This is a genomic window from Ruegeria sp. CRTD044 (assembly GCF_059613485.1).
In genome coordinates this window covers 331,166-555,559 of record NZ_JBXWSP010000016.1, presented here as the reverse complement: position 1 = coordinate 555,559, position 224,394 = coordinate 331,166, and the positions used below count along the sequence as shown (strand labels likewise).

Below are 224,394 nucleotides of genomic sequence, written 5' to 3'. Positions count from 1 at the left end.
GTCAGAAACAGCAGAACAACCAGCTGATACCAGAAGGTCAGCCCAAGCTTGCCCGCGCGCTGGTTGTCGGCCTTGGGTTGAGTTGCCATGCACGTCTCCTGCGGGCTCAGCGCCGTTGCGGCCCGCCACCGTTGGTCGGTTCCGCCATTAGGCACAGATATTCGGCTGTTCTCAAACAAAATTCTCGAAAGAGTTGATTTCTGGACAGGTTGCAAGCGGGTCTCTACGCTCGGCTTTGGATCAAATCCAAGGACCAAAGCCCATGCGCCGCACATCTACCAACTCGCTGCTTGTCATCGCGCTTGCGATCAGCGCAGGCATTGCGATTTGGGGTCTTGTCGACCCGGCGGGGCTGGGCCGGTTGGCGTCTGCCGCGGTTGCGACGCAGTTCGTAAGCCGGGGTTGGTTCATCATGCTCGAGGCCAGCGGCCTGTTGTTCGTTGCGCTGTTTCTGGCCTTTTCGCGCTTTGGGCGCATCCGGTTGGGGCCGGATGGTGCCGAGCCTGAGTTTTCGACTCCCGCATGGATCGCCATGCTGTTCGCGGCCGGGATGGGGGTTGGGCTGCTGTTTTATGGTGCGGCCGAGCCGCTGACTCATTTCGAAGAGCTCAGAAAATACGAGCCAGATCCGAGGGCCGCCGGAAACGCTCTGTTCGTAACCTACCTGAACTGGGGCTTTCATGCCTGGGCAATCTACGGGGTGGTCGGTCTGATCATTGCCTATTTCGCCTTCCGCCGTGGGGGCACTCTGCTGCTGAGCGCGCCGTTGAACGACGCTCTGGGGTCGGCCCCGTGGGTACGGGCGATGGGCTGGGGCTGTGATCTTCTGTCAATCGTCGCCATTGCCGTGGGGTTGGCTGGCTCGCTGGCCATGGGGGTGTTTCAGGTGCAAACCGGGCTGGCCGGATTGCTTGGCGTGGCGGATTCGGCGGCTCTGACGCTTCCGGTCTTTTTCGCCATGTGTGTGGCCTTTGTCATCCCTCTGCGCCGGGATTTGGGGGACGGCATGGCCAAACTGTCCAATGCTGCGATGCTTATCGCCGTGGCAATGATGATCTATCTGTTGATCCTTGGCCCCACCTCATACCTGATGAACGGTATCGTGAGCGGCTTCGGGCGATACGTGTTCCACGTTCTGCCCGCAGGGTTTGCCACGGCCGAGTTCTTTGGTGACGACCTCGTCAACTGGTTCCAGGATTGGACTCTGAACTACATGATCTGGTGGCTGGCCTGGTCGCCATTCGTCGGTATCTTCATCGCCCGGATTTCCCGGGGTCGAACGATCCGGGCGTTTCTTTTGGGTGTGATCGTCGCGCCAACCTTGTTCTCGATCCTTTGGTTTGGCGTGTTTGGTGGGCTTGGTTTTTTTGACGCGCTGCGGCAGCAAGGTTCCTTGTCCGTGGTCAATCAGCAGAACCTGGATGCGACCACATTCGCTTTGCTTCAGCGGTTTCCACTGTCGGGGCTAACGCAGACAGCGACCATCGTCGCGGCGTTTCTGTTTATGGTCACCAGCGTCGTCAGCGCCGGATTTACCCTTGCGATGATCGGAACCGGTGGAGATGAAAACCCGTCTCCCCGGATCCGCACGGTGTGGGGGGCAATTCTGGGTGCGTTGGGGCTTGCCATGGTCTTTGTCGGAGATATCGGGCTGGTGCGATCTGTCATCGCAATTTCGGCGATCGCCTTTGTTTTCATCGTTCCGGTTCTGGTGGTCTGTCTGTTCCGGGTGCTGGCGCTGGAGGAAGGGCCATGACAGGCGAGTTTCTGGATACCGTTCTGAACGTCACCGTCTTTCTGTACCTGGGCTTTCTGATCTGGCTGTACCTGCGCCCGGATCCTTGAGGCTTGCTCGCCGGGAAAGGGGATGTCACCATCCGTCAAACCTGATGGACGTAACCCAAAGAACGCGCGCGTTTTTCTTGCTGGTCGAAATTCAGACATGCCTCATGCTGGCGTCGTCATGCAACGAGACACCCACCTTGATCTCGGAGATATAGGGCAGCATCCGCTAAAGTTGGCAACCTGTAGCGAACTACGTCTTCAGCGCGCAAACAGCGTTTTGGCGGAGAACCTTTTGATCTGCTGCCGATCAAAGAAGCCGGGTGAGGGCCGGGCATTCCGCCCTATTTGCGTCGCATGAATATGAACGCCGGATTCCGGTGTTGACATTTTCTGATCTCGGTTAATAATTTTACCAACTAAAATAATGTGGGTGAGGGCGCGTCTCGTGTATCTGGGTTTGGATCTGGGGACCTCGGGTCTCAGGGGAATTCTTGTGGACGAGGCCGGGCAGGTTCTGGCCGAGGCCGAGGCTGAGATCGCCACGTCGAACCCGCAACCGGGCTGGTCCGAACAAGCCCCGCAGGACTGGATCGACGCCTGTGTAACCGTAATGGGCCGACTGCGTGAGACGAACGGCGATGCGCTGGCGCAACTGCGGGCGATCGGACTGAGCGGCCATATGCACGGCGCAACGTTTTTGGATCGGGACGGCGCCGTCCTGCGGCCGTGCATTCTGTGGAATGACACCAGATCCGCGCAAGAGGCCAAAGAATTGGACCAGACCCCCGGGATGCGCGAGATCACGGGCAATATCGTGTTTCCCGGGTTCACCGCGCCCAAGCTGGAATGGGTCCGTGCCCATGAACCCGACCTGTTCGCCCGGACCGCCATGGTGTTGTTGCCGAAGGATTATCTGCGGTTCTGGCTGACCGGGGAGTATGTCAGTGACATGTCCGACAGCGCGGGAACGTCCTGGCTGGATGTCGGCGCGCGGGACTGGTCGGACAGGGCGCTGGAGTTGGGTCACATGAGGCCCGATCAGATGCCGCGGCTGGTCGAGGGCACCGACCCCGGTGGCGAGCTGCGGGAGGAACTGCTTCGGGAATGGGGGCTGTCCGGCCCGGTTGTGGTCGCTGGCAGCGCTGGCGACAACGCCGCGGCCGCTTGCGGTATCGGCAGCATCGACGAGGGGGCCGGGTTTTTGTCCCTTGGCACCTCGGGTGTGCTGCTGATGGCCCGGAACAGCTATGCACCGGCGCCCGAGACAGCGGTTCATTGCTTTTGCCATGCGGTGCCTCACCGGTGGATACAGATGGGCGTCATCCTGTCGGCGACCAACAGCCTGAACTGGCTGTCGCGCAACCTCGGCCAGCCGGTCGAGGCGCTGGCCGGGGCGCTTCCCGCCCAGCCAAGCGGGCCGTCGGCGCTGACCTTTCTGCCCTACCTGTCCGGCGAGCGGACGCCGCACAATGACAGCGCCATCCGAGGGGCTTTTCTGGGCCTCGACATCGCCTCGGGGCCGGCGGATCTGGTGCAGGCGGTGATGGAGGGCGTCGGTTTCGCAATGCGCGATTGCCTTGAGGCACTGAGGAGCACAGGCACCGAACCGTCGCAGTTGATTGCCGTAGGTGGCGGTGCGCGGTCCCGGTATTGGCTTCAGACCATCGCCACCACGCTGAATGTGTCGCTGGCCCTGCCCAAGGGGAGCGCATTCGGGGCTGCAACTGGTGCCGCGCGGTTGGCCATGTGCGCCGCCGGGGACGCAACGCCCGAACAGGTCATGACCTCGCCAGAGATCGACGCCATCATTGAACCGCAGAGTGATTTGACCGAAGCCTATGACAGCGCCTACAGACGATACAAAGCGTATTACACGGCCCTGGCGCCATTGGCTGGATGATGAACAAAAGTCGCACTGATTGCACTGATATCCCGGTTATCGTCCTGCAAGACGGGGACATGCGGGTGTCATTGCTGGGCTATGGGGCGATCACGCAAGGGTGGTGGTACAAGGGCCAACCGCTGATCCTTGGCTATGACGACCCGACCGAATACCTGAACGACCCGTTCTATCTGGGCGCGCTCGTCGGGCGGGTCGCCAACCGGATCGGCGACGCAGGGTTCGATTTGGACGGCACCCATAATGCGCTGATTGCGAACGAAGGGTCGAATACGCTGCATGGGGGGCATGAAGGGCTTTCGCGCCAGTTTTGGCAGATCGAGCAGCTCTCGCCGCGCGAGTCGGTGCTGGTCCATGTCTCGCCTCAAGGCGTGGGCGGATTTCCGGGGGCTGTGTGCTTCGAGGTCAGGGTCCGGTCGGAATTCCCTCGCCTGACATATTCGATCTCCGCCTGGCCGGACAGGCCGACCCCGATCAGCATCGCGCAACACAACTACTATACGTTGGGGTCTGCTCAAGGCATCTCCGAGCACCGATTGCAGTTGGCGTCGGATCGTCACTTGGAGCTGGACGATCAGGGGATACCGCATGGCGGGGTCGTCGACTCTGCATCGGTCGGGCTGGATTTCTCGACCTCTCAACCGATCGGACAGGCCGCCATGGACCTCGATCATTTCTTTCTGTTCCGCACCCGCGGTATGGTGGCCCAACCGATGGCCACCCTTGCGGCGCCGTCGGGTCTGACGATGACGGTCCATTCCGATCAGCCCGGGGCGCAGGTCTACTCTGCCGCCCATCTGTCCGCGCCATTTGCGCCGCATGCCGGGGTCTGTATCGAACCATCAGGCTATCCGAATGCGCCGAACGTTCCCGCGTTCCCCTCGATCATTTATACGCCCGACAAGCCGTATCACCAGACGCTGATACTTGAGATCTCCGAGGCAGGGGCATGAGCGTGATCCGTTCCTTATCGGCCTTGGCTGTTCTCGCCAGCTTTGCCACCGGGACAGCGGCCCAGAACCTGGGCCCGCCTCCCGAGTTCATCGAGCCCGACCTTGCCATCGTGGAACTGGGTCAAATGCTGTTCTACGACCCGATCCTTTCGGGAAACGAAAACATCAGTTGCGCCACCTGCCACCACCCAAGGTTCGGGACCTCGGACGGGATGTCGCTGGGCATCGGAGAAGGCGGGGTGGGGCTGGGCAGCGCCCGCGGGCTTGGGTCCGACAACCTGCCCGAACAGCGCATCCCGCGCAATTCCCCGGCCCTCTGGAACCTTGGCGCGACCGAGTTCACGACGTTCTTTCACGACGGCAGGCTCGAGGATGATCCAGAGCAACCTTTCGGCATCAGAACGCCGTTGGGGCAGCATATGCGGCCGGGGTTCCGCTCTGCACTGGCGGCTCAGGCCATGTTCCCGGTTCTGTCGCCGGATGAGATGGCCGGACATTACTCGGAAAACCCGATCAGCAAGGCGGTGCGGCTGGGCCTTCTGACGCAACAGGGTGGTGCATGGGACCTGATCGCCGGGCAGGTGGCTGCGGTTCCGGAATATCAAAGGATGTTCCGCGACGTGACCCCCGAAAAGGAGGTCTCGTTCGTAGCCATCGCCAACGCGATTGCCGATTTTATCGCCTTTGAATGGCGTGCCGACAACAGCCCCTTTGATCGCGCGATGCGCGGAGAGGAACCTCTGCCGCCCGACGCGGTGCGCGGCATGCAGCTGTTTTACGGCAAGGCCGGTTGCGGATCGTGCCATTCGGGGTGGTTTCAGACCGACCACGGGTTTTATGCGATCGCGATGCCGCAGATCGGCCCGGGAAAGGCTGCTCGGTTTGAAAACCACGTCCGAGATGATGGCCGACTGCGCGTAACCGGTGCAGCCGAAGATGCGTTTGCGTTCCGAACGCCGTCGCTGCGCAATGTCACGCTGACTGCGCCCTATGGCCACGATGGCGCCTATGCTCGACTCGAGGACGTGGTTAGGCACCACCTTGACCCCGAAGGCGCGTTGCGGCGCTACTCGATCGAAATGGCAGAGCTGCCCGCCTTTCCCGGAGCCGATGATCAACGGCCGCTACAGGATCCGGCCTTGGTCGATGCCATCGCCGCGGCCAATGAGTTGCAACCGATTGCGCTGTCAGATGCAGAGATTGACGACATCCTGAGTTTTCTGGCCGCGCTGGAGGATCCCGCCGAACGGCTGGGTGTACCACAGCGGGTGCCCAGTGGGCTGCCAGTCGACAAGTGATCAGCGCCGCAGTCGGATGATCCGGTTGGTGTCGTATGTCTCCCAGTCCGAGGGGTCTCCGCCGGGCCAGACAACACGAGTGTCCACGGTCTTGGCATTGCCCAGACCGAAATGCTGCGGCCCGGCCATCCCGCTGGCATGGCCGCCGCCGATCGTGATCTCGCGGGTCTGAATTCCGGCAGCGGTCCGGACTTCGACAAAGGCACCGATGGCCTGCGAATTGACGTCATGCTGGCCCAGATCCACCATGATCCAGTTCCCCGCGGCGGGCTGGTTCTGATAGATTTCGGCCGGTGATCCGCGATTGACCACAACCAGGTCCAGCCAGCCGTCATTGTTCAGATCATGCAGTGCGGCGCCGCGAGATTTTGCCATCGATGCCACACCGGCCTCAGCCGCGGATTCGAAAAACTGACCGGATTCCAGCTGCAGCAACAGGCTGTTGGGGTCGTCCTGCGCCGCATCCGGCATCTGCTCGACATTGCCCTTGGCGACGAAAATGTCGTCACGCCCATCGTTGTTCACATCCGCGAATTGCGCGTGCCAACCGGTCGATGGTCGCCCGTCCGCGCCGATGTGCGGCCGGTGTGCGGTCGTGCCCTTGTCATAGGTCGCATCACGCCATGTAGGACCGCCGGCTTCGGGGTCGAAAATCTGGAACTTTTGATCTCCCATCGAGGTCAGGTAGACATCGGGATAGCCATCCCCCGTCAGATCGCGCGACGCGATGCCCATGCCCCAGATCGAATAGGGCAGCCAGCCTTCGGCTTGATCATACAGGCGCGGAGTATCTTCCATCGCCCACATCTGTTCCTGTCCGTCTCGGACATAGTAGTGCCGATCGTTGCTGATCCGCAGATCCGCGCGCCCGGTCCGGCCCCAATCCGAGAACAAAGCCGACAGCGCACAGTATCCGGGTTCCAGCCGAACGGGCGGGCCATAGGTTTCGCCAAGGGGGCGGTACAGCAGAGTGGGGCCGCATGCCTCGAATGGGCCATTCGGATTATCGCGGTCCACATAGGTTCCGAAGGCCAGAGTGGGCAGTGTCTGCCCGGGTTCCCATGTTGCCGAGAAGGCCGTGGTCCAATGGTCATCGGAGTTAAAACCAAGCCCCGCGAATGGGCTGAACCGGCAATCGGGCCCACCTTTGAGCAACAGGTCCGCCCCAACGCGCAGAACCACAAGGTCCAGGATGGCGTCGCCGTCGATGTCCATCGGGTAGGCGCCGGTCACACCTGTCAGTGACAGCGGCTCCGGCGTGTTTGCCTGAAAGGAGATTTGCGCCTGAGAGGTGTTTCGGAACAGCTGCGATGGGTTCGCCCCACCAGCAAGGAAGAGTTCCGGCAAGCCGTCCCCGCTGCAGTCGAAAACCGCGACGCCGCCACCCACAAAATGCTCCCAGCCGCCGTCGTAGACATGAGAGGGAATGTCGATCGGTTGATATCGGGGGATGGCAGGATCGGCACTGGCGGTCGTGGCGAAGGCCGCCACCAAGGCGAGTTCAGCTCGCATGGGCTGCGATCTCTTGCACCTTTAGGATCGACACTTGTTCGATCCCGTAGGCCGCCGCGCCCTTGGCCCACATGAGGTCGCCCCAATGATGTACCTTGATCTCGGGCAGGGCGGTGTCGACATTCACAACTCCGTTTCGAATGCGCGCCATCACGTCGTCCGAACACAGGTGCTCAAAGCTGACCTGGGCTCCGGACAGAATGATGCAATCGGGGGCAAACAGATTGATGAGGTTGGACAGGCCCAAGCCAAACATCTGGCCCGCGCGGGCCAGAACGGAAATCGCCCGTTGGTCCCCGGCGTGCGCGCGGTCGTGAATGTCGGAAACGGTTTCCAGCGCGCTGCTTTGCCCGGCGACCGTCATTTCTCGGATCAATGCATAGTCGCCGACATAAGCCTCGAGGCATCCCCGTTGCCCGCATTGGCACAGCGCCCCGTCCAACTGGACCTTGGCGTGCCCGAATTCGGCCCCGCAGCCATGGTTGCCCCGGAACAGCTTGCCGTCCAGAACGATGCCCAGTCCGACACCGTGTTCGATCGTGACGACAAGAAAGTTCGACAGGCCCTTGCCCAAGCCGAAGAGCTGTTCGGCCTTGGCCACCAGGTTTGCATCGTTTTCAATGAAGGCCGGGCAGGGCAGGCCTTCGTCCAGAAACGCGGCGAAGTTCACATTGCGCTCGGTGATCGAAGATGACCAGTGCACGAAATTCCTCTCGGCATCGACCAAACCGGCGATGCCTATGGAAACACCTGAAAGCCCGTCGATCGTACGGTCGATCTTTGCGCAGGTCTCCTCAAGCGCAAGGCGCACGGTGCGGACGAAATCGCGTGGAGACATTCTGGCATCTTGCAGGGCGTACATGTGCGAGGTGACTTCGTTGCCTTCGAAATCGACCAGAATGACCGAGATGACCTGACGCGCGACCTTGAGGCCCGCCACAAGATAGGAGGGCCCGTCCAGTTGCAGAAGAACCCGCGGCCGCCCGCGTTTGGCCGATCTGGAATGCGCCTCGCCCTCGGTCTCTCGGACCAGGCCGGCGGAAATCAGGTCAGCGGTTGCGGCGGTGACGGTGGCCGGGCTGGTCTGCAGGGCCGATGCGATATCGATCCGCGAAATCGACCCCTTGGTTCGGATATGCTCCAACACCCGAAGGCGCGTGGCATTCCGTTGGTCCAGCGAGTTTTGAGAAGCCTTGCTTTTCAGCATCTTGTCTCCGCGAATCTTCTGTTGGCCTCAATCTATTGGGATTTGGAGCCTGCGAACAGAGTAAATATTTTACCCACTGAAATAAATATGATACGCAGAAATACGAGGGCCGCGAATCATGACGCGATGGCCCCATCAACGGGAGGAAATCATGAAACGAATTCTCATTTTTTCAGCTGCTGTTGCCATGGTTGGCTCGGCTGTCTTTGCCGAGCCGGTCGTCGGCGTAAGCTGGTCCAACTTTCAGGAAGAGCGCTGGAAAACGGACGAAGCGGCAATCAAGTCTGCGCTTGAGGCCGGTGGGGCCGAATATATCTCGGCGGACGCCCAGTCGTCCTCGGCCAAGCAGCTGTCCGACATCGAAAGCCTGATCGCACAGGGTGTGGACGCCCTGATCATTCTGGCGCAGGACGCGCAGGCCATCGGTCCGGCCGTACAGGCCGCCGCGGATGAGGGCATTCCCGTCATCGCCTACGACCGCCTGATCGAGGACGATCGCGCGTTCTACCTGACCTTCGACAATGTCGAAGTGGGGCGCATGCAGGCGCGCGCCGTGTACGAGGCGATGCCCAAGGGCAATTACGTAATGATCAAGGGTTCGCCTACGGATCCGAACGCGGACTTCCTGCGCGGTGGCCAGCAGGAAATCCTTCAGGCGGCGCTGGACAGCGGTGACATCGTGATCGTTGGTGAAGCCTATACCGATGGTTGGTTGCCCGCCAATGCGCAGCGGAACATGGAACAGATCCTGACCGCCAATGAAAACAAGGTCGATGCGGTTGTCGCCTCGAATGACGGGACCGCAGGTGGTGTTGTCGCGGCGCTGACCGCGCAGGGCATGGAAGGTATCCCAGTGTCGGGTCAGGATGGCGATCACGCCGCGCTGAACCGCGTGGCCTTGGGTACGCAGACCGTTTCCGTCTGGAAGGACGCCCGCGAACTGGGCAAGGCAGCCGGCGAGATTGCCGTCGCACTCAGCAGTGGCACCGATCCGTCGGAAATCGACGGAGTGGTCAGCTGGACCTCGCCGGGTGGAACGACGATGAATTCCGTCTTCCTGGCTCCGGTTCCGATTACCAAAGACAATCTGTCGGTTGTTGTGGATGCCGGTTGGATCGCGCTGGAAGATCTGTGCCAAGGCGTCGAGAACGGCCCAGCACCCTGCAACTAAACTCCAAAGTCCTCGGCCTGCATGGGCGGGCCGGGGACCCTTGCTGAACTTGAAAGATCGGAAATGATCGAAACTTCGTCTCAGCCGATACCTCAGAAAACCAAGCCAAGCCTGTTCCAACAGCTGGAACTGGACATGCGGCTTTTGGGTATGATCGGCGCATTCGTGATCCTGTGCATCGGGTTCAATATCGTCACTGACGGACGGTTCCTGACGCCCCGCAACCTGTTCAACCTGTCGATCCAATCGGTTTCGGTGGCGATCATGGCCTGTGGTATGGTGTTCATCATCGTAACCCGGCACATCGACCTGTCCGTTGGCGCGTTGCTGGCGACTACCTCGGCGGTGATGGCCATGACGCAGACCGAGTTGTTGCCGCGCGTGTTGGGGATGGGTCTGGACCATCCCGCCACCTGGATCATCACCATCCTGGTCGGTCTTGCCATCGGAACGCTGATCGGAGCGTTTCACGGCTGGATGGTCGGTTACCTGACGATTCCGGCGTTCATCGTGACTTTGGGAGGCTTTCTGGTCTGGCGCAACGTCGCCTGGTATCTGACCAGCGGGCAGACAATCGGGCCGCTGGACAGCAATTTCCTGATGTTCGGGGGAACGAACGGAACCTTGGGAACAACGGCAAGCTGGCTGTTCGGGTTGTTTGCGGCGGCCATTGCGATCTGGGCGCTGTGGGGCAGTCGCCGGGCCAAGGCGGCGCATGGCTTCCCGGTCAAACCCGTCTGGGCCGAGGCAACGCTCGCCGGTATCATTGCGGCGAGCATCCTGGGATATGTGTACATCCTGAACAGCTATGCCATTCCGACCCGCCGGTTGCAGCGTATGTTCGAAGCCCGTGGCGAGACGATGCCCGAGGGACTGATCGTCGGGTACGGCATCCCGATCTCGGTCCTGATCCTGATCATCGTCGCCGTGACCCTGACGGTCGTGGCCCGCAAGACCCGGTTCGGACGCTATATCTTCGCGACCGGCGGCAACCCGGACGCAGCCGAACTGTCGGGTATCAATACCCGCCTGCTGACCGTCAAGATCTTTGCGCTGATGGGCTTCCTTTGCGCGGTTTCGGCGGTGGTCGCCTCGGCGCGGCTGGCGAACCATTCCAACGACATCGGAACACTGGACGAACTGCGGGTGATCGCGGCAGCGGTCATTGGCGGAACCGCTCTGTCCGGCGGGATCGGCACCATCTATGGCGCGATTCTTGGTGCGTTGATCATGCAGGCGCTGCAGTCGGGCATGGCCATGGTCGGCGTGGATGCGCCGTTCCAGAACATCGTCGTCGGCAGTGTGCTGGTTCTGGCCGTCTATATCGACATCGTCTATCGCAAGCGATTGGGTGGAAAATGACGCAAGCGCAGGAAACTCAGAAAACGCCGCCGGCATCCGGTCGCGGATCCGGGCAACCACCTCTGGTCGAGATGCGAGACATTTCGATCTCGTTCGGAGGGATCAAGGCCGTCGACCAAGTCTCGGTCGACCTGTATCCCGGCGAGGTGGTGGGACTGCTGGGGCACAACGGGGCTGGCAAATCGACGCTGATCAAGGTCCTGTCCGGAGCCTATCAGATGGACCACGGGCAGATCCTGATCGATGGCAAACCGGTCGAGATCAACAACCCGCGCGACGCGCGGGCCAACAATATCGAGACGATCTACCAGACCTTGGCCTTGGCTGACAATCTGGACGCCACCTCGAACCTGTTCCTGGGACGCGAAATGACTACGCCTTTCGGTCTGGTCAACGACGCGGCGATGGAGGCCGAATGCCGTAAGATCATGGCGCAGCTGAACCCCAATTTTCAGAAGTTCAACGATCCGGTTTCGGCTCTGTCCGGAGGCCAGCGACAGTCGGTGGCCATCGCGCGTGCAGTCTATTTCAACGCCCGCATCCTGATCATGGACGAACCGACGGCCGCCTTGGGCCCGCACGAAACGCAAATGGTGGCCGATCTGATTCACCAGCTCAAGGCGCAGGGGATCGGAATTTTCCTGATCGACCACGACGTCCATGCGGTCATGGATTTGTGTGATCGGGCCTCGGTCATGAAGAACGGCAAGCTGGTCGGCACGGTCGATATCGCGGACGTGACCGACGACGATCTGCTGTCGATGATCATTCTGGGCAAGCAGCCCGGGCAAAACTCGGAATAGGGGGCAGGTATGACAAGCGGTTTCTTCGAGGGTATCGAAAAGGTCCGGTACGAAGGCGTAGACAGTCGGAACCCGCTGGCGTTCCGTCATTATGACCCGGACGAAATGGTGTTGGGCAAGCGCATGGAGGACCATCTGCGCTTTGCCGTCGCCTGGTGGCACTCTTTCGCATGGGAGGGCGGAGATCCGTTCGGTGGTCCGACCCTTGTACGCCCGTGGCACCCGCAAGACGACATGGCGCGCGCCCGGATGAAGGCCGATGTCGCCTTTGAGATGTTTGAAATACTGGGTCAGCCCTATTTCTGCTGGCACGACGCGGATATTCGACCCGAGCAGGGCAGCTTTGCCGAAAACCTGCGCACGCTCGAGGAAATCACCGACTATATCGGTGAAAAGATGCAGGCGTCGGGAACCAAGTTGCTTTGGGGTACCGCCAATATGTTCAGCCATCGCCGCTGGATGGGGGGTGCCAGTACGAACCCTGATCCGGAGGTCTTTGCCTTTGCCGCAGCAACCGTGAAATCCTGTATGGACGCGACCCACAAGCTGGGTGGCGAGAACTACGTTTTGTGGGGGGGGCGCGAAGGCTACGAGACGTTGCTGAACACCGATCTGAGGCTGGAACTGGACCATATGGGACGGTTCCTGAACATGGTGGTCGACTACAAGCACAAGATCGGGTTCAAGGGCACCATTCTGGTCGAGCCGAAGCCACAGGAACCCTCCAAGCACCAATACGACTATGACGCCGCAACCTGCATCGGGTTTCTCAGGAAATACGGGCTGGAAGACGAAGTGAAGCTGAACCTGGAACAGGGCCACGCGATTCTGGCGGGCCACAGCTTTGAACATGAGATCGCAGTGGCGGCGGCCGAGGGTATGCTGGGTTCGATCGACATGAACCGGAACGATTATCAATCTGGATGGGACACGGACCAGTTTCCCAACAACGTGCCCGAAGTCGCGTTGGCCTACTACTACATCCTCAAGGCCGGAGGGTTTTCGACCGGGGGCACGAATTTCGACGCCAAGATCCGCCGCCAGTCGATCGACCCCGAGGATCTTGTCGCGGCGCATGTGGGCGGCATGGACGTCTGTGCCCGCGGATTGAAGGCCGCGGCCGCGATGATCGAGGATGGCGGGCTTGATGCCGCGTTGACCGACAGATATTCCGGATGGGACAGCCCGGAGGCGCAATCCATGCTTGCCTCATCGCTGGATGAAATCGCGGCCCGGGTGTTGGCCGAAGGTATCAATCCCGAGCCTCGATCCGGAAGGCAGGAGCGGTTGGAGAACTACGTCAACATGTTCGTCTGACGGCTGTAGGTTCAACAGTTTCGCACCCAGAAGCCTCGGATTGGTTCGGTTTCATCAGCCGGTACTCGTGACGTAGGACCGGCTGTGCGCCACCGGGCCATATCCGAATGCGTGTTGTGGGCGTCGGTCCTCCGCGGAGGGGGGCCAATCGACCCGGGTGCCTTCTGGCTTCAATCAGATGCCGGGACTACCAGCCCAAGTTCTTTGTCCGATGCCGTCCCGGCGTATTTGTCCCGCGGTGGCATTGGCCTCGACTTCCAATGTGGCTCGAACGCAAAGCTCGACACTTTGCGGCCGCCCACCAACGCTCCGTTTCCGGCACCCAAGGCATAGTCGTAGTAGAGTTTCACGATTTCTTCTTGTGTCACCTGCCCCGTGGCCTCATGGGCCATGCAGGCGGCTTTCCAGTCTCGGACCCTGTCGTACTCGCCGTTTTGCGGGAGTTCGAAGTCCTCGTAATATTCCAGAAACCAGAAGCGTTGGAACATCGGTGTGAATACCGCCTCGGCCAACCCGAACTGATCGAACAGAAAAACACCGTTCGGGTTGTGGGTCAGGAGAAAGTCATTGAGGTCACGATATAGCGCGAGCAGTTTTTCGTTGTGGGCGTCTTTCTGCGCGGGGTCCTGGTTCATCACATAGACGTAGCCGGTCATGGTGAAGGCGCCTTCTTTGGCAATCAGCATCGACTCGACCGCATGCTCGGCCGGGTCGGTGCGCCGCAGCGTTGGCCCTTCGAGCATTTCATCGAGATAGCGCAGGATCACGAGGCTCTCCTTGATGATCTGCCCATCCGGAGTCTCGAGAACCGGCAGAGCGGTCGTTCCGCGCGTTTTCTTCAGCAGTTCTGGATCGCGGGGTTTGGTGATGTCCACGACGCGGAACTCTACCCGGTCCCGCATCCCCCGCAACGCCAGCAGAATTTCAAGCCGCTGTGAAAAGGGACACACGGGAATATGGTAGACGATGTGCTGGGTCATGACGTTCAATCCAATGGTGGGCCAGTAAATGACAGGTTGTACTTGGCGGCTACGGCCTCGATGTCAGGCATGTCTTCCGGAATTTTGTACTGGGCCGTTGCCATGGCGTGGAAGAAGCCCTCGAAACCTCCCGGTGTGAGAATGACAAGGTGACGGCTGGGCTCATCACCGATGACCTTGAACGTGTGTTCTTTTCCGCGGGCTATGAAGATGCTTTCGCCCGGGCCGACACGTGTTTCGATACCTTCGACCCAGACTTTGCAGACACCGGTCAAAATCACGAAGACTTCGTCCTCGGCGTGATGGATGTGCCGTGGCGGACCGCTTCCGACCGGCGAAAGGCTGTCTACAATCGACATGGCACCACCGGCTTCGGCGGAGTCCAGAATTGTTTTGTAATGAACGCCCTGCCATTCGAGCGTGGCGTCATCAACCAGATGATCATGCATCGCTTCTGTCCTTTGATCCGACATGAAACGAAAGCGCTTTCGGTACCTTACTTGTAGGCGCAAAAAACGGTATCAATCTAACGAAAGTTCATAATACGCGGTATTACCGACATGAATTTCGCAACGCTTGATCTGAACCTGCTCCGTGTTCTTGACGCGATTCTGGCGGCGGGGTCCACCACCAAGGCAGGGGAAAGACTTGGGGTCTCGCAATCCGCAGTGTCGAATGCGTTGAACCGCCTGCGGCACGCCTTGGGTGACGATCTGTTTGTGCGGCGGGGAAATCAGCTTGTCCCAACGGATTTTGCGGTTTCGATCAAGGACGGGCTGCGTGAGGAACTCAATCGACTGGAAAGTCTGCTGAGCCGCAATGATGACTTTGACCCCAGGCAGGCATCCGAAACTTTCAAGATCGCGGCCAGCGACTTTTTCGCCGAGCTGCTGATGCCCGGCCTTGGGGGCGTTCTGAATCGCAAGGCTCCGAAAATGGTCGCGCAATTGGTGGACCTTGTTCCCGAGAACTATGTCGAGAGCCTTGAGCGTTACCATGCTGATCTGGCGTTGATCCCGGATACAGATTCTCCGGATTGGATCAGCCGAGAGGTGCTGTTCCGTTCGTCCTTCATGGTCGTCGGTCGCGTTGACAATCCGTTCCTTGCACAGATCGAAGACGGCACCGAGCTTCCGATGGAAACGTTCTGCGCCTTGTCGCATGTGCTGTTTTCACCCGAGGGCAAACTGGCGGCGATGGGTGATGCGGCTCTGGCGAAAGTTGGTCGGAAAAGGCACGTCGCGATGACGCTTCCGGTGTTTTCAGGGGTGTGCCGAGTGGTCAGTGCAAGCGATCTTGTGGCCTTGGTGCCTTCTCAACTGGCCAGGAAGTTTGCGCCGGAGTTCGGCCTGAAGGTTCTTGCCCCGCCGTTCGAAATCGAACCCGTCAACATCATCGCTATCTGGCACAGACGATCGGATGCAAATCCGATGGCAAAATGGATGCGGCAACAGGTGTTCGATCTGCTGAAGCCGCTGGACACCAGGTAGTCGGATTAGCATGGTTTGAGTTTCTATTTGCTGACGATTTCCATCGAATAGGCGCGGCGGGCCGAGGCCGGCGGCGGCGGGAAGGGCGCGGCAGCCCGGACCTGTGCCAGTGCGACCTGATCCAGCCGGGACGAGCCCGAGCTGCGGGCAACGCTGACCGAAGCCAGCGCGCCGTTGTCGGCGATGCGAAAGGCCACCAGAACCGAGCCTTGGATTTTCACGCTTTTGCGCCGGGCTCGCAGAATCTTGCGCTTGACCAAACCAGAATACGTGCTGGCCTCGGCATTGCCCTGCTCCTGCGCGGCGCGGTTCGTCCGTTTCGCCGAGGCCGCCCCGGTCGCCGCCTTGCCGGTGGCGCTGCCCTTTTTACGGCTGACCGCGGCATTGCCGGTCGGGGTGTGTGGTTTGGGAGGCCGCGCCTGCTGCGGCTCAGGTTTTTGCAGGGTCGGCGTATGGGCGCTCTGCCGCTGGGCCGGGGCCTGCGCCTGAAACCTGGTGGCCGGCTGCGCGCGCGCACGGTCCGCCGGGGCCTCTGGCGCGGTCTGTGTCGGGGCAACGGGTGAGTGACGGGTGGTGGCGGGGGGTGTGGCCACGGTTCCGGCCGCATAGTCCCGGAACGAGGACCCCAGCGCCGCAGGGGCAACCGCGCCACCGCCTTCGACGAAAACCGCCTCGTCCGTGTCGAATTCGAACAGGGCGGCGGCGTGGGTCGCGGCGGCTAGCACGACCAGCACGGCGGCCATGATGCGGGATTGCGGGATCATGGCAGGCCCCGCTCGGTCACAACGAAGACCCGGTTGGCGCCCAGGACCCGCAGGGCGTCGCTGACCTGTTTCAACCGCACCGCCGGCAAGGCCCGGTCGGGCACCAGCCGCACGGCATCCAATGGCAGGTCGATCGAGGCGCGCTCGACATAGGCTGCCACATCCGTCAGCTCGGCCCCGCGATATTCCAGCACGCCGTCGGCGCGGATGACCAGCGCATCCGGGGGCTCGCGCCCTTCAAGATCCGCCGTCCGCACCAGTTGCACCGACTGGCCCAGGGGCGGCGCCAGCGTGCCCGCGATCATGAAGAAGACCAGCATCAGAAAGACCACGTTGATCAGGGCGATCGTCGGTTCGCGGCCGGGTTTCGTTTTGGGGGTCAGCCGGATCATCCGATGACCTGCGTGCTGAGGCGGGATACGGGTTCAAGGGCGGTCAGCAAGTCGATCAACTGCTGCGAGGTCGCCCCGGCGCCGAGGCTGATCAAGGCCAGCTGGTCGGTTCGGCCGTCGAACCGTGCGGCAACCGCGTCGGGCCCGACTTCGGTGCCGTCGATCAGGATGCGGTCGTGTTCCAGCTTGATGAAGCGGATAGATCGCTGGGCCTGCGACCCGCCCGCCGCGGCGGTGGTCAGCTCGATCTCGGCGTATTTCGAGAAGGTCGAGGTGAGCATGAAGAACAGCAGCAGCAGAAAGATGACATCGATCAGCGATGTCATGGACAGACGCCGGCGCCGCTTTTTGCGGGTTTCAAGCGCCATGGGCCAGCGCCTCGAACGGCGGGGTGGCCGGGCGTGGCGCGGCGGCGTGGCCGGGGGCAAACACCGTGCGCAGGGCGCGGTTGGCAAAGACCCGTTCGCGGGTCATGCGCGCCTCGAACCAGGTCAGGACCAGCGAGGTGGGCATGGCCACGGCCAGCCCCGCGGCGGTTGTCATCAACGCAACCCAGATGCCGCCGGCCAGCAGCGCCGGATCCACCGCGTTGCCGGCCTCCTGAAGGGTGCGGAAGGCCTCGATCATGCCCAGCACGGTGCCGAACAGCCCCAGCAGCGGCGCAAGCTGCGAGACCATGTCCAGCACGTTCAGCCCGCGTTCCAGCCCGGCAAAGCGCGCCTCGGCCTCGGCATCGGCGCGGTCCATCAGTTCCGGGCCGTGCCCGTCCAGCGCCATGGCGACCACCGGCGCCAGATAGCTGCGGCTTCGGTCCAGATGCGCGCGCGCGGTTGCCCGGTCGTTGCAGTCCCAGGCTTCGATGGCCAGCGACAGCTCGACATGCCGCCCGACCCCGGCGGCCCTGTATTGCCACAGCTTGTAGAGGATCAGCGCCATGGTCGCGACCGAGGTCGCGATCAACACCGCCACGACCGGGCCGCCCAGGTCCAGAATTGCGGTCAGTCTTTGCAGAAACGCATCCATCGGATCATCCAATCAATTCGGTCTCAAGGCGGCTGCGCAGCGTCAGACCGGACAGGCAGGCATCGGCCAGATCACCGGGATAGGCGCAGTCTTGCACTCCGTTGATCAGGATCCGGCTGATCCGATTGCAGGCCAGGCCGGCGAATTTGAACTGGCGCACGCGGGGCCGCCCGGCGGGCAGGTCCTGGAAATCCAGCAGCGTCAGCAGGGCCACTTCGCCTTGCGCGCCGAACAGCACCGTTTCATAGACGGCGCCGCCGATATCGGCGGGGTGGGCGTTTTCGACCACGAAGCTCAGCAGGCAGCCATGATCCTGATTCACGGCCGAGCTGAGCTCGATCGTGACGCCGCCCGCGCCCTGCGTGTCTTCGGCACTGGTCAACCCCGCCCCCGCGATGGGGGGCAGGGCCAGCAGGACCGCCCGAACAAGATTTTGCACAGCTTTTGTCATGACGGGTCCTTTCCCTGAGGGGTTCAGAAGGTCTTGGCCACGGTCAGCTTGAAATTCCGGCCCGGCGAATTGCGGGTCGACAGGTTCGGCTGATAGGCCTTGTCAAAGATGTTCTCGATCCCGGCGCGCAGTTCGAAGCCTGCCAGCGCGCCCTCTTGCGGCAGATAGGTCGCGCGCAGGGTGTTCACCCCGTATCCGGCTACTGGATCGCCCGAGGTATCGAGTCCCGCCTTGGCGCCGAAGATCTCCCAGCTGACATCCAGGGTTTCGCCAAACCGCTTGCCCAGGGTGATCCGCGCCGAATCCGTGGGCTCGTTGCGCCACGGCGATCCGATGCCCGCCGCGCTGAACTCGGTGGCGCTGACGATGTTGGCGTTGAAATCGACGTAGAAGCCCGTGGCATGGGCATAGGAGGCTTCAATCTCGACGCCCTCGGTTTCGACCTTGGACAGGGGCTGGGACGGAGTGCCCGACACGTACGAGGTGATGTCCCACAGATCGGTGCTGTAGACATTGACCTTGGCGCGCAGAACGTCGCCGGCGGCGAAGATGTCGCCGCTGTCATAGGAAATGCCGGCCTCCCAGGTGCGGGATTTCTCGGGCTGGGTCATGTAGAGCGGTGTGCCCAGATCGTCGATGATCGGCAGGCTTTCGGTATAGGCCCCGCCCGCGAATACCGCGAAGCCGCTGGCGAATTCATAACGGGCCGACAGGCCGCCCATCAGCGCGTCGTTGTCATAGCTGCCGTTGAAGGGCGCGGCCGCGTCGCCGTTGCCCTTGATGTCCTGCGTTTCGTACCGCAGCGCGGGCGTGACGGTCAGTTGGTCGCCGAACTGGATGTCGTCAACTGCAAACAGCGCGACGCGACGGTCGGTGCCGCCCGGTGCCGATGGGGCATCCAGCCGCTCGCGCTCGATGAATTCCACCCCGAACCGCAGATCATGCGACGCCGCCCCGGTCTGGAAATACGCGCTGTTCTTGATCGTCAGCTTGGTGGTTTCGTAATTGTGCGTGGCATCGGCCAGCGCCCTGATGCCGGGGAAGAAGGGCGTTCCCTCCAGGCTGGACGAACCGGGTACATAGCTGCTGTCGATGGACTGCTCGGAATAGCTGAGATTGACGTCCAGATCGACCAGATCGTTGCCGGCCGGCCGGTACTGATAGCGCAGAACGGCGATCCGGGTTTCGATGTCGCGGTCCACGTTGCCGAAGGCGTCCGCCGTCGTGCCGAAGGAATCATAGGGCACGTCCCGCTCTTCCGATGTGGACTGATTCCAGGACGCGGTGATCGAGTGTTCAAGGTTGTCGCCAAAGCTGTATTTCCCCTTGGCCAGCAGCGAAGGCAGGGTAAAGGCGCTGTTGCCGATCGTGTCGCCGTTCCCGTCCTTCTGATTGCTTTGGTCGCGATAGGTGTAGTTGAACAGGAATTCGGTCTGCCGGTTGGGTTGCCACGCAAGGATCGACGACGAGGCAAAGCCGCTGCCGTTGGAATACCCCTCGAGTGTCTGGCGGAAGCGGAACCCCGGCTCGCCGCCGGTAAAGTCGGACGCGTCCTTGGTTTCCAGCTGAACCACGCCACCGACGACGCCCGAGCCGTATTCGAAGGACCCGACCGTGCCGCGGATGACCGAGACGCTTTTGTACAGCTGCGGATCGGTGAACAGCTGGTTGCCGATCCGGTACAGTTCTTCCGCGCCGGTGGTGGCGCCGTCGACCAGGATCAGAACCTTCTGGTCGGTGCCGAAGGTGCCGTTGGCTCCGTATCCGCGGATATTGATGCCCGATCCTTGCGGGGTCGAGCCGTTCACCAGGGTGACGCCGGGAACCGAATCGATCAGCTCGGCCACCGTGTTGGCCTGACGGTCATCAATCTCTTCCTGGTCGATATTCGTGACCGGAACCGCGGTGCCGGTCTGGATCTCGCGTTTGCTTTCGCCCAGTTCCAGGGTCCCGAGGAACCCGTCATCCTGTTCCTGCGCCCAAACCATGGACGCCATCAAACCAAGGCAAGAGGCAGTCCCAAGCAGGCCTGCAATATGAGTACGCGCACGCATTTCTGTCCCTTCGAAACAAGTGTGAGGACCGGAGATGCTTGCAGTTCGCTGGCGCTGGTCAGTTTTTTTGCTGTTTTTTTGGAATCGCCTTTTCGCGACGACTTGTGTTCGTTAATAAAGGTGACTAAAACAGTCAACATAGTTTCGTGCCTTTAATTTCGGCATTGCCAGCAGGACGCTGTTTGCGATCAGCGCCCGGGCCAGCACCCCCTTGGAACCACGAAGAAGACGGGAAACCCGCTATGGAACAGGTGCTTATGGCTCCTCAGGATATTCGTGCTGCCTATGCGCAGAAGACAGGCCAGCGAGACCGCGATTTCGCGGAAGCGCTGGGGTTGAGCGAGGGCCAGCTGGTCGCGGCCTTTGCCGGACAGGGCGTGACGCGGCTGACCCCCGGCCTTGACGGGCTGTTCGGCCAGTTGGCCGGCTTGGGCGAGGTCATGGCGCTGACGCGCAACCCGTCCTGCGTGATCGAAAAGATCGGGCGATACGACAATTACCACAGCGGCCAGCATGCCGCGATGGTGCTGACCGAAGAGATCGACCTGCGCATGTTCCCCGCGCAATGGCGCCATGTCTTTGCCGTCGAGCGGGAAACCGAGGCCGGTCTGCGCCGCTCGATCCAGGTGTTCGATGCGGCCGGGGACGCGGTTCACAAGATCATCCTGCGGGATGGCTCGGATCTGGGCCACTGGGACAGCTTGGTTCGAACACTGGCCGCCGAGGATCAAGGCCAGACGATGACGGTCGCGCCGCGTAAAGCGGCCGAAGCGCCCAAGGTCAATGCCGACAAGGCCGACGCGCTGCGCCGCGAATGGGCACAGATGACGGACACGCACCAGTTCCTGCGCCTGACCTCGAAGCTCAAGATGAACCGGCTGGGCGCCTATCGCATCGCGGGCGAACCGCTGGCCCGCGCGGTTGATCCCGCGGCGGTCACCGGCCTGTTCGAACAGGTGAGGGATCAGCAGATCGAGGTGATGATCTTCGTCGGCAACCGCGGCTGCATCGAGATCCACGGCGGGCCGGTGCGGAATCTTCCGCAGATGGGGCCGTGGTTCAACGTGCTGGATCCGGGCTTCAACCTGCATCTGCGCAGCGATCACATCGCCGAGGTCTGGGCCGTCGACAAGCCGACCCAGCGCGGCCCGGCGATCTCGGTCGAGGCCTTCGACGCGGATGGCGCCCTGATCCTGCAGATCTTCGGGCGCCGCACCGGCGAGGCCGATCATCGCCCCGCCTGGGATGCGCTGGTGGCCGCGCTGCCCGGCCCGGCCGATACCGGAGCGGCATGATGCGGGGCCTTGTGACACTCTGCGCGGCTTTGCTGATTTCGGCGGCGGCCGCGCAGGCCGAGAGCAAACGCGTGATCGCCATCGGCAGCTCGCTGACCGAGATCGTCCATGCTCTGGGCCAGCAGCACCGGCTGGTTGGCCGTGACCGCAGTTCGACCTATCCGCCCGAGGCGGCGGATCTGCCCGATGTCGGGTATCGCCGGGCCCTGTCGCCCGAGGGCGTGCTGTCGGTTGCGCCCGACCTGATCCTGGCGCTCGAGGGGTCGGGCCCGCCCGAGACCATCGCGGTGCTGCAAGAGGCCGGCGTGGATTACGTCACCATTGCCGACGAATTCTCGCGCGATGGCGTCATCGACAAGATCCGCGCCGTGGGTGTCGCGCTGGGGGTCGAGGCCCAGGCCGATGCTCTGGCGGCCGAAACCGCGCGCCGGCTGGACTGGGCGCTGGCCGAGGCTTCCGCCGCGCGGGACGCGCCGGTGAACGTGCTGTTCCTGCTTTCCGCTCGGGGCGGCGAGTTTGTCGTCGGCGGGGCCGAGACCCAGGCCGACACCATCATCCGGATGGCCGGTGGCAAGAACGCGGCCGCGGATGTGACGGGTTTCAAGACGATGACGCCGGAAGCCATGGCCGCCACCGCGCCGGACGTGATCCTGATGATGGAGCGCCAGGGCGAGCCGATCCTCTCGGAGGAAGAGCTGTTCGCGCTGCCCGCGGTCCGGCTGACTCCGGCGGGGCGGAACCGGGCGCTGATCCGGATGCCCGGCGCCTATCTGCTGGGCTTCGGCCCGCGCACCGCCGACGCGGTCATGGATCTGTCGGCCGCATTGCGGGGCGTCCGGGGCTCATGACGCTGGCACTGGACAACGGCGCGCCCCCGACCGCCGCGGCCCGCAGGTCGCGGGCTGCATGGGTGACCCTGGCCCTGGTCGGCCTTCTGGCCGTGACCAGCGTGGCCAGCATCTCGGTCGGCGCGTCCGAGGCCTCGCTGAAGATGGCCGTGTCAGATCTGCTGCATGGCCGGGGCCTGTCGGATCTGAACCGGATCGTGCTGTGGGACATCCGCCTGCCGCGGCTGGTGATGGGCATCCTGGTCGGCGCGGCGCTGGCGGTGTCGGGCGTGGTGATGCAGGGGCTGTTCCGCAACCCGCTGGCGGATCCGGGAATCGTCGGCGTCAGCGCGGGGGCGGGGCTGGGCGCGATCACCGCCATCGTCTTCGGCAACCTTCTGCCCGCCGCCGTTCTGGCCTGGGTCGGCAGTGGCCTGGTCGCGGTTGCCGCCTTTCTGGGCGGCTGGGCGTCGGTCCTGATCCTCTATCGCGTTTCGACGCGCCAGGGGCAGACCTCGGTGGCCACGATGCTGCTGGCCGGAATCGCCCTGGCGGCCCTGTCGGGCGCGGTGTCGGGGGTCATGGTGTATATCGCCGACGATCAGCAGCTGCGCGATCTGACCTTCTGGGGCATGGGGTCGCTGGCCGGCGCGACCTGGACCAAGGTCGCCACCGCCGCGCCCTTGATCCTGGCGTCGATCCTGTGCGCGCAGCGTCTGGCCCGCGCCCTGAACGGTCTGGCCATGGGCGAAGCGGTGGCGCATCACATCGGCATTCCGGTGCAACGCAGCAAGAACATCGCGATCCTGACGGTGGCCGCCGCCACCGGCGCGGCCGTGGCCGTGTCGGGCGGGATCGGGTTCATCGGCATCGTCGTGCCGCATCTGCTGCGGCTGGGCACCGGCCCCGATCACCACCGGCTGCTGGTCAACGCGGCCTTGCTGGGCGCCGCCCTGCTGCTGGCCGCCGACATGATCAGCCGGGTGATCGTGGCCCCGGCCGAGCTGCCGATCGGCATCGTCACGGCCATTCTGGGCGCGCCGGTGTTCTTCTGGATCCTGCTGCGCCGCCACGGATCGATGGGAATGTGAATGATGAAAGCTGAAAATGTCAGCGTCCGCATCGGGCGCAAGCAGATCCTGCGTGATGTGGATTTCCTGGCTGAACCCGGACAGGTCACTGCAATCATCGGGCCCAACGGCTCGGGCAAATCCACGCTGCTCAGGGCGCTGTCGGGCGACATCCCGTACACCGGCCGGATCACCTTGAACGGCCAGGACATCGCGGCCCTGCAGCCCTGGGAACTGGCGGCGATGCGGGGCGTTCTTCCGCAATCCTCGGCGGTCGCCTTTCCCTTCACCGCGCTGGAAGTCGTACGGCTGGGCCTGCCCGGCGGCCTGGCCGACGGCGACGACGCCCTGCCGTCGCGCGCGCTGGCGCATGTCGATCTTGCGGGGTTCGAGCCGCGCTCGTACCAGAACCTGTCCGGCGGCGAGCAGCAACGCGTGCAGCTTGCGCGCGTTCTGACCCAGGTCTGGAGCTCGGTGCGGCGCGACCGGCCGCGCTGGCTGTTACTGGACGAGCCCGTCGCCAGCCTGGACATCGCGCATCAGTTCACGGTTCTGCGCATCGCGCGCGAATTCGCCGATCAGGGCGGCGGCGTCGTGGTCGTGATGCATGACCTGAATCTGACCGCGTTGTTCGCTGACAAGGTCTGCGTTCTGTCGAACGGAGAGGTCTGGCGCACCGGCGCGGTTTCGGATGTCATGACCGACGAGGTGATGCGGCAGGTCTATGGTATCGATCTGCCGGTCAGCACGCTGCCGGCAACTGACGTTCCGTTTATCTTGCCGCAGGCGCTGGTTTGAGGCCCAAACCCCACTGAGCCAAACTGCATGGCAGCCAGATTTCATGCAGCAGGCGTACCAATCCAACGCACGGTCTCACGGGTTTCACCACGACGCGTGGGACCGCTATTCGGAATTTATCGAAACCATTCTGCGAGAATTTCGTAACCGTGACCCCGGTTCGAAGTTGCGCTTGATGGGTCAAACGGCAGGTGTTTCACTTTTTTCAGTGCGGGGCGTGTTCACATGCGAAACGCGCTCAATACACCCGAGACGCTGACCCGATCTCGACTATCAGGCCCGTCCGCCTGATCGCTTTCGATCAACGAGAATCAGCGCCGAAGACGACCAACATGGAGAGACGCAACATGAACAAACTTGCTACGTTACTGGGGGGCGCATCGATGACGGTCGCTGCCCCGGTTTTTGCTGCCGATATCGTGATCGGTGTCCCGAACTGGGCGTCGGTGAACGCCACCGCGCACATTCTTGAAGTCGTTATCGAAGAAAACCTGGGCCTTGATGTCGAATTGCAGAACGGGACCAACCCCATCGTGTTCGAAGCGATGGATTCCGGCGCGATGCACGTCCACCCGGAAGTCTGGATGCCGAACCAGCAGAACCTGCACGACACCTATGTCAAACAGAACGGCACAGTCGTGATGAACGAGAACCCGGTTCAGGCCGAGCAGGGTATGTGCGTTCCGACCTACATTGCCGAGGAATATGACATCAAATCCATCGACGACCTGAGCGATCCGGACAAGATGGCCATCTTCGATACTGACGGAAACGGTACCCCCGAGGTTTGGATCGGCGCACCCGGCTGGGCGTCGACCGTGGTCGAGAAGATCCGCGCCAAGTCCTATGGCTATGACCAGATCTTCGAGCTGACCGAGTACGAAGAAACCATCGCCTACGCCAATTTGGCAAACGCGACCAAGGCCGGCGATCCGTGGATCGGGTTCTGCTACAGCCCGCACTACATCTTCGTAACTCAGGAACTGACCGTGCTGGAAGAGCCGCCGCATGATCCGGCCACCTGGACGATCGTTCAGCCCACCGATGACCCGGACTGGCTGGACAAATCCGAGGCCTCGACCGCGTGGAACGGGGCAACTCTGCACCTGCACTACGCCAAAGAGCTTGAGGAAAATCACCCCGAGGTCGCGGCCCTGTTCCGCAACTACCAGATGCAGGGTGATGATCTGAGCGCGATGGGCAAGGCGCTGGCCGTGGACAACATCGAAGCAGCCGATTTCGCCCGCCAGTGGGTGGCTGAAAACGAAGACACCGTTATCGGCTGGCTGACGAACTAAATCACAAACGCATGGGGCCGTCGCGACTGATCGCGGCGGCCCTTTGCCTGTTTGCCGGGATGCAACCCCGTAGATGAGGGGCAAATGGACGAACCTGTCGTAAAACTAGAAAATGTCTGGAAAATTTTCGGCGCACGGGCCGAAGAAGCCATGGCTGCGGTCCGGAATGAAGGTATTGGAAAACCTGAAGTTCTTGAAAGATTCAATTGCGTGGTCGGCGTTCAAGGCGCCACGTTCGAGGTGCCGCGTGGCGAGATTTTTTGCATCATGGGCCTGTCGGGTTCAGGCAAGTCGACCCTTGTGCGCCATGTCAATCGCCTGATCGAGCCCACGGCCGGAAAGATCGAGATCATGGGGCAGGACGTGTCCAAGATCTCCGAGTCCGAATTGCGTCGCATTCGCGCCCAGCAGATCGGGATGGTGTTCCAGCACATGGCGCTGATGCCGCACCGCTCGGTGCGCGACAACGTGGCCTATCCGCTTGAGATCCGCAAAGTCTCGAAATCCAAGCGCTGGGCGGTCTCCGATCATGCGCTGGGCCTGGTGGACCTGACCGGTTACGAGGATCGGCTGCCCAAGGAACTGTCGGGCGGGATGCAGCAGCGCGTGGGCATTGCGCGCGCGCTGGCTTCGGACCCGGAAATCCTGTTGATGGACGAACCATTCTCGGCGCTGGACCCGCTGATCCGGCTGCAGTTGCAGGATCAGTTCAAGGCTCTGGTTGCGCAGCTGAAAAAGACCACGCTGTTCATCACCCATGACCTGGACGAGGCCATTCGCATCGGCCACCGCATCGCCATCATGAAGGACGGTGTGATCGTCCAGATCGGCACGCCCGAGGACATCGTGATGAACCCGGCCGACGACTATGTGCGCGAGTTCGTGCAGGGCATATCCAAGCTGAAACTGGTCAAGGCGCATTCGATCATGGAGCCGTTGGACAGCTACTCCGGTACGATGGATGGCGCGCCGCGCGCCGATGAGGGCGCAGACCTCGACCAGCTGATCGATCTGGCCGTGAACACCGAGCTTCCGGTGGTGATCACCGATGGCGGTCAGGATGTGGGTGTCGTGACCAAACCACGCCTGTTGCGCGGAATTCAGGGGGGCAAAAATGACTGATGCAACCACGGAATTGAAAGTCACGGCCGCCTCCGACATCGAGGTGGACCGCGAGGCGCTGGATCGGTCGATCCACGAATTCGCAGGCCCCAATGGTGATTATTACGTCAACGCCTTTCACAAGATCCACGATGCAACCAGTCCGATCCCGAACACATTCAACCTGTGGGCGGCGGTTCTGGGGCCGTTCTGGTCCGCCTCGCGGGCGATCTGGGGGATGTTCTGGACCTTCCTGATCCTTGAGATCATCGCCTGGGTGCAGATCGGGCGGGGAGCCTGGGGCAACCCGGGGGCCGATCTGGCCGAACGCGCGGCTCGTCAGCAGGAACGCGCAAACGAGCTGCTGGCCCGCGCGGCGGATGCAACCGAGAAGGCAGACATAGACCGGTTCAATAAACTGGCCGCGAATATCCAGAAAGCGGCGGACAGCAGCCTTGAGAAAGCGCAGCTGGCACAGTCCGAAGCCCTTGGGATCATGGTCACCGGGCTTCTGATGCTGTTGGTTTTCAAACTGGTTCAGGGGTTCTACGCTGACCGGGTGTACGAAAAGCAGTACTCGAACTGGCGGATCAACCCCGACAACACCGAAAGCGGCCGCTCGACTCGGAACACGGTTCTGGGGGCAGTTCTGATCGCTGCGATCGGACCGCTGATCGTTTACAAATTCACGGTGAATGCCTCGCTTCCACTGCTGGATGCCTTCCCCGAAAAACAGGTATCCGAGATGATCCTGGGGCCTGATCAGGGAACACTGTTCTCGGTCGTGGCCAGCTGGATGGAGGCCCGGATCGACGCCGCCGCCGCCGCGGGCGGAGACATTTTCGACGGGATCGTTGCCGGTGTACGCTCGGTTCTGGACGGGCTGACCGTGGCCCTGATCGGGTCGCCCTGGCCCGTGGTCATGCTGGTGATCTGCGTGACCGCGTGGCGCGCGGCGGGTCCACGCGTGGCGATCTTCACCGCCGCGTCGCTGGCCTATATCGCGCTGCTGGGCTATTGGGACGTTGCGATGGAGACGGTGGCACTGGTGGGTGCGGCCGTGCTGCTGTGCGTCACCTTCGGCATTCCGCTGGGCATCTGGTTCGGCAAATCCAAACGCGCCTATCGCGCGGCCGAGCCTGTGCTGGACCTGATGCAGACCCTGCCGGCCTTTGTCTACCTGATCCCGATCATCGCCTTCTTCGGCACCGGCAACCCGCCGGGCATCCTGGCTACAATCATCTTCGGCATGCCGCCGGTGATCCGCCTGACGGCGCTGGGCATGCGCGGGGTGCCGGAAAGCATCAAAGAGGCCGCCGTCGCCTTTGGCGCCTCGAAATGGCAGTTGCTGAAGGACGTGGAAATCCCGCTGGCGCTGCCGTCGATCATGACCGGCGTGAACCAGACCATCCTGATGTGCCTGTCGATGGTCGTGATCATCTCGCTGATCGGCGGCGGGGGGCTGGGCAAGGAAATCCTTGAGGCGCTGCAATACGCGGCCAAGGGCCCGGGCCTGCTGGGCGGTTTTGCGATCCTGTTCCTGGCCATGGTCATGGACCGCATCGTTCAGGGCGCCTTCCGTCGCGAAGACGAAAAGATCTGACGCGACAGCCGCCCCCCGGGTCACCCGTGGGGGCGGTTTCATTTCAAGGCGGGGAGACACGATGGCGGACCGCTACGAACAATCCATGATGGACAACCTGTACTGGTGGGGCGTGCCCACCCTGTTCCGGTGCCCCCATGTGGGGCCACAGGACCAGGATATCGCCCTTGTGGGCGTGCCGCATTCCGCCGGCAACGGCACCACCGAGCGCGACCAGCATCTGGGCCCGCGTGCGCTGCGTCATGTCTCGGCCGTGCAGCGCCGGGTGCATTCGCTGTTCCAGATCGACCCGTGGTCGAGCGCGCGCATCGCCGATGTGGGCGACGTGCCGTTTCCGCGCGCCAATGACAACGAAGACTGCATCGAGCGTATCACTGCCTTCTACCGTGACATCGACGCAGCCGGTGCGCGGCCCGTGTCGATCGGTGGCGATCATTCGATCACGGGCGGGATCGTGCAGGCGTTGGGCCGAGGCGAACTGGCGGGCGGGCAACCGGTCAGCTTTCTGCATCTGGACGCGCACACGGATGTGTTCACCAAGGTCGATCATTTTCTGGGGGCCAAAAAGTCGGCCGCGCATTGGGGGGCCTACCTGGCCGATCAGGGGCAGGTGGACCCGACTCGATCGATGCAGATCGGGTTGCGGGGGCATCCGCGCAGCCTGGACTGGCTGCAGCCTTCATATGACTATGGCTACAACATCGTCACCATGCGCGAGTTCCGCCAGCGTGGCTTGGCCGATGTGGTGGCCCAAACACGCGAGGTTCTGGGCGACCGGCCGGTCTACATCACCTTCGATCTCGACTGCCTTGATCCGACCATCGCGCCGGGCGTGTCGAACCTGGAACCCGGCGAAAAGGGTTTTGACGTCGACGAGGCCGTGGGCATCCTGCATGCCGCGCGGGGGCTGAACATCGTCGGCGGCGATGTGGTCTGCATGATGCCGACCAAGGATAGCCCCAACAACATCACCGCGCTGACGGCGGCTGCGGTGATGTTCGAGATGATCTCGATGATCGCCGAGAACGTCGCCCGGGCCTAGCGCCGTGCGTCGATCGCCTGGGCCAGCACGCACAGCAGTTCGAACATCAGCGAAATGCCCAGCCATGCGGTGCCGCCCGATGGGTCGAAGGGCGGCGAGACCTCGACCAGATCCGCGCCGACAAGGTTCAATCCTGCGAGCTTGCGAATGACCTGCTGGGCCTGAAAGCTGTTGGGGCCGCCGATCTCGGGCGTGCCGGTGCCGGGGGCATGGGTGGGGTCCACGAAATCGATGTCATAGGTACAATAGCAGGGCGCGTCGCCGACGATGGAGCGGACCTCGGCCATGACATCGTCGATGCCGCGGTCGAACAGCTCTTCGATGCGGATGATGCGGATGCCCTGCGCCTCGCCCCATTCGATATCCTCGGTGTTGTAGGCCGTGCCGCGAATGCCCACCTGCACGAACCGTTCGGGATCGACCAGCCCCTCCTCGACCGCGCGGCGGAACGGGGTGCCATGAGTATATTTGTACCCGCCGAAATAGCTGTCGAAGAGGTCGGTATGGCTGTCGAACTGGATCAACCCAAGCGGGCCGTCGCTGGCCAGCGCCCGCAGGACGGGCAGGGTGGTCAGGTGATCGCCGCCCGCCGTCAGGGGCACTATGCCGCGCAGCATCAGGTCGGTGTAGAAGCGGGTGACGCGATCCAGCGTATCCTCGATATCCACCGGGTTGGGCGGCACGTCACCCAGGTCGGCACAGTTGACCAGTTCGAACGGGGCAACCCCGGTCACCGGGTTCATGGCGCGGATCATGGTGGACTGGTCGCGCAACTGCCGCGGCCCGTGCCGCGCGCCGGGCCGGTTGGTGGTGCCCCCGTCCCAGGGGATGCCGACCAGCCCAAGCTCGACCAGATCCATCCGGTCGTCGTCCGCGGTCAGGGCCGGCAGACGCATGAAGGTGGGGACACCGGCAAAGCGCGCCAGCTCCATCGCCGAGACGGGTTGAAAGAACGCATTTGCCATGAGGCCCCCTGTGTCGTCATTTGCCCGAGCCTAGCGCCAAGCCCGCGTCAAAAACACCCAGTCCGCGACACAGCAACGTCGGATCAGGACAGAATCCGGAAAATGGCGCGGATCTCGACCTCCTGTTCGGGGCTGAGGTATTGCGGGTGATGCGTGCGCAGGATTTCACGCGCGCGGTCGCGGGCGGTGGACCAGGCATCGCGGGCGCCGCTGTCCTGCCAGCTGCGCGGCTCGGCCCGGTCGGCAAGGGCGGGGTAGAAATAGTCACGCTCCATCGCCGCATGGGTGTGGGCGCTGCCCAGAAAATGGCCCTCGCCCAGAACCGACTGGCAGATCGCGTCAAAACCCAGGTTTTCTTCGGTCACCTCGATCCCGCGCAGGGCGCGATAGGTGTGCGAGTGCATCTCGTCATCCAGCACGAACCCCTCGAAGCTGACCCCCAGCAGCGAAGCCGTCATGCCCGAGCTTTCGTAGATCAGGTTGCCCCCGGCCAGCGCGGCGGCCAGCGAGGTGATGCCTTTTTCGGCGCCGTATTGCGCGTCGATGGCCTTGGCATCGGTCATCGAACAGGCCACGCCCGAGGGCAGCCCCAGCCAGTTGGTGATCTGGGCCGAGGCCGCGTTCAGCACGGCGGTTTCGCCACTGCCGCCCGAAAACGCGCCGGTGCGCAGATCGATGATGAAGGGCCAGTTGGAAAACACCATGGGAAAGCCCGGCCGGATCGCGTTGACCATGACCAGGCTGGCCAGGGTTTCGGCCAGAGACTGGGTCAGAAACCCGGCCATGGTGGCGGGCGCGGTCGCCCCGGCCTGGGCTGCTGTGATGCAGGACATGGGGATGTTGTGCGCGATGCATTCATAGACCACGTCCACCGCATCTTCGCCGTACCGCAAGGGCGAGATCACCGGGCTGATATGCGCTTTCAGGAACGGGCGTTCCGAAAAGGCCCCCCGGCCTCCGGCGGCGATATCCAGCATCCGCACGATGGGCGCGACATGTTCGGCCAGCGTGAACGAGGTCGCCACCGGTTTGGTGGTATTCCGGATCAGCGCATAGGCGGTATTCACGTCCAGATCGAAATTGTCCGGCACGTCGGTGGCGACGCAGCATCGGGTGAACCAGCTGACATTGGCCAGCGTGTCCTGAAGGCGGGTGAAATCATGCAGATCGGCCAGGGTCGACGGGCGATAGAGCCCGCTGTCCAGGTCCAGCGTCTGGACCGCTGCTCCGCCGGTGCCGAAATGCACGCGGTCGCCGCCCACTTCGATTGACCGGGCCGGGTCGCGCCCGTGCAGGGTAAACCGCTTGGCGGCCCGCCGGACCGCGCCTTCGACCATCGCTCGTGGAAAGACCAGCCGTCCCGGCGGGCCTGGCCGCGCACCTGCGGCGATCAGGTCTTGTGCCAGGCGGTCGGGCACCTCGCCCATGCCCAGCGTTTCCAGCAGGCGCAGTGCGGTGTCGTGGATCGCCGCGATCTCGGGCAAGGTCAGGGGTTTGTACTGCCCGCCGATCTGGCCGGGCGGGCAGGGGTCAAAGGCCGGTTTGGCCGCCCGTTGCGCCAGCCTGGCCCGCCGCCCGCCGCGTTTGCCCTGTTCTGGCATCTCCGAAGGCTCCTGATCCGATCCTGCCCTGCAGGGTATGCGGCAACGCGGGGTGCAGCCAAAGCGGAAATGCCGTTTTGAGAAATCTCAATTCCCGTTTCGATTTTTCGGGACCGGCCACTGCGCCATTGCCCGCCCGCTGCGCCGTTCGGCAGGGTTCGGAGAACCTCAGAAGGAGCACACCCATGAAATCGCGCACCAAGGTCGTGGTGATCGGCGGCGGAATCGCCGGTTGTTCAACCCTGTATCATCTGACGCAGGAAGGCTGGAGCGACGTGGTTCTGGTGGAGCGCAACGAGCTGACATCCGGCACCACATGGCATTCGGCCGCGCAGGTGACGAATTTCGGAATGAACCAGACGATGGTGGGGCTGAAGTCGCATTCGATCCGCCTGTACAAGGAACTGGCCGAGGACCCGGACTATCCGATCAACTACCATCATGGCGACGGCGGCATCCGGTTGGCCAATACCGAAGCGCAGATGCAGGGCTATCGCCATTTCGCGTCGATGGCGCGAGGGATGGACGTGCATTTCGAGGTGATCGACGCGCAGGAATGCGCCCGCCGCCACCCGCTGATTTCCACCGAGAACCTGCTGGGTGGCCTGTGGGATCCGCTGGACGGGGATATCGACCCGGCGCAGCTGTGCCAGGCGCTGGCACGGCGTGCGCGCAAGGCCGGGGCCGAAGTCTATCGCAACACGCCAGTTACGGCCCTGACCCAGCACAAGGACGACACTTGGACCGTTCATACCGAGCACGGCGACATTGACTGTGACATCGTGGTGAATGCCTGTGGCTACCGCGTGAACGAGGTGGGCGCGATGATGGGCGTGCACCATCCCGTGGCCTCGATGGAGCACCAGTATTTCCTGACCGAGGAAATCCCCGCGATCCGCGACGCTGGCCACCGCATGCCGCTGCTGCGCTGCCCGATCAGCGATTACTACTGCCGGCAGGAAAAGAACGGCCTGCTGTTGGGCTTCTACGAACAGGACTGCAAGACCTGGGGCATGGACGGGATCGACCCGAACTTCGTCAACGCGCTGTGTCCCGACGATCTGGATCGGGTGACCGATGTGCTGGAAGGCGCGTTTGCCCGCATGCCCGCGCTGATGGAGGCAGGGATCCACACGGTCGTCAACGGCCCGATCACCTACACGATCGACGGCGCGCCTCTGGTCGGGCCGATCCCCGGCAAGCGCAACGCATTCTGCATCATCGGGCTGCGGGCCGGGCTGGGCGAGGGGGGCGGCCACGGCTGGCTTTTGGCCCAGCAGATCGTGCATGGCGAGGCCTGCTATGACACCTGGTGCCTCGACCCGCGCCGGTTCGCCGGGCACGCCAATGTCGAACTGACCGCGTTGAAGGCGATCGAGGACTATCAGAACGAGTTCCGCTTTCACTTTCCGCACGAGCACCGCCCCGCCGGGCGGCCCGCCAAGACCACGCCGCTGACCCCGGTTCTGGCCGCCGAGGGCGCGGAGTTTACCGTGGTGAATGGGTGGGAGCGGGTCGAGTACATCAAGCCCGCGCCCGATTTCACGCCGACGCTCAGTTTCGATTTTGACGAAACCTTCGACGTGATCGCCGCCGAGGTCGCCAACGTGCAGCAGAATGTCGGGCTGGCCGAGGTCAACGGGTTCAACCGGATCGAGATCACCGGCGCCGACCGGCATGCGTTCCTTGACCGGATGATCTGCGGCGCGCTGCCCCGTCGCCCGGGTCGGGTGGGGTTGGCCTATCTGCTGAACCATCAGGGCATGGTCAAGGCCGAGGCGACCATCGCCAATCTGCCCGCCAGCGACCGGGGGCCGGATCGCGTCTGGTACGGCTCGGCCGCCGCGGCCGAGCTGCACGATATGGATTGGCTGTCCCGACACATCGCCCCCGACGAGAACGTGCAATTGCGCAGCCTGACCAACGACCAGACCATCCTGGTTCTGGCCGGACCACGGGCGCGTGACGTGTTGTCGGCCTGCTCGCGCGGGGATTGGTCGCGGGACGCCTTCCCATGGCTCAGCGTACGCGAGTGCTTTGTCGGGATCGCGCCCGCTACCGTGATGGGCGTCAGTTTCTCGGGCGAGTTGGCCTATGAGATCCATGTGCCCAACGCCTCGCTCCATGCGGCCTATCTTGCGCTGCGGCAGGCCGGACAGGCCTTTGGCCTGCAACTGTTCGGCGCGCGGGCAGTCGAGTCGATGCGGATGGAGAAAACCTTCCTGCATTGGAAGGCGGACCTGATCACCGAGTTCGACCCGTTCGAAACCGGGTTGGGCCGCTTTGTTCGGCTGGACAAACCGGAGTTCATCGGGCGCGCGGCGCTGATCGAACGGCAGGCCAAAGGGCCGTCACGCAAGTTGGTTGCCCTGCAGGTGCAGGCCGCGCACGCGCCCGCGCATCCCGGTGCGTCGCTGATGGCAGGGGATCGGGTGGTGGGAACGGTGACCTCGGGTGACTGGGGGCATCGCACCGGGCTGAACCTGGCGCATGCCTTTGTCGAGCCGCACCTGTCAGCAGAAGGCAGCGAGATGATGCTGGACCTGTGCGGTGACAGGGTTCCGGCGCGGGTTATTCCTGCCTGCCCCTACGATCCCGACTTCATCCACATGCGCAGCTAAAGCGGGTGACCAACATTCACCATTGCCCGAAAGCCAAAACTCTGTTTCGCTAGTTTCGATGAAATCGAAATTGCGGGAGGGTTTTGCCCCGTGTCCAAAACACTGAGCCTGCGCTGGTTGGAAGTGTTTCGCCTGATCGCCAAGTCCGGTTCGATTCAGCAGGTGGCCTCGGAAACGGGATTGTCGATCAGCACCGTTTCCAACCACCTTCGAAGCCTTGAAGACGCCCTTGGCATCGCATTGGTGGATCACGGCCGTCGTCCGATGAGCTTGACACCGGCTGGCGAAGTATTTTCGCGTTATGTACGGGATGGCCTGACCGTGTTGAAGCGGGGCGAGGCCGAGATCCGGTCTGGCAACTGGCGCCACGCCACCGATCTGCGGCTGGCCCTGGTGGACGATTTCGACAACCAGATCGCGCCCGAACTGATCCGGTTCCTGGCCCATGCGCTGCCGCGCTGCAATTTCCGACATTTTACGCGGCCCAGCCACGAAATCATCGAGAAATTGCAGGAGCACAAGCTGGACGCAGGCGTGGCGACCCGACCGCCCGGCGGCACACAGGGGCTGATCGAATATCCTTTGATGCGCGATCCGTTCATCGTGATCGTGCCCGAAAAGTTCAAGGGCGAGGTGCAGGACCTGTTCTCGCCCCATTCCGACCTGCCGCTGCTGCGGTATTCGCGAGACTACACGATCGGCAAGCAGATAGAGATCCAGTTGACGCGCAACAAGTACAACCTGCCGAACCGGTTCGAGCTGGAATGCAACCAGTCGATCATGGGGCTGGTCGCCGAAGGCAGCGGGTGGGCGATCACCACGGCGGGGTGTTTCCATCGGGCGCATCGCTATCATGACTCGGTGCGGGCAACGCCTTTTCCGGGGCGGAACTTTGTCAGGATCGTTTCTCTGTTCACGACCGAGGTCTATCCGGACACCACTTCTAAACTGATCCACAAGGCCCTCAGCAGCTTGATCCGGCAGTATTTCACCGAGCCGATGTGCAAACGGCATTTGTGGCTGAAGGGTGATTTCCGGACGATGGAAGATCAGGCCGCCTGACCCGGGCACGCGGATTACCGCGAGTTGGCAGGACCCAGGGACTGCCGTTCGACGATATGCGTGTACAGGTGTTCACCGGCCGCCGGGGTCCTTTTTTCAACCATTTCGATCAATGCCTTCGCGGCTTTTCCGCCCATTTCCCGATGCGGCACATGCACAGTTGTCAAAGCCGGGCGCAGGATCCGGGCCAGTTCGATGTCATCGAACCCTGTGATCGAGACATCCTGCGGGACTTTCAGCCCCATGTCCTGAGCCCTGAGCAAAGCGCCAGCGGCCAACACATCGTTGCCGCACATGACAGCCGTCGGCGGCGTGTCCTGCGACATGAAACGCGCGAACGCTTCGGCACCGTTTTCGATTTCATACGGGGTCTCGATGACCTGAAGCACCTGCGGGTCAAGCCCGTGCTGCCGAACAGCGTCGCGCACGCCGTCCAGTCGAAGGCGCGCGCGGTCGTTGCCGTGGGTAATGCCGGATATCACCGCAAGCCGTCTGTGTCCGAGGTCGAGGACCCTTTTCGCCAGCTCGTACATGGCCGCCCGGTTGTCGAATCCGATGGAGGGCAGACGCCCGTCCGGGGAAAACGACCACGCAACCAGCGCCGGAATTTCGCGGTGTTCAAGAAATTCGTAGATGCGCGGCGCCCGGTCGTGACCGATCAGCAGCAGGCCATCGGCGCCGCGGGCGACTAAAGTTCGGATCTGCTCTTCTTCGGTTGCCGGTTTGTAGGCCGAACTGGATACCAGTAGCGTATAGCCATGTTGGTGCAGCTCTTCCTGAAAGGCCTGCAAGCCGCGCGCAAAGATGGCGTTTTCCATCGTCGGGATGATCGCGCCAATGGTAAACGTGCGCTTGGCCGCCATGACCCGAGCCGCGAAATTCGGTGTATAGCCCAAGGCCTCGATCGCCGATTGCACGCGTTTTCGGGTCGCTTCGACCACCCTGTCCGGGGTGTTGATGCAACGCGAGACCGTAGCCGTGGAAACGCCTGCCCTTCTGGCAACATCATCCAGTGTCGGGGCGGGCTTCAGCTTCGACATTTCCAAACCTAATCTTTGTTCTCTTCAATTCTAACCGGATCGGATTGGCAATGAAAGGTGAAATGTAAGCGCTTGCATTTTCTATGTAAGCGCTTACAAATGGCATCAGTGCCGATTCTACCCGGAGTCCCGAACATGTTCCTTGCCGCATCCGCCATCGTCTTCGTCGTCTATTTCGCGAACGTGGCGCTGGGTGCGTTTGCAGGCCGCGCGTTTCTTGGGGATGTGGGTGAGATGCTGGTTCTGTTCGCGGCGTCGATCCTGTTCGTTGTCGCAATTCTGAAAAAAGAGGCCGCGCGCGAGGAGAACGGCGGCTGAATTTTTCCAATGGGAGGGCAATCAATGAACAAAGATCAAATGGAACTGGCGTCAGCTGAACGCCGCAATTTCCTGAAGCTGAGCGCCGGCGGCGCGTTCACGGCGGCAATCGTGGCGGGCGCGGGAGGCATGTTGTGGTCATCCGAGGCCGCGGCGCAGACCGCCAAGGAGGAAAAAGAGCGCGAACAAGCTGCCGAGCATGTGATGACGGTGGCCACGGCCTATGTGCTGGGCGCCTCGCGCAGCTATCCGATCATGCAGCTGGACCTGAAGGAGAACATCCAGAACGCAACCAACGGCAAGGTCTATGTCAAGCTGGCCCCGGGCGGGCAGCTGGGCGCGGGCGGCGCGTTGGTGCAGAAGGTTCAGGGCGGAACCATCCAGGCCGCGCAGCATTCGCTGTCGAACTTCGCACCCTTCGCTTCGACCGTGGACCTGATCAACATGCCGTATCTGTGCGGCTCGAACCAGCGGTTCACCAATCTCGTGCATTCCGACACCTGGAAGAACGAAGTGCATCCCAAGGTCGAGGCCGCAGGCTTCAAGGCGCTGTTTTATGTCGTGATCGACCCGCGCGTCGTGGCCGTGCGCCAGGGCGGAAATGCCATCATCACCCCCTCGGACATGAGCGGGATCAAATTCCGCGTGCCCGGGTCCAAGATGCTGCAGCAATACTACCGCATGGTCGGCGCCAACCCGACCCCGGTTGCTTGGGGTGAGACCCCCTCGGCCATCAAGCAGGGCGTGGCGGATGCGCTCGACCCGTCGGTCGGCGCGCTGTATGTGTTTGGCTTCAAGGACATTCTGTCTCACGTCACCTTCACTCAGGCGGTGCCGGACAGCCAAGTCTATTCCTGCAACCTGGAATGGTTCAACTCGATGCCGGCCGACGTGCAAGAGGCCATCATGTGGGGCGCGGAGATGACCGGACACCAGAACCTCGCCAAGGTTCCCTCGGCTCGCGCCTATGCAATGGCCGAACTGAACAAGGCCGGGGTTCAGTTCCACTCGCTGACCGACGACCAACTGGCCGAGTGGCAGGAGGCCGGCGGTTATCAGCGCTCGGAATGGGACCCATTCAAGACCGAGCTGGCCGGGTCGATGGACGCCTTCCAAAAGTTGGTCGAGGCGGCCGGCACCCAAGGCAAATACTACGTCCACGACGCCTGATACGGACCGGGCGGGCGCCGGACGCGTGCCCGCCTTTTCCAGACCTGCACGGCCTGATCCTTCAGGCCCATCCCCCCAGCCTTGCCGAGGGAACCGATGTCCTTACTCAAAACCATAGACCGCAACGCCGAACGCTGGCTGCTGCTGGTGTTCTACGTGATGCTGGTCATCACGATGGCAATCGAGGTGCTGCGGCGCGAGATCTTCGCCTATTCCTCGATCTGGGGCGAGGAGATCGTCCGCTATTCCTTCATCTATCTGGCCTGGATCGGCGCTGCGGCGGCGGTCAAGGAACGCGCCCATATCCGGATCGACGTGATAATGCACTATCTCGGCCCGCGGCCCAAGGCGGTGCTGTATATCTTCGGTGATCTGGTGATGTTCGCGGTGGCAGTCATCGCGCTCTATTGGTCCTACGAGGCGGTGCATGTCTCGGCCAAGTTCGGGTCGGTCACCGACGGGCTGCGGGTATCGAAGGTGTGGTTCCTGATGGCGGTGCCCACGGGATTTGCCCTGATGATCTGGCGCCTGATCCAGTCGTTGATGAATGACATCAAAAGTCTTCGCGACGGGACGCCCGTCTTCGAAGGCGACAAGCTGTTTGACTGAGGAGCAGGCGGATGCTGTGGAATACCCTCAATCAAACGGTCGAACTGGGCTGGGATTTCTACCTGCCCGTGATCCTGTTCGTGGGCCTGATCGCGCTGGCGGTTCCGGTCTGGGCCGCGATTGGCTCGGCCGCGATCGTGATGTTGATCATGTCGGGGGACCTGCCGCTAAGCCTTGTGGGCGAAAGCCTGTTTACCGGCATCGACGCCTTTGCCCTGACCGCGGTGCCGCTGTTCATCCTGACCGGTGACGTGCTGGTGCGCACCGGGCTGTCGCGCAAGTTTCTGGACGTGGCCGAGGCGCTGACCTGTTTCGCCAAGGGCGGGTTCGGTTCGGCCACGGTTCTGGTCTGCGGCATGTTCGCGGCCATTTCGGGGTCTGACGCGGCGGGGGCGGCGGCAGTGGGTCGGATGACGATCAACCGACTGGTCGAAAGCGGCTATCCGCGCCCCTATGCCTGTGCGCTGGTGGCGGCGGGGGCCTGTACCGGGATCCTGATCCCGCCCTCGATCGCCTATATCATCATCGGGCTCGTGCTGGGCATCTCGGCCTCGACCCTGTTTCTGGCCGCTCTGATCCCGGGGCTGGCGATCCTGATCTCGATCCTCGTGACCAATATCATCATGAACCGCCTCTATGCCTATGAGGGCGGCGGGATGATGACCTTTGGCGAATGGGCGGCCAACCTTGGCAAGGCGCTGAAATCAGGCTGGTATGCGTTCATCGTGCCCGGCATCATCTTCTATGGCATTTTCTCGGGTCGCCTGACCCCGACCGAGGCGGGCGCGACCGCCGTTGTCGTCACCATCATCATGGGGTTCATCCTGCGCACGCTGACGCTGGCAGACTTCCCGTCGATGCTGGTCAGCTCGGCCAAGGTGAACGGGGTGATCCTGCCGATCATCGCCTTCTCGGCCCCGCTGGCCGAGGCGCTGGCGATCATGGGCGTGCCGCAGGGCTTCGTGGCCTCGGTGACCTCGCTGACCGAGGATCCGTTCCTGCTGATCCTGCTGATGATCGGCATTCTGATCGCGGCCGGTTGCGTCATGGAGACGACACCGAATATCGTCATTCTGGCCCCGATCCTGAAACCGCTGGCGGATAATATCGGCATGAACGAAATCCAGTTCTGCATCATGATGATCACCGCGCTGGGCGTTGGCTTCATCACGCCGCCACTTGGGCTGAACCTGTTCGTGGTGTCGGGGATCACGGGTGAATCCATCCTCAAGATCGCAGCCCGCGCTGTGCCCTTCGTGCTGACCATGCTGATCGTCGTCATCCTGATCGCCTACGTTCCGGCACTGTCGACCACTTTGCTTCCTGAAATCTACCAATAGGATCTTCTGAACATGTCGCGTGAATACCTCAAGAAGGCCACCCTGACCGCTCAATCCCACGCGTCCGAGGTGCATGACACGGTCAAGACCATCCTGGCCGACATCGAGGCCGGCGGCGACGCCAAGGCGATGGAATACGCGGCCAAGTTCGACAAGTTCGAGGGCAACGTGCTGATGACGCCCGAGGAAATCGAAGCCGCCTGCGCCCGGGTGCCGGAAAAGCTCAAGGCCGATATCCGTTTTGCCCAGGACAATGTGCGCCGCTTTGCCGAGGCGCAAAAGGCCACCGTGTCGGATGTGCAGCTGGAAATCGTGCCGGGCTTCATCGCGGGACAAAAGGCCATCCCGGTCGATGCAGCGGGCTGCTATGTGCCCGGCGGGCGGTATAGCCACATCGCCAGCGCCATTATGACCGTGACCACCGCCAAAGTGGCGGGGTGCCGTCACATCACCGCCTGTTCACCGCCCCGCCCGGGCGAGGGCGTGGCCCCGGCGATCGTCTACGCCGCCCATATCAGCGGCGCTGACAGCATTCTGGCCATGGGGGGCGTGCAAGGTGTGGCCGCCATGACCTATGGCCTGTTCGGGCTGCCGCGCGCCAACATCCTTGTGGGGCCGGGCAACCAGTTCGTGGCCGAGGCCAAGCGCATTCTGTACGGCAAGGTCGGCATCGACATGATCGCGGGCCCGACCGACAGCCTGATCCTGGCGGATGCCACGGCCGATCCCTTTGTCGTGGCCACTGACTTGGTCAGCCAGGCCGAGCATGGCTACAACTCGCCCGTCTGGCTGGTGACCGATGACCGCGATCTGGCGACCCAGGTGATGGAGATGGTCCCGACCCTGATCGCCGATCTGCCCGAACTGAACCGCGACAACGCCGCCGCCGCCTGGCGCGACTATGCTGAAGTGATCCTGTGCGCGGACCGCGAAGAGATGGCCGCGTGTTCCGACGACTACGCCCCCGAGCATCTGACCGTGCAGGCCGCGGATCTGGATTGGTGGCTGGAGCGGCTGACCTGTTATGGCTCGTTGTTTCTGGGCGAAGAAACGACCGTGTCCTATGGCGACAAGGCCACCGGTACGAACCACGTCCTGCCCACCTCGGGCGCGGCCAGCTATACCGGCGGGCTGAGCGTGCACAAATACATGAAGATCGTCACCTGGCAGCGGGCCACGCGCGAGGGTTCGAAACCCATCGCCGAGGCGACCGCACGGATTTCGCGTCTGGAAGGGATGGAGGGCCACGCCCGCGCTGCCGATGTGCGTCTGGCCAAGTATTTCCCGGACGAGAACTTTGACCTGACCGCAGATGAATGACCCCCGCGACCTGTTCGATTTGACAGGCCGGGTGGCCTGCGTCACGGGCGCCAGTTCGGGGCTGGGCCGGCGCGTTGCGCAGGTGCTGGCGGCTGCAGGCGCGAAGGTGGTAGGCGTTGCCCGCCGGGCCGAGGCACTGGCCGAGTTGCAGGCCGAGATCGGTTTAAGCGCTGCGGTGGTCGCAGGTGACGTGGCCGACCGGGACGGCCTGCCAAGGCTGGTCAAACAAATCTCGGCCCCGTTCGACGCGCCGGATATCGTGGTTCATGCCGCCGGGGTGAATACGCGACAGGCCGCCGATGACGTCACGCCCGAAGGCTGGGACGCGACGCTGGGCCTGAACCTCGGCGCGCCGTTCTTCCTCAGCCAAGCCATGGTGCCTGCGATGAAGGCGCGCGGTTGGGGTCGGATCGTGAATTTCGCCTCGCTGCAGACGACGCGGGCCTTTCCCGGCGGGATCGCCTATGGGGCCAGCAAGGGCGGGATCGCACAGCTGACCCGCGCCATGGCCGAGGCCTGGTCGTCCCACGGGATCACCGCCAACGCCATTGGCCCGGGCTTCTTTCCGACCGAGCTGACGCAGGCGGTGTTCGATGACCCCGCCCGCGCGGCCCGCAACGCGGCGCAGACATGCATCGGTCGCAATGGCCGCATGGACGACATCGACGGGCCGATCCTTTTTCTGTGCTCGCAGGCATCCGACTATGTCACCGGGCAGATCCTGATGGTTGACGGGGGGTTCACGGCGAAATGAAAGCTCTGGTTTATGAAGGTGTCGAACAGTTGGTCTATCGCGACGTACCGGACGCCGCGCCGCAACCTGGCGAGCACCTGATCCGGGTCGAGGCCGCTGGGATCTGCGGGTCCGACATGCATGCCTACTTGGGCCATGATGCACGCCGCCCGGCGCCCTTGATCCTGGGGCACGAGGCGGCGGGCGCAGTGATCGGCGGCCCCAAGGACGGAACGCGGGTCACGATCAATCCGCTTGTAAACTGCGGGCAGTGTCCGGCCTGCCAAGCGGGACGGGAAAACCTGTGCCCCGACCGTCAGATCATCTCGATGCCCCCGCGCGAAGGTGCCTTTGCCCAATATGTTTCGATGCCCTGGGACAATCTGGTCGAGGTGCCGGACCATGTACCCTTCGCCAAAGCCGCCTTGGCCGAGCCGCTGGCCGTCAGCTGGCACGCCGCACGCCTCGCGCTCGAGGCGCTGCACCCGGCGATGGAGCGTCGTGCGCTGGTGATCGGGGGTGGGGCGATTGGCCTTGCGGCGGCGCTGGCGCTGCGGGCGATGGATGTCGTGGATGTGACCGTGGTCGAACCCAACGACCTGCGGCGGACGTTCCTGCAAAGGCTGAATTGCGCCAAGGTCGTAGCTGAAGCGCAGGGCGACTTCCCGATCGTGGTCGATGCCGTGGGCTTTGCCGCCACCCGTGCGGTGGCCTCGGAACGGGCCCAACCCGGCGGGGTGATCGCGCATGTGGGCCTGGGCGAGGACGCCGGCGGGCTGGACGTACGGCGCATGACCCTGCAAGAGATCACCTTCATCGGAACCTACACCTATACCGCGCAGGATTTCCGTCAGACCGCCCAGGCCATCTTTGACGGCGCGCTGGGCCCTCTGGACTGGATCGAAGAACGCGATCTGGCCGATGGCGCCCGGGCCTTTGCCCAGCTACGCTCGGGCGAGGTCGCGGTTCCGAAAATCGTGCTGTCCCCGTGGGCCTGACCGCCCGGAACTGGAGGTAACCATGTATAAGAAAATTCTTGTCCCCATGGCGCTTGACCACGGCATTTCACCGCAAACGCTCGAGATCGCCCGTGCCTTGGGCGGCGGATCCGCCGAGATCGTGGCTCTGCATGTCTATGAGATGCCTCAGGGATCGGTCAGCGTCTATCTGGACAAGGATGCCGTGGCCGATGGCTTTGCCCGGGCCCGCGAAGTCCTGATGGAAAAGCTGAAAGGCCTGCCGGATGTAAAGCCCGAACTGGTCAAGGGCCACACCGCGCGCACGATCATCGACTATGCCAACGACCACGGGTTCGATTGCGTCGTCATTGGCTCGCACCGTCCCGGACTGACTGATTATTTCCTTGGCTCCACCGCGTCGCGCGTGGTGCGGCATGCAAAATGTGCCGTCCACGTCCACCGCAGGGCCTGACCCGTCCATCGCGCCCTCGGCGCCCCAACCCAGGAACAGAAGTTTCGACATGAACATAGACAAGAAGATCACCGAAGATCTGGTGGCCAACGACATCTCGTTCGTCACCACGGTGCCGTGCAAGCAACTGGCCGGCGTCATCGCCGAGATCGACGCCCACGACTCCATCTTCCACATCCCCTCGAACAAAGAGGACGAAGGCATGGGCCTGTGCGCCGGCGCCTGGATGGGCCGGAAGCGACCCGCGATCATCATGCAGAACACCGCGATCGGGGTCACGATCAACACGCTGGCGACGTTGATCCAGTATTACCGGATGCCGCTGCCGATGCTGATCTCGTATCGGGGCGAACTGCGCGAGCCCATCGCCTGCCAGGTCGAGATGGCCGTTCATACCAAGGCCCTGCTGGCGCAGATGCATATCCCGACCTACCATTTCCACCACCAGGAAGACGTGGCCGAACTGGACGCGATCCTGAAATACACCTTCATGTGCAACAAGCCCGTCGCGATCCTGACCGACGCCAATTTCTGGGGAGGCTATGGCGACCAATGATCCGTTCTGAAATCCTGAAGGAAATCGCCCCGATCCTGCGTGATCAACTGGTCGTGTGCAACATCGGCATCCCCAGCCAGGAGCTGCATGCCATCGACGATCAGCCCACCAATTTCTACATGCTGGGCACGATGGGGCTGGCCTCGAGCATCGGTCTGGGTCTGGCGCTGGCCCAGCCAAAACCGGTGATCGTCATCGACGGCGACGGCTCGATCCTGACCAATCTGGGGACGCTGCCGACCATCGCCAACAACGTGGCCGACAACTATATCCTGCTGATCATCGACAACGGCTCGTATGGCTCGACCGGCGATCAGCCGACCTATGCGGGGCGGAAGACCTCGCTGGCCAAGATGGCCGAGGCGGCGGGCTGCGAGCGCGTGATCGAATGCCAGGCCGAAGAGACCGGCCGCGTGCTGCAAGAGGCGCTGGACGCCCGCCAGATGACCATCATCGTCAGCAAATGTGAGAGCGGAAACGCCAAGATGCCGCCGATCACGATGGACCCGGTCGTCATCCGCGACCGCTTCATGAAGGCCGTTCAAGCCTGATGGGCGCAAGCGCCATCCACAGCGCCGAAGATGCCCGCCGGCTGGCCCGGCGGCGTCTGCCATGGATGGTGTTCGACTATATCGACGGGGCCGCCGGGTCCGAGGCGGGTGCCAGTCGCACCCGCGCGGCGCTGGACGCGATGACCCTGCGCCCCCGGATCCTGCGCGATGTCAGTACCCGGTCACTGGCGACCCGCGTGTTCGGGCAACCAGCCGACAGGCCCTTCGGCATCGCGCCCATGGGCATGTGCAACCTGTCCGCACCGGGCGCCGACCTGATGCTGGCGCGGCTGGCGGCGCAATACGGGGTGCCGCTGGGCGTTTCCACGGTGGCCTCGACACCGATGGAGGCGCTGATCGAAGAGGCCCGGGGCCATGCCTGGTTCCAGCTGTATTTCAGCGGCGATGGCAGCGGCACGTTCAAGCTGGTCGACCGGGCAAAGGCCGCGGGTTACAAGACCCTGATCCTGACCGTTGACGTGCCCGAAGTCGGCCGCCGCCCGCGCGAACTGCGCCACGGTTTCCGGATGCCGTTCCGGATCGGGCCACGGCAGTTTTTGGATTTCGCGCTGCATCCGCGCTGGTCGATCTCGACCTTGCTGAAGGGCAAACCGCAGATGGCGAACTTCCTGATGGAGGGGTTCGAGTTCGACCGCACCGAAAGCCGTGCAAAGGCCGATTGGGACACGCTGGCGCGGCTGCGCGACCGGTGGCCGGGCAAGCTGGTGGTTAAGGGCGTGCTGGATGTCGAAGACGCGGTTGCGCTGAAGGCGGCCGGTGTCGATGCCATCCAAGTCTCGAGCCACGGCGCCCGCCAGTTGGAGAGCGCACCCGCACCGATCTCGGTCCTGCCGCAGATCCGGGCGGCGGTCGGCGACGACTATCCGCTGTTTTACGACAGCGGCCTTCGGTCCGGAGAAGATGCGCTCAAGGCGCTGATGGCCGGCGCCGATTTCGTGTTCTTCGGGCGGATCCTGCAATTCGCCATCGCGGCGGGCGGCGAGGCCGGTTTGCACAGGTTGTGGGCAGTGCTGTCCGAGGAGATGGACATCGCCATGGCCCAGATCGGTGTCAGCACCTTGTCAGAGATTCAACGACCGGACGGGGACTAGCGCGAGTGGAACAGGTTTTGGAACTCCTGCCTCATCCGCAGGCGTTCAGGGTATTCCTGTAAAAACCGTTCGGGCGGCTTGCCCTCCCAGACCTGGGCATAGACGCGCATTTTGTTGCCGCCGTAGATTTTGGCGAGGTCTTCGTTTGAATAGCCCCGCGCCCACAGATCGTCGGTTATCGCGGCAAGGATCTTGGCCAATTCACCATTCCCGGTTGCACCTTTGTTGAACGCATCAATCATGTAGCCGCCGTCGTCATACATGCTGGCATTCGCGGTCGCGAACTGAACGACAAGTTCGGTTGAAAACATGTCGTCCGTCGCGATCCCGACATGGTCGACGCCGACAAGTTGGACATAATAGTCGATCATATCGGCGGCTTGCTTGGGGGAGATGTCTTCGGGCCATACCCCGTCCATCATCCATTCTGTGAATGTGGGCGATATGTATCCTCCGGACTTGGCCGCCCGCAGTGCCTCGTCGTCCGGGATGGCTCGGTAACAGCCCTTGGTCGTGGCGTTGGGCTCATTCGCGTAGAGCCCCGCCGGAACCGAGTGGGTGTAGACATAGGGCACGCCGGGATAGTTCTCATCCATGTAGTCCATCGCGTCGTTGGCCGTTTTCGACCCGGTGTGGCTAAGGTCCAACAGGATGCCAAAGCGCACCATCTCATCGATCACGGATTTGCCCCATGGAGTCAGACCGATGTCCCGACCGTTGTAAGCTGCCAACTGCCCTGATCCGGTTCGGAAAATGTCGTTGTACGCCAGGATCATGCTTTTGATGTCCATGTCCTTGAGCAGGGCCATCTTCTTGAGATCGCCATCCAGAATCGTTGCCGTTTGGCTGTTCCAAATCACAGCCGTCTTGCCCTGAGCATGCGCGGCCTCGATATCGCGTGTTTCATTCACGATCAGATAATTCTCGGGCTGCTGCGCCATGGCGGCGCGGAAATGATAGTGCTGTTCAAGCAACACATCGAACGACATGTCAGCGGCGGCCAATGTCATTTCATGGCCGATGATGCCGTTGTCCCGGGCGCGTTGGAAGTAGGTGTGCAGTTGTTCGTCTTCGGTCCAGCCGGTTCCGTAGGGGCTGGCCAGCATGCCCAGTACGATCGTGTCCTGCACGAACTGCCTGGCTTGGTCCGATGCGTCCCAGGTCTTGCTTTCTTCGCTGGCGTGAAGGGGGGCGGCGATTGCCAGGACAGTTGCGGCTGCAGTCATCAGAGTGGCTTCATCGAGTGTCCTTCCATGGGTTTCATTGCCTCAAGCGGGCAGACCCGGCCAGCGTCAGAATACGAGCCTTGTCCGAAGGCCGAACAGGGCCACGTTGTCCTGGCCGGGGTTCAGCAGTGGGTTCGAGATGAACTGCACAGACGGCGTGATCTGCAGGCCGGGCGAAATCGAAAAACGGTAGAAAGCCTCGAGGGTGAACTGATCGCCATCGATGCCACGGGCTTCGGCCCAGTTCAGCCCCAGCCCAGCCAGATCGGTGTTCCGGCCGTAGTACCCGATGCCGGCTGACAGGGACCGATCATACAGCGCCGCCGTTCCCTTTGCCGCACCGGCGCGCAGGAACGGCATCCATTGGTTGCCCACGAACCACGCGGCGGAGAAGGCCGCGCCATAATCTTCGGCCCGGCTTCCGTCATCGGCTGCGTCCGCGTGCCAAAGTGTCAGATGGATGTTGTCGAAATAGATCCGATCGAAGCCCGACGTGTAGCCCAGCTCGAGCGATTTGAAGAGGTTGCCGTCGCTGAAAACGTCGAAGTTCGGATCGGACGGATCGGCGTTAGCGTCAGCGACACTGGCCACAGCATAGAAATTGCTGCCCAGCCGCACGCCCCCGGCAAGACCCAGTCCGGGGTTCGGGGCGTTTATCGTAGGGTTGGTGTTGAACGACAGATTCTGGAAACCGCTATAGGGACTGACAAGGCCATAGATGTCGACGAAGTCGGTCACGTCGATCTGACCGAATTGCAGCGTCCATGACCCGTCCGCGGCCCGCTGTGACCAGAACAGGTTCGTCAGCAGCAAACCCGTGTCGTTGAAGGCGGTTCCTGTGATCGAAAGCGCGCCTCCGTCCAGGCCCAGAAACTGCGGCGCGACATCGGTATAGCTGTGCCGGTGTTCCACCTTGAACGTCACCGAACCCTGTTCGGTCGCCTGCCAGCTGCCATAGAAACGGGCAATTCCGCTGGCGGCTTCACCGGCGCCCAGGTCGGCATCCGTCGTTTGTCCAAGGGCCAGATAGTCAATGTTGAAACGAAACCCGTCTTCGGCCAGACGATCCTTCCAGGCAAACCATCCAGGCGCGATATTGCGTGGAAAATCCGACCGGAATTGCGGATCGGTCAAGCCGTCTCCGGGTTCAAGCTCGGCATTCACCGACGAGGGACCTGACAATCCCTGAGCGACCGCACCCGAGGCCCAGACAAGGGCCGCCAGCACCAGCGCAGTCCGTCGGATCATTCCGAAGCCGCCTGACCACCGGTTTTGCGCCGCCCCGCGGCCCGAAGAAGATCTGTCGCGTCCTCGCTCCACTCCAGCCCGTCGGTGCGGTTCCGGAGCGTCTCGACCTTGTCTGCCTCCAATTGGAACGTGGCGCGCATCGGCATCAGCCCGTCCACTACCACCATCTGGTGATCCGTCGGCGAAATCGTCAGACGCCCCGTCAGGCGGACGGGTTCGTGGACATAGCTGGGAACCCAGTCGGCATCCAGCATCACACGGATCATCTGGTTCGGCGGCGGCGGCGGCATATGACTGCACATGCCCCGTTCGGGCACCAGATAGACAACAGATCGCCCGTCAGCGTCCGCCGGGGCCGGAATGGCGAAACCGGACAGCGTGACCTCTTGCCCGTCATACAAGGGGTTGCCAAGCGTGGCTGCTTTTTCCCTGCGTTCGGTCACGACCTGGCGTTGACTCAGCAGCCAATCCACGTCGACACCGCCCGCGGCCAGCGCATCCTCGGTCTCGTGCAGAAGCTCCTGCCACTTCTGGCGGTCCTCGTCCGTTCCGACATCCTGCTGCAGCCGGCCACGCAGTCGCACGACGAACAGGACGTCGTCGAACTGTTCGGGGCTGAGATCGCGATAGGGGTCTTCGAAGGTCTGAACGGTCGGGTCGGGCAGATCGTCCCAACCAACCGAGAGGCCAGCCCAGGACGGCGCGCCCGCACCCAAGCTGAGCGTCGCCGCAATCAGCAGAGTTCGGACGGAGTTCAGAAAGGCGAGCTTGTCATGGCGGTCCCGACCGCGAATCCTCATCATGGCCCTAGTTGAGCGTATTTTTGTAGATCACGCCATCCTTCATGATCAGGCGGATGGTCTCGGGGCTGTCAGGCCGCGGGTCCGCACCGAACCACTGGTCACCTGTACCCACGACCGAGAAATCTTCGAGCGGGTTGCCGTCGATCAGCAGAATGTCTGCATAAGCGCCTTCCTCGATCACTCCAAGCTTACCGGCGGTGTAGGGATTGGTAAAATCGCCGGACAACTGGGCGATCTCGCCTCCGATCGAGGTCAGTGTGACCATTGATTGATAGGGGCCGAAGAATTCGTTGTTCAGGTGTTTTTCATACGCGATCTGGATGTTGCAGGCTTCGACTGTGCCTACGCAATCGGTCTGGAACCCGCGCTTGACCGGGCATTCCTTCATGTTCGGGATGTAGTTCTCGAAGGTCGCCGAAGCCGAGATTGCCTTGGCAAGGCTCGATGGTTGGTTCTTGACCGCCGGAATATCCAGAAGGCCGGGATCGAACGCTGTGAGATTGGTCGTGATATACGCGCCCATTTCGTTCATCTTTTCAGCGATTTCGCAGTCGAACGAAAATCCGTGTTCGATGGACATCACGCCCGCGTCGAGCGCACCCAGAATTGCTTCCTTCCGATAAGAATGCGCCATGACATAGCTGCCATATTCATTCGCGACCTGCACGGCGGCTTTGATCTCTTCTGGCGATCCGGCCAGCAACTGCCAAGGGTCGAAGGCCGAAACGACACCGCCCGATTGCATGAATTTGAGCTGCGTCGCGCCCATCCGGAAGTTGTTGCGTCCGAATTTGTAAACGTCGTCAACGCCACTGATTTCCTGTGCCATGTTCAGGCGGCTGAAATTGGTGTCTGTACCCGGAGGTGCAGTGAAGTTGCCAAAGTCGGCGTGGCCTCCACGCGTGCTTAGAAAAGCGCCCGACGGATAATAGCGTGGCCCGGGAATCTGACCCGAGTCGATAGCCCGGCGAAGTCCACCATTGGCCCCGCCTGCATCCCTGACCGTTGTGAAACCCTGCATCAGATACATTTCGGCCATCCTCGTGGCATGGATTCCGAAATCCTCCCATGTCGAATTGGCTTCCATGGCGCTGAGACTTGGCCCCATCAACATGAGATGCGCGTGGTTCTCGATGAACCCAGGTGTCAGTGTGCGCCCCTCGCCGTCGATCACCGTGGCGTCTAGGGCGTCGATCGCTTCGGTCGAAACCGTTTTGATCAGATTCCCTTCGACCAGAACACTGGCGTTTTCGATGCGTTGTTCGCTTGTGCCGTCGAAGACATGCACGTTGGTGAACAGTGTTTGAGCTGGCTTTTCATCCTGGGCCGCCGCCGGCCAAGCGAAACTGAGGGCACAGACCACTCCAAGGTATAGACGTTTCATCACTGTTCCTCCCGCTTGTGCCTGTTTGGCTATCATTATCCTAAATTTGAATATGATAGGGCCGGCCATCCAAAGTCAAACCTGCGGCGTCGATAATTGGAGGAGGGGGAAACAGCCCGTTTGGCCAAACCGCTAAATGCAGACGGGTGGCATGAGGGCATAGGCGGCAGTCGATATCAACGGCGACTGGCTCAGCGGACGCGGCCCAAGGCCAAGCTCGAGGATTTCAGGGAAGTGGTAGCGGAGGAGGGACTTGAACCCCCGACACGCGGATTATGATTCCGCTGCTCTAACCAACTGAGCTACTCCGCCACGGTGAGAGGCGATTTAAGGGAGGGGCCGGAGAGGGTCAAGAGGGAAATGCCACGAAAATGCGGGATTCTTCATCCGGCCGTGTTGGCGGGTTTCGACGGCGATTGCGAAGCGCTGGCCATGCGGCGGACGAACTCTGCGCAGGCCTCGGGCGCGGTCAGGGGGATCATGTGGCCGCGATTCTCGAGCGCTTCAAAGCTCAGCCCGTAGTCCACCATAGGTGCGCCTTGCTGGCTGGGTGACAGGATCGGATCTTCGGCCCCGTACAGGATGCCGCCCCTAACCTTAAGTTCGTGGTAGCGTTGGGACTGGGCGTCGATGCTGGCGTCCACGCCCGCCAGATCCTGCGATCCGGTGATATAGGCTGACGGGCGCAGGCCCAAGGCGCCACCGGCGCGGTCCAGGAAGTCACTCGGGGCCGGTTCCGGGGCAAACGCCTCGCCGATCACATGCGGAGCCGTTGTTTTCGCCAGCGGAACAGCGATCGTATTGGCGATCAGGCTGCGCAGCCATTCGGTCCGGATCTCCAGCGCCTTGAAGATGGCGGGTGTGCTGGGTACACGATGCGTCAGCGGGGCCAGCAAGGCCAGTGCCCGAACCCGTTCAGGATTGTCCAGCGCCATGGCGAGCGACACCGCGCCCCCAAGCGAGTGTCCGACCAGAATGGCCTGCGATACGCCCTTGGCTTCGAGGAATTCGTGGATCATCCGGGCCTGTTCCGGCAGAGTGGCCAGCCGCGCGTGGTCGCGGGTCGAATACCCGCACCCAGGCCGGTCAACCGCGATGACGTGAAAGTCGTCGGCCAGAAGGTCGGTCATGGCATAGGTGAAGTGCTGCAACTGGCCGGTCAGCCCGTGGATCATCACCACCGTCGGCTTCTCTAGATCGCCCTGTTCGACATAATGGATCGTACCGCCGTTCACCGGCAGGATCTGCCCGGGTTGAGGTACGGATTGGACTCCCATCCGCGTCAGGCGCCGGGTCCACAGATGCATCAGGATCAACGCGGCGCCGATGATCAGCGCAATGGTCAGCAGGGTGGTCATGTCGGAGGTCCTTTGGTCTGGGCGGGATCAACGGGATGGTAATGCTCGAGCCCGGCCTTCGCCAGACGTTTGCGGAATTCCGAAACTGTGCCGGGCCACAGCGTCGTATTGCGCCCTTGTGAGTCTTGATACCACGAAGTGCATCCGCCAGCCTGCCACACACTGTCGGTATGTCGTTCCTGCATTTCGCGGGTGAAGTCGGCCTGCCGGTCAGCGTTTGGAACAATCGCGGGCAGACCCGCGCGCCGCATCTCCTCCAGCACCCGGCCGATATGGGCAACTTGCGCTTCGATCATCAGAACGACCGAATTGTGACCCAACCCGGTATGCGGACCCAGCAGGATGAAAAAGTTGGGAAACCCGGCAATGGCGGTGCCCAGATTGGCCTGCATGCCGTCGGCCCAGGCGTCTTGCAGGCTCAGTCCGTTCGCGCCGCGGATATCCAGCCTTTGGACCGCGTCCGTCACATGAAATCCTGTGCCCCAGATCAGAATGTCGGCCGCCGTCCGACTGCCATCGGTCGCGATGATCTCGGATCCTTCGATCCGCTCGACCCCATGCGGGATCACGCTGACATTGTCGCGGGCCAGTGCCGGGTACCAGTCGTTCGAGCTGAGGACGCGCTTGCAGCCGATCCGGTAGTCCGGTGTCAGAATGCGGCGCATCTCGGGGTCGGATATGGCCTCCTCCAGCCCTTTGCGCCACATCTTCATGGCAAAGTCGACCGCGCGTTTTTCGCCGCGAAATACGCGGTGGCGGAATTCGAACAGCCAGTAGATGAACTGCCTGCGGATGCGCGGCAGCACCGGAATGCGGCGATAGAGGTGCCGGACCCAGGGCGCAATCGGCCCGTCGGGACGCGGCAGAACGTAAGGCGCGCTGCGTTGGAAGATGGTGACATGGGCGGCGGATTTGACGATTTCCGGCACGAACTGAACGGCGGACGCGCCGGTGCCGACAACTGCTATGCGTTTGCCCTGCAGCGGCACCGTATGGTCCCATTGGGCCGAGTGGAATGCCGGACCCGGAAAGCCCGCTGCTCCCGGGATCTCGGGAGTGCTGGGGATGTGCAGGGCGCCGATGGCCGACACCAGGAACCGTGCCTTCCATTGCGCGCCGCCGGTCGTCTCGACCTGCCAATGCGTGCCGTCCCAGCGGGCCGACTTCAGTTCGGTGTGGAAATGGCACAGATCGTACAGCCCTTCGTCACGCGCAACGCGGCGCATGTAGTCCCAGATTTCGGCCCCGCCTGCATAGGCTCGGGTCCAGTCCGGGTTCGGATGGGTGGCCATCGAATACAGGTGCGAGGGCACATCGCAGGCCACGCCGGGATAGGTGTTCTCACGCCATGTGCCGCCGATGTCATCAGCCTTTTCAAGGATCGCGATGTTGTGGATGCCGCGTTTGCGGGCTTCGATCGCCATGATCAGCCCCGAGAACCCGGCCCCTACAATCAGCATGTCGATGTCGTGGGTCATGCCTGCACCTCCTCCCAAAGGTACAAGGTCAGGATAGGGTCAAACCGCGTTTCAGGAAAACCTGCCGTGGGGTCAGTCTTGGTTCAGATCCTCGGGCAGGGGGCGCGGCAGTTGGTCCAGCAGGCGGAACACCTGCGCGCGACAGGCCGGGCCGGTCCAGTCCGGCGGGCAGAAACTGTCGGGCAGGTCGTGTAGACGCAGAACGACGCGCCGCCACCGATGCACGATCAACGTGCGCAGTGTCGCGATCTGACAGGGCGTGGGCTCCCAACTGGCCGGGCGGCCTTGGGACACGTGGCGCACGGCCTCGTGCAGGGACCGGCAAGCCGCGCGCAGATCTGGCGGGAACAGTTTTTCATGCACCCATCGCGGAACCGAGCGGGCGGTGACCTCAAGGATCAGCAACTCGTCCTGGTCCACGGGTGGTGCCCCCGATCCCAACGCGGCGTTGCGCCCGATCGGCGTGTAGTCGTGGCTGAGCAGGATGTCTTCCAGCAGCCGGGTGCCGGTGCCATCTTCGGTGATCAGCAGGTGCAGCGGCGTATCCGGCGCAGGGTCTCGCGCATAGATGCGCGGGGTGACCCGGGCCGATTGCGTGCGGCCATATTCGGTCAGGAAATGCATCGAGACGCGCCCGATCCGGTCGCTCTCGATCCAGCCATCCTTGCGCAGACGGTGCAGGGCCACGCGGATCGCCTCGGGCTTGATGCCCATCGGTTCGATGATGCGCCCCAGCGCCCCGCCCGATATCTTGGCGCCACGCTCCTGCGCCATGTCGCCGAACAGCGACACGATGATCGACCAGACCCGCTGATTCTGCGGGTCGGCCAGTTCGGCCACAGCCTGAGTGAACCACGGATGCGCGTTGGTCATGCGCCCAGTCTATCCGGCCCGGCTGTGCAAGAAAAACACTTTGCCGCGCGCTCAGTAGGCGTTCATGGTCAGCAGTTCATATTCGGCGACCTTCTCGTCATCCTGATTGGTCAGGGTCACGTGCCAGCGCACCTCGCCATAATCGTCGGTGCGGCCAGTCTTTTGCTTGACCGTCAGGCGGACTTTGATGCTGTCGCCGGCCACGACCGGCTTCATGAAGCGCAGGCCGTCCAGCCCGGTATTGGCCAGCACCGGCCCTTCGTTCGGCTCGACGAACAGGCCGGCGGCAAAACTCAGCAGCAGATAGCCATGCGCCACCCGGCCCGGAAAGAACGGGTTTCTGGCCGCCGCGTCCTCGTTCATGTGGGCATAGAATGTGTCGCCGGTGAAATGGGCGAAATGTTCGATGTCGTCCAGCGTGATGGTCCGGGGCGCCGTGTGCAGCGTCTCGCCGATCTGCAGTTCCGTGAATTTGCGGGTGAAGGGGTGCGCGGGGCCTTGGATCTCGGGCGCGCCGGGGATCCATTTCCGGCCGATCGTCGCCAGCATCCGGGGCGAGCCCTGCAGGGCCGTGCGCTGCATGTAGTGCTTCACGCCGCGCACGCCGCCCATCTCTTCACCGCCGCCGGCGCGGCCGGGGCCGCCATGGACCATGTGCGGCAGGGGCGAGCCATGGCCGGTGGATTCCTGCATCGAGTCGCGGTCGTTGATATAGATCCGCCCGTTGAAGGCGGCCGCGCCCATCACCACCTGGCGCGCGACCTCGGGGTCATGGGTGATCAGCGAGGTGACCAGCGACCCCTGGCCGCGATTGGCCAGCGCGATGGCGTGGTCCAGATCGCGATAGCCCATGATGGTCGAGACCGGGCCGAACGCCTCGGTGTCATGCACGTGCCGGGCGGCGTCGGGATCGGCGCAGTGGAACAGCATCGGCGGCACGAAGGCGCCTTTTTCGGCATCGGCGCCGATCACCTCGAAGGCATCCGGGTCGCCGAACACGCGTTCGGCCTCCTGCCCGATGAGGCTGGCCTTAGCCAGAACGTCGGCCTTCTGCCCGTTTGAGACCAGCGCGCCCATGCGCGTGGATTCCAGCCGCGGATCGCCGATCGTGGTCTGCGCCAGTTTAGCCGAGATCGCGGCGATCAGCGCCTCGACCTGCGCCTCAGGGGCGATGATGCGGCGGATGGCGGTGCATTTCTGCCCGGCCTTCGTCGTCATCTCGCGCACGACTTCTTTGACGAACAGGTCGAATTCGGGCGTGCCGGGTGCCGCGTCGGGGCCAAGGATCGAGGCGTTGAGGCTGTCCTGCTCGGCCACGAACCGCACCGAGTTGGTCACGATCACCGGGTTCTGCCGCAGCTTCATCGCGGTGTCGGCCGAGCCGGTAAAGCTGACCACATCCTGACAGGTCAGATGATCCAGCATGTCGCCCAGCCCGCCCGAGACCAGCTGCAGCGCGCCGTCAGGCAGGATGCCGCTGTCCAGCATGATCCGCACGGCCAACTCGGTGACATAGCAACTGTTGGTGGCCGGTTTCACGATCGCCGGAACCCCGGCCAGCAGGGTGGGGGCCAGTTTCTCCAGCATCCCCCAGACCGGGAAGTTGAAGGCGTTGATATGCACCGCGACCCCTTGCAGCGGGGTGCAGACATGCTGGCCCAGGAAGGTGCCGTTCCGTGACAGCTGCTCGACATCGCCATCCAGATAGACATGGCCGTCGGGCATCTCGCGCCGCCCTTTCGAGGCAAAGACGAACATGGTGCCGATGCCGCCGTCGATGTCGATCAGGTGATCCTTCTGCGTGGCGCCGGTTTCAAAGCTGAGGTCATAGAGCGCCTGTTTGCGTTCCGACAGCGCCTGCGCCAGCGCCTTGAGCATCTTGGCGCGTTCATGGAAAGTCAGCCGGCGCAGGGCGGGCCCACCCACGTCGCGGGCATGGGCCAGCATCGCCTGCACGTCCAGCGCGTCGTTGCCGGCGGTGGCGAAGGGCTCTCCGGTGATGGCCGAGGCGATGGTGCGGGCCCCGGCGCCGGGCGCAACCCACTGGCCCGCGGCGAAACTGGAAATCTGTTTCAGAGACATGAGATGCTCCTGTTTTTTAGTGCCGCAAGCAGCGGTTTGAGATTCAGTGACCCAACGCGCCCATCTGTTGCGGCAGGTACAGAACGATCACGGGTACCAGAACGATCAGCGCCAGGCGGAAGATGTCGGCCACCCAGAACGGGGTCACGCCGCGAAAGATCGTGCCGGTCGAAACATCCCCGACCACGCCTTTCAGGATGAACACGTTCAGGCCCACCGGCGGGGTGATCAGAGAAATCTCGGTCACCACCACCACGACGATGCCGAACCAGATCGGGTCATAGCCCAGCGAGGTCACCAGCGGGAAGAAGATCGGAACCGTCAGCAGCAGCATCGACAGGGATTCGAATACGCAGCCCAGGATGATGTAGATACCGAGGATCATCAGGATCACAACGAAGGGTGCCACGTCATAGGCAGTGACCATGGCGATCAGCGCCTCGGGCAGGCCGGCCAGGTTGATGAAATTCGAAAAGATCTGCGCGCCGATCAGCACCGCGAACAGCGCGGCGGCGGTAAAGCAGGTTTCCTTCAGCACCTCAAAGGTCGATCCTACGGTCAGCCCGCCGCGGAACAGCGCGATCAGAAAAGCCCCGGCGGCGCCCATGCCTGCGGCCTCGGTCGGCGAAAAGGTCAGGTTCAGTGGTTCGAAATCGAACACGCCATACAGCCCACCGATCACCAGGAAGAACAGCAGCAGCACCGCCCAAACGGACCCCAGCGCGCTGATGCGCTCGCCCCAGCTGGCGCGTTCACCGGCCGGGCCGGCCTCCGGGTTGCGCCACACGGTCCAGCGCACCGCAAAAAGGTAGAACAGGATGCCCAGAATGCCGGGGATGATGCCGGCCATGAACAGCTTGCCGATCGAGGTTTCGGTCAGCAGCCCGTAGATGACCAGGATGACAGAGGGCGGGATCAGGATGCCCAGCGTGCCGCCGGCCGCGATCGAGGCGGTCGACAGTTCGTCGGAATAGCCATAGCGGCGCATTTCGGGCATGGCCACCTTGGACATGGTCGCGGCGGTGGCCAGCGACGATCCGCAGATTGCCGAGAACCCGCCGCAGGCCGCTACGGTCGCCATGGCGATGCCGCCGCGCATGTGGCCCAGAAAGGCGTTGGAAACGGCGTAAAGCTCGCGCGCCATGCCGCCCTTGTTGACGAACAGGCCCATCAGGATGAACAGCGGCACGACCGACAGGCCGTAATCCTGCGCGGTATCGGTGATCTGGCGGCCGACCATCGACATAGCGGCCTTCAACCCGCGCTCGTCAAAGATCGAGCCGCCGCGTTCATAGGCAAAGCCCAACGTGCCGACCAACCCCATGGCAAAGACGATGGGCAGGCGCATCAGCACCAGGATCAGGACAAGGGCAAATCCGATGAGGGCAGCGGTCATTGAGTGGATTCCGTCAGGGTCTTGGGGGCAAACAGGTACAGCAGTCCGGTGATGATCATCACCACGGCGGTGATCGCCACCGATGCAGTGATGAACCAGCCGACGAGGTATGTCGGGATGCTGAGGTATTCGGTGACATCGCCATAGTCGCGGGCGCGTTCGGCCAGGATCCACACGCGCTGGACCGGCCAATACAGCATGGCGCCGCTGAGGATATAGATCACAGCATCGCGCAGGCGGCTGAGCCGCAGGCGGTGGAAGATACCGTCGGTCAGGTCCACGGCGATATGCCCGTTGGTGACCGAGATGATGGGCAGCACCGAGAACACCAGAATGGCCATCAGGATGCGCGTCAGTTCGGTGGCGGCCTCGATCGGCGCGTTGAAGACCGATCGCAGGATCACGTCGCAGAAGGTCATCACCATCAGGATAAACAGGGCCGTGCAGGCGACGATCACCGGCAGGACGCTGGCGCGCCGTACAAGCTGGATGAGAGGGGTCATCGGGTGGCTCCGAATGGGGCTGGGTGGGGGCGGCCTGCGCCGCCCCGCAGCAGGGATCAGTTCGAGGACATTTCCGACTTGATCATGTCATAGGCGGCTTGAGCATCGACACCGGCATCGTTGACTTCGGCAATCACCTTGGCGCGCACGTCCTCGGCGATCGTCGAGAATTTCTCCATGTCCTCGGCGGCGGCTTCGTGGATCGCATTGCCCTCGGTGCTTTGGGTCGCTTCACGACCGATGGCGTCAATCTCGTCCCAGATCTTGCCGATCTCGCGGCTCAGCGGCTCGCCGAACACGTTTTCCTCCAGCGCTTGCTGGATGTCTTCCGGCAGGTCGGCAAACGTGTCTTCGTTCATGATGAAGGCAAACGACCCGCGATACAGGCCGCCCGGCATCTCATAGACGTTCGGGGCAACCTCGGTCAGCTTGAAGCCCTTGCGCGATTCGAGGGGCATGACCACGCCGTCGGCGGCCTTCGAGGCCAGCGTCTCATAGACCTTCGGCGCCGGAACCTGGATGCCGGTCGCACCCAGCGCGGTGCCCACGTCGCCACCGACGCCACCGGGGATCCGCACCTTGAGGCCCGAGATTTGGTCCATCGAGGTCACCGGGCTGCTAGTGTGCAGCTGGGCCGGGCCGTGGGTGTGCAGGGCGATGACCTTGACGCCGCGATGTTCGTCGGCGGCCTTCAGATACTTGTCATAGGCGCGCCAATAAGCAACCGAGGCGGCCTCGGCCGAGCCTTCATAGCCCGGCAGCTCGATCAGCTTGGTCGTCACGAAGCGGCCCGGCTGATAGCCGTGGAAGATGATCGACGCATCCGCCGCACCATCCATGATCAGGTCCATCTGGGCCGGGGGCGGGGCGATGCCCAGCTTCAGCTCGGCGGTCACCTTGCCGTCGGTGGCCTCTTCGACCATCTCGACGAATTTGGGCCACATCTTGGCGTTGATCCCGTGGGTGGGCGGCGCCCAGCTGGAAATCGTCAGGGTGTAATCCGCCGCAAATGCCACGCTGCCCGACACTGCCAAGGCAGCCGTCGCCAACAGCGTTTTGATCCCGTTGAGTTTCATGACTGGTTTCCTCCTCCAAAACATGAGTCATAAATGCGTTAATGGTCCTTTTTGTAACCATCAACCGGCCGAAAGCCCGGATTCGGCGCTTCGTCGGAGAAATTTATTGACCAACCGTTCGGTTAATGCAAGAAGAATATCGAAACGAATGCAAAGCGAGCGGCCCATGAGCGATACGATTCTTGCGCAGCGGCGTGGAAATTATGTGGAAATCACTCTCAACCGCCCTGATCGCCTGAACAGTTTCACCGAGGAAATGCACCACGCCCTGCGCCGCGCCATCGAAGGCGCGCGCGATGAGGGCGCGCGGGCGATCCTGCTGACCGGAGCCGGGCGCGGGTTCTGCGCGGGGCAGGACCTGGCTGATCGCGATCCGTCGAAAATGGACGGCCCACCGGATCTGGGCCACACGGTGCGCACCTTCTATGCGCCGCTGGTGCGGTTGATCCGGTCGCTGAACTTTCCGGTAATCTGTGCGGTGAACGGGGTTGCCGCAGGCGCGGGCGCCAACCTTGCGCTGGCCTGCGATATCGTGCTGGCCGCCGAGTCCGCGAAATTCATCCAATCCTTCGCCAAGGTCGGGCTGATTCCCGATACCGGAGGCAGCTGGCACCTGCCGCATCTTCTGGGCGAGGCGCGTGCCAAGGGGCTGGCGCTGACCGGCGAGCCCTTGGCGGCGAAAACGGCTGAAGACTGGGGCCTGATCTGGAAAGCCCTGCCCGATGCCGAGTTGATGACCGAGGCACGCACGCTGGCCGAACGCCTGTCGAACGGCCCGACGCTGGGCCTGGGCCTGACCAAGCAGACCATTCAGGCCGCCGCGACTAACAGCCTGACCGATCATCTGGAGATCGAGGCCGACGCCATGAAGACCTGCGGTGAATCCGCTGACTATGCCGAAGGTGTCGCAGCCTTTCTGGAAAAGCGCAGCCCAGAGTTTCGGGGCAAATGAACATGACACCGAAAGTACGCGCCGAAAAAGCCGCCGCCGCGATGTGGGCGCAGGACCATGCCTCGAAATGGGCGGGGATGGAACTGATCGAGGTCGACGAGGGCACCGCGACGCTGGCGCTGACCGTGCAGCAGCACCATTGCAACGGGCACGGGATCTGCCATGGCGGCGTGACCTTCATGCTGGCCGACAGCGCCTTTGCCTTTGCCTGCAACAGCCGCAACCAGTCGACCGTGGCCCAGCACAACGTGATCAGCTATGTCGCGCCGGGCCGGCTGGGCGACCGGCTGACCGCCCGCGCGACCGAGCAGAGCCTGACCGGCCGCAGCGGCATCTATGACGTGACCGTGACCAACCAGGACGGCCGCAAGATCGCCGAGTTCCGGGGCTTTTCCCGCGCGATCAACGGCACCCTGTTTCCCGAGACCTGAGGTGAGGAGGACATCATGAAGGATCTGACCCCGAACAAAGCGGATCTTGACCCGATCGAGATCGCGTCGATCGATGAAATCCGCAGCTTGCAGCTGGACCGCCTGAAATGGTCGCTGCGCCATGCCTATGACAACGTGCCGATGTACAAGCAGCGGTTCGACGAGGCCGGGGTGCATCCCGACGACCTGCAGTCGCTGAGCGATCTGGCCAAGTTCCCCTTTACCTACAAGAACGATCTGCGCGACCACTATCCGTTCGGCCTGTTCGCCGTTCCGCGCGAACAGATCATCCGCCTGCATGCCTCGTCCGGCACCACGGGCAAGCCGACGGTGGTGGGTTATACAAAGAACGACATCGACAACTGGGCCGATCTGGTGGCCCGCAGCCTGCGCGCCAGCGGTCTGCGCAAGGGCGACATGATTCACAACGCCTATGGCTACGGACTGTTCACCGGCGGCTTGGGCGCACATTACGGAATCGAGCGTCTGGGCGCCACGGTCGTTCCCATGTCCGGCGGTCAGACCGAGAAACAGGTGGCCCTGATCACCGATTTCAAACCCGACGGCATCATGGTCACGCCGTCCTACATGCTCAACATCCTCGAACAGTATCACAAGGTCGGGATGGACCCGCGCGAAAGCTCTCTGTCGGTGGGCGTGTTCGGGGCCGAACCCTGGACGGATGCGATGCGCAAAGAGGTCGAGCAGGCCTTTGACATGCACGCGGTCGACATCTACGGCCTGTCCGAGATCATGGGGCCGGGCGTCGCCAACGAATGCGTGGAAACCAAGGACGGCCCGGTCATTTGGGAGGATCATTTCTACCCCGAGATCATCGACCCGCAGACCGGCGAGGTTCTGCCCGACGGCGAAATGGGCGAACTGGTCTTCACCACGCTGACCAAGGAAGGCCTGCCGATGATCCGCTACCGCACCCGCGACCTGACGCGGCTGCTGCCCGGCACCGCGCGCTCGATGCGCCGGATGGAGAAGATCACCGGGCGCAGCGACGACATGATCATCCTGCGCGGGGTCAACGTCTTCCCCAGCCAGATCGAGGAACAGGTCATGGCCACCGGCGGCATCGCCGCGCATTACCAGATCGAGCTGTACAAATCCGGTCGCATGGACGCGATGCGCGTCTTTGTCGAGGCGATGCCCGATGCCGCCGATGAACTCAGCAAGACCGCCGCCGCGCGGATGCTGACCAAGCGGATCAAGGACATCGTTGGCGTTTCCACCGAGATCGTTGTAGGGGACCCCGGCGATGTCGAGCGCAGCCAGGGAAAGGCCAAACGCGTTGTCGACAACCGAGACAAGGAGTGAGGTTTGGCCCGTACGATTGCAAAAGATCACGACCAGAAACGCGCCCAGATCCTGAAATCGGCGGCGCGGGTCTTTGCCCGCGAAGGCTTCGACCGCGCCTCGATGACCCAGCTTGCGCGCGAATGCGGGATCTCGAAGGCCAACATCTATCACTACTATGACAGCAAGGACGCGATCCTGTTCGACATTCTCGAGACCTATCTGCGGGAACTGCGCGACCTGATCTGCGGGCTCGAGATGGAAGGCCTCAGCCCGCCCGAAAAGCTGCACCGCGTGGTGGCCGAGATCCTGCTGGCCTATCAGGGTGTGGATGACGAACACCGGGTCCAGACCAGCGGCATGTCGGCTCTGCCCGAGGATCAGCAGCGCCTGTTGCGCGGGTATCAGCGTGACATGGTGAATTTCCTCAGTTCCATCATTGCCGAAGTCGCTCCGGACGTGTTTCGCGGCAACAGGTCCAAGCTGCGCTCGGCCACGATGTCGGTCTTCGGTATGCTGAACTGGTATTACATGTGGAATTCCGGTGCCGATGCACAGGCGCGCCGGGACTATGCCGCGCTGGTCAGCAACCTGACCCTGTCGGGCGTCAAGGCGCTGTAGCACCGACCCTGCCGGCATTGTGATTTGGCTTTTTCGGGTGTCCCGGTGTTTACTTGCGGTCGGAGGGCGCCATGCAAAAACCGGAACGCTTCGACAAGTTCTATTTCGCCAAGGTCGGGATGGGCGAGGCCTGCGGCTGCGCCGAGCGCATCATCGACGTCTATGAATTCAACCGCAAGGCGGGTGCGCGTGGCGCGGGCACGTGCAAGGTGGCCCGGCCACGGCATCGCGGTCTGCGATCGCTTGCCTTGAAATACGGCCTGATCAGCCGCCCCAGCGGGCGGTGATCACGGGGTGCGCAGGCCCAGCCGCGTGACGACCTCTGCGGCCTCGGCCAGCCAGCGGTTTTTCAGTTCGACCCCCGAGGCCCGGCGCAGGCCCATTTGGCGCAGCTTTTCCATCCGCTCGGGGTCGCCCGCGCCGAAACTTGCGGCCACGCGAGGCCACCAGTAATCGACCGAGTCCTGCATGGCCGGCGCCTCGCCCTGTTCCAACAGCTTCACCGCGCCTTCCAAGGCCAATTCACCATGATGCGCCTCGATGGGGGCGATGGCGCGGAACGCCTCGGCCAGCGGCTGATAGGACACCAGCGCGAACTCGGCCAGTTGCACGCCCACGGCCCGGCTCATCAGCAGGTTCATCACCACCGCATCGGTCCAGCCTTCGATCGGATAGTTGAAGACCGCAAGGCGCATGTCATGTTCGCTGCGCGTGGCCCCGATATCGGCGGAACGGTCCAGCCGCGCGGTCCACGGGTGATGCGTGGCGTAGCGGTCGGTATCCGCGCCGAACTCGCCCATGATCTTCAGAACGCGGTCGGCATTGTCGGTCTTTTCCAGAACGATCTTCGCCGCCGCGATGCGTTCCTTGATGCCCGGACCCTGGTTGATGATGTCGGCAAAGCCCGCCGCACCGGCCAGTTCGCTGTCGACGAAGGTCGCCATCAGCTTCATCAGCTCGGCCCGGTATCGGGGCGGCACGTTGGTCGGGTTGGTCAGAACGCCGCCTGCGGCCAGGTAGCTTTCGATGCTCATGTCTTCGGCCATGGTCCCTCTCCCTTTACTGGTCGTAATCGACGACGACATTGTCGGTCAGCGGGTAGGCCTGGCAGCTGAGCACATAGCCTTTTTCGACCTCGTAATCCTCGAGTGCGTGGTTGGCGACCATCTCGACCTCGCCTTCAATCACCTTGCAGCGGCAGGTCGAACAGACTCCGGCCTTGCAGGCAAAGGGAGCGTCCATCGCGTTTTCCAGCGCCGCGTCCAGAATGGTCTGGTCCTTGGGCATGGTGATGGTCTGGGTGGCGCCGTCCAGCGTGACCCGCGCCTGGGTTTGGTTGGCCTGCGCGGCGCTGGCGGCATCGTCCTGCTTGCGTTTGGCGCGGCCCGGTTGGGCGCTGGCGAACAGCTCGAACTTGATCTGGCTGTCGTCCAGACCATGTTCGCGCAGCGCTTCGGCAATGCCCAGCATCATCGGCTCGGGGCCACAGATGAAAGCGGTGTCGGTGTTTTCGACGTCGATCCAATGCTGGAACAGTTCGGCGCATTTTTCCTTGGTCACCAGCCCGGTGAACAGATCGATCTCCTGCGCGTCGGTTTCCAGGATATGGATCACGTTCAGGCGGCCCATGTACTGGTTCTTCAGGTCTTCCAGCTCTTCGCGGAACATGATCGTGTTCACGCCCTTGTTGGCATAGACCAGCGTGAAGCGCGCATTCGGCTCGCGTGCCAGCGTGGTCTTGAGGATCGACAGCACAGGCGTGATGCCCGACCCGCCGGCAAAGCCCAGGTACTGCCGGTGCGCGGCCGGATCCAGCGGTGTGTGGAAGGCCCCCATCGGCGGCATCGCCTGCAGCCTGTCGCCCACTTTCAGCTCGGTGTTGGCCCAGGTCGAAAAGGCGCCGCCCTCGACCCGTTTGATGCCCACCTGCAGAACGCCGTCATCCTTGCCCGCGCAGATCGAGTAGGATCGGCGCAGCTCTTCCCCGTCAAATTCGCGGCGGAAGGTCAGGTACTGGCCCTGGACAAAGTCGAACGCCTCGGCCGCGTCGTTCACCGGCTTCAGAGTGACCACGACCGCGTCGCGGATGGTCTTGTGGATGTCGGTCACTTCCAGATCGTGAAAACGTGCCATCCGGTCCTCCTCAGATGCACTTGAAATAGTCGAAAGGTTCCAGGCAGTCGGTGCAGCGCCAATGCGCCTTGCACGGGGTCGAGCCGAACTGGCTGACCTTTTCCACTGCCGTGCTGCCGCAATGCGGGCAGCGGTCGGGTCCGCCTGCGGGCTGGGGCGGTGCGATGCCGTAGTCCTTCAGCTTCGCACGCCCCTTGTCGCTGAGCCAATCGGTCGTCCAGGCCGGAGAGATGCGGGTCTCCAGCTTGATCTTGTCGATGCCGAGGTCGCGCAGGGCGGTTTCGATGTCCATCGCGATGACCGAGGTCGCTGGACAGCCCGAGTAGGTGGGCGTCACGGCAACCTTCAGCGTGTCGCCCTCCCATGTCACATCGCGCACGATGCCCAGATCGACGACCGAGATCACGGGGATCTCGGGGTCGGGCACGGCGTCGAGCCATTCCCAGACCTGCTCTACGGTGGCACGGTTCATCGGCCTTTACCAGGTTGCGCCCGGATAGGCCCGCTGCAGCCACTGCATCTGGGTCAGTAGATGGCCCAGATGTTCGGTATGCATGCGCCCGTCGCGGCCGCCCTTGTGGGCAAAGCGGCTGTCGGGAATGGTCAGGGTGGCTTCGGTCAGTACGCGCTGAACCAGCACGTCGTATTCCTCGCGCAGGCTGGCCGGATCGGGGGCGATGCCCGCGGCGGCCAGCTCGGCATCGACCTCGTCGCTGGCGAACATCTCGCCCACATAGGGCCAGAGGTAATCCAGCGCCTCTTGCATTCGCCTGTGGCTTTCCTCGGTGCCGTCGCCCAGCCCGACAACCGTGTCGCTGGACCGTTCCAGGTGATAGGCGACCTCTTTGCTGGCCTTCTCGGCAATCGCCGCGACCCGGTCGTCGGACGATTTCATCAGCCGGCCCAGCATGATCGAGTGCCACGCATCAAACAGGAACTGGCGCATCAGGGTGCGGCCGAAATCACCGTTGGGCACCTCGACCAGCAGCACGTTGCGGAAATCCCAGGCGTCGCGCAGAAAGGCCAGATCGTCGGCGGACTTGCCTTCGCCCTGAATCTCTCCGGCCAGGCCCAGCCACATCTGCGTCTGGCCGATCAGGTCCAGCGCGGTGTTGGCCAGCGCGATGTCCTCCTCCAGAACCGGCGCGTGGCCGCACCACTCGCTGACGCGATGGCCCAGGATCAGCGTGTTGTCACCCATCCGCAGCAGGAATTGCAGGAATGCCTCGTCGCGGGTCATCACATCGCCCCCACTTCTTCGGGGATGTCGAAAAAGGTCGGATGACGATAGACCTTGCTCTCGCTGGGCTCGTACAGCGGGCCCTTGTCGCTGGGCGAACTGGCGGTGATGTTGTTGGCCTCGACCACCCAGATCGATACGCCCTCGTTGCGGCGGGTATAGACGTCGCGGGCGTTCTTGATCGCCATTTCGGCATCGGGCGCGTGCAGCGAGCCGACATGGCGGTGGCTCATGCCGTGCTGGCCGCGGATGAAGATTTCCCACAGGGGCCATTCGTTTTTCATCAGGTGTCCTCCTATCGGGTGGGTTATTCGGCTGCGACCTTGCGGGCGCGTTTCTTGCGGGCATGTTCCAGCAGACCGTCACGCACCCATTTGCCCTCGTCCCAGGCCTTGTTGCGGGCGGCCAGGCGGTCGGTGTTGCAGGGGCCGTTGCCCTTGATCACGTCAAAGAATTCCGACCAGTCGGGCTGAGTGAAATCGTAATGCCCGCGCTCTTCGTTCCATTTCAGGTCCGGGTCGGGGATGGTCAGGCCCAGATACTCGGCCTGCGGCACGGTCTGATCCACGAATTTCTGGCGCAACTCGTCATTGGTGTTGATCTTGATCTTCCACGCCATCGACTGGGCCGAATGCACCGAGTCCTTGTCGGACGGGCCGAACATCATCAGCGACGGGTACCAGAACCGGTTCAGCGCGTCCTGCGCCATCTTGCGCTGTTCGGGCGTGCCCTCGGCCATCTTGCGGATCGCGTCATAGCCCTGGCGCTGGTGAAAGCTTTCTTCCTTGCAGATGCGGATCATCGCGCGCGAATACGGCCCGAACGAGGTGCGCTGCAGCGGCACCTGGTTCATGATCGCCGCCCCGTCGACCAGCCAGCCCACCGCGCCGATATCGGCCCAGTTCAGCGTGGGATAGTTGAAGATCGAGCTGTATTTCATCCGCCCGTCCAGCAGCATCTCGGTCAGTTCGTCGCGGCTGACACCCAGGGTTTCGGCGGCGCAGTACAGGTACAGGCCGTGCCCGGCCTCGTCCTGCACCTTGGCCAGCAGGATCGCCTTGCGTTCCAGCGTTGGCGCGCGGGTAATCCAGTTGCCTTCGGGCAGCTGTCCGACGATCTCGGAATGTGCGTGCTGGCCGATCTGGCGGATCAGCGTCGCGCGATAGTCGTCGGGCATCCAGTCCTTGGGCTCGATCTTGATGTCGGCGTCGATCTTGTCCTGAAAGGCGCGTTCCTGCTCGGTCATTTCCTCGCGGGATTTGACGCCTGTTCCTGCCGTCTTGATCATCTGAGCGTACATGTCGGGTCTCCTCCCTTACACGCGTTCGAGAATAAGCGCGGCGCCCTGGCCTACGCCCACGCACATGGTGCACAAGGCGTAGCGCCCGCCGGTGCGGCGCAGCTGATAGGCCGCCGTCATGACCAGCCGCGCGCCGGACATGCCCAGCGGATGGCCGATGGCGATGGCGCCGCCATTGGGATTCACATGGGGTGCGTCATCAGCCACGCCAAGTTCACGCAGGGTGGCCAGACCCTGGGCGGCGAAGGCCTCGTTCAATTCTATCACATCCATCTGCTCGATGCTCAGCCCCGTGCGGGCCAGCACTTTGCGGGTGGCCGGGACCGGGCCGATTCCCATGACCCGAGGCTCGACCCCCGCGACCGCCATGCCCACGACACGGGCCATCGGGGTCAGGCCGTTCTTCTGCGCGGCGGCCTCGTTGGCCAGCAGAATGGCCGCGGCGCCGTCATTGACGCCCGAGGCATTGCCTGCCGTCACCGTCTTGTCCGGCCCGTTGACGCCCTTCAGGCCTGCCAGCTTTTCGGCCGTGGTGCCGGGGCGGGGGTGTTCGTCGGTGTCTACCACCAGCGGGTCGCCCTTGCGCTGGGGGATGGTGACGGGGGTGATTTCCTCGGCAAAAACGCCGGCTTGTTGCGCCGCCGCCCAGCGGGCCTGGCTGCGCGCGGCAAAGGCATCCTGATCTGCGCGGCTGATGTCATAGTCCTCGGCCACGTTGTCGGCGGTCTGCGGCATCGAATCCGTGCCGTACATCTGCTGCATCTTCGGGTTCACGAACCGCCAACCGATCGTGGTGTCATAGACCGCGTTGGCGCGCGAAAAGGCGCTGGTGGCCTTGGGCATCACGAAGGGCGCGCGCGACATGCTTTCGACGCCACCGGCGATCGCCATGTCATAATCCCCGGCCTTGATGGCCCGCGCGGCCATGCCGACCGCATCCATGCCGCTGGCGCATAGGCGGTTGATCGTGGTGCCGGGCACTTGAACCGGGAAGCCGGCCAACAGGGCGGCCATGCGGGCCACGTTACGGTTGCTTTCGCCGGCCTGGTTGGCATCGCCCAGGATCACGTCATCCAGGCTGGCCCAGTCCACCCGCGGGTTCCGCTCTTTCAGCGCAGCCAGCGGGATCGCGGCCAGATCGTCGGTGCGAACCTGGGACAAGGCTCCGCCATAGCGTCCGATCGGGGTGCGCTGTGCGTCGCAGATGAAAGCGTCCATGCGTCAGAACCTCGTGTCTTGCGTCCGGGTCAATAAGTGACCGATTGGTCGGGTAATACGCCCGGAAGCGATTCGCGGCAAGAAAAATGTAACGCAATTGGGCATCAAATCGAAATTCAGTAACGTATTTGTGCTGACATGAGAAAACCCGCACGGGGGCGGGCGATCTCGATCTTCGGGACGGGAACCGGCTAAAGCTGACCGGCCTCGGTCAGAACCTTGCGCGCCACGCGAAAGCATTCCAGCGCCTGCGGGACGCCGCAATAGATACCGACGACATGGATGATCGCCCGGATTTCCTCCTTGCTGACGCCGTTGTTCAGGGCTCCGCGACAGTGGATCTCCCACTCGTGCATCTTGCCCAAGGCACCGATCATCGACAGGTTCATCATCGAGCGGGTCTTGGGGTCGATCACCTCGTCCCCCCAGCCAAAGCCCCAGCACCAGGCTGTCATGGCCTCCTGAAACGGGCGGGTAAATTCGTCCGCCGCGGCCAGGTTCCGTTCCACGTATTCGTCGCCCAGCGTCGCCTTGCGCTGTGCCAGTCCTTTCAGGAAAAGATCTTCGTCAAAGATGTCGGCCATCGTCTACTCCGCTTGCATTTGTATCTACCGCCTCGCGCATCCATTGCTGCAAGCGGGCGATCGAATGTTCCGACATTACGCCGCAAGCCGGGTCTAGCACCAGCGGGCCGGGGCGATAGCCGCGCGATTTCAGGCCGCGATGCACGCTTTCAACCAGCCGGATGTCTTCTTCGACCGTGGTTTCCCGGTCCTGCATTGCCAGTTGGCGGATCACCGCGCTTTCGGACCCGCCCTCGGTGTACCATCCGCGCCAGACGGTGCAGTGATCGGCATCCTGCGCGCGCCAGTGATAGGTGTTCAGCACATTGCCGGGGTAGCACTGGAACGAGAACATCGGCCACAGAAACCACGACTGGTAATCGCCCGCATGGGGCACCGACAGGTCTATGGGATAGGTCATCTTGTCGAGGCTCTGACACTCGGTGGTATGGCGCAGGACGTATCCGCCGCCTGCATCGGGTTGAATGTCATAGGTTTCGGGTTTGACCACGCCGGTGGCAAAAGTCGGGTGATTGGTCGGGCAGTGATAGCATTCCGAGTAATTCTCGATACTGACCTTCCAGTTGCAGTTCTCGGGGATCTCGACCCATTCCAGCGGCTCAAGATCGTCAATGTGCGGGACAAAGGCGCGGATTTCCGCGCGCACGCCGGGGTACCAGTCGTCCATTGGCGCTGCATCGTCGTCGAGGTTGACGAAGATGAAGCCGTTGAACAGCTCGGTCCGCACCGGCGTCAGGCAGATCGCGCTGCGGTCGAAGCCCGGAACCGATTTGATGTTCGGGCCAGCGCGCAGTTGCCCGGTGAGTTCATAGGTCCAGGCGTGATAGGGGCAGACGACGACGCGGGTGTTGCCGGCCCCGGTCACCATCTCATGCGCGCGGTGCTGGCAGACATTGTAGAAGGTGCGGATTTTGCCGTCGCGCCCTCGGATGCAAAACAGGTTTTGGCCCGCGATTTCAAAGGCGAAATAGTCGCCCGGCTCGCGCACCTGCGCCACATGGCCGGCAAATTGCCAGGTGCGGGCCAGAAGGCCCTGTTTCTCCTGCTCGAATATCGCCGGGTCGGTGTAATAGCGGGCCTCCAAGGAGCGGGTCAGCGGTGCGGTCATTCAGGCTCCTCCGCATAGAGGCCAAGTTGGTGCCGGCGGCGGTGAAACCGCTCCACACGCTCGACGATTTCATCGCTGGACAGGGCGACCACGAAGGACAGAAGTGTCTCCAGCAGCGCGATCGTCGAAACCGATGACGGAAAGAACTGGGGCGTGTCGGCGGCGACGACAAACCCATGTTGCGCGTTCAGAACGACCGGGCTGGCGGGGCTGTCGGAAATGCCGACCACGGTCATGCCCTGTTCGCGGGCCAGCTTCACCGCCTCGATCACCTCGGTCCGGTAGGGGTGGCAGGTCATCGCGATCAGCACGTCCTGTTCATCGGCCCAGGCCAGATCGTCCACCGGGGTCGAGCCGGGGCGGGGAATGGCGTGGAACTGCTTCATCCCGGTCGAGGCGAGGTAGGTAAAGTTACGCGCGTTCGCGTTGTTGACGCCGACGCCCAGCGTGAAAACCTGCCGCGATGTCCAGATCGCCTCGGCCGCGGCCTGCATCCGGGTGGCGTCGATCCCGGCGAAGGTTTCCTCGATATTTCGGATCGCAGCCCCGACCATATCGGCATAGAGCCCGCCCAACTCGCCGGATTTGCCGATTTCCTGCAGCCAGCGGGCGCGGTCGGGGAACGACACGGTGCCACGGCGGATGGCGTCGCGGAACGGCGCGCGGAAGTCCTCGTAACCCTCAAACCCCACCTGCCGTGCCATGCGGACGAAGGTGTTGGGTTTCACGTTTGCGGCCTCGGCGATCTCGCGCACGGTCGAAACGCCCACATCCGCCGGGTTCTCCAGCACATAGCGGGCGGCCTTCTGCGCCTCGGGCGTTAGGGCGTCCCATTCACGGGTCAGCCGGTCAAGAACGGCGTTTGATACATTTGTGTCATTCATGATTGACGATGGTACAAATGTGGCCTTAGCCTGTCGAGAAGAAAAGCGACTCGGTGAGAGGAAAAATCATGTCCGGGAAGGAACTGCCGTCACAGGCCCGCGTGGTGATCGTGGGCGGAGGTGTCATGGGCGTCGGTCTGGCCTATCACCTGGCGCATGAGGGCTGGACGGATGTCGTTCTGCTGGAAAAGGCCGAGCTGACCAGCGGCAGCACCTGGCATGCGGCCGGGCAGATCACCCATTCGACAAGTTCCTTTGGTCTGGGCAAATGCGTGGACTACAACATCGGGCTATATTCCGGTGCGCTTGAGGCCGAGACCGGGCAGGCGGTGACATGGCACGGCTGCGGCTCGTTCCGGCTGGCCTATACCGAGGACGAGATGGACTGGCTGCGCCACACCCTGTCGGTGGGCCGGTCGCTGGGCTTCAACATTGAACTGGTCGGTGCCGACCGCGTGGCCGAACTGCACCCGTTCTACAACCTCGACGGGGTTCTGGGCGCGCTGCATACGCCGGATGACGGGCATGTGGACCCGACGAACGTGACCATGGCTATGGCGGCGGGGGCGCGTCAGCTGGGCGCGCGGATCATCCGCCGCTGCCGGGCCACCAACGTCACCCAGGCGGCCAATGGCGAATGGGTGGTCGAGACAGAACGGGGCACGATCCGCTGCGAACACGTGGTGAATGCGGGCGGCACCTATGCCCGGCAGATGGGCGAATGGTCGGGCCTGCAACTGCCGATGACCTCGATGACCCACCACTATTTCGTGACCGAACCGGTGCCACAGTTCCAGGACCTCGATCACGAGTTGCCGGTGATCCGCGATGACCGCAAGGTCTCGGGCTATATCCGCATGGAGCAGAAGCGCGGGCTGATCGGGATCTACGAGAAGCAAAATTCGAACTCGGTCTGGCATGACCATTGCCCGTGGGACTATGAAAACTGGCTGTTCGACGCCGATTACGACCGGGTCATTCCGTGGCTGGAGGAAAGCCTGAACCGGATGCCGGTCTTTGCCGATCTGGGCATCCAGCGCGAGGTGCACGGGGCGATCTCGCACCCGCCCGACGGCAATCCGCTGATCGGCCCGGCGCCGGGGGTGCGAAGCTACTGGTGCTGCTGCGGCACGCAGATCGGCATCGGCTGGGGCCCGGGCCTGACGCGCGAACTGGCGCGGTGGATGGTGCATGGGGCGGCGGACATCTCGATGCGGGACTATGATCCGCGCCGGTTCGGGGCCTATGCCACCAAAGACTGGCAGGTCACCAAGGCGCATGAGGATTACAAACTGCGCCACGAAATTCCATTTCCGCATTTCAACCGTCTTGCCGGGCGGCCGATCAAGCCGTCCCCGCTGTATGACCGGCTGAAAGCCAAGGGGGCGGTGTTCGAAGAGGTCTATGGCCACGAGCGCCCCCGCTGGTTCGCAAAGCATGGCGTTGAACAGCGCGACCATTATTCCTTCCGCCGCAATGTGGTGCACGACATGGTCGGCTCCGAATGCAGGGCCGTGCGCGAGGCGGTCGGCATCATGGATATCTCGGCCTTCACCAAGGTCGAGGTCAGCGGCCCGGATGCCCGGGTCCTGCTGGACCGGCTGGTCGCCAACCGCCTGCCGCAAAAGGTGGGCGGCATCGCGCTGACCCACATGCTGAACCGCCGTGGTCGGATCGAGCTGGAGACCACGGTCGTGAAGCTGGCCGAGGACCGGTACTACCTCGTCTGTGCCGCCTTCTTCGAGCAGCGCCTGCTGGATCACCTGACCCAGCATCGCGACGAAGAAAACGTCGATATCATCCTGCGATCCGACGACTGGGCCGCGCTCAGCCTCAATGGCCCCCGGGCGCGCGAGGTTCTGGCCGCCTGCACCAATGCCGACCTGAGCAATGCCGGTTTCAAATGGCTGACCGCGCAGGAAATCGACGTGGCGGGTCACCGGCTCTGGGCTTTCCGCATGTCCTATGCCGGTGAATTGGGATGGGAACTGCACATGCCGCGTGACAGCGCCTTGGCCGTCTACGATGCGCTCTGGGCCGCGGGCGCGCCGCATGGCATCGCCGATTACGGGTCGTTCGCGATGCACGCGCTGCGGATGGAGAAGGCCTTCAAGGGCGCGGGCGAGTTGACCAACGAGGTCACCCTGGCCGAAGCCGACGTGCTGCGCTTTGCCTGCACGGACAAGGAATACCTGGGCAAGGACCGCACCCTGAACCCCGATCTGCGCTGGTTCTGCGCCTATCTGGAGATCGAACCGGATGGCCAGAACGATGGGCATGGCGGCGAGGCGGTCCTGCTGAACGGCGAGGTCGTGGGTTCCACCGCCTCGGTGGCCTACGGGCATACGGTCGGCAAGATCCTTGCCTTTGCCTATGTCAAACCGCAGGCCAATGTGCCGGGAACCGAAGTGCAGGTGGTGATCGCCGGCGCGCCGCGTCCCGGGCGGATCCTGGGCGCGCCCGCCTATGACCCGCAAAGCCTCCGGCCCCGCACCGATACCGCGATGGAGGCTGCAGAATGATCCCGAAGACCATGAAGGCCATGGTCCTGACGGGGCATGGCGATCTGGACAAATACGAATGGCACGAGGACTGGCCCACGCCCACACCCGGCCCGATGGAGGTGTTGATCAAGGTCGGCGCCTGCGGGCTGAACAACACGGATGTGAACACCCGCACCGGCTGGTATTCCAAGGCGGTGGACGAGCCGACCACCGGCGGCGCCTATTCCGAGGTGGATGACGACGACAGCACCTGGGGCGGCGCACCTCTGACCTTCCCACGCATCCAGGGCGCGGATGCGGTCGGCACGGTCGTGGCCGTCGGCGAGGGGGCCGATCCTGCGATCATCGGCCGGCGTGTGATCGTGGCGGGCTGGCTGCGCGACTGGTCCGAACCGATGAACCGCGACAAGGCGGGATATTTCGGCTCGGAATGTGACGGCGGCTTTGCCGAATACACCAAGGCCGACATCCGCGGCGTGGCTGCGATCGACTCCGACCTGAGCGATGCCGAACTGGCGACCTTCAGTTGTTCCTATGTGACGGCCGAGGGCATGTTGGAGAGGGCGCAGGTCGGCGAGGGCGACACGGTTCTGATCCCCGGCGCCTCGGGCGGTGTGGGCGGGGCGCTGATCCAGCTGTCCAAGCTGCGCGGCGCACGCGTGATCGCCATGGCCAGCGCGGCCAAACACCCGGAGGTTGCCAAACTGGGCCCGGATCGCATCCTGCCGCGCAACCCCAGGAACCTGCGGGCCGAGCTGAAAGGCGAACGGATCACCGTCGTCGCTGATGTCGTGGGCGGAGAGATGTGGCCAAAACTGATCGACATGCTGGAGCGTGGCGGGCGCTATACCTGTTCGGGCGCGATTGCCGGTCCGATCGTGCAATTCGACCTGCGCACCTTCTATCTGCGCGATCTGACCTTCACCGGGTCGACCGTGAACACGCCGCAGAACTTCTTTGATGTCGTGAAATACATAGAAAATGGGCAAATCAGGCCAGCTTTGGCCGCCACTTACCCGTTGACTGAACTGCGAAAGGCCCAGCAGGCCTTCATCGACAAGCGTCATACCGGCAACATCGTGGTGATCCCATGACCCTGGAAAACGTTCTAGAAGCCGCGCGGCACCTGCATCAGAGCCTGCCGGCGCTGTCCGAATTCGGCAACTGGCCCACCGACCTGACCGCGGCCGGATTGCAACCGCGAGCGATCCCCGCCACGCCGCTGGTGCAGGCGCTGGATCAACCCGGATCACCCCGGACAACGGGGCTGGTTCAGGCGATCCGGTCGGCGGCGCATCTTGCCTACTGGAAACGCACCTATACCGAGGCTGAGGTCGGCGCCGATTTCCGCAATCGGTACGGGTATTTCGAACTGTTCGGGCCAACCGGTCATTTCCATTCGACCCAGCTGCGGGGCTATGTCGCCTATTGGGGCGCCGGGCTGGACTATGACTGGCACAGCCACCAGGCCGAGGAGCTGTACCTGACGCTGGCGGGCGGCGCGGTCTTCAGGGTTGGCGGAGATCGGGCCTTTGTGGGCGCTGAAGGCACGCGGTTGCACGCCAGTTGGCAAAGCCACGCCATGTCCACGGGGGATCAGCCGATCCTCACTTTCGTGCTGTGGCGGGGCGAGGGGTTGAACGACCTGCCCAGGATGGACGCCGCATGAAGATCACCCGCATCTCGGTCTTTCACGTCGATCTGCCGCTTGAACATCCCAATTGGCTTTCCGGCGGGCGTCTGAAATTCGAGGTGCTGGATGCCACTTTCGTCAAGATCGAAACCGATGCCGGGCTGACCGGTTGGGGCGAGGGTACGCCGTGGGGCCACACCTATGTGCCCGCGCATGGGCCGGGCATTCGGGCGGGGATCGAGACCATGGCGCCCTTCGTCCTTGGGCTGGACCCGCGCCGGGTTCTGGAGGTCGAGCGGGCGATGGACCACGCGCTGCCCGGGCATCTTTACGCCAAATCGCCAATCGACATGGCCTGCTGGGACATTGCCGGACAGGCGGCCGGGCTGCCGATTGCCGATCTGATGGGCGGCGGGTCGCGCAGCCCCGCGCCGATCGCCTCCTCGGTCGGGGCCAAGACCCTCGAGGAAACCCGCGCGGTGATGGATCGCTATCGCGGCCGCGGCTATTGGGTGCATTCGGTCAAAGTTGGTGGCGACGTGGAGCGTGACATAGAACGCATCCGCGATGTCGAGGCGCACCGCCCAGCGGGTGAGCGCATCCTCTATGACGTCAACCGCGCCTGGACGCGGCAGCAGGCGCTGCGGGTGATGAAGGCCACCGAGGATCTGGGCGTGATGTTCGAGCAACCGGGCGAGACGCTGGACGACATCGCCGCCATCCGGGCCCTGCATTCTGCGCCGGTCAGCGTGGATGAAAGCCTGGTCACCCTGCAGGACGCCACGCGCATTGCCCGAGGCGGGCTGGCCGAGGTCTTCGGAATCAAGCTCAACCGTGTCGGCGGCCTGACCAAGGCCGCGCGGATGCGGGACATAGCGCTGGCGCATGGCATCGACATGTATGTGATGGCCACCGGCGGCTCGGTTCTGGCCGATACCGAGGCGCTGCATCTGGCCGCCACCATCCCGGATCACAACCGCCTGGGCGTCTGGGCCTGTCAGGACATGCTGACGCTGGACGTTGCGGGCGGGCGCGGTCCACGCAATCGTCAGGGCCATCTCGAACTGCCCGAGGCTCCCGGCCTCGGCGTGGCCCCGGATGAAGATGCACTGGGGGATCCAAAGGCCGTGTACCAATGACCCGCATCACCCGCATTTCGCTCTGGCATGTGCCGCTGACCAGCCATCAGGCCTATTACATGGCTGACGGCAAGGCCTGCGACACGGTTGAAACGGTGATTCTGGCGCTGGACACCGATGACGATCTGACCGGCTGGGGCGAGGTCTGCCCGATTCCGCATTACCTGCCCGCCTATGCGCGCGGCGTGGCCCCGGCGGTGCAGGACATGGCCGCGGTTCTGCTGGGCGCCGACCCGATCGGACCCGAGGCGTTGATGGCGCGGCTGGACCGGCACCTGCCCGGGCATGTCTATGCCAAATCGGCGATCGACATCGCGCTGTGTGATCTGACGGGGCAGGTGGCAGGGCTGCCGCTGCATGCGCTGCTGGGCGGTCGGCGGGCGCAGACGATGCCGCTCTATCACTCGATCACCTGCATCGCCCCGGCCGAGATGGCCCGCATCGCCCGCGAGGCAAAGGCACAGGGCATCACCCAGTTCCAGGTCAAGCTGGGCGCGGATGCCGATTGGCAGGCCGATGTTGAGCGCCTGCGTCTGGTGCGCGAGGCGGTGGGCGATGGGCCGCTGGTCTATGGCGACTGGAACTGCGGCGCCACGTCTCTGGACGCCAGCCGGGTGGGGCTGGCGGTTGCGGATCTGGATGTGATGCTGGAACAGCCCTGTGCCACGATTGAAGATTGCGCCCGCGTGCGCGCTGCCACCGGCCTGCCGATGAAGCTGGACGAATGCGCACACGACACCGCCAGCCTGCTGGCCGCGCATGCGCTGGGCTGCATGGACGCGGTCGCGGTGAAGCTGTCGAAATTCGGCGGGCTGTCGGCGGCGCGCCGCGCGCGTGATCTGTGCCTGCATCTGGGGGCGAAGATGTGCGTCGAAGACACTTGGGGGTCTGACATCACCACCGCCGCCCTGTTGCATCTGGGCGCGGCCACGGAACCGGCGCGCCTGATGAACGTGTGCGACCTGTCGGGCTATGTCGCGCCGCGGCTGGCGCCCGATGGCCCGGCCCGCAAGGGCGGCCGGATCGCGCCGCCCGACAGGGTCGGCCTGGGCGTCGCGCCCGACCGCGAATACCTGGGCGCGCCGGACGTGATACTGGATTAGGGAGGCGACCATGCCGCGACATCTCAGCCAATCCGAATGGGGCCAACGCGCCCGCGCGGTACTGCCCGGCGGTGGCTTTGGCAATTTCGACCCGTCGGTCTTCATCCGCGAGGGCCGGGGTAGCCGCGTCTGGGACGAAGACGGGACGGAATATGTCGACCTGCTGATCGGCTCGGGGCCGATGCTGCTAGGCCACGGCCACCCCGAGGTGTTGGAGGCCGTCGCCGAACAGATGCCCAAGGGCATGACGTTTTTCGCCAACAACGCGCGCGCGGTCGAACTGGCCGAGGAGATCTGCGCCGCCGTGCCCTGCGCCGATCAGATCCGCTATGTCTCGTCCGGCGGTGAGGCCGACATGTACGCGATCCGGCTGGCCCGCGCCTTTACCGGCCGCGACAAGATCGTGAAGTTCGAAGGCGGCTATCACGGCATGAGCGCCGAGGCGCAAATGAGCCTGGCCCCGTCGCGGATGGTGAATTTCCCGCAGGCGGTTCCCGACAGTGCGGGCATACCGGCCAGCGTTCAGGCCGAAATGCTGATCGCGCCGTTCAACGACCCGGACTACATCCGCTCGCTGCTGGCCGAGCACGGCGATCGGATCGCGGGCATCATCGTCGAGCCCTTGCAACGCATCATCCCGCCCGAACCCGGTTTCTTGCAGCTTCTGCGGGACGAGGCCGACAAGTACGGCGTCGTGCTGATCTTTGACGAGGTGGTGACCGGGTTTCGTTTCGCCTATGGCGGCGCGCAGGAGCTGTATGGCGTGACCTCCGACATCGCCACGCTGGGCAAGATCATCGGCGGCGGCTTTCCCCTGGCCGCGATCGCCGGGCGGGCCGAGATCATGGCCCATTTCGACAAACCCTCCGTTGGGCCAGAGAAATGGCTGATGCAGTTGGGGACTCTGTCCGGCAATCCGGTGGCCGCGGTGGCCGGGCTCAAGACGATGGAGGTGCTGCGCCGTCCCGGTCAGTACGACCGGCTGCGCGCCAATGGTCAGCGTCTGATGGACATGGCCTCGGTCGCGCTGACCAAGCGGGGGGTTGCCCATCGCGTCATCGGCGATCCGACCCTGTTCGAAATCGTGTTCACGGAAGGAAAGGTGCGGGATTATCGCGATGTGGTCCGCGCGGACACGGCCAAGGCAACCCGGTTCAATGCGGTTCTGATGCAGAATGGGATGTTCAAGTCGCCGGGCAAGACCTATCCGTCCCTGGCGCTGACCGAAGCGGACTTTGACGTGTGCAAAGCCGCCTATGCAAAGGCCGCGCAGGCCGTGGCCGAAATGCAGGATGCGGGCGTGTCCTAGTAGACGCCCGCCATCACCAAACGCACGATGTCTTCGCGCTTGAGGCCGCGCGCAGCTAGTTCTTCGTCGGTCAACTCGCTGAGTTGCTTGATCTTGATGACCTTGGCATTTGCTTCGCCCATGCGGATCAAAGCATCATAGATGCCGCTGAACACATCGGCGACGGCCGAAAACAGGTTCAGGATTGCCGGGCGGTGCGTGCTTGTCTCTGCCATGAGCGGAGCCTCTCTGGTCTGTATGTGACCAAAGAGATTTAGACCTGATGCTGCAGTGCAGCTAGGCACTTGAGGGAATAGCCGCTGTGCATCTGGTGCAAGTCTGGCCCGACAGGCGCAGGCTCAGGCCTTGAACTGGTCGTCCACCGGCACCTGCAAAGCGGTGGCTAGGGCGTTGGTCTGGCTGGCCATCGCGATCACCGCCAGCAGTTCGGCCTGCATCTGATCGGTCAGGCCCTTGGCGCGGGCCGCGGCCGAATGGGAGTGCACGCAGTATTCGCAATTGTTGGCGACTGAAACCGCCACATACAGCATCTCCTTCATCAACGGGTCCAGCGCGCCGGGGGCCATGACGGTCTTGAGCCGCTCCCACGTCGCTTTCAGCAGCGCCGGGTCATGGGCCAGAGCGCGCCAGAAATTGTTGATGTAATTAGTATTGCGGGTGGCGCGGATGTCATCGAAGACGGCCAGCGCCTCGGCGCTGACCTCTTCGTCCGTCAACAGGCGAACCGTTGACATGCTCAGACCATCGCAAAGATGCGCGCCGGGCCGCCCGACCCGCCGCGATGGGCCGGCGCGCCGACCACCAGCGTCGCTCCGCTGGCGGGCACCTTGTCGAGATTGGCCAGGTTCTCGATGCCGTAGCGGTTGGTGGGCAGCCACGCGTAATGCGTCACGAAATCCGCCGATGGCCCGTGGTCAAGTGACAGCGTGTCGACGGCCAGCGCAACCGCGCCGGTTCCTTCGATCAGCATCTGCGCCGCTTCGACGTGGAAGCCGGGGAAATGCATCTTGCCGTCGCCGTCGGCGTTGCGGAATTCGGGCGTGGCGGTCTTGGTGGCCCATCCCGAATGCATGGCGACGCAGGCGCCATCCGGGATGTCGCCATTTGCAGCGATCCACGCCTTCAGGTCATCGGGGGTCACCTGGGCATCCGGGTCCTCGGCCGCGCGGGCGGCAATGTCCACCACGCACAGCGGGCAGACGAGGTTCGACACCGGGATTTCGTCCACCGACTGCCCATCCGCCGAGAAATGCAGCGGGGCATCGACATGCGTGCCGGTGTGTTCGTTGACGGCAAGGTTGAACAGGTTGAAGCCATGTTCCTTGAAATTGAAGGCCTGGGTCGCCTCGATCCCCGGCTGGCCGAAATAGGTGGGAAAATCGGCATCGTAGACATGGGTCATGTCCAGCACCTCGCCATGGCCCGCGGCCAGCGCCGGCGGGGCTGCTACCGTCCCAAGCGTCGTGCCTGCCGCCATCGCCGCGCCAGCCTTGAAAAAGGAACGGCGGGATAGCATCCGGTCTTTCAACGCGTTCATTACGCAAACGTCACACATTTCAAAACTCCCTGTTCTGCAATCTGTTTTCGTTCCTGGCCGAATTCATTGGCCGGGTGGGCAAAGCCTAGCACGGTTTTCCGCGATCCGGTTCACAAGTTGTTTGGGGCCTGCTCGCCGGCAACAAATGCGGCCCGGCGGCGCAGTCGGGTATAAGGGGTTGAACCCGCGCGCGGACGGGTACAATCTATAGTGGAATACTGTTCCGCCATGCGGAACAAGCTGTGGTTGGCAAGAGGAGACCAAGTCTGATGTCCGAGGCGGTGGAATACGAACGGATTGGCGATATCGCGGTGCTGGCGGCGAACAACCCGCCGGTCAATGCGCTGGGCGTGGACGTGCGCCGGGGCCTGCTGGCCGGAATCGAACGGGCCGAGGCCGAGGGCGCAAAGGCGGTGTTGATCTACGGCAAGGGCCGGACCTATTTCGCAGGGGCCGATATTCGCGAGTTCGGCAAACCCCCGCAAGAGCCGTGGCTGCCGGGCCTGTGCGACCGGATCGAGGCCTCGCCCCTTCTGCTGGTTTCGGCGTTGCATGGCACGGCGCTGGGCGGCGGGCTCGAGGTTGCGCTGTCCAGCCACTACCGCATCGCGGTTCCCTCGGCCAAGGTCGGCCTGCCCGAGGTCAATCTGGGCATCCTGCCGGGTGCCGGGGGCACCCAGCGTCTACCGCGCGTGGCCGGGGTCGAGGCCGCGCTCGACATGATCACAACCGGCCGCCATGTCCGGGCCGACCAGGCGCTGAAGCTGGGCGTGATCGACAAGGTTCAGGATGGCGACCCGCGCGAGATCGGGCTGGCCTATGCGCAGGAGCTGCTCGACTCGGGCGCGCCCCGCCGCGCGGTCGGAGAGATGCCCGCGCCGGACCCCGTCGATTTCGATGCGGTCTACGAGGCCGTTCTGAAGAAGGGCCGCGGCCAGCTGTCCCCCGCCATTGCCGTGCGCGCGGTACAAGCCGCCTGCGAGGCGCCCAGCTTTGCCGAAGGCATGGCGCGCGAGCGGGAACTGTTCATGCAATTGATGGATTCGGATCAGCGCAAGGGCCTGATTCACGCCTTCTTTGCCGAACGCGCCGTGGGCAAACTGCCCGAACTGAAGGGTGTCGAGCCGCGCCTGGTGCATCAGATCGGGGTCATCGGCGGCGGCACGATGGGCGCGGGGATCGCCACCTCCGCCTTGCTGGCGGGTCTGCCCGTGACTTTGCTGGAGATGATGCAGGAGGCCGCCCATGCCGCCAAGGACCGGATCGCCGGAAACCTGGCAGGGGCCCTGAAGCGCGGCAAGATCAGCCAGCAGCAGCACGACGCGATCCTGTCGGACCAGCTGCGGCTTGCCACCGGGTATGACGCGCTGAGCGCCGTCGATCTGGTGATCGAGGCCGTGTTCGAGGATATGGACGTCAAGAAACAGGTCTTTGCCCAGCTGGATGCGGTCTGCAAACCGGGGGCGGTTCTGGCGACCAACACCTCGTATCTGGACGTCAATGAAATCGCCGCCGCCACCACGCGCCCGCAGGACGTGATCGGGCTGCATTTCTTCTCGCCCGCCCATGTGATGAAGCTGCTTGAGATCGTGGTGGCCGACAAGACCGCGCCCGAGGTGGTCGCCAGCGGTTTTGCGCTGGGGCATCGGCTAAAAAAGGTCTCAGTGCGCGCAGGGGTGTGCGACGGGTTCATCGGCAACCGGATCCTCAGCACCTATCGCACCTGCGCCGACCACATGGTCCTGGACGGGGCAAGCCCGTTCCAGATCGACAAGGCGCTGACCGATTTCGGCTTTGCCATGGGGCCGTTCGCCGTGTCCGATCTGGCCGGGTTGGATATCGGCTGGGCGGTGCGCAAACGCAAACGCGCCGAGGGGCTGGACCCGCGCGCCCGCGACAGCAGCTATGCCGACAAACTGTGCGAGGCCGGGCATTTCGGGCAGAAGACTGGCCAGGGCTTCTATGCCTATGAAAAGGGCAGGCGCGGTGGCACGCCCAACCCCGAGGTTCTGGACCTGATCGCGGCCGACCGCGCAGCGCAGGGCATCACCCCGCGCACGTTCACGGATGACGAGATCGTGCGGCGATATATGGTCTCGATGGTCAACGAGGCCGCCAAGGTGGTGGGCGAGGGCATCGCGCGCCGCCCCTTGGACGTGGATGTGGTGCTGCTCTATGGCTATGGGTTCCCGCGCTATCGCGGCGGGCCGCTGAAATGGGCCGATCTGCAGGGTCTGCCGGGTATTCTGGATGATATCCGCGCGTGGTCGGCCGAGGATGACTATTTCTGGAAGCCCGCGCCGCTGCTGGAAAAACTGGTGGCCGAGGGCCGCAGCTTTGACGATCTGAACAAGGACGCCCAGTGATGAAACAAGCCGTAATCGTATCCGCCGCGCGCACCGGGCTGGCCAAATCGTTCCGGGGCTCGTTCAACATGACCCACGGCGCCACGATGGGCGGCCACGCGGTTCAGGCCGCGGTCGAACGGTCGGGGCTGGACGGCGCCGAGATTGAGGATTGCATCATCGGCTGCGGCTTCCCCGAGGGCGAGACCGGCGGCAACATCGCCCGCCAGATCGCCATCCGGGCCGGGCTGCCGGTCAGCGTTTCGGGGATGACCGTGAACCGGTTCTGCTCGTCGGGGCTGCAGACCGTGGCGCTGGCGGCGCAGGCCGTCACCGAGGGCAGCGCGGGCCCCATCGTGGCCGGCGGGGTCGAGAGCATCTCGCTGGTCCAGCCGAAGACCCGCCCCGTGCCCGAGGCGTGGATTCAGGAGCACAAGCCGGCGATCTACATGACGATGATCGAGACCGCCGACATCGTGGCCGAACGCTATGGCATCAGCCGCGGAGAACAGGACGCCTACGGCCTGCGGTCGCAACAGCGCATCGCGGCGGCGCAGGCGGCGGGCAAGTTCGACGACGAGATCGTGCCGATGCAGACCACCATGGCGGTCAAGGACAAAGAGACGGGCGAGGTCTCGCACCGGCAGGTCACCGTGGACCGGGATGAATGCAACCGGCCGAACACGACGCTGGAAGGCCTTGCCTCACTCGAGCCGGTGCGCGGCCCCGGAAGCTACATCACCGCCGGCAATGCCAGCCAGTTGTCGGACGGCGCAGCCGCGGTGGTCGTGATGGACAGCGCCGAGGCTGAGCGTCGGGGGCTGGAGCCCATGGGCGCGTTCAAGGGGTTCTGCGTGGCGGGGTGCGAGCCCGACGAGATGGGCATCGGACCGGTCTTTGCGGTGCCGCGCCTGCTGGAACGGCATGGTCTGAGCGTCGAGGACATCGACCTGTGGGAGCTGAACGAGGCCTTCGCCTCGCAAGCTCTGTACTGCCGCAACCGTCTGGGAATCGATGACGAGAAATGCAACGTCAACGGCGGCTCGATCGCCATCGGGCATCCGTTCGGCATGACCGGCGCGCGGATGGTCGGGCACTTGCTGCGCGAAGGGCGGCGGCGCGGGGCAAAGCTGGGTGTCGTGACCATGTGCATCGGCGGCGGCATGGGCGCGGCCGGTCTGTTCGAGATCTATTGAAGAAAGGGGCACCGGGCCAGCCCATCGAGGGCCGGCCCGGCGCAGCCCGGCCCGTGGGGCCGAGTAGGCAAGGTTCCGATCGCGTCGAGGAGGAGGGCGGCTGTGGACTTGAATTATACGGACGAGGAGAAGGCCTTTCGCGACGAGGTTCGCGCCTTTCTGGCCGAGAAACTGCCCCAGGAGATCTCGGACAAGATCCGGGCTGGCCGGAACATCGGCAAGGAAGGGTATGAGTGGTGGCATGCCACGCTGAACGAGCGCGGCTGGTTGAATTTTAACTGGCCGAAGGAGTTTGGCGGCGCCGAGTGGAACGCGGTTCAGCGCCATATCTTCGAGGAGGAATGCGCCGCCGCCTATGCGCCGCGCATCGTGCCGTTTGGACTGTCGATGCTGGGCCCGGTGCTGCAGAAATTCGGCTCGAAGGCGCAGCAGGACTATTTCCTGCCGCGCATCCTGAATGGTGAACACTGGTGGTGCCAGGGCTATTCCGAGCCGGGTGCCGGGTCGGACCTGGCCTCGCTGAAGACCCGCGCGGTGCGGGACGGCGACCACTATGTCGTCAATGGCCAGAAGACCTGGACCACGCTGGCGCAATACGCCAACTGGATCTTCTGCCTGGTTCGCACCGACCCCGAGGTCAAGGCACAGGAAGGAATCTCGTTCCTGCTGATCGACATGAACACGCCGGGGATCGAGGTGCGCCCCATCGTCCTGCTGGACGGAACGCCCGAGGTCAACGAGGTGTTCTTTGACGATGTGCGCGTCCCGGTCGAAAACTTGGTGGGCGAGGAGAACAAGGGCTGGACCTATGCCAAGTATCTGCTGACGCATGAACGCACCAACATCGCCGGTGTCGGCTTCAGCCAGGCGGGGCTGGACATGGTCAAACGGATTGCCCGGATCGAAACCGCGAATGGCCGCCCCCTGATCGAGAACCCGCATTTCGCCGCCCGGCTGGCGCGGGTCGAGATCGACCTGATGGCAATGGCCACCACCAACATGCGCATCATCAGCAAGGCCGCGGCCGGACAGGCACCGGGGGTCGAAAGCTCGATGCTGAAGGTCAAGGGCACGATCATCCGGCAGGAGATCAACGACTTCGCCCGCCGCGCGGTGGGGCCTTATGCGATGCCTTTCGCCTCCGAGGCGGTGGCGGGCGACAACGACCCGATCGGGCCGGACTATGCCGCGCCGGTCGCCGCCCAGTATTTCAACAACCGGAAACTGTCGATCTTCGGCGGGTCGAACGAGATCCAGCGCGGGATCATCGCCAAGGTCAAGATGGGGGGCTGAGATGGATTTCAACCTGACCGAAGAACGGCAGATGCTGCAGGACACGTTGCGGCGCTATCTGGCCGACCGATATACGACTCCGGTGCGCAACGACATTCTGGACAGCCCGGCGGGGTTCAGCGCCGACATCTGGCGCGAACTGGCCGATCTGGGCGTTCTGGGCGCGCTGTTCGACGAAGCGGATGGCGGGTTCGGCGGGGCGGGCTTTGACATCGCCACCGTGTTCGAGGAACTGGGCCGGGCCGGGGTGGTCGAGCCGGTTCTGGACAGCTGCATTCTGGGCGGTCGGCTGATCGCGCAGGAGGGCAGCCCCGATCAGCGGGCGCTGCTGGATCAGGTGATCTCGGGCAAGCTGCATCTGGCGCTGGCGCATGGGGAGCCTGCCAGCCGGTATGACCTGAGCAGGGTCGAGACCACCGTGCGGACCGACGGCACGGACCTGATCCTGAACGGGCGCAAGGCAGTGGTCGTGAATGCCGAGGCCGCCGGGCGATTGATCGTATCCGCGCGTGAAACCGGCGGGCCGTTCGATCTGGACGGCATTTCGCTGTTTCTGGTGCCTGCTGGCACACCGGGTCTGGGCTTGCGCGGGAATCCGATGCTGGCCGGGGGGCGCGCGGCCGAGGTCACTCTGGACGATGTGCGCCTGCCGGAAATCGCGCGTCTGGGCGCTGCGGGGCAGGGGTTCGATCCGCTGATGAACGTTGTGGCCGCAGCCAATGTCGCGCTGGTCGCCGAGGTGCTGGGTGCGATGGAAAGCGCGGTGGAACTGACAAGGCAATACCTGATGACCCGCAAGCAGTTCGGCCGCCCGATCGGGACCTTTCAGGCCCTGCAGCACCGGTTCTCGGACATGCTGATCGAGCTGGAGCAGGCGCGTTCGGCGGTGATCAACGCGGCCGGTCACCTTGAAGCGCCCGATCGCGACCGGCAGATCGCCGCCGCCCGCAACCTGGTGTCGCGGGTGGGCCGGCTGGTGGCCGAGGAAACGATCCAGATGCATGGCGGCATCGCCATGACGCAGGAATATGAGCTGGCGCATATTGCCAAGCGGATCGTCATGTCGGATCACAGGTTCGGCGACGCGGATTATCATTTGGAGCGGTTCATTGCACTCGGCGCGGCCTAAAGACGACCCAAAGGTCCGGCGATCGGGCTGTCAGAACGCGATCGGGTTCGAGGTGGATCTGTCCGACCCCGACGGCCGCGCCCGGTGCCATTTGACCATCCGGGCGGATCACCTGAACAGCCAGGGCATCCTGCATGGCGGCATCATCGCCATGCTGCTGGACGTGGCTTGCGGCAACACCGCCTCGGCCTGGTTCGACCGGGACGAACATCCGCTGGTTCTGACCCTGTCGCTGAACACAAGCTATGTGGCGGCGGTGCGTCAGGGGCGCGTGACGGCCACGGGGCGCGCAACGGGTGGCGGGCGCACGCTGGCCTATGTGACCGGAGAGTTGCACAGCGACGACGGAACCCTGATCGCAACGGCAGCGGGGGTGTTCAAGCGCACCACGAAACGCTGAGCGCAAAACCGGTTCCGGCGCAGGGGAGGGCGAAGGGACATGAACAAATGGCACGATTATCCGGATGCCCAGATTCGGACCCGCCCGCGGGCCCGCGCCTTTGCCGACGGGTTCGGCGCCGATTGGAGCTTTGCTGACCTCGACCGCGCGATTTCCGAGCTGTCAGACATCCTGCTGGCCTCGGGGGTGCGCCCGTGCGATCGGGTCATGCTGGTGCTTGAGAATTGCAATGCGGCGGTGGCCGCGCTGTTTGCCTGTTCCCGGATCGGCGCTTGCGTGGTGCCGGTGAACGCCCGTCAGACCGAGGCTGAGTTGGCACGCATCGTGGATCACGTCACCCCGGCGGTGATCCTGCTCACGTCGGCGGCGTCGCCGGAGGCGCGCGACCATGCGCGAAGGGCCGGGGCCCAGCCCGTTTCCGGGGCCTTCGGGCAGTTGCACCAGGCCGCGCCGTACCCGAGCGCACCCGACCCCGATCTGGCGGATGTCGCGGCGATGCTGTTCACCACCGGCACGACCGGAACGCCCAAGGGTGTGATGCTGACCCACGAAAACCTGCGGTTCGGCGGGCTGACCTCGGCGAATTTCCGAGGGCTGACGCAGGATGACGTGGTCTATGGCGTTCTGCCGATTTCGCACATCTTCGGGCTGGCTTCGATCGTCACTGGGTCGGTGTTGGCCGGGGCCTTCGTCCAGCTGGATGCCCGGTTCGCGGCGGACCGCGCCTTTGCCGCGTTGAATGCGGGCGTCACGGTGTTTTCGGGTGTGCCGCAGATGCATGCGCTGCTGATGCAATATGCCAAGGAACAGGGGTTGGAGCGGCTGCCGTCGGACGCCCTGCGCTACACCTCGTCCGGGGCCGCCCCGCTGGACCCGGCGTGGAAACGCAAGGCCGAGGCGTTCTATGGCGTCGCGCTGCAGAACGGCTATGGCATGACCGAAAGCACGGCGGGGATCTGCGCCTCGCACAACCGGATCGGGGATCCGGATATCTCGGTCGGCCCGCCCTTGCCGGGGGTCGATCTGCGCATTGACGAAACCATACCCGGCGGCGGAGATGGCGTGGGCGAGATCCTGACGCGCGGCCCGCATGTGATGAAGGGGTACTATCGCAACGCAGAGGAAACGGGCCGGGTGCTGGCTCACGGGTGGCTGCGCACGGGCGATCTGGGTCGTCTCGACGCGCAGGGCAATCTGCACGTTGTCGGCCGCGCCAAGGAACTGATCATTCACGGCGGCTTCAACGTCTATCCGCCCGAGGTCGAGGCCGCGCTGAACGACCACCCGCTGGTGATCCAGTCTGCGGTGATCGGGCGTCGGGTGGGCGGCGACGAACAGGTGCTGGCCTTTGTTCAGGTGCCTGAAATCGGCGCTGTGTCCGAGGCAGAGTTGGCGGAGTTCGTGGCGGAACGTCTTGCGGGCTACAAGCGGCCCAGCCGGATCGTGCTGGCCACGTCATTGCCCGCCGCGCCCACGGGGAAGATCCTCAAGCACAGGCTGCTTGCGCATTTCGCGGATCAACTGGTCTAGGGGCGCAATCCGCAAAAGGCTCCCGCGCCCCCGCGACATCGGCTGCGCCGATCCCGCTTGCGGCCTTGGGCCCGGCATCGCGCCATGCGCGATGCCGGGCCCAACAGGAGGAGACGTTTTGCGAAAAAACGTCGACGACGGGCGGGAGCCGCCGTCAGACCGCGTGGCCTTCAGCTGCTGCGCGAATGGCACGGATGTTCTGGCCATAGATGTCCGGGTTGGCAACCGACCCGCCCTTGAAGACCGCTGAACCGGCAACAAGAACGTCAGCACCGGCCGCTGCGACCAGCGGGGCGGTCGAGGGGTCGACTCCCCCGTCGATTTCGATATGCACCGGGCGGTCTCCGATCATCTCGCGCAGGCGGCGCACCTTCGCGGTCAGGTCGATGAATTTCTGCCCGCCAAAGCCGGGGTTCACCGTCATCACGCAGACCAGATCGGCCAGACCCAGCAGGTGCTCGACCGCTTCGGCCGGAGTGCCTGGGTTCAGCGCCACGCCTGCCTTCATGCCCGCCGCGCGGATGGCCTGCAAGGTGCGGTGCGTATGTGGGCCGGCCTCGACATGGGCCGTCAGATAGTCCGCGCCGGCATCGGCATAGGCCTGGATGTAAGGATCGACCGGCGTGATCATCAGGTGCACATCCATCACCGTCTTGACATGCGGGCGGAACGCTTTGACCGCCGGTGGGCCGAAGGTGAGGTTTGGCACGAAATGCCCGTCCATCACGTCAACATGGACCCAGTCGGCGCCTTGGGCCTCGATGGCTTGGATTTCCTGTCCGAAATTGGCGAAATCGGCGGACAGGATCGAAGGTGCGATCTTGATCTTGCGGTCAAAGCTCATGGCGGCCTCATGTGACAGATCTGATGGTTTAGGTGTTGAGCCCGCGTATAGACGGGACGAGCGGCATTGCCCAGCCCTTGCACAGGCCATCGGCTTTCAGCCCGTTACAAAAGCTTCACCGGATCGACACATCACCGTTGAGCGCCAGCTGTAGACGACCTCCATCACGAATTGGGGGTGGCACGTGCTGCGCATTGAAAAACTGACCAAGCGCTTCGGCGACAATACTGCAGTCGACACCGCAACGCTGGACGTCGACAAGCCATGCATGATCGGGATCATCGGGCGGTCGGGCGCGGGCAAGTCCACTCTGCTGCGTATGATCAACCGCCTGACCGATGCCAGCGCAGGGCAGATCCTGTTTCACGGGCGCGACGTGACCAAGTTGAAAGGGCGCGAAAAACGTGCGTGGCAGGCCGATTGCGCGATGATCTTCCAGCAATTCAACCTTGTGCCCCGCATGGATGTGGTCTCGAACGTGCTGCATGGAACACTGAACTGGCACTCGACGCTGGCGACCCTGTTCAACCTGTTCCCGACCGCGGACATCCACCGCGCCATCGACATTCTCGACCGTCTTGGCATCGCCGAACATGCCCCCAAAAGAGCCGAGGCGCTGTCGGGCGGGCAGCAGCAGCGCGTCGCCATCGCGCGGGCGCTGATGCAGGACCCCAAGATAATCCTGGCCGATGAGCCCATCGCCTCGCTGGACCCTATGAACGCGCAAGTCGTGATGCAGGCCCTGCGCCGCATCCACGAAGAGGACGGCCGCACCGTGATCGCCAATCTGCACACGCTGGACACCGCGCGCCGCTATTGCGACCGCGTGGTCGGGATGCGCGACGGACGCATCGTGTTCGACGGCCTGCCCGAGCAGCTGACCACCGGCGTCGCCCGCGAGATCTACGGCGCTGATGCCAGCTTCTCCGAGGCCGCGACCTCGACCGAGATCGAAACGCTGGATGCCACCCGGAAGGCTCTGATGGAGGCCGAGGCCACGATCTGAGCCCAAACCACCTCATTCATCGCCCGGCCCGATGAATGGGGTGGGCCAATCAACCTGGAGAGAGACAGATGAAGAAACTTGTTGCCGCCCTGGTCGCGACCACTGCCCTGAGCGCGCCTGCCATGGCTGAGGAGATCAGCGAATTCCGGATCGGCATACTGGGCGGAGAAAACGCACAGGACCGTCTGAACAACAACGAATGTCTGCGTGAATACACCGAGGACGCGCTGGGTGTCGAAACCAAGCTGTTCGCCCCGGCTGACTACAACGGCGTGATCCAGGGCCTGCTGGGCGGCACGATCGACATGGCTTGGCTGGGCGCCTCCGCCTATGCCAAAACCTATCTCAGCGACCCCGAGGCGGTTGAGCCGGTTCTGGTCAAGGTGAACGTGGATGGCGGGTATGGCTACTACTCGGTCGGGTTCGCCCGTAAGGACAGCGGCATCACCTCGCTTGATGACATGAAAGGCAAGGTGTTTGGCTTTGGTGATCCGAACTCGACCTCGGGCTATTTGATCCCCTCGATCGAAATCCCTCAGGCAACGGGTGCAACGATGGAGTCGGGCGACTACTTCGGTGAAGTGAAGTTCACCGGTGGTCACGAGCAGACAATCGTCGCCGTGAACAACGGTGACGTTGATGGTGGCGTGACCTGGGCCGACGGACTGGGCAACTGGGAAGACGGCTACAATTCGGGCGCGCTGCGCCGCGCCGTGGATGCCGGACTGGTCGACATGAACGACATGGTCGAAATCTGGAAATCGAAGCCGATCCCCGAAGGTCCGGTAGTTCTGCGCAAGGCATTGCCGGCGGATGTCAAAGAGAAGATGACGGCTCTGATGGCCGGGCTGGCCGACAAAGACCGTGAGTGTTTTTATGGCGTGGCCGCAGGTGAAGCCAAAGCATTCGAGCCGATCACCCACGAGGCCTACGAAATCATCATTGAAGCCCGCAAGCTGAAGTCGAACTAAGCCTGCGCAACTTCTGTTCGGGGTCCGGCGGTGAACCGGACCCCACTATCCCCATCGGAGCCTTTCATGACCGACCTGACCGCGGGAACCGCCGGACTCGACCGGATTCGGGAGGATTACACCATCATGACCCGTCGCAAACGGGTTTACGGTGGGATACTTCTGATCCTGTTCGTGGCTCTTATGGCGGCCGGATTCCGGACCGCCGACATGCGAAACGCCGGTAGTTTTGCCGATGGGTGGAACCGCATTTTCGATTACCCTGCCGAGGTTCTGACTGAGGCCTGGGAGAAGATCGGGGAATTGCCCGCAAATTTGGTCGAGTTCTTTCCCGCGCTGATCGAAACACTGAATATCGCCGCCGCGGCCACGCTGTTGGGCACTCTGGGCGGCACCTTTATGGCGCTGATGTCCACCCGCGGCATGGCGCTGTGGCCGTCATTGATCCCCGTTTTTCGCCGTATTTCTGATATTTGCCGGGCCGTTCCGGAAATCGTCATCGCGTTGGTACTGATCTTTGTTCTGGGCGGCGGGCCTGTGCCTGCAATGATTGCCATCGCCATTCACACTGCCGGTGCTCTGGGCAAGTTGTTTTCCGAAGTGAATGAAAACGCCTCTCTGAAACCGGTAGAGGGGCTGCAGTCGGTTGGCGCCAACTGGTCGCAGCGGATGTATTTGGGCGTGATCCCGCAGGTCGGGCCAAACTACGTCAGCTACGCCCTGCTGCGGTTCGAGATCAACATCCGCGCTTCGGCCATTCTTGGTTTCGTGGGGGCAGGTGGCTTGGGGTACGAACTGCGCAACGCCATGTCCTGGGGGCAGGGGCGTTACGACGAGGCGGCGGCCATCTTTCTGCTTCTGTTCGTCACCATCGTGGCCGTGGATCAGCTGTCCGGCATTTTGCGTGACCGCCTGACACACGGTTCTGCCAAAGGAGCCGCAGCATGAGCACCTTTGCCACTGATCTGCCGATCAACGACTTGAAAGCCAAAGCCGACCACATCTTTCGGCACAAACGGGCTGTGAGTTTCGGGTTGCCGGGGCTGGTCATTCTATACCTGGTCTATGTTTTCTTTGCCTTTGACGTGCCCGGCTTGACCGAGCGGGCCAACTGGGAAAACGGCAAGACGCTTGTATCCGACAGCTACAGCTACAAGACTCATGTGACCCGGGACAATCGAAACGGACAAGTGTCCGTCGCGATCGAGGGAGAGCGCAAGGGTGCTTACCCGGATGGCACTGCGCCGGAATGGGTCGCTTTGGGCGAAACCACGGTGATTGACCTGGAAGATGGCCATATCGTTCGTTTTGGACCTGAAACCGTGGAATATGACATCCCCGGTTACGGAACAGTGCGCGCAACGCCCAGCCGGTCTGCCGGAGTGCAGGCCGAGCTGCCGACTGCCGAGGTGCCGGACTGGATCAACATGTCAAAGAACCGCCTGGCGATCACCACGCCGGCGGGCCGGCTGACCGTGACACGCAACCGGGCCGAGGTGTTCCGGTATTTCAACGGGTGGGAACTGTTCTGGTTCACACTGGACAGCCCCTATCACGGTCAGTCTTTCAGCCAGTTGATGGGGCGTGCCGCATCGGGCGAGGCCGCGGAAATATTTGACGATTTCTGGACCAACAAAATGTGGCGCCATCAGGATGTTGCGTGGGCGATCTTTGAAACGCTTCTGATGGCTTTTCTAGGTACTCTGGGGGCGGGGATGATCGCTTTGCCCCTCGCATTTCTGGCGACACGAAATTTCAATCCGTTTAGAACGGTCCGATTTGCCACCCGTCGTATCTTTGATTTCGTGCGCGGTGTTGATGCGTTGATCTGGACGGTGGTTCTGGCACGCGCCTTCGGGCCGGGGCCGCTGACAGGGGCGCTGGCCATCCTGGTCACCGATACCGGCACCTTCGGCAAGATCTTCTCCGAGGCGCTGGAAAATGTTGATCAGAAGCAGATCGAAGGCGTGCAGTCCACCGGGGCCAATGCGCCGCAGAAATATCGTTTTGGGGTGATCCCGCAGATCACTCCGGTTCTGCTCAGTCAGCTCCTGTACTTCCTGGAATCCAACACCCGCAGCGCGACCGTGATCGGGGCGATTACCGGGGGCGGGATCGGTCTGTTGCTGACACAGGCGATCATCACCCAGAAAGACTGGGAGGAGGTCGCCTATTACATCGTGCTGATCATTCTGATGGTCATGCTGATGGACTGGTTCTCGGGCTGGCTGCGCAGGCGGTTGATCCAGGGCGGGCCGCCCAAGGCGCGCAAACCGCGCGACCCGCAGGCCAAGCCGCTGATGTTGCCTTGAACCGCATACGAGGACTTGCAGACCATGGCGCGCTTGCAGTCGGATCAGCCCTTCATCCACCCGGATTGCCAGATAATCGGCAGCAGCTTCGGCGCCTTTGTCGAAATCGGTGCCGGAACGCGGGTGACGAATTCGGTGTTTGGGGACTACTCCTATTGCGACCGGACCTGCGACATTGCCAATGCCCGGATCGGAAAATTCGCCAATATCGCCAGTTTCACCCGGATCGGCGCCACCGACCATCCGATCGAGAAAGCGTCGCTGCATCACTTCCACTACCGCTCGGCCGACTATTGGGACGATGCCGATGACGACGCGGACTGGTTCGCCCTGCGCGCGGGGCGGCTGGCGCATATCGGGCATGACACCTGGATCGGCCACGCGGCCATCATCAAGCCCGAGGTGACGATCGGGCACGGGGCAATCGTCGCCTCCGGGGCGATCGTGACCAAGGACGTGCCGCCTTATACCATCGTCGGGGGTGTCACCGCCCAACCCATCCGCCGCCGGTTCCCCGAGCACGTCGCCGAGCGGATGATGGCTCTGGCCTGGTGGGATTGGGACAATGCCCGCCTGCGCGCGGCGCTGCCGGATATCCGCGCGCTGCCCGCCGAGGCTTTTTTGGAGACATACGAGGATTGACCGGCATCACCCGTGATCGTCATCCAGCGTCAGAGTGACCCGCTCACCGGCAAAGACGGTCTTGCCGTATTCAACCGGATGCCCCTGCGGATCGGCATTGATGCCGACCGAATGCAGAACCGGCGCGCCCTCAATCAGTTGCAGGTGCCGGGCCTGAACCGCATCGGCCGCGCGGGCGGTCAGGCGGGTCGAGATCCGGGTATAGTCCGCCACGCCGCAGTGCCGCAGCGCCCGCGTGACCGAGCCGTTCTGGGCCAGAGCCTCGGGCAGGTCGGGCAGGCGGGCGGCGGGAAAGACGCTTTGGAACACCGCGATCGGTTGGCCATCGGCCAGCGACAACCCGTCATAGACATGCACCGGGTCGCCGGGGGTCAGGTTCAGCGCCTCGGCCTCGGTCTTGTCGGCGGCGCGGGTGATCAGCGACAGCACCCGCTTGCCCGGAATCTTGCCGCTGGCCGAGATGTTCTGGTGGTACCGGACCCGTTTGCCGATCGGATAATCGGTCGCTGCTGCCGAAACGAACACACCGGCCCCGCGGCGCGGATGCACCAGCCCCTGCCGGGCCAGTTCGGCCAGGGCCCGGCGCACCGTGTGGCGGTTCACGCCGTGGGTTGCGGCCAACTGCGCCTCGGTCGGCAGGCGGTCGCCGGTGGCAAAGCGCCCCTCGGCAATGTCGGCGGTCAGCGCCAATGCGATGGTCTTCCAGATCGGTGTTTGGCTCATGTCATCAAAACTTCACAGCATATTCGTTGCGAGTCACCCGTTGTCCCGCTATTATTTGTCTAGTTGTATAGTAGTTGTAGACAACTTGGCCAAGAGGCTTTGATGGCGGAACAGACAAAAATTGCGACAGGTGATCGACGGGCCTGGCTGGGCCTTCTGGCACGTGCGCCGGCCGAGGCGCTGGCGGCCTTGTGGTCCGGCTATGGCGCGCGCCCCGAATTCCAGTGGTTGCGCACGCCCGAGATCGGCGGCGTCATGGTGCGGGGGCGGGCAGGCGGCATCGGCGCACCGTTCAACCTGGGCGAGATGACGGTTACGCGCTGCGCTCTGGTCTTGGCCGACGGAACCGAGGGCCACGGATATGTGCAGGGGCGCGACAAGACCCATGCCGAAACCGCCGCTCTGATCGACGCGCTGATGCAGACCGGGTACGCCGACGCGGTGCGTGCGAAAATCCTGGAGCCGCTGACCCGTCAGGTTCAGGCGGCCAGATCGGCCCGTGCCGCCAAGGCCGCGGCCACCAAGGTCGAGTTTTTCACGATGGTTCGCGGAGAGGATCAATGACCCCACAGACCCGTTTTTCAGGCGGTTTCACCGATGCTCCGGTTCAGGCGGCGCACGCCTTTCGTGCGGCCATGACCGTGATGGCGCGGCCGGGCGAGTTGCGGCAGCTGGTCGGCGCGACCCCGCCCGAAGGCCTGTCGGTCGCCGCCGGAACGCTGCTGCTGACGCTGTGCGACGCGGATACGGGCGTTTATCTGGCGGGCACGGCCGACAACCCGGCCATTCGCCAGTGGCTGACTTTCCACACCGGTGCGCCCCTCATGCCCGCCGCGCAGGCGGACTTCGCCGTCGGTTTCTGGCAGGATCTGGTGCCGCTGGACCAATACCGGATCGGAACGCCGGAATATCCCGACCGATCCGCCACCCTGATCGTGGAGTGCGACGTGTTGCGCAAATCCGGCGCCACCCTGCGAGGCCCAGGCATCCGCGACACTGCACGCCTGGCCGTGCCCGACATTGCGGCGCTTCAGGCCAATTCGGACCTGTACCCGTTGGGGTGCGATTTCTTCTTCACCTGCGGGGATACGGTCGCGGCCCTGCCGCGCAGCACTCGCATCCAGCCTGAGGGTTAGGCCATGTACGTAGCCGTCAAAGGGGGCGAAAAGGCGATTGAAAACGCCCATGCCTGGCTGGCCGAGGAACGCCGGGGCGATCCCGGCGTGGCTGAATTGTCCTTGGCGCAGATCCGCGAACAGCTCAGCCTTGCGGTGAACCGCGTGATGGCGGAGGGCTCACTGTACGATCCCGATCTGGCCGCACTTGCGATCAAGCAGGCGCGCGGTGATCTGATCGAGGCGATCTTCCTGATCCGCGCCTACCGTACCACCCTGCCGCGTTTCGGTAATTCGACCCCGGTCGATACCGGCGGCATGGCCTGCGACCGCAGAATCTCGGCCACGTTCAAGGACGCACCAGGCGGGCAGGTTCTGGGCCCGACCTACGACTACACGCACCGCCTGCTGGATTTCAAACTGGCCGCCGATGGCGCGGAGCCTGAGGCCCCCACCGCCGCGCCGCGTCACGAGCCGACCCCGCACATCACCGAATTCCTCAAAGACGAAGGCCTGATCCAAGACGAACCCGCCAGCGATGAACCGCCCGGCGACCTGACGCGCGAACCGATGGAGTTCCCGGCCGACCGCCCCCTGCGCCTGCAAGCACTGACGCGCGGGGACGAGGGGTTCGTGCTGGGCATGGCCTATTCGACCCAGCGCGGCTATGCCCGCAACCACGCTTTCGTGGGTGAGCTGCGCATCGGCACCGTCGCGGTCGAGATGGAGATCCCCGAACTGGGTTTCGCGATCGAGATCGGAGAGATCGCCCTGACCGAATGCGAAACGGTGAACCAGTTCAAGGGATCAAAGACCGAGCCGCCGCAATTTACACGCGGCTATGGGCTGGTCTTCGGCCAGTCCGAGCGCAAAGCCATCGCGATGGCGCTGGTGGACCGCGCCTTGCGCTGGGAGGAATTGGGCGAAGACGATCTGGGCGCTCCGGCGCAGGATCAGGAATTCGTCCTCAGCCATGCCGACAACATTCAGGCGACCGGCTTTCTGGAGCATATTAAGCTGCCGCACTACGTCGATTTCCAGTCCGAACTGGAACTGGTGCGCAAATTGCGCCGCGAGGCCGAAGGACGCTTGGAACCGCGCGAGGCCGCCGAATGACTTCAGTGCCCTTCCTGCATCCTGTCCGCCGGCCGAGATGCCCTGCCAGCCGCAGCCCGGCGTGGCGCGTCCGCGCCGATCGCGGCCCATTCGCCATGTTGGTCGCGTCGCATGGCCCGGCGCCGTCGCCGGGAATGTATCCTGCGCCAGAGAAAGTACAGCATCACGACCGCGAAGGCCGAGGTAACCAGATAACCGTCCACAACAACACCAAAAACCGAAAGTGATACATCAAATGAATGAGTATAACTTCGCATATTTGGACGAACAAACCAAGCGGATGATCCGCCGTGCCATTCTCAAGGGTTTGGCGGTGCCGGGCTATCAGGTGCCATTTGCAAGCCGCGAGATGCCCATGCCCTATGGCTGGGGCACGGGCGGGGTTCAGGTCTCGGCCGCGACGCTGACCCCGGATGATGTGTTCAAGGTGATCGATCAGGGAGCAGATGACACGACCAATGCCGTGTCGATCCGAAAGTTCTTTGAAAAGACGGCGGGCGTGGCCACGACCGAAAAGACCGAGAAGGCCACCATCATTCAGACCCGCCACCGCATCCCCGAGGCCCGGCTGCGCGCCGATCAGATCCTGGTCTATCAGGTGCCGATCCCCGAACCGCTGCGGTTTCTGGAACCGCGCGAGACGGAGACACGCAAGATGCACAGCCTGCAGGAATACGGGTTGATGCATGTGAAGCTCTACGAGGATATCAGCCAGCACGGTGCGATTTCCACGGCCTATGCCTATCCGGTCCGGGTGGCCGACCGTTATGTGATGGATCCGTCTCCGATCCCAAAATTCGACAATCCGAAACTGGAGATGGACGCGATCCAGCTGTTTGGGGCCGGGCGCGAGCAGCGGATCTATGCGGTGCCGCCGCATACGCGGGTGGTCAGTCTCGATTTCGAGGACTACCCGTTCGAGGCCAGCAAGGCCGACCATGCCTGCGATCTGTGCGGGGCCGAAGACAGTTACCTGGACGAGGTGATCACGGACGATGCAGGCAACCGGATGTTCGTGTGTTCGGACACCGATTACTGCCGGTCCCGCCGCGAGGCCGGACACCAAGGCCGTTTGGCGCAGGAGGATGCGGCATGACCCCTCTGCTGCAGGTCAATGGCATCGAGAAACGCTATGGCGCGCGGATCGGCTGTCGGGATGTCAGTTTCGACCTCTACCCCGGTGAGGTGATGGGGATCGTCGGCGAAAGCGGGTCGGGCAAGTCGACCCTGCTGAACTGTCTGGCCGGGCATCTTAAGCCGGATGCCGGGCAGGTGATCTTTAATACCCGTACCGACGGGCCAGTGGACACGGTCACGATGTCGGAGCCGGCCCGCCGGATGCTGGGGCGCACCGACTGGGCATTTGTGCATCAGCATGCCCGCGACGGGCTGCGCATGTCGGTCAGCGCCGGCGGCAATATCGGCGAGCGGCTGATGGCCGTGGGGAGCCGGCACTATGGCCAGATCCGCGGGCAGGCTCTGGATTGGCTCGGCCGGGTCGAGATTGCAGAAAGCCGCGTGGACGACCGACCCAGCGCGTTTTCGGGCGGCATGCAGCAACGGTTGCAGATCGCGCGCAACCTTGTGACCGGTCCGCGGCTGGTCTTCATGGATGAACCGACCGGCGGGCTGGACGTCTCAGTACAGGCCCGGCTGCTGGACCTGCTGCGCGGCCTTGTGCGCGAGATGGGGCTGAGCGCTATCATCGTCACCCATGATCTGGCCGTGGTGCGGCTGTTGGCGGACCGGTTGATGGTGATGAAGGATGGCGAGGTGGTCGAGGCGGGGCTGACCGATCAGGTGCTGGACGACCCGCAGCATGCCTATACGCAACTGCTCGTGTCCAGCGTCCTGCAGGTTTGAATGCTACAGAAAAGATGAAATCCGATGATTGAACTGATCGACGTGAGCAAGAGCTTTACCCTGCACAATCAGGGCGGCGCCGTGATCCCCGTGATGGCGGGCGCGTCGCTACAGGTCGGGGCCGGAGAATGCGTGGCCCTGACCGGGGCCAGCGGGGCCGGGAAGTCCACGCTGATGCGGGTGATCTACGGCAACTACTTGGCGGCCTCGGGGCAGGTGCGGGTGGGCGGCCTGGACGTCGCCCGGGCCCAACCGCGCGAGATACTGCAACTGCGCCGGGAAATTCTGGGCTATGTCAGCCAGTTTCTGCGTGTCGTACCGCGTGTGCCGACGCTGGAGGTCGTGGCCGAACCGCTTCTGGTTCAGGGGTGCGAGCGGCAGACCGCACTGGACAAGGCAGCGGGCCTCCTTCAGCGTCTCAACATTCCGGAACCGCTTTGGCGCCTCAGCCCCACGACATTTTCGGGCGGTGAACAGCAACGGGTGAATATCGCGCGTGGATTTGCGCATGACTATCCGGCTCTGTTGCTGGATGAACCCACGGCCAGCCTTGACGCACGAAACCGCGAAACCGTACTGTCCCTGATCCAAGAGGCAAAGGCCCGCGGCGCGGCGATCATCGGGATATTCCACGACCAAGAGGCCCGTGACCGGGTCTGCAACCGCGTGGTTGACGTCACTCAGTTTTCGCCAAGGGCGGCGGCATGAAGATGGCCCCGGTCATTGCAGTTGTCGGGCCTTCGGGTGTTGGAAAAGACAGCGTGATCCAAGCACTACTGGCGCGCGTGCCGAACTTCGAAAGGGTGCGTAGAGTCATCACCCGTCCCCATGGCGAAGGCGGTGAGGATTTTGACCGCGTTTCTGACCGGATGTTTCAAACAATGGTCCAAGACGGCAGCTTCGTTCTGTACTGGGCTGCGCACGGGCTGCAATACGGCATACCCGTTGCGATCACGGAACAACGCCAAAGGGCCGATGCGGTTCTGGTCAACCTCTCAAGGGCTGTGTTGCCCGAGGCGCAGAAGGAATTTCGTGAGCTGATTGTGATATCCCTGACGGCCGACCCAAAGGTTCTGGCACAACGTCTGGCAGTGCGTGGCCGGGAAAGCGCGGCCGATCAAGCCCGGCGTTTGGGGCGTGCCACCGCAGCCCTGTCCGAAGGTTTGAACCACGTGATCGAGGTCGACAATTCCGGGTCACTGGATGCGACCGTTGAAACCATCTTGTCCGGTCTTCAACCCGAAAGGGCGTACCGTTGAAGCATATGGAACCGCCCGTCTTCAGCCTCGCCCACAAGGGCCAGGTCCCTTATGTCAAAGGGGGCTGGCAGCAATGGGACAAGCCGTTGGTTCAGCACGGTTTGCACGTTTGCCAGCATCGGCTTGCTCAGGCGACCGGACAGGGTGATGTGAAAACGGAAGGCCTCCAGAACGTATGGGTAGCCCCAGTTCGTCAGATTTGCGTCCTGCTCCATGGTCAACCCGGCCGCTCGGCGCCGGTTCATTTCGGTTTCCGAGGCCGGGGCACGAAAAGGGTCCAGGTCGCGGACACAAGCCGCCGCAAGCGCGTTCAGGTCCCGTGTGTCGCCCACGGGCCGCAAAGCAAGAAACCGACCAAGGCGGGCAACTTCGAGCCTGTCCAGCAAAACGGGGGCGAATTTACCGGCCAGACGGGCGCAGGTATCCTGCAAAGAGGACAGCGACTGATCTTCACGCAAGCGAAACGGCGGCTTCATCGTGGCATGAAGCCCGTATTTGCGCGGCACTTGTGTTACCGAGGCGACGTCCAACCCGTCGATGGTCGGATGGTCGACGGTGCGTCCCGCATCGATGTCCCACCCCAGCCACGCGGTTGCAAACCTGCTCCAGTCGGATTGGGCTGGGGGAACGAAATAGATCGCGTATCGCGCAAAATTCACAATGGCCTCCTGTTGCGTGGCCTCTCCTTACCTCAAACCACGTGAAATTCCGATGACAGATGAACTGACCCTTGCCAATGCGTTGCTTGTTCTGCCGGATGAGACTGTCCGGGGGTGTGTCCGTATCGTTGGCCAGACGATCGCTGATATAGAAACCGGCGCGGCTGTTCCGAATGGCGCGATTGACTGTGACGGGGACTATGTGTCGCCCGGCCTGGTCGAGTTGCACACCGACAACCTGGAACGCCACATCCAGCCGCGGCCCAGGGTGGACTGGCCCCATGCCGCAGCCATTCTTGCGCATGACGCGGAACTGGCCAGCACCGGGATCACGACCGTCTTTGACGCTATGCGCGTGGGGTCGATCCCGTCCGGTGCTGGACGGTATCTGAAATACGCGCGCGGACTGTCGCGCGAGCTGTGGGAGTTGCGAGAGCAGGACGCACTCAAGATCAGCCACTTTCTGCATCTGCGCGCCGAAGTCTGTTCTGAGACGCTGGTCGAAGAGCTGCAGGAATTCGGTCCAGAAGACCGGGTGGGTATCGTTTCGTTGATGGATCACACGCCCGGCCAGCGCCAGTTTCGGGACCTGTCCAAGTTTGAAGCCTATCTCAAAGGCAAGTACGCAATGGATGACGACATGTTCGCACGGCACGTCGACCAGTTGCGGGGGCTGAGGGACCGCAATGGAGAACGCCACGAGCAGGAGGCCGTGGACGCCGCGCGTCGCTTCGGAGCGGTTCTGGCCAGCCACGATGACACGACCGAGGCGCAAGTGGCGATATCCGCCCGCCATGGCATTCGGCTGGCCGAGTTTCCAACGACGGTCGAGGCCGCACAGGCCTGTCACGCTCATGACATTCAGGTCATGATGGGCGCGCCGAACCTGATCCGGGGCGGGTCACATTCTGGGAATGTGGCAGCACGGGAACTGGCCGACTTGGGGTGTTTGGACATTCTGTCGTCGGACTACGTGCCGTCAGCCCTGTTGTTGTCAGCTGTTACCCTTGGGCGCATCTGGGATGACATGGCGCGTGGCATCGCCACTGTCACACGGGCTCCGGCACAGGCGGCGGGCCTTGCGGATCGCGGTGCTCTGGAACCGGGGCTGCGGGCAGACCTGATCCGTTTTCGAATGCGGGGCGACGTCCCGGCCCTGACTGCCGTCTGGTCGCGCGGACAGCGCGTGGCCTGATCAGGCGAGGTAGAACAGATAGCGGTCAGGCGCGATGGAGTCCGGGCCGTTGATCTGCTCGAACCCTTCCAGCGGTTGGCCGGAGATCAGCAACCCGCCTGGGACCATGACCGAGCCAATCAGCTTGCTGAGCCTCGCCGCTTCGGCCACGTCTTCATGTTTGATCCCGCGACCGAAATCATAATGCGCCAATGCGATCCGCGGGCCGTCTTTGGCCAGCTTTTTCAGCATCGGTTCGGCCTCGCCTTGCAAAAGATCCTCGGCCGGCGGGGTGCTGTCCGGGTGGCATTGCAGAACCCGGTCCATGACCCAGATGCGGCGGTCGGGCAGTATCTCGCGCAGGTGGTCATAGGTGCGGCCGTTGCCCAAACCCATGTCCAGCACATCGCCTTTCAGCCCTTTGATCCGCGCCGCAGCCCAGTTCAGCCCGTCGCGCTGGGCGGTCAGGCGTCGCAGCATGGAATCCAGTCGGCTCATCAAGGTCTCCTCGGGTAATCAGTGTGGTCCTGCGGACCAGACGCGTGTGGGGCCAGCCATGAGACAATCCAACAGCGCCTCGGTAAAGTCCCAGATCTGTTGATCATGGACAAGATGATGGGTCAACACGCCAAAAGGTTCGGTTGGGTCGGCACGTCCCTCGCGGCGATCCTGCAGCATCGAGACGGTTTTGGCGATCAACGCATTCGGATCGGCCAACCCTCGCGTACCGCGCCAGTCGATCGGATCCAGATGGGTATTGACCTGAGTCAGGCCCGGTGCGGCGTCTCTGCGCGTTCTGGGCGTGGCCGTGGACAGGAACTGATAGCCGATTTCCGCAATCTCTGCCGTCACCTCGGGCGCGATGCGGTTCCAAGGGGGGACGAACATCGGGCACAGACGATTACCGAAGGACTCCTGCAGACGCATGAAGCCAAGGCGTGCATCAGACACAATTGAGGCGAGCGGACGATGCAGGCGGAACTCGGATTTCTTTTCGCCCTTTGGTGCGTGGTTCTGGTGCGCCCAGCCGTGAACCACCGGAACCAAGCTGGGCTGTTCGGCGACCTGGTCGACCAGACCCTGACTGGCATCGCGTGGAATGACGGCCAGATGAACCGGCAGCCCGGTTCGGGATGACAGGTCCACCAAACGGTCCAATTGCCGGCTGGGCGCGATCGCGTCATCGTCCCGCCACCACAGTGGAAGCGTAAGCCCAGCCTCTCGCCACACCTGCAATTCGGATCGCAGCGGTGTCCAATCGGTTGTCATTGCCGAGCCTCCCAAAGCGAAGTGGCAATCTCTACCGACTTGCGGGCTCCGTCAAACCCGCCATCCAATGGTTTGCGCGGGCCTTGATGTAGGACGCGGTCGAGTGCTTGGGCCAATGTCTCTCTGGTCAGCTTCGCGCTGGGCAGCACGTCGACGGCAGGCAGGCGTGCCAAGCTGTTTGCCCTCAGGGTCTGTTCCACTTCCTTGCCATCGTCAAATGGGATCAGAACGGCCGGGATCGCGCATTGCAGCAAGTCCATGGCGGTGTTGTACCCGCACATGCTGACCGAGGCCGCGGCCAGCGGTAGCATTTGTCTGAAATCCGGACGTACGGGCTCCAGAATGACATTTTCGCCATGTGTCATGCGCCTCAGTTCGGTTATCCGGTCTTCGGCGTCCTGACCGCCGACCAGCAGGCGCCAGCGCCTGCTGGGCATCTTTTGGGCGGCCTCGATGGCCGCGCGAAAGATCGGTTGTCCGACCGATCCGCCGCCAGCACTGACCAAGATTTCATTCGCTCCTTCCCCTTGTTCATGAGGGCCCGGCGCAGGCGGGGCAACAAAGCCGGTATAGAACAGGCGTCCGGCCAAATTGTCTGTAACCGGCCAGCTGGCATCCAGCGGCGTGATTTCGGGGTCGGAATGGACCAGTACTCCGTCATAGAAACGCGTAATGATTTCTTCGGTCCGCACAGCCTTGGCGGATTTCGACGGTGGCGCGAGGATGTCCCGGATCGAACTCAGAACAACGGGTCTGTACGGCAGTGACCGCGCAGTGGACAGCAGGGCCAGAAATTCGTCGGCCAGGCTTCGGCGCCCGAAGGGAAAGAGTTCCGTTATCAGGACATCAGGGTTTACCCGTCGAACAGCCTCGGTCAGGACAATAGCGCGGGAGTTCAGATAGGTCGCGTCTGCAATATTTCCGTCGGCCGTCAGCAACCGCGTGAAATCGGTACCATCCGAACGCAGCGGTGGCAGCGCCAGCAGGGAAACTCCATCCGTGTTCAGTTGTGGTGCAGGCATCCCGCCAGATGCGACGGTCACGTCGTGCCCGGCATCCGCAAAAGCCCGACCCAAGGTCAAGGCGCGGCTGAGATGCCCGGTCCCCAGCAGATGGGTGACGACGATCATGGTCCTCATGAACCGGCCTCGCGCGGGATAAGCCGGACGGGCTCTGCCTCCGGTCGCATTTGCTCCAAATCGACCACATAAAGGCGATTGCGTTTGATGCGGAACGGCGCGGGGCCTGTGAACTCCCACCCCCAGGCAAGCGCCAGGATGACCCGCATGATTCCGATATGGCAGACAGCTACGTTGTCACCAGTCAGGCTGGACAGCCATGGCATAAGGCGGCGGCGAATGTCGGCCGGGCTTTCGCCGTTGGGGGGGCGAAATTCCCAGCTCCAATCCTCGATATGCCGGTATCCAGTGTTGGCATCTGCAATCAGGTCTTCCCCGCGTTGGCCTTCCCAGTCGCCCCAATTCATCTCGACCAAAGCGGCCGAGGTTGCGGGTTCGCGCCCGGCGACCAGCTGCGCAGTTTCGCTGGCGCGGGTCAGGGGGCTGGACCATAGTTCGGCTCGGTCCCAAGGAGTTGGCAAGCAATATCCGGCCAGTTCGGCCTTTGCCTGGTCATCGAGGCTGATGTCGCTGCGCCCCTGAATGCGTCCTGCGCGGTTCCAGGCGGTATGACCGTGGCGCAGAAGGGCCAGACGTGTCATGACATTTCCCCTACCAGCGAAGAAACACCCGACCAGAACGTCCGTGTTGCGTTTGGCATCAAGTGACGGCCGGCCACGTAGTCGCGCGCTTTTTGACCTTCGCTCCGACGCAGTTCGGGATCGGACAGCAGCCGGTCAACTCGCTCGGCCAGCGCGGCGGCGCCGTGCTTAGGGGCAGGATGATCGGCAGGCGCCAGTACGTCGCGCACACCGGGGCGATCCTGGGCGACAACAGGGGCGCCCGCGGACTGCGCCTCGAGATAGGTCATCCCGTAGGCTTCGTTGACGCCCGGCCAGACCAACAGAGCAGCATCGGAGTAGATCGTTTCAAGGTCATCGCGGCTCAGCAGGCCCAGAAAACGGACACGTGTGCCGAAGGGGGACATCAAAGCCTCGACTTCCGGGCGGGCTGGCCCGTCGCCGGCGATGTTCAGCGTCCAATCCCCCTTCAGCAAAGCCAGCGTATCGGCCAGAATGCGGAAGGACTCCAACTTGTCCCCGTAACGCATCATTCCCACTGTCAGCATCGGCCCGGCGCATCGAGAGGGACGAGGCAGCTCCGATCGGGGCAGGAAGGGGGGGAGTTCAATCAATGACTGATCACCGAACCGCTCCCGTTCCAGTGTGATCAAGTCATTTGCTGTGTGGTAGAAGATCACCTGTGCGGCGTCGCAGGCATCGTGCGCAGCTTGGGCAAAGCCGGCCCAGGGCCCGGAAAGGCGCGACATGGCGCGGGTGCTCTCTAGCTGAACATAGGGAATTCCGCGCGCCCGGCAGACTGCCGGCCCCAAAAGGTCCGGAGCTTTGTAGTAGTTGTGATAGGTCACCCAGAGGCCTGTATCCGCAGGTAGTTCTGCGCTCAGTCGGGTGGCCTCGGTCGCGGCTTCGCGGTAGAGACGGTTCTGGAGGTCCAGGTCTCCGGTCTTGTCATAGATGCGCAGCCGCGAGACCAGATCAACGCGATGCCCATCGACCCCGATTGCAGCCATCAGGCTACGAGCCATTTCGCGGTCGCCGGATGGTACCGGGCTGTCTGGGGCTTTCATCGGCGCATAGAAGGCGACCCGAACCATCAGGCTCCCTCCGCGCACAAGGCTTTCAGGCGGCGGGACAGGCGTGCAATGCCGGGGTCCATGCGAAAATTCGCAAGTAAGCGGTCGTAAGCCGCATCGGCCATGATTGCCGCTTTCTGCGGGTCGGCGGCCAGGGTGGATATGGCGTCTGCAAGCGCTGTGGGTTCGTCATCGGACAAGATGCCGTGCACGTTGGTCTGGATGAATTCGGGAATGGCCGAGACCGGAGTGGACAGGATCGGCAGTTTTTGCGACGCGGCTTCCATCAGGACATTGGGCAGGCCGTCCCGGTCCCCATCCGCGGCGATGCGGCTGGGAAGCACGAACAGATCCGCCTCGCGCATGGCTGCAATGACCTCGGGTTGATCGCAGGCGCCTTTCCAGGTGATGCGATCCTGTAGGCGCAGATTTTCCGCCAGGCTGCGCAGGTTGTCCGACAAGCTGCCGCCGCCAATGTGGGTCCAGTGCCAGTCAATCTCCGGGGGGAGCATGGCCAAGGCGTGGATCAAGCGATCAAAGCCTTTCTTTTCCACCAGTCGTCCGACGGACACCATATGGAACCGGTCATCGACGGATCGTAGCTTTCGTACGGGCGGCTCAGGAAATCGCGTCAGGTCCAACCCGTGATAGATCAGATCGACACGGGCGGGGTCATCGGCCAGATCGCGCAAATGCCGCGCGCCGATATCAGTGCAGGTTGCGCCAAATGCCGCTCCGAAGGTGTCGGCATGAAGTTTCTCGCGCTTTTCCCACTCGGGTGACGTCCAGATATCCTTGGCGTGAGCCGAAAAGCTCCACGGCAGGCCGCGCATGATTGCAGCATAGCGGGCAACCGAGGACGGGGTATGCAGGAAGTGAGCATACAGCGCGCGCGTACCGCCGGGCAATTCCGCGGCCAGAACGCAAGCCTGCCCAAAGCGGCGGATCCGGTTGTGCGTGGGATCGCGACGCAGATCCTGTCGCCACACCCGGTAGGCCTGTGGATAACCCGGAAGCGCCTGTGCGGTTCGTCTCGCCGCCCATACGCGCTGGGGTTCCTGATACAGGTATTCGGGAAGATAATGCACCCGCCCCTGAAACCGGTCGTGCAGGGGGTGGCGTTTGGTGTCGGTCGGGTGGCGCAATGACCAGATGTCGAAGGCGTGGCCGGCATCCTGCAAAGCAACCAGTTCCTGAGCGATGAACGTCTCGGACAGGCGCGGCCAACCTTTGACCAACACCGCCAGTCTCGGCTCTGCGTCGGTCATCCGGTCGCTCGTTCCTTTTCGACGCTCAGCAGGGCCTCGACCCGATCAGAGACATAGTCCAAGCCATCCAGCAAACCTGCCTTGATCGCCTGCGACGGAAGGGGCTGCTGCGGTAGGTTGCGAATGGCCGTGATCATCGCATCGGCGGTCAACCCGTCGCGGGTTTCGTCCAGCATCCGCACAAGACCCAGTTCCTCGGCGCGCGAGGCGCGGATCCACTGTTCCAGCCGCGGGGTGGTTCGCGGGACGATCACCGCGCGTTTGTCAAAGGACAGCACCTCGCAGAACGTGTTGTATCCGCCCATGCAGACCACACCCGCCGCGCCGGCGAACAGGGTTTCGATCTGGGATTCGAACCCGACCGCCGTCACACGACCGTTCAGAGCCGCCACGCGGGTCTCGAACTCTTCGCGCAACTCACCGGACAGGAAAGGGCCATAGACAAGCAGGGCTCGGGGGGACAGATCAGGGTCTTTTTCATATGCGGACAGGACAAGGTTGACCATCGCCTTCCCGTCGCCACCGCCTCCGGGCGTGATAAGGATATAAGGCTGCTCGGGAGGTTCGCCGACAGGGCCGAGATCGCGGCGCAGATAGCCGGTCCAGTGAATGCGGGCCTGCGCCGACGGGCTGAGCGGCAATCCTTCTGTCGGGTCATAAACGGACCGCAAGCCGTAGACCCAGATTTCGTGATAGTATTTCTCGGTCGCGGCGACGGCGTCCTTTCGGGCCCATTCCGCCGCCAGAACCTCGGGTTCATCCAGAACGTCGCGAAGGCCCAGCACCAGTTTGGCGCGCCCGGATTGATGCAGCTGTTCCAAGGTAGGCAGCAGTTCGCCCCGGAACCCGGTTGGCTCCTTGTCGACGACGACGACGTCCGGGTCGAATTGGCGCATGGTGGTCTGGATCAGTCCCGAACGCAGCTCGGTGACCTCGTCAATCCCCATTCCGATCGTGCGCGCGGCATACGAGCCGTCAGCCCGCTTGGTCACACCCGGCAGGCGTACATGGTCCACGCGCCGCGGAAAAGTGAAGCGCCCGGCAACGGGCGAGCCCGTCAGGATCAGGGCCGAGGCCCGCGGGTTCGCCCGCGTCATTGCCGCAGCTAGCGCTCGGGAGCGTCTGAGATGACCCAGTCCGAACGTATCGTGACTGTAGAACATTATGCGCGGAGCGCGACCGGTCTGTTTGTCGTCGATGCCTAGGCTCATGCCCTCGCTCGTATCTTTGTTACGGTGCAGTTTCCGCGCGTTTCGCACCAGTTATCTTATATTTTTTGACGCCGCCTGCCAAAGGGTCTGTGTCAAAGCCGCAAATGCGTCAATCATTGCGATTTGGCAACAGCCATTGCGCAAGTCACCAATAACGCGAAGCCTGCAACATTCCCCGAAGTTGGCAAAACCCGGATTTGCCGGATGCTGCCTGCTCTTATAGGAATTCCAGAGGGTTGGAAACATCCTGCCTTTGGGCTTGCGCCAAAAACACGGTCCTACACGATGTCGGGAAGCGACGAGTGGATCGTTTGATCAAGGCCGGTGCCTTCTATAGGCTGTCGTGCAGCAAGAGATCAGGATGCAAGACCTTATGAAACCGAACTTTCTTGTCCGTGTGCTGTTCTTGACGTGGACAATCGCTCTGGCCTGCGCGACCGGTGCGGCGGCGCAGACCTCGCTGATCCCGGGGTATCCCGGGGCGTCCAGTGAAACAGAGGCTCCGCAGGACAACGATGTTGCGGCCGCGATCCGAGCCGCGACCGAGGCGGGCGCCAGCGTGATCGTTATCGACAGCGCCGGGCAGGTCGTATCCTCGGTTGGGCAGGCTGGTGGCCAGCCCGAGGACGTCGTCCACGATCCGATGGCAGAAAGTTCGCAGTTGATGAAGGCGCAGGAGCGCTTTGCCAAGTTCAGCGAAGCCGTGCGATCCCGCCTTGAGGCGTTGCCCTATTCGATCTTCGAGGTGCGCTACATCCTCGAGCAAACCAGTCCTGATGGCCGGATATTCACCTATGTCGAGGTGCTGGGATGGAACATTCTGTTCCTGATGGTTGGTCGATGGCTGTCGATCGAGCTGTACGGCAAGCGCTTTGCCCGACGATGGGTCGTGGCCCGGATCAAGGAAAACCCGCAGGGGTATCGGGAGAAAATGCCGTTCCTTGTGTTCCGGTTCCTGATGGGAATCGGAGCCACGGTGTTCGCAATGCTGATGGCTCTGATCGTCGGGTATCTGTTCTTTGGCGAGGCCGAAGATATCTCGATCCAGTTCACCGTCACGGCGATTTTCACCGCGTTTTTCCTGTCACGTACGGTATCCGACTTATGGCGGATGGTGCTGTCGCCGTATCTCAGCCAATACAGGTTGCCGCCATTCTCGGACCGTGACGCCAAGCGGCTGTACATCTGGGCATCGGCGCTGGCGACCTATGACATCACCGCTGTTCTGTTTTCCACCTGGGTGGCGGATTTCGGGCTGAACTATAACGTCTACGCGATGGTTTATGGCGGGCTGACCCTGATCGGGATGGTCGGAAACATCCTGATGATCCTGTTCAACGCCCGGGCCATTTCGAACGCGATCCGAGGCGGCCGTCAGCCGGACCAGGTATCCTGGCTGCTGCGGTTCGTGTCATTTGGCTGGGCGCCGGCCCTGATCGTCTACCTGGTCTTCAGCTGGTTCAAGCTGGCGGTGGATCTGGTGCTCGAGACCGAGGACTCGCTGCCGATCGTCGCAAGCAGCTACATGATCTTCATGTCGGTCGTCATCGCCTATGGCGCCATGAACTATCTGCTCGAGCGGTACTTCGATCGCAATCGGCAGATCGAGGCTCTGAATGCCGAACTCGATTCCGATGAGGAGGCCGTTCGCACCTCTGAGACGCCTGAGGCGGAGCAGCGCAAGCACACATTGGTGACCTACGAAGATCTTGCGCGGCGTGTCGCGGGCATCCTGGCCTTTGTCGTCGGCATCTATGCACTGGTCGTCATCTGGAATCCCGAAGCCAGCTGGAGCGAGGATTTGCCCATTGGCCGGGCGTTGGATGTGATGGTGATCCTGTTCATCGGCTACATCCTGTTCCACTTCTTCCGGATCTGGATCGACACCAAGATCGCTGAAGAAACCGATGATGGAGCCGCCGAAGCCGAGTTGGGTGACGAGGGCGGAGAGGGCGGTCAAAGCCGCCTTGCCACGCTGCTGCCGCTGTTTCGGGGCGCCATACTGGCTGTGGTGGTCGTGACCATCGTGCTGATCGTTCTGATGGAGCTGGGCATAAATGTCAGCCCGCTGTTTGCAGGCGCCGGCGTTGTCGGTCTGGCCGTGGGCTTTGGCTCGCAAACACTGGTGCGGGACATTTTCTCAGGCGCGTTCTTCCTGATGGATGACGCGTTCCGCAAAGGAGAATACATCGACATCGGAGATGTCAAAGGTACGGTCGAAAAAATCTCGGTCCGGTCTTTCCAGCTGCGCCACCATCTGGGGGCCCTGAACACGATCCCGTTTGGTGAAATCAAGGTTCTGACCAACTATTCCCGCGACTGGGTGATCATGAAACTTCCGCTGCGGGTGACCTACGACACGGACGTCGAGAAGGTCCGAAAGCTGATCAAGAAACTGGGGCAGGAGTTGCTGGAGGATCCGGTGATCGGGGACAACTTCATCCAGCCGCTCAAGTCGCAGGGCGTTATCGAGATGCAGGATTCCGCGATGATCATCCGGGTCAAGTTCATGACCAAGCCGGGCGACCAGTGGCTGGTGCGCAAGAAGGTGTACCAAGAAATCCGCGAGTTGTTCGCGCGCGAAGGCATCAAGTTTGCCCACCGCGAAGTCACGGTACGACTGGCCGATGGCAAGGACCCCGAAGACCTTTCTCCGAAACAACGCGAGGCAGTCACCGGCGCGGTGCAAGCCGCGATTGACGAGGAGTATCTGGACGATATCGGCCCCGGTGGAGACGACCGCTAGGGCGCTCCCGCCCCTTTTGACCTGCGCCGCCGTTCAAAGCGTTGGGCAGGGCCGGGCGTTCCGCGCGGCGGTTTGGTCTTTGATCAGGTGGTTTGCCACGTGGGATCGGACGTGCCGAGCCGGGATGCCGGGACGGGCCAGTGCATCCGTGCCTCACCGACGCTGAGCGCCGGGTTCAACCGTTTGCCGGGACCCCAGCCGGACTCTTCTGATCGGGATGCGTAGTCCCCGGGTTCGGCAGCGGTGATCGGGTCGCCTGTCCCGGATTTTGCGAGGCTGGCCAGTAACTCGGCAGTACGGGCAAGCGACAGGCGCCCATCCATGATCGAATGCCCCGAAGCCGCTTCTGTCAGGGCCGAGAGGACAGCGGCGGCCATCAAGTAGCCGGTGGCATGGTCAAGTGCCTGAACAGGCAGCGGGGTGGGTTTGTCGGCTCCGGCCCAAACGCGGCCGGCGTCAGCGATTCCCGCGCTCATCTGGACGAGGCTGTCAAATCCGCGACGGGTGGCCCAGGGCCCCTGCCAACCATAGGCATCCAGCGTAACTTCGACCCGGTTTGGAGCGACCGTATCGCGCACCTCTTTGGTCAGGCCCAGGGCATCCAGCGCACCGGGGCGGTAGCCGTGGACAAAGACATCCGCTTGCGCCAGCAGCTCTTGCAGCTTTTCCAGGCCGGCGGGTGTCTTGAGGTCCAGATACGCGCAGCGCTTGCCGAGCGAGATATCGGGGATCACGCCCGGCTCATCCCAACCCGGTGGGTCGATGCGCAGTACGTCAGCTCCGAACCCGGCCAGCGTGCGGGTGGAAACCGGGCCGGCCAGCACGCGTGTCATGTCGAGAACCCGAAGCCCGGCCAAAGGCCGATCCGCGCGCGCCTGTGGCCTGTCGCGCAGGGTGATCCGGCGTGGACCGTGCCAGCCGATCAACGGATCCCGCGTCACGGCGCGGCCTTGCGGGTGGTCCAGCCACTCGGCCCGGCTGCGCATGGCGGCGGCAACACCACCCTGCGCCACGATATCCGTTTCAAGGTTCGAGACCGACCAGCTCTTGATGGCCTGCGTCACCGCCGCACGATCCCCCTCGGTCGCCAAAACCTTGAGAGCCGCTTTCCTATGGTGGGGGAGGTTGGTGTGCAACCTGATCCAGCCATCGGCCCCCCGATAGTCGCCCGCGATCGGATCCCAGAGGCTTGGCATATCCCAGCCTTCGGGCTTGAACGAGTATCCGAACCACAGCGACGCGAGGCGGTGATCGACCATTGCTTTGGGCGGGAGCGAGACAAGATTGGTGGCCTGCATGAACCGGCCAAGCTCGTGGCCCACGGCTGCAAAGCTGGCTGTTGCCAGCTCGGATACGGCAAATGCGCTGGGAAGCGCACCGGAGCCGGCGACCCGATAAGCCTCGGTCGGTGGAAGCGAAGCCAGCAGGCTCATTGTTGATAGGGGTCCAGACTGTCGCGCAGCCCGTCTCCCAGGAAATTGAAGGCCAGCACCACCACGATGATCGGTAGCATCGGGATGGCCGTCCATGGATAGATCTCGATCGAGGCGAGGTTTTGTGCGTCGTTCAGCATCACGCCCCAGCTGACCGCCGGTGCCCGCAGGCCGAGGCCAAGGAAGCTGAGCGCCGTTTCCCCCAGGATCATGGCGGGGATCGACAGCGTGGCCGAGGCAATCAGGTGAGACATGAAGTTGGGCAGCAGATGCTTGCGGATTACCCGGCCGGAACTGGCGCCCATCATCTCGGCGGCGCGCACATATTCTTCTTCGCGCAGCGACAGGAATTTGGCGCGCACGGATCGGGCTAGCCCGGGCCAGTCGAGGATGCCGAGGATGATCGAGATGATGAAGAACACCGCAACAGGCGACCAGTTCGACGGAACCGCGGCCGATAGTGCCAGCCACAGGGGGAGTTCGGGCAAAGACCGCAGGATTTCGATCACGCGGTTGATGACCCAGTCGATCCGCCCGCCGAAATAGCCGGCCAGAGACCCGAACAGGATGCCAAGGAAGAACGAGACCGAAATGCCGATCAGGCCCACGGTCAGCGAAAGCTGTGCGCCGTATAGGATGCGGCTGAAGATATCGCGGCCCAGCCGGTCCGAGCCCCAGAGGAACAGAGTCGTGCCTTCCGGGGCGCAGAACAGATGCGTATTTGACCGGATGAGCCCGGCCAGCTTGTACTCGGATGCCTCGCAGAAGAACCGCAAGGGTCGCGGATCCTCGGTGTCTGGGACGAATTTCCATTGAAACGTCTCGAGGTCGGCCTCGGCCACGATCGGGTAGACATACGGCCCGATGAACTCGCCCTGGTGGAACCAGTTCACCGATTGGGGCGGTGCGTAGAGATGTTCGCCATTTCGTTCGTTCGGGCCATAAGGGGCGATGAACCCTGCAAACGGGAGCATCAGGTAGCAAAGCAGCAGGAAAATGCCCGATATCAGACCCAGCCGGTGTGTCTTGAACTTGCGCCAGACCAGAACCCAATTCGGGGCGTCCAGATCCCTGCGCTCCAATTGCTGCAAAGATGCTTCGGGATCGAACGGGGCGTCGTCGACAAAGCGGCCGTCGGGAAGTTTGCTCATGCTTCGCGCCCCTCGTACCGGATACGCGGGTCAAGCATCACCAGCAGAATGTCGGAGATCATGGTGCCGATCAGCGTCAGCAGCGCCACGAACATCAGAATGAAGGCTGACAGGAACTGGTCCTGTGTCTTAAGCGCCGTCAGCAGCGTGGGGCCGATGGTCTGCAAACCCAGCACCACCGAAACCAGAACCGATCCCGACACCATCGAGGGCAGCAGGTTGCCAATATCGGCCACAAAGGGGTTGAAGGCCACACGCAACGGGTACTTGGTCAGCATCCGCGACGGCGACATACCCTTGGCGATAGCGGTTTCAACATAAGGCTTGCCCAATTCGTCCAGCATGTTGGCGCGCAGGCGCTGCATCATGGCCGAGGCGCCCGAGGTGCCGATCACGAATGTGGGCACGATCAGATGAACCAAGATGGACTTCATCTTGTCCCAGCTCATGGGTTGCCCCTCGTACACCGGGTCCATCAACCCGCCGATGGGCAAATCGAGGTAACGGTGCCCGTAGTAGAACAGGATGAGCGCCAGCAGAAAGTTGGGCGTCGCCAATCCCAGATACCCCACGAAGGCGGTCGAATAGTCCACCCAGGTCCGCGATTTGGCCGCCGCCATAACACCCAGAGGCAAGGCCACGGCATAGACGAACAGGATCGCGGCAAGGTTCACGACCACGGTCAGCCACAGGGTGTCTCCGACGATGTCGGCAACCGGACGATCGAATTCAAAGGACCAGCCGTAGTTGCCCTGCAGCAACCCCTCAAACCCATGAGGGCCGGGAAAGAAGCCGACCCAGATCAGGTATTGTTCCCACATCGGGCGGTCCAGAGCGTATTCCTTTCGCAGGAATTCCGCCTTGGCCACACCGGCCGACTGCCCCGAAGCTTGCAGTTCGGCAATCTGGTTGCTGAGGTAATCTCCCGGCGGCAGGTTGATGATCACGAAGATCAGCATCGATACCACCAACAGGGTCAGCAGCATCGTGAAAAAGCGATACACCGCGTAGCGGAGCATGATCATCTATCCGCTCCTGTCAGTCGGCGAGAAAGAATTCGTCTGGGCGGTGCACTCCGAAATGCGCGCCGGGTTCCCACGCCCACATGGCCTGTTCGGGAACATTGCGCAGTCGGTTTGAAACCACGATCGGTTGGGGCGCGCCGTTCAGAATTCCGATGCCATAGATCTGGTCGGCGTGTATCTTCAACATCTCCTCCCAGACCGCCCGGCGTTCATCCTCGGTTTTTGCAAGTTCCCAGATGTGGTTCAACTCCAGCAAGCGCTGGGCTTCGGGCAGGTCGGGCGGCTCGCCGGCTTCGCCGCCGGTTTGATAGTGCTGCCCCCATTTTGGCCAGGCCAGAAACACCTGGTCGGTCGGGGCCAGGTAAACCGGTGACGTATGCAGCTGCGGGATGCCATCATCCCAGCCATACCAGACCGAAGCCATCGTATTGCCGGCGAATACGCGGTTGCGCAGGATGTCGCGGTCAAGCGGTCGCATGACCAGTTTCACCCCGATTTCCCGCCAGGTATCAGTCACGATCTGCAGCGCGTTCTCGACCTCTTGGCGTTCCCCGGCCGTCTCGATCACTAGCTCCATGGGGCGGCCGTCCGGCAACAGGCGTATGCCGTTCTTGTCGCGCTGCGTCAGCCCGACCTCGTCCAGCAGGGCGTTGGCCTGTGCGACGTCGTATTGCGCCCAGGCCTGCGCGTTCTCTTCACTGTAGAAGGGCGAGGCAGGCAGAACGGACATGGCGGCCGGATGCGCCAGTTTGAAGTACAGCGCCTGGTTGATGGTCTGCCGGTCGATGGCCAGCGAAAGAGCGCGACGGACACGGACATCGCGCAGCACATTGCGCCAGACCTCGTCTTCGAAATTCAGGTTGGGGTAGATCGCGATCTGTGACGCGACACCGGTTTTCCAGAGTAGCGTCTTATAATTTCCGTTGGCTTCGCCCTTTTTCAGGATCGAGGCATCCCGAAAATCAAGCCCACGGCCCTGCAGGTCGGTCTCACCGGCATTGGCCTTGGCCGCCACCAGGCCGGGAGCCACGATCTCCATCTCGACCACGTCGATGTATGGCAGTTGCAAACCTTTCGAGTCGATGCGGTGGTAATATGGGTTGCGGACGAAATTGTGCCGGATCTTCTTGCCCGAGCTGGCGTTCAGCCAAGGCTGCAGAGTGGGCAGTTCGTGATTGTCGTACTTGTAGAGGTTGTCCAACTTGTTGTGCAGGGCAGCCCAGCTTTTGACACGTGCGTCACTGACCTCGAAGTCCAGTTTTTCCTTGTCGGCATATTTCTCATGATAACGCTTCAGGAACGCAGCAGGGCGGTAGATGAATGGCGGTCGCGCCTGCGCCAGTGAGGCCAGAAAGTTCGGGTTCGGGTCGTCCCATTCGTAGATCACCGTCGTTTCGTCCGGGAACGTGACCGTGGGGAGCTTGCCCTCAACCCGCAGGAAATCAGGGGGGCCGGACGGGCTGAGAAGCTCGTTGTTGGCCACGTCTTCCCACCAGTATCGGAAGTCTTCCGAGGTGAACGGTGTGCCGTCCGACCATTTGTGCCCCTTGCGCAGGTGCAGTGTGTACTTGCGGTTTTCTTCGTTGTCGTAAGACGCCAGCAGATCGGGGACCAGATTGTACTGGGCATCGAAGCCCACCAGTCGGGCGTAGCCATAGACCACCATCTGCCGGATATCCTTGGACCGGGTGACCATCGTGCGCAAGGTTCCGCCCTGTTTGCCGAATTCGCGCCCTTTCGAAGACAGGTCGACGATCAGCGGTTCCTGCGGGATGCGATCTTGCACCGGGGGCAGGTTTCCGATGTCCACCTCGGCTTTCCAGAAGGTGCTTTCCTGCAGGTCGGGAAGGGTGTCGGCCCAGGCAGGCAGCGCCGCGCCCAGCGTCAGCGCGGCGGCCAGAAACTTGAATCGAGTGGTCTTAAACATGGCAACGTACCTTATGGCCGGGCTCCATTTCCACGAGTGAAGGTATCATGGTGTCAGAGAATCTAAAGACGTCATCCCAACTGTCCGGGGAGCCGGCGCCAAGGGCGACCAGTTTCAGATCGATGGGACGATTGATATCGGGTTCGGGTTGTGCGGCAATCAGGGCCTTGGTGTAGGGGTGGCGCGGGTTGTAGAACAAGGTCTCGGGCGGAGCCTGTTCGACGACCAGCCCCTGGCGCATGACCGCGACCTCGTCCGCGATCCGGGCGACCACGGCCAGATCGTGAGAAATGAAAAGATAGGAAAGGTTCAGACTGTCCTGCAGTCTCTCCAGAAGGGTCAGGATCTGTTCCTGGACCGAAACATCCAAAGCTGATGTCGGCTCGTCGCAGACGATCAGGGACGGATCCAGCATCATCGCACGGGCGATTGACAGGCGTTGGCGTTGACCGCCGGAAAAAGCGTGCGGGTAGCGTTTGAGCATCCCGGCGTTCAATCCCACACGTTCAAGCATCTCAGCGGCTTTGTCGCGGCGTTCGGCCGTCGTGCCGATATTGTGGATCTCCAGCGGTTCGGTCATCGCATCCTGAATGCGCATGCGCGGGCTCAGAGAGCTGTAGGGATCCTGAAACACCATCTGAGCCTTGCGCTGAAACGCCTTGCGCTCCTCGCGGGTCATCTGGTGGACGCGGATCGGGTCTTCGCCCGGCGCGGCTCGAAAAAGCACCTCGCCGCCCGGGTCTGGCAGCTCGGCCCCCAGCGCAATCCGGGCCGCGGTGGTCTTGCCCGATCCGCTTTCACCGACGACGGCCAGCGTCTTGCCGCGGGCCAGTTTCAGGTCGACGCCCCGGCAGGCATAAATCAGCTTGTCCGCTTTCCAACCGCGCGACGACCGCATCGTGTAGGTCTTGCACACATCCTTCATGTCGAGGATCAGATCCTCGTTCGGCATCGGGATTCCCACGGCTTCCTTGTCCGGGATCTCGGGTGCCGCATCAAACAGCTGGCGGGTATAGGGATGGGCCGGAGCATTCAGGATCAGCTCGGCCGAACCCGCCTCCATCACGCGGCCTTTGTGCATGACGACGACCTGTTCGGCCATATTGGCGACCACGCCCAAGTCATGCGTCACCAAAACCAGCGCCATTCCAGTTTCTTTCTGTAGATCCTTGATAAGGCCCAGCACCTGAGCCTGGGTCGTCACATCCAGTGCAGTTGTCGGTTCGTCGGCAATCAGCAATTCCGGTTTGGACACCATCGCCATTGCGATCATCGCGCGTTGACGCATCCCACCCGAAAGTTCGAAGGGATACGAGTCATAGGCACGCGCCGGATCGGGAAAGCCCACGCGTTCGAACTGCGACAGCACTTCCTTGCGAGCCTCAGACTCGGAGGCGCCCCGATGGAGCCACAGAACCTCGCTGACCTGGTTGCCGATCTTGTGCAACGGAGAAAGCGACCGCATAGGCTCTTGAAAGATCATCGAAATTCGATTGCCGCGGATGCCACGCATCTCACGTTCGGAAATTTCGGACAGCGCGACGCTGCCCTTGGAAGTGTTCAGCTGCATTACGCCACTGCGGATCTGGGCTGTCCTGGGCAGAATGCGCAGCACCGCCCGGCAAGAGATCGTCTTGCCCGACCCGGATTCCCCGACCAATGCCAGCGTTTGCCCGGCCTCGACATCGAAATTCACATCTCTGACGACGGGCTCCCCGGCGCCGAAACCGATGGTCAGATCTCGGACAGACAACAAGGCCGTCATTCGGGCTTTCCACCCGTGTGGCCACCGCGTGACATTGGTTTTGAACTCCCTGGTTTTTTGTCGCAGTTTCGCGCGCTTGGGGGCGACTAGTCAAATACCTTCTTGGGCTGAAATGTCGCGGAAACGTGACGAACAGTGCATTGTGCCTACACAAAGTCTTGAGTTTTTGTCATCAAGGCCGCGATTGACCATGATTGGTGGTCGTTAAGGTATCAGGGAGATATTTCGCAATGTCCGACGCGCAAAGCCGACTGGATCTGTTCATTGATCGCATGGTCTCGCAGCGGGCATGTCTGGATTTCGCGATCGCCGACACGGCAGACTTGGCCGGTCCGGTGTTCGAACTGGGTCTGGGCAACGGGCGTACCTATCATCACATGATGAACCGGGTCCGGAACCGACCCGTCTATGTGTTCGAACGCGCGGTGGCCTCGCATCCCGAATCCACCCCGCCCGAAGATCGTCTGATCCTGGGCGACGTGCGCGAGACGCTGCCCGCCGCGCTGGATCGGTTCGGCGCAACTGCCAGCGTGATTCATGCCGATCTGGGCGGTCACAACCGCGAAAAGAACGACGCTTTCGCCCGCTTTGTGTCACCCCTGATCGAACCGCTGCTGGCCGAGGGCGGGCTGATGGTCTCGAGCGACCGGATGTATTTCGAAACGCTGACGGAGCAGCCCCTTCCCGCAGATGCGGTTCCGGGGCGCTGCTTCATCTACCGGCGCTGAGCGGCGTTCCGCAGGGTCACTTTGCGCGGGGCCTCGATCCCGGCACGGCGGGCGGTCTAACCTTCGCGTGACGCTCACGCAAAGGACCGCCCATGCTGTTTTACGATTGCTCGACCGCCCCGAACCCGCGCCGCGCCCGCATGTTTATCGCCGAAAAGGAGCTGCAGATCGAAACCCGCGACATCTCGATCGCCAAGGGCGAGCAAATGAGCGAGGCGTTTCGTAAGGTGAACCCCCGCGCCACCATCCCGGTTCTGGTCACCGACGAGGGGACCGTTCTGACCGAGAACCTCGGCATCGCCGCCTATCTCGAGGAGCGCTTCCCCGAGCCCCCGTTGATGGGGCGGACACCGGACGAGAAAGGGCTGGTGCTGATGTGGAACGCGATCGTCGAACAACAGGGCGGGGCGCCCATCGCCGACGCGCTGCGCAACACGCATCCGGCTTTCAAGGACCGCGCCATTCCCGGCCCGCAGAACCACGCTCAGATCCCGGAACTGGCCGAACGCGGCATCGCGCGCGTCGGAGCGTTCTTCGACCTGCTCGAAGAGCGCCTGCAAGACAGCCCCTTCATCGCGGGCGAGGCGTTCTCGCTGGCCGATATTTCGACCTTCGTGTTCGTGGATTTCGCCCGTGTCATCAAGATGCGCATCCCCGAGGGCAACACGGCAACCCGAGCCTGGTTCGACAGCGTGCAGGCGCGGCCCAGCGCCAGCGCCTGACAGCACTGTACAGAAATGTCTAGACAGAAGTGAACAGTGCCCCTAGCGTCCTTTGGGAATCGTCCAGGGGAGGTCGGGATGAAGTCGCAGTATCGCGTTGTGGTCATCGGGGGCGGCGTCGTCGGCGCCTCGGTTCTGTATCATCTGGCCAAGTTCGGCTGGTCGGATGCGGTCATGCTGGAACGCCGGCGTCTGGCCTCGGGGTCGTCGTGGCACGCGGCGGGAGGCATCCACGCGCTGAACGCCGATCCAAACATGGCGGCGCTGCAGGCCTACACGATCGACCTGCTGAGCGAGATCGAGAAGGAATCGGGTCAGAATATCGGCCTGCACATGACCGGTGGTCTGACGCTGGCCGGAACCCCCGAACGGTGGGAGTGGTTGCAGGCGAACTACCGCATCTTCCAGTCCATCGGCATCGACGATTGCGAATTGCTGAGCCCGGAAGAGGCGCAGAAACGCTGCCCGATCATGTCCACCGATGGCATTCTGGGCGCGATGTGGGCCGACCGAGAGGGGTATATCGACACCACAGGCACCGTGCAGGCCTATGCCAGTGCCGCGAAAAAGCGCGGGGCGGAATACTACGAGGAAACCAAGGTCGAGGAACTGATCCAGACCGCCGATGGCTGGCAAGTGGTGACCGACCGGGGCACGATCACCTGCGAACATGTGGTCAATGCCGCCGGCCTGTGGGCCAAGCAGGTGGGGCGCATGGCGGGGGTCGAATTGCCGGTCTCTCCGCTGAAGCACCATTACCTGATCACCGACACGGTGCCCGAGGTCGCAGCGGCCGATTTCGAGATGCCGATGACCGTGGATCTCGAGGGCTTCACCTATATGCGGCAGGACCAGAAGGGTGTTCTGGTCGGTATCTACGAGGTGGATCACGAACACTGGGCCATGGACGGCGCGCCGTGGAACTATGGCGAGGAGCTGTTTCAGGAACAACTGGACCGCATCGAGAACGAACTGATGCTGGGCTTCCAGCGCTACCCGGCGATCCAGAACGTGGGCATCAAGACATGGGTGAACGGTGCGTTCACCTTTTCGCCGGACGGCAACCCTTTGGTCGGTCCGGTGCCGGGCAAGCGCGGCTATTGGACCGCCTGCGCGGTGATGGCCGGGTTCCTGCAGGGCGGCGGTGTCGGCAAGACGCTGGCCGAATGGATGATCCATGGCGAGCCCGAGGCCGACGCTTGGCCGATGGACGTGGCGCGCTATGGCGACTATGCCCAGAACAAGCGCTACATCCGCGAAACCACCGGCCAGTTCTATTCCCGCCGCTTCGTGATGACCTATCCGAACGAGCAACTGCCCGCCGGTCGTCCGCTGAAAATGTCGCCGGCCCATGACGCGATGACCGAGGCGGGTTGCAAATGGGGCGTCAGCTGGGATCTCGAGGTGCCGCTCTATTTCGCGCCCAAAGGGTTCGAGGAAACGCCGACGCTCAAACGCTCGAACGCCTTCGACATCGTGGCCGAGGAATGCCGCACTATCCGCGAAGGCGTGGGCCTGATGGACATCACCGGGTTCTCGCGGTTCGAAGTTTCGGGGCCGAATGCGGAAATCTGGCTTAACAAGGTGATGGCCTCGAAATTGCCGGGACCGGGCCGCGCGAAACTGGCGCCGATGCTGGGCGAGAACGGGCGGCTCAAGGGCGACCTGACGGTTCTGAACTGGGGCGATAGCACTTGGTGGATCATGGGCAGCTATTACCTGCGGGCCTGGCACATGCGCTGGTTCGACGATCACATGATCGACGGAGTCACCGTGCGCGACCTGGGCGAGGAGGTCTGCGGCTTTGCCGTGGTCGGCCCGAAATCGCAGGCGGTGGTCGAGAAGCTGGCCGAGCAGGACATTTCAACCCTGAAATTCATGGGTTGCGGTGACTATGACATCGGTCTCGTGCGCGCCCGCGTGGCCCGCATGTCGGTCACCGGTGAAAAGGGCTATGAGATCAACTGCCGCTATGGTGACCATATCGCCCTGCGCCGCGCGCTGCTTGAGGCCGGGGCCAGCGAAGGCATCCGTGAATGCGGCTTCAACGCGATGCTGTCCACGCGGCTTGAGAAAAGCTTTGGCATCTGGTCGGCCGAGTTCACCCAGGCCTACACCCCCGGCATGACCGGAATGGACCGCTGGATCGACTGGGACAAGGACTTCGTCGGCAAGGACGCGGCACTGGCCGAGCGTGAGGGCAACGGCCCGGCGCAGGTTCAGGTGACGCTTGAAGTGGACGCGCTGGACGCGGACGCCAGCGGGTACGAACCCGTCTGGGCAGGTGACCAGCGTGTGGGTTTCGTAACCTCGGGCGGGTATGGCCATTATATCGCTAAGTCGCTGGCGATGGCGCTGGTGGACCGCGACAAGGCGCAGCCGGGCACCGAGCTGTCGGTGCATGTGGTCGGGGTGGAGCGGCCCGCGCGGGTGATCGCGCCGTCGCCCTATGACCCCGAGGCCAAGGCGATGCGGGGCTGATCGTGGTGGCGCGGGGCAGGGATCGCCGACGGCGGGGCCGGGGCGCGGAGGCCGCACCCGCGACTCGTCGGGACGTGAATTACCGCCAGTTGCGCAACCCGTTTCCAGTGATGGAGGTCTTTCCCGCCGACCAGATCGCTGACATGCACGAAACCGCTCTGCGCACGCTTGAGGAACTGGGCGTCAAGGTCCTGCTGCCCGAGGCGCGGCGCCTGTTTGCCGCTGCAGGCGCGCGGGTGGATGAAGACAGCGAAATGGTATTCATCGGCCGCGATCTGGTCGAGGCCGCGGTATCCTCGGCCCCGAAATCCATCGACTGCCGGGCCGGGGCGCGGCATCGTGACTTTACGCTGGAACTGGGCAGCCTGGTGTTTCAACCCGGCGCAGGCGCGCCCAATGCCACCGATCTGGAACGCGGGCGCCGCCCGGCCAGTGGACAGGATTACCTCGAATTCTTGAAACTCACCCATCATTTCGACGTGTTCCAGATGATCTCGCCGCAAGTCGAGCCGCAGGACGTGCCGACCCACCTGCGCCACTATTTCACCACGCAGGCGCAGATGGAGCTGACGGACAAGTTCCCGTTTTTCTTCTCGCGCGGGACGCCGCAGGTGATGGACTGCTTTCAGATGCTGGCCATTGCGCGGGGCCTGTCCGACGACGATTTTCAAGCCTGGCCGCATTGCTACACGATCATCAACACCAACAGCCCGCGCACGCTGGACATTCCTATGGCGCAGGGGTTGATCGACTTTGCCCGCTACGGGCAGATGTCGATCATCACGCCGTTCACTTTGATGGGGGCGATGGCGCCGATCATGGTCGCGGGCGCGATCACCCTGTCCCACGCCGAGGCGCTGGCCGCCCTGACCCTGACCCAACTGGCAAAACCCGGCGCGCCGGTCTGCTATGGCACCTTCACCAGCAACGTGGACATGAAATCCGGCGCCCCGGCCTTTGGCACGCCCTCGCATTTCCAGGCCTCTCTGGCGGCCGGGCAATTGGCGCGGCATCTGGGCCTGCCCTGGCGCTCGGCGGCCGGGTCGGCCTCGAACGCCAACGACGTGCAGGCCGCCAATGAAAACCAGTTCGGGCTGTGGGGCTGCCTGATGGCGGGGGCCACGGTGATCATCCATTCGGCCGGGTGGCTAGAAGGCGGTCTGACCGTGTCCTTCGAAAAGCTGGTCTGCGATGCCGAGGTGCTGAACATGGTGGCCGAGCTGTGCGCAGGGGCTCAGGCCGGTCAGGCCGAGATCGGCTTTGACACTGCCTTGCGCGAGGTCGAGCCTGGCGGCCATTTCTTTGCCACCAGCCAGACGATGGAGCGCTACTCCACCGAATTCTATGAACCGCACCTGCATGACTATGCCAATTTCGGCACCTGGACCGAACGCGGATCGGTCGATGCGAGCCACCGGGCCACCGCGATTTGGCGTGACATCCTGAACAATTTCGAACCACCTGCGCAGGCCCAGCCGGGGCTGGACGCCATGCGCGACTTCATCGCCCGCCGAACCGCCGAGGGCGGCGCGCCGCCGGAGAGTTGAGATGAACAGCAAACCCATCCTGCATCGTGACGACCCCAAGGCCGAGCCGCTTGTCGGCAACGTCAAGGTCACGCGCGACGACTGGTTGAACGTGGCGATGGACGTGCTGATCTCGGACGGGGTCGAGCAGGTCAAGGTGCTGAACCTGGCCGACCGCATGGCGGTGTCGCGGTCCTCGTTCTACTGGTATTTCAAATCCCGGCAGCAGCTGCTGGATGCGCTGCTGGATCGCTGGCAGGCCACCAACACCGCCGCCCTGATCGCGCAGGCCGAGGCCCCGGCCGAGACCATCACCGCCGCCGTCTGCAACGTGCATCGCTGCGTGGTCAACACCGCCTTGTTCGACACGGCGCTGGACTTTGCAGTGCGCGACTGGGCGCGGCGGTCGGGCAAGGTGCGGCGGATGCTGGACCAGTCCGACGCGCGCCGCCTGGCCGCGCTGCGCGCCATGTTCGCGCGCTTTGGTTATGAGGCGCTCGAGGCTGAAACCCGCGCGCGGGTGCTGTACTACATGCAGATCGGCTATGATCTGGCGCAGTTGAACGAGCCGTTGGCGACGCGCCTGTCGCTGGTGCCGCATTACCTGTACGTCTTTACCGGGGTCGAGCCGCGGCCCGAGGAAATCGAGGAATTCAGCGCCTATGCCAAGCGCTGCTGGGAGGGAGGATCGGACCATGAGCCAGCCTGACGCAATCATCATCGGAACCGGCGTGATCGGCGCGGCCATCGCGTTCGAGTTGGCCAAGGCCGGCTGGAAAACCCTGTCGCTGGACCGCAACGCGCAGGTGGGGCACGGCTCGACCGCCGGGTCCTGCGCGATCATCCGGATGCATTATTCCACCTTCGACGGGACCGCCTTTGCATGGGAGGGCTATCACTACTGGCGCGACTGGCCCGACTATCTGGGCCTGCCCGACGGGGCCGATCTGGCGCAATTTCGCGAGACCGGGTGCCTGGTCATGAAGACTGAGGCCAACGGCCACCTGGCAAAGCACATGAAATACAGCGCCGAGTTGGAGTGCCCCTTCGAGGAATGGTCGGCTGAACAGATTCTTGAGCGACTGCCGATCTATACGCTGGACAGCTTTGCCCCGGCCAAACGGATGGACGACCCTGCCTTTGGTCAGCCCAATGGCAGCAGGATGCAGGGGGCGGTGTTCTGGCCCAAGGCCGGCTATGTCACCGATCCGGCCCTGTCGGCGCAGAACCTTCTGGATGCTGCCAAGCAACACGGCGCGCAGGTGCGGACCGGGGCCGAGGTCGTGGAAATCTTGCAGGAAGGTGGCAGGGTCAAAGGCGTCCGGCTGGCCTCGGGCGAAGAGATTCACGCGCCGGTGGTGATCAACGTGGCCGGCCCGGGATCGTCGATCATCAACCGCATGGCCGGGGTGCTGGACGACATGACCATCGAAACCCGCCCGCTGCGGCAGGAGGTGGTGCATGTTCCGGCGCCCGAAGGATTTGATTTCGAGCGTCAGGGAACCATCGTGTCGGACAGCGATATCGCCTGCTACTGCCGGCCCGAACATGGCAACCACATCCTGATAGGATCCGAGGATCCGGAATGCGACCCGCATCAGTGGTGCGAGAACGATGTCCATTACAACCACGATTTCACCGACCAGTGGACGACGCAGGCCATGCGCTATGCGCAGCGCGTTCCCAGCTTGGGCATTCCGTCCAGAACGCGGGGAGTGGTCGATCTGTACGACGCCTCGACCGACTGGATCCCGATCTATGACAAATCCAGCTTGCCGGGCTTCTACATGGCCTGCGGCACCAGCGGGAACCAGTACAAGAACGCGCCGATCGCGGGCAAGATGATGGCGGCGCTGGTCGAGTATTGCGAGGGCGGTGGCGATCACGATACCCAGCCGCTGCAATTCCAATTGCCCTATATCCAACGCAGCATCGACGTCAGCTTCTACTCTCGCAGGCGCCCGATCAACGCCGAGAGCAGTTTTTCCGTCCTTGGCTAGCCATGCCGGAGAAATGCGCTAGCTCTCGGGAAACACTGAGAAAGGGCGGGCGCGATGGCGAAGAATGACACCAGAGTTCTGATCTTGGGAAGTGCGCCTGCGGCGTTGGCGGCACGGGAATGGGCGCGTGGGTCGTTCACTCATATCGTGGCCATCAACAACGCCTGGCGCATCCGCGGAGATTGGGATTTCCTGATCCATCCCGAGGATTTTCCGGCCGAGAACCGCCCCGACTGTCTGACAGCGACGCAACGCATCGTTACGGCGCAGGATTATGTTCCGATCCAGAACGCGTATGGCGGCTTCGTCTATGCCGGTGGCACCATGGCCTTTACCGCCGGGTACTGGGCGCTGGGTGCTCTCAAACCATCGGTGATGGCCTTCTTTGGCTGCGACATGGTCTATCCGCGCTCGGGCAACACACATTTCTACGGCCAGGGAACGGCCGATCCCTTGCGCGCCGACGTCACTCTGCGCTCGCTCGAGGCGAAATCGGCACGGCTGGCGCTGCTGGCGGCGCGTCAGGATTGCAATATGGTGCGATTGTCCTCTGGCCCCAGCCGCCTAGTATATCCGTCCGTCTCGCATACCGGAATGACCTCCCAGGCCCTGCCGAGCACCGAACACGTCGATGCCCTGCTTAAAGCCGAGTGTGAGGTCGGCTACGTGGTGCCATCCGGCCGGTATTGGGAGGTCGAAGACCGGTTCGATCCGGCCGTTGTCGACCGGCTGGATGCGGTTTGGCTTGCGGCCTACAAGGCCTCGGCGCTGGATCAGGCGGCCTGAGCGCGCGGCACGCGCAACAAGTCATCGACCTTTCGTCTGGCGGTCTCGGCCGCTTGTATCCGAACCGGGCCGTAACCGCGGATCTCGTCAGCGCAGGCCAGGATGCTTTGCCACGTTTCGGCATCCCGATCCCCGTACTCGGCCACGACGCGGTCCAACAGCTCCTGATACCACTTCAGCAGATCGCGATGCAGGCGCGCTTCGGCGTGATAGGCAAACGGATTGAGAGCTGTTCCGCGCAGCGCCCGCATCTTTGACAGGCCCCGCAGAACCGGCTGCATCCAAGGTCCGAACGCCTTTTTCAGCGGTCGGCCCCTTGCGTCCGTTTTGCGGCTCAGCAGGGGCGGCGCCATATGGAAGCGGACCGCAAAATCGCCCTCGAACTGGTTGGCCAGGTCCTGCGCGAAATGGTCCGAAGTCATCAGCCGCGCGACTTCGAACTCATCCTTGTAGGCCATGAAGCGGAACAGGTTGCGAGCGACGCTGCGCAGCAGGGTCTCGTAAGCCTGCGGCAGAGCCGAGCGGAAGGTGGCGATACGATCGGCATAGGCCTGCGCGTATTTCGCGCTTTGATACTCGGTCAGGTAGGCGGTACGGCGCGCAATCATCTGATCCAGTGTTTCTTCTGAACCAACGTCGTCGGAAGGCAGCGCCAGAACGTCCGGACGAACTGCCATGTTGCGCCCGATTGCAAAAGCCAGACGGTTCTTCTCGACAGCGACGCCGTTCAGCAGAATCGCCTGACCCAGCGCGACATGCGATACCGGCACAAGACCGTGCTGCCACGCAAAACCCAGCATGACCACATTGGCAAACACGGCATCACCCAGCAGGGTTTCCGCCACCGCATTGGCGTCGAAACCGAACAGGTTTTCCGTTCCGACCACGTTCTGAATGGCTTGTTCACGGGCTTTTACTTGCAACTGAGCGTCGCGGCGCAGAACAATATCGCCGGTCGGCATTTCCGCCCGGTTCAGGACCACGCGCGTACCCTTGCGGTAATGCGCCGAGGCTTTGGGGCCCGAACTGACGACGACGTCGCAACCAATCACCGCATCGGCCGCGCCCTGATCAATGCGGACCTGGTTCAGCGCGTTTGGAGTGTCTCCTAAACGGATATAGCTGAGAACGGTTCCGAATTTCTGAGCAAAGCCTGTGAAATCCAGGACCGAGGCGCCTTTCCCTTCGAGATGGGCCGCCATCGTGATCAGCGCACCAACCGTCACCACGCCTGTGCCGCCCACGCCGGTTACCAGCAACTCGAACGGTTTGTCCAGGCGGGGCAGGGCAGGGTCGGGCAGCCCGTCCTCGAGTGTTCCCAGATCCAGCTTTGTAATGTGTTTGCGGCGTTCGCCGCCTTCGATGGTCACGAAGCTGGGGCAGAATCCGTTGAGGCACGAGAAATCCTTGTTGCACGAGCTCAAATTGATCTTGCGCTTGCGGCCCAGCGGCGTTTCGCGCGGCTCGACGCTCAGGCAGTTGGATTCGACCGAGCAGTCGCCACAGCCCTCGCAGACCAGATCGTTGATCCAGACGAACCGCTTGGGGTCCTCCATCGTGCCGCGCTTGCGGCGGCGGCGCTTTTCGGTGGCGCAGGTCTGTTCGTAGATCAGAACGGTCACGCCCGGGATCTCGCGCAGTTCGCGCTGCAGGGTGTCCAGCTCCGCCCGGTTGTGGAACGTGGTTTCCGACGGGAAATCCGCGTGGTGGAACTTCGAGATGTCGTCAGACACGATGGCGATCCGCTCCACGCCCTCGGCGCGGCAGGTCTGGGCGATGCCGGCGACGCTGACCGGGCCGTCCACCGGCTGGCCGCCGGTCATGGCCACGGCGTCGTTGTAGAGGATCTTGTAGGTGATGTTGGTCCCGGCCGCGACCGCCTGCCGGATCGCCAGCGAGCCCGAGTGATACCAGGTGCCCTCGCCGAGATTCTGGAAGATGTGCTTGCCGCCGTTGAACTTGGACGCCACCACATGCGGCACGCCTTCGCCGCCCATCTGGGCATAGCCGACGGTGTGGCGATCCATCCACGAGGCCATGACGTGGCAGCCGATGCCGCTGGCCGCGATCGAACCATCGGGCACCTTGGTCGAGGTGTTGTGCGGACAGCCCGAGCAGAAATAGGGCGTGCGGGTTGCACCAGGCACGTTGATCAGTTGCGGCGGCTGGTCCGTCAGCGCCTTGGCTTTGGCGGGCAGGTCCTCTTCGGGGAAAAACCGGTGCAGGCGGTCGGCCACGATCGGCACCAGCATCAGCGGGCTAAGTTCACCCGTCCAGGGGATCAGCGGCTCGCCGTGGCTGTCGTATTTGCCCACCATCTTTTGCGGCTTGTCGCCGGGCCAGTCATAGAAATATTCCTTGAACTGGCTTTCGATGATGCCGCGCTTTTCCTCGACCACGAGAACCTCGGCTTTGCCCTTCACGAAGCGCAGCGCGTTGCGTCGGGCCAGCGGCCAGACCATGCCGACCTTGTAGATGTCGATGCCCAGACGGCGGCAGGCGGCCTCGTCCAGTCCCAGCAGGCGCAGCGCCTCCATCAGGTCCAGATGCGCCTTTCCGGTGGTGACAAAGCCGAACTTGGCGTGGTCGATGTCATAGATGCGCTGGTCGATCGGATTGGCTTCGGCAAAGGCGCGCACGGCGCGCAGCTTGTGCTGGATGCGGGTCTCGATCTCGGGCGAGGGCAGGTCGGCGGCGCGCACATGCAACCCGCCGGGGGGCAGGTCGATCTCGGGCAGGATGAACTGTCGGTCGGGGCGCAGCTCGACCGAGCGGGCGCTTTCGACGGTTTCCGAGATCGCCTTGAACCCGACCCAGGTGCCGGAAAACCGCGACAGCGCAAAGCCGTATTCGCCGAATTCCAGATACTCCTCGACCGAGGCGGGGTTCAGCGTAGGCATGAACCATGCCATGAAGGCCACGTCGGACTGGTGCGGCATGGAGGAGCTGACGCAGCCGTGGTCGTCACCGGCCACGACCAGCACGCCGCCCTTGGGGGCCGAGCCATAGGCATTGCCGTGCTTCAGCGCATCGCCCGAGCGGTCGACGCCCGGCCCCTTGCCGTACCACATCGAGAAGATGCCCTCGAATTCGCACTGCGGGTCCAGAGTCGCCTGCTGCGCGCCCAGAACGGCGGTTGCGCCCAGATCCTCGTTCACGGCGGGCATGAAGGTGATGCGGTCGGATTTCAGCCGTTCGCGCGCGCGCCAAAGCTCCAGGTCGAGCCCGCCCAAGGGCGATCCACGATAGCCCGAGACGAACCCGCCCGTGTTCAGCCCGGCATCGCGATCGCGCCGCGCCTGATCCATCAGGATACGCGCCAGCGCCTGTGTCCCGGTCAGGAACACGCGACCCTCGGTCTGTTCGTACCGGTCTGCGAGTTGATAAGTGCGAAGATTGCTGTCGTGGCGGCTCATGGCTTGGACCTGGATTGGCTTTGAGATGAACAACTGTAGTTCGGTACTTACGAAATGTTGTACCAATGGATCCGAAATTCTGATAAAAATCCGATAGAATTAACCGAAAAACACGAAAAACACGAAATGGCTTACCAAATGATGCAGCTGGACGACAGAGATCGCCGGATTCTGACCCTGCTACAAAAGGACAGCCGCGTGTCGAATGCGGACCTGGCCGATGCGGTCGGGATGTCGACCTCGGCCCTTTGGAGACGGGTGCGCGCATTGGAAGAGGCCGGCATCATTGAACGCTACGGCGCAGTTGTGAACTCGGTCGCGCTGGGGTTGGGGTTCGAGGCGATCGTACATGTGCATCTGACGCGGCATGATCCCGACAAGATCGTGGAGTTCATCCGGGCAATCGAAACCTGCAAGGAAGTTCAGGAATGTTTCGCAACGACCGGTCAGGCAGACTATCACCTGCGAGTGCAGTGTTCCGATCTTGCCGCCTACAACGTCTTTTTGGAGAGGTTTCTGTTTCGTTTGCCGGCCGTCGCAAGTGCGCAGACGAATGTGGTTCTACGGGCGGTCAAACGCAATCGTTCGGTCGAGTTCTGACTACCGCGCGACGAATTCAACCCAGGCCCAGGCCATCGCGATGTAAGTGAGGTTGTGCAGGCATTGATCCAAACCGGCGGCCCGCCAAAAGGCGGCCTGATCAGGTTGCAATTGTTTCTTGTCGGAATAGCTGGCTTTGGCGAAATCGATATTGAAATGCACGATCCACTCGAGCGCACCGATGATCAGAATGAACGAAAGCGGCGCGCCGAATATCAGGAAAACCACGACTGAGCCCACAACATGCACCGCGGCATGCTGTGCGCGCCCGACATGCAGGTACTCCCCCCGCCCAGACAGCATCTTGGGCGTTTGAAGGTAGAAATCGGCAAACATGTGTTTGATCTGCAGTGCACACAGCAGAAGCAACACAGTGCCAAGTGTAGCAGGCAAAAACTACCCTCCCGATATCGTCCTGACCTTCAGACTAAGGGCTATGAGACAGGATCGCAAATGAACTAGTTCACACAAGTCGAAATAGTTTTCGCCTTGGAAACCATTTGCCTATCCAAGCGCGATTGCAGTACCGTCGTGCTGCTTTGACCGCGGCAGGATCGCTGCAAAACAGTTTCGGGTCACCAGTAGGGGCAGGGGCCATAGAACGTTCAATTTTTGGATTTATTTGGAAGTATTCCAAGCGTGATCAGCTTGTTCTGCTGGCCGTGACGGCAACTTTGTTCCCGCTGCTGTACCTGACGCTTGAATTGCCCAAACGCATCATCAACGACGCAATCGGCGCCTCCAGCGAGATCGTGGATGCCTGGGGATACAGTCTGTCGCAGACGACGTTTCTGGTAATTTTGTGCTTCGCCTTTTTGGCGGCGGTGTTGGCGCATGGTTTGATGAAGATGCGCATCAACACGATGAAAGGCGTTCTCAGCGAACGAATGCTGCGCCGGTTCCGATACCAGTTGATCAACCGCGCACTGTTGTTTCCTCAACCCTATTTCGAGCGCGTCAGTCAGGGCGAACTGGTCTCGATGATCACCGCCGAAAGCGAGCCGATGGGCGGGCTGATGGGCGATGCGATCAGCCAGCCTGTCCTTCAGGCGGGGCAGATGCTGACAATCCTGTCCTTTCTATTCCTGCAAAGCGTCTGGTTCGGATTGGCTGCTGTCGCGCTGATCCCATTGCAGGCCTGGCTGATCCCGCGATTGCAGCGCCAGATCAACCTGTTGAACAAGCGCCGGATCCAGGAGGTGCGCGTACTGGCCGCTCAGATCGGCGAGAACGCGGCCGGCGCGGCAACTCTGCGGCAGAACGGCGGCTGGCGCCATCGCCGAGCCCTGATTTCAGATCAACTGTCCCGGCTGTTCAGCATCCGGTTCGAGATCTACCAGAAAAAATTCTTCATGAAGTTCATCAATAACTTCATCTCTCAATTGACTCCGTTCCTGTTCTACCTGGTCGGTGGTTTGCTGGTTCTGCAGGGGTCAGTTTCGCTTGGTGCTCTCGTGGCAGCGCTCGCTGCCTACAAGGACCTCAGCTCGCCTTGGAAGGAACTGCTGACCTACTACAACCAGACACAGGACATGTCGCTGCGCTGGGAGGTGGTCATCGAACGGTTCGCCCCGAGCGGCATGCTGGATGAAACCCTGTTCGAAGGCGAGCCCGACAGCCGACCGCACCTGAATGGCCCGATCGAGTTGGAGCAAGTCTCGGTGCGTGATCTGGATGGCAATCAGGTTCTGGATGATCTGAACCTGACCTTCCCCGCCGGTAAGACCATAGGGATCGCCGCCCCCAGCGAAGAGGACCGCCGGGCCTTGGCGGATCTATTGACCCGGGAGATCCTGCCAAGTTCGGGCCGGGTCGAAATCAGGGGTGTTAACCTGTCCTCGCTGCACCAGGCCGTCGTGGCGGCCCGGATCGGTCATGCCACATCGCGACCGGTGATGTTCCAGGGAACCGTTGGCGGCAACGTGATGATGCCGATGCAGCTCAGGCCTCTGACCGCTCCACCGGAGGACGCGGACCACCTTGAAACGCTGCGTGCGGGAAACAGCCCCGATCCCTTCCGGGCCACATGGCTGGACCCTTCACTGGCCGGGTTCGAAACGGCCGAGCAGCTGCGCGATTGGTGGTTGAAGCTGATCGACGGACTGGGCTCCGGGCCCATCTTGTTCCAACGCGGGGCCGAGTTGGGTTTCGATCCCGAAAAACACCCCGACCTTGCTGCCAAGCTGATCGAGCTGCGGCCTTTGGTGCAGGACGCTGTCAAAAAGGCCGGTCTGGAGTCGCAAGCCCTGATTTTCGACCGCATGACGTACAACGCTGCGCTGCCCGTTGCCGAAAACCTGCTGTTTGCTGTGCCACGCGTGCAGGTGACGCAAGAGTTGCTGGCCCGGCAGACCGTTTTCCTGGGGCAGTTGCGCGAGTTGGGTCTGGATGAAACACTGGTCGGCCTGACACGTGACGTGATCGAAATGCTGCGTCAGATCTTTGGTCTGGACGGGACGGATCACCCGTTGTTCCGCAAGCTGGGTCTCGAGGCCGCCACCTACGAAGCCGCTGTCGACCTGGTGGAGAGGACCCGGGAAACCGGCGCATCGGGGTTGGACGATGACCAGTTGGCCAGCCTGCTGGCCGTGCCTTTCGTGATCTCGGCCGAACAGATTGGGCCGGCCTTTTCCGAAGAGCTCAAGAACCGCATCCTCGAACTGCGGCACAGCCATTCCGACAAGTTGATGGAGCGCCTGAACGACGTGTTCGAGCCGCTGGACCCGGCCACCTTTGCGCCCGGATTGACGGTTATGGAGAATGCGCTGTTCGGCAAGGTCAGCCAGATCGGGGGCGCGCGGTCGGACGAGGTTCGGAAAGTGATCGCAGACGTGCTGACCGAAAACGGAGCCCGTCCGCTGGTGGTTGAGCTGATCTACGATGTACCGGTCGCGCTGGGCGGGCAGAACCTGCCGGCCGCGCTGGCCGAGCCTTTGGCCTTTACCCGCGCGACAATCAAGAAGCCGGATATCCTGATACTGGAAAATGCGCTGGCGAGTTATGGCATGGACACGCAGGTGGCTGTGTTCAGAAACCTGCGAGAGCTGCTTCCGGACGCCACGATCATCTACCTGAACGAACAGTTCAAGAACCCCGGCGCTTTCGACATGTTTGTCGAGATCCGACAGGGGCGCGTAGTGTCCGATCAGGTTCCGTCGGATGTCGAAGGTGACAGTGCAGCCTCGGCGGACCTCACGCGAAAGCTGCGTGCCTTGGAACAGACGCCGCTGTTTTCGGGGCTGGATCGTCGTCAGCTGCGGCTGCTCGCCTTTGGTGCGCGCTGGTACGAGGCAAAGGCCGGCGAAGTCGTGTTCCTCAAGGATGACCAGCCGACCGATGGTGCCTACATGATCATCGACGGCGAAGCGGGTCTGTACCTGCCGCAGCCGCCCGAGGAGGATCGGCTGGTGACCCGCGTCGGCAGCGGCACCCTGGTGGGCGAACTGGGCCTGATCCGCAAAGAGCCCCGCGCACTCAGCATGGTGGCCGAAACCGATCTGACCTGCCTGCGTATCGGCGAGGAAGAGTTCCTGGCCGTGGTAGAAAACGATGCTGCGACCGCGTTCAAGCTGTTGCAGGTGATCGCAGGCTATGTATCACGCTGACAGGTTCAGGCCTGCGGGCTACAGAACAGGGAATGCATCAACTCGATCACCTGCTTGGCTTTGCCGTCACGCAGCGAATAGTAGATCGTCTTGCCCTCTCGGCGGGTTGAAACCAGGCCTTCGGTTCGCAGACGCGCCAGCATCTGGCTGACCGCGGCCTGGCGCAACTTGAGCAAGGCTTCAAGCTCGCCCACCGAGCGTTCTCCGGCCGCGAGATGGCACAGGATCATCAAGCGGCCCTGATGCGCCAGCGTCTTGAGGAAAGCCGCTGCTTGCGCGGCGCTTTCCTCCATTTCCGAGGGCAATTCGGATTGTGGGGTCGTCAATTCGGCGTCAGTGAAAGTCACGTGGTACCTTGGGGATGGAAATAAGGGGTAGACGCAGTATGCACCAACTTGTCTGAAATTGTCATCCCTCGGTTGCCGGGGCCCCGCCCTGAAACGCATTGCCGTTGACATAGTCGCAGGGGGCTTCCTGCATCTGCAGGTGCAGACCGTCGCCGGAATAGGGGTGGGCACGGGCCAGTTCCTCGTCGACCTCGATGCCCAGGCCGGGGGCCGAAGGCGGCTCGACAAAGCCGTTATCGACCCGGATCGAGCCCTTGATCAGCTGGTCATGAAACGGCGTTTCGATGGTCTCGAGCAGCAGCAGGTTCGGGATCGAGGCCGCGAGATGGATGTTGGCGGCCCATTCCACCGGCCCGGCATAGAGATGCGGCGCCATCTGCGCATTGAAGACCTCGGCCATGGCGGCGACCTTCTTCATCTCCCAGATACCACCGGCCCGGCCCAAGGCGGGCTGCAGGATCTCGGCCGCGCCGGCGCGCAGAACCGCGCCGAATTCGGCCTTGGTGGTCATCCGCTCGCCCGTGGCCACGGGGATGCGGACACTGCGGGCGACGCGGGCCATGTCCTCGATCATGTCCGGGGGGGTGGGCTCTTCGAACCACAGCGGCGAATAAGGCTCGATTGCCTGCCCAAGACGGATGGCGCCCGCGGTGTTGAACTGGCCATGGGTGCCGAACAGCAGGTCGGCCTTGTCGCCCACTGCGTCACGGATCGCCTTGCAGAAGGCCACCGACATCGAGATGTCGGACATGGCCGGCATATGCCCGCCGCGCATCGTGTAGGGGCCCGCCGGGTCGAACTTGACTGCGGTAAAGCCGCGCCGGACTACTTCGGCGGCGCTTTCCCCGGCCTGTTCGGGCGAGGTCCAGAAATCGGTCAGATTGTGCTGCGGCAGCGGGTACAGATAGGTGTACGCACGGATGCGGTCGTTCATCCGGCCGCCGATCAGAGCGTATACCGGGCGGTCCCGGTCCTTGCCCAGAATGTCCCAACACGCGATTTCCAGTCCCGAAAACGCACCCATAACGGTCAGGTCGGGGCGCTGCGTGAAGCCGCTGGAATAGGCACGACGGAACATCAGCTCGATATTCTCGGGGTTTTCGCCGGCCATGTGGCGGTCGAAGACGTCACGGATGACGTGTTTCATCGCCTCGGGACCTACCGAGGAGGCATAACACTCGCCCCAGCCCGTGATGCCGGTATCGGTGGTGACTTTCACCAGAATCCAATAGCGCCCACCCCAGCCCGGCGCGGGCGGGGCGGTCACGATGATGTCGAGATCCTGCAGTTTCATCCGGTCTCCTCCCGCCGGTGGTCCGGGGCCGTCAGCCCCGGTCGAATACGATCACGTTGCGCTTGGCCGACCCGGTCTTGGTGTCTTCGATGGCCTCGTTGATCTGTTCCAGCGTCCAGCGCCCCGAGATCAGCTCGTCCAACTTCAGTCGCCCCTGTTCATACAGATCGATCATCCACGGAATGTCGCGCTGGATCACCACGTCGCCCATCTTCGACCCGACCATGCCCTGACCCAGGGCCGCCAGAATGACCGGCTCATAGCTGGATTGCGCACCGGAATGCGGCATGCCGATCATAACCGCCTTGCCACCGCGACCCAGATAGCGGGGCGCCTGATCATAAGCGGGGATTGCACCGACGGTGATCAGAACCGCATCGGCCCCGCGACCGCCCAGGGCCTTGTAGGCTGCTTTCCACGGTTCTTTCAGCGTGGCCAGCACCCCGTGCGTGGCGCCGAATTCCTTGGCGATTTCCAGCTTTTCCTCGGTCATGTCGACGGCCACGATCCTCCGGGCCCCGGCCAGCCGCGCGCCCTGGATGGCGTTCAGGCCCACCCCGCCGGCGCCGATGACCACGACATCCTGACCCGGGCGCAACTGCGCGGCGTTGACCGCCGCCCCCACGCCGGTGATCACCCCGCAGGACAGCAGGCTGGCCACGTCCTTGGGCATCGCGTCGGGTATCTTGACCATCTGGCGGTGGCTGACCACGACCTTTTCGGCAAAGGCACCACAGGCCATCGCTTGTTCCAGCGGCCCACCGTCCGCCGTGCGCAGCGGACCCTTGACGGTGTCATAGGGCGTTTCGCAGATCACCGGCTTGCCGCTGGCGCAGGACGGGCACGATCCGCAAGCGCGGATCAGGGTCACCACGACCGCATCGCCAACCTTGAACCCTCCGCTGGCTTCTCCGACGGCCGAGACCACACCGGCAGCCTCGTGCCCGTAGACGGCGGGCAGAAACCCGCCCCAAGCGCCGCTGGCATAGGTGATGTCGGAATGGCAGATCGCCACCGCATCCAGCGTGACCTCGACCTCGCCCATGCCGGGCGGCGCGATCTGGATGTCTTCGATGACAAGCGGTTCGTTGAAGGCGCGGCATACGGCGGCTTTGATGGTCTGCATGGATCCCTCGTTTGGTTTGGGCCACGGTGACGCGGGAACCTGCGGTCCGCAAGGCTGAAACCGTCATTCCCGTGTCGTTGTTACGTTTCGCTGCGATGTGCGCGCAGAAACAGGACGAATCCGGCCAGCATCAGCAGCAATGCCAACAGGAACGGGGCCCCTGGAAGGTAGAACGCTGCATCAACCCGCGCGAATTGGGCGAAAACGGTGGTCATAACCAACGGGGAGATCACCATCGACAGCGCGTGGAGAGCGGCCAGAACCCCCTGAAGCTCTCCCTGCTGCGAATCCGGCGTTGCGCGTGACATCTGTGCCTGAAGGGCTGGCGTCACGACGGCGCCCAGTGCGGTGATCGGAATCAGCATCAAGGCAATCGTGCCGTTTGTGAGAAAACCCAGAGCCAGAAAGCTGACGATCTCGAAGATCATGCCCCAAACGATCGTGGTCCGCTCTCCCAAGTGGCGGGTGGCGGGGCGGATCAAGCCGCCCTGAACCGCAGCCATTCCCAATCCGTAGACCGCAAGTGACAACCCGATCATCTGCGGCGACCAACCGAAACGCTCGGTCGTGAAGTATGACCAGATGGCGGGATAGACGTAGATCGATACCGAGTACAAAAAGTATACCCACAGCAACGGTCGGATGCCGGGCAGGGCGGCGATGGCACGCAATGCGCTGTCAGGACGCGCGCGGTGCCAGCGGAATCCGCGGCGGTTTTTGTCCGTGACCGTCTCAGGCATGACCGCGAGGCCCAGCAGGAAATTTGCAAATGACAATCCGGCGGCCGCCCAGAACGGGGCGCGGGTTCCGTATTCGCTCAGCAATCCTCCCATCAAAGGGCCGAGGACAAAACCTACACCAAAAGCCGCTCCGATGAGACCGAAATTGGCGGCCTTTTCATGGGGTTTCGATACATCCGCCATAAAGGCCGCTGCGGTAGAGTGGGTGGCCGCCGTGATGCCGCCCACGATGCGGCCGATCAGCAGCAGCCAGATGCTGCCGGCCATGGCCATGACCACGTAGTCCAAGCTCATGACAAACAGAGAAACCAGCAAGACCGCGCGGCGTCCGTAAGCATCCGACAGGTTGCCAAGCACCGGACCGAACAGGAATTGCATCGCGGCAAAGGCCGTGCTGAGGATGCCGCCCCAAATGGCTGCCGATGCCAGAGAGCCGCCCTGAACCTCGACGATCAGCTGAGGCATGATCGGCATGACCAGTCCGATGCCCATTGCATCGATCATGACAGTGCCCAGTACGAAAAGAAAAGGAAGACGCATGAAACCGAACGAATGACTTATTTTGCAGGACCTTAGTCGCCCGCCTGTCGTGTTGTAACCCGGTCTTTTGTCATTGAGACGATATTCTCGTCTGATGGCACGTTAACCTTGGCCGGGCCGGATCTCAGACGCGGGTGGCGATTGCGTCCAATTGACGGGCGAGATCTGCGGGGTGCGAGAAAAATGGGGAATGGGAGCTGTCGATCGTCAGGCGCAATTCGGGCGGCGCGCAATGGCTCATCTCTTCTTGGTATTCAGTTGGAATCGTCCGGTCATCCGTAGTGCGGATATAGGCCTTGGGAATTCCGTCAAAACGCTCGCTCAGATCCAACGGCGTGTCCTGCGGGCGGATCGCCTGCGGGCACAGGCGTGCCAGGGCATAGGTGACAACGTCGGCCGGACAGTCGTGGTAGAAGAGGGATTGCACCCGGTCCGGCAACACGCTGTAGGACAGTCCGTCTGCCGATTTCTCGACCGCATCGCCAATCAGCTGCCTAGGTGCGCGCCGGCGCATTTCGATCATCGACAGCCCGGAGACCGGCACGTAGGCGCAGACATAGATCAGGGCCCGCATCCGGTCAGGGGCGAATTCGGCGGCCGCACTGATCGGGTAGCCGCCCCAGGAATGGCCGACAAGGATCGTTTGCGGGGTCGTGGCATTCAAAACCGCATCTCGACACATCTCGAGCGTGACCTCGGACACTGGGGTCGGGTCCGATCCATGGCTGGGCAGGTCGATCGCACGGACCGAATGCCCCAGATTCTCAAGTTCCGGTATCAGATCGCGCCAGCACCATGCGCCGTGGCAAGACCCGTGAACAAGAAGAAATTCCGCCACCGTGACCTCCTTCAGATATGTCCGGTTTCTCGCAGAAAAGCGTTCAGCAACTCGGCGTAGACCTCGGGCCGCTCGACGCAGGGCAGGTGCCCGGCCTTGCGGATCAGCTCGAACCGGGAGCCGGGGATCAGGTCGACGGTTTCGCGCACCAGATCGGGAGGGGTCGAGCCATCTTCCGAGCCGGCAATTCCCAGCGTCGGCAATCTAAGCCCGCTGGTTGGCGTATAGAAATCCGTGCCCGAGATGGCAGAACAGCAGCCCAGATACCCCTGGACCGGTTGGCGTACCATCATGTTGCGCCATAGCTCGACATCGGGGGTTTCCCGAAATGCTTTCGAAAACCAGCGCTCCATGGTTGCTTCGGCCAGCGCCTCGATCCCACCTGTACGAACGGCTGCCATCCGATCGGCCCACATAGAGGGCGTCCCTATTTTGGCGGCCGTGTTGGACAGGACCATCGCCCGGATCTGATCCATCCGCTTGACGGCCAGCCCCTGCGCGATCATTCCGCCGATCGACAGGCCGACGAAGACGCAATCCCGTACCTCGAGAAAGTCCAGAAGCCGCTCGGCATCGCGCACCAGACTTCCCATTGAATAGGCGCCATCCGGTTGCGAGGACAGGCCGTGCCCCCGCTTGTCATAGCGGATGATGCGCAGACCTTTGGGAAGCAGAGGTAGCACGGGGTCCCACAAGCGCATGTCGGTGCCCAACGAATTGGCAAAGACCAAAGGTGGACCATCCGGGTCACCGTCCAAGCGATAGTGAATCTGAACATCTCCGAGATCAGCGATGTGCATCTGGTCAGCCTTTTTTGCTGCGATCATTCCGACAGTTTACGCCGCGATTTATTGCATCTGTCCTAACCCGTTGTCAGGTAAGGAATTCCAACGCGCGGGCAAAGACCTGTGGATCGACATTCCCGCCCGATGCCACGACGATAACGGCGTCGCCCTCGATATCGTCCTTGCGGAACAACGCCGACGCCAACGAGACTGCCCCGCCCGGTTCCAGAACGACCTTGAGGCGCAGGAACGCCAAGGCCATGGCGTGGAGAGCCTCGTCTTCGGATACCGCCAATCCCGGTCCGCAGAGGCGACGGAGGATCGGGAAGGTGATATCACCGGGCCGCGGTGTCAGGATCGCGTCGCAGATATTGCCTGCGGCTGCGTTGTTGGTCTGAACAGACCCCGAGGCCAGGGATCTTTTGACATCGTCGAATCCTTCGGGTTCGCAGGGGCGCGCCCTGAGACCTGGCGCATGTTTTTCCAGGGCAAGTGCCACGCCTGAGGTCAGTCCACCGCCACCACAGCATACCAGAACATCGGCGTCGGTCACACCGAGATCGCGCGCCTGCCGCGCCACCTCGAGGCCGACGGTGCCCTGACCGGCGATCACCTGCGGTTCGTCATACGGCCGGATCAACGTAAGACCGCGCTCCCGGGACAACGCCTCGCCGATCTCTTCGCGGCTTTCATTGGCGCGATCATAAAGGATGACCTCGGCGCCCAAAGCTCGAGTGTTTTTGATCTTCAGGGCCGGTGCGTCGGACGGCATGATGATGACGGACTGAACACTATGAAGTGTAGCCGCATGCGCCACGCCCTGCGCATGGTTGCCTGATGAATACGCGATGACCCCGCGTTTGCGAGCCTCGGCATCCAGTGCGGAAATCGCAGACCACGCTCCGCGAAACTTGAAGCTTCCGGTATGTTGAAGGCACTCGGGCTTGACCAGAACGCGCCGCCCGGCAAGGTCGTCCAAAAACGGCGATGTGAGGATCGGGGTTTCGCGCGCGTGCCCGTGTAGGCGCACGGCAGCGGCTTCGATCAGGTCAATTGTGCTCATATCAAATCCAGTACCTTGCGAATGACGGTTAGGGACTGCGGTTCGTCCAGAAATGGAACATGGCCCCGGTCGGGCACTTCGGCCGAAATCAACCTCGCATGACGCTGGTGCATCTCTGCAAGGGTCTCGGAGCTCAGCAAGTCCGAGTTCGCTCCACGGATCACTCCGGTGGGAAGCGGGTTCAGGGCTTCGAACAATGGCCACAAATCAGCGGGCGGGCCCGCTGCAATCTGTTCTTGCAACGCGGTTCTCAATGCGGGGTCATAACGCAACCGCAGGCCGGTGCCGGTTTCTTCGTACTGGAATGCGGCCTGCTTTCTCCAGGTTTCAATCGATACGCCCGGAAACTGCGGGTCCATTGCCTGTTTCAGCGCAAAAGCGGCCTGTTCCAGCGTTGTTGCGGCAGGAGCCTTGCCGACATAATCCATAATGCGCCCGATGGCCGACGGTTCGATTACGGGGCCCACATCATTCAGAATGACGGCACTCAGACGTTCGGGGCGAATTGCGGCGACGGTCATGGCAATCAACCCGCCACGCGAGGTGCCAAGGATGCTGACCCGATCGAGGTTGAGGTGATCCAGCAACTCGATCACGTCCTGCGCCTCGCGCGGAACGGAATAGTTGCGATAATCCGGATCAAAATCCGAGTCTCCGCGCCCCCGATAGTCCATCGCAATGACCCGTAGTCCGTTGGCGTGCGGCGTGAAGAAGGAAAAATCCCGGCTGTTTCTGGTCAGGCCGGCAAGGCACAGTAGCGGCTTGCCGCTGCCTGTATCTTCGTAGGTCAGGCGCAGACCGTCAGACGTCGTGAATTGTGGCATCAAACGCCCGCCAGTTCCGGGATCGAGGTCAGGTCGGAGAGGACATGCGCCGGGGTCCACGGCAATCGGTCCATCGGCTCGCCGGCGCGGTTGACCCAGGCCGTAACGAACCCGTACCCGCTGGCTCCGGCGGCGTCCCAACCATTCGAGCTGACGAACAGAACGTTCGATCTTTCGCACCCGAAACGGTCGCACACAAGATCATAGACCCGTGCATGCGGTTTGAAGACGCCGACGCTTTCAACTGACAGAATGTCGTCCAATACGCCGCCGATACCCGCAGACCTGACCGCGCCTTCCAGCATGGGCGGCGATCCGTTTGACAGGATCGCGGTCTGCATCCCGCCGTCCTTGAGCGCCTTAAGCATGGCGGGAACCTCGGGATAGGCCTGCAGTTCCCAATACAGGTCCAGCAGTCTCTGCCGCAGCGCAGGGTCCCCCTGCAGGCCCGTCGCCTCGAGCGCCCAGTCCAGGCCATCCTGCGTCACGTCCCAGAAATCGGCATGAGCGTCCGCCACAGCACGCAGCCACGTGTATTGCAGCTGTTTCAACCGCCAGTGGTTGGCCAGTTCAGGCCACTTGTCACGCAGCGCATCCTGGCCCGGTTCGGCGGCCGCCTGACGCGCGGCTGCGGCCACGTCGAAAAGGGTTCCATACGCATCGAAAACGCAGGTTGTGATCGCCATCTGCCTCTCCCCATCTTCCGGGGCAGGTTGGCACAGGCCATGCGCGGGTTAAAGCGTAAAAGGGTTTACATTGGCGGGTCAGTCTCTAGGTTTGACCGCTCATTCTAAACTCAGGTCGGAGACAGTTATGACCGCAATCAAACAAGGCGACACGGTTCGCATTCACTACACTGGAACTTTGCGGGACGGCAACGTTTTCGACAGCTCGGAAGGACGCGATCCGCTGGAGTTCGCCGTGGGGTCCGGCCAGATCATTCCGGGTCTGGACGCCGCTCTGCCGGGCATGGAAATCGGCGAGAAGAAACGGGTCGAAGTGGATTGCCAGGACGCTTATGGGCCGATCAACCCCGCGATGCGCCAGGACGTTCCGCGCGAAGGCATCCCGGACGACATCCCACTGGACCCCGGCACCCAGCTGCAGATGCAGACCCCCGATGGCCAGGCGCTGCCTGTGACGGTGGTGGACGCCAACGAAGAAACCGTGACCCTGGACGCAAACCATCCGCTGGCGGGCCAGGATCTGATCTTCGACATCGAGGTCGTTTCGATCAACTGATCAGGGCGCGTTCAGCCGCCCAACAATGACCCAACCGCCTCACGAAGCTGCGGTTGGGTAAAGAAGATCCACAATACCAACAATGTCGTCAGGGTCAGCAGTAGCGTTCGCGCGCGGCTGCTGAGCACTCCGGTCTTGCGACGAGAGTGAGATGCACGCGAATTGGTCGCGATTATCCGGTCTAGTTTGCTCATGTGATATCCCTGCCGCGGAAGTTTGGTAAAATCTTGGCAACGACAGGGAAAGATCGCGTCACATGAAGTCGGGCTGTGGCATTCCCAGGATGTGGAAACCGCCGTCTACGCGAATGATTTCACCGGTGGTGCAGGCCCCCGCGTCCGACGCAAGGTAAACGGCCGTGCCGCCAACCGCTTCCAGCGTGGCGTTCGATCGCAGCGGGGCGTTCTGGTCGCAGAACTTGTAGGTCTTGCGAGCCCCCCCGATGGCCGCGCCGGCCAGGGTTTTCATAGGTCCGGGCGAGATGGCGTTGACCCGGATCCCGTCGGGGCCCAGATCATTTGCAAGATAGCGCGTCGCCGATTCCAGGGCAGCCTTTGCAACACCCATAACATTGTAGTTCGGCACGACCTTGTTCGAACCCTGATAGGTCAGGGTGAGCAGCGTCCCGCCGTTTTCCTTCATCATCGGATAGGCGCGACGGGCCACTTCGATGAACGAATAGGCCGAGACATCCAGCGAGTGCTTGAAATTCGCCCGCGTGGTGTTCAGGAACCGCCCGGTCAGCTCGGTCTTATCCGAGTAGGCGATGGCGTGGACGAGGAAATCAATCGTTGGCCAACGGGCGGCCAGTTCGTCGAATGCCCGGTCCAGCGATGCGTCATCGGTCACGTCCGCATCGACCATGAAGTCGCTGCCCAGGCTCTGTGCAAGGGGTTCCAGCCGTTTTCCGAAGGCCTCGCCCTGGTAGGTGAATGCCAGTTCAGCGCCCGCTTCGTGCATGGCCTTTGCAATGCCCCAGGCGATCGACCGATCATTGGCGACGCCCATGATCAGCCCGCGCTTACCCTTCATAGAATCCGACATCATAATCACCCGTTATACTTGGACAGAATCATGGAACCGTTGGTGCCACCAAAGCCGAAGCTGTTGGTCATGACACTGTCCAAACCTGCGTTTTCAACAACCTCAGTTGCAATTTCGCCGGGCTGGATGCCTTCGGCCAGCGTGTCGACATTGATCGACGGCGCAATGAAATCATGCTGCAGCATCAAGAGGCAGAAAATAGCCTCGAGCGCGCCGGCAGCACCCTGAGCGTGGCCGGTCATCGACTTGGTCGAGGAGATCGGCGGCACATTGCCCTCGCCGAAAATCCGGCGGACGGCTTCGACTTCGCCCACATCCCCGACCGGTGTCGAGGTTCCGTGCGCGTTGATGTAGCCGACCTTGCGGCCTTCGGGCAGGGTGGACAAGGCCAGGCGCATCGCGCGCTCTCCACCTTCTCCCGAGGGCGCGACCATGTCGTGCCCGTCCGAGGTTGCGGCATAGCCCGTCACCTCGGCATAGATCTTCGCGCCGCGGGCCAGAGCATGTTCCAGCTCTTCCAGAACGACGATGCCGCCGCCGCCCGAGATCACGAACCCGTCGCGGTTCTGATCGAATGCGCGCGAGGCTTTTTCGGGCGTGTCGTTGTATTTCGAGGACATCGCGCCCATCGCATCGAACAGGCAGGACAAGGTCCAGTCCAGTTCTTCACCGCCGCCAGCGAACATCACGTCCTGCTTGCCCAGCATGATCTGCTCGGCCGCGTTTCCAATGCAATGCAACGACGTCGAACAGGCCGAGGTGATCGAGTAGTTGATGCCCTTGATCTTGAACGCAGTCGCCAGGTTGGCCGAGATCGTCGAGCACATGCATTTCGGAACGGCAAACGGTCCGATGCGCTTGGTTGCGCCGGTTTTCAGAACAGTCTGGTGTGCGGTCAGCATGGCACTGGTGGACGGTCCACCGGACCCGGCAACAAGACCGGTACGCGGATTGACGACCTGATCTTCGCTCAGCCCCGCGTCAGCGATTGCCTGGCTCATCGCGATATGGGCATACGCGGCGCCTGGTCCCATGAACCGCAAAGTGCGCTTGTCGACTTGTTCCGACACATCGATCTTGAGCGTCCCTGCGACCTGGCTGCGGAAGCCGTGCTCGACCATCTGCTCGCTGGCCTCGATGCCGGACTTACCCGCCTTGAGCGAGGCCAGAACCTCTTCGGCATTGTTCCCGATGGAAGAGACAACCCCCAAACCGGTGACGACGACGCGACGCATTTGCGTTCTCCTGTGTTCCATTCCCTGTTGACTGTCAGTCAGCTGGGGTCAGCTTTCCGACAATGCAACCTTCATGTCCTTGACCTGATAGATGACTTCGCCATCCGCTTCGACCCGGCCATCCGCCACACCCATAGTCAGGCGGCGGGTCTGGACTGCCTTGGTGAAGTCCACGTAATAGGTCAGCATCTTGCGGTCAGGGCGCACCATGCCTGTCAGTTTCACTTCGCCCACACCCAGCGCATAGCCGCGACCCTGCCAGCCACGCCAGCCGAGGTTGAAACCGGTCAGCTGCCACAGTCCGTCAAGACCCAGACAACCCGGCATGATCGGGTTTCCGGGAAAGTGGCAATCGAAGAACCAAAGGTCCGGTGTGATGTCGAATTCGGCCACGACATGCCCCTTGCCGTGCGCGCCGCCGTCGCCTGAAATGTCGGTGATGCGGTCCATCATCAGCATCGGGGGAGCCGGAAGCTGAGCATTTCCGGGGCCGAAGAGTTCGCCGCGCGCGCATTTCAGCAGGTCGTCCTTGTCAAAGCTGCTTGGGAATTGGGCCATTCTGCCGCGTCTCCTGCCAGGGGTCTGTTTATTCAATCTGGCCTCGTCTATCACCCGTTTGCAAGGTCCTGCAAGACCACCCGAACACATCCGGCCCGCCGGAGCCGTTGATTGCGAATGAATTTCATTTGAAATTGGTGGTGGTCGGCACTTATATAATGGGGCAGGGGAAATTGGGTAATGGTTTCATGACAGCTCAAAGTCGGGACATCGCTACGAACTGGTTGGTTGACGCCGGGCTGCGCCCGACGCGCCAGCGTGTTGCCTTGGCCGAATTGCTGGTGGGCGATGGCCGCCACCGACATGTCACCGCCGAAAGCCTGTTCGAGTCGGCCAAGACCAAGGGCGACGCCGTTTCCCTTGCAACGGTCTACAATACCCTGCGTGCCTTCTGCGATGCCGGCGTTCTGCAGGAAATCACCGTGGACGGCTCGAAAAGCTATTTCGACACCAACACCCATGACCACCCGCATTTCTTCTGGGAGGACGAGGGCCGCCTCAGCGATGCGCCGTCCGACCAACTGGTTATCCAGCGTCTGCCCGAAGCACCGGCCGGGGTCGAGATCGCGTCGGTGGACGTTGTCATCCGGCTGCGCAAAAAGCGCTGATCACAGTTTCCCAAGCGACCTAACCAGAGCCTGTTCAGCAGCGGAGACTGTCGTGTCCGCAGGACCGGTGCCGTGACGAGCCAGAATCACGGCCTCGGTTGCATCGGGGTCGCTGATCGGCAGGCTCAGCAGCGGCATCCGATCATAGCTAAGGCCGTTTTGCGGGCTGGCATAGCTGATGCCCACCCCTTCACCATGGGCCGCAAGACTGCGTTGGATCTCGAGCGATTCCGCGCGGCAGGACACGCTGGGGTGCAGCCCATGACGCCGGAACAAGCCCAGGACATGCTGCGCTGACAGACCTTCTTTGGACAGGATGAGCGGGTACTGTTCAAGCTCGGCAAGTGAAACGCTGCCTTGCCCGGCCAGAGGGTGCGCAGGACTGACCAGCGCGTTTGGCGTACTGTCCAGCAGCTTGTGGCGTGAGAAACCGGAATCAAGGCCTAGGTCGTAGGTGAGCGCCAGATCGAAACGTCCGTCGGTCAATCCGCCGATCAAGCCTTCGAAAGTGTCAACACCGTGGGTCAGAGCGATATCGGGAAGGGTGTCCCTGATCGTCTGCATTGCCCGCGCCAGCAGGAACGGCGCAAGATCCACAAAACAACCCAACTTCAAATGGCTTGTTCCGGCAACCGGGGCTTTCGCCTCTTCGATCTGGGCTGCGCTCGTCAGCAAGGCTTCGGCCTTGTCGATGAACTTGCGCCCCTGAGGCGTCAGCGACATTGCCGCGCCGCGTCGGCGCGAGAATAGCGGATGGCCCAGGTGTTCTTCGACCCGGGTCAGCGCGTTTGAAAGGGCAGGTTGCGATACGTTCAGGTGCTGTGCCGCGGCGGACAGGCTTCCGTGTCGCCCAATGGCGCAAACATATTCGTACTGGCGCAAGGTGATATATAACATGGAGTTAATGCTTATTTTGAAAGATATGATTTGAACAGGGGTGCCGGACAGGTGCAAATCGGTCTCAGCAAATGACGGAGACCGACATGCCACACCCTCTTGTTTCCCCGGAGATGATCGAAACCTATCGCAATGACGGGGTTGTTCTGGTCGAGGGCCTGTTCGCCGATCACGTTGATGTCTTGCGGGAAGGGGTGGCACGCAACATGGCTGATCCCGGGCCATATGCGTCGGAAAACAAGAAAGAAGGCGAAACCGGCCGTTTCTTTGACGACTATTGCAACTGGTCTCGCATCCCCGAGTTTCGGCAGGTCATTCAAGCCTCGCCGGTTGCCGAGGTCGCTTCCGACCTGATGGAGTCACGTTCGGTCCAGATGTTCCACGACCACGTTCTGGTCAAGGAGCCCGGCACCTCGATGGCCACGCCGTGGCATCAGGATGGGCCCTATTACTTTGTGGAAGGGCGTCAGACGATAAGCTTCTGGTCGCCGCTCGACCCGGTGACGCAGGCGACTCTGCGGTGCGTGGCCGGGTCGCACCTGTGGGAAAAGGAAGTGTTGCCGACGCGCTGGGTTTCGGAAGAGGGTTTCTTTCCTGACGAGGGCCAGTACATCGCGGTGCCAGACCCCGAGGCCGAAGGGATGCGGATCGTTGAGTTCGACATGGAACCCGGCGATGCGGTCGCCTTCAACTTCCGAACCCTGCACGGTGCCCGAGGAAACCAGTCGGACAGCCGGCGCCGCGCCTTCTCGCTGCGGCTGGTCGGGGATGACGCCCGGTATGTCGAGCGTCCGGGCCGGACGTCGCCGCCGTTTCCGGGGCATGACATGCGGGCTGGACAACGACTGCGCGAGGACTGGTTCCCGATTCTGCTCAATCGCTGAGCCGTTCCGGCGCGCTCAGAACCACTGGCCAGGTTCCATCAGGCCAAGGTCCAGCAACTGGTGCGAATTCCATTGGAAAGGAACCGAGGAGGGGCAGCGGAAACTGGGAATATCAAAGGTCGATCCCGCGTTGCTTTTCAGAGCTTTGGCGGCGCGGAACGAACAGATGGCAGCCGTCAGGTTGTGATGCCAGGGGCAGGCATAGGTGTTGTACTCGGGCTCGCTAAAGGTGTGATCGGGTTGGAGGGTCAGACCCTTGCAGCTTTTGAACAGCGCGATCCGATCGATCCGGCGCCGTTCGTACGGGATGTGATCCTCGAACCGCCAACGCAGGCCACCGGACATGTCCAGCTGACGCTCCAGCGGTTGTCCCGACCGGTCGTGCCGGGAATGAGCGTAGTATCCAGTGCTGTCCAGCATCGCATGATCCGGGGCCACGCCGTTGGGATAGGCCGACAGGTCGTCGGCGTAGATGTCGATCACGTGGCAGAGCATCGCGTCGCGCCGCTCCTCGGCGTGAAAGGCCAGCATCTCTCCGACCGTGCGCGTTTCGCAAAACGGAAAGAACAGGTATTCCGAGTTGTAGCAGTAGTACAGCCAGATGTTTGGCTCCGCCTGAATGACGCGATTTATGGTGTCGAACACCACATTTCTGGGCGAACACCGCATCGTGACCCGGTGCACCCGGTCCAAGATTTCAGGCAGGATCGAAAACTGGGCCGGTGCAAATACGATCACGGATTTGAACCCCAAGTCCAAGTGATGGCGCAGGGTCCCATCAAGCTCGACATCGTCTTCGGCGAAAACCAATGCGACCGGCCCCTTGGTCAACGCTGCCCGGCCCGATTTCAGAAAGTGGTCGAGGGATTCGTATTTCATTGCCCGCGTGTAGCCTGCCTTGCTGGAAATATCCGTCAAATTCGGGTAATTGCGCCAGCATTGCAAGCGGCGTTCGATGCGTATAGACGACGCCGGTCCAGCGAACGCAAAAGGCCCAGCCCATGTCCGAACCGAAAAAGCTGTATATCAAGACCTATGGCTGTCAGATGAACGTCTATGACAGCGAACGCATGTCCGAGGCGTTGGGCGGGCAGGGCTATGTGGAAACGCAGTCGCCTGAAGATGCGGACATGATCCTGCTGAACACCTGCCATATTCGCGAAAAGGCGGCCGAGAAGGTGTATTCCGAACTGGGCCGCTTCAAGGGGTTGAAGGCCGAAAAACCCGATCTGAAAATCGGCGTGGCGGGCTGTGTGGCGCAGGCCGAGGGAGAAGAGATCATGCGCCGGCAGCCGCTGGTCGATCTGGTCGTCGGCCCGCAAAGCTATCATCGCCTGCCCGAGCTTGAGGCCAAGACGCGCGCCGGCGAAAAGGCGCTGGATACCGATTTCCCCGAAGAGGACAAGTTCGAGAAACTCAAGAACCGCCCCAAGGCCAAACGCGGCCCGACGGCGTTTCTGACCGTGCAGGAAGGCTGTGACAAGTTTTGCGCCTTCTGCGTCGTGCCCTATACCCGCGGGGCCGAGGTCAGCCGCCCCGCCGATCGCATCCTGCGCGAGGCGCAGGACTTGGTCGAGCGCGGCGTGCGCGAGATCACGCTGCTGGGCCAGAACGTCAACGCCTATCACGGGGCCGGCCCCGATGGCGACATGACCTTGGCCGGGTTGATCTGGGAATTGAACAAGATCGACGGGCTGGAACGCATCCGGTTCACCACCTCGCATCCCAACGACATGACCGACGACCTGATCGAGGCGCACGGCACCTGCGAGAAGCTGATGCCCTATCTGCACCTGCCGGTGCAGTCGGGGTCGGACAAGATCCTCAAGCGGATGAACCGCAGCCACACCGCCGAAAGCTATCTGCGACTGATCGAGCGGATCCGGGAAGCGCGCCCCGACATCCTGATGTCGGGTGATTTCATCGTGGGTTTCCCCGAAGAGACCGAAGAGGATTTCCAGGCCACGTTGGATCTGGTCGAGCAGGTCCGCTATGGCTATGCGTATTCGTTCAAGTATTCGACCCGGCCGGGCACGCCTGCGGCCGAGCGTCCGCAGGTCGATCCGCAGGCGGCGGACGACCGTCTGCAACGCTTGCAGGCCCTGATCACCCGGCACCAGCGCGAGATCCAGGATGAGATGGTTGGTCGGACAGTCCAGGTTCTGTTTGAGAAACCCGGGCGTCTGGCCGGACAGATGGTGGGCAAGTCCGAATATCTGCATGCCGTCCACGTTTCCGGAGCCGATCTTTCGGCGGGAGATCTTTGCAACGTCCGGATCACGGCCTCGGGCGCCAATTCACTGGCCGGCGAGGTGCTGTGACAAGGCCGCGTTTCACCGCTCAAGCAACACTCGTGGCGTTTGTTTCCAAAATTTACCCTTGATTTATCGCTTGGAACTATGGTCGGAGAATAGCCAGAATTCTCGGGGCCGTGTTTCAGGTGGCCTTCGGGCTTTACATCGGCGGGGCTTCGGGTCGCCCGGGCACCGCAATGGAGGGTACGAGTGACACGTCAGGCAGGTATTCGACAAACAGGGGCGGGCCGTGTTCTGGCCGGCCTATTGCTGGCCGCAAGCGCAGGTATTCCCACTCATGCGGGGGATTTGGACGGCGCCGTTTCCGATCCGGTCGTGTTGGGGCCGGAGCGTTACTCCAAAGACGTCAGCGCCTTCTATCTGGGGTTCAGCGCCGGGTATGGATCAGGCGGAACAGACCAGTTCGGGCTGGCCACCAATGCGGGCACCTTTCCCATCGGCAAACTTGACCTGAGCGGTGCCTACGGCGGGATACGGGGCGGTTGGCGCGGTGTGCTGCCTGCGCGTGGCGGGCGCGATTACGTCTACGGGTTTGAGATCGGGTACGATATCGCTTCGCTGGATGACAGTGTCACGACGCAGATAGGCACCACGACCGTTCAGGGAGGTTCCGAGATATCGGATGTGCTGTCGCTGCGGTTCAAGAACGGACTGACCAACCCCAGCGGTTCGGTTCTGTATTTCATTACCGTCGGGTTCGTTCAGGGTGAAATCGAAACGACCAACAGCCTGTCCAGCGGCGGCACCACTCAGTCTTTCGCAAGCGATGACCGACGCAACGGATTCGTGGCCAGCATCGGGGCCGAGCATCAGTTGAACGACAATTGGTCCGTCACCGGCGAATTCGAATATGTGCAGTTCCAGTCGAAGGTCGTCGATTTTGGCTCGGGGTTCTCGACCAAGTCCACGCCCAGCTACCAGGGGATTCGCGTCGGGTTGAACTACAAGTTCTGATCCCGCCGGCGGATTCCGGCCTGAGATTTCACCACGCCAGGCCATGAATTCCCTTCCGCCTGACCGATTTGCGATCAGTTGCTCAGATTTTTGATTCTGTGGCTTGCGCCGACCGACTCTTGTTGTCTACGCTTGGGGTGACAACGCCAAGACAGGAGAACGGATTGGCCATCGGTGCCCTTACCCCACCGCAAGATGAAATGCCCGCGAACGAGGCGTTTGTTGAATTCCCTGACAACCGATTGTTGATTGATCTTTGCGGCGAATACGACCGCAACCTGGCCGAGATCGAGCGGAAACTTTCCGTTCAGATCGTGCGCCGCGGCAACCAACTTGTCGTCATGGGCGAAGACGAGCTTCAGAAGCAGGCGATCGAGGTTTTGCAGGCCCTTTACACCCGTCTGGAAGGCGGGCGCGACGTCGAAGCTGCCGACGTTGATCGCGAATTGCGGATGGGCAATTCCGAAGCCGGAACCGGCTCGCGTGATGGCGACCAGCTTGAAATGTTCAAGGGCGGAACTGTCGAAATCAAGACCCGAAAAAAGCTGGTTGAACCCCGTACTGACGCGCAAAAGGCTTATGTGCAGTCGCTGTTCAACAACGAACTCGCCTTTGGCATCGGCCCGGCGGGAACGGGCAAGACCTACCTTGCCGTGGCTGTGGGTGTGTCGATGTTCATCGGCGGGCATGTGGATCGAATCATCCTCAGCCGCCCAGCCGTTGAAGCCGGCGAAAAGCTGGGTTACCTGCCCGGTGACATGAAGGACAAGGTCGATCCGTATATGCAGCCGCTATACGACGCGTTGAATGACTTTCTGCCTGGCAAGCAACTGGCCAAGCTGATCGAGGAAAAGCGGATCGAAATCGCCCCGCTGGCGTTCATGCGCGGGCGGACACTGGCCAATGCCTTCGTTGTATTGGACGAGGCCCAGAACGCCACGACGATGCAGATGAAGATGTTTCTGACGCGCTTGGGCGAGGGCAGCCGGATGGTGATCACCGGCGACCGGTCGCAGGTGGATCTGCCGCGCGGCGTGGCTTCGGGGCTTGCGGATGCCGAGCGGCTGCTGAAGACGATCCCGAATATCAGCTTCAACTACTTCACATCCAAGGACGTGGTGCGCCATCCGCTTGTCGCGGCGATCATCGAGGCGTATGAGGCCGACTCGGGCCGGGAAACGGGTTGAACCGTCGGGCCTAGGCAAATCGGCCTCGGAGCGTCACGAGATGAACTTGGAGATCACGATCGAAGACCCGCGTTGGCAGGGTCTTGAGCCATTGGCGCGCAAGGCCGTGGCCGCGACGCTGGCGCATTGCGGCGTGGATGCCGATTTGTGCGAAGTCAGCGTGCTGGGCTGCGACGACAACCGGATTGCCGAGTTGAATGCTGAATTTCGTGAAAAGCTTGCGCCGACGAATGTGCTGAGCTGGCCAGCTGAGGAACTTGCGGCGGATCAGCCCGGCGGCACACCGCTCGTGCCCCAGCCGGATTTCACGGGCGACATCGCGCTTGGTGACATCGCGATTTCGTACGACACCTGCTGGCGCGAGGCCCAGGAGGCCGGGAAATCCATGGATGACCACGTGACCCATTTGCTGGTTCACGGAGTGTTGCATTTGCTGGGGTATGATCACATTCGTGACCTTGACGCCACTTTGATGGAACGTGCCGAGGTCGAGATACTTGGCAAAATGGGTATTGATGACCCATATAATGGGTAATGTGGGCCTTGGTGCCCGATCTATTGGAACAGGAAAATGGGCGATATTGACGGCAGTTCTGGAGCGGCGCAGAGCGCGCACTCGCAGAGCAGCGATGAAACCAAAGAGAAAAGCGGGCTTTTCTCTCGTATTCTTGATGCTTTTTCTTCCGCCGAGGATGACGCCGAAGTCGTCGTGAACGGGAATGAGGTTGTGACCCCTCAGCCACGCGGCATGATCAATCTGCGGCGCATGCGAGTCGAGGATGTGGCAATTCCTTCCGCTGATATCGTGTCAGTGCCTTCGACCATCACCAAAGAGGAACTGGCCCAGGTCTTCCGGGATAGCGGTCTGTCGCGAGTACCGGTCTATGAGGGTACACTGGACACGCCGCTGGGCTTTGTCCACCTCAAGGATTTTGCGCTGACGCATGGGTTCAACGGTGGGTCGGCGGAATTCGATCTGATCTCGATGCTCCGCCCGCTGCTGTTCGTCCCACCCTCAATGCCGATCGGTGTTTTGCTGACCAAGATGCAGACCGAGCGCCGCCACATGGCGTTGGTGATCGATGAGTATGGCGGCGTCGACGGGCTTGTCACTATCGAAGATCTGATCGAACAGGTCGTCGGAGAAATCGCCGATGAGCATGACGCCGACGAAAATCAGCTGTGGGTGCAAGAAAAGCCCGGGTGCTATATCGTTCAGGCCAAGGCCCCACTTGAAGAATTCGAGGCCGAAATCGGCCGGTCGCTGACTAGCCACGAGGACGTGGACGAGGAAGAGATCGAGACCTTGGGCGGGCTGGTCTTCATGCTGTCGGGTCGGGTTCCAGCTCGCGGTGAGGTGGTTTTGCACCCCGAAGGCCCCGAATTTGAGATTATCGACGCGGATCCGCGGCGCATCAAACGCCTGCGGGTGATGCTGCCGGATATGGCTGCATGAATCCTGCCTTGCGGTGGCCGCATTGGCTGCACGTGGTACTGGCCGCGATGTTCGGAGCGTTGGCGGCCTTTGGCTTGTCGCCGTTTGGCTATTGGACAATCACCTGCATTGCGCTTGCATCCGTCGCGCCGTTGTTTCTGGCCAGTTCCACGCGCGTTCGCGCGGCGTGGGTGGGTTGGGCTTTCGCAACCGGTTACTTCGCCAATGCCCTGAGCTGGATCATCGAGCCCTTTCAGATCGACGCTGAGCGTTATGCTTGGATGGCCCCTTTTGCGCTGGTGTTCATGGCTGCTGGCTTGGCCCTGTTCTGGGCGTTTGCTTTCTGGCTCGCGCGCGGAACCCGAGAGGTGGGGCCGCGGCAGGTCATCGTTCTGGCCCTTATCCTGTCGCTGGTTGAAATGGCGCGCGGCTATGTTCTGACCGGATTTCCTTGGGCGGGAATGGCGCAGATTTGGGTGGATGCCCCGGTCGGGCAACTCCTGGCATGGGTTGGTCCCTATGGCCTTGGGGCCGCGACCTTTTTGCTTGCCCTGCCGTTGGGCGCTGCTGTCGCCGGTCCTCGCAACGGTAAGGCGTTTCTTTGGCCCGTCGTGGCAGTTGTCATCTTTGCCGGTTTGGCGCTGGTTCAAGCCGGCAACCGCCCAGGGGTTGCAGAGACCGGTCACATCGTTCGTCTGGTCCAGCCCAACGCGCCGCAAGAGCAGAAATGGGACCCGTCTTTTGCCCCGCTGTTTTTTGCCCGACAGATTGAATCCACTGCCGCCGATCCGCGTCCGGACCTGATCGTATGGCCCGAGACGTCGGTTCCGGCGTGGCTGGGCAGTGCGGGTACCTATCTGGAAGCGATTGCCGAGTCCGCTCAGGGAACACCCGTCATCCTAGGTATCCAACGCGGAGACGGGCCGCGCATCTACAACTCGATGATCTACCTCGACGAGCAGGGTCGTCAGACCGGCCTGTACGACAAGCATCATCTGGTGCCCTTCGGCGAGTATGTCCCCTTTGGCGATCTGATGGGCAAGTTCGGAATACACGGTATGGCCGCGACCACCGGAAGTGGCTTCAGCGCCGGTCCCGGAGCGGCGATGCTGAGCGCCGGCAAACTGGGTCTGGCGCTGCCGCTGATCTGCTACGAGGCGATCTTTCCGCAGGATGTCTCGGCGGCACCGCAGCGCCCGGATTTCCTTCTGCAGATAACCAATGATGCCTGGTTCGGGACACGTACAGGACCATTCCAGCATCTGGCACAGGCAAGGATGCGGGCCATCGAACAAGGTCTGCCGCTGGCGCGGTCGGCAAATACCGGTGTTTCGGCGATGGTCGATCCCTATGGCAACGTAATCGCCTCCCTGCCTTTGGGACAGGCGGGTTTCGTGGATGCTCATCTTCCGGCGCCATTGCCGCCAACACTGTATGCGCGAACCGGCGACGGGCTGACGCTTGGGCTATTGTTGATGCTTCTACTGCTGTTTGGGCGCAACGTTCGGTTTGGCAGGGCATAATTACCGATTGACCCCCTGTTTCTTCGGGCGTATCCCGTCGAATGCCTGTCACAACGGCTTCCTGGCGTGACGGGGAAATCTTAATGGAGCGCTTTCATGTCCCGACAGAACTACATTTTCACTTCGGAATCCGTTTCCGAAGGGCATCCCGACAAGGTGTGCGACCGAATTTCAGATGCGGTCCTGGATGCCTTTCTGAATGAAGAGCCCGAAGCGCGCGTCGCGTGCGAAACCTTTGCCACCACTGATCGGGTGGTCATCGGCGGCGAGGTCGGTCTGTCGGATCAGGAAAAGCTGCACGACTACATGGGCAAGATCGAAGCGATCGCCCGCGCTTGCATCAAGGACATCGGTTACGAGCAGGACAAGTTCCACCACGAAACGGTCGAGGTGACGAACCTGCTGCACGAGCAGTCGGCGCACATTGCCCAAGGGGTCGATGCGTCTGCTGACAAGGATGAAGGCGCCGGTGACCAGGGCATCATGTTTGGATATGCCACCACCGAGACCCCGGCCCTGATGCCGGCTCCGATCCAATACGCGCACGCCATCCTGCGCCGTCTGGCGGAAGTGCGCAAGAACGGGTCTGAACCCGCTCTGGGTCCCGATGCCAAATCGCAGTTGTCGGTGATCTACCGTGACGGGCGGCCAGTCGGTGTCAGTTCGGTCGTGCTGTCCACCCAGCATCTGGATGAGGCGCTGACCTCGGACGATATTCGCCAGATCGTCGAGCCCTACATCCGCGAGTCTCTGCCCGATGGCTGGCTGAGCGACCAGACGGAATGGCATGTGAACCCAACCGGCAAGTTCGTCATCGGCGGACCTGACGGGGATGCTGGCCTGACCGGGCGCAAGATCATCGTCGATACCTATGGCGGTGCGGCTCCGCACGGCGGCGGGGCGTTCTCGGGCAAAGACCCGACCAAGGTCGACCGGTCGGCGGCCTATGCGGCGCGGTATCTGGCGAAGAACGTCGTGGCCGCCGGCATGGCCGAGCGTTGCACGATCCAGCTGAGCTATGCGATTGGCGTTTCCAAGCCGTTGTCGATCTACGCCGACACCCATGGCACAGGACAGGTTGCCGATGCCGAGATCGAGAAGGCGGTCGGACAGGTGATGGACCTGACCCCGCGCGGCATCCGCGAACACCTGCAACTGAACAAGCCGATCTACCAGCGCACCGCGGCCTATGGGCATTTCGGTCGCGAACCGGGTGCGGACGGCGACTTCAGTTGGGAGCGGACCGATCTGGTTGAGGCCTTGAAAAAGGCTGTCTGAGCCGGCATCGGGAACCAAACACGGCAAGGCGCGTCCGATGTGGCGCGCCTTTTCCGTTTTGATGGGCCCCATCAGGCGCGCTCCAACCCTTGCAACGCAAACCCCACCGCAGTAAGGGCACCGGAATGAGCACCCAGTCACCCGAACGCCCCCGCAGAAACTTCTATGGCCGCTTCAAGGGCAAGACCCTGAAGCCCAGCCAAAAGACCTATCTGTCCGAGGACCTGGCCGCCCTGTCGCCGGGCGCGGTGGATTGGGACAGCAACCCCGACCGCACCCCGATCGACCTGAACGCGCTGTTCGGCGGCAAGCCGGTATGGCTTGAGGTCGGGTTCGGCGGCGGCGAGCATCTGGTGCATCAGGCGCAGCAGAACCCTGATATCGGCATCATCGGGGCCGAGCCGTTCATCAACGGTGTGGCCATGTTGTTGGGCAAGATCCGCCGGGCCGAAGTGACCAACCTGGCGGTGCATCCCGGCGATGTGCGCGACCTGTTCGACGTGCTGCCCGATGCCAGCATTTCGCGCGCGTTTCTGCTCTATCCCGATCCGTGGCCCAAAAAGCGGCACCACCGCCGCCGCTTCGTGACGCCCGAGCACCTGGAACCCTTGGCACGTGTGTTGAAACCCGGCGCGATTTTCCGCGTGGCGACCGACATCCCGGACTACGTCCGACAGACGCTCGAGGAGGTACCCGGCGCCGGTTTCGAATGGCTGGCCGAGGGGCCCGAGGATTGGCGCAAGCCGTGGGATGACTGGATTTCCACCCGCTACGAGCAGAAGGCCCTGCGTGAAGGCCGCACGCCGCACTACCTGACCTTCCGCCGCAACGGGTGATTGCGGCTGGACGCTGCGGCGTCAATTCGCTAATCGGCAGGGGCACTGATAGCGCAAAAGGAGCCCTCATGTCCGGACACGGCACGCCCATCCCGATGACCTCGCATCCCTGCGGCCCGCTGACCGGCACGGCCGAAGTACCGGGCGACAAGTCGATCTCGCACCGCTCTCTGATCCTTGGGGCGATGGCCGTGGGCGAGACCCGGATCTCGGGCCTGCTGGAAGGCGAAGACGTTCTGGACACCGCCAAGGCGATGCGCGCCTTCGGTGCCGAGGTGATCTCGCACGGGAATGGCGAATGGACTGTGCATGGCGTCGGCGTGGGCGGCTTTGCCGAGCCAGATCAGGTGATCGACTGCGGCAACTCGGGCACGGGCGTGCGCCTGATCATGGGCGCGATGGCGACCAGCCCGATCAGCGCGACCTTCACCGGCGATGCCAGCCTGAACAAACGCCCGATGGCGCGGGTGACCGATCCGCTGGCCCTGTTCGGGGCGCAGGCCGTGGGCCGCTCGGGCGGGCGCCTGCCCATGACCATCGTCGGCGCGGCCGATCCGGTGCCGGTGTGGTACGAAGTGCCGGTGCCCTCGGCCCAGGTGAAATCCGCCATTCTGCTGGCCGGCCTGAACGCGCCCGGCAAGACCGTGGTGATCGAGAAGGAAGCCACCCGTGACCATTCCGAACGGATGCTGGCCGGGTTCGGCGCCGAAATCACCGTCGAGGACACCGACGAAGGCCGGGTCATCACCCTGACCGGTCGTCCTGAATTGAAACCGCAGGTGATCGCCGTGCCGCGAGACCCCTCCAGCGCGGCCTTCCCGGTCTGTGCGGCGCTGATCACGCCGGGCTCGGATGTTTTGGTGCCGGGCATCGGCCTGAACCCCACGCGCGCCGGCCTGTTCACCACGCTGCGCGAGATGGGCGCCGATCTGACCTATGAGAACATGCGCGAGGAAGGCGGCGAGCCGGTGGCCGACCTGCGCGCGCGCTATTCGCCCGACATGAAGGGCATCGACGTTCCGCCCGAACGCGCAGCGTCGATGATCGACGAATATCCGGTGTTGTCTGTGATTGCGGCCAACGCCACCGGCAAGACGATGATGGGCGGCGTCAAGGAACTGCGCGTCAAGGAAAGCGACCGCATCGACGCCATGGCGCGGGGCCTGCGGGCCAACGGCGTCACGGTTGACGAGGGCGATGACTGGTGGTCGGTCGACGGGCTGGGCATCGGCGGCGTGCCCGGCGGCGGCACCTGCGAAAGCTTTCTGGACCATCGCATCGCCATGTCGTTCATGGTGATGGGCATGGGCGCGCAACAGGCGGTCTCGGTCGATGACGGTAGCCCCATCGCGACCTCATTCCCGATCTTCGAGCCGTTGATGAAGGGCCTTGGCGCCAAGGTCGAGCGCACATGAGCTTTACCGTCGCCATCGACGGCCCGGCCGCTGCGGGCAAGGGCACGATCTCCAAGGCCGTGGCTGCTCATTTCGGGCTGGCGCATCTGGATACGGGGCTGCTGTATCGCGCGGTCGGCCGGCGCACGCTGGACGGCACCGACCCGGTCGAGGCGGCGCGGTCCCTGACGGCCGAGGAGTTGGAGCAGGGCGACCTGCGCACCGCCGAAATCGCGCAAGCGGCGTCGAAAGTGGCCGTGATCCCCGAGGTGCGCGCAGCTCTGGTTGATTTCCAGCGCAGCTTTGCCCTGCGGGCCGGCGGCGCGGTGCTGGACGGGCGCGATATCGGCACGGTGATCTGTCCCGAGGCCGAGGTGAAGCTGTTCGTCACCGCCAGCCCCGAAGTGCGCGCCGAGCGACGCTATCTTGAACTGGCAGACAAAGGCGCGGATGTAACCCGCGCGCAGGTTCTGGCCGATGTCCGCGAGCGCGACACGCGGGACGCCGAGCGCAGCACGGCCCCGATGAAACCTGCCGACGATGCCGTTTTACTGGACACGTCGGACCTGAGCATCGAGGCCGCGCTGGAAAAGGCGATCGCGGTTATTCAAGGAAAGCTGCCCGCGGCAAGGTGAGACCGCGGACAGCCCATGGCGACAGTCCGATTACAGTTCGCCGACCGCAATCGACTTAATATTCGCCCACTGGTCATCCGCAGTCTTGGCTGTGCCGGACACGTCCTCGAGGAACTTGGCGCGGGTTGCCGCGTTCAGAAACAGGTACAGCTTGCCATCGGCCAGCAGGTATTGATCCGGATCGCCATCGAACTTCTTGCCCACGGAAACACCGTACGAGCAGAAGCCGCCGTGCTGCGGCAGGTATACATCGGGATTGGCCTCGAATGCTTCGCGGTTCTCAGCCGAAGTGAAGTAGTAGGACGCGCCATCATAGGTGGCCGAATGCGTGGCGAACCCTTCGACCGGGTTGCCGTCGGTGACCAGCGCCACCAGATCGACGCCGTGAGCAGCCAGCGGCGCACCGCCGGCCGAGATCCCGTTCGAGACATTGATCTCATCCGCCGCAAAAGCCGGTGCGGCGATCATCGGCAGGACGGCGACAAGGGCGCCGAGTACAACAGATTTCATTGTGCGTTCCTTTCATGTTCAGTTGTGGTCGGCACTCTCGCCGACCCGTGCTGAACAGATAAATGCCGGCTTGCGGACGCGTAATCGCAGGGCGGACGGAAAACTTTGCAGATCGTTCGCACTTGCCGAGAGCCAGCCAAACCGGCTCACCAAGCTGTGTTTGGCCAGTTGATCAGTCCCCGCTTAGGCTGAACGCGTCTATGGTGGAGAGAGCGGATGATCCGATTTGCCTTGATCTGGGTTTTGATGGCCGGCCATGCATTGGCGCAGGAAGCCGAGCCACCGATGACCTACGAGAGACTGGGCAAGATCATCTTTGCCCTAGACCCCGATGCCGAGCCGCAGGGTCCGGGCTTTACCATGACGATTTCCGATGTGCCGGTGCTGGTTGTTACTGATGTGCATGCCGACCGGATGCGGGCAATGGTTGCGATCAGCGGCACCTCAGAGCTTTCGGCCGAAGACTTGCAGCGCATGATGCAGGCCAATTTCGACAGTACGCTGGACGCGCGCTATGCGATCGCCAACGGCACCTTGTGGGCCGTGTTCATTCACCCGCTGTCACGGCTGAACAAGGATCAACTGATCTCAGGCCTGGCGCAGACCGTCAATATCGCCCTGACCTATGGCACTCTCTATTCCGGAGGTGCGGCGGAGTTCGGCGGTGGGGACAGCCATGATCTGCAACGCGAACTGATCGACGATCTTCTGAAGAAAGGCGAGGACATCTGAGGCTGCCTCGGAAGGTTCATCCGTCATCGCTTGCCGTTAGGTGCCGGGGAAACAGGCCGTGACCATGCGTTGCTTTGGCAGAGGCGCCCGTTTGGGCCCACTTGATGCCGCCATTGGCCCTAGCTGGATGCCGGAAAGCTGCTATAGTTTCCCTCAGCGATAAGGGGAGGTCGCCACCGAGGCCCGGAAAAACGGGCAGGCGGCCGCATAATCCTCACAGCCAACAGGGACAGAACAACATGAATAATCGTTTGCAAAAAATCACCATCGTGGGTGGCGGTACGGCCGGCTGGATGACGGCGCTGCTTCTCGAGATGGTGTTTTCGCGCACGTCAGCAACCAAGGATCGTCCGCGCATCTGCCTGATCGAAAGCCCGAACATCGCCACGGTCGGCGTTGGTGAAGCGACCGTGCCGCGTATGCCGGTCACGCTCCGGCAGGCTGGGATTTCCGAGCGAGACTTTTTCCGCGAAACCAATGCGTCGTTCAAGCTGGGCGTCAAATTCTGCAACTGGAACAAGGACGCAAAGGGAAAGCGCATCGACTATGTGAACCCATTTGCCCATGGCCAGATGCTGGAAGGACTCGAGGCCGCCGAATACTTTCTTCGGTTTGGCAACGGGGACCGGGATTTCACTCAGTCCATCTCGCCGCATGATGATCTGGCCCGGCTGTGCAAAGGCGCGCGGCTTCTGGGGCAACCCGAATTCGAGCAGCGGTTTGGTTATGCCTATCACCTGGACGCCGTAAAATTCGCAGGCATGTTGACCAGGGTCTGTACGCAGCGTGGCGTCGAACATATCCGCGACGAGGTTCAGTCGGTCGAGTTGAATGAACAGGGCAATGTCAGCCACCTGATGCTTGAGCGCGCAGGCCGCCACGATATTGAAATGGTCGTGGACTGCACCGGTTTCCGCGGCCTGATCATCAATCAGGCGCTGGGCGAGCCGTTCATGGATTATTCGGATTATCTGCCGAACGACCGTGCCATGGCGTTGCAGATCGAGCACCCCAATCCCCGGAAGATCGAAAGCGTTACACGATCGACTGCACTTGGCGCTGGTTGGACTTGGCGCGTGCCTCTCTACAACCGAGTGGGCACGGGATACGTGTATTCATCCGCGCACCGGACCGATGATCAGGCGGCGGACGAATATCTGGAGTGGCTGGGTGATAGCGGCAAAGGCGCGACGCCGCGGGTGATCCCTATGCGGATCGGGCGCGTCCGTAACGCGTGGGTCAAGAACTGCGTTGCAATCGGGCTGGCCGGTGGGTTCATCGAGCCGCTGGAAAGCACTGCGATCCATATGGTCGACCATGCCGTACGCTGGTTCGCCGAGCATTTGCCGACCCGCGATATCGAACGCTCGCTTAGGGATAGATACAATCGTCAGATGAACAAGCTCTATGACGAAGTGCTGGATTTCATTTGCCTGCATTACAAGCTGAACAATCGTACCGATGATCAATACTGGATCGATGCGCGGACCGAGATGAAGGTGCCGGACAGGCTGGCTGAAAACCTTGAGCTTTGGAAAAACCGCCTTCCGATGCAGCACGATGTCGAGTTTGCAACGCTTTTTGACCATCGCGTCTATCAGACGGTTCTGCTGGGCAAGCAGGTCTATGATACGGGATATGGCACAGGAATTCGGGATCGCATTCGACCATTGCGGAAGGACATCTGGTTCCAGTGGTGGAAGGGCGCGAAAGTGGACCTTGCGCAAATCCTGAAAGCGATGCCGGACCACAAAACCCTGCTGCGCGACATTCGCGGAGAGCTCAAGCAACCCACCTTTGCGATGGCCAAGGCGGCACAGCCGACCGTTCCGATGCCGGGTGCGGCACCCGAACCGGTGGTCATCCAGAACATGCCGAATCTGGCCGAGATTCAAAGCGGCAAGAAAGACCTGCAACTGTTCTAGGTCTCCCGGCTTCGGCTAATATTGAGAGCTTCGGAATGACTGAGGGCAGGGTTGCAGAACCCTGCCTTTTTTGACCTCAATCCGGGGTTGCGCACCAATAGTATGTTACGTAATAACATACCATGTCAGTTGAGGCGTTTCCCCAACCCATTCTGTTCGGTCCAGTTCCAGCTCTGAAAATTCGCATTGGAACAGTCGATGCCCATGACCATTCAAAGACGCAATCTGCGCAGCCGCCTGAACCGCCGGAGACGACAACGCCCCGCAATGCAGGCCTATGACACCCTTCCGCCTCAGTTGCGTCAGTGGCTTGCGAATGCATGCTTGCCGTGGAGTCCGAACTCGGCCCTCAAGATTTGGAAGGCAGCCGGTGGGGCAAAGGCCCCGGCCGACGCTCTGGCACGTTTGAATGCGATCGAGCAGGCCATGCTGCTGAGGGATGCCCGGATTTGGGAGGAGTAGCTGACCCGGAAAACGCAAGCGGAATCCCGCGTCGGCTTGCAACAAGGGCCTTTCTGCTTGCGCTGCGCCCAGAATCCGCCTATACGCGCGCTGTCTGAACAAGGGCGGTCAACGCCCGGGCGACGTATCTGAGCAGGGCCGGGTTTCCTCGGCCCTTTGTGTTTGTTTAGCCAGATGCGCACCGGGTCACGCCAGAGGACATCATGAAACAAGACCGGCGGAGACAACCGCTCGGCCAGCAAAAACGTTATGTAAAGGAAAACAACGCCACATGGCTAACGCATCCATGGAGGAATTCGAAGCCCTCCTGAACGAAAGCTTCGAAATGGACACCCCCGAAGAGGGTTCGGTTGTCAAAGGCAAGGTCATCGCGATCGAAGCGGGCCAAGCCATCATCGACGTAGGCTACAAGATGGAAGGCCGTGTCGATCTGAAAGAATTCGCAAATCCCGGCGAAGCTCCTGAAATCGCTGTTGGCGACGAGGTCGAAGTCTACCTGCGCGCCGCAGAAAACGCCCGTGGTGAAGCCGTCATCTCGCGTGAGATGGCCCGCCGTGAAGAGGCATGGGACCGTCTGGAAAAAGCATATGCCGACGACCAGCGCGTCGAAGGTGCTATCTTTGGTCGCGTCAAAGGTGGCTTCACCGTGGATCTGGGTGGCGCAGTTGCGTTCTTGCCCGGCAGCCAGGTTGACGTTCGTCCCGTGCGCGACGCTGGCCCGCTGATGGGTCTGAAGCAGCCGTTCCAGATTCTGAAAATGGACCGCCGCCGTGGCAACATCGTTGTCTCGCGTCGTGCAATCCTGGAAGAATCGCGTGCCGAACAGCGTGCCGAAGTCATCGGCAACCTGTCCGAAGGTCAGACCGTCGAGGGTGTCGTCAAGAACATCACAGAATACGGTGCATTCGTTGACCTGGGCGGCGTTGACGGCCTGCTGCACGTCACCGACATGGCATGGCGCCGTGTGAACCACCCGTCCGAGATCCTGACGATCGGCGAAACCATCAAGGTTCAGGTCATCAAGATCAACAAGGAAACCCACCGCATCAGCCTGGGCATGAAGCAGCTGCAGGAAGATCCGTGGGATCTGGTTGGCGCCAAGTACCCGCTGGGTTCGGTGCACAAGGGTCGCGTCACCAACATCACCGACTACGGCGCGTTCGTCGAGCTGGAGCCCGGTGTCGAAGGTCTGGTGCACGTGTCCGAGATGTCCTGGACCAAGAAAAACGTCCACCCCGGCAAGATCGTTTCGACCAGCCAGGAAGTCGACGTTATGGTTCTGGAAATCGACGGCGCCAAGCGTCGCGTGTCCCTGGGCCTCAAGCAGACCCAGCGCAACCCGTGGGAAGTGTTTGCAGAAACGCACCCCGAGGGCACGCAGGTCGAAGGCGAAGTCAAGAACATCACCGAATTTGGTCTGTTCATCGGCCTGGAAGGCGACATCGACGGCATGGTTCACCTGTCGGACCTGTCGTGGGACGAGCGTGGCGAGGATGCCATCCAGAACTACCGCAAGGGCGACGTCGTTCAGGCGGTCGTCTCGGAAGTTGATGTCGAGAAAGAGCGTATCTCGCTGTCGATCAAAGCTCTGGGCGGTGACAAGTTCGCCGAAGCCGTGGGCGGCGTGAAGCGTGGCTCGGTTATCACCGTCGAAGTGACCGCGATCGAAGATGGCGGCATCGAGGTGGAGTACGAAGGCATGAAGTCCTTCATCCGCCGTTCGGACCTGAGCCGCGACCGTGCCGAACAGCGCCCCGAGCGTTTCTCGGTCGGTGACAAGGTCGATGTCCGCGTGACCAACGTCGACAGCAAGACCCGCCGTCTGGGCCTGTCGATCAAGGCGCGCGAAATCGCCGAAGAGAAAGAGGCCGTTCAACAGTACGGTTCGTCGGACTCGGGCGCATCGCTGGGCGACATCCTGGGTGCCGCGCTGAAGTCGGGCGACTAAGCCAGACCTGCAGTTTTGAACACTCAGACGGCCCCGCTCATCCCGAGCGGGGCCGTTTCTTTTGCGAATCAATGTGTTCCGGTTTTGCGAGTTATTCGGCGATAGGTGCAGGCATGAACCGCCGGATTCGCGTCCGTACACGCGAATTTCCGGTGCTTTCTTGGAAAATGCACCCCGGACACACAGAGTTTACATTCCACCCGGCACCGTTTTTTCCTATACTGGCCAAACCAGTAGACGAGATGACACGGTGACCTGGGAGGGTAGCACGCATGATCCGTTCAGAACTGATTCAGAAAATCGCCGACGAAAATCCACATCTGTACCAACGTGATGTCGAGCGGATCGTGAATACCGTATTCGAGGAAGTCACAGACGCGATGGCGCGCGGTGACCGTGTCGAACTGCGGGGCTTCGGAGCTTTTTCGGTCAAGAAACGGGATGCGCGCGTCGGCCGGAACCCTCGCACTGGCGAGACGGTTCAGGTCGAAGAAAAGTGCGTGCCGTTTTTTAAGACCGGCAAGTTGCTAAGGGATCGTTTGAACGGTAAAGCGTGATCTCATGATGCGCTACATTCGATACGGTTTTCTTGCGGTCCTGGGGATCGTCCTTGTCTCGGTCTCGCTGGCCAATCGCCAGATGGTGCAGTTGCAGTTGATGCCGGACGCCTTGTCTGACCTGCTTGGCTTCAATCTGGCCACCTCGCTGCCGCTGTTTCTTGTGGTTCTTGGCGGGATCGTGGCTGGCCTTGTCATCGGCTTTCTGTGGGAGTGGCTGCGCGAGCACAAGCACCGCAAGGATGCCACCGTCAAAAAGACCGAGGTCAAGAAGCTCGAGCGCGAGGTCAAGAAGCTCAAGAAGAAGCAGAACGAAGGTCAGGACGATGTGCTTGCCCTTCTGGACGAGGCCAGCTGAGAGCCGATGTCTGCCGAGATCAGCGTAAAAATCTGCGGCTTGACCGCACCCGAGCATGTGCGCGCAGCCGTTGAAGCAGGTGCGCGTTACATTGGGTTCAATTTCTTTCCCAAGTCTCCACGCTATGCACCGATTGCCCAGGCAGCGGCGCTGGCCAGTGACGTGCCGGTCGGCGTGGCCAAAGTGGCCCTGGCGGTAAACTTCACCGACGCGCAGTTGGATGAGATTGTGGCGGGGGTTCCACTGGACATGTTGCAGCTGCATGGCGCCGAAAGCCCCGAGCGCGTGGCCGAGGTCAAATCACGCTACGGCTTGCCGGTGATCAAGGCGATTGGAGTGGCGGAAGCCGAGGATTTGGCCGCAATAGACCTCTACTCGGACGTGGCCGATCAGTTGTTGGTTGACGCCAAGCCGCCGAAGAACTCTGAGCTGCCCGGCGGCAACGGTTTGCCTTTTGACTGGCGACTGCTCGCCGGTCGCAAATACTGGCGGACGCCGTGGATGCTGTCGGGGGGACTCAACCCGGACAACGTAGCCGAGGCGATCCGTATGACCGGTGCAAGGCAGGTCGATGTGGCATCGGGCGTGGAAAGCGCCCCGGGTGTCAAGGATCGGTGCCTGATCCGCTCATTTATTGAAGCGGCACGGTGATCTGACCAGAACGCGCTTGCGTATCCTTCTCAAAGGGGAGGATGAAGGATGCTGGCTGCAATTGGCGCGGTTTCACTGAAGCGATGGTACCACGGGCCCGAGTTTTTCTGGCGTGCGGGGAAGGCCTTGCGCCAGGCCAAGGGCGATCCCTTGTGCCTCCATGCCGAGGTGTTTTTGCATGAGGGTGCGTATTTCTCGCTTAGCGTTTGGCACGACGTCGAAGCCATGCTGACCTTTGCCCAGTCGAACCCGCACCGAGGGGTGATGCAAGCCGCCCCGCGTTTGGCCAATACCTACCAATTCCGTCACTTTGCTTGCATCGCCATTCCGACCCGGGATCAGGCGCTGACTATCTGGATGAACGGCAGTACCGCGGCGGAATAGTGCGATTTGCGATGGCAAATCCCGCCGGCACCTCCTAATAACAACAGGCACGACGATGGAGACCACCATGGCCAATGATCTGTTCAATTCCTTCATGTCCGGCCCGGATGAAAACGGCCGCTTCGGCATTTTCGGCGGGCGGTTCGTCAGCGAGACTCTGATGCCGTTGATCCTGTCGCTGGAGGAGGAATACGAGAAGGCCAAGACCGACCCGAGCTTCTGGGCCGAGATGGACGATCTGTGGGCCAACTACGTGGGCCGTCCGTCGCCCCTGTATCACGCCGAGCGCCTGACCGAACATCTGGGTGGCGCAAAGATCTATATGAAGCGCGACGAGTTGAACCACACCGGCGCGCACAAGATCAACAACGTGCTGGGCCAGATCATCCTGGCGCGCCGCATGGGAAAGACCCGGATCATCGCCGAAACTGGGGCCGGGCAGCACGGTGTCGCCACCGCGACCGTCTGCGCCAAGTTCGGTCTGAAATGCGTGGTCTATATGGGCGCACATGACGTTCAGAGGCAAGCGCCCAACGTGTTCCGCATGCGTCTGCTGGGGGCCGAGGTGATTCCGGTGACCTCGGGCCGCGGCACCCTGAAGGACGCTATGAACGACGCGCTGCGCGACTGGGTGACCAACGTGCGCGATACCTTCTACTGCATCGGTACGGTCGCCGGCCCGCACCCGTATCCGGCGATGGTGCGCGACTTTCAATCGATCATCGGCAAGGAAGCCAAGGAACAGATGATGAAGGCCGAGGGTCGCCTGCCGGACACGATCATCGCGGCGATCGGCGGCGGCTCGAACGCCATGGGGCTGTTCTATCCCTTCCTCGACGACAAATCGGTCAACATCATCGGCGTCGAAGCAGGCGGCAAAGGCGTCAACGAAAAGATGGAGCATTGCGCCTCGCTCACGGGCGGTCGACCAGGTGTTCTGCATGGCAACCGGACTTATCTGCTGCAGGACGACGACGGCCAGATCCTCGAGGGGTACTCGATTTCGGCCGGGCTCGACTATCCGGGCATCGGCCCCGAACATTCCTGGCTGCACGATATCGGGCGCGCGCAATATGTGTCGATCACTGACAAAGAGGCTCTTGAGGCGTTCCAGCTGTGCTGCGCGACCGAGGGCATCATTCCCGCACTCGAACCCAGCCACGCGCTGGCGCATGTCATGAAGATCGCGCCGGAGCTGCCAAAGGATCACATCATCTGCATGAACATGTGCGGACGTGGCGACAAGGATGTTCAAACGGTCGCCAAGTATCTGAACTTCGACATGTCTGATACCGAGGGTCGCGACGCAACCTAAGGGCAGCCCAAAGATCCGGACCCGGCACGCTTCGACCGTGCCGGGTTTTTCATTCCCGGTTCACTGTCCAGAGTCTGCGCGGTGGCTGGTCAGAACGTGCAGCGGCACGATTTCCAATGCGCGCTGGTGAGTCGCCTCAAGATGAACCTTTGGCGCACAGCCCTCGTCATGGGCCTGCATGAACCGCGCGGCACACAGGCACCAGCTGTCGCCAGGCTTCAGGCCCGGGAAATCGAACTCGGGCCGTGGCGTGCTCAGGTCGTTGCCGACATATTTTGAATAGGCCAGAAATTCAGCGGTCATCACCGCGCAGACCGTGTGGCTGCCGCGATCCTCAGGGCAGGTGTTGCAGGCCCCGTCGCGGAAAAAGCCGGTCAGGGGCTTTCGCGAACACGGAGCCAGCACGCCGCCCAGAACATTTATGCTGTCCTGCTTTTGCATGCAGCTACCTTACAGGCTTTGCGCGATCTTGCGGAACATTTCGATGTTCTGCTCATTGACCCCGGGCTCGCGGAACTTCCGATCAGCGCCTGTGGCTACGATCAGCACGCCGCGCGACTGGTCGAAATACATGTATTGGCCATAGACGCCGCGTGCCAGAAACTCACCGTCATGGGCGCCGACGGGGATCCACCACTGATATCCGTAGCCGATCTTGCCGGGCTCGGTCGGCGCGCTTGGCAAGGTGGATTCCTTGATCCAGTCGGCCGGAACGATCTGGCGTCCGTCGCGCGCGCCGTTCCTCAGGATCATCTGGCCAAAGCGGGCATAATCCCGCGTCGTGAAATTCAAGCCACCCAGAACAAAGGCGACGCCGGCGCCGTCGGTGATATAGTATCCGTCCCGCTCAAGACCGAGGTGCTGCAGGATCTTTTCGTCCAGCAACGCGGCGACGCTTTGACCTGTTGCCCCTCGGATCACCATTCCAATGACATGGGTATCAATGGAAACATACTGCCAAGTCTCTCCCGGTGCCGCAAAACTGTCCTTCAACGAGGCCGTAAAGTCGTCCAACTCGCCCCCAAGGGCGACGACCCGACCCATCCGGTTGATGTCGGATTTCGGGTCCAGATAGTCTTCGTCAAAGGTTACACCGCTGGCCATGTTCAGCACGTTGCGGATCGTTGCTGTTTCATAGGCGCTGCCCTGCAACTTGGGGGCATATTTGATGACCGGATCATCCAGCGAGGCTATGGCGCCCTCCTCAAGAAGGATGCCGAACAGAGCGGACAAATAGCTTTTGGCCATCGACCACGAGATCCGGCGGTCCTCTGGCGATGTGCCCAGGAAATACTCCTCGAACCGGACCTGCCCATCCTGCATCACCAGCAGGGATGTGACGGCGCGCTCTTCGATCCAGTCCTGCGTCTCGGCGGACAGGTCGAATTCAGCGCCATAGGGCAGGCCCCAAGTGGGACCGTTCCCGCGAGGGAGGTCGACAGTCAGAAACGCCGCGTCCATGTGAGAGAAATTCTGAACGATCTTTTCTTCGGAAAACAGAGAGTTCACCGCCAGAAGGCGCTGAATTTCCTCGCGCTTCCAGAAACTGACAACTGCAGCGGCCAAGACCAGCGTCAGGACGATTCGCAGCAGCCATTTCAGACCTGTTTTCATGATATTCCTCCCGTTTGGCGGAATTGGATCGTGATGACGGCAATTCCGCAATTGCTACGTTGCGGAAGGTTTTTGCCGCTATCGGAACTTGTCCAACAGCTTCTGCATCGCCGTGCGGTCATCGGGCGTGGGCGTCTCGGCTTTCGGGGCGGGAGAGGTCTTGGTTTCGGATTTGGGCGTCGTGGTGGAACTGTGCGGTGGCGCTGTTCGCAGCGCCACGGCGTTCATAAACTTGGCCGCATCGCCCGCAGCCAGATGAACCGCCCCGTCTGCAACGCCTTGCAGAACATCGTCCAGCCAGTCGGCGTCGACCTTGGCGAAATCTCCCAGAACATAGGGCGAAACCAGCTCTTTGCGTCCGGGATGGCCGATCCCCAGCCGGACACGATCATACGCTGCTCCGATATGGTCGTGGATCGACCGCAGGCCGTTATGCCCGGCATGGCCGCCACCTGCCTTGGCACGAACCTTCCCGGGTGCAAGGTCCAGTTCGTCATGGAAAACGGTCACATCGGTTGAGTCGAGCTTGAAGAACCGCATGGCCTCGCCGACCGATTGGCCCGAACGGTTCATGAAGGTCATGGGCTTCAGCAGCAGGACCTTCTCTCGGCCCAGCAGTCCTTCGGATATTTCACCCTGAAATTTCGAACGCCATGGCCCAAAGCCATGATCCCTGGCGATGGCATCCACCGCCATGAAACCGATATTGTGCCGGTTGCGGGCGTACTTTGCGCCCGGATTGCCCAATCCGACAAACAGCTTCATCGCAAATTCCTTGTGCGTTTCGGTCCGGCGCAGAATTGCACGAGATGCCTTTCCTGTGCCAGCCGGTCGTTCAAAGAAAAACGGGGCCCTGGACGAGGCCCCGCTTCAAATTCCAATCCGAAGGATGCGGATTTATTCTTCGTCTTTGCCTACGACTTCAACTTCGTCGGCTGCGACTTCCTCTTCACCTTCGCCTTCTTCGTCGTCGCTGGACGCCAGGCCGGTCGGTGCCGAGATGTTCGCAATCACGAAATCACGGTCGATGGTCGGTTTGGTGCCGTTGGGCAGGTCAACCGACGAGATGGTGACAACGTCGTTGATTTCCAGACCGGTCAGATCGACGGTGATCTTTTCGGGGATGTCGCCGGCGGTGCAGACCAGCTCGACCTCGGGACGGACAACGGTTAGAACGCCGCCCTTCTTGATGCCGGGGGCTTCTTCCTCGTTGATGAACTCGACGGGGATGTACAGGGCGATCTTGGTCGTGCGACGCAGACGCATCAGGTCCAGGTGGGTCGGCAGGTCCTTGACGACATCACGCTGAACGTCGCGGCAGATGACGCGGACGTCTTCGTGGCCTTCGACCTTCAGGTTCCACAGGGTCGACTTGAAGCGGCCTGCCTTCAGGCGCTTGAACAGTTCGTTGAACGGAATCTGGATCGGCAGCGGGTCTTTCTCGCCACCAAATACGATGCCCGGAACCATGCCGTCGCGGCGTGCCTGACGAGCGGCGCCCTTGCCCGTCCCCGTCCGTTCCAGAGCTACGAGATCAGGAATCTCACCAGCCATGATAAATCTCCAATGTTGGGGCGGGGTGCCTCCAAGGCTGTCACCCCGCGTGAAGCGGCGTCATTAGACCGAATCCGGCCATTTGGAAAGGGGTAAAAACGATTTCCGAGTCATTCCTGCCAGCGGCCGCAGAAATCATGCGGAACAAGCAGATTGTGCGGCCCCAGATCGGCCACGTTGCGCTCGCCGCATAGGGCCATGGTGGTGTCCAGTTCCTTTTGGATCACTTCCAGCGCGGTGGTCACGCCCTTTTGGCCCATCGCGCCCAGCCCGTAGACGAAAGCGCGCCCGATATAGGTGCCCTTGGCCCCCAGCGCCAGCGCCTTGAGCGCGTCCTGACCCGAGCGGATGCCGCTGTCGAGATGCACTTCGACCTCGCCGCCCACCGCATCCATGATCCGCGGCAGCATCCGGATCGAGCTGAGCGCGCCGTCCAACTGCCGCCCGCCGTGGTTCGACACCACGATGGCGTCAGCGCCCAGCTTGGCCGCCATCTTGGCGTCTTCGGGGTCAAGGATGCCCTTCAGGATCACCTTGCCGCCCCATTGCTCCATCAGTTTCTCGATCTTCTTCCAGTCGAGGCTGGGATCGAATTGTTCCGCGGTCCACGCGCCCAAGGACGAGGCGTCCGAGATGCCCTCGACATGGCCCACGATATTGCCGAACTCGCGTCGTTTCGCGCCCAGCATCTCGATGCCCCAGGCCCATTTCGTCATCAGGTTGGCGATGGTTTTGGCGGTCAGTTTCGGCGGGGCAGATAGGCCGTTCTTCAGGTCCTTGTGCCGTTGGCCGAGGATTTGCAGATCAAGGGTGATGACCAGGGCCGAGCATTTGGCATCCTTGGCGCGCTGGATCAGGCGGCGGACGTAGTCTTCGTCCTTCATGGTGTACAGCTGGAACCAGAACGGCGCGCCGGTATGTTCGGCCACATCCTCGATCGAGTTGATCGACATGGTCGACAGCGTGAAGGGCACGCCGAAATCCAGCGCGGCCTTGGCGGCCTTCATTTCACCATCCGCATGCTGCATCCCGGTCAGACCCACGGGCGCGAGGGCCACCGGCATGGCCACGTCCTGTCCAATCATCTGCGACGCGGTCGAGCGGCCGGACATGTCCACCGCAACCTTTTGGCGCAGACGGATGTCGTGGAAGTCCGAGCTGTTGTTGCGGAAGGTCTGCTCGGTCCAGCTGCCGCTTTCGGCATAGTCATAAAACATCCGGGGCACCCGACGTTCATAGATGCGTTTGAGGTCGTCGATATTGGTAATGACAGGCATGGCCGCGCCTTTCTGCAGATTGGTTAGGTTTCTTTACCAATTCTTCCACCGCGGCGCAACGGCCAGTTGCGCAAGTGGTCAGGTGGGACGAAGGCGCAAAGAAAAACCGCCGCAGGCGTGCGGCCTGCAGCGGTTGAGAACCGTTTGGGGTTTTGGCTTCAGGCGCTGTGGGCGCCGTCTGACAGCGATTTCACGAAATCCAGAACCTCCGCCACGGGTTTGCCGGCGGCGATTTGGCTGACGATGGCTGAGCCGACCACCGCCCCGTCGGCAACGCTGGCGATGGCGCGTGATTTCTCGGGCGTGTTGATGCCGAAGCCCACGATCACCGGAAGATCGGTCGCCGCCTTGATGCGCGCGACCTCGGGGCCGACATCGGTGGCCTCGGCTTCGGCCGCACCGGTGATGCCGGTGATCGAGACATAATAGACAAAGCCCGAGGTGTTCTGCAGTACTCTCGGCAGGCGCTTGTCATCGGTGGTGGGCGTTGCCAGCCGGATGAAGTTCAGCCCGGCCGCCTGCGCGGGCAAGCACAGCTCGTCATCTTCTTCGGGCGGCAGGTCTACGACGATCAGGCCGTCGATGCCGGCCTCTTTGGCGTCGGCCAGGAACTTGTCTACGCCACGGCTGTAGATCGGGTTGTAATAGCCCATCAGTACGATCGGCGTGGTGTCATCGGTTTCCCGGAATGCCTTGGCCAGATCCAGCGTGCGTTGCAGCGTCATGCCGCCGTCCAGGGCCCGTTGACCAGCCGCCTGAATGGTGGGGCCGTCCGCCATCGGGTCGGTGAAGGGCAGGCCCAGTTCTATCACGTCGACGCCGGCCCCCGGCAGGCCGCGAACGATCTCAAGCGAGGTGTCATAGTCGGGATCCCCGGCCATGATATAGGCGACAAAGGCCTTCTTCCCCTCGGCTTTCAGGGTGGCGAACTTGGCGTCGATACGGGTCATGGACGATCCTTGCATACAGGTTTGGACCTGATGTGCAGAAACTTTGGCCGAAAATCAATCCCGTCCTGCGCGGTGGGTTCAGAAGTTTCAGAAGTTCAGGTGGTACCGCAGCAACAGCGCGTTCACGCCGGGGTTTTCCTCTTGCGTGCTGGCGTTTGATTTGTGGGTCACGGCCAACGATATGTCATTGCCGTTGTTCAACGTGTAGCCCAGCCCGAAAAGGCTGCGGATTTCGAAGCTCCCGCCCAGGTCGTTCAATTCGTTGGCTTCGCTGTAGAAACCCGGCATCACGCTGCCTTCCACGAACCATCTGTCGGCAAAGGAATAGATCCCGATCACCCCGGCGCCGATATGTGTGTTTCCATCCTCGTCCACCGACAGCGCGGCCCCGAGCGCGGCGCTGAAGCGGGTGGCCTCGTGAAATGGCCGGTGCTGGTATTCGAGGGAAAAGATCGCCTGGTCAATCGAGTTGCTCTTCGAATAGTCGGCGTAGCCGGCGCCGAAAATCACCGACTGCGCCTGCGCGGCTGTTGAAAAAGCTAGAAAAGCGGCGCTTGAAAGGAGGTTTTTCATAGGGATGTTCGCTGTTGATATTCGTTACAAAGCTAAAGTCTGACACTATTCTCTCGTGTTCAATGTCAACAAGCACACGTTTTCCCTACATTTTCGTGATGTTGCAGATTGGACTCAGGGCCAGCAGCCGCAGGTGCCTTGCGCATTGCACCGGACCCGCATAGAAGCAGCCCGCGAATGGCATCAGGAGGCCGTCATGGGCTTTAAAATGGGTATCGTGGGTCTGCCGAATGTCGGCAAGTCGACCCTGTTCAACGCGTTGACCAAGACCGCGGCCGCGCAGGCGGCGAATTTCCCGTTCTGCACGATCGAGCCCAATGTGGGTGACGTGGCCGTTCCCGATGCGCGTCTGGACAAGTTGGCTGCGATCGCCAAATCGAAGCAGATCATCCCGACCCGGATGACGTTCGTGGATATTGCAGGCCTGGTCAAAGGCGCTTCGAAAGGTGAGGGGCTGGGGAACCAGTTTCTGGCCAACATTCGCGAAACCGATGCCATCGCTCATGTATTGCGCTGTTTCGAAGATGGTGACGTGACCCATGTCGAAGGCAAGGTCGATCCGGTGGCCGATGCCGAGACCATCGAGACCGAACTGATGCTGGCCGATCTGGAAAGCATCGAAAAGCGTCGCGCCAACCTCGTACGCAAGCTCAAGGGCAACGACAAGGAAGCGCAGCAGCAAGACCGGTTGCTGGCCACCGCGCAAGAGATGCTGGAAAGCGGCAAGCCCGCCCGTTTGGTCGAGGTGTCCGACGAGGATGCAAAAGCCTGGAAGATGCTGCAGTTGCTGACTACCAAGCCGGTCTTGTATGTCTGCAATGTCTCGGAAGAAGACGCGGCCGAAGGCAATGAATATTCCGCGCGTGTGGCCGAGATGGCCGCGGCGCAGGGCAATGCCCATGTCATCATCAGCGCCAAGATCGAAGAAGAGATCAGTCTGCTGGAGCCTGAAGAGGCGCAGATGTTCCTCGAAGAAATGGGGCTCGAAGAACCGGGCCTCGATCGACTGATCCGTGCGGGGTACGACCTGCTCAAGCTGGAAACCTATTTCACGGTTGGCCCGAAAGAGGCGCGCGCCTGGACCATTCGCAGGGGCACTGCGGCACCTCAGGCGGCCGGTGTCATCCACGGCGACTTTGAAAAGGGCTTCATCCGCGCCGAGACAATTGCCTATGATGATTTCGTGGCGTGCAATGGCGAACAGGGCGCCAAAGAGGCCGGGAAGATGCGTGCAGAAGGCAAAAGCTATGTCGTCAAGGATGGCGACGTGATGCACTTCCTCTTCAACACTTGATCTCGAAACAGCTTTTCTGGGCCGGCATTGGCGGTATCTTGAGGTATCGCTCCTGTCCGCCCGAGGCCCGCACGTGTTCGAAATCCGCGATCTGCAATTGCTCAGCGCTTTGGCGCGTCATCGCCATTTTGCCAAGGCGGCCGAGGAGTGCGGTATTTCGCAGCCCGCGTTCTCGATGCGGATCCGCAACCTCGAGGATCGGCTTGGCGTGTCCATCGTCCGCCGTGCGAACCGCTTTCAGGGCCTGACCGAAGAGGGCGAGATGATCGTCCGCCGCGCCCGCCGCATTCTGGATGACGCCAAAGCGCTCGAGCAGGAGGTGCAGGCGATCAAGGGCGAGATCACCGGTACACTGATCCTGGGCGTGATCCCGACCGCCATCGCGTTTACTGGCCGCTTGGTCAAGCGGCTGCAGCAGGCGCATCCGCGTATCCTGTCGCGGATCGAGACGATGTCGGCCACGGCAATCCAGCACCGCCTGGACGAAGGCAGCCTGGATGCCGGCATCACCTATGGCGACAGCATCGGCACTGACCTGCGCTATGTGCAGCCTCTGTACGAGGAAACCTATGTTTTGCTCATCCCCGAGCATATGACGCAGAGCACGGGCCCGATCCCGTGGGCGCAGGTGGCCGAGTTTCCGCTCAGCTTGTTGGAGCCCCAGATGCAGAACAGGCGCATCCTCGACAGGATATTTGCCGAACAGGGGTTGCATCCGCGTGTGGTGGCCGAAACCAGCGGGTTTACTGCCTCGATGGTCATGGCGCGTGAGGGGCTGGCGGCGACGGTCGTGCCACGGGTTCTGGTACGGGCGCTCGGCGATTTGAAAGGCACGCGTGTCTTGCCTCTGGTTGATCCTGTGGTCAGCAAGCCGATCTGTCTGGCGACGCTGGCGCGGGATCCGGAATTGCCCACCGTTGGTGCATTGCGGCAGGTCGTGACGTCTTTGCGGTGATAAACTGTCGTTATCGTGCCATTGGTTTTTGCGATTTGACGATATGCTACTCTGATGAGAGACGAGGCTCGATCGGAGGGCATCATGGCACCATTGGATACCAAGCCATCAGGCGCGCCAAAGGGCGTCTGGAAGTCAGGTAAAGGCAAGGGGCGGCATACGCCCAAGGGCCGTCAGTTCACGGACGAGGCGCAGGCCGAGATTCAGCGCCTGCTGGGCGACCGCCCGCGCCGCCGCGACCTGTTGATCGAGTTTCTGCATCTGATCCAAGACACGCACGGCCATATCAGCGCCGACCATATCGCCGCGCTGGCCGTCGAGATGCGCATCGGTCAGGCCGAGATCTACGAGACCGCGACTTTCTATGCCCATTTCGACGTGGTGAAAGAGGGTGAAACTCCTCCCCCCGCCTTGACCATCCGCGTCTGCGATTCCCTGTCCTGCGAGATGGCCGGTGCGCAGCAGCTGAAGAAGGCGCTGGAGGACGGGCTGGACCCGTCCGAAGTCCGCGTTCTGCGCGCGCCCTGCATGGGTCGCTGCGACACCGCACCGGTGCTGGAAATCGGGCACAACCACATCGACCACGCAACCCCCGAAAAGGTGCAAGCCGCCATCGCGGCCGGAGACACCCACGCCCATCTGCCCGACTATGAGACCTTTGCGACCTATGTCGAAAGCGGCGGTTACGCCAAGCTGAAAGAATTGTGCGAAGGTGGCGACTGGGAAGCGGTTCAGGAACAGGTTCTGGCCTCGGGCCTGCGCGGCTTGGGCGGTGCCGGTTTCCCGTCGGGCAAGAAATGGGGCTTTGTCCGCATGAATGACGGCCCGCGCTATCTGGCCGTGAACGGGGATGAGGGCGAGCCCGGCACCTTCAAGGACCGCTATTACCTGGAGCGCACGCCGCATGTTTTCCTCGAAGGCATGCTGATCGCCGCCTGGGCGGTCGAGGCACAGACCTGCTTCATCTACATGCGCGACGAATACCCGGCGGTACTCGAGATCCTGCGGCGCGAGATCGCGGCGCTGGAACAGGACGGGATCGTCGAGAAAGGCTATATCGACCTGCGCCGCGGTGCGGGTGCCTATATCTGCGGTGAAGAATCCGCGATGATCGAGTCAATCGAGGGCAGGAAGGGCCTGCCCCGCCACCGCCCGCCTTTCGTGGCGCAGGTCGGCGTTTTCGGCCGCCCGACGCTGGTGCACAATGTCGAGACGCTCTACTGGGTCTCGAAGATCTGCCGGGAAGGCCCGGAAATCCTCAGCTCAGTCGAAAAGAATGGCCGCAAGGGCCTGCGCAGCTATTCGGTCTCGGGCCGGGTGGCCAAGCCGGGCGTCTACCTGCTGCCGGCAGGCTCGACCATTTTGGACGTGATTGATGCCGCCGGGGGCATGGCCGAGGGCCATGTCTTCAAGGCGTATCAACCGGGCGGGCCGTCGTCGGGTCTTCTCCCCTCCAGTATCGACGGCGTCCCGCTCGACTTTGACACCCTGCAGCCGTTGGGCACCTTCATCGGGTCCGCCGCCGTCGTGGTTCTGTCCGATCAGGACACCGCCCGCGACGCGGCGCTGAACATGCTGCGGTTCTTCGAGGACGAAAGCTGTGGCCAGTGCACGCCCTGCCGGGCGGGCTGCGAGAAGGCAGTCAAGCTGATGCAGGCTGACAAGTGGGACACCGACCTGCTGGAAGACCTGTGCCAGGTGATGGGCGATGCCTCGATCTGCGGGCTGGGGCAGGCGGCCCCGAACCCGATCCGCCTGGTCATGAAACACTTCGCCAATGAGATCTGAGGGAGACAGCCATGCTTGACGCAAGCGAAACCAAGACCGTCACCTTCAACCTGAACGGCGAAGACGTGACCGTGCCCGAGGGCACCACGATCTGGGAAGCGGCCAACGGCAAGGGTCTGGTCATCCCGCACCTGTGCCATAAACCTGCGCCGGGCTATCGCCCCGACGGCAACTGCCGCGCGTGTATGGTCGAGGTCGAGGGCGAGCGGACGCTGGTCGCCTCGTGCATCCGTCCGGCGGCTGAAGGAATGGTCGTGAAAACCGACACTGACCGCGCCGAGAAATCGCGCGCGCTGGTGATGGAACTGCTGGTGGCCGACCAGCCCGAACAGCCGCATGATGCCTCGAGCCATTTTTGGGACATGGCCAAGCTGAACGATGTCAGCGACAGCCGCTTTCCGGCGAAAGAGCCCGAGAAGATCCCTCTTCTGGATGACAGTCATGTGGCGATGCGGGTCAATCTGGATGCCTGCATCAACTGCAACCTCTGCGTCCGTGCCTGCCGCGACGTGCAGGTGAATGACGTGATCGGCATGGCCGGCCGAGGGCATACCGCCCAGGTGGTGTTCGACCAGAACGACCCGATGGGTGACTCAACCTGCGTGGCTTGCGGCGAATGCGTTCAGGCTTGCCCCACCGGCGCGCTGATGCCCGCCACCGTGCTGGACGACCAGCAGCGCGGCGACAGCAAGGATTACGATTCCGAGACCGAAAGCGTCTGCCCCTTCTGCGGGGTGGGCTGCAAGGTCAGCCTTAAGGTCAAGGACGGCAAGGTCAAATATGTCGAGGGCATCAACGGCCCCGCCAACGAGGGCCGTCTGTGCGTCAAGGGCCGGTTCGGGTTCGACTACATCCACCACCCGCACCGCCTGACCAAGCCGCTGATCCGGCGCGAGGATGCGCCGCCAAAGGGGTTGAACGTCGATCCTGCCGACTGGAGCACCCATTTCCGCGAGGCAACCTGGGACGAGGCGCTGGATCTGGCCGCCAAGGGTTTGATGAAGCTGCGGGATGAGGATCCGCGCAGCGTGGCGGGCTTTGGCTCGGCCAAATGCACCAACGAAGAGGCCTATCTGTTCCAGAAGTTCATCCGGCAGGGCTTTGGCCACAACAACGTGGACCACTGCACGCGGCTGTGCCACGCCTCGTCGGTGGCCGCGCTGATCGAGAACGTGGGCTCGGGCGCGGTGACCGCGACCTTCAACGAGATCGAGAACGCCGATGTCGCGATCATCATCGGCGCCAACCCGATCGAGAACCACCCCGTCGCAGCCACCTATTTCAAGCAGTTCGCCAAGCGCGGCGGCAAGCTGATCGTGATGGACCCGCGCGGCGTGGGCATGCGCAAATTCGCGACCGAGATGCTTCAGTTCCGGCCCGGTGCCGATGTCTCGATGCTGAACGCGATCATGAACGTGATCGTCGAGGAAGAGCTGTATGACAGCCAGTACATCCACCGCTGGACCGAGAATTGGGAGGCCGAGAAGGAGCACCTGCGCCAGTTCACCCCCGAGAAGATGGCGCCGATCTGCGGCATCGACCCGGATCAGCTGCGCCGCGTGGCCCGGATTTTCGCCAATGCGAATGCCGGCCTGATCTTCTGGGGCATGGGCGTCAGCCAGCATATCCACGGCACCGACAATTCGCGCTGCCTGATCTCGCTGGCGCTGATGACGGGCAATGTGGGCAAGCCGGGCGCCGGTCTGCACCCGCTGCGTGGGCAGAACAACGTACAGGGGGCCTCGGATGCCGGCCTGATCCCGATGTTCCTGCCTGACTACCAGTCGGTCACCGACGACGCCGTGCGGGCCAAGTTCAGTCAGGTCTGGAACTCGGGCGATTTCTCGAACGAGAAGGGCCTGACCGTGACCGAGATCATCGACCACGCCTATGCCGGCAAGATCAAGGGCATGTACATCCTGGGCGAAAACCCGGCCATGTCCGACCCCGACGTGCACCACGCCCGCGAGGCGCTGGCCAAGCTGGACCTGATGATTGTGCAGGACATCTTCCTGACCGAAACGGCGAACTATGCCGACATCATCCTGCCGGCCTCGGCGCTGTATGAAAAGAACGGCACGGTGTCGAACACCAACCGTCAGGTGCAGCGCGTACGTCCCGCGGTGCCGCCGCCGGTCGAGGCGCGCGAGGATTGGGCGATCACCGTCGATCTGGCGCAGCGCATCGGGCTGAACTGGGATTACACGGATGTCTCGCAGGTGTTCGACGAGATGAAGCTGACCATGGCTTCGCTGGACAACATCACATGGGAGCGGCTCGAGACCGAGAGCATCACCTATCCGTCGCTGTCCGAGACCGATCCGGGCCAGCCCATCGTGTTCGGCGACGGCTTCCCGCGCCCGGATGGCCGTGCGAAATTCACTCCGGCCAGTATCATCCCCCCGGATGAGGCCCCGGACGAGGAATTCCCCATGATCGCCACCACAGGGCGGCAACTGGAACACTGGCACACCGGGTCCATGACCCGTCGTGCCAAGGTGCTGGACGCGGTCGAGCCCGAGGCGAACTGTTCGATGAACCCGCGTACGCTCAAGCTGATGGGGATCGAACCCGGCGAGATGGTGCGTCTGACCACCCGGCGCGGCTCGATCGAGATCATGGTGCGCGCCGACCGGGCGATCGCCGAGGATATGGTGTTCATCCCCTTCGCCTATGTCGAGGCGGCGGCGAACATCCTGACCAACCCGGCCATCGACCCATATGGCAAGATCCCCGAGTTCAAGTTCTCGGCCATCCGTGTCGAAAAGATCGAGGACGCCATCGCGGCCGAGTAAAGCCTGCAGCGACTCACCAAAACCCTGAAAAGGCGGGCCAGCGTGCCCGCCTTTTTCTTGGCTTGACAGATGCTTGCAGCCAGCCAACCCTTGGGCCGCGCAATCCCGGAGGAGTTCATGGCCCGCCGTTTCGTCGATCTGTCCGTTCCGCTGGAAACCGGCATCGTGTCGGACCCGCCGATCATGCTGCCGCAGATCGAATACATGAACCACGACCAGACGGCCGAGCAGGTGATGGCCTTTTTCCCCGGCCTGAAGAAAGAGGACCTGCCGGGTGCCGAAGGCTGGGCCATCGAACGGCTGCAGATTGCCACCCATAACGGCACCCACCTGGACGCGCCGTACCATCACCATTCGACCATGAACCGGGGCGAGCGGGCGATCACCATTGACGAGGTGCCGCTGGAGTGGTGCATGAACCCGGGCGTGAAGCTGGATTTCCGGCATTTCGAGGATGGCTACGTCGTCACCGCCGCCGATGTCGCGGCCGAGTTGAAGCGGATCGGGCATGACCTGCGACCGCTGGATATCGTCGTGGTCAATACCTCGGCCGGCACCTGTTATGGCCAGCCGGATTACCTGATGAAAGGCTGCGGAATGGGGCGCGAAGCCACGCTGTACCTGACCGAGCGCGGCGTGCGCGTGACCGGCACCGACGCCTGGAGCTGGGACGCGCCCTTCCCGCTGACCGCGCAGGAATACGCGGAAACCCAGGATCCCTCGATCATCTGGGAGGGGCATCGCGCGTCGATGGAGATCGGCTATTGCCACATGGAGAAGCTGACCAATCTGGAAAGCCTGCCGCCCACGGGGTTCGAGATCTCGTGCTTTCCGTTCAAGATCAAGGGCGCCTCGGCCGGGTTCATCCGCGCGGTGGCGATCTTCGAGGAGGAAGACGACGAATGACCCGGCAAACCGAGCCCTTGGGCGGCCATGACGGGCCGTACCCTGCGCCGGTCGAAATCACCGGTTTCACGGTCCGTCCCGACTGGATCGACTATAACGGTCACATGAATGTGGGGTATTATGGCGTGGTGTTCGATCTGGCCTTTGAACGGCTGCTGGTCGATCATCTCGGCCTGGGCGAACCGCAGGTCGCGGCGCTGGAGCAGGGGCCGTACATCCTGCAGTCGCATCTGCATTTCCTGCGCGAGGTTCGCGAGGGCGAGGCATTGGTTTTCCGGTTTCGGATGCTGGACGCCGATCACAAGCGTGGTCACTATTTTGCGCAGATGGTGTCGGTCGAGGATGGCGTGGTCAGTGCAACCCAAGAGGCCCTGTTCATGAATGTCAGCCACACAACAGGCCGGTCGGAACCCTACCCGGACTGGGCTGCGGTGCGGCTGGCGCGAATGGTGTTCGACCATGCCGCATTGCCCCCCGAGCCGCAGATCGGCAGACCAATCGGCATTCGGCGCAAATAGCCTGAGAGTGGCCTTTGTTGCCAGAATTCCAGGAGCGGGTTACGCTGACCACCCGGTTCGGGCTTGGTCACGGGAGGGCAACCAAATGTGGATCCTGAGGAAATGCGCGCAGGCGCCAGCCTGCATATTGGCGGCATCGCTGATCGTCTTGCCTGCGTCAGCCGCTTTGGCGGACAAGAAAAAGGAAGAAGACGCGCTGAAGGGCGCCCTGATCGGCGCCGGCGTCGGAGCGTTGATTGGAGATGGCAAAGGCGCGGCCGCAGGTGCGGTTGTCGGTGCCATCATTGGGGCAAACCGCAAGTGACGGGGGTGTCCATGACTGACCGCCGTCAGAAAGGAGTCCTGATGCGACTGCTTGATTTCAAACCGGTTCTGGCTGGCTTGATCCTTCTCCCGTCCATCGGCACGGCGGACGAGGCCGCCGACCAGATGGCGCAAGACGCGCTTCCGCTGATGTACCACACCTGCGCTTCGGTCATCGAAGAGGCTGATGGGAATGATGAATACGTTTTCGACGTCGTCAGAAAGATGACCGCTCTTTCGATCTACAACCGTCAGGTTGATATCGAAGAGTTTGCATCCTCGGACGAAGAAAAGGCCAAGCTGCGTGAGGCTTTTCTTTCAGCGCTGACCGAAGGTTGCGCAGGCGATGAGGATGCCCTGTTGGGTGGTGTCGTCGACGATGCCGTTAAATCAACGCTTGGGCTGTAGGGGTCGGGCTCAATAGTGCGGTGGGCGCTCGTCGCCCAGAATGACCCCGCCGGATCCTTCCTGCGCACGTTCGGCTTCGCGCTGCATCAGCATCGCGACGTGGCGGGTCAGGCGATCGATCTCGTCCTGCTGCTTGGCGACGACCATGCTCAGGTCATCCACGGTGCGGGTCAGATGGGCAATTTTTTCTTCCAGATGCTGCATCGCTGGGGCTCCTGTGATCTGGTGCGGTCATACCGCTGTGGCGCGCGCAATGCCAGCGCTGGCTTGCCCCGACCCAGACCATGGGATAGACCGCGCGCGCAAGTGATGAAATCCCAAGGACGCCCCACATGGCCAAGCCCAAGAAACAGCCCCGCCCCAAGGCCGTCACGCCGAAAGGGTTCCGCGACTATTTCGGCCAGGAAGTCACGCAGCGCACCGAGATGCTGCGGACGATTGCGGACGTCTATCATCGCTATGGGTTTGATGCGCTGGAAAGCAGCGCCGTGGAAACGGTCGAAGCGCTGGGCAAGTTCCTGCCCGACGTCGATCGCCCGAACGAAGGCGTGTTCGCCTGGCAGGAGTTTGACGAGGGCGGCAACGGCGACTGGATGGCGCTGCGTTATGACCTGACCGCGCCGCTGGCCCGGGTCTATGCCCAACACCGAAACGACCTGCCCACACCCTATCGCCGCTATGCGATGGGTCCGGTCTGGCGCAACGAAAAGCCGGGGCCGGGGCGGTATCGCCAGTTCTATCAGTGTGATGCGGATACTGTGGGCACGGCCAGCATGGCTGCCGATGCCGAAATCTGCGCCATGCTGTCGGATACGCTGGAAACCGTGGGCATCCCGCGCGGCGACTATCTGGTGCGGGTCAACAACCGCAAGGTCCTCAACGGCGTGCTCGAGGCCATGGGCCTGGGCACGGACGCCGCGGCGCGCGATGACGTACTGCGCACCATCGACAAGTTCGACAAAGTGGGCGAGCAGGGCGTGCGCGAGTTGCTGACCAAGGGCCGGCTGGATGCTTCGGGCGCGTTCATCGAGGGTGTTGGCCTGTCCGACGATCAGGCCGAGCCGGTGATCGCCTTCCTGACCTCCAAGGCCGATGACACCGCCGGAACGCTGGCCAACCTGCGCTCGGCCGTGGGCGACAGCAAGATCGGCGCCGAAGGTATCTCCGAGCTGGAACAGATCGGCGAGTTGCTGGCCGCGGGCGGCTATGGCGCCGATCGCATTCAGATCGACCCCTCGGTTGTGCGAGGGCTGGGATACTACACCGGTCCGGTCTACGAGGCCGAGCTGACCTTCGAGATCTTCGACGAAAAGGGCCGCAAGCGGCAGTTCGGGTCTGTCTCGGGCGGCGGGCGCTACGATGATCTGGTCAAGCGCTTCACCGGGCAGGAAGTGCCCGCGACGGGCATCTCGATCGGGGTCGACCGGTTGCTGGCCGCGCTGCGCGAGAAAGGTCGGATCAAGTCACATGACACCGGGCCGGTCGTCGTGACCGTGATGGACCGGGACCGCATGGCCGACTACCAGGCGATGGTGGCCGAGCTGCGCAATGCCGGCATCCGCGCCGAGGTCTATCTGGGCAACCCAAAGAATTTCGGCAATCAGCTGAAATACGCAGACAAGCGGAACTCGCCCGTCGCGGTGATCGAGGGCGGGGACGAGAAGGACCGCGGCGTGGTTCAGATCAAGGACCTGATCCTGGGCGCCAAGATCGCCGAAAGCGCCACGCTTGAGGAATGGAAGGAACGCCCCAGCCAGTTCGAGGTACCGCGCGGCGATCTGGTCGCCAAGGTGCGCGAGATTCTGGACAGTCAGGACTGAGCCATGGCCAACCGATCCCAGATCCAGGCCCGGGCCGCGATGATGCGCGTGCGTTTCGAGGCCGCCGGGGCGCAGGTCGTCGACACGCCGCTGCTGCAATCGGCCGAGACGCTGCTGGACCTTTACGGCGAGGATATCCGCGCGCGGGCCTATGTCACCTCGGACGCGCTGCGCGGCGAACAGATGCTGCGCCCGGATTTCACCCTGCCGGTGGTGCAGATGCACATGCGCGACGGCGCTGAACCGGCGCGGTACACCTATTCGGGCGAGGTGTTCCGCCGTCAGGAACATGACCCCGACCGCGCCAATGAATACATCCAGGTGGGCTACGAGGTCTTTGACCGCGACGATCCGGCAGGGGCCGATGCCGAGGTGTTCTCGCTGTTTGCCCTGCAATTGCGCGGCCTGCCGCTGCGCGCGGCGACCGGCGACATCGGCATTCTGACCGCGGCCGTTCAGGGCCTGCGCACCTCCGACCAACGTAAGGCCGCGCTGATGCGCCACCTGTGGCGGCCGCGCCGGTTCCGGGCTCTGCTGGACCGGTTCGCGGGCCGCAAGCCCGAGCTGGACCACCGCGCCGCGTTGCTCGCGGCGGCCGACCCGATGGCCTGCGACGCGCCGGTGATCGGTAAGCGCCGACCGGCCGAGATTGCCGCCCGTATCGACGCCCTGCGCGCCGACCGCGACACGCCGCCGATTTCCGACACGGAAATGGCCGGGCTGGACTCGCTGCTGGGCGTGCGCGAGACCATGCCCTATGCGCTGGAGCACCTGCGCGATATCGCCGTCGATCTACCTCAGATCATCCCCGCGCTGGACCGGCTTGAAGCGCGGATCGCCGCCCTGCAGGCGCGTGGCGTTGATGTCGGCAAGCTGGATTTCGAAGCCTCGTATGGGCGCACCTCGATGGAATATTACGACGGGTTCGTTTTCGGCTTCTACGCCGAGCGCCGCCCCGACCTGCCGCCCATCGCCACCGGCGGGCGCTATGATGCGCTGACGCGGCAACTGGGCAACGGGGCCGAGATCCCGGCGGTGGGTGGCGTGCTGCGCCCCGACCTGATGCTGGAAATCGAGGAGGCGGGCCAATGACCCTGAAGCTGGGCGTGCCGTCCAAAGGGCGGCTGATGGAGAAAACCTTTGCCTGGTTCGCCCGCCACGGGATCGAGCTGTCGCGGGCCGGGTCCGACCGGGAATACGCAGGCAAGGTGGACGGGATCGAGGATGTCTCGCTGATCCTGCTGTCGGCCGGAGAGATCCCGCGCGAACTGGCTGCCGGCCGTATTCATCTGGGCGTGACCGGCACCGATCTGGTGCACGAGAAATTGCCACGCTGGGAACAGCAGGTTGAAGAAATCGCACCGCTGGGCTTTGGTCAGGCCGATCTGGTGATCGCGGTTCCGGTCTGCTGGGTCGATGTCGAGACGCTGGATGACCTGGATGCCGCCGCCGCCGCTTTTCGGGCCACGCATGGGCACCGCCTGCGGATCGCCACGAAGTACCACCGTATGGTGCGCGAGTTCCTGACCGATTCCGGGGTCGCCGATTATACGCTGGTCGACAGCCAGGGGGCGACCGAGGGCACGGTGATGAATGAAACCGCCGAGGCGATAGCTGACATCACCTCGACCGGTGAGACCTTGCGCGCCAACCACCTCAAGATCCTCTCGGACGGGTTGATCCTGCAATCGCAGGCCACTCTGTGGCGCAGCCGGGTTGCGGAATACGGGGCCACCGAAAAGGCTGCTCTGACAGAAGTGATGCGCCGTCTGGGCTGAGGTCAGAGGACGCCGATCTCAGCCAATGCGCGGTTCAGATCCTCGGGCAGGGCGTCGTCCTGCGCGCGGCTTTCGGGCAGGTCTGCGGGGCTGTCCTCGGGTTTCAGATAGCGCCAGCCCTGAAACGGTCGTTTCTGCGCGCCCTGAGTGCGGTGGACCTGCGGGTCCAGCACGATTGCGCAGCGGCGGATGCCATCCTCACCCGTCACCTCGTCCAACCGCAAAACCCGCTGGCGGCACTGGATGACACCCTTGATAACCCAGAAGATCGATCCGCCGTTCAGAATCTCGGCCTCGCGCTTGGGCCACATGCGGGTGATGTGGCGGGGCAGGCCATCCGGAAACCGCCGGCGATAACTGTCCTGCCAGGCGATCAGGCTGTCAACGCTCTCGGACCCGACCGAGAGTTTCACGAGGTTGATATAATTATCCACAGCTTTCCCACAGAGTCGTCCCACGGACTATCTTTATATTGTATCTTACCGTTGCGCGCTATCAAGCTGTTGTGGTTCGGCGCGGATTTGGTCTAATCTGGATGCCTCTTTCAAGACAGGGAATCACCAATGAGCCGCTTTGCCGCCCCCATCGCCGAGCAGATCTGGGACATGAAATACCGCTTCAAACAGGCGGATGGCACGCCGATCGACAAGTCGGTCGAGGATTCGTGGCGGCGGATTGCGCGCGATCTGGCACGGGTGGAAAAGGACCCCGCGCATTGGGAGCAGAAGTTCTACGAGGCGCTTGAGGACTTCAAATACCTGCCCGCCGGGCGGATCACGGCCGGAGCAGGCACCGCGCGGCAGGTGACCCTGTTCAACTGTTTCGTCATGGGCACGATCCCCGACAGCATGGGTGGTATTTTCGACATGCTGAAAGAGGCCGCGCTGACCATGCAGCAAGGCGGGGGGATCGGCTATGATTTCTCGACCATCCGGCCGCGCGGCGCGGATGTGCACGGGGTGGCCGCCGATGCCTCGGGGCCGCTGTCGTTCATGGATGTGTGGGACGCCATGTGCCGCACCATCATGTCGGCGGGCTCGCGCCGGGGCGCGATGATGGCGACCATGCGCTGCGACCATCCGGATATCGAACAGTTCATCACCGCCAAGTCCGACCCGGCCCGGTTGCGCATGTTCAACATGTCGGTGCTGGTGACCGATGCCTTCATGGAGGCGGTCAAGGCCGATGCTTCGTGGGATCTGGTCTTTGACGGCAAGGTCTATCACACGGTGCAGGCCCGCGATCTGTGGAACAAGATCATGCAGGCCACCTATGACTATGCCGAGCCGGGCGTGATCTTCATCGACCGGATCAACCAGTCCAACAACCTGAGCTATGCCGAGACCATCGCCGCCACCAACCCGTGCGGCGAACAGCCCCTGCCGCCGTATGGCGCCTGTCTGTTGGGTTCGATCAATCTGGCCCGGCTGGTGTCGGCGCCGTTCGAAGACGCGGCCCATCTGGACGAGGCGGCGTTGCAGGAACTTGTCGCAACGGCCGTTCGCATGATGGACAACGTGGTGGATGCCTCGAAATTCCCGCTGCCGCAGCAGGCCGCCGAGGCGCAGGCCAAGCGCCGTATCGGTCTGGGCGTGACCGGGCTGGCGGATGCTCTGTTGATGCTGGGCCTGCGCTATGGCTCGGACGAGGCGGCGCGTCAGACCGAGCGCTGGTTGCACGCGATCGCCCGCGCCGCGTATCTGGCGTCGGTCGACTTGGCCAAGGAAAAAGGGGCCTTTCCCCTGTTCGATGCCGAGAAATACCTTGCCAGCGGCACCATGCAGCAGATGGATGACGATGTACGCCAGGCCATCCGCGACCATGGGATCCGCAATGCGCTACTGACCTCGATCGCACCAACGGGGACGATCTCGCTCTATGCGGGCAACGTGTCGTCGGGGATCGAGCCGGTCTTTGCCTATGCCTACACCCGCAAGGTGCTGCAGAAGGACGGCTCGCGCACCGAGGAAGAGGTGGTGGACTATGCCGTTCAGATGTGGCGCGACAAGTTCGGCGACGTGGAACTGCCCGACTATTTCGTGAACGCCCAGACCCTGACCCCGGCTGAGCATGTCAAGATGCAGGCAGCCGCCCAGAAATGGATCGACAGCTCGATCTCGAAGACGATCAACTGCCCCGAGGACATCTCGTTCGATGCTTTCAAGGACGTGTACATGCAGGCTTGGGATATGGGCTGCAAAGGCTGCACCACCTATCGCCCGAATGATGTGACGGGATCGGTGCTGACCGTCTCGGAAAGCGACGACAAGGTGCCGGGCGAAAGCGCCGATGCCCCGCACGAGGTGGACGGTGGCGACGTGATCTACATGTCCGAACCGCTGGACCGCCCGCAATCTCTGGAAGGGTCGACCTACAAGTTGAAATGGCCCGACAGCGAGCACGCGATCTATCTGACGATCAACGACATCGTCATCGGTGGTCGGCGGCGTCCGTTCGAAGTGTTCATCAACTCGAAGAACATGGAGCATTACGCCTGGACGCTGGCCCTGACCCGGATGATCTCGGCCGTATTCCGGCGGGGCGGGGACGTGTCCTTTGTGGTCGAAGAACTGAAGGCCGTGTTCGATCCGCGTGGCGGGGCCTGGGTGCAGGGCAAGTACATCCCGTCGATCCTGGCGGCGATCGGCGGCGTGATCGAGCAGCACATGATCGCGATCGGGTTCCTTGAGGGCGAGGGCATGGGCCTGAAATCCGACCCGAAGGCGCAGGTGGTCAACATGGACGCACCACGCGGCAAGGCCTGCCCGTCCTGCGGCCAGTATGACATGGTGATGATCGAGGGCTGCATGACCTGCCGCAGCTGCGGACACTCGAAATGCGGTTGACGAATGCCATATAACTGTCGTTAAAGTTGTATTGTGTTTCGCCGGAGTCTCAATTTGATTTGACTCTCCGGCAACATTCTCGTGAAAGCTGCAATTCCGTCTCTTTTCCGCCGGATTCATCGTTGATACACCGCTAATGTACGGGGTGATGAGTTTGAAAGGTCGGGCGGGCAGATGACAGCCGGGTATAACGGTCGCGTAGCAGTATTTTGGTCCCAGACGGAAATTGACGGGCTTGAAGCAGCGCCTGTGGCAGATTTGGCCATTGGAGCGTCTTGGTCGTGGCATGGGTGCATGACACGCTTGCCGGAGTGTGACGCGGAATATTCCGTACAGACTGGACATGATCAGGCGTTGATGGCGTTGGCCGGGCATGGCCCCGAAGCCGCAACGCTGAAGCCGATCGCCACGCTTGCAGTTATCTCATTGACGAATGGGGCGCAGACCTACGAGGCCGAGTTGACGTTGGTCGAAGGTCAGAAGGACGCGGTTTTTCTGTTCCAAAATGGCTGCCCCGCGCGGGGTCACGACTTCTGGGTGTGCGCCGTCGAAGAATATGCCGACGCAAGCCAATCGGGTGCTGGCAACGTTGTTTCCTTCCCCACGCATCGCAGGTCAACGGAGCAAACGTTGGTTCTTGCGCCGCACATGACGGCGACCGCCGCTGAATAAACGGCCCATTCCCTAGGAACTATTTCTTCGTCCACGCATCGCAGCATGTTGACTCTGGTCTGTCCGCAGATATAAGCGCGGCTTCATTGGTGTTGGTGGCCCTCGCAAGGGGATGCCTGTCATGGGGGAAACCTCAAGAGGACAACGCCCTTCATAGTGGCCTATCAGGGCCTCGACCTTAAGAAGGAGATCAGCCGTGACCAAACGCACGTCTGCCAAGCACAAAATCGACCGCCGGATGGGCGAAAACATCTGGGGTCGCCCGAAATCCCCGGTCAACCGTCGTGAATACGGCCCCGGCCAGCATGGTCAGCGCCGCAAAGGCAAACTTTCGGACTTCGGTCTGCAGCTTCGCGCCAAGCAGAAGCTGAAAGGCTACTACGGCGACCTGACCGAGAAGCAGTTCCGCCGCATCTATGCCGAAGCCGTACGTGTGAACGGCGACACTGGTGAAAACCTGATCGGCCTGCTGGAGCGCCGTCTGGACGCTGTTGTTTACCGCGCCAAATTCGTGCCGACAGTGTTCGCCGCACGTCAGTTCGTGAACCACGGCCACGTCAAGGTGAACGGCAAGCGGGTGAACATCCCCAGCTACCGCGTCAAAGAAGGCGACGTGATCGAGGTCCGCGACAAGTCCAAGCAACTGGCCGTCGTTCTGGAAGCCGTTGGCCTGGCCGAGCGTGATGTTCCGGACTACCTGGAAGTTGACCACTCGAAGATGACCGCGACCTTCGTGCGCACCCCGTCGCTGGGCGACGTGCCGTACCCGGTCATGATGGAACCGAACCTGGTCGTCGAATTCTACGCGAAGAACTGATCTTCGCGGACAGTTTCAGAAAACGGGCCGTACCTGCGAAGGTGCGGCCCTTTTTCATGGCACACACTCAGATCGGCAAAGGGCGGTCTTCTGCGATCGCCTCCATCGCGAAATACGATGTCACGCTGTCCAGTTCGACCTTCTCGATCAGGCGCTGATAGACCTTGTCATAACTCGCCATATCCTGCGTCACGACCCGTAGCTGATAGTCGTAGTCGCCGCCGATCCGGTGGAAATCCACGACTTCCGGAATGGTCAGGACATGGCTGCGAAAGGCCTGCAGCCACTCGGCCGAGTGGTGCCGGGTCCGCAGCATCACGAAGACCACCAAGTTCAGCCCCAGTTTTTCGCGCGCGATCCGGGCTGTCGACCCTGTCAGGACGCCTGCGTCGTTCAGCGCCTTCAACCGCCGCCAGCAGGCGTTTTGCGACAGGCCGACTCGCTCGGCCAGTTCGCGTTGGGAAAGGGTCGCGTCCTTTTGCAGTTCGCGCAGGAGGCGCTTGTCAATTTGATCTATCTTTTCATTCATTTCAGATCATATGACCCAGAACTTTAATAATTCAAGCAAAGATAGGTGAAGTTTATTCAGCTCAAGTAGATCATATTGGAGGTGCAATATGGAGCCAATGACATGACCCTGTCCCATTTTCGTGCAGAAATCCAAGCCGCCACTCACAATTCGACCCTGCGCGACGGGCTGATCGGAGAGAACGTTCTGATCCCGGGTCTGCATGGGGACGTGCCGCTTGTGTACGCGGACTACGTTGCCTCGGGCCGCGCATTGCGGCAGGTCGAGGATTTTGTGGCCCAGCATGTGTTGCCTTTCTATGCGAACAGCCACACCGAGGCCTCCTATTGCGGTTCCTACATGACGCGACTGCGCCGCGAGGCGCGCGCGGAAATAGCCCGCATCGTTGGCGCGAGGGGAGATGACGCGGTGATCTTCACCGGGTCTGGTGCCACTGCGGGACTCAACCGGCTGGTCAGTTTGATGGGAGTGCAAGAGGCTGACCGGCCGGTTGTCTTGATTGGTCCGTACGAGCACCATTCGAACATCCTGCCCTGGCGTGAGAGCAAGGCGCAGGTCATCGAGATCCCCGAAGGCCCCGAGGGCGGGCCTGACATGGCGGTGCTGGAAAAGGCGCTGATCGACCATTCGGCCTCGGATCTGGTGATCGGGTCATTTTCGGCGGCGTCGAATGTCACGGGCGTGATCACCGACCCTGATCCGGTGACACGACTGTTGAAACGGCACGGGGCGCGCGCGGTCTGGGACTACGCAGGGGGCGGGCCCTACCTGCCGATGGACATGGGGCCGGACGATGCGCGCAAGGATGCCATCGTCGTGTCTCCTCACAAGTTTCCGGGCGGGCCGGGGGCTTCGGGTGTTCTGGTCGTGAACCAGAGCGCCGTGCGCCGCACCTGTCCCAGCTGGCCAGGCGGGGGCACGGTCAGCTTCGTTTCGCCCTGGCGCCACGACTACAGCACCGATCTGGCCACCCGCGAAGAGGCGGGAACCCCGAACGTGATCGGCGACATCCGCGCGGCCCTGGCCTTCATCGTCAAGGATGCCGTGGGCACCGACGAGATCGCCCGGCGCGAGGCGCTGTACAACCGCATGGCGTTGGATGGGTGGCGTGACAACCCGAACCTGACCCTGCTGGGTGTGGATCACCCGCACCGCCTGCCGATCTTTTCCTTCCTGGTGCGCGACACTGCAGGGCAACCGGTGCACCAACAGCTGTTCACCCGGATGCTCAGCGACATCTACGGCATTCAGGCGCGCGGCGGGTGTGCCTGCGCCGGCCCCTATGCGCATCGGCTGCTGGGCATCGACAAGGCGGCCTCGGAGGCGCTGCACGCGGCGTTGTCGGCCGGTGAAGAGATGAAGAAACCGGGTTGGGTGCGGCTGAACTTCTCGTACATGATGAACGAGGACACGGTTCAGTTCATCATCGACAGCGTCAATGACCTCTCGCGCCGTACGCAGGAATACACCCCGTTCTACGCCGCCGATCCGGCAACCGCCCGCTTCAAGGCGGCGTGACGGAATTGCCGCTTTTCCCAAGGCCTTGAGACCTGTATGAGGGGCGCAACCAACGGAGCCCCTCATGAACAAGATCACCCCGCAACCCGGCATCATGGATATCGCGCTGTATCAGGGCGGTCAGTCGCATGTCGAGGGCGTGGAAAACGTCATCAAGCTGAGTTCCAACGAAAACCCCTTTGGCCCCAGCCCCAAGGCGATCGAAGCCGTGCGCGAAAGTGCCACGATGCTGCATCGCTATCCGGTGACCGATCACTACAACCTGCGCGCCGCGATCGGCGAGCGGCACGGGCTGGACCCCGACCGGATCATTTGTGGCGTGGGCAGTGACGAAGTGCTGCAATTCGTGGCCCAGGCCTATGCCGGGCCGGGGGACGAGGTGATCCATACCGAGCACGGCTTCTCGATGTATCCGATCATCGCCCGCATGGCCGGCGCGACCCCGGTCGAGGTGCCCGAGCGCGACCGCAAGGTCGATGTCGATGCGATCCTGGCCGCAGTGACTGACCGTACCCGCATCGTGTTCGTGACCAACCCGGGCAATCCGACCTCGACCATGATCTCGGACGCCGAGCTGACGCGCTTGGCCGAGGGCCTGCCGCAGACCTGCCTGATGGTCCTGGATGGCGCCTACGCGGAATTCGTACCGGGCTTTGACGGCGGCGCCGGTCTGGTGGACCGGTTCGACAACGTGATCATGACCCGGACCTTCTCGAAGATTTACGGGCTTGGCGGCATGCGGGTCGGCTGGGGCTATGCGCATCGCGAAATCATCGACGTGCTGAACCGCGTGCGCCAGCCCTTCAACCTGTCGCTGACGGCCATCGCCGCGGCCGAGGCCGCCGTGGCCGATGTGGAATATGTCGAATTCTGCCGGGCCGAAAACACGCGCCTGCGCGAATGGCTGTCGGCCGAGTTGGCCAAGATCGGCGTTCCGTCCGATACGTCCTGCACCAATTTCATCCTCGCGCGGTTCGCGGATCAGGCCGAGGCCGAGGCCTGCGACGCCTATCTGCAATCGAAAGGTTTGATCGTGCGCCGGGTTGCGGGCTACAAGCTGCCCAACGCTCTGCGGATCACCGTGGGCGACGAAAAGGCCTGTCGCCGCGTGGTTGCGGCCATCACCGCGTTCAAAGGGGGCGCCGCATGAGCCAGATCTATGACCGCGTGGCGCTGATCGGGTTGGGCCTGATCGCCTCGTCGATGTACTGGGCGGTCAAGCGCGCCGGGTTGGCGGGCGAGGTGACTGGCTATGCCAGGTCCGAGGCCACCCGCGACACTGCGCGGCGCATCGGGCTGTGCGACCGGGTCTGCGACACCGCGCAAGAGGCGGTCGAGGGTGCCGATCTGGTCGTGCTCTGCGTGCCGGTGGGCGCAATGGGCTCCGTCGCCAAGGACATCGCGCCGGTGCTCAAGCCCGGCGCGACCGTTTCGGATGTAGGCTCGGTCAAACGTCACGTCATTGAAGAGGTTGGCCCGCATATTCCTGAAGGCGTGCATTTCGTGCCCGCCCACCCGCTGGCCGGGACCGAGCATTCCGGCCCCGAATCCGGCTTTGCTGAGCTGTTCGACAACCGCTGGTGCCTGCTGGTTCCGGTCGAAGGGTCTGACCCCGAGGCCATCGCCCGCCTGCGCGCCCTGTGGGAAGGGATGGGGTCGAATGTCGACGAGATGGATGCCGATCACCACGATCTGGTTCTGGCCGTCACCAGCCACGCGCCGCACCTGATCGCCTATACGATGGTGGGCGTCGCCGACGACCTGCGGCGCGTCACCGACTCCGAGGTCATCAAGTACTCTGCCGCCGGTTTCCGTGATTTCACCCGGATCGCGGCCTCGGACCCAACCATGTGGCGCGACGTGTTCCTGACCAACAAGGACGCGACGCTGGAAATCCTCGGCCGTTTCACCGAAGAGCTGTTTGCCCTGCAGCGTGCGATCCGTACGGGCGACGGTCAGCACCTGTTCGACTACTTTACCCACACCAGGGCGATCCGGCGCGGCATCATCGACGCGGGTCAGGACACCGACGCTCCTGATTTCGGGCGTGTGAAGGCCAAGTCATGAAACTGATCAAAGGCAAAGCCTTGTCGATGATTGCGGTGGTTTGGGCCGGCGCAGCCACTGCATCGGCCCCAGACACATCACTGGTTCCGGTTGCGCGGCCATCCCCGGCGGCAGAGCTGGTGCAGGCCGCTTATGTCCCGGCAAGTCCGGCGACGCCGATCGCTGTGCCTGCGAAGATGCGACCCGCGGTGCGGTCCGTATCCCCTCAGGTCTTAGCCGTGGCGGCGCGCCCGGCCGACCTTCCGCTGCTTGGACCGGATACCTCGCTCAAACCCTATCTGCGGCCCGAGGCGTTGGAACAGCAAGTCCTGTTCAAAAAGCGAAAACTGCGCAAAGGATCAGTGTGCGGTGATATCGCCATTCAGGGCAAGGCCGTGGGCTCGGTTCCGGGCAAGATCAAAGCCTGCGGGATCAAGGATGCCGTCCAGATCACATCGGTGTCGGGCGTGGTTCTCAGCCGCCCATCCACGATGGATTGCGGTACGGCGATCGCCTTGAACAAATGGGTCGACAAGACCGTCAAGCCGACGTTCAAACGGCGCGGTCCAGTGGTCGAATTGCAGGTTGCCGCACATTACGCTTGCCGTACCCGGAACAACCGGAAAGGTGCAAGGATCTCGGAGCATGGCAAGGGTCGGGCTATTGATATCTCTGGGTTCAAAATGGCCGATGGCGAGGTGGTGACAGTTCTGGACGGTTGGCGTAAAAACCCCTCGAAGAAGCAGCTGACCAAGATCTGGCGCGGGGCGTGCGGGCCCTTCGGCACGGTGCTGGGCCCGAATTCAGACCGCTATCACCAGAACCATTTCCACCTTGATACCGCCCGTTACCGCAGCGGACCCTACTGCCGCTAACGCAGGATCAGACGCGGGGCCGGCCCCAACGGCAACGGTCCCAAAGCCACGAATCCGTCGCGGAAATTCAGCTGTAGGTCCAGCGCGTTGGGGTTGCCCCCCAGGCCGGCCAGCAGGTTCAACGCCCGCGTGACCGGATCAACGGCCTGATCGGGCAGGGCACCTGCAGCATTGGCCATGGCAATCATGTCACGCCAGTTCTCGGCTTTGACCGCAATCTCTCCGACCGGAATGCCCTGTTCATCAACCTCCAGTTCGCCGGTTGCAAACAGACGCAATTCGCCCCATTGCACCTCGGCCAGATGCAGGTCGATCAAACGAGGTTGAGGGCGACGTTCTTCCAGCGCGGAGCGGTCCCAGGTTTTGTCGAAGGTGACATTCATGTCCAGTTCAAGCGTCTCGAAGGCTTGGGGCAGCGAAGCCGCCGTTCGCATCAGCGCGCGCAGGTCTTCACCGGGCGTGAAGGCATCCGAACTGACCCCGATCGCATAGCTCTCGGGCTGGGTGCCTTGTTCCATGACCAGGGCAAGTGACTGACCGGCAGCCATGTCGGTTCCGTCCTGGGTCACCGACCAGTTGCCCGATGTCAGGGCCATCTTCTCCAACTCCAACGCGACGCCCGGACGCAGGTTCAGTTCCGCCTGAAGGCTGTCTGCCAGAATGATTGCGGTCTGGTCGAAATAGGACAGCCGCTGCTGCGTATCCGCAAAGCGCAAGATCTGTCGTCCGGGCCAGATGGCGGGGCTTTCGAATTCGATCCAATCCGCGCTCCAGGCTGTTCCATTCACCGCATCGGCCAGCGCGACACTGTTCAAGCGGGTCACGTGGTGCAGCGGAAACCCGGCGATTTCCACGTCGGAATAGTCGGCCTGCCATCCAAGATCCTGCTGATGCGCGAACCAACCGGTGATGGCGCTGCGCAGCCCATACCCGGCTATGGCCCAATACCCGCCCCAGAGGATGGTCAGAAATATGAACACTCGTACCAGTCGGCGCATCGCAAATGGCCCTTTTTCCTGCCTTGGAATTGATGTTTATAGGCCTAAACGGGCAAGGACCAGAACTATGACGATGTGGGTATTCGGATACGGGTCGCTGTTGTGGAATCCGGGCTTTCCTGTGGCCCGGCGCGAGCAGGCGACACTTCACGGCTATGCGCGGTCATTTTGCATGCGGTCGATCCATCACCGCGGAACCGAGGAAAACCCCGGACTTGTCCTGGCCTTGGACGAACACCCGGATGCCCATTGCAAGGGCTTGGCGCTGGCGGTCGAACCAGGCCATGAGGAACGCACCCTTGAGGAACTGCGCGAGCGCGAATTGATCTCGTCAGCCTATGTGGAGAAGATGCTGGACGTGCATCTGGACAGTGGCCAGACGGTGACGGCAGTGACTTATGTGATCGATCCCGACCACGTGCAGTATTGCGGGGGCCTGCCGCTGGAGGAGCAGGCGCAAATCATCGCGCAGGCCGTGGGCGGCCGCGGCCCCAACCCCGAGTATCTTTACAATACCGCTGAACACCTGTCCGAGATCGGGTTGCACGACCCGGATCTTGAGTGGTTGGCGCAACGGGTGCGCAGCTTGACCGCATAAACCTTTGGCTTTGCCACCAGATTTTCGATAGATTCGCCTCAGAGCAGGCAAAACCGGGAAAGACGCGCATGGCGCATGTACAGCAGGGCGCGAGACCGCATTTCTCGCAACCGATCCGTCAAATCGTGATGATGCTGATCGCCATCGGGCTGTCGGGCCTGGGCGTGTTCATGGCTCTGCCCTACGTGCTGCCGGTTTTTTATGCCAACCCCTATCTGAACGGATTCATCCTGCTGGTCTTCGTCATCGGCGTGGTGGCCTGTTTCTATCAGGTGACCCAGTTGATCGGTTCGGTTCGCTGGATCGAAGCGTTCGTGGGCGGCGTCGTGCGCGAAGACGCTCGTACACCGCAGCTGTTGGCCCCTTTGGCGTCGCTGCTTCGCGCACGCGGGGCGAAATCGCAGATCAGCTCGACATCGACCCGGTCGATCCTGGATTCGGTCGCGGAACGGGTCGAGGAAGAGCGGGAATTCACCCGTTACATCACCAACGTACTGATCTATCTGGGTCTTCTGGGCACATTCTTCGGCTTGGCAACAACGGTTCCTGCAATTGTCGACACCATTCGCAGCCTGAACCCCCAAGAGGGCGAAGAAGGCCTGGCCGTATTCAATCGCCTGATGAGTGGCCTCGAATCCCAGCTGCAAGGCATGGGCGTGGCGTTCGGGTCCTCTCTGTTGGGGCTTGCCGGATCGCTGATCGTGGGTTTGCTCGAACTGTTCGCCGGCCACGGGCAGAACCGTTTCTACCGTGAGCTTGAGGAATGGCTGTCGTCGATCACGCGCGTCGGATTTGCCGCCGGAGACGAAGGTGGTGCGGAACTGGCGGTGCTGACCCCGGTCCTTGATGCCATGTCCGAGCAGATGGACGCGCTGCAGGATCTGTTCGCGGCCCAAGAGTCGGATCGCGCCGAGGTATCGGCCAAGCTGGGTGCATTGGTCGATGTCATCGCGGACATGAACCAGCGACAGGCGGAAACCGAAGGGGTCACCGCCGCGCTTGAGCGGATCGCGTTGGGGCAGGACGCGCTGCTGGATCACATGCGTGAACATGGTGCGGGCGAGGGGATCGACGCCGAAAGCCGGATGCGGCTGCGGTCGATGGACGTGCAGCTTCTGCGCATTCTCGAAGAAATCTCGGCCGGTCGCCAGGACAGCATGAACGAACTGCGCAAGGATTTCGAACTGCTGGTCAAGGCGCTGACGCTTCCGCGCGGGGCGGCGCGCCATACACCGGGCGGAGAATAACACATGGCCCTGTCTCGTCGAACCGGTCAGCGTTTCCAGGGCTCGGTCTGGCCCGGCTTCGTTGATGCGATCACGGGGCTGCTTATGGTCATGACCTTTGTGCTGACCATTTTCATGGTCGTGCAGTTCGTGCTGCGCGAAACCATCTCCGGACAGGAAGACGAATTGACGGCCCTGTCGGACGAAGTGGCCGCCCTTGCGGATGCTTTGGGCCTGGAAGAGCGCGAGAACAGCCGCCTGCAGGCCCGGTTGGGGGCACTGAACACCACGCTGTCGCAGGCCGAAGAAGATCTGAGCCAGGCGCAGGCCTTGATCTCTTCTCTGACCTCGGAGCGTGACCAGCGCGCGGCCGAGTTGGAAGAGGCGCAGACTCGTATCACAGGGTTCGAAGCGCAAGTCGCCGCGCTTTTGGCTGATCAGGCGCGTGCGCAGGGCGATATTGCCGAATTGGATTCCCAACGCGAGCAACTGCTGTCCGAGCAGGAGGCATTGAACCTAGCCTTGGCCCAAACCCGTGCGGAGGTGGATGCCCAGGCCGAGGCTGCACGGCTGGCGGCTGCACGCCGCGAAGCGCTGGAGGCCTTGGTAGCCGACCTTGAGCAAGCGGACAGCGCGCGCGCGGCGCAGATCGCGGAATTGCAAAGCCAGTTGTCCGAAGAGGAAGCCGCCCGCGTCGCCGAGGCTGCTGCCGCTGAGGCGCTGCGCAACAGATTGCAGAATGCGGATGCCGAATTGACGGCCATGACCCTGGCACTGGAAGAACAGCGCAAACAGGCCGAGGAAACACTGACACTGTTGGCCGCCGCTCAGACGGCCAAGGCCGAGCTTGAGCGGCAATTCGGTGAGTTGAATGACGAGGAGCTCAAGGCTCAGCTTGAAGCAGCCCTTGCGGCGCGAACCGAAGCCGAGGCCGAGGCCGAAAGTCAGCGGACGCTGGCCGAGCAGCGTGACGCCTTGCTTGCCGTTGCCCGGGAAACGATCGCCACCGAAAAGGCTCTTTCCGCCAAGGCGCAACGCCAGACGGCCCTGTTGAATCAGCAGATCGCCGCATTGCGCGGCCAATTGGGGTCGTTGCAGGCGCTGCTGGATGACTACAAAGACAGGAATGCTGAGGCCGAGGTGCAAATTCAGACCCTTGGTCAGGACCTGAACGCGGCCCTTGCCCGGGCCGCGTCCGAAGAACGGCGCCGCCGCCTGCTGGAAGAGGCCGAACGTGTCCGTCTGGAAGCTGAGGCCGAGAAGCTGGCCGGTCAGAATCAGGAACTTACGGCGCAGGCCGAAGACCTGCAGCGGTACCGCTCCGAGTTCTTTGGTCGCCTGCGCGACGTGTTGGGCAACCAGGAAGGCGTTCGGATCGAGGGCGACCGCTTCGTATTCTCATCCGAGGTGCTGTTCCCACCCGGTTCGGCGGTTCTGTCCGAGGATGGCCGGCGCGAGGTCGCGAAAGTGGCGGGCATTCTGCGCGGGATTGCGGCGGACATTCCGCCCGAATTGAACTGGGTCATCCGGGTCGACGGTCACACGGACAATATCCCGCTGAACGGAACAGGACGGTATCGAGACAACTGGGAGCTCAGCCAAGGGCGGGCGCTGTCGGTCGTGCGCTACATGGTCGAACAGTTGGGCATTCCGCCGGAACGCCTGTCAGCAAACGGATTCGGCGAGTTTCAACCTGTCGATACGGCGGACACTCCGGAAGCGCGGGCAAAGAACCGCCGCATCGAATTGAAGCTGACCGAACGCTAAGCCAGTGTCAGCGCGGCCCGAAGCGGAAGCTGGGATCGGGTGTGCCCGCAAAACAGCGTGGAACAACCGGGTAGTCGTCGGTCAGAAAATACGCGTAGGTGCCCGAAGGAAACGCGGCCGAGACGGTCATGGCACCATTGCATTCGTCGAGCGCTCCAAGTCCTGCCACGAACTCGTAGTCTTCGTTGAACGTTCCATCATGTCGTCCGTCAGGGGCGGCGCCGCCAGGGCGCTGGCCGGCCTTCAGCCGGTAGGAAGAGGTCATTTGCGTGACATTGCCGCCCACCAAACCGGTTCGGGCGTAAATCGGAAACCCGTCCGCTGCATACCCGATCAACGGAGAGTGTTCTTTCGGTGACCAGCCCTGCATTTCGATCAGGCCGGTCGGAACCCCGTGGTAGTGATACTTTCCGCTTGGCTGGACATGTGCGAAATTGGCATCGAGTCCAAGCGCGATCGCGCCGCCCAAGGCATTGTAGGACCAGCCCGACCGGGGATCGCCGTGCCAGAATTCAGCGGCCAGTGGGTCAAAGACGACCCCAGTGAGAGTCACGCCAAAGTTCCACCCCATGCGCAGAGGCGTCCGGGTTGCACTCGCCCTCGGAACGGCCGGCACGCTCAACTTGACCGGCTGCTCGGCGATATGATGCGGGTTGTCTTTGTTCGGAAAGCGACCGACCAGATGATTGGGGATGCCATTGCCGGTAATCGACAAGGTGCGGCCTTGTTCGGTGATCTCTGATCTGTTGACGCCTGAGTTGACGGTCGCCGGTTCCAGGTTCAACGGTTGGGCGCGGGTTTCGTCATGAAAGCGAAACCGATGCTGGGCAGAGGCGATTACGCCGACGACCGAGGCCGCGAAGGCGATGCTCCAAATGACGGCGATTTTTCTGGACACTGTGCTGCTCCACTCCAAAGGCTTTGGTTTGAAACGTGGCGCGCAGCGGTTTCCGTCGCTGGGAACTGTCTTTTTTGGAGGATACTGGCAGGAGAGGGGGCGGCCACTCACGAAATCGCCCGGCAGAACTGGCTGCCGGGCGATGAGACTTGTTTGATTGGATCGAACTCTAATCCGCGGTGAGCAGCGGCGGCTTGTCGCCCGAGATCCGCGGATTGTCGGGGCCGACAATCTCGAGATCCAGATCGCCTTTCTTGACCGAGACCCGCACAACACCGCCCTTGGCCAGCTTTCCGAACAGCAGTTCTTCGGCCAACGGTTTCTTGATGTGTTCCTGGATGACCCGGCCCAGCGGCCGTGCGCCCATCTTGTCGTCATACCCCTTGTCGGCCAGCCACTCGGCGGCTTTCGGAGTCAGGTCGATGGTCACGCCACGATCCAGCAGTTGCGCCTCAAGCTGCAGGACGAATTTTTCGACCACTTGCAGGATGACCTCTTTGGGCAGCGGCGCGAACGAGATTACCGCGTCCAAACGGTTGCGGAATTCAGGCGTAAACATCCGTTCGATTGCGGCGGTATCTTCACCCTCACGCCGGTCGCGGGCAAAGCCGATTGCGGCCTTGGCCTGTTCCTGCGCACCTGCGTTCGAGGTCATGATCAACACCACGTTGCGGAAATTCACCGTGCGGCCGTTGTGATCGGTCAGTTCGCCGTGGTCCATCACCTGCAGCAGGATGTTGAACACATCAGGGTGGGCCTTCTCGATCTCGTCCAGCAGCAGCACGCAATGCGGGTGCTGGTCGACGCCATCGGTCAGCAGTCCGCCCTGATCAAATCCGACATAGCCTGGAGGCGCACCGATCAGACGGCTGACCGCGTGTTTCTCCATGTATTCCGACATGTCGAAGCGCAGCAGTTCCACGCCGAGCGTATCGGCCAGTTGCTTGGCGACTTCGGTTTTGCCCACACCGGTCGGGCCAGCGAACAGGTAGTTGCCGATCGGTTTTTCCGGCTCGCGCAGACCGGCCCGCGCCAGCTTGATTGCGCTGGACAGAGCCTCGATTGCCTGGTCCTGCCCGAACACCACCCGTTTCAACGAGTTCTCAAGGTCCTTCAGAACCTCTGCATCGTCCTTGGTGACGTTCTTGGGCGGAATGCGCGCGATCTTGGCCACCACGGCCTCGATCTCCTTAACGCCGATGGTTTTGCGCCGCTTGCTTTCCGCGACCAGATGCTGGGCCGCACCGGCCTCGTCGATCACGTCGATCGCCTTGTCGGGCAGCTTGCGGTCGTTGATGTAACGCGCAGACAGCTCGACCGCGGTCTTGATCGCGTCGGCGGTGTATTTGATGTCGTGATGCTCTTCGAAATAGGGCTTGAGACCGCGTAGAATCTTCACGCTGTCCTCGACCGAGGGTTCGTTCACGTCGATCTTCTGGAACCGACGCGACAGCGCGCGGTCCTTCTCGAAATGCTGGCGGAACTCTTTGTAGGTGGTCGAGCCCATGGTGCGCAGCTTGCCGCCCTGCAACGCAGGCTTCAGCAGGTTCGAGGCATCCATGGCGCCGCCCGAAGTTGCACCCGCACCGATCACGGTGTGAATCTCATCGATGAACAGCACGGCGTCGGGGTGATCCTCAAGCTCGGTCACCACGGCCTTGAGCCGTTCTTCGAAATCGCCGCGATAGCGCGTGCCGGCCAGCAATGCGCCCATGTCCAGCGAATAGATGGTCGTGTTCGACAGAACCTCGGGCGCGTCGCCCTGAACGATCTTGTAGGCCAGGCCTTCCGCAATCGCCGTCTTGCCCACGCCCGGATCACCCACCAGCAGCGGGTTGTTCTTGCGGCGGCGGCACAGAACTTGGATGCACCGCTCGACCTCGTCGGCGCGACCGATCAGAGGGTCTACATCGCCGGCGCGGGACTTGGCGTTCAGGTCCACGCAATACTTGCCCAACGCGCTTTCCTTCTGGTCGGCGTCACCGGAGGCGTTCTGCGCTTCCTCTTCACCCTGATCGGCGCCGGTCACCGGACGATTTTCACCAAATGCCGGGTCTTTGGCGACGCCGTGGGCGATGAAATTCACCGCGTCATAACGCGTCATGTCCTGCTCTTGCAGGAAGTATGCCGCGTTGCTTTCCCGTTCGGCAAAGATGGCCACCAGAACATTCGCCCCGGTCACCTCGGTCCGGCCCGAGCTTTGCACATGAATCGCGGCGCGCTGTATAACACGCTGGAACGCGGCTGTCGGTACGGCTTCGGACCCGTCGATGTCTGTTACCAGATTGGACAAATCCTCGTCGATGAACTCGACGAGAGAGCTGCGCAATTCGTCTAGATCCACGCTACACGCCTTCATGACGCGCACCGCATCGGGTTCTTCCAGCAGCGCCAGCAGCAGATGCTCCAGCGTTGCGAATTCGTGACGCCGTTCGTTTGCAGCAGCCAGGGCCGCGTGAATGGCTTGTTCCAGTGTGCTCGAGAATGAAGGCACGCGGGTGCTCCTCTGTATTGGGCCGGGAGGGGTTCGAGTATTGGCCGGATCCCCATCCCAACCATGACCTCATACTATTAGAGTTTGGTTGATCATGGCGCGGCTTCAAGGGTTTTCTTTCACTTGACAGTCACATTTAATGTGACCGTGGCCGTGAAGAAGACCAATTAGGCATCAGAAGCGGTCTTTTCTACCCCGGATCTCGGCAAAAACCGCGACCGGGTCAGCCCCCACCATTCCAAGCTGCGCCTGAATCTTGGGATCAGTGGCGCGCAGGAACGGATTGGTCGCCTTTTCCTCGCCCAGATTTGACGGCACGGTCGCGCGGCCCTCTGCCCTTGCCTGATCGATCTCATGCACTCGTTGCAGCAGCGCTGTGTTGTCAGGATCAATGGTCACCGCAAACCGGGCGTTTGACTGGGTGTATTCGTGACCCGAGCAGACCGACGTCTCGTCGGGCAAAGCAGCGAGTTTCGAAAGCGAGGTCCACATTTTCTTCGCGTCGCCTTCGAACAAGCGCCCGCATCCCAGCGCCATCAGGCTGTCGGCCGTGAACACCACCGCACTTTGCGGCAAATAATAGGCCACATGTCCCACCGTATGCCCCGAGACATCCAGGACCTCGACAGGTTCGCCCCCAATCTCGAACCGGTCTCCGTCGGCGACCTGTTTGTCTAGGGGAGGAAGCCGGTGAGCGTCGGCCGCCGCACCAATCACCTGTGCTGGGTGCTGCTCGAGGATGCCCGGCAAGCCGTCGACGTGATCCCAGTGGTGATGGGTCAGAAGGACATGGCTCAGGCGCCAGCCGCGTGCGGTCAATTCGGCCAGAATTGGCCCGGCCTCCGGGGCGTCGACCAGGGCCGTCTGTCCGCTTGCCGGGTCATGTGCCAGAAAAGCATAGTTGTCGGAAAGGCAGGGGATGGTGACGATCTCAAGAGGCATGGCCTTTTGCCCTTTCGTTGCTAAACTGCGCTCAGCTAAGCCGATCGACCGGGGATCTGCAATGCATCTTGATGTGCAGGATCTTAGGAACTTCTATTACCGCAGCACGCTGGGGCGTGCGGCGCAGGCTGCCATTCGTGGCCGGCTGATCGAACTGTGGCCCGAGGCCAAGGGCCAGACGGTGGCCGGATTCGGCTTTGCGGTGCCTCTGTTGCGCCCTTATCTTGCTGACGCGCGGCGTGTCATCGGCCTGATGCCCGGACCGCAAGGGGTGATGCCTTGGCCCGCCGGTATGCAGAATGTATCGGTGCTGACCGAGGAAACCCAGTGGCCGATCGAAACCGGTCATGTGGACAAGCTGGTGGTCATGCACGGGCTCGAGACCTCGGAACGGCCCAGTCAACTGCTTGAAGAGTGCTGGCGTGTTCTTGGGCCCGGCGGTCGGGCGGTGTTTGTCGTTCCCAATCGGGCCGGGCTTTGGTCCCGAACGGACCGAACGCCCTTTGGCTACGGACATCCGTATTCGGCAACGCAATTGGAGAACCAGCTGCGCGCACATCATTTCGTACCCGAGATGCACTGTTCCGCGCTTTACCTGCCGCCCTCCTTCCGGCGGTTCTGGCTGCGCTCGGGTGGGTTGATCGAAAAGACGGGGCAGCGGATCCCGACCATCATGGCCGGTGGTGTTCTGATGGTCGAAGCCAGCAAGCTTGTCCGGCCACCACGCGGCAGCGTGACCAAGGATGCCGAAAAACGCCCCATCAAAGCGCTGGACGGATTGTTGAAGCCGGCGTGAACCGGCGCGCATCCACGAGCGCGGGATCCCCGGAAACATGAGGGAAAAAGGCCACAGGAATCGCAAAAACAGGCAACTTGGTAACATTTTTCACGCCGGCGAATGGGTTCAAACCGTCGCAGTTTCCGTAACCAATTGAAAAGAAAGATTTTGTGGATAAACCTGAGCCCGGCATAACATATTGCTAGGTGGCTTAGGCTCTGCTACATCCCCGGTGATTTTGATCCCCGCCCTTTCAGGACGGGGTTTCCTCACGCCCCCGGTTCAGCTGCCGCACGCGAAATCGGGGCCCAAAATATCGGAAGGGTGGACGTGTCCGAACCAGCTTCGATTTCGACGGGCATAGCCAAGCGCTATGCAACGGCGATCTTCGAGATCGCAAAAGAGAACAAGGACCTTGCAGGTCTGGAAACCGGCATCAATGACCTTTCGGCTGCATTGAGTGAAAGCGTGGACCTGCGCGAGGTGATCTCTTCGCCGCTGATCTCTCGGGCCGACCAGCAGGCGGCCATCACTGCCGTGGCCGACAAGATGGGCCTGCACCCGATCATGCGCAACACGCTGGCTCTGATGGCGCAGAAGCGCCGTCTGTTCGTGCTGCCGCAGCTGATCAAGGTTCTGCGCGAAATGCTGGCCGACGAGCGCGGCGAAGTGACTGCCGAAGTTGCCTCGGCCAAGGCGCTGACCAAGACCCAGCTGGAAAAACTGTCCAAGACACTGTCCGAGCGCGTAGGCAAGGACGTGACCATCAATGCGACCGTCGATGAAAGCCTCATCGGTGGTCTTGTCGTCAAAGTGGGCTCGCAGATGATCGACAGTTCGATCCGCTCCAAGCTCAACTCCCTACAGAATGCAATGAAAGAGGTCGGATAAATGGGTATCCAAGCCGCAGAGATTTCTGCAATCCTGAAAGACCAGATCAAGAATTTTGGTCAAGAAGCAGAGGTGGCCGAAATCGGCCGCGTGCTGAGCGTCGGTGACGGTATTGCCCGTGTTTACGGCCTGGACAATGTGCAGGCGGGTGAGATGGTCGAGTTCCCCGGCGGCATCATGGGCATGGCGCTGAACCTCGAAGCCGACAACGTCGGTGTCGTGATCTTCGGCTCGGACCGTGACATCAAGGAAGGTGACACCGTCAAGCGCACCAACTCGATCGTGGACGTTCCGATCGGGGACGAACTGCTGGGCCGTGTTGTTGACGGTCTGGGCAACCCGCTGGACGGCAAAGGCCCGATCAATGCCAAGCAGCGCGGCGTCGCAGACGTCAAGGCGCCGGGCATCATCCCGCGTAAGTCGGTGCACGAGCCGATGGCGACCGGCCTGAAGTCGGTTGACGCGATGATCCCGATCGGCCGTGGCCAGCGTGAGCTGATCATCGGCGACCGTCAGACCGGCAAGACCGCCGTGGCTCTGGACACGATCCTGAACCAGAAGGTCTACAACGAAGCCGCCGGCGACGATGAATCGAAGAAGCTGTACTGCGTCTACGTGGCCATCGGCCAGAAGCGTTCGACCGTGGCTCAGCTGGTGAAGAAACTGGAAGAATCCGGCGCAATCGAATACTCGATCGTCGTGGCCGCGACCGCGTCCGACCCGGCGCCGATGCAGTTCCTGGCACCTTATGCCGCAACCGCAATGGCCGAGTACTTCCGCGACAACGGCCGCCACGCTCTGATCATCTACGATGACCTGTCGAAACAGGCCGTCGCCTATCGTCAGATGTCGCTGCTGCTGCGCCGTCCGCCGGGCCGCGAAGCCTATCCGGGTGACGTTTTCTACCTGCACTCGCGCCTGCTGGAGCGTTCGGCCAAGCTGAACGAAGACTTCGGCGCCGGTTCGCTGACCGCTCTGCCGGTCATCGAAACCCAGGGCGGCGACGTGTCGGCCTTTATTCCGACCAACGTGATCTCGATCACCGACGGCCAGATCTTCCTGGAAACCGAGCTGTTCTATCAGGGCATCCGCCCCGCCGTGAACACCGGTCTGTCGGTTTCGCGTGTGGGTTCGTCGGCTCAGACCAACGCGATGAAGTCGGTTGCCGGTCCGGTGAAACTGGAATTGGCACAGTACCGCGAAATGGCTGCGTTCGCGCAGTTTGGTTCGGACCTCGACGCCGCGACCCAGCAGCTGCTGAACCGTGGTGCGCGTCTGACCGAGCTGATGAAACAGCCGCAGTACTCGCCGCTGACCAACGCGGAAATCGTATGCGTGATCTTCGCCGGCACCAACGGCTATCTCGACAAGATCGACGTTTCGGACGTTGGCCGCTATGAGGCCGGTCTGCTGGCGCATCTGCGCGGCAAGCATGCCGATCTGCTGCAGTGGATCACCGACGAAGATCCCAAGATCAAGGGCGAGGCTGCCGACAAGATCAAGGCTGCGCTGGACGAATACGCCGCAACCTTCGCTTAAGGAGACGCGGCGATGCCAAGTCTAAAGGACCTTAAAAACAGGATCGAGTCGGTCAAATCGACCCGCAAGATCACCAAGGCCATGCAGATGGTCGCGGCTGCAAAATTGCGCCGCGCCCAGGAGTCTGCCGAAGCCTCGCGCCCCTATGCCGAGCGGTTCAATGCCGTGATGGCAGGGCTGGCAGCATCGGTCGGGGGCAGCGACAGCGCCCCCAAGCTGCTGCGCGGCACCGGCAGCGACGATGTTCACCTTCTGGTCGTCATGACGGCCGAGCGTGGGCTCTGCGGCGGCTTCAACTCGAACATCTCCAAGTTGGCTCGCGCCAAGGCAGATGAGCTTCGCGGCAAGGGCAAGACGGTCAAGATCCTGACCGTCGGCAAGAAAGGCCGCGACGCGCTCAAGCGTGACTATGGTGATCTGTTCGTCGGTCACATCGACCTGAGCGAGGTCAAGCGTATCGGCTATGCCAATGCGCAGGACATCGCAAAGGACATCCTGTCGCGTTTCGACGCGGGCGAGTTCGACGTTGCCACGATCTTCTACGCGAAGTTCCAGAACGTCGTGACCCAGATCCCGACGGCCCAGCAGATCATCCCCGCCTCGTTCGAGGAGACCGAAGGGGACGACAGCGGCGCCGTGTTCGATTACGAGCCCAGCGAAGAGGCCATCCTGGCCGAATTGCTGCCCAAGGGGGTCGCCACGGCGATCTTCTCGGCTCTGCTTGAAAACGGGGCCTCGGAACAGGGTGCACGGATGTCCGCGATGGACAACGCGACGCGCAACGCGGGCGAGATGATCGACAAGCTGACGATCCAGTTCAACCGCTCACGTCAGGCCGTGATCACCAACGAGCTGATTGAAATTATTTCCGGCGCCGAAGCGCTGTAGAGACAAACCGGAGACGAAACATGGCGAATGCAAAAGGCAAAGTCACACAGATCATCGGGGCCGTCGTCGACGTGCACTTCGAAGATCAGTTGCCTGAAATTCTGAACGCACTTGAAACTGAAAACAACGGCAAGCGCCTGGTGCTGGAAGTTGCCCAGCACTTGGGTGAAAACACCGTCCGGACCATCGCGATGGACGCGACCGAAGGTCTGGTCCGTGGCGCGGATGTTGTCGACACCGGCGCACCGATCTCGGTTCCGGTTGGCAACGCCACCCTGGGCCGCATCCTGAACGTTGTCGGCGAGCCGATCGACGAAAAAGGCCCGGTCGAAGCGACTGAAACCCGTGCCATCCACCAGCCCGCGCCCGAGTTCGACGAACAGTCGACCGAGTCGGAAATCCTGGTCACCGGCATCAAGGTCGTTGACCTGCTGGCCCCCTACGCCAAAGGCGGCAAGATCGGCCTGTTCGGCGGCGCCGGCGTGGGCAAGACCGTTCTGATCATGGAACTGATCAACAACATCGCGAAAGTGCACTCGGGCTTCTCGGTGTTCGCCGGTGTTGGTGAACGGACCCGTGAAGGCAACGACCTGTACCACGAGATGATCGAATCGAACGTCATCAAGCCCGACAACCTGTCGGAAAGCCAAGTGGCCCTGGTCTACGGTCAGATGAACGAACCTCCGGGGGCGCGTGCCCGTGTTGCTCTGACCGGTCTGACCCTGGCCGAGCAGTTCCGCGACCAGTCCGGTACCGACGTTCTGTTCTTCGTCGACAACATCTTCCGCTTCACGCAGGCGGGCTCCGAAGTGTCGGCTCTGCTCGGTCGTATTCCTTCGGCCGTGGGCTACCAGCCGACGCTGGCCACCGACATGGGCGCTCTGCAGGAACGCATCACCTCGACCAAGAAGGGCTCGATCACCTCGGTGCAGGCGATCTACGTGCCTGCGGACGACCTGACCGACCCCGCGCCGGCAACCTCGTTCGCGCACCTCGACGCAACCACCGTTCTGAACCGTGCGATCTCGGAAAAGGGTATCTACCCGGCCGTGGACCCGCTCGACTCGACCTCGCGCCTGCTTGACCCGGCCATCGTCGGCGAGCGTCACTACAAGGTTGCGACAGACGTTCAGCAGATCCTCCAGCGCTACAAGTCGCTGCAGGACATCATCGCCATCCTCGGCATGGACGAACTGTCGGAAGAGGACAAGCTGACCGTGGCCCGTGCCCGTAAGATCGAGCGCTTCCTGTCGCAGCCGTTCGACGTGGCCGAGGTCTTCACCGGTTCGCCGGGTGTTCAGGTTCCGCTGGAAGTCACTATCGACTCGTTCGAGCGTGTCGTGGCCGGCGAATTCGACCACCTGCCCGAAGCGGCCTTCCTGATGGTTGGCGGCATCGACGAAGTGATCGCCAAAGCCGAGAAGATGGCCGCAGCAGCTGCCTAAGGAGTATCCCCGATGGCAAACACGATGCAATTCGACCTCGTCAGCCCGGAGCGGAGCCTTGCTTCGCTTCAGGCCAGCGCGGTCCAGATTCCCGGCGCGGACGGGGACATGACGGCGATGCCCGATCATGCCCCCACCATTACCACGCTGCGTCCGGGCATCCTGAAGGTCGAAGCGCCCGAAGGGTCCAGCGAATACCTGGTCACCGGCGGGTTTGCCCAGATCAACGGCGATGCCCTGTCGGTACTGGCCGAAAAGGCCATCCCGGTTGACGAAGTGACCCGCTCCCATCTGGACGAGCTGATTGCCGAGGCCCGTGCCTCGCACGAGGCGGCGAAGGAAAACGGCGAACAGACCATTGTCGACGAGGCGGCCAAGCTGCTGGCCGACATGGAAGCGCTGGGAACGCATATGAGCCTGTAACGGCCGATGCACTGTCAGAATTGGAAACGGCCCTGCTGCTGCGGGGCCGTTTTTTTGTCGTGATTTCGCCGAAAGGTCAGGATAAGTTGCGGAAATTCATAGGAATTGATGCGCAATGAAGATATTCTTGACCCACCCCATCGGAATTGACCGAGGTGAAGAGGTTCTGTTCTCGGAATTCGCAGATGGCGGAGACATGTGGACGGGCGAGGGGCCGCGGGAACGACGCCGGCCCGTCACCTTCAGCCAACCCTTCCGCACCCCGCCCGTCGTGCAGATTGGAGTGTCCTTGTGGGATGTCGATACCTCATCGGCCTTGCGTGCCGAGCTGCTGTCCGAAAATGTTACAACCACGGGCTTTGACGCGGTGTTCCGGACATGGTCGGACACACGTATCGCCCGGATCCGCGTGGCATGGACCGCGATCGGGGAAGTGGCCCACGAGGACGACTGGGATATTTCCTGACCCGCCGTTCCCAGCGGGTCCTTTGTAATGATCTAGGGCTCGATCATTGCCACGCGTTTCGCGTGCCGGCCGCCTTCGAATTCGGTGCTCAGAAAGGCATCGACAATATCCAGCGCCAATCCAGTGCCAACAACACGCGCGCCGATCGACAGCATGTTGGCGTCATTGTGCTGGCGGATCATGCGGGCGGAGAACGCATCCGAACAGACGCCGCAGCGGATGCCCGGAACCTTGTTTGCAGCCATCATGATACCCTGCCCCGTGCCGCACAGGACAATGCCCAATTGGCACTCGCCCGAGACGACGGCCTCGGCGGCGGCTTTGCCGTGCTTGGGGTAATCCGTGCTTTCGGGGCTGTCAGGGCCGAGATCTAGAACGTCCCAGCCTTGTGCTGCTGCAAAAGCGGCAATTTCCTTGCGCAGGTCGATGGCAGCGTGATCGCTGGAAAGAACCAGACGTTTGTTGGCGGTCATGGGAATGGCTTTCCGGTTTCTTCAGTCGGTGTGGTACAGGGATTCGTAGATCGGGATCAGGGTCTTGTCTTCGAACAGCGACGAAACCGATGTGCCCTGCCAGATGTTCAGAATGGCCTGTGTGAAGATCGGGGCCGTCGGCACCGTGCGGATATTCTTTGCCTTTTTGATGTCTTCGGTCGGCATGATCGTGTCGGTCAGAACAAGCGATTTCATCACCGAGTTCGAGACGCGTTCAACGGCCGGGCCGCTCATGACGCCATGAGTGATGTACGAGTGAACCTCGCGTGCGCCGTTGTCTATCAGCACCTGCGCCGCCTTGCACAGCGTACCGGCCGTGTCGCAAATGTCGTCGACGATCAGGCAGATCTTGTCCTTCACGTCGCCGATCACGGTCATCTCGGCCACTTCCCCGGCTTTTTCACGTCGTTTGTCGACGATCGACAGAGGAGCGCTGATCCGCTTGGCCAACTCGCGGGCGCGAGCCACGCCGCCGACGTCGGGCGAAACCACCATCAGGTCGTCCATCTGGTCGCGGAACTGGTCCTTCACGTCCAGCGCAAAGATCGGAGAGGCATACAGGTTGTCGACCGGCATGTCGAAAAACCCTTGGATCTGTGCCGCATGCAGATCCATCGTCAGGATGCGTTCGATCCCGGCGCCGGTCAGCATGTTGGCCACCAGCTTGGCGCTGATCGGGGTGCGCGCCTTGGTGCGGCGATCCTGGCGGGCGTATCCGAAATAAGGGATAACCGCGGTGATCCGCGCCGCCGAGGACCGACGCAGCGCATCGGCGATGATCAGAAGCTCCATCAGGTTGTCGTTGGCCGGGTTCGAGGTGGGCTGAATAATGAACATGTCCTCGCCGCGGACATTCTCGAAAACCTCGACAAAGATCTCGCCATCGTTGAACCGTTCGACCCGCGCATCGACCAGACGCTGGTTGACGCCGCGGTGCAGGCTCATGCGGCGCGCGATGGTTTCGGCAAGCGGAAGGTTTGCGTTCCCAGCAATAAGCTTGGGTTCGTGATGTGTCGGCATCGGCTGAGGTCCCCGGGCAGCAGTGGCAATGTGACAGATTCGTGATGTTGACACCGCTTAGCATGGCCTTACGGTTCCGCAAAGATAACTGGGTGGAGAAAGTGCACATGGCCGACATTGACTACTTTTTTGCGACACTGTCGCCCTATTCCTATCTCGCCGGACTGCGGCTGGAGGAGATTGCGGCCAAGCATGGCGCCACCATCGCCTACAAGCCGGTCGACATCATTGCGCTGTTCGGGCGCACCGGCGGCGTGCCCCCCAAGGACCGCCATCCGTCGCGCATTGAATACCGGGCGCAGGAACTGGTGCGTCAGGCCAAGAAGACGGGCCTGCCGTTCAACCTGCAACCTGCACATTGGCCGACCAACGCAGCGCCGTCCTCATACGCCATCATCGCAGCCATTCAGGATGGGTCGGGTGATGTGGGCAAACTGTGCCATTCCTTTCTGCGCGCCTGCTGGGCCGAGGACAAGGACATCGCGCAGGACGACGTGATCCGCGACTGTCTGGCCGGGGCGGGCTTTGATCCGGCGCTGGCCGACAGCGGACTGCTGGTCGGGGCCGAGACCTATGCCGCCAACCTCGAAGAGGCGGTGGACCGCGGCGTGTTCGGCGCGCCTTTCTACATCACGCAAGATGACCAAAGGTTCTGGGGGCAGGACCGGCTTGACGATCTGGACCAGCATCTGGCGACGCTCAAGGCATGACCGTGGCCAAGGCCGTGCTGCCGCCCGTCCACGTTCGCACTCTTGGGGCGGGTGCTCGCAAGGTGCTGGCGCTGCATTGCACTATTGCGCATTCTGGTGCGTGGTCCGGTCTGGCGGCCGCTTTGGACGACCAGGCGACACTGACTGCACCCGACATGCTGTCGCACGGGCGCAGCCCGGATTGGGACGGTCGGGGAGATTTCTTCGACCTCACCACAGCCCTGTCGCGGGCGCAGCTGAGCGAACCGATGGACGTGATCGGGCACAGTTTCGGTGCGATGGTCGCCCTGCGGCTGGCCATCGAATACCCGGACCTTGTGCGCAGCGCCGTTCTGATCGAGCCGGTGTTCTTTGCGGTCGCCCACCAAGACGCGCCAGCGCTTGCGGCGCAGCACGCGGCCGAATCCCAGCCCTACAAGGTCGCCCTTGCCGAAGGCGACGCGCCCCGGGCCGCGCGTCTGTTCAACCGCATGTGGGGCACGACCGACCGCAGCCCGCGCTGGCCGGATCTGCCCGAGCGAACCCGGAATGCGATGATCCGGGGTGTTGGCGTGGTCGGCGCGGTCGAGGGGCCGCTGTTCCGCGACACCACCGGCCTGCTGGCCCCGCAGGCCATGACGCGGGCCGAAATGCCGATCCTGCTGCTGCATGGATCGGCCTCGCACCCGATCATGGCAGTGGTCAATGCCGGGCTGCGCGCCCGCTTGCCCGACGCGCGGCAGAGCGTTGTCGAGGGGGCAGGGCATATGCTGCCCATCTCGCACCCCGGCGAGACGGCAGCGCAGATCGACGCATTCTGGCGCGCCTAGAGCAGCGCCAGGAACCGGTCGATTTCTTCTGTCGGAGTCGACCAGTCGCAGACGAACCGGCAGGCCAGCATCTGGTCCTCGTCCGGGCCGTCCAGCGAGTCTCCCCACAGGTGATAAACCGCACCGGCCGCGTGCAGCCGCTTGTGCAGGCTGCGGGGAAAGCTGGCAAAGATGATGTTGGCCTGGGGTTTATGCAGGAACTGCGCCCCCGCAGCCCGCAGCCCATCGGCCAGACGCGCACAGTTGGCGTTGGCCTTTCGGGCCGAGCGCAGCCACAGATCATCGCGCAGATAGGCCGCCATCTGGGCCGACAGATACCGGTGCTTGGAAAACAGATGCGCCCCGCGCTTGCGGCGCAGCTCGAACTCCCAGGCCTTGCTTTCGTCGAAGAAGACTACCGCTTCGACCCCCATCAGCCCGTTCTTGGTGCCGCCAAAGCTGACCGCATCCACACCCGCCTTCCATGTCATCTCGGCCGGGGAACAATTCAGCGCGACCAGCGCATTGGTGAACCGCGCGCCATCCATGTGGACGGGCAGGCCGAACTCCTTGGCGACCCCGCACAGGGCCTGCAACTCGGCCAGCGAGTAGACCGAGCCCCGCTCGGTCACCTGTGTGATCGACACCGGACCGCGTTGTGGCCCATGCACGCCGCGTGTCTCTTCGGCGGCGATGGTGCGGCGCAGTGCATCCGGCTGCATCTTGTCGCCACCCGGAACCAGCGTCAGCTTGGCGCCGGTGTAGAATTCGGGCGCGTTGCACTCGTCCTCATGAATATGCGCGACGGGCGAGCAGAATACGGTCTCCCACGGCTGCGACAGGGTCGCCAGAGCCAGCGAGTTTGCCGCCGTTCCGGTCGCCACCAGATAGACCGCCGCGCCGGGCGCCTCAAAGATGGCGCGGATCCGGTCGCGCACCTCGTTCATCAGATCGTCGGCGCCATAGGCCATCTGATAGCCCTGATTGGCCTCGGCCAGCGCGGTCAGTACCTCGGGGTGGACGGGCCCGGAATTGTCAGAGGCGAAATGCATCAGGTTGGCTCCTCGATAATGTAGTCTTCCCACTCTTCCTCGGGGGTTTCGAATTCGGAAACGGTAAGTCCCTGAACCGAAACGCCTGCGGCGTGGACGCTGTCGGGCGACCCTGACAGCAACGGGTGCCAATCGTACAGGGGCTTGCCCTCCCACAACAGGCGGTAGGCGCAGGTCTGCGGCAACCAGTAGGCGTGTTCGTGTATGTTGTCCGGGCGCATGACGATGCATTCCGGTACGAACTGGTGGCGGATGTCATACTGGGTGCAGCGGCAGGTCGCGTCATCCAGCAGCCGGCAGGCGACACGGGTCAGGGCAACCTCGCCACTGTCCTCATCTTCAAGCTTGTTCAGGCAGCATTTGCCGCAGCCGTCGCACAGGGCTTCCCATTCGCGCGGGTTCATTTTTTGCAAGGGCTTGCGCTCCCAGAAACGCGGGGCTAGCCCGGCGCGGTCGATGGGATCCGTGCTCATGTCGCGGCCAGGATCTTGCGCGCGCGATCGCAGTCTTCGGTCATCTGGGCGATCAGAGCATCGAGGCCGTCAAAGGTCATCTCGGGGCGCAGAAATTCGACCAGGCCAACCGAGAGGGTCGCACCATAGAGATCGCCGGAGAAGTCGAACAGGAAGGTTTCGATATTAGGCACCTCGCCGTGGAACATCGGCCGCACCCCGACCGAGGCCGCACCGTGATAGCTGCCGGCATGCGGGCCATCCAGCACGTCGACCAGAACCGCGTAGACGCCGAATTTCGGCGGGTGGATTCCTTCGATCGACATATTGGCCGTGGGAAAGCCCAATTCGCGGCCGCGCTGTTCGCCGCCGATCACCTCGCCTTCGATCCGGTGCCAGTGGCCCAGCATGGCCGCCGCGTCCCGCGGGCGGCCGTCGCTCAGGGCTTGCCGGATCGCGGTGGACGAGACCACGTGATCGGATTGCTGCATCAATGGGGCGATGGTGACACCGAACCCCATCTGCTGGCCAAACTGCACCATGTCCTGCGCGGTGCCGCTGCGGCCTTTACCGAAACAGAAATCGGCCCCGATCACCACATGGGCCAGACCCAAGCCTTTGCAGATCACGTTGGTGGCGAATTCCTCGGGCGTCAGTCCGGCAAGCGCGGCGTTGAACGGCAGTTCGTACAGCTTCTGCACGCCCAGCTTCTCTAGCCGGTGCGCACGCGCATTGCCGCGCATCAGACGAAAGGGCGGGGCATCGGGGGCGAAATACTCGCGCGGGTGCGGCTCGAACGTCAGAACGCCCAAGGGTGCCTCGGGGCATGCCTGCCGGGCCAGATCGATCACCGACTGGTGGCCAATATGAACGCCGTCGAAATTCCCGATCGCAACGCTGGCGCTGCGGTCTTCTGGGTCTACAAACTGGAAATCCCGGATGATCTGCATGGGGCTTGCCTAGCGGGACTGTCCGCCGGGTTCAAGCGGCAGTTCCGGACCAGCGTCCAGTGGGGCGTCAAAACCTGCCGTCAGTCGAATTTCCGTGATGGAGCCAAAACCATCGCCTCGCCCACCAGAACTTTCTTGCCGTCCACCGCGCAATGGCAATCCAGCTTGACCCGGCGCTTGGCGAAGTCGATGTCGATCACCTTGACCTCGGCATAGACCATGTCGCCGGGGCGGACCGGCGCCAGGAACTTCAGCGACTGACCCATGTAGACCGTCCCATGGCCCGGAAGTTGTTCGCCGATCACGGCCGAGATCAGACCGGCGGTCAGCATCCCGTGGGCGATGCGCCCTTCGAAGATCGTATCGCGGGCATAGTCGTCATCCAGATGCACCGGGTTCCGGTCGGTCGAGACCTGGGCAAACATCTCGATGTCTTCGTCCGTCACCACTTTGCGCAGGTAGCGGGTCATGCCCATTTCTATGTCTTCGATACAGATCGTTCCGCGCGGAAGATTGTCCAACATGTTGCCCTCACTATGCATCGGTCCGGCAACAAAAAATCACCAACGACCCAAGGTTGGCAACTTTATTACTTCGCAACTGCAGAAAATCAAGCGTTTTCTGCCTAGCGCAGACGGCCGATCGTATAGGTTGGGTTGATGTTTTCCTTGGAAATATAATCGCTTAAAGCATCCGGATCCGGCTGGTGCGACGTTTTTGTTTCCGATGCGGCCAGACCGCCGCTGATGAACAGGGAATCAATTCCCTCTCCCATGCCGCCGGCGATGTCGGTATGCGGACCGTCGCCGATGGCCAGAATCTCGTCATCCGGCACGTCCGTTCCCAGCGCATGCAGGCGACGCCGGGCCAGATCATAAATGGGCGGGTGTGGTTTGCCGAAATACAGGCTCTCGCCGCCCATTTCAGTATAAAGCTTGGCCAGCGCACCAGCGCACCATTCCCGAATTTCGCCCCGATCGACGACGATATCGGGATTGGCGCACAGCAGCTTCAGGCCTTTCTGCTTGGCATACAGGAAGTCCGGCCGATTCACGGCCGGATCGGCCATCGGGTCGAACGGGCCACAGCAGACGATCCCCTCGGCCTGGTCCAGCGGCACGCGTTCGATGTGGATCGGGTGGTCCAGTATTTTCAGCGGCTCAAAGAACCCAGCGTCGCGTTCCCATTCACCCATGAAATAGACTTTCTCACCCACGGCTCCGCGGAACATGGCGGATCGGGCCGAGTCACCACTGGTCGCGATGGTGTCGTAGCAGACTGCGGGGACGTTGAACTGTTTCAACTGCTCCGCAACCCCGGCACGCGGCTTCGGAGAGTTCGTCACCAGAACCACCTTGCCGCCTCGGTCGCGATAGGCCTTCAACGCGGCAACAGCCTCGGGGTAGGCGGTAATGCCGTTGTGGACGCAGCCCCACAGATCCACGAACAGCGCCTTGTAACGGTCGGAAATCTGGTCAAGCGCGGAGATGATCTGGGTCATGCGGGCCTCGGGCTGTTGAAACGGCGTTGCGCCACCTATGGCAAAGCTGGCCCCACTTGACCAGAGGCAGCCGGGTGCAGGTCGTCATTCCTCGTCGCTCAGCTTTTCGACATCCGGGGCCTGTTGCACGGTTTCGGTGCCAAGAATGACCTGCGCGCCGATGCGGGTCTGGTACCGGATGACGGCGAGATAGCCGGGGCCAAGTTCATCCTGCAGGACGTCGACCAACGACGTTTCCCGCAGGCTCTCGGGCAACAGCCCGGCAACGGACGAGACCTTGAATTGCGCCTCGGGCGGCAGATCGACGATCACCCAAACCTCGGCCCGTTTGCGCTTGGCATTCACGTCGATGCGGATGATCTCGACCGATACCGGGTCCGCCCAGTCGCGGATCGCTTGCGCAACCTCGGCCTCGGTACGGGTTTCCAGGTAACGGTTGTAGGTCGATTTGCCCAACTGGACCACGACGAAGGCCAGGAACGCCATGGTTATGACCACACCGGCAGTAAAGTTGAGCTTGCGCCGGCCCTTGCCGAATGCAACCGACCTTGCGGCATAGACGATATAGACCGCGCAGGCCGACAAAACGATCGCGCCAAGGTTGGTCGCGAACAAAAGACCCGCCTCGTAGGCGTCGGCGGGTTCGCCGAAATACAGCAGGATCCCGGACGCGGACAATGGCGGAACCAGAGACACGCCGATGGCGGCGCCGGGCAACAGGCTCAGTTCGGCCTTGTTGATCTGGACGTATGCGCCGGCCACGCCGGCCGCGAGCGCCACGATCAGGTCTTCGGTGCCCGGGTCGGTGCGGGCCAAGACCTGATCGGGGATCAGGGTGCCGCGCGGGACATCGGCCAGATAAACCAGGATCCAGGCCATCAGAACGCACAGTACCGCCGCAATGCAGACCGTCAGGGTCAGAACGAAAGCGCGTTTCAGCCAGCCCATGACCATCGCAGCCGCAATGCCCAGAATTGGTGTCATCAGCGGCGCGACCAACATCGCGGCGATGACCACGGCGCCAGAGTTCCGCAGAAGGCCCATGGTTGCGATGATCACGGAAAGGGTCAGCAGCATGGCAAAGCGCCGCCAATAGGCAAGCCTGTCGCCGCCTTCGAACAGCAGAATGCTGCGTGTCGTGCTGTATTTCCGTGTGACCACCGTGTCCCGATCCACCCTGTCCCTGCGTCCAGCCTAGCAACGATTTGCCATCCGGCAAACCTTTCGACGCGCAAACAAAAAAGGCGCCCGCTAAGGGCGCCTTTCGCTGAACTGTGAACGGGATCAGACCTTGAGGTTCGGAATGATCTGCTTCTTACGGCTCATGATGCCCGGCAGAACAACCGTGTCGCCGGACACCGAAGCGCCAAAGCTTTTCTCGGCAACCGATTTGACAAGGTCGTTGGGCACCAACAGGGTGGCCTCTTCGTTCAGGATGTCGACGACGAACAGCAGCACCTGGTCCACGCCGTCTTCCTTGGCCACCTCGACCATCGACTGGGCCAGGCTGTCCTTGCGGTCCAGCACGACGCCCGGTGCGGTGGTTTCCAGAACGGACACGCGGAACTTGGTACCATCGACCTCGTATTCCTTGCTGTCCATGCGGATCAGTTCGGCGTCCGAGAAAGACGATACGTCAGATTTCGCGGCGAACATTTCGGCAGCATAGGCCGAAACATCCAGACCCAGCTCGGCGGCCAGCTTCTCGGCCACTTCGCGGTCATGCGCGGTGGTGGTGGGCGAGCGGAACTCCAGCGTGTCCGACAGGATGCAGGTCAGGGCCGCGCCCTTGACGGTCTCGGGCATCTTGGCGGCGTCGTCGCCCATCAGGTCGATCATGATGGTTGCCGTGCAGGCCAGCGGGCGGACGGTAATGTCGATCGGGCCTTTGGTTTCCAGCCCACCGACCAGCTTGTGGTGGTCGATGATGGCGCGGATATCGGCATTGTTGACATTGGCAGGCAGCTCGGCCGGGTTGTTTGTGTCAACGATGACGACGGGCGCATCGGTCTCGACATCCTCGATGATGCGCGGCTTGGGTAGGTCCCAGCGTTGCAGCATGAAGGCGGCTTCGGTGTTGGGCTCGCCCAGCAGAACGGGTTCGGCCTTTTCGCCTTTGACTTCGTTCAGATACCAGGCCCACAGGATCGGCGATCCGGTCGAGTCGGTGTCGGGAGATTTGTGGCCAAATACTTGGATGGTCATGTCTGTTTCCTGCACATAAGGAGTTTGCGCGCCTTATAGGTTGGTCCATTGGCGTTGTCACCCGGCAGAAACACGGCTGCGACGGTTGGTCTGACAGAAGCGCTGACCGCTCAGAACTGTGCGCGGCTCAGTTGATATCCGGCGCGTTCCAGCTGCTGCAAAAGTCCATGGTCTCCACCCAGATGGCCGGCACCAACCGCGATCACCGCCGTCTGGTTTTCGATGGTCAGGATCGTTTCCATCCAGTTGTCGTTGCGTTGAACCAGTAGCTGGTCCTCGAATGCGGCCCATTCCTGTTCAAACACGTCGGGAGCCAGGCCCGAAGCATCGCGCCCATATATCTTTGCGAATTGCAGGATTTCTGCGTGTTTCTCCTCGAAATATGCGCTGGCCATGGTCACCATGTGGTCATCACCGGCGTCAAACGCATCGACCATGCGCACCAGAGACTGCACCTGCTCTTCAAGCGTGTGGCTGTCGAAGATCGCGATCAGATCTTCGATCTGTTCCAGCGAATATTGCGGCTTGCCCTCAGCTTCGGCCAGTTCGGTCAGGCGCGCATCCATTCCCCGGTCTGCATCTGGCACCTGAAGCATGCAGGGTGGCATACCCAGCATCATCGACAGGAACCAAGGGCGCAGTTTCGCGGCCATCCAACCGGGAATGCCGCGTGCCGAAAGCGCCTTGGAAATCACGGCCCAGTCCTCTTCGCTCATCAGATCGATTAGAGTTGGTCCAGAGTTGATCAGGACCGGGCTGAAATCCTTGGCCAGGTCTTGTTCGAAAGCGGACATGTCGGATTGAGTGATCTCGAAATAAAACGCGTCCGCCTCGCTCAAAGTCGGTGCCAACCGCTCCACCACCGGGCCCATTCGCGGATCGTTGACGTGCAATGTGCCGATCAGATGCAAAACAGTGTTGTCCTTCCGCGCAATCCAGTGATTGCCTTCGGGATATGCCATCTGACTGGTGGCCGCGTTCAACTCGGCCCGGGCCTCAGGCGTCATGTCTTGCCGCAAATCGCGCCCGTCACAGGCGGCATGGGCCACAATTGGATGCAGAGCGGCAAGCAGGGCAAAAAGAAACGCGCGCATCGAGACCATTCCGATTGTGGCTGAAAGAACTTGGGAACAGATAGCCACGCCCGCCTACCGCGCGCAAGCCGTGTATCCGTATGGCGTTTCTCTGAAAAAACCATAGCATAGCGTCATGAACCGCGAACAGGATCTCTATCCTCCGATCAAGGCGCTGTTGCAGCGGCAAGGATACAACGTGAAAGGAGAGGTCGGCGCCGCCGACATCGTGGCCGTCAAGCCCGGTTGCGATCCAGTGATTGTTGAATTGAAGCTGAGGTTTTCGCTGGCCTTGTTCCATCAGGCCGTGACCCGGTTGAAGGTATCGGATCAGGTCTATGTGGCCGTCTGCAAGCCCACCGGCCGGTCAGCGCGCCGGGCGCTGCGGGACAACCTGTCCCTGTGTCGTCGGTTGGGGCTGGGGTTGATCACCGTTCGTGCGGATGGACGGGTTGAAGTCCATTGTGACCCCGGCCCTTATACGCCGCGAAAGAACAAGGCCAAAGCTGCGCGACTGTTGCGCGAGTTCGAGCGGTTGGAAGGGGATCCGAACTTAGGTGGGGCAACTCGGCACGGTATCGTCACTGCCTATCGGCAGGATGCCCTGAAATGTGCCGCGCACCTGGCCGAACACGGGGCGACCAAAGGCGCTGAGGTCGCCAGTGCCACGGGCGTTGCGGCGGCGACGCGCCTCATGCGCGAAAACCATTATGGCTGGTTCGAAAAGGTGGCAAAGGGCGTCTATGAACTGTCGCCCTCCGGGTCCGAAGGGCTGAAGCATTGGGCTTACAGCTGGGAAGATCCGACCTGACTAAGCGCACTGCCAGCTGGGCGCAAAAAAAATCATCACCGATTGTTGACTCGCCGGAAATCACCCCCTAGCTATGCGTCGTTAGCACTCGACCAAGCTGAGTGCTAACACCCCGCAAGACCGCGGGGGGAGGAAAACAACCTTTGAGCCCAAGGAGCTGCAAAGATGGCATTGAAACCGCTTCATGACCGCGTGCTGGTTCGCCGTACCGAAAGCGAAGAGAAAACCGCAGGCGGCCTGATCATTCCCGACAGCGCAAAAGAAAAGCCCAGCGAAGGCGAAGTTGTTGCAACCGGCGAAGGCGCGCGGAAAGACAGCGGCGAACTGATCGCGATGGCTGTGAAGCCCGGCGACAAGATCCTGTTCGGCAAATGGTCCGGCACCGAGGTCCACGTCGACGGCGAAGAGCTGCTGATGATGAAAGAAAGCGACATCATGGGGATCATCGAGTAACGCGCACGCGCTTACTCTGATCTTCATTCCAAAAACATTTCTCGAGGAGAAAAAGACATGTCTGCAAAGGACGTCAAGTTCGACACCGATGCCCGCAACCGCATGCTGAAGGGTGTGAACATCCTGGCGGATGCTGTGAAGGTGACCCTCGGCCCCAAAGGCCGCAACGTGGTTCTGGACAAATCCTTCGGCGCGCCGCGCATCACCAAAGACGGTGTTTCGGTCGCCAAGGAAATCGAACTGGAAGACAAGTTCGAGAACATGGGCGCGCAGATGGTGAAAGAAGTCGCCAGCCGCACCAATGACGAAGCCGGTGACGGCACCACCACCGCGACCGTTCTGGCTCAGGCCATCGTCAAGGAAGGCCTCAAGCAGGTCGCAGCAGGCCTGAACCCGATGGACCTGAAGCGCGGCATCGACATGGCAACCGCCAAAGTCGTCGAGGAAATCAAGAACGCTGCCCGCGAAGTCAAAGACAGCGACGAAGTTGCGCAGGTTGGTACCATCTCGGCCAACGGCGAAGCTGAAATCGGCCGCCAGATCGCAGACGCGATGCAGAAAGTCGGCAACGAAGGCGTCATCACCGTCGAAGAGAACAAAGGTCTGGAAACCGAGACCGACGTCGTCGAAGGTATGCAGTTCGACCGTGGCTACCTGTCGCCCTACTTCGTCACCAACGCTGACAAGATGGTTGCCGAGCTGGAAGACTGCATGATCCTGCTGCACGAGAAGAAACTCTCTTCGCTGCAGCCGATGGTTCCGCTGCTCGAGCAGGTGATCCAGTCGCAGAAGCCGCTGCTGATCATCGCCGAGGACGTGGAAGGCGAAGCGCTGGCAACTCTGGTTGTCAACAAGCTGCGCGGTGGTCTGAAGATCGCTGCCGTCAAAGCTCCGGGCTTCGGCGATCGCCG

219 protein-coding genes, 1 tRNA gene and 1 riboswitch (2 of these 221 only partly in view) are annotated in these 224,394 nt (G+C 62.3%); of the genes, 125 read left to right on the top strand and 95 right to left on the bottom strand.

Annotated features, from left to right (window positions below):
• Positions 1 to 89, bottom strand: partial view of an AI-2E family transporter gene (locus AC2FNL_RS15100; protein WP_496834151.1) — the beginning only. It extends 994 nt beyond the left edge of the window; 89 of the gene's 1,083 nt are visible here — the first part of the coding sequence; it begins with the start codon at positions 87 to 89; the stop codon falls past the left edge of the window.
• A 173-nt stretch (positions 90 to 262) separates the two neighbouring features.
• On the opposite strand from AC2FNL_RS15100, the gene AC2FNL_RS15095 reads away from it, so the two are divergent.
• The 4 genes from AC2FNL_RS15095 (at position 263) to AC2FNL_RS15080 (ending at position 5,936) form a co-directional block, all read left to right on the top strand.
• Positions 263 to 1,756, top strand: coding sequence for a BCCT family transporter (locus AC2FNL_RS15095; RefSeq protein WP_496834150.1), 1,494 nt, complete (start codon positions 263 to 265; stop codon positions 1,754 to 1,756).
• Between the two features lie 474 nt (positions 1,757 to 2,230).
• Entirely contained in the window at positions 2,231 to 3,685 is a 1,455-nt protein-coding gene (gene xylB / locus AC2FNL_RS15090) for a xylulokinase (protein WP_496834149.1), read from the top strand.
• On the top strand, positions 3,682 to 4,638 hold the full coding sequence (locus tag AC2FNL_RS15085) for an aldose epimerase family protein (protein WP_496834148.1): 957 nt from the start codon (positions 3,682 to 3,684) through the stop codon (positions 4,636 to 4,638). Before xylB ends, AC2FNL_RS15085 begins: the two co-directional genes overlap by 4 nt.
• Positions 4,635 to 5,936: a cytochrome-c peroxidase gene (locus AC2FNL_RS15080; RefSeq protein WP_496834147.1), complete on the top strand. Its 1,302-nt coding sequence runs from the start codon at positions 4,635 to 4,637 to the stop codon at positions 5,934 to 5,936. The genes AC2FNL_RS15085 and AC2FNL_RS15080 overlap by 4 nt, the downstream gene beginning before the upstream one ends.
• On the opposite strand, the gene AC2FNL_RS15075 is transcribed toward AC2FNL_RS15080, so the two are convergent.
• Positions 5,937 to 7,448, bottom strand: a complete 1,512-nt coding sequence (locus AC2FNL_RS15075) for a CRTAC1 family protein (RefSeq protein WP_170339574.1) — start codon at positions 7,446 to 7,448, stop codon at positions 5,937 to 5,939. It abuts the gene before it with no gap.
• A complete protein-coding gene (locus AC2FNL_RS15070) occupies positions 7,438 to 8,655 on the bottom strand; it encodes an ROK family protein (protein ID WP_480752527.1) in 1,218 nt (405 codons plus the stop codon). The genes AC2FNL_RS15075 and AC2FNL_RS15070 overlap by 11 nt, the downstream gene beginning before the upstream one ends.
• A gap of 151 nt (positions 8,656 to 8,806) precedes the next feature.
• Here AC2FNL_RS15070 and xylF point away from each other — a divergent pair, with 151 nt between their 5' ends.
• The 4 genes from xylF to xylA all read left to right on the top strand — a co-directional run bounded on the left by xylF (position 8,807) and on the right by xylA (position 13,308).
• Positions 8,807 to 9,826, top strand: coding sequence for a D-xylose ABC transporter substrate-binding protein (gene xylF / locus AC2FNL_RS15065; RefSeq protein WP_496834146.1), 1,020 nt, complete (start codon positions 8,807 to 8,809; stop codon positions 9,824 to 9,826).
• Positions 9,827 to 9,889: 63 nt separating this feature from the next.
• Positions 9,890 to 11,188 carry a sugar ABC transporter permease gene (locus tag AC2FNL_RS15060; protein WP_496834145.1) on the top strand — a complete coding sequence of 433 codons (1,299 nt, stop codon included), beginning with the start codon at positions 9,890 to 9,892 and terminating at the stop codon, positions 11,186 to 11,188.
• A 71-nt stretch (positions 11,189 to 11,259) separates the two neighbouring features.
• A complete protein-coding gene (locus AC2FNL_RS15055) occupies positions 11,260 to 11,991 on the top strand; it encodes an ATP-binding cassette domain-containing protein (RefSeq protein ID WP_093965003.1) in 732 nt (243 codons plus the stop codon).
• 9 nt (positions 11,992 to 12,000) lie between these two features.
• Positions 12,001 to 13,308, top strand: coding sequence for a xylose isomerase (gene xylA, locus AC2FNL_RS15050; RefSeq protein WP_496834144.1), 1,308 nt, complete (start codon positions 12,001 to 12,003; stop codon positions 13,306 to 13,308).
• Positions 13,309 to 13,478: 170 nt separating this feature from the next.
• Here xylA and AC2FNL_RS15045 read toward each other — a convergent pair whose 3' ends face one another.
• Together AC2FNL_RS15045 and AC2FNL_RS15040 are read right to left on the bottom strand one after the other, a co-directional pair.
• The gene (locus AC2FNL_RS15045; protein ID WP_496834143.1) at positions 13,479 to 14,288 is read right to left on the bottom strand and encodes a glutathione S-transferase family protein; all 810 of its coding nucleotides are present in this window, start codon (positions 14,286 to 14,288) and stop codon (positions 13,479 to 13,481) included.
• Between the two features lie 5 nt (positions 14,289 to 14,293).
• Positions 14,294 to 14,737, bottom strand: a complete 444-nt coding sequence (locus AC2FNL_RS15040) for a cupin domain-containing protein (RefSeq protein WP_496834142.1) — start codon at positions 14,735 to 14,737, stop codon at positions 14,294 to 14,296.
• Between the two features lie 111 nt (positions 14,738 to 14,848).
• Between AC2FNL_RS15040 and AC2FNL_RS15035 the strand changes: the two genes are divergently transcribed.
• On the top strand, positions 14,849 to 15,778 hold the full coding sequence (locus AC2FNL_RS15035) for a LysR family transcriptional regulator (RefSeq protein WP_496834141.1): 930 nt from the start codon (positions 14,849 to 14,851) through the stop codon (positions 15,776 to 15,778).
• Positions 15,779 to 15,801: 23 nt separating this feature from the next.
• On the opposite strand, the gene AC2FNL_RS15030 is transcribed toward AC2FNL_RS15035, so the two are convergent.
• Genes AC2FNL_RS15030 through AC2FNL_RS15005 form a run of 6 tightly spaced genes read right to left on the bottom strand, consistent with a single transcriptional unit; the run spans position 15,802 to position 20,405 of the window.
• Positions 15,802 to 16,542, bottom strand: a complete 741-nt coding sequence (locus AC2FNL_RS15030; protein ID WP_496834140.1) for an energy transducer TonB — start codon at positions 16,540 to 16,542, stop codon at positions 15,802 to 15,804.
• Positions 16,539 to 16,934 carry an ExbD/TolR family protein gene (locus AC2FNL_RS15025; RefSeq protein WP_176432503.1) on the bottom strand — a complete coding sequence of 132 codons (396 nt, stop codon included), beginning with the start codon at positions 16,932 to 16,934 and terminating at the stop codon, positions 16,539 to 16,541. The genes AC2FNL_RS15030 and AC2FNL_RS15025 overlap by 4 nt, the downstream gene beginning before the upstream one ends.
• Complete coding sequence (locus tag AC2FNL_RS15020; protein ID WP_496834139.1) at positions 16,931 to 17,302, bottom strand: biopolymer transporter ExbD; 372 nt, start codon at positions 17,300 to 17,302, stop codon at positions 16,931 to 16,933. The genes AC2FNL_RS15025 and AC2FNL_RS15020 overlap by 4 nt, the downstream gene beginning before the upstream one ends.
• On the bottom strand, positions 17,292 to 17,957 hold the full coding sequence (locus AC2FNL_RS15015; protein ID WP_496834138.1) for a MotA/TolQ/ExbB proton channel family protein: 666 nt from the start codon (positions 17,955 to 17,957) through the stop codon (positions 17,292 to 17,294). The genes AC2FNL_RS15020 and AC2FNL_RS15015 overlap by 11 nt, the downstream gene beginning before the upstream one ends.
• Positions 17,958 to 17,961: 4 nt before the next feature.
• Complete coding sequence (locus tag AC2FNL_RS15010) at positions 17,962 to 18,408, bottom strand: hypothetical protein (RefSeq protein ID WP_496834137.1); 447 nt, start codon at positions 18,406 to 18,408, stop codon at positions 17,962 to 17,964.
• A 23-nt stretch (positions 18,409 to 18,431) separates the two neighbouring features.
• On the bottom strand, positions 18,432 to 20,405 hold the full coding sequence (locus AC2FNL_RS15005) for a TonB-dependent receptor domain-containing protein (RefSeq protein WP_496834136.1): 1,974 nt from the start codon (positions 20,403 to 20,405) through the stop codon (positions 18,432 to 18,434).
• A gap of 299 nt (positions 20,406 to 20,704) precedes the next feature.
• Here AC2FNL_RS15005 and AC2FNL_RS15000 point away from each other — a divergent pair, with 299 nt between their 5' ends.
• The 8 genes from AC2FNL_RS15000 (at position 20,705) to AC2FNL_RS14965 (ending at position 29,496) form a co-directional block, all read left to right on the top strand.
• Entirely contained in the window at positions 20,705 to 21,757 is a 1,053-nt protein-coding gene (locus AC2FNL_RS15000) for a hemin-degrading factor (protein WP_496834135.1), read from the top strand.
• A complete protein-coding gene (locus AC2FNL_RS14995; protein WP_496834134.1) occupies positions 21,754 to 22,605 on the top strand; it encodes a heme/hemin ABC transporter substrate-binding protein in 852 nt (283 codons plus the stop codon). Before AC2FNL_RS15000 ends, AC2FNL_RS14995 begins: the two co-directional genes overlap by 4 nt.
• Entirely contained in the window at positions 22,602 to 23,675 is a 1,074-nt protein-coding gene (locus AC2FNL_RS14990) for a FecCD family ABC transporter permease (RefSeq protein WP_496834133.1), read from the top strand. The genes AC2FNL_RS14995 and AC2FNL_RS14990 overlap by 4 nt, the downstream gene beginning before the upstream one ends.
• Positions 23,676 to 24,452, top strand: coding sequence for a heme ABC transporter ATP-binding protein (locus AC2FNL_RS14985; protein ID WP_496834132.1), 777 nt, complete (start codon positions 23,676 to 23,678; stop codon positions 24,450 to 24,452). It begins immediately after the preceding gene.
• Positions 24,453 to 24,799: 347 nt separating this feature from the next.
• Positions 24,800 to 25,750 carry an ABC transporter substrate-binding protein gene (locus AC2FNL_RS14980; RefSeq protein ID WP_496834131.1) on the top strand — a complete coding sequence of 317 codons (951 nt, stop codon included), beginning with the start codon at positions 24,800 to 24,802 and terminating at the stop codon, positions 25,748 to 25,750.
• A gap of 84 nt (positions 25,751 to 25,834) precedes the next feature.
• Positions 25,835 to 26,872, top strand: coding sequence for a quaternary amine ABC transporter ATP-binding protein (locus AC2FNL_RS14975; RefSeq protein ID WP_093964481.1), 1,038 nt, complete (start codon positions 25,835 to 25,837; stop codon positions 26,870 to 26,872).
• Positions 26,865 to 28,454 carry an ABC transporter permease gene (locus AC2FNL_RS14970; protein WP_093964482.1) on the top strand — a complete coding sequence of 530 codons (1,590 nt, stop codon included), beginning with the start codon at positions 26,865 to 26,867 and terminating at the stop codon, positions 28,452 to 28,454. The genes AC2FNL_RS14975 and AC2FNL_RS14970 overlap by 8 nt, the downstream gene beginning before the upstream one ends.
• A 61-nt stretch (positions 28,455 to 28,515) precedes the next feature.
• Entirely contained in the window at positions 28,516 to 29,496 is a 981-nt protein-coding gene (locus AC2FNL_RS14965) for an arginase family protein (protein ID WP_496834130.1), read from the top strand.
• Here the strand turns inward: AC2FNL_RS14965 and AC2FNL_RS14960 are convergent.
• Together AC2FNL_RS14960 and AC2FNL_RS14955 are read right to left on the bottom strand one after the other, a co-directional pair.
• Positions 29,493 to 30,461 carry an agmatinase gene (locus AC2FNL_RS14960; protein ID WP_496834129.1) on the bottom strand — a complete coding sequence of 323 codons (969 nt, stop codon included), beginning with the start codon at positions 30,459 to 30,461 and terminating at the stop codon, positions 29,493 to 29,495. The genes AC2FNL_RS14965 and AC2FNL_RS14960 overlap by 4 nt on opposite strands.
• An 83-nt stretch (positions 30,462 to 30,544) precedes the next feature.
• Complete coding sequence (locus AC2FNL_RS14955) at positions 30,545 to 32,062, bottom strand: trimethylamine methyltransferase family protein (protein ID WP_496834128.1); 1,518 nt, start codon at positions 32,060 to 32,062, stop codon at positions 30,545 to 30,547.
• Positions 32,063 to 32,247: 185 nt separating this feature from the next.
• Here AC2FNL_RS14955 and AC2FNL_RS14950 point away from each other — a divergent pair, with 185 nt between their 5' ends.
• Both AC2FNL_RS14950 and AC2FNL_RS14945 read left to right on the top strand, forming a co-directional pair.
• Entirely contained in the window at positions 32,248 to 34,683 is a 2,436-nt protein-coding gene (locus tag AC2FNL_RS14950; protein WP_496834127.1) for a GcvT family protein, read from the top strand.
• 90 nt (positions 34,684 to 34,773) lie between these two features.
• Positions 34,774 to 35,745: a LysR family transcriptional regulator gene (locus AC2FNL_RS14945; RefSeq protein WP_170339623.1), complete on the top strand. Its 972-nt coding sequence runs from the start codon at positions 34,774 to 34,776 to the stop codon at positions 35,743 to 35,745.
• 14 nt (positions 35,746 to 35,759) lie between these two features.
• Here the strand turns inward: AC2FNL_RS14945 and AC2FNL_RS14940 are convergent, their stop codons facing one another.
• Entirely contained in the window at positions 35,760 to 36,785 is a 1,026-nt protein-coding gene (locus tag AC2FNL_RS14940) for a LacI family DNA-binding transcriptional regulator (RefSeq protein ID WP_496834126.1), read from the bottom strand.
• Positions 36,786 to 36,920: 135 nt separating this feature from the next.
• On the opposite strand from AC2FNL_RS14940, the gene AC2FNL_RS14935 reads away from it, so the two are divergent.
• The 11 genes from AC2FNL_RS14935 (at position 36,921) to AC2FNL_RS14885 (ending at position 45,925) form a co-directional block, all read left to right on the top strand.
• A complete protein-coding gene (locus AC2FNL_RS14935) occupies positions 36,921 to 37,103 on the top strand; it encodes a hypothetical protein (RefSeq protein WP_005981170.1) in 183 nt (60 codons plus the stop codon).
• A 24-nt stretch (positions 37,104 to 37,127) separates the two neighbouring features.
• Entirely contained in the window at positions 37,128 to 38,273 is a 1,146-nt protein-coding gene (locus AC2FNL_RS14930) for a TRAP transporter substrate-binding protein (protein WP_496834125.1), read from the top strand.
• Positions 38,274 to 38,369: 96 nt separating this feature from the next.
• A complete protein-coding gene (locus tag AC2FNL_RS14925; RefSeq protein WP_093964490.1) occupies positions 38,370 to 38,882 on the top strand; it encodes a TRAP transporter small permease in 513 nt (170 codons plus the stop codon).
• Between the two features lie 11 nt (positions 38,883 to 38,893).
• On the top strand, positions 38,894 to 40,222 hold the full coding sequence (locus tag AC2FNL_RS14920; protein WP_093964491.1) for a TRAP transporter large permease: 1,329 nt from the start codon (positions 38,894 to 38,896) through the stop codon (positions 40,220 to 40,222).
• Between the two features lie 12 nt (positions 40,223 to 40,234).
• Positions 40,235 to 41,542 carry a histidinol dehydrogenase gene (gene hisD, locus AC2FNL_RS14915; protein WP_496834124.1) on the top strand — a complete coding sequence of 436 codons (1,308 nt, stop codon included), beginning with the start codon at positions 40,235 to 40,237 and terminating at the stop codon, positions 41,540 to 41,542.
• Positions 41,535 to 42,296, top strand: coding sequence for an SDR family NAD(P)-dependent oxidoreductase (locus AC2FNL_RS14910; protein WP_496834123.1), 762 nt, complete (start codon positions 41,535 to 41,537; stop codon positions 42,294 to 42,296). Before hisD ends, AC2FNL_RS14910 begins: the two co-directional genes overlap by 8 nt.
• On the top strand, positions 42,293 to 43,273 hold the full coding sequence (locus AC2FNL_RS14905; RefSeq protein WP_496834122.1) for a zinc-dependent alcohol dehydrogenase: 981 nt from the start codon (positions 42,293 to 42,295) through the stop codon (positions 43,271 to 43,273). Before AC2FNL_RS14910 ends, AC2FNL_RS14905 begins: the two co-directional genes overlap by 4 nt.
• Before the next feature lie 22 nt (positions 43,274 to 43,295).
• Complete coding sequence (locus AC2FNL_RS14900; RefSeq protein ID WP_093964495.1) at positions 43,296 to 43,706, top strand: universal stress protein; 411 nt, start codon at positions 43,296 to 43,298, stop codon at positions 43,704 to 43,706.
• Between the two features lie 49 nt (positions 43,707 to 43,755).
• Entirely contained in the window at positions 43,756 to 44,262 is a 507-nt protein-coding gene (locus AC2FNL_RS14895) for a decarboxylase (RefSeq protein WP_093964496.1), read from the top strand.
• The gene (gene comE, locus AC2FNL_RS14890; protein WP_093964497.1) at positions 44,259 to 44,813 is read left to right on the top strand and encodes a sulfopyruvate decarboxylase subunit beta; all 555 of its coding nucleotides are present in this window, start codon (positions 44,259 to 44,261) and stop codon (positions 44,811 to 44,813) included. Before AC2FNL_RS14895 ends, comE begins: the two co-directional genes overlap by 4 nt.
• Positions 44,813 to 45,925: an alpha-hydroxy acid oxidase gene (locus AC2FNL_RS14885; RefSeq protein WP_093964498.1), complete on the top strand. Its 1,113-nt coding sequence runs from the start codon at positions 44,813 to 44,815 to the stop codon at positions 45,923 to 45,925. The genes comE and AC2FNL_RS14885 overlap by 1 nt, the downstream gene beginning before the upstream one ends.
• Here the strand turns inward: AC2FNL_RS14885 and AC2FNL_RS14880 are convergent.
• The 12 genes from AC2FNL_RS14880 to AC2FNL_RS14825 all read right to left on the bottom strand — a co-directional run bounded on the left by AC2FNL_RS14880 (position 45,922) and on the right by AC2FNL_RS14825 (position 59,352).
• Positions 45,922 to 47,151, bottom strand: coding sequence for a dipeptidase (locus tag AC2FNL_RS14880; RefSeq protein ID WP_496834121.1), 1,230 nt, complete (start codon positions 47,149 to 47,151; stop codon positions 45,922 to 45,924). The two genes, AC2FNL_RS14885 and AC2FNL_RS14880, sit on opposite strands and share 4 nt — an antisense overlap.
• A gap of 66 nt (positions 47,152 to 47,217) precedes the next feature.
• The gene (locus AC2FNL_RS14875; RefSeq protein WP_496834120.1) at positions 47,218 to 48,399 is read right to left on the bottom strand and encodes a carbohydrate porin; all 1,182 of its coding nucleotides are present in this window, start codon (positions 48,397 to 48,399) and stop codon (positions 47,218 to 47,220) included.
• Positions 48,396 to 49,202 (bottom strand): DUF3299 domain-containing protein, encoded by an 807-nt coding sequence (locus AC2FNL_RS14870; RefSeq protein WP_496834119.1) that lies wholly within the window; start codon positions 49,200 to 49,202, stop codon positions 48,396 to 48,398. Before AC2FNL_RS14870 ends, AC2FNL_RS14875 begins: the two co-directional genes overlap by 4 nt.
• 4 nt (positions 49,203 to 49,206) lie before the next feature.
• Positions 49,207 to 50,586, bottom strand: coding sequence for an amidohydrolase family protein (locus AC2FNL_RS14865; protein WP_496834118.1), 1,380 nt, complete (start codon positions 50,584 to 50,586; stop codon positions 49,207 to 49,209).
• Positions 50,587 to 50,821: 235 nt separating this feature from the next.
• Positions 50,822 to 50,898 (bottom strand) — tRNA-Met (locus tag AC2FNL_RS14860).
• 71 nt (positions 50,899 to 50,969) lie between these two features.
• Positions 50,970 to 51,944, bottom strand: coding sequence for an alpha/beta hydrolase (locus tag AC2FNL_RS14855; protein ID WP_496834117.1), 975 nt, complete (start codon positions 51,942 to 51,944; stop codon positions 50,970 to 50,972).
• Complete coding sequence (locus tag AC2FNL_RS14850) at positions 51,941 to 53,422, bottom strand: flavin-containing monooxygenase (protein ID WP_496834116.1); 1,482 nt, start codon at positions 53,420 to 53,422, stop codon at positions 51,941 to 51,943. Before AC2FNL_RS14850 ends, AC2FNL_RS14855 begins: the two co-directional genes overlap by 4 nt.
• Before the next feature lie 72 nt (positions 53,423 to 53,494).
• On the bottom strand, positions 53,495 to 54,295 hold the full coding sequence (locus AC2FNL_RS14845) for a PaaX family transcriptional regulator C-terminal domain-containing protein (RefSeq protein ID WP_496834115.1): 801 nt from the start codon (positions 54,293 to 54,295) through the stop codon (positions 53,495 to 53,497).
• Between the two features lie 51 nt (positions 54,296 to 54,346).
• The gene (gene paaZ / locus AC2FNL_RS14840; RefSeq protein ID WP_496834114.1) at positions 54,347 to 56,377 is read right to left on the bottom strand and encodes a phenylacetic acid degradation bifunctional protein PaaZ; all 2,031 of its coding nucleotides are present in this window, start codon (positions 56,375 to 56,377) and stop codon (positions 54,347 to 54,349) included.
• 43 nt (positions 56,378 to 56,420) lie between these two features.
• Complete coding sequence (locus AC2FNL_RS14835) at positions 56,421 to 57,773, bottom strand: TRAP transporter large permease (protein ID WP_496834113.1); 1,353 nt, start codon at positions 57,771 to 57,773, stop codon at positions 56,421 to 56,423.
• Positions 57,770 to 58,276: a TRAP transporter small permease gene (locus AC2FNL_RS14830; RefSeq protein WP_170339726.1), complete on the bottom strand. Its 507-nt coding sequence runs from the start codon at positions 58,274 to 58,276 to the stop codon at positions 57,770 to 57,772. The genes AC2FNL_RS14835 and AC2FNL_RS14830 overlap by 4 nt, the downstream gene beginning before the upstream one ends.
• 56 nt (positions 58,277 to 58,332) lie before the next feature.
• Positions 58,333 to 59,352 carry a TRAP transporter substrate-binding protein gene (locus AC2FNL_RS14825; RefSeq protein ID WP_496834112.1) on the bottom strand — a complete coding sequence of 340 codons (1,020 nt, stop codon included), beginning with the start codon at positions 59,350 to 59,352 and terminating at the stop codon, positions 58,333 to 58,335.
• 166 nt (positions 59,353 to 59,518) lie between these two features.
• Here AC2FNL_RS14825 and paaG point away from each other — a divergent pair, with 166 nt between their 5' ends.
• From paaG to AC2FNL_RS14800, 5 genes are all read left to right on the top strand, one after another.
• On the top strand, positions 59,519 to 60,304 hold the full coding sequence (gene paaG / locus AC2FNL_RS14820) for a 2-(1,2-epoxy-1,2-dihydrophenyl)acetyl-CoA isomerase PaaG (protein WP_093964508.1): 786 nt from the start codon (positions 59,519 to 59,521) through the stop codon (positions 60,302 to 60,304).
• A gap of 2 nt (positions 60,305 to 60,306) precedes the next feature.
• Positions 60,307 to 60,735, top strand: a complete 429-nt coding sequence (paaI, locus tag AC2FNL_RS14815; protein WP_093965006.1) for a hydroxyphenylacetyl-CoA thioesterase PaaI — start codon at positions 60,307 to 60,309, stop codon at positions 60,733 to 60,735.
• 15 nt (positions 60,736 to 60,750) lie between these two features.
• Positions 60,751 to 62,061 (top strand): phenylacetate--CoA ligase PaaK, encoded by a 1,311-nt coding sequence (gene paaK, locus AC2FNL_RS14810; RefSeq protein WP_475142840.1) that lies wholly within the window; start codon positions 60,751 to 60,753, stop codon positions 62,059 to 62,061.
• Positions 62,062 to 62,064: 3 nt separating this feature from the next.
• Complete coding sequence (locus AC2FNL_RS14805) at positions 62,065 to 62,661, top strand: TetR/AcrR family transcriptional regulator (protein ID WP_170420155.1); 597 nt, start codon at positions 62,065 to 62,067, stop codon at positions 62,659 to 62,661.
• 71 nt (positions 62,662 to 62,732) lie between these two features.
• Positions 62,733 to 62,948, top strand: coding sequence for a hypothetical protein (locus tag AC2FNL_RS14800; RefSeq protein ID WP_093965007.1), 216 nt, complete (start codon positions 62,733 to 62,735; stop codon positions 62,946 to 62,948).
• Here the strand turns inward: AC2FNL_RS14800 and AC2FNL_RS14795 are convergent, their stop codons facing one another.
• From AC2FNL_RS14795 to AC2FNL_RS14750, 10 genes are all read right to left on the bottom strand, one after another.
• Positions 62,949 to 63,707 (bottom strand): Phenylacetic acid catabolic protein, encoded by a 759-nt coding sequence (locus tag AC2FNL_RS14795; protein ID WP_170405151.1) that lies wholly within the window; start codon positions 63,705 to 63,707, stop codon positions 62,949 to 62,951.
• Positions 63,708 to 63,720: 13 nt separating this feature from the next.
• The gene (locus tag AC2FNL_RS14790) at positions 63,721 to 64,794 is read right to left on the bottom strand and encodes a 2Fe-2S iron-sulfur cluster-binding protein (protein ID WP_496834111.1); all 1,074 of its coding nucleotides are present in this window, start codon (positions 64,792 to 64,794) and stop codon (positions 63,721 to 63,723) included.
• 10 nt (positions 64,795 to 64,804) lie between these two features.
• Positions 64,805 to 65,266: a 1,2-phenylacetyl-CoA epoxidase subunit PaaD gene (gene paaD / locus AC2FNL_RS14785; protein WP_496834110.1), complete on the bottom strand. Its 462-nt coding sequence runs from the start codon at positions 65,264 to 65,266 to the stop codon at positions 64,805 to 64,807.
• 6 nt (positions 65,267 to 65,272) lie between these two features.
• Positions 65,273 to 66,034, bottom strand: coding sequence for a 1,2-phenylacetyl-CoA epoxidase subunit PaaC (gene paaC, locus AC2FNL_RS14780; RefSeq protein ID WP_496834109.1), 762 nt, complete (start codon positions 66,032 to 66,034; stop codon positions 65,273 to 65,275).
• Positions 66,034 to 66,318: a 1,2-phenylacetyl-CoA epoxidase subunit PaaB gene (gene paaB / locus AC2FNL_RS14775; RefSeq protein WP_005978248.1), complete on the bottom strand. Its 285-nt coding sequence runs from the start codon at positions 66,316 to 66,318 to the stop codon at positions 66,034 to 66,036. The genes paaC and paaB overlap by 1 nt, the downstream gene beginning before the upstream one ends.
• Positions 66,319 to 66,341: 23 nt before the next feature.
• Positions 66,342 to 67,334, bottom strand: a complete 993-nt coding sequence (gene paaA / locus AC2FNL_RS14770; protein WP_170339747.1) for a 1,2-phenylacetyl-CoA epoxidase subunit PaaA — start codon at positions 67,332 to 67,334, stop codon at positions 66,342 to 66,344.
• Positions 67,335 to 67,349: 15 nt separating this feature from the next.
• A complete protein-coding gene (gene pcaF, locus AC2FNL_RS14765) occupies positions 67,350 to 68,552 on the bottom strand; it encodes a 3-oxoadipyl-CoA thiolase (protein ID WP_496834108.1) in 1,203 nt (400 codons plus the stop codon).
• A gap of 191 nt (positions 68,553 to 68,743) precedes the next feature.
• A complete protein-coding gene (locus tag AC2FNL_RS14760; RefSeq protein WP_170339751.1) occupies positions 68,744 to 69,136 on the bottom strand; it encodes a carboxymuconolactone decarboxylase family protein in 393 nt (130 codons plus the stop codon).
• The gene (locus AC2FNL_RS14755; RefSeq protein WP_496834107.1) at positions 69,120 to 70,244 is read right to left on the bottom strand and encodes an aromatic ring-hydroxylating oxygenase subunit alpha; all 1,125 of its coding nucleotides are present in this window, start codon (positions 70,242 to 70,244) and stop codon (positions 69,120 to 69,122) included. The genes AC2FNL_RS14760 and AC2FNL_RS14755 overlap by 17 nt, the downstream gene beginning before the upstream one ends.
• Positions 70,241 to 71,128, bottom strand: coding sequence for a MurR/RpiR family transcriptional regulator (locus tag AC2FNL_RS14750; RefSeq protein WP_093964519.1), 888 nt, complete (start codon positions 71,126 to 71,128; stop codon positions 70,241 to 70,243). The genes AC2FNL_RS14755 and AC2FNL_RS14750 overlap by 4 nt, the downstream gene beginning before the upstream one ends.
• 68 nt (positions 71,129 to 71,196) lie before the next feature.
• On the opposite strand from AC2FNL_RS14750, the gene AC2FNL_RS14745 reads away from it, so the two are divergent.
• Genes AC2FNL_RS14745 through AC2FNL_RS14720 form a run of 6 tightly spaced genes read left to right on the top strand, consistent with a single transcriptional unit; the run spans position 71,197 to position 78,816 of the window.
• Positions 71,197 to 73,650, top strand: coding sequence for an FAD-dependent oxidoreductase (locus tag AC2FNL_RS14745; protein ID WP_496834106.1), 2,454 nt, complete (start codon positions 71,197 to 71,199; stop codon positions 73,648 to 73,650).
• Complete coding sequence (locus tag AC2FNL_RS14740) at positions 73,647 to 74,726, top strand: alcohol dehydrogenase family protein (protein ID WP_496834105.1); 1,080 nt, start codon at positions 73,647 to 73,649, stop codon at positions 74,724 to 74,726. The genes AC2FNL_RS14745 and AC2FNL_RS14740 overlap by 4 nt, the downstream gene beginning before the upstream one ends.
• Complete coding sequence (locus AC2FNL_RS14735; RefSeq protein ID WP_496834104.1) at positions 74,723 to 75,301, top strand: dimethylsulfonioproprionate lyase family protein; 579 nt, start codon at positions 74,723 to 74,725, stop codon at positions 75,299 to 75,301. Before AC2FNL_RS14740 ends, AC2FNL_RS14735 begins: the two co-directional genes overlap by 4 nt.
• Complete coding sequence (locus AC2FNL_RS14730) at positions 75,298 to 76,404, top strand: mandelate racemase/muconate lactonizing enzyme family protein (protein WP_496834103.1); 1,107 nt, start codon at positions 75,298 to 75,300, stop codon at positions 76,402 to 76,404. The genes AC2FNL_RS14735 and AC2FNL_RS14730 overlap by 4 nt, the downstream gene beginning before the upstream one ends.
• Positions 76,401 to 77,507 carry a mandelate racemase/muconate lactonizing enzyme family protein gene (locus AC2FNL_RS14725; RefSeq protein ID WP_496834102.1) on the top strand — a complete coding sequence of 369 codons (1,107 nt, stop codon included), beginning with the start codon at positions 76,401 to 76,403 and terminating at the stop codon, positions 77,505 to 77,507. Before AC2FNL_RS14730 ends, AC2FNL_RS14725 begins: the two co-directional genes overlap by 4 nt.
• Before the next feature lie 10 nt (positions 77,508 to 77,517).
• Positions 77,518 to 78,816, top strand: a complete 1,299-nt coding sequence (locus AC2FNL_RS14720) for an aspartate aminotransferase family protein (protein ID WP_496834101.1) — start codon at positions 77,518 to 77,520, stop codon at positions 78,814 to 78,816.
• Here the strand turns inward: AC2FNL_RS14720 and AC2FNL_RS14715 are convergent.
• The 3 genes from AC2FNL_RS14715 to AC2FNL_RS14705 all read right to left on the bottom strand — a co-directional run bounded on the left by AC2FNL_RS14715 (position 78,813) and on the right by AC2FNL_RS14705 (position 80,371).
• Positions 78,813 to 79,031: a DUF1127 domain-containing protein gene (locus tag AC2FNL_RS14715; RefSeq protein WP_496834100.1), complete on the bottom strand. Its 219-nt coding sequence runs from the start codon at positions 79,029 to 79,031 to the stop codon at positions 78,813 to 78,815. The genes AC2FNL_RS14720 and AC2FNL_RS14715 overlap by 4 nt on opposite strands.
• Positions 79,032 to 79,154: 123 nt before the next feature.
• Entirely contained in the window at positions 79,155 to 79,550 is a 396-nt protein-coding gene (locus AC2FNL_RS14710) for a carboxymuconolactone decarboxylase family protein (protein ID WP_170585199.1), read from the bottom strand.
• A 2-nt stretch (positions 79,551 to 79,552) separates the two neighbouring features.
• On the bottom strand, positions 79,553 to 80,371 hold the full coding sequence (locus AC2FNL_RS14705; protein WP_093964528.1) for a cyclase family protein: 819 nt from the start codon (positions 80,369 to 80,371) through the stop codon (positions 79,553 to 79,555).
• 251 nt (positions 80,372 to 80,622) lie between these two features.
• Between AC2FNL_RS14705 and AC2FNL_RS14700 the strand changes: the two genes are divergently transcribed.
• The 6 genes from AC2FNL_RS14700 (at position 80,623) to AC2FNL_RS14675 (ending at position 88,246) form a co-directional block, all read left to right on the top strand.
• Entirely contained in the window at positions 80,623 to 82,719 is a 2,097-nt protein-coding gene (locus AC2FNL_RS14700; protein WP_496834099.1) for a 3-hydroxyacyl-CoA dehydrogenase NAD-binding domain-containing protein, read from the top strand.
• On the top strand, positions 82,719 to 83,894 hold the full coding sequence (locus tag AC2FNL_RS14695; protein ID WP_496834098.1) for an acetyl-CoA C-acyltransferase: 1,176 nt from the start codon (positions 82,719 to 82,721) through the stop codon (positions 83,892 to 83,894). The genes AC2FNL_RS14700 and AC2FNL_RS14695 overlap by 1 nt, the downstream gene beginning before the upstream one ends.
• A gap of 102 nt (positions 83,895 to 83,996) precedes the next feature.
• The gene (locus AC2FNL_RS14690) at positions 83,997 to 85,187 is read left to right on the top strand and encodes an acyl-CoA dehydrogenase family protein (RefSeq protein WP_496834097.1); all 1,191 of its coding nucleotides are present in this window, start codon (positions 83,997 to 83,999) and stop codon (positions 85,185 to 85,187) included.
• Position 85,188: 1 nt separating this feature from the next.
• The gene (locus tag AC2FNL_RS14685) at positions 85,189 to 86,316 is read left to right on the top strand and encodes an acyl-CoA dehydrogenase family protein (RefSeq protein ID WP_496834096.1); all 1,128 of its coding nucleotides are present in this window, start codon (positions 85,189 to 85,191) and stop codon (positions 86,314 to 86,316) included.
• Complete coding sequence (locus tag AC2FNL_RS14680; protein ID WP_496834095.1) at positions 86,297 to 86,716, top strand: PaaI family thioesterase; 420 nt, start codon at positions 86,297 to 86,299, stop codon at positions 86,714 to 86,716. Before AC2FNL_RS14685 ends, AC2FNL_RS14680 begins: the two co-directional genes overlap by 20 nt.
• Before the next feature lie 39 nt (positions 86,717 to 86,755).
• On the top strand, positions 86,756 to 88,246 hold the full coding sequence (locus AC2FNL_RS14675; protein ID WP_496834094.1) for a class I adenylate-forming enzyme family protein: 1,491 nt from the start codon (positions 86,756 to 86,758) through the stop codon (positions 88,244 to 88,246).
• A gap of 154 nt (positions 88,247 to 88,400) precedes the next feature.
• Here AC2FNL_RS14675 and rpe read toward each other — a convergent pair whose 3' ends face one another.
• The gene (gene rpe, locus AC2FNL_RS14670) at positions 88,401 to 89,090 is read right to left on the bottom strand and encodes a ribulose-phosphate 3-epimerase (RefSeq protein ID WP_496834093.1); all 690 of its coding nucleotides are present in this window, start codon (positions 89,088 to 89,090) and stop codon (positions 88,401 to 88,403) included.
• A 184-nt stretch (positions 89,091 to 89,274) separates the two neighbouring features.
• Between rpe and phnC the strand changes: the two genes are divergently transcribed.
• The 5 genes from phnC to AC2FNL_RS14645 all read left to right on the top strand — a co-directional run bounded on the left by phnC (position 89,275) and on the right by AC2FNL_RS14645 (position 94,021).
• Positions 89,275 to 90,096, top strand: a complete 822-nt coding sequence (gene phnC, locus AC2FNL_RS14665) for a phosphonate ABC transporter ATP-binding protein (protein ID WP_496834092.1) — start codon at positions 89,275 to 89,277, stop codon at positions 90,094 to 90,096.
• Positions 90,097 to 90,164: 68 nt separating this feature from the next.
• Entirely contained in the window at positions 90,165 to 91,067 is a 903-nt protein-coding gene (gene phnD, locus AC2FNL_RS14660) for a phosphonate ABC transporter substrate-binding protein (RefSeq protein WP_170339782.1), read from the top strand.
• Positions 91,068 to 91,133: 66 nt separating this feature from the next.
• Positions 91,134 to 92,015, top strand: coding sequence for a phosphonate ABC transporter, permease protein PhnE (gene phnE / locus AC2FNL_RS14655; protein ID WP_496834091.1), 882 nt, complete (start codon positions 91,134 to 91,136; stop codon positions 92,013 to 92,015).
• Positions 92,012 to 93,379 carry a phosphonate ABC transporter, permease protein PhnE gene (gene phnE, locus AC2FNL_RS14650; RefSeq protein WP_496834090.1) on the top strand — a complete coding sequence of 456 codons (1,368 nt, stop codon included), beginning with the start codon at positions 92,012 to 92,014 and terminating at the stop codon, positions 93,377 to 93,379. Before phnE (AC2FNL_RS14655) ends, phnE (AC2FNL_RS14650) begins: the two co-directional genes overlap by 4 nt.
• 24 nt (positions 93,380 to 93,403) lie before the next feature.
• Complete coding sequence (locus AC2FNL_RS14645) at positions 93,404 to 94,021, top strand: LbetaH domain-containing protein (protein ID WP_496834089.1); 618 nt, start codon at positions 93,404 to 93,406, stop codon at positions 94,019 to 94,021.
• A gap of 6 nt (positions 94,022 to 94,027) precedes the next feature.
• On the opposite strand, the gene phnF is transcribed toward AC2FNL_RS14645, so the two are convergent.
• Complete coding sequence (gene phnF, locus AC2FNL_RS14640) at positions 94,028 to 94,744, bottom strand: phosphonate metabolism transcriptional regulator PhnF (protein ID WP_170460193.1); 717 nt, start codon at positions 94,742 to 94,744, stop codon at positions 94,028 to 94,030.
• 102 nt (positions 94,745 to 94,846) lie between these two features.
• Here phnF and phnG point away from each other — a divergent pair, with 102 nt between their 5' ends.
• The 7 genes from phnG to phnN all read left to right on the top strand — a co-directional run bounded on the left by phnG (position 94,847) and on the right by phnN (position 100,097).
• The gene (phnG, locus tag AC2FNL_RS14635) at positions 94,847 to 95,308 is read left to right on the top strand and encodes a phosphonate C-P lyase system protein PhnG (RefSeq protein ID WP_496834088.1); all 462 of its coding nucleotides are present in this window, start codon (positions 94,847 to 94,849) and stop codon (positions 95,306 to 95,308) included.
• Positions 95,305 to 95,880 carry a phosphonate C-P lyase system protein PhnH gene (gene phnH, locus AC2FNL_RS14630; RefSeq protein ID WP_496834087.1) on the top strand — a complete coding sequence of 192 codons (576 nt, stop codon included), beginning with the start codon at positions 95,305 to 95,307 and terminating at the stop codon, positions 95,878 to 95,880. Before phnG ends, phnH begins: the two co-directional genes overlap by 4 nt.
• Positions 95,881 to 95,883: 3 nt before the next feature.
• Complete coding sequence (locus tag AC2FNL_RS14625; RefSeq protein WP_496834086.1) at positions 95,884 to 96,975, top strand: carbon-phosphorus lyase complex subunit; 1,092 nt, start codon at positions 95,884 to 95,886, stop codon at positions 96,973 to 96,975.
• A 235-nt stretch (positions 96,976 to 97,210) separates the two neighbouring features.
• Positions 97,211 to 98,071 carry an alpha-D-ribose 1-methylphosphonate 5-phosphate C-P-lyase PhnJ gene (locus AC2FNL_RS14620; RefSeq protein ID WP_093964545.1) on the top strand — a complete coding sequence of 287 codons (861 nt, stop codon included), beginning with the start codon at positions 97,211 to 97,213 and terminating at the stop codon, positions 98,069 to 98,071.
• Entirely contained in the window at positions 98,068 to 98,838 is a 771-nt protein-coding gene (gene phnK, locus AC2FNL_RS14615) for a phosphonate C-P lyase system protein PhnK (protein ID WP_093964546.1), read from the top strand. The genes AC2FNL_RS14620 and phnK overlap by 4 nt, the downstream gene beginning before the upstream one ends.
• Before the next feature lie 24 nt (positions 98,839 to 98,862).
• Positions 98,863 to 99,546: a phosphonate C-P lyase system protein PhnL gene (phnL, locus tag AC2FNL_RS14610; protein ID WP_093964547.1), complete on the top strand. Its 684-nt coding sequence runs from the start codon at positions 98,863 to 98,865 to the stop codon at positions 99,544 to 99,546.
• Complete coding sequence (phnN, locus tag AC2FNL_RS14605) at positions 99,543 to 100,097, top strand: phosphonate metabolism protein/1,5-bisphosphokinase (PRPP-forming) PhnN (RefSeq protein ID WP_093964548.1); 555 nt, start codon at positions 99,543 to 99,545, stop codon at positions 100,095 to 100,097. The genes phnL and phnN overlap by 4 nt, the downstream gene beginning before the upstream one ends.
• Here phnN and AC2FNL_RS14600 read toward each other — a convergent pair.
• Entirely contained in the window at positions 100,073 to 100,756 is a 684-nt protein-coding gene (locus AC2FNL_RS14600) for a DUF1045 domain-containing protein (protein ID WP_093964549.1), read from the bottom strand. The two genes, phnN and AC2FNL_RS14600, sit on opposite strands and share 25 nt — an antisense overlap.
• A gap of 52 nt (positions 100,757 to 100,808) precedes the next feature.
• Here AC2FNL_RS14600 and AC2FNL_RS14595 point away from each other — a divergent pair, with 52 nt between their 5' ends.
• The gene (locus AC2FNL_RS14595; RefSeq protein WP_496834085.1) at positions 100,809 to 101,951 is read left to right on the top strand and encodes an alpha-D-ribose 1-methylphosphonate 5-triphosphate diphosphatase; all 1,143 of its coding nucleotides are present in this window, start codon (positions 100,809 to 100,811) and stop codon (positions 101,949 to 101,951) included.
• On the opposite strand, the gene AC2FNL_RS14590 is transcribed toward AC2FNL_RS14595, so the two are convergent.
• Genes AC2FNL_RS14590 through AC2FNL_RS14560 form a run of 7 tightly spaced genes read right to left on the bottom strand, consistent with a single transcriptional unit; the run spans position 101,952 to position 108,450 of the window.
• Entirely contained in the window at positions 101,952 to 102,428 is a 477-nt protein-coding gene (locus AC2FNL_RS14590) for a class I SAM-dependent methyltransferase (protein WP_496834084.1), read from the bottom strand. It abuts the gene before it with no gap.
• Positions 102,429 to 102,446: 18 nt separating this feature from the next.
• Positions 102,447 to 103,199 (bottom strand): polysaccharide deacetylase family protein, encoded by a 753-nt coding sequence (locus tag AC2FNL_RS14585; RefSeq protein WP_496834083.1) that lies wholly within the window; start codon positions 103,197 to 103,199, stop codon positions 102,447 to 102,449.
• Positions 103,196 to 104,338 (bottom strand): glycosyltransferase family protein, encoded by a 1,143-nt coding sequence (locus AC2FNL_RS14580; RefSeq protein ID WP_496834082.1) that lies wholly within the window; start codon positions 104,336 to 104,338, stop codon positions 103,196 to 103,198. The genes AC2FNL_RS14585 and AC2FNL_RS14580 overlap by 4 nt, the downstream gene beginning before the upstream one ends.
• Entirely contained in the window at positions 104,335 to 104,919 is a 585-nt protein-coding gene (locus AC2FNL_RS14575) for a histidine phosphatase family protein (protein WP_496834081.1), read from the bottom strand. The genes AC2FNL_RS14580 and AC2FNL_RS14575 overlap by 4 nt, the downstream gene beginning before the upstream one ends.
• Positions 104,916 to 105,992 (bottom strand): glycosyltransferase family 4 protein, encoded by a 1,077-nt coding sequence (locus AC2FNL_RS14570; RefSeq protein ID WP_496834080.1) that lies wholly within the window; start codon positions 105,990 to 105,992, stop codon positions 104,916 to 104,918. The genes AC2FNL_RS14575 and AC2FNL_RS14570 overlap by 4 nt, the downstream gene beginning before the upstream one ends.
• Entirely contained in the window at positions 105,992 to 107,239 is a 1,248-nt protein-coding gene (locus AC2FNL_RS14565) for a glycosyltransferase family 4 protein (RefSeq protein ID WP_496834079.1), read from the bottom strand. Before AC2FNL_RS14565 ends, AC2FNL_RS14570 begins: the two co-directional genes overlap by 1 nt.
• Positions 107,236 to 108,450 (bottom strand): glycosyltransferase family protein, encoded by a 1,215-nt coding sequence (locus AC2FNL_RS14560; protein WP_496834078.1) that lies wholly within the window; start codon positions 108,448 to 108,450, stop codon positions 107,236 to 107,238. The genes AC2FNL_RS14565 and AC2FNL_RS14560 overlap by 4 nt, the downstream gene beginning before the upstream one ends.
• Before the next feature lie 373 nt (positions 108,451 to 108,823).
• On the opposite strand from AC2FNL_RS14560, the gene AC2FNL_RS14555 reads away from it, so the two are divergent.
• Complete coding sequence (locus AC2FNL_RS14555; RefSeq protein WP_093964558.1) at positions 108,824 to 111,196, top strand: mechanosensitive ion channel family protein; 2,373 nt, start codon at positions 108,824 to 108,826, stop codon at positions 111,194 to 111,196.
• 83 nt (positions 111,197 to 111,279) lie between these two features.
• Here the strand turns inward: AC2FNL_RS14555 and AC2FNL_RS14550 are convergent, their stop codons facing one another.
• Genes AC2FNL_RS14550 through AC2FNL_RS14530 form a run of 5 tightly spaced genes read right to left on the bottom strand, consistent with a single transcriptional unit; the run spans position 111,280 to position 118,497 of the window.
• Positions 111,280 to 112,629 (bottom strand): CoA transferase, encoded by a 1,350-nt coding sequence (locus tag AC2FNL_RS14550; protein ID WP_496834077.1) that lies wholly within the window; start codon positions 112,627 to 112,629, stop codon positions 111,280 to 111,282.
• Positions 112,626 to 113,780: an ABC transporter permease gene (locus AC2FNL_RS14545; RefSeq protein ID WP_496834076.1), complete on the bottom strand. Its 1,155-nt coding sequence runs from the start codon at positions 113,778 to 113,780 to the stop codon at positions 112,626 to 112,628. Before AC2FNL_RS14545 ends, AC2FNL_RS14550 begins: the two co-directional genes overlap by 4 nt.
• The gene (locus AC2FNL_RS14540) at positions 113,777 to 114,805 is read right to left on the bottom strand and encodes an ABC transporter permease (RefSeq protein ID WP_093964561.1); all 1,029 of its coding nucleotides are present in this window, start codon (positions 114,803 to 114,805) and stop codon (positions 113,777 to 113,779) included. The genes AC2FNL_RS14545 and AC2FNL_RS14540 overlap by 4 nt, the downstream gene beginning before the upstream one ends.
• Before the next feature lie 13 nt (positions 114,806 to 114,818).
• A complete protein-coding gene (locus AC2FNL_RS14535) occupies positions 114,819 to 116,732 on the bottom strand; it encodes an ABC transporter substrate-binding protein (RefSeq protein WP_496834075.1) in 1,914 nt (637 codons plus the stop codon).
• The gene (locus AC2FNL_RS14530) at positions 116,725 to 118,497 is read right to left on the bottom strand and encodes an ABC transporter ATP-binding protein (RefSeq protein ID WP_496834074.1); all 1,773 of its coding nucleotides are present in this window, start codon (positions 118,495 to 118,497) and stop codon (positions 116,725 to 116,727) included. The genes AC2FNL_RS14535 and AC2FNL_RS14530 overlap by 8 nt, the downstream gene beginning before the upstream one ends.
• A 230-nt stretch (positions 118,498 to 118,727) precedes the next feature.
• Between AC2FNL_RS14530 and AC2FNL_RS14525 the strand changes: the two genes are divergently transcribed.
• From AC2FNL_RS14525 to AC2FNL_RS14495, 7 genes are all read left to right on the top strand, one after another.
• Positions 118,728 to 119,225: a class I SAM-dependent methyltransferase gene (locus AC2FNL_RS14525; RefSeq protein ID WP_496834073.1), complete on the top strand. Its 498-nt coding sequence runs from the start codon at positions 118,728 to 118,730 to the stop codon at positions 119,223 to 119,225.
• Between the two features lie 92 nt (positions 119,226 to 119,317).
• Positions 119,318 to 119,947, top strand: a complete 630-nt coding sequence (locus AC2FNL_RS14520; RefSeq protein ID WP_496834072.1) for a glutathione S-transferase family protein — start codon at positions 119,318 to 119,320, stop codon at positions 119,945 to 119,947.
• 78 nt (positions 119,948 to 120,025) lie between these two features.
• On the top strand, positions 120,026 to 122,428 hold the full coding sequence (locus tag AC2FNL_RS14515) for a GcvT family protein (RefSeq protein WP_496834071.1): 2,403 nt from the start codon (positions 120,026 to 120,028) through the stop codon (positions 122,426 to 122,428).
• A 2-nt stretch (positions 122,429 to 122,430) separates the two neighbouring features.
• Positions 122,431 to 123,975 (top strand): trimethylamine methyltransferase family protein, encoded by a 1,545-nt coding sequence (locus tag AC2FNL_RS14510; RefSeq protein WP_496834070.1) that lies wholly within the window; start codon positions 122,431 to 122,433, stop codon positions 123,973 to 123,975.
• A gap of 1 nt (position 123,976) precedes the next feature.
• Entirely contained in the window at positions 123,977 to 124,663 is a 687-nt protein-coding gene (locus AC2FNL_RS14505; protein ID WP_496834069.1) for a TetR/AcrR family transcriptional regulator, read from the top strand.
• The gene (locus tag AC2FNL_RS14500) at positions 124,650 to 125,954 is read left to right on the top strand and encodes an NAD(P)/FAD-dependent oxidoreductase (RefSeq protein ID WP_496834068.1); all 1,305 of its coding nucleotides are present in this window, start codon (positions 124,650 to 124,652) and stop codon (positions 125,952 to 125,954) included. The genes AC2FNL_RS14505 and AC2FNL_RS14500 overlap by 14 nt, the downstream gene beginning before the upstream one ends.
• A gap of 54 nt (positions 125,955 to 126,008) precedes the next feature.
• Positions 126,009 to 126,740: a hypothetical protein gene (locus AC2FNL_RS14495; RefSeq protein ID WP_496834067.1), complete on the top strand. Its 732-nt coding sequence runs from the start codon at positions 126,009 to 126,011 to the stop codon at positions 126,738 to 126,740.
• Here AC2FNL_RS14495 and AC2FNL_RS14490 read toward each other — a convergent pair.
• On the bottom strand, positions 126,728 to 130,156 hold the full coding sequence (locus tag AC2FNL_RS14490) for an indolepyruvate ferredoxin oxidoreductase family protein (protein WP_496834066.1): 3,429 nt from the start codon (positions 130,154 to 130,156) through the stop codon (positions 126,728 to 126,730). The genes AC2FNL_RS14495 and AC2FNL_RS14490 overlap by 13 nt on opposite strands.
• A 138-nt stretch (positions 130,157 to 130,294) precedes the next feature.
• Here AC2FNL_RS14490 and AC2FNL_RS14485 point away from each other — a divergent pair, with 138 nt between their 5' ends.
• Positions 130,295 to 130,756 carry an Lrp/AsnC family transcriptional regulator gene (locus AC2FNL_RS14485; RefSeq protein ID WP_496834177.1) on the top strand — a complete coding sequence of 154 codons (462 nt, stop codon included), beginning with the start codon at positions 130,295 to 130,297 and terminating at the stop codon, positions 130,754 to 130,756.
• On the opposite strand, the gene AC2FNL_RS14480 is transcribed toward AC2FNL_RS14485, so the two are convergent.
• Positions 130,757 to 131,149 carry a DUF3307 domain-containing protein gene (locus AC2FNL_RS14480; protein WP_093964572.1) on the bottom strand — a complete coding sequence of 131 codons (393 nt, stop codon included), beginning with the start codon at positions 131,147 to 131,149 and terminating at the stop codon, positions 130,757 to 130,759.
• Positions 131,150 to 131,364: 215 nt separating this feature from the next.
• On the opposite strand from AC2FNL_RS14480, the gene AC2FNL_RS14475 reads away from it, so the two are divergent.
• Positions 131,365 to 134,361: a cyclic nucleotide-binding domain-containing protein gene (locus AC2FNL_RS14475; protein WP_496834176.1), complete on the top strand. Its 2,997-nt coding sequence runs from the start codon at positions 131,365 to 131,367 to the stop codon at positions 134,359 to 134,361.
• A gap of 5 nt (positions 134,362 to 134,366) precedes the next feature.
• On the opposite strand, the gene AC2FNL_RS14470 is transcribed toward AC2FNL_RS14475, so the two are convergent.
• The 9 genes from AC2FNL_RS14470 to AC2FNL_RS14430 all read right to left on the bottom strand — a co-directional run bounded on the left by AC2FNL_RS14470 (position 134,367) and on the right by AC2FNL_RS14430 (position 142,604).
• On the bottom strand, positions 134,367 to 134,654 hold the full coding sequence (locus AC2FNL_RS14470) for an ArsR/SmtB family transcription factor (protein ID WP_170340532.1): 288 nt from the start codon (positions 134,652 to 134,654) through the stop codon (positions 134,367 to 134,369).
• A 115-nt stretch (positions 134,655 to 134,769) separates the two neighbouring features.
• Positions 134,770 to 136,002, bottom strand: coding sequence for a mandelate racemase/muconate lactonizing enzyme family protein (locus AC2FNL_RS14465; protein ID WP_496834065.1), 1,233 nt, complete (start codon positions 136,000 to 136,002; stop codon positions 134,770 to 134,772).
• Positions 136,003 to 136,033: 31 nt separating this feature from the next.
• Positions 136,034 to 137,128, bottom strand: coding sequence for a Zn-dependent alcohol dehydrogenase (locus tag AC2FNL_RS14460; protein ID WP_496834064.1), 1,095 nt, complete (start codon positions 137,126 to 137,128; stop codon positions 136,034 to 136,036).
• 80 nt (positions 137,129 to 137,208) lie between these two features.
• Positions 137,209 to 138,408 (bottom strand): TCR/Tet family MFS transporter, encoded by a 1,200-nt coding sequence (locus AC2FNL_RS14455; RefSeq protein WP_496834063.1) that lies wholly within the window; start codon positions 138,406 to 138,408, stop codon positions 137,209 to 137,211.
• 124 nt (positions 138,409 to 138,532) lie between these two features.
• Positions 138,533 to 139,246 (bottom strand): alpha/beta fold hydrolase, encoded by a 714-nt coding sequence (locus AC2FNL_RS14450; RefSeq protein WP_496834062.1) that lies wholly within the window; start codon positions 139,244 to 139,246, stop codon positions 138,533 to 138,535.
• 11 nt (positions 139,247 to 139,257) lie between these two features.
• Positions 139,258 to 140,046: a 3-oxoadipate enol-lactonase gene (pcaD, locus tag AC2FNL_RS14445; RefSeq protein ID WP_496834175.1), complete on the bottom strand. Its 789-nt coding sequence runs from the start codon at positions 140,044 to 140,046 to the stop codon at positions 139,258 to 139,260.
• A 73-nt stretch (positions 140,047 to 140,119) separates the two neighbouring features.
• Positions 140,120 to 141,094, bottom strand: a complete 975-nt coding sequence (locus AC2FNL_RS14440; protein ID WP_496834061.1) for a threonine ammonia-lyase — start codon at positions 141,092 to 141,094, stop codon at positions 140,120 to 140,122.
• Positions 141,091 to 141,918: an alpha/beta fold hydrolase gene (locus tag AC2FNL_RS14435; RefSeq protein WP_496834060.1), complete on the bottom strand. Its 828-nt coding sequence runs from the start codon at positions 141,916 to 141,918 to the stop codon at positions 141,091 to 141,093. Before AC2FNL_RS14435 ends, AC2FNL_RS14440 begins: the two co-directional genes overlap by 4 nt.
• Positions 141,918 to 142,604 (bottom strand): haloacid dehalogenase type II, encoded by a 687-nt coding sequence (locus AC2FNL_RS14430; RefSeq protein WP_170339856.1) that lies wholly within the window; start codon positions 142,602 to 142,604, stop codon positions 141,918 to 141,920. The genes AC2FNL_RS14435 and AC2FNL_RS14430 overlap by 1 nt, the downstream gene beginning before the upstream one ends.
• Positions 142,605 to 142,731: 127 nt before the next feature.
• On the opposite strand from AC2FNL_RS14430, the gene AC2FNL_RS14425 reads away from it, so the two are divergent.
• Entirely contained in the window at positions 142,732 to 143,160 is a 429-nt protein-coding gene (locus AC2FNL_RS14425) for an FKBP-type peptidyl-prolyl cis-trans isomerase (RefSeq protein WP_170339858.1), read from the top strand.
• 252 nt (positions 143,161 to 143,412) lie between these two features.
• On the opposite strand, the gene AC2FNL_RS14420 is transcribed toward AC2FNL_RS14425, so the two are convergent.
• The 3 genes from AC2FNL_RS14420 to fabA are packed head-to-tail and all read right to left on the bottom strand — an operon-like array spanning position 143,413 to position 145,997.
• The gene (locus AC2FNL_RS14420; RefSeq protein ID WP_093965010.1) at positions 143,413 to 144,204 is read right to left on the bottom strand and encodes an enoyl-ACP reductase FabI; all 792 of its coding nucleotides are present in this window, start codon (positions 144,202 to 144,204) and stop codon (positions 143,413 to 143,415) included.
• 5 nt (positions 144,205 to 144,209) lie between these two features.
• Positions 144,210 to 145,439 carry a beta-ketoacyl-ACP synthase I gene (gene fabB, locus AC2FNL_RS14415; RefSeq protein ID WP_170339862.1) on the bottom strand — a complete coding sequence of 410 codons (1,230 nt, stop codon included), beginning with the start codon at positions 145,437 to 145,439 and terminating at the stop codon, positions 144,210 to 144,212.
• 48 nt (positions 145,440 to 145,487) lie between these two features.
• Positions 145,488 to 145,997 carry a bifunctional 3-hydroxydecanoyl-ACP dehydratase/trans-2-decenoyl-ACP isomerase gene (gene fabA, locus AC2FNL_RS14410; RefSeq protein ID WP_093964585.1) on the bottom strand — a complete coding sequence of 170 codons (510 nt, stop codon included), beginning with the start codon at positions 145,995 to 145,997 and terminating at the stop codon, positions 145,488 to 145,490.
• A gap of 188 nt (positions 145,998 to 146,185) precedes the next feature.
• Here fabA and irrA point away from each other — a divergent pair, with 188 nt between their 5' ends.
• Positions 146,186 to 146,605, top strand: a complete 420-nt coding sequence (irrA, locus tag AC2FNL_RS14405; protein WP_093964586.1) for an iron response transcriptional regulator IrrA — start codon at positions 146,186 to 146,188, stop codon at positions 146,603 to 146,605.
• Here the strand turns inward: irrA and AC2FNL_RS14400 are convergent, their stop codons facing one another.
• On the bottom strand, positions 146,606 to 147,502 hold the full coding sequence (locus tag AC2FNL_RS14400; RefSeq protein ID WP_496834059.1) for a LysR family transcriptional regulator: 897 nt from the start codon (positions 147,500 to 147,502) through the stop codon (positions 146,606 to 146,608). It abuts the gene before it with no gap.
• 86 nt (positions 147,503 to 147,588) lie between these two features.
• Between AC2FNL_RS14400 and AC2FNL_RS14395 the strand changes: the two genes are divergently transcribed.
• Positions 147,589 to 148,386, top strand: a complete 798-nt coding sequence (locus AC2FNL_RS14395; protein ID WP_496834058.1) for a phytanoyl-CoA dioxygenase family protein — start codon at positions 147,589 to 147,591, stop codon at positions 148,384 to 148,386.
• Between the two features lie 15 nt (positions 148,387 to 148,401).
• On the opposite strand, the gene AC2FNL_RS14390 is transcribed toward AC2FNL_RS14395, so the two are convergent.
• Positions 148,402 to 149,265, bottom strand: a complete 864-nt coding sequence (locus tag AC2FNL_RS14390) for a hypothetical protein (protein ID WP_496834057.1) — start codon at positions 149,263 to 149,265, stop codon at positions 148,402 to 148,404.
• 122 nt (positions 149,266 to 149,387) lie between these two features.
• Between AC2FNL_RS14390 and miaB the strand changes: the two genes are divergently transcribed.
• From miaB to cmk, 10 genes are all read left to right on the top strand, one after another.
• Positions 149,388 to 150,707, top strand: a complete 1,320-nt coding sequence (gene miaB, locus AC2FNL_RS14385) for a tRNA (N6-isopentenyl adenosine(37)-C2)-methylthiotransferase MiaB (protein WP_496834056.1) — start codon at positions 149,388 to 149,390, stop codon at positions 150,705 to 150,707.
• 183 nt (positions 150,708 to 150,890) lie between these two features.
• Positions 150,891 to 151,655, top strand: a complete 765-nt coding sequence (locus tag AC2FNL_RS14380) for an outer membrane protein (protein ID WP_496834055.1) — start codon at positions 150,891 to 150,893, stop codon at positions 151,653 to 151,655.
• Between the two features lie 164 nt (positions 151,656 to 151,819).
• Entirely contained in the window at positions 151,820 to 152,842 is a 1,023-nt protein-coding gene (locus tag AC2FNL_RS14375) for a PhoH family protein (protein ID WP_093964591.1), read from the top strand.
• Positions 152,843 to 152,882: 40 nt separating this feature from the next.
• Positions 152,883 to 153,377 carry an rRNA maturation RNase YbeY gene (gene ybeY / locus AC2FNL_RS14370; RefSeq protein ID WP_496834054.1) on the top strand — a complete coding sequence of 165 codons (495 nt, stop codon included), beginning with the start codon at positions 152,883 to 152,885 and terminating at the stop codon, positions 153,375 to 153,377.
• Positions 153,378 to 153,413: 36 nt separating this feature from the next.
• On the top strand, positions 153,414 to 154,298 hold the full coding sequence (locus tag AC2FNL_RS14365; protein WP_093964592.1) for a hemolysin family protein: 885 nt from the start codon (positions 153,414 to 153,416) through the stop codon (positions 154,296 to 154,298).
• A complete protein-coding gene (gene lnt, locus AC2FNL_RS14360) occupies positions 154,295 to 155,800 on the top strand; it encodes an apolipoprotein N-acyltransferase (RefSeq protein WP_496834053.1) in 1,506 nt (501 codons plus the stop codon). The genes AC2FNL_RS14365 and lnt overlap by 4 nt, the downstream gene beginning before the upstream one ends.
• Before the next feature lie 42 nt (positions 155,801 to 155,842).
• Positions 155,843 to 155,891, top strand: a riboswitch (SAM-SAH riboswitch).
• Between the two features lie 5 nt (positions 155,892 to 155,896).
• Positions 155,897 to 157,078, top strand: a complete 1,182-nt coding sequence (gene metK, locus AC2FNL_RS14355; RefSeq protein WP_496834052.1) for a methionine adenosyltransferase — start codon at positions 155,897 to 155,899, stop codon at positions 157,076 to 157,078.
• Between the two features lie 125 nt (positions 157,079 to 157,203).
• Positions 157,204 to 157,914: a tRNA (guanosine(46)-N7)-methyltransferase TrmB gene (gene trmB, locus AC2FNL_RS14350; RefSeq protein WP_496834051.1), complete on the top strand. Its 711-nt coding sequence runs from the start codon at positions 157,204 to 157,206 to the stop codon at positions 157,912 to 157,914.
• A 68-nt stretch (positions 157,915 to 157,982) separates the two neighbouring features.
• On the top strand, positions 157,983 to 159,329 hold the full coding sequence (gene aroA / locus AC2FNL_RS14345; protein WP_496834050.1) for a 3-phosphoshikimate 1-carboxyvinyltransferase: 1,347 nt from the start codon (positions 157,983 to 157,985) through the stop codon (positions 159,327 to 159,329).
• On the top strand, positions 159,326 to 159,943 hold the full coding sequence (gene cmk, locus AC2FNL_RS14340; protein WP_496834049.1) for a (d)CMP kinase: 618 nt from the start codon (positions 159,326 to 159,328) through the stop codon (positions 159,941 to 159,943). Before aroA ends, cmk begins: the two co-directional genes overlap by 4 nt.
• A 30-nt stretch (positions 159,944 to 159,973) precedes the next feature.
• Here cmk and AC2FNL_RS14335 read toward each other — a convergent pair whose 3' ends face one another.
• Positions 159,974 to 160,453 (bottom strand): YHS domain-containing (seleno)protein, encoded by a 480-nt coding sequence (locus AC2FNL_RS14335; protein ID WP_093964598.1) that lies wholly within the window; start codon positions 160,451 to 160,453, stop codon positions 159,974 to 159,976.
• 216 nt (positions 160,454 to 160,669) lie between these two features.
• Between AC2FNL_RS14335 and AC2FNL_RS14330 the strand changes: the two genes are divergently transcribed.
• From AC2FNL_RS14330 to trpB, 9 genes are all read left to right on the top strand, one after another.
• Entirely contained in the window at positions 160,670 to 161,185 is a 516-nt protein-coding gene (locus AC2FNL_RS14330; RefSeq protein ID WP_093964599.1) for a hypothetical protein, read from the top strand.
• 239 nt (positions 161,186 to 161,424) lie between these two features.
• A complete protein-coding gene (locus tag AC2FNL_RS14325) occupies positions 161,425 to 163,110 on the top strand; it encodes a tryptophan halogenase family protein (RefSeq protein ID WP_496834048.1) in 1,686 nt (561 codons plus the stop codon).
• A 204-nt stretch (positions 163,111 to 163,314) separates the two neighbouring features.
• Positions 163,315 to 163,572 carry a DUF6525 family protein gene (locus tag AC2FNL_RS14320; RefSeq protein ID WP_480752651.1) on the top strand — a complete coding sequence of 86 codons (258 nt, stop codon included), beginning with the start codon at positions 163,315 to 163,317 and terminating at the stop codon, positions 163,570 to 163,572.
• A gap of 271 nt (positions 163,573 to 163,843) precedes the next feature.
• Complete coding sequence (gene rpsA / locus AC2FNL_RS14315; RefSeq protein WP_093964601.1) at positions 163,844 to 165,520, top strand: 30S ribosomal protein S1; 1,677 nt, start codon at positions 163,844 to 163,846, stop codon at positions 165,518 to 165,520.
• Between the two features lie 272 nt (positions 165,521 to 165,792).
• Entirely contained in the window at positions 165,793 to 166,077 is a 285-nt protein-coding gene (gene ihfB, locus AC2FNL_RS14310) for an integration host factor subunit beta (protein WP_050603110.1), read from the top strand.
• A 7-nt stretch (positions 166,078 to 166,084) separates the two neighbouring features.
• Entirely contained in the window at positions 166,085 to 166,435 is a 351-nt protein-coding gene (locus tag AC2FNL_RS14305; protein WP_170340535.1) for a lipopolysaccharide assembly protein LapA domain-containing protein, read from the top strand.
• Positions 166,436 to 166,441: 6 nt separating this feature from the next.
• Entirely contained in the window at positions 166,442 to 167,086 is a 645-nt protein-coding gene (locus tag AC2FNL_RS14300) for a phosphoribosylanthranilate isomerase (protein ID WP_170436365.1), read from the top strand.
• Positions 167,087 to 167,134: 48 nt separating this feature from the next.
• Positions 167,135 to 167,470: a hypothetical protein gene (locus AC2FNL_RS14295; RefSeq protein ID WP_496834047.1), complete on the top strand. Its 336-nt coding sequence runs from the start codon at positions 167,135 to 167,137 to the stop codon at positions 167,468 to 167,470.
• Between the two features lie 67 nt (positions 167,471 to 167,537).
• The gene (trpB, locus tag AC2FNL_RS14290; RefSeq protein WP_170364905.1) at positions 167,538 to 168,785 is read left to right on the top strand and encodes a tryptophan synthase subunit beta; all 1,248 of its coding nucleotides are present in this window, start codon (positions 167,538 to 167,540) and stop codon (positions 168,783 to 168,785) included.
• A gap of 60 nt (positions 168,786 to 168,845) precedes the next feature.
• Here the strand turns inward: trpB and AC2FNL_RS14285 are convergent, their stop codons facing one another.
• From AC2FNL_RS14285 to AC2FNL_RS14255, 7 genes are all read right to left on the bottom strand, one after another.
• Complete coding sequence (locus AC2FNL_RS14285) at positions 168,846 to 169,226, bottom strand: DUF2237 family protein (RefSeq protein WP_093964605.1); 381 nt, start codon at positions 169,224 to 169,226, stop codon at positions 168,846 to 168,848.
• Between the two features lie 9 nt (positions 169,227 to 169,235).
• Entirely contained in the window at positions 169,236 to 170,399 is a 1,164-nt protein-coding gene (locus AC2FNL_RS14280) for a serine hydrolase domain-containing protein (RefSeq protein WP_496834046.1), read from the bottom strand.
• Positions 170,400 to 170,477: 78 nt separating this feature from the next.
• A complete protein-coding gene (pth, locus tag AC2FNL_RS14275; protein ID WP_496834045.1) occupies positions 170,478 to 171,164 on the bottom strand; it encodes an aminoacyl-tRNA hydrolase in 687 nt (228 codons plus the stop codon).
• 132 nt (positions 171,165 to 171,296) lie between these two features.
• Positions 171,297 to 171,953 (bottom strand): 50S ribosomal protein L25/general stress protein Ctc, encoded by a 657-nt coding sequence (locus AC2FNL_RS14270; protein WP_093964607.1) that lies wholly within the window; start codon positions 171,951 to 171,953, stop codon positions 171,297 to 171,299.
• Between the two features lie 110 nt (positions 171,954 to 172,063).
• Positions 172,064 to 173,230, bottom strand: coding sequence for an alpha-hydroxy acid oxidase (locus AC2FNL_RS14265; protein ID WP_496834044.1), 1,167 nt, complete (start codon positions 173,228 to 173,230; stop codon positions 172,064 to 172,066).
• Between the two features lie 158 nt (positions 173,231 to 173,388).
• The gene (trpA, locus tag AC2FNL_RS14260) at positions 173,389 to 174,180 is read right to left on the bottom strand and encodes a tryptophan synthase subunit alpha (RefSeq protein WP_170460268.1); all 792 of its coding nucleotides are present in this window, start codon (positions 174,178 to 174,180) and stop codon (positions 173,389 to 173,391) included.
• Between the two features lie 87 nt (positions 174,181 to 174,267).
• Positions 174,268 to 174,753 carry an acyloxyacyl hydrolase gene (locus AC2FNL_RS14255; protein ID WP_496834043.1) on the bottom strand — a complete coding sequence of 162 codons (486 nt, stop codon included), beginning with the start codon at positions 174,751 to 174,753 and terminating at the stop codon, positions 174,268 to 174,270.
• Positions 174,754 to 174,949: 196 nt separating this feature from the next.
• Here AC2FNL_RS14255 and ychF point away from each other — a divergent pair, with 196 nt between their 5' ends.
• From ychF to AC2FNL_RS14215, 8 genes are all read left to right on the top strand, one after another.
• Positions 174,950 to 176,047 (top strand): redox-regulated ATPase YchF, encoded by a 1,098-nt coding sequence (gene ychF, locus AC2FNL_RS14250; protein WP_170357094.1) that lies wholly within the window; start codon positions 174,950 to 174,952, stop codon positions 176,045 to 176,047.
• 73 nt (positions 176,048 to 176,120) lie between these two features.
• Positions 176,121 to 177,002, top strand: a complete 882-nt coding sequence (locus AC2FNL_RS14245; protein WP_496834042.1) for a LysR family transcriptional regulator — start codon at positions 176,121 to 176,123, stop codon at positions 177,000 to 177,002.
• Positions 177,003 to 177,086: 84 nt separating this feature from the next.
• Positions 177,087 to 178,790, top strand: coding sequence for an NAD(P)H-dependent oxidoreductase subunit E (locus AC2FNL_RS14240; RefSeq protein ID WP_496834041.1), 1,704 nt, complete (start codon positions 177,087 to 177,089; stop codon positions 178,788 to 178,790).
• 11 nt (positions 178,791 to 178,801) lie between these two features.
• Positions 178,802 to 181,585 (top strand): formate dehydrogenase subunit alpha, encoded by a 2,784-nt coding sequence (gene fdhF, locus AC2FNL_RS14235; RefSeq protein ID WP_496834040.1) that lies wholly within the window; start codon positions 178,802 to 178,804, stop codon positions 181,583 to 181,585.
• Positions 181,586 to 181,702: 117 nt separating this feature from the next.
• Positions 181,703 to 182,491: a cyclase family protein gene (locus tag AC2FNL_RS14230; protein ID WP_093965022.1), complete on the top strand. Its 789-nt coding sequence runs from the start codon at positions 181,703 to 181,705 to the stop codon at positions 182,489 to 182,491.
• Positions 182,488 to 183,009 carry a thioesterase family protein gene (locus AC2FNL_RS14225; protein WP_496834039.1) on the top strand — a complete coding sequence of 174 codons (522 nt, stop codon included), beginning with the start codon at positions 182,488 to 182,490 and terminating at the stop codon, positions 183,007 to 183,009. Before AC2FNL_RS14230 ends, AC2FNL_RS14225 begins: the two co-directional genes overlap by 4 nt.
• Before the next feature lie 85 nt (positions 183,010 to 183,094).
• The gene (locus tag AC2FNL_RS14220; protein ID WP_244952316.1) at positions 183,095 to 183,313 is read left to right on the top strand and encodes a YMGG-like glycine zipper-containing protein; all 219 of its coding nucleotides are present in this window, start codon (positions 183,095 to 183,097) and stop codon (positions 183,311 to 183,313) included.
• A gap of 41 nt (positions 183,314 to 183,354) precedes the next feature.
• Positions 183,355 to 183,720 carry a hypothetical protein gene (locus AC2FNL_RS14215; RefSeq protein ID WP_496834038.1) on the top strand — a complete coding sequence of 122 codons (366 nt, stop codon included), beginning with the start codon at positions 183,355 to 183,357 and terminating at the stop codon, positions 183,718 to 183,720.
• A gap of 9 nt (positions 183,721 to 183,729) precedes the next feature.
• On the opposite strand, the gene AC2FNL_RS14210 is transcribed toward AC2FNL_RS14215, so the two are convergent.
• On the bottom strand, positions 183,730 to 183,924 hold the full coding sequence (locus tag AC2FNL_RS14210) for a SlyX family protein (protein ID WP_093964614.1): 195 nt from the start codon (positions 183,922 to 183,924) through the stop codon (positions 183,730 to 183,732).
• 128 nt (positions 183,925 to 184,052) lie between these two features.
• On the opposite strand from AC2FNL_RS14210, the gene hisS reads away from it, so the two are divergent.
• Genes hisS through hisG form a run of 3 tightly spaced genes read left to right on the top strand, consistent with a single transcriptional unit; the run spans position 184,053 to position 187,318 of the window.
• Positions 184,053 to 185,540, top strand: a complete 1,488-nt coding sequence (hisS, locus tag AC2FNL_RS14205) for a histidine--tRNA ligase (protein WP_093964615.1) — start codon at positions 184,053 to 184,055, stop codon at positions 185,538 to 185,540.
• Positions 185,541 to 185,543: 3 nt separating this feature from the next.
• Positions 185,544 to 186,632, top strand: coding sequence for an ATP phosphoribosyltransferase regulatory subunit (locus AC2FNL_RS14200; RefSeq protein WP_093964616.1), 1,089 nt, complete (start codon positions 185,544 to 185,546; stop codon positions 186,630 to 186,632).
• The gene (hisG, locus tag AC2FNL_RS14195; RefSeq protein ID WP_093964617.1) at positions 186,629 to 187,318 is read left to right on the top strand and encodes an ATP phosphoribosyltransferase; all 690 of its coding nucleotides are present in this window, start codon (positions 186,629 to 186,631) and stop codon (positions 187,316 to 187,318) included. Before AC2FNL_RS14200 ends, hisG begins: the two co-directional genes overlap by 4 nt.
• Before the next feature lie 2 nt (positions 187,319 to 187,320).
• On the opposite strand, the gene AC2FNL_RS14190 is transcribed toward hisG, so the two are convergent.
• On the bottom strand, positions 187,321 to 187,752 hold the full coding sequence (locus AC2FNL_RS14190) for a DUF1489 family protein (protein WP_496834037.1): 432 nt from the start codon (positions 187,750 to 187,752) through the stop codon (positions 187,321 to 187,323).
• A gap of 129 nt (positions 187,753 to 187,881) precedes the next feature.
• On the opposite strand from AC2FNL_RS14190, the gene AC2FNL_RS14185 reads away from it, so the two are divergent.
• From AC2FNL_RS14185 to rpsD, 3 genes are all read left to right on the top strand, one after another.
• A complete protein-coding gene (locus tag AC2FNL_RS14185) occupies positions 187,882 to 190,164 on the top strand; it encodes an adenosylcobalamin-dependent ribonucleoside-diphosphate reductase (RefSeq protein WP_496834036.1) in 2,283 nt (760 codons plus the stop codon).
• Between the two features lie 294 nt (positions 190,165 to 190,458).
• On the top strand, positions 190,459 to 190,836 hold the full coding sequence (locus AC2FNL_RS14180; RefSeq protein ID WP_496834035.1) for a hypothetical protein: 378 nt from the start codon (positions 190,459 to 190,461) through the stop codon (positions 190,834 to 190,836).
• Between the two features lie 196 nt (positions 190,837 to 191,032).
• Positions 191,033 to 191,653 (top strand): 30S ribosomal protein S4, encoded by a 621-nt coding sequence (gene rpsD, locus AC2FNL_RS14175; RefSeq protein WP_093964621.1) that lies wholly within the window; start codon positions 191,033 to 191,035, stop codon positions 191,651 to 191,653.
• 67 nt (positions 191,654 to 191,720) lie between these two features.
• On the opposite strand, the gene AC2FNL_RS14170 is transcribed toward rpsD, so the two are convergent.
• Positions 191,721 to 192,182 carry an Lrp/AsnC family transcriptional regulator gene (locus AC2FNL_RS14170; protein ID WP_496834034.1) on the bottom strand — a complete coding sequence of 154 codons (462 nt, stop codon included), beginning with the start codon at positions 192,180 to 192,182 and terminating at the stop codon, positions 191,721 to 191,723.
• 102 nt (positions 192,183 to 192,284) lie between these two features.
• On the opposite strand from AC2FNL_RS14170, the gene AC2FNL_RS14165 reads away from it, so the two are divergent.
• The 4 genes from AC2FNL_RS14165 (at position 192,285) to AC2FNL_RS14150 (ending at position 196,621) form a co-directional block, all read left to right on the top strand.
• On the top strand, positions 192,285 to 193,700 hold the full coding sequence (locus AC2FNL_RS14165) for an aminotransferase class V-fold PLP-dependent enzyme (protein ID WP_496834033.1): 1,416 nt from the start codon (positions 192,285 to 192,287) through the stop codon (positions 193,698 to 193,700).
• Positions 193,701 to 193,764: 64 nt separating this feature from the next.
• The gene (gene hisC, locus AC2FNL_RS14160) at positions 193,765 to 194,850 is read left to right on the top strand and encodes a histidinol-phosphate transaminase (RefSeq protein ID WP_496834032.1); all 1,086 of its coding nucleotides are present in this window, start codon (positions 193,765 to 193,767) and stop codon (positions 194,848 to 194,850) included.
• Positions 194,847 to 195,767, top strand: coding sequence for a prephenate/arogenate dehydrogenase family protein (locus tag AC2FNL_RS14155; RefSeq protein ID WP_496834031.1), 921 nt, complete (start codon positions 194,847 to 194,849; stop codon positions 195,765 to 195,767). Before hisC ends, AC2FNL_RS14155 begins: the two co-directional genes overlap by 4 nt.
• Positions 195,764 to 196,621 carry an extensin-like domain-containing protein gene (locus tag AC2FNL_RS14150; protein ID WP_093964625.1) on the top strand — a complete coding sequence of 286 codons (858 nt, stop codon included), beginning with the start codon at positions 195,764 to 195,766 and terminating at the stop codon, positions 196,619 to 196,621. The genes AC2FNL_RS14155 and AC2FNL_RS14150 overlap by 4 nt, the downstream gene beginning before the upstream one ends.
• Here AC2FNL_RS14150 and AC2FNL_RS14145 read toward each other — a convergent pair.
• Complete coding sequence (locus AC2FNL_RS14145; RefSeq protein ID WP_496834030.1) at positions 196,618 to 197,619, bottom strand: DUF2125 domain-containing protein; 1,002 nt, start codon at positions 197,617 to 197,619, stop codon at positions 196,618 to 196,620. The genes AC2FNL_RS14150 and AC2FNL_RS14145 overlap by 4 nt on opposite strands.
• A gap of 67 nt (positions 197,620 to 197,686) precedes the next feature.
• Between AC2FNL_RS14145 and AC2FNL_RS14140 the strand changes: the two genes are divergently transcribed.
• The 3 genes from AC2FNL_RS14140 (at position 197,687) to AC2FNL_RS14130 (ending at position 201,210) form a co-directional block, all read left to right on the top strand.
• The gene (locus tag AC2FNL_RS14140; protein WP_093964627.1) at positions 197,687 to 198,217 is read left to right on the top strand and encodes a gamma-glutamylcyclotransferase; all 531 of its coding nucleotides are present in this window, start codon (positions 197,687 to 197,689) and stop codon (positions 198,215 to 198,217) included.
• Positions 198,218 to 198,285: 68 nt separating this feature from the next.
• Positions 198,286 to 199,464: a biopolymer transporter ExbB gene (locus AC2FNL_RS14135; RefSeq protein ID WP_093964628.1), complete on the top strand. Its 1,179-nt coding sequence runs from the start codon at positions 198,286 to 198,288 to the stop codon at positions 199,462 to 199,464.
• Positions 199,465 to 199,467: 3 nt separating this feature from the next.
• Positions 199,468 to 201,210, top strand: coding sequence for a peptidoglycan -binding protein (locus AC2FNL_RS14130; RefSeq protein WP_496834029.1), 1,743 nt, complete (start codon positions 199,468 to 199,470; stop codon positions 201,208 to 201,210).
• Positions 201,211 to 201,217: 7 nt separating this feature from the next.
• Here the strand turns inward: AC2FNL_RS14130 and AC2FNL_RS14125 are convergent, their stop codons facing one another.
• The 3 genes from AC2FNL_RS14125 to gloB form a co-directional block, all read right to left on the bottom strand.
• Positions 201,218 to 202,108, bottom strand: coding sequence for a YHYH protein (locus AC2FNL_RS14125; protein ID WP_496834028.1), 891 nt, complete (start codon positions 202,106 to 202,108; stop codon positions 201,218 to 201,220).
• Between the two features lie 169 nt (positions 202,109 to 202,277).
• The gene (gene clpA, locus AC2FNL_RS14120) at positions 202,278 to 204,602 is read right to left on the bottom strand and encodes an ATP-dependent Clp protease ATP-binding subunit ClpA (protein WP_093964631.1); all 2,325 of its coding nucleotides are present in this window, start codon (positions 204,600 to 204,602) and stop codon (positions 202,278 to 202,280) included.
• 174 nt (positions 204,603 to 204,776) lie between these two features.
• On the bottom strand, positions 204,777 to 205,544 hold the full coding sequence (gene gloB, locus AC2FNL_RS14115) for a hydroxyacylglutathione hydrolase (RefSeq protein ID WP_496834027.1): 768 nt from the start codon (positions 205,542 to 205,544) through the stop codon (positions 204,777 to 204,779).
• 61 nt (positions 205,545 to 205,605) lie between these two features.
• Between gloB and AC2FNL_RS14110 the strand changes: the two genes are divergently transcribed.
• From AC2FNL_RS14110 to AC2FNL_RS14080, 7 genes are all read left to right on the top strand, one after another.
• Complete coding sequence (locus tag AC2FNL_RS14110; protein ID WP_496834026.1) at positions 205,606 to 206,340, top strand: class I SAM-dependent methyltransferase; 735 nt, start codon at positions 205,606 to 205,608, stop codon at positions 206,338 to 206,340.
• A 312-nt stretch (positions 206,341 to 206,652) separates the two neighbouring features.
• Positions 206,653 to 207,213: a F0F1 ATP synthase subunit delta gene (locus AC2FNL_RS14105; protein WP_496834025.1), complete on the top strand. Its 561-nt coding sequence runs from the start codon at positions 206,653 to 206,655 to the stop codon at positions 207,211 to 207,213.
• Positions 207,214 to 208,752, top strand: a complete 1,539-nt coding sequence (atpA, locus tag AC2FNL_RS14100) for a F0F1 ATP synthase subunit alpha (protein ID WP_093964634.1) — start codon at positions 207,214 to 207,216, stop codon at positions 208,750 to 208,752.
• A 12-nt stretch (positions 208,753 to 208,764) separates the two neighbouring features.
• Positions 208,765 to 209,640, top strand: coding sequence for a F0F1 ATP synthase subunit gamma (locus tag AC2FNL_RS14095; protein WP_170420253.1), 876 nt, complete (start codon positions 208,765 to 208,767; stop codon positions 209,638 to 209,640).
• Positions 209,641 to 209,660: 20 nt separating this feature from the next.
• Positions 209,661 to 211,085 carry a F0F1 ATP synthase subunit beta gene (gene atpD, locus AC2FNL_RS14090; RefSeq protein ID WP_093964636.1) on the top strand — a complete coding sequence of 475 codons (1,425 nt, stop codon included), beginning with the start codon at positions 209,661 to 209,663 and terminating at the stop codon, positions 211,083 to 211,085.
• Between the two features lie 12 nt (positions 211,086 to 211,097).
• Positions 211,098 to 211,508 carry a F0F1 ATP synthase subunit epsilon gene (locus AC2FNL_RS14085; protein WP_093964637.1) on the top strand — a complete coding sequence of 137 codons (411 nt, stop codon included), beginning with the start codon at positions 211,098 to 211,100 and terminating at the stop codon, positions 211,506 to 211,508.
• A gap of 115 nt (positions 211,509 to 211,623) precedes the next feature.
• Entirely contained in the window at positions 211,624 to 211,974 is a 351-nt protein-coding gene (locus tag AC2FNL_RS14080) for an H-type lectin domain-containing protein (RefSeq protein WP_496834024.1), read from the top strand.
• A 32-nt stretch (positions 211,975 to 212,006) separates the two neighbouring features.
• Here the strand turns inward: AC2FNL_RS14080 and rpiB are convergent, their stop codons facing one another.
• Together rpiB and AC2FNL_RS14070 are read right to left on the bottom strand one after the other, a co-directional pair.
• Positions 212,007 to 212,447 carry a ribose 5-phosphate isomerase B gene (rpiB, locus tag AC2FNL_RS14075; protein ID WP_496834023.1) on the bottom strand — a complete coding sequence of 147 codons (441 nt, stop codon included), beginning with the start codon at positions 212,445 to 212,447 and terminating at the stop codon, positions 212,007 to 212,009.
• A 21-nt stretch (positions 212,448 to 212,468) separates the two neighbouring features.
• Positions 212,469 to 213,488, bottom strand: coding sequence for a ribose-phosphate pyrophosphokinase (locus AC2FNL_RS14070; RefSeq protein WP_093964640.1), 1,020 nt, complete (start codon positions 213,486 to 213,488; stop codon positions 212,469 to 212,471).
• Positions 213,489 to 213,595: 107 nt separating this feature from the next.
• Here AC2FNL_RS14070 and AC2FNL_RS14065 point away from each other — a divergent pair, with 107 nt between their 5' ends.
• Together AC2FNL_RS14065 and AC2FNL_RS14060 are read left to right on the top strand one after the other, a co-directional pair.
• The gene (locus AC2FNL_RS14065) at positions 213,596 to 214,198 is read left to right on the top strand and encodes a 2-hydroxychromene-2-carboxylate isomerase (protein WP_170339957.1); all 603 of its coding nucleotides are present in this window, start codon (positions 213,596 to 213,598) and stop codon (positions 214,196 to 214,198) included.
• Entirely contained in the window at positions 214,195 to 215,007 is an 813-nt protein-coding gene (locus AC2FNL_RS14060; RefSeq protein ID WP_496834022.1) for an alpha/beta fold hydrolase, read from the top strand. The genes AC2FNL_RS14065 and AC2FNL_RS14060 overlap by 4 nt, the downstream gene beginning before the upstream one ends.
• Here AC2FNL_RS14060 and AC2FNL_RS14055 read toward each other — a convergent pair.
• From AC2FNL_RS14055 to AC2FNL_RS14020, 8 genes are all read right to left on the bottom strand, one after another.
• Positions 215,004 to 216,038, bottom strand: coding sequence for a threonine aldolase family protein (locus tag AC2FNL_RS14055; protein WP_496834021.1), 1,035 nt, complete (start codon positions 216,036 to 216,038; stop codon positions 215,004 to 215,006). The genes AC2FNL_RS14060 and AC2FNL_RS14055 overlap by 4 nt on opposite strands.
• The gene (locus tag AC2FNL_RS14050) at positions 216,038 to 216,511 is read right to left on the bottom strand and encodes a YcgN family cysteine cluster protein (protein ID WP_480721843.1); all 474 of its coding nucleotides are present in this window, start codon (positions 216,509 to 216,511) and stop codon (positions 216,038 to 216,040) included. Before AC2FNL_RS14050 ends, AC2FNL_RS14055 begins: the two co-directional genes overlap by 1 nt.
• The gene (locus AC2FNL_RS14045; protein WP_496834020.1) at positions 216,508 to 217,440 is read right to left on the bottom strand and encodes a bifunctional riboflavin kinase/FAD synthetase; all 933 of its coding nucleotides are present in this window, start codon (positions 217,438 to 217,440) and stop codon (positions 216,508 to 216,510) included. The genes AC2FNL_RS14050 and AC2FNL_RS14045 overlap by 4 nt, the downstream gene beginning before the upstream one ends.
• 80 nt (positions 217,441 to 217,520) lie before the next feature.
• Positions 217,521 to 217,964, bottom strand: coding sequence for a MaoC family dehydratase (locus AC2FNL_RS14040; RefSeq protein ID WP_093964645.1), 444 nt, complete (start codon positions 217,962 to 217,964; stop codon positions 217,521 to 217,523).
• Between the two features lie 101 nt (positions 217,965 to 218,065).
• The gene (locus tag AC2FNL_RS14035; RefSeq protein ID WP_496834019.1) at positions 218,066 to 218,941 is read right to left on the bottom strand and encodes a TIGR01459 family HAD-type hydrolase; all 876 of its coding nucleotides are present in this window, start codon (positions 218,939 to 218,941) and stop codon (positions 218,066 to 218,068) included.
• Between the two features lie 84 nt (positions 218,942 to 219,025).
• Entirely contained in the window at positions 219,026 to 220,117 is a 1,092-nt protein-coding gene (locus AC2FNL_RS14030; RefSeq protein WP_496834018.1) for a DUF389 domain-containing protein, read from the bottom strand.
• 108 nt (positions 220,118 to 220,225) lie between these two features.
• Complete coding sequence (locus AC2FNL_RS14025; RefSeq protein WP_496834017.1) at positions 220,226 to 221,146, bottom strand: manganese-dependent inorganic pyrophosphatase; 921 nt, start codon at positions 221,144 to 221,146, stop codon at positions 220,226 to 220,228.
• 110 nt (positions 221,147 to 221,256) lie between these two features.
• Positions 221,257 to 222,240 carry a TraB/GumN family protein gene (locus AC2FNL_RS14020; RefSeq protein ID WP_496834016.1) on the bottom strand — a complete coding sequence of 328 codons (984 nt, stop codon included), beginning with the start codon at positions 222,238 to 222,240 and terminating at the stop codon, positions 221,257 to 221,259.
• 115 nt (positions 222,241 to 222,355) lie between these two features.
• Here AC2FNL_RS14020 and AC2FNL_RS14015 point away from each other — a divergent pair, with 115 nt between their 5' ends.
• The 3 genes from AC2FNL_RS14015 to groL form a co-directional block, all read left to right on the top strand.
• Positions 222,356 to 223,030, top strand: coding sequence for a DUF2161 domain-containing phosphodiesterase (locus AC2FNL_RS14015; protein WP_496834015.1), 675 nt, complete (start codon positions 222,356 to 222,358; stop codon positions 223,028 to 223,030).
• Between the two features lie 165 nt (positions 223,031 to 223,195).
• Entirely contained in the window at positions 223,196 to 223,483 is a 288-nt protein-coding gene (gene groES / locus AC2FNL_RS14010; protein ID WP_093964650.1) for a co-chaperone GroES, read from the top strand.
• 57 nt (positions 223,484 to 223,540) lie between these two features.
• Positions 223,541 to 224,394, top strand: the 5' portion of a protein-coding gene (gene groL, locus AC2FNL_RS14005; RefSeq protein WP_093964651.1) for a chaperonin GroEL. 790 nt of this gene lie beyond the right edge of the window; only the first 854 of its 1,644 coding nucleotides appear in the window; the start codon lies at positions 223,541 to 223,543; its stop codon lies off the right edge, out of view.

Excerpts from the sequence above, each read along its gene's own strand:
- AC2FNL_RS15095 (WP_496834150.1), top strand. The coding sequence starts at position 263 with ATGCGCCGCACATCTACCAACTCGCTGCTTGTCATCGCGCTTGCGATC.
- AC2FNL_RS15085 (WP_496834148.1), top strand. The coding sequence starts at position 3,682 with ATGATGAACAAAAGTCGCACTGATTGCACTGATATCCCGGTTATCGTC.
- AC2FNL_RS15080 (WP_496834147.1), top strand. The coding sequence starts at position 4,635 with ATGAGCGTGATCCGTTCCTTATCGGCCTTGGCTGTTCTCGCCAGCTTT.
- AC2FNL_RS15075 (WP_170339574.1), bottom strand. The coding sequence starts at position 7,448 with ATGCGAGCTGAACTCGCCTTGGTGGCGGCCTTCGCCACGACCGCCAGT.
- AC2FNL_RS15070 (WP_480752527.1), bottom strand. The coding sequence starts at position 8,655 with ATGCTGAAAAGCAAGGCTTCTCAAAACTCGCTGGACCAACGGAATGCC.
- xylF (WP_496834146.1), top strand. The coding sequence starts at position 8,807 with ATGAAACGAATTCTCATTTTTTCAGCTGCTGTTGCCATGGTTGGCTCG.
- AC2FNL_RS15060 (WP_496834145.1), top strand. The coding sequence starts at position 9,890 with ATGATCGAAACTTCGTCTCAGCCGATACCTCAGAAAACCAAGCCAAGC.
- AC2FNL_RS15055 (WP_093965003.1), top strand. The coding sequence starts at position 11,260 with ATGCGAGACATTTCGATCTCGTTCGGAGGGATCAAGGCCGTCGACCAA.
- xylA (WP_496834144.1), top strand. The coding sequence starts at position 12,001 with ATGACAAGCGGTTTCTTCGAGGGTATCGAAAAGGTCCGGTACGAAGGC.
- AC2FNL_RS15045 (WP_496834143.1), bottom strand. The coding sequence starts at position 14,288 with ATGACCCAGCACATCGTCTACCATATTCCCGTGTGTCCCTTTTCACAG.
- AC2FNL_RS15040 (WP_496834142.1), bottom strand. The coding sequence starts at position 14,737 with ATGCATGATCATCTGGTTGATGACGCCACGCTCGAATGGCAGGGCGTT.
- AC2FNL_RS15035 (WP_496834141.1), top strand. The coding sequence starts at position 14,849 with ATGAATTTCGCAACGCTTGATCTGAACCTGCTCCGTGTTCTTGACGCG.
- AC2FNL_RS15030 (WP_496834140.1), bottom strand. The coding sequence starts at position 16,542 with ATGATCCCGCAATCCCGCATCATGGCCGCCGTGCTGGTCGTGCTAGCC.
- AC2FNL_RS15025 (WP_176432503.1), bottom strand. The coding sequence starts at position 16,934 with ATGATCCGGCTGACCCCCAAAACGAAACCCGGCCGCGAACCGACGATC.
- AC2FNL_RS15020 (WP_496834139.1), bottom strand. The coding sequence starts at position 17,302 with ATGGCGCTTGAAACCCGCAAAAAGCGGCGCCGGCGTCTGTCCATGACA.
- AC2FNL_RS15015 (WP_496834138.1), bottom strand. The coding sequence starts at position 17,957 with ATGGATGCGTTTCTGCAAAGACTGACCGCAATTCTGGACCTGGGCGGC.
- AC2FNL_RS15010 (WP_496834137.1), bottom strand. The coding sequence starts at position 18,408 with ATGACAAAAGCTGTGCAAAATCTTGTTCGGGCGGTCCTGCTGGCCCTG.
- AC2FNL_RS15005 (WP_496834136.1), bottom strand. The coding sequence starts at position 20,405 with ATGGCGTCCATGGTTTGGGCGCAGGAACAGGATGACGGGTTCCTCGGG.
- AC2FNL_RS15000 (WP_496834135.1), top strand. The coding sequence starts at position 20,705 with ATGGAACAGGTGCTTATGGCTCCTCAGGATATTCGTGCTGCCTATGCG.
- AC2FNL_RS14995 (WP_496834134.1), top strand. The coding sequence starts at position 21,754 with ATGATGCGGGGCCTTGTGACACTCTGCGCGGCTTTGCTGATTTCGGCG.
- AC2FNL_RS14990 (WP_496834133.1), top strand. The coding sequence starts at position 22,602 with ATGACGCTGGCACTGGACAACGGCGCGCCCCCGACCGCCGCGGCCCGC.
- AC2FNL_RS14985 (WP_496834132.1), top strand. The coding sequence starts at position 23,676 with ATGATGAAAGCTGAAAATGTCAGCGTCCGCATCGGGCGCAAGCAGATC.
- AC2FNL_RS14980 (WP_496834131.1), top strand. The coding sequence starts at position 24,800 with ATGAACAAACTTGCTACGTTACTGGGGGGCGCATCGATGACGGTCGCT.
- AC2FNL_RS14975 (WP_093964481.1), top strand. The coding sequence starts at position 25,835 with ATGGACGAACCTGTCGTAAAACTAGAAAATGTCTGGAAAATTTTCGGC.
- AC2FNL_RS14970 (WP_093964482.1), top strand. The coding sequence starts at position 26,865 with ATGACTGATGCAACCACGGAATTGAAAGTCACGGCCGCCTCCGACATC.
- AC2FNL_RS14965 (WP_496834130.1), top strand. The coding sequence starts at position 28,516 with ATGGCGGACCGCTACGAACAATCCATGATGGACAACCTGTACTGGTGG.
- AC2FNL_RS14960 (WP_496834129.1), bottom strand. The coding sequence starts at position 30,461 with ATGGCAAATGCGTTCTTTCAACCCGTCTCGGCGATGGAGCTGGCGCGC.
- AC2FNL_RS14955 (WP_496834128.1), bottom strand. The coding sequence starts at position 32,062 with ATGCCAGAACAGGGCAAACGCGGCGGGCGGCGGGCCAGGCTGGCGCAA.
- AC2FNL_RS14950 (WP_496834127.1), top strand. The coding sequence starts at position 32,248 with ATGAAATCGCGCACCAAGGTCGTGGTGATCGGCGGCGGAATCGCCGGT.
- AC2FNL_RS14940 (WP_496834126.1), bottom strand. The coding sequence starts at position 36,785 with ATGTCGAAGCTGAAGCCCGCCCCGACACTGGATGATGTTGCCAGAAGG.
- AC2FNL_RS14935 (WP_005981170.1), top strand. The coding sequence starts at position 36,921 with ATGTTCCTTGCCGCATCCGCCATCGTCTTCGTCGTCTATTTCGCGAAC.
- AC2FNL_RS14930 (WP_496834125.1), top strand. The coding sequence starts at position 37,128 with ATGAACAAAGATCAAATGGAACTGGCGTCAGCTGAACGCCGCAATTTC.
- AC2FNL_RS14925 (WP_093964490.1), top strand. The coding sequence starts at position 38,370 with ATGTCCTTACTCAAAACCATAGACCGCAACGCCGAACGCTGGCTGCTG.
- AC2FNL_RS14920 (WP_093964491.1), top strand. The coding sequence starts at position 38,894 with ATGCTGTGGAATACCCTCAATCAAACGGTCGAACTGGGCTGGGATTTC.
- hisD (WP_496834124.1), top strand. The coding sequence starts at position 40,235 with ATGTCGCGTGAATACCTCAAGAAGGCCACCCTGACCGCTCAATCCCAC.
- AC2FNL_RS14910 (WP_496834123.1), top strand. The coding sequence starts at position 41,535 with ATGAATGACCCCCGCGACCTGTTCGATTTGACAGGCCGGGTGGCCTGC.
- AC2FNL_RS14905 (WP_496834122.1), top strand. The coding sequence starts at position 42,293 with ATGAAAGCTCTGGTTTATGAAGGTGTCGAACAGTTGGTCTATCGCGAC.
- AC2FNL_RS14900 (WP_093964495.1), top strand. The coding sequence starts at position 43,296 with ATGTATAAGAAAATTCTTGTCCCCATGGCGCTTGACCACGGCATTTCA.
- AC2FNL_RS14895 (WP_093964496.1), top strand. The coding sequence starts at position 43,756 with ATGAACATAGACAAGAAGATCACCGAAGATCTGGTGGCCAACGACATC.
- comE (WP_093964497.1), top strand. The coding sequence starts at position 44,259 with ATGATCCGTTCTGAAATCCTGAAGGAAATCGCCCCGATCCTGCGTGAT.
- AC2FNL_RS14885 (WP_093964498.1), top strand. The coding sequence starts at position 44,813 with ATGGGCGCAAGCGCCATCCACAGCGCCGAAGATGCCCGCCGGCTGGCC.
- AC2FNL_RS14880 (WP_496834121.1), bottom strand. The coding sequence starts at position 47,151 with ATGACTGCAGCCGCAACTGTCCTGGCAATCGCCGCCCCCCTTCACGCC.
- AC2FNL_RS14875 (WP_496834120.1), bottom strand. The coding sequence starts at position 48,399 with ATGATCCGACGGACTGCGCTGGTGCTGGCGGCCCTTGTCTGGGCCTCG.
- AC2FNL_RS14870 (WP_496834119.1), bottom strand. The coding sequence starts at position 49,202 with ATGATGAGGATTCGCGGTCGGGACCGCCATGACAAGCTCGCCTTTCTG.
- AC2FNL_RS14865 (WP_496834118.1), bottom strand. The coding sequence starts at position 50,586 with ATGAAACGTCTATACCTTGGAGTGGTCTGTGCCCTCAGTTTCGCTTGG.
- AC2FNL_RS14855 (WP_496834117.1), bottom strand. The coding sequence starts at position 51,944 with ATGACCACCCTGCTGACCATTGCGCTGATCATCGGCGCCGCGTTGATC.
- AC2FNL_RS14850 (WP_496834116.1), bottom strand. The coding sequence starts at position 53,422 with ATGACCCACGACATCGACATGCTGATTGTAGGGGCCGGGTTCTCGGGG.
- AC2FNL_RS14845 (WP_496834115.1), bottom strand. The coding sequence starts at position 54,295 with ATGACCAACGCGCATCCGTGGTTCACTCAGGCTGTGGCCGAACTGGCC.
- paaZ (WP_496834114.1), bottom strand. The coding sequence starts at position 56,377 with ATGTCTCTGAAACAGATTTCCAGTTTCGCCGCGGGCCAGTGGGTTGCG.
- AC2FNL_RS14835 (WP_496834113.1), bottom strand. The coding sequence starts at position 57,773 with ATGACCGCTGCCCTCATCGGATTTGCCCTTGTCCTGATCCTGGTGCTG.
- AC2FNL_RS14830 (WP_170339726.1), bottom strand. The coding sequence starts at position 58,276 with ATGACCCCTCTCATCCAGCTTGTACGGCGCGCCAGCGTCCTGCCGGTG.
- AC2FNL_RS14825 (WP_496834112.1), bottom strand. The coding sequence starts at position 59,352 with ATGAAACTCAACGGGATCAAAACGCTGTTGGCGACGGCTGCCTTGGCA.
- paaG (WP_093964508.1), top strand. The coding sequence starts at position 59,519 with ATGAGCGATACGATTCTTGCGCAGCGGCGTGGAAATTATGTGGAAATC.
- paaI (WP_093965006.1), top strand. The coding sequence starts at position 60,307 with ATGACACCGAAAGTACGCGCCGAAAAAGCCGCCGCCGCGATGTGGGCG.
- paaK (WP_475142840.1), top strand. The coding sequence starts at position 60,751 with ATGAAGGATCTGACCCCGAACAAAGCGGATCTTGACCCGATCGAGATC.
- AC2FNL_RS14800 (WP_093965007.1), top strand. The coding sequence starts at position 62,733 with ATGCAAAAACCGGAACGCTTCGACAAGTTCTATTTCGCCAAGGTCGGG.
- AC2FNL_RS14795 (WP_170405151.1), bottom strand. The coding sequence starts at position 63,707 with ATGGCCGAAGACATGAGCATCGAAAGCTACCTGGCCGCAGGCGGCGTT.
- AC2FNL_RS14790 (WP_496834111.1), bottom strand. The coding sequence starts at position 64,794 with ATGGCACGTTTTCACGATCTGGAAGTGACCGACATCCACAAGACCATC.
- paaD (WP_496834110.1), bottom strand. The coding sequence starts at position 65,266 with ATGAACCGTGCCACCGTAGAGCAGGTCTGGGAATGGCTCGACGCCGTG.
- paaC (WP_496834109.1), bottom strand. The coding sequence starts at position 66,034 with ATGACCCGCGACGAGGCATTCCTGCAATTCCTGCTGCGGATGGGTGAC.
- paaB (WP_005978248.1), bottom strand. The coding sequence starts at position 66,318 with ATGAAAAACGAATGGCCCCTGTGGGAAATCTTCATCCGCGGCCAGCAC.
- paaA (WP_170339747.1), bottom strand. The coding sequence starts at position 67,334 with ATGTACGCTCAGATGATCAAGACGGCAGGAACAGGCGTCAAATCCCGC.
- pcaF (WP_496834108.1), bottom strand. The coding sequence starts at position 68,552 with ATGGACGCTTTCATCTGCGACGCACAGCGCACCCCGATCGGACGCTAT.
- AC2FNL_RS14760 (WP_170339751.1), bottom strand. The coding sequence starts at position 69,136 with ATGGCCGACATCTTTGACGAAGATCTTTTCCTGAAAGGACTGGCACAG.
- AC2FNL_RS14755 (WP_496834107.1), bottom strand. The coding sequence starts at position 70,244 with ATGACCGCACCGCTGACCCGCTCCTTGGAGGCCCGCTATTACACCGAC.
- AC2FNL_RS14750 (WP_093964519.1), bottom strand. The coding sequence starts at position 71,128 with ATGAATGACACAAATGTATCAAACGCCGTTCTTGACCGGCTGACCCGT.
- AC2FNL_RS14745 (WP_496834106.1), top strand. The coding sequence starts at position 71,197 with ATGTCCGGGAAGGAACTGCCGTCACAGGCCCGCGTGGTGATCGTGGGC.
- AC2FNL_RS14740 (WP_496834105.1), top strand. The coding sequence starts at position 73,647 with ATGATCCCGAAGACCATGAAGGCCATGGTCCTGACGGGGCATGGCGAT.
- AC2FNL_RS14735 (WP_496834104.1), top strand. The coding sequence starts at position 74,723 with ATGACCCTGGAAAACGTTCTAGAAGCCGCGCGGCACCTGCATCAGAGC.
- AC2FNL_RS14730 (WP_496834103.1), top strand. The coding sequence starts at position 75,298 with ATGAAGATCACCCGCATCTCGGTCTTTCACGTCGATCTGCCGCTTGAA.
- AC2FNL_RS14725 (WP_496834102.1), top strand. The coding sequence starts at position 76,401 with ATGACCCGCATCACCCGCATTTCGCTCTGGCATGTGCCGCTGACCAGC.
- AC2FNL_RS14720 (WP_496834101.1), top strand. The coding sequence starts at position 77,518 with ATGCCGCGACATCTCAGCCAATCCGAATGGGGCCAACGCGCCCGCGCG.
- AC2FNL_RS14715 (WP_496834100.1), bottom strand. The coding sequence starts at position 79,031 with ATGGCAGAGACAAGCACGCACCGCCCGGCAATCCTGAACCTGTTTTCG.
- AC2FNL_RS14710 (WP_170585199.1), bottom strand. The coding sequence starts at position 79,550 with ATGTCAACGGTTCGCCTGTTGACGGACGAAGAGGTCAGCGCCGAGGCG.
- AC2FNL_RS14705 (WP_093964528.1), bottom strand. The coding sequence starts at position 80,371 with ATGTGTGACGTTTGCGTAATGAACGCGTTGAAAGACCGGATGCTATCC.
- AC2FNL_RS14700 (WP_496834099.1), top strand. The coding sequence starts at position 80,623 with ATGTCCGAGGCGGTGGAATACGAACGGATTGGCGATATCGCGGTGCTG.
- AC2FNL_RS14695 (WP_496834098.1), top strand. The coding sequence starts at position 82,719 with ATGAAACAAGCCGTAATCGTATCCGCCGCGCGCACCGGGCTGGCCAAA.
- AC2FNL_RS14685 (WP_496834096.1), top strand. The coding sequence starts at position 85,189 with ATGGATTTCAACCTGACCGAAGAACGGCAGATGCTGCAGGACACGTTG.
- AC2FNL_RS14675 (WP_496834094.1), top strand. The coding sequence starts at position 86,756 with ATGAACAAATGGCACGATTATCCGGATGCCCAGATTCGGACCCGCCCG.
- rpe (WP_496834093.1), bottom strand. The coding sequence starts at position 89,090 with ATGAGCTTTGACCGCAAGATCAAGATCGCACCTTCGATCCTGTCCGCC.
- phnD (WP_170339782.1), top strand. The coding sequence starts at position 90,165 with ATGAAGAAACTTGTTGCCGCCCTGGTCGCGACCACTGCCCTGAGCGCG.
- phnE (WP_496834091.1), top strand. The coding sequence starts at position 91,134 with ATGACCGACCTGACCGCGGGAACCGCCGGACTCGACCGGATTCGGGAG.
- phnE (WP_496834090.1), top strand. The coding sequence starts at position 92,012 with ATGAGCACCTTTGCCACTGATCTGCCGATCAACGACTTGAAAGCCAAA.
- AC2FNL_RS14645 (WP_496834089.1), top strand. The coding sequence starts at position 93,404 with ATGGCGCGCTTGCAGTCGGATCAGCCCTTCATCCACCCGGATTGCCAG.
- phnF (WP_170460193.1), bottom strand. The coding sequence starts at position 94,744 with ATGAGCCAAACACCGATCTGGAAGACCATCGCATTGGCGCTGACCGCC.
- phnG (WP_496834088.1), top strand. The coding sequence starts at position 94,847 with ATGGCGGAACAGACAAAAATTGCGACAGGTGATCGACGGGCCTGGCTG.
- phnH (WP_496834087.1), top strand. The coding sequence starts at position 95,305 with ATGACCCCACAGACCCGTTTTTCAGGCGGTTTCACCGATGCTCCGGTT.
- AC2FNL_RS14625 (WP_496834086.1), top strand. The coding sequence starts at position 95,884 with ATGTACGTAGCCGTCAAAGGGGGCGAAAAGGCGATTGAAAACGCCCAT.
- AC2FNL_RS14620 (WP_093964545.1), top strand. The coding sequence starts at position 97,211 with ATGAATGAGTATAACTTCGCATATTTGGACGAACAAACCAAGCGGATG.
- phnK (WP_093964546.1), top strand. The coding sequence starts at position 98,068 with ATGACCCCTCTGCTGCAGGTCAATGGCATCGAGAAACGCTATGGCGCG.
- phnL (WP_093964547.1), top strand. The coding sequence starts at position 98,863 with ATGATTGAACTGATCGACGTGAGCAAGAGCTTTACCCTGCACAATCAG.
- phnN (WP_093964548.1), top strand. The coding sequence starts at position 99,543 with ATGAAGATGGCCCCGGTCATTGCAGTTGTCGGGCCTTCGGGTGTTGGA.
- AC2FNL_RS14595 (WP_496834085.1), top strand. The coding sequence starts at position 100,809 with ATGACAGATGAACTGACCCTTGCCAATGCGTTGCTTGTTCTGCCGGAT.
- AC2FNL_RS14590 (WP_496834084.1), bottom strand. The coding sequence starts at position 102,428 with ATGAGCCGACTGGATTCCATGCTGCGACGCCTGACCGCCCAGCGCGAC.
- AC2FNL_RS14585 (WP_496834083.1), bottom strand. The coding sequence starts at position 103,199 with ATGACAACCGATTGGACACCGCTGCGATCCGAATTGCAGGTGTGGCGA.
- AC2FNL_RS14580 (WP_496834082.1), bottom strand. The coding sequence starts at position 104,338 with ATGAGGACCATGATCGTCGTCACCCATCTGCTGGGGACCGGGCATCTC.
- AC2FNL_RS14575 (WP_496834081.1), bottom strand. The coding sequence starts at position 104,919 with ATGACACGTCTGGCCCTTCTGCGCCACGGTCATACCGCCTGGAACCGC.
- AC2FNL_RS14570 (WP_496834080.1), bottom strand. The coding sequence starts at position 105,992 with ATGGTTCGGGTCGCCTTCTATGCGCCGATGAAAGCCCCAGACAGCCCG.
- AC2FNL_RS14565 (WP_496834079.1), bottom strand. The coding sequence starts at position 107,239 with ATGACCGACGCAGAGCCGAGACTGGCGGTGTTGGTCAAAGGTTGGCCG.
- AC2FNL_RS14560 (WP_496834078.1), bottom strand. The coding sequence starts at position 108,450 with ATGAGCCTAGGCATCGACGACAAACAGACCGGTCGCGCTCCGCGCATA.
- AC2FNL_RS14555 (WP_093964558.1), top strand. The coding sequence starts at position 108,824 with ATGAAACCGAACTTTCTTGTCCGTGTGCTGTTCTTGACGTGGACAATC.
- AC2FNL_RS14550 (WP_496834077.1), bottom strand. The coding sequence starts at position 112,629 with ATGAGCCTGCTGGCTTCGCTTCCACCGACCGAGGCTTATCGGGTCGCC.
- AC2FNL_RS14545 (WP_496834076.1), bottom strand. The coding sequence starts at position 113,780 with ATGAGCAAACTTCCCGACGGCCGCTTTGTCGACGACGCCCCGTTCGAT.
- AC2FNL_RS14540 (WP_093964561.1), bottom strand. The coding sequence starts at position 114,805 with ATGATCATGCTCCGCTACGCGGTGTATCGCTTTTTCACGATGCTGCTG.
- AC2FNL_RS14535 (WP_496834075.1), bottom strand. The coding sequence starts at position 116,732 with ATGTTTAAGACCACTCGATTCAAGTTTCTGGCCGCCGCGCTGACGCTG.
- AC2FNL_RS14530 (WP_496834074.1), bottom strand. The coding sequence starts at position 118,497 with ATGACGGCCTTGTTGTCTGTCCGAGATCTGACCATCGGTTTCGGCGCC.
- AC2FNL_RS14525 (WP_496834073.1), top strand. The coding sequence starts at position 118,728 with ATGTCCGACGCGCAAAGCCGACTGGATCTGTTCATTGATCGCATGGTC.
- AC2FNL_RS14520 (WP_496834072.1), top strand. The coding sequence starts at position 119,318 with ATGCTGTTTTACGATTGCTCGACCGCCCCGAACCCGCGCCGCGCCCGC.
- AC2FNL_RS14515 (WP_496834071.1), top strand. The coding sequence starts at position 120,026 with ATGAAGTCGCAGTATCGCGTTGTGGTCATCGGGGGCGGCGTCGTCGGC.
- AC2FNL_RS14505 (WP_496834069.1), top strand. The coding sequence starts at position 123,977 with ATGAACAGCAAACCCATCCTGCATCGTGACGACCCCAAGGCCGAGCCG.
- AC2FNL_RS14500 (WP_496834068.1), top strand. The coding sequence starts at position 124,650 with ATGAGCCAGCCTGACGCAATCATCATCGGAACCGGCGTGATCGGCGCG.
- AC2FNL_RS14495 (WP_496834067.1), top strand. The coding sequence starts at position 126,009 with ATGGCGAAGAATGACACCAGAGTTCTGATCTTGGGAAGTGCGCCTGCG.
- AC2FNL_RS14490 (WP_496834066.1), bottom strand. The coding sequence starts at position 130,156 with ATGAGCCGCCACGACAGCAATCTTCGCACTTATCAACTCGCAGACCGG.
- AC2FNL_RS14485 (WP_496834177.1), top strand. The coding sequence starts at position 130,295 with ATGATGCAGCTGGACGACAGAGATCGCCGGATTCTGACCCTGCTACAA.
- AC2FNL_RS14470 (WP_170340532.1), bottom strand. The coding sequence starts at position 134,654 with ATGGAGGAAAGCGCCGCGCAAGCAGCGGCTTTCCTCAAGACGCTGGCG.
- AC2FNL_RS14465 (WP_496834065.1), bottom strand. The coding sequence starts at position 136,002 with ATGAAACTGCAGGATCTCGACATCATCGTGACCGCCCCGCCCGCGCCG.
- AC2FNL_RS14460 (WP_496834064.1), bottom strand. The coding sequence starts at position 137,128 with ATGCAGACCATCAAAGCCGCCGTATGCCGCGCCTTCAACGAACCGCTT.
- AC2FNL_RS14455 (WP_496834063.1), bottom strand. The coding sequence starts at position 138,408 with ATGCGTCTTCCTTTTCTTTTCGTACTGGGCACTGTCATGATCGATGCA.
- pcaD (WP_496834175.1), bottom strand. The coding sequence starts at position 140,046 with ATGCACATCGCTGATCTCGGAGATGTTCAGATTCACTATCGCTTGGAC.
- AC2FNL_RS14440 (WP_496834061.1), bottom strand. The coding sequence starts at position 141,094 with ATGAGCACAATTGACCTGATCGAAGCCGCTGCCGTGCGCCTACACGGG.
- AC2FNL_RS14435 (WP_496834060.1), bottom strand. The coding sequence starts at position 141,918 with ATGCCACAATTCACGACGTCTGACGGTCTGCGCCTGACCTACGAAGAT.
- AC2FNL_RS14430 (WP_170339856.1), bottom strand. The coding sequence starts at position 142,604 with ATGGCGATCACAACCTGCGTTTTCGATGCGTATGGAACCCTTTTCGAC.
- AC2FNL_RS14425 (WP_170339858.1), top strand. The coding sequence starts at position 142,732 with ATGACCGCAATCAAACAAGGCGACACGGTTCGCATTCACTACACTGGA.
- AC2FNL_RS14420 (WP_093965010.1), bottom strand. The coding sequence starts at position 144,204 with ATGTCGGATTCTATGAAGGGTAAGCGCGGGCTGATCATGGGCGTCGCC.
- fabB (WP_170339862.1), bottom strand. The coding sequence starts at position 145,439 with ATGCGTCGCGTCGTCGTCACCGGTTTGGGGGTTGTCTCTTCCATCGGG.
- fabA (WP_093964585.1), bottom strand. The coding sequence starts at position 145,997 with ATGGCCCAATTCCCAAGCAGCTTTGACAAGGACGACCTGCTGAAATGC.
- irrA (WP_093964586.1), top strand. The coding sequence starts at position 146,186 with ATGACAGCTCAAAGTCGGGACATCGCTACGAACTGGTTGGTTGACGCC.
- AC2FNL_RS14400 (WP_496834059.1), bottom strand. The coding sequence starts at position 147,502 with ATGTTATATATCACCTTGCGCCAGTACGAATATGTTTGCGCCATTGGG.
- AC2FNL_RS14395 (WP_496834058.1), top strand. The coding sequence starts at position 147,589 with ATGCCACACCCTCTTGTTTCCCCGGAGATGATCGAAACCTATCGCAAT.
- AC2FNL_RS14390 (WP_496834057.1), bottom strand. The coding sequence starts at position 149,265 with ATGAAATACGAATCCCTCGACCACTTTCTGAAATCGGGCCGGGCAGCG.
- miaB (WP_496834056.1), top strand. The coding sequence starts at position 149,388 with ATGTCCGAACCGAAAAAGCTGTATATCAAGACCTATGGCTGTCAGATG.
- ybeY (WP_496834054.1), top strand. The coding sequence starts at position 152,883 with ATGAACTTGGAGATCACGATCGAAGACCCGCGTTGGCAGGGTCTTGAG.
- AC2FNL_RS14365 (WP_093964592.1), top strand. The coding sequence starts at position 153,414 with ATGGGCGATATTGACGGCAGTTCTGGAGCGGCGCAGAGCGCGCACTCG.
- lnt (WP_496834053.1), top strand. The coding sequence starts at position 154,295 with ATGAATCCTGCCTTGCGGTGGCCGCATTGGCTGCACGTGGTACTGGCC.
- metK (WP_496834052.1), top strand. The coding sequence starts at position 155,897 with ATGTCCCGACAGAACTACATTTTCACTTCGGAATCCGTTTCCGAAGGG.
- trmB (WP_496834051.1), top strand. The coding sequence starts at position 157,204 with ATGAGCACCCAGTCACCCGAACGCCCCCGCAGAAACTTCTATGGCCGC.
- aroA (WP_496834050.1), top strand. The coding sequence starts at position 157,983 with ATGTCCGGACACGGCACGCCCATCCCGATGACCTCGCATCCCTGCGGC.
- cmk (WP_496834049.1), top strand. The coding sequence starts at position 159,326 with ATGAGCTTTACCGTCGCCATCGACGGCCCGGCCGCTGCGGGCAAGGGC.
- AC2FNL_RS14335 (WP_093964598.1), bottom strand. The coding sequence starts at position 160,453 with ATGAAATCTGTTGTACTCGGCGCCCTTGTCGCCGTCCTGCCGATGATC.
- AC2FNL_RS14330 (WP_093964599.1), top strand. The coding sequence starts at position 160,670 with ATGATCCGATTTGCCTTGATCTGGGTTTTGATGGCCGGCCATGCATTG.
- AC2FNL_RS14325 (WP_496834048.1), top strand. The coding sequence starts at position 161,425 with ATGAATAATCGTTTGCAAAAAATCACCATCGTGGGTGGCGGTACGGCC.
- AC2FNL_RS14320 (WP_480752651.1), top strand. The coding sequence starts at position 163,315 with ATGACCATTCAAAGACGCAATCTGCGCAGCCGCCTGAACCGCCGGAGA.
- rpsA (WP_093964601.1), top strand. The coding sequence starts at position 163,844 with ATGGCTAACGCATCCATGGAGGAATTCGAAGCCCTCCTGAACGAAAGC.
- ihfB (WP_050603110.1), top strand. The coding sequence starts at position 165,793 with ATGATCCGTTCAGAACTGATTCAGAAAATCGCCGACGAAAATCCACAT.
- AC2FNL_RS14305 (WP_170340535.1), top strand. The coding sequence starts at position 166,085 with ATGCGCTACATTCGATACGGTTTTCTTGCGGTCCTGGGGATCGTCCTT.
- AC2FNL_RS14300 (WP_170436365.1), top strand. The coding sequence starts at position 166,442 with ATGTCTGCCGAGATCAGCGTAAAAATCTGCGGCTTGACCGCACCCGAG.
- AC2FNL_RS14295 (WP_496834047.1), top strand. The coding sequence starts at position 167,135 with ATGCTGGCTGCAATTGGCGCGGTTTCACTGAAGCGATGGTACCACGGG.
- trpB (WP_170364905.1), top strand. The coding sequence starts at position 167,538 with ATGGCCAATGATCTGTTCAATTCCTTCATGTCCGGCCCGGATGAAAAC.
- AC2FNL_RS14285 (WP_093964605.1), bottom strand. The coding sequence starts at position 169,226 with ATGCAAAAGCAGGACAGCATAAATGTTCTGGGCGGCGTGCTGGCTCCG.
- AC2FNL_RS14280 (WP_496834046.1), bottom strand. The coding sequence starts at position 170,399 with ATGAAAACAGGTCTGAAATGGCTGCTGCGAATCGTCCTGACGCTGGTC.
- pth (WP_496834045.1), bottom strand. The coding sequence starts at position 171,164 with ATGAAGCTGTTTGTCGGATTGGGCAATCCGGGCGCAAAGTACGCCCGC.
- AC2FNL_RS14270 (WP_093964607.1), bottom strand. The coding sequence starts at position 171,953 with ATGGCTGGTGAGATTCCTGATCTCGTAGCTCTGGAACGGACGGGGACG.
- AC2FNL_RS14265 (WP_496834044.1), bottom strand. The coding sequence starts at position 173,230 with ATGCCTGTCATTACCAATATCGACGACCTCAAACGCATCTATGAACGT.
- trpA (WP_170460268.1), bottom strand. The coding sequence starts at position 174,180 with ATGACCCGTATCGACGCCAAGTTCGCCACCCTGAAAGCCGAGGGGAAG.
- AC2FNL_RS14255 (WP_496834043.1), bottom strand. The coding sequence starts at position 174,753 with ATGAAAAACCTCCTTTCAAGCGCCGCTTTTCTAGCTTTTTCAACAGCC.
- ychF (WP_170357094.1), top strand. The coding sequence starts at position 174,950 with ATGGGCTTTAAAATGGGTATCGTGGGTCTGCCGAATGTCGGCAAGTCG.
- AC2FNL_RS14240 (WP_496834041.1), top strand. The coding sequence starts at position 177,087 with ATGGCACCATTGGATACCAAGCCATCAGGCGCGCCAAAGGGCGTCTGG.
- fdhF (WP_496834040.1), top strand. The coding sequence starts at position 178,802 with ATGCTTGACGCAAGCGAAACCAAGACCGTCACCTTCAACCTGAACGGC.
- AC2FNL_RS14230 (WP_093965022.1), top strand. The coding sequence starts at position 181,703 with ATGGCCCGCCGTTTCGTCGATCTGTCCGTTCCGCTGGAAACCGGCATC.
- AC2FNL_RS14225 (WP_496834039.1), top strand. The coding sequence starts at position 182,488 with ATGACCCGGCAAACCGAGCCCTTGGGCGGCCATGACGGGCCGTACCCT.
- AC2FNL_RS14220 (WP_244952316.1), top strand. The coding sequence starts at position 183,095 with ATGTGGATCCTGAGGAAATGCGCGCAGGCGCCAGCCTGCATATTGGCG.
- AC2FNL_RS14215 (WP_496834038.1), top strand. The coding sequence starts at position 183,355 with ATGCGACTGCTTGATTTCAAACCGGTTCTGGCTGGCTTGATCCTTCTC.
- AC2FNL_RS14210 (WP_093964614.1), bottom strand. The coding sequence starts at position 183,924 with ATGCAGCATCTGGAAGAAAAAATTGCCCATCTGACCCGCACCGTGGAT.
- hisS (WP_093964615.1), top strand. The coding sequence starts at position 184,053 with ATGGCCAAGCCCAAGAAACAGCCCCGCCCCAAGGCCGTCACGCCGAAA.
- AC2FNL_RS14200 (WP_093964616.1), top strand. The coding sequence starts at position 185,544 with ATGGCCAACCGATCCCAGATCCAGGCCCGGGCCGCGATGATGCGCGTG.
- hisG (WP_093964617.1), top strand. The coding sequence starts at position 186,629 with ATGACCCTGAAGCTGGGCGTGCCGTCCAAAGGGCGGCTGATGGAGAAA.
- AC2FNL_RS14185 (WP_496834036.1), top strand. The coding sequence starts at position 187,882 with ATGAGCCGCTTTGCCGCCCCCATCGCCGAGCAGATCTGGGACATGAAA.
- AC2FNL_RS14180 (WP_496834035.1), top strand. The coding sequence starts at position 190,459 with ATGACACGCTTGCCGGAGTGTGACGCGGAATATTCCGTACAGACTGGA.
- AC2FNL_RS14170 (WP_496834034.1), bottom strand. The coding sequence starts at position 192,182 with ATGAATGAAAAGATAGATCAAATTGACAAGCGCCTCCTGCGCGAACTG.
- AC2FNL_RS14165 (WP_496834033.1), top strand. The coding sequence starts at position 192,285 with ATGACCCTGTCCCATTTTCGTGCAGAAATCCAAGCCGCCACTCACAAT.
- hisC (WP_496834032.1), top strand. The coding sequence starts at position 193,765 with ATGAACAAGATCACCCCGCAACCCGGCATCATGGATATCGCGCTGTAT.
- AC2FNL_RS14155 (WP_496834031.1), top strand. The coding sequence starts at position 194,847 with ATGAGCCAGATCTATGACCGCGTGGCGCTGATCGGGTTGGGCCTGATC.
- AC2FNL_RS14150 (WP_093964625.1), top strand. The coding sequence starts at position 195,764 with ATGAAACTGATCAAAGGCAAAGCCTTGTCGATGATTGCGGTGGTTTGG.
- AC2FNL_RS14145 (WP_496834030.1), bottom strand. The coding sequence starts at position 197,619 with ATGCGCCGACTGGTACGAGTGTTCATATTTCTGACCATCCTCTGGGGC.
- AC2FNL_RS14140 (WP_093964627.1), top strand. The coding sequence starts at position 197,687 with ATGACGATGTGGGTATTCGGATACGGGTCGCTGTTGTGGAATCCGGGC.
- AC2FNL_RS14135 (WP_093964628.1), top strand. The coding sequence starts at position 198,286 with ATGGCGCATGTACAGCAGGGCGCGAGACCGCATTTCTCGCAACCGATC.
- AC2FNL_RS14130 (WP_496834029.1), top strand. The coding sequence starts at position 199,468 with ATGGCCCTGTCTCGTCGAACCGGTCAGCGTTTCCAGGGCTCGGTCTGG.
- gloB (WP_496834027.1), bottom strand. The coding sequence starts at position 205,544 with ATGCCTCTTGAGATCGTCACCATCCCCTGCCTTTCCGACAACTATGCT.
- AC2FNL_RS14110 (WP_496834026.1), top strand. The coding sequence starts at position 205,606 with ATGCATCTTGATGTGCAGGATCTTAGGAACTTCTATTACCGCAGCACG.
- atpA (WP_093964634.1), top strand. The coding sequence starts at position 207,214 with ATGGGTATCCAAGCCGCAGAGATTTCTGCAATCCTGAAAGACCAGATC.
- AC2FNL_RS14095 (WP_170420253.1), top strand. The coding sequence starts at position 208,765 with ATGCCAAGTCTAAAGGACCTTAAAAACAGGATCGAGTCGGTCAAATCG.
- atpD (WP_093964636.1), top strand. The coding sequence starts at position 209,661 with ATGGCGAATGCAAAAGGCAAAGTCACACAGATCATCGGGGCCGTCGTC.
- AC2FNL_RS14085 (WP_093964637.1), top strand. The coding sequence starts at position 211,098 with ATGGCAAACACGATGCAATTCGACCTCGTCAGCCCGGAGCGGAGCCTT.
- AC2FNL_RS14080 (WP_496834024.1), top strand. The coding sequence starts at position 211,624 with ATGAAGATATTCTTGACCCACCCCATCGGAATTGACCGAGGTGAAGAG.
- rpiB (WP_496834023.1), bottom strand. The coding sequence starts at position 212,447 with ATGACCGCCAACAAACGTCTGGTTCTTTCCAGCGATCACGCTGCCATC.
- AC2FNL_RS14070 (WP_093964640.1), bottom strand. The coding sequence starts at position 213,488 with ATGCCGACACATCACGAACCCAAGCTTATTGCTGGGAACGCAAACCTT.
- AC2FNL_RS14065 (WP_170339957.1), top strand. The coding sequence starts at position 213,596 with ATGGCCGACATTGACTACTTTTTTGCGACACTGTCGCCCTATTCCTAT.
- AC2FNL_RS14060 (WP_496834022.1), top strand. The coding sequence starts at position 214,195 with ATGACCGTGGCCAAGGCCGTGCTGCCGCCCGTCCACGTTCGCACTCTT.
- AC2FNL_RS14055 (WP_496834021.1), bottom strand. The coding sequence starts at position 216,038 with ATGCATTTCGCCTCTGACAATTCCGGGCCCGTCCACCCCGAGGTACTG.
- AC2FNL_RS14050 (WP_480721843.1), bottom strand. The coding sequence starts at position 216,511 with ATGAGCACGGATCCCATCGACCGCGCCGGGCTAGCCCCGCGTTTCTGG.
- AC2FNL_RS14045 (WP_496834020.1), bottom strand. The coding sequence starts at position 217,440 with ATGCAGATCATCCGGGATTTCCAGTTTGTAGACCCAGAAGACCGCAGC.
- AC2FNL_RS14040 (WP_093964645.1), bottom strand. The coding sequence starts at position 217,964 with ATGTTGGACAATCTTCCGCGCGGAACGATCTGTATCGAAGACATAGAA.
- AC2FNL_RS14035 (WP_496834019.1), bottom strand. The coding sequence starts at position 218,941 with ATGACCCAGATCATCTCCGCGCTTGACCAGATTTCCGACCGTTACAAG.
- AC2FNL_RS14025 (WP_496834017.1), bottom strand. The coding sequence starts at position 221,146 with ATGACCATCCAAGTATTTGGCCACAAATCTCCCGACACCGACTCGACC.
- AC2FNL_RS14020 (WP_496834016.1), bottom strand. The coding sequence starts at position 222,240 with ATGCGCGCGTTTCTTTTTGCCCTGCTTGCCGCTCTGCATCCAATTGTG.
- AC2FNL_RS14015 (WP_496834015.1), top strand. The coding sequence starts at position 222,356 with ATGAACCGCGAACAGGATCTCTATCCTCCGATCAAGGCGCTGTTGCAG.
- groES (WP_093964650.1), top strand. The coding sequence starts at position 223,196 with ATGGCATTGAAACCGCTTCATGACCGCGTGCTGGTTCGCCGTACCGAA.